General features: G+C 71.4%; 197 protein-coding genes, 6 tRNA genes and 1 riboswitch (2 of these 204 cut by a window edge). Of the genes, 97 read left to right on the forward strand and 106 right to left on the reverse strand.

The features are described from left to right. On the forward strand, positions 1-1,770 hold the 3' portion of the coding sequence (locus ABZT74_RS09465) for a heavy metal translocating P-type ATPase (protein WP_356171935.1). It extends 474 nt beyond the left edge of the window; only the last 1,770 of its 2,244 coding nucleotides appear in the window; its start codon lies beyond the left edge, outside the window; the stop codon is at positions 1,768-1,770. Between the two features lie 613 nt (positions 1,771-2,383). Here the strand turns inward: ABZT74_RS09465 and ABZT74_RS09470 are convergent. Both ABZT74_RS09470 and ABZT74_RS09475 read right to left on the reverse strand, forming a co-directional pair. Further along, positions 2,384-3,673: a citrate synthase gene (locus tag ABZT74_RS09470; protein ID WP_355863166.1), complete on the reverse strand. Its 1,290-nt coding sequence runs from the start codon at positions 3,671-3,673 to the stop codon at positions 2,384-2,386. Between the two features lie 241 nt (positions 3,674-3,914). Beyond that, on the reverse strand, positions 3,915-6,167 hold the full coding sequence (locus ABZT74_RS09475) for an ATP-dependent RecD-like DNA helicase (protein ID WP_356171932.1): 2,253 nt from the start codon (positions 6,165-6,167) through the stop codon (positions 3,915-3,917). A gap of 188 nt (positions 6,168-6,355) precedes the next feature. Here ABZT74_RS09475 and ABZT74_RS09480 point away from each other — a divergent pair, with 188 nt between their 5' ends. The 5 genes from ABZT74_RS09480 (at position 6,356) to rbsD (ending at position 12,280) form a co-directional block, all read left to right on the forward strand. Beyond that, positions 6,356-7,414, forward strand: a complete 1,059-nt coding sequence (locus tag ABZT74_RS09480) for a LacI family DNA-binding transcriptional regulator (protein WP_355863162.1) — start codon at positions 6,356-6,358, stop codon at positions 7,412-7,414. After that, on the forward strand, positions 7,411-8,961 hold the full coding sequence (locus ABZT74_RS09485; RefSeq protein ID WP_356171930.1) for a sugar ABC transporter ATP-binding protein: 1,551 nt from the start codon (positions 7,411-7,413) through the stop codon (positions 8,959-8,961). Before ABZT74_RS09480 ends, ABZT74_RS09485 begins: the two co-directional genes overlap by 4 nt. After that, a complete protein-coding gene (locus ABZT74_RS09490) occupies positions 8,951-10,900 on the forward strand; it encodes a substrate-binding domain-containing protein (RefSeq protein ID WP_356433898.1) in 1,950 nt (649 codons plus the stop codon). The genes ABZT74_RS09485 and ABZT74_RS09490 overlap by 11 nt, the downstream gene beginning before the upstream one ends. Positions 10,901-10,991: 91 nt before the next feature. Continuing rightward, positions 10,992-11,894, forward strand: a complete 903-nt coding sequence (locus ABZT74_RS09495) for a ribokinase (protein ID WP_356171926.1) — start codon at positions 10,992-10,994, stop codon at positions 11,892-11,894. Further along, positions 11,891-12,280, forward strand: a complete 390-nt coding sequence (gene rbsD / locus ABZT74_RS09500; protein WP_355863154.1) for a D-ribose pyranase — start codon at positions 11,891-11,893, stop codon at positions 12,278-12,280. Before ABZT74_RS09495 ends, rbsD begins: the two co-directional genes overlap by 4 nt. A gap of 212 nt (positions 12,281-12,492) precedes the next feature. On the opposite strand, the gene ABZT74_RS09505 is transcribed toward rbsD, so the two are convergent. From ABZT74_RS09505 to ABZT74_RS09515, 3 genes are read right to left on the reverse strand one after another with little or no spacing between them, the layout of a single operon-like run. Continuing rightward, on the reverse strand, positions 12,493-13,290 hold the full coding sequence (locus tag ABZT74_RS09505) for a sugar phosphate isomerase/epimerase family protein (RefSeq protein WP_356172119.1): 798 nt from the start codon (positions 13,288-13,290) through the stop codon (positions 12,493-12,495). Positions 13,291-13,319: 29 nt separating this feature from the next. Next, entirely contained in the window at positions 13,320-14,477 is a 1,158-nt protein-coding gene (locus ABZT74_RS09510) for a dihydrodipicolinate synthase family protein (protein WP_356171923.1), read from the reverse strand. Next, the gene (locus ABZT74_RS09515) at positions 14,474-15,625 is read right to left on the reverse strand and encodes a Gfo/Idh/MocA family oxidoreductase (protein WP_356171920.1); all 1,152 of its coding nucleotides are present in this window, start codon (positions 15,623-15,625) and stop codon (positions 14,474-14,476) included. The genes ABZT74_RS09510 and ABZT74_RS09515 overlap by 4 nt, the downstream gene beginning before the upstream one ends. 306 nt (positions 15,626-15,931) lie before the next feature. Between ABZT74_RS09515 and ABZT74_RS09520 the strand changes: the two genes are divergently transcribed. Together ABZT74_RS09520 and ABZT74_RS09525 are read left to right on the forward strand one after the other, a co-directional pair. Further along, positions 15,932-16,981: a LacI family DNA-binding transcriptional regulator gene (locus ABZT74_RS09520; protein ID WP_355863148.1), complete on the forward strand. Its 1,050-nt coding sequence runs from the start codon at positions 15,932-15,934 to the stop codon at positions 16,979-16,981. 883 nt (positions 16,982-17,864) lie between these two features. Further along, positions 17,865-18,674: a sugar phosphate isomerase/epimerase family protein gene (locus ABZT74_RS09525; RefSeq protein ID WP_356433900.1), complete on the forward strand. Its 810-nt coding sequence runs from the start codon at positions 17,865-17,867 to the stop codon at positions 18,672-18,674. 54 nt (positions 18,675-18,728) lie between these two features. Here ABZT74_RS09525 and ABZT74_RS09530 read toward each other — a convergent pair whose 3' ends face one another. Beyond that, positions 18,729-19,424 (reverse strand): alpha/beta hydrolase, encoded by a 696-nt coding sequence (locus ABZT74_RS09530; protein WP_356433902.1) that lies wholly within the window; start codon positions 19,422-19,424, stop codon positions 18,729-18,731. A 50-nt stretch (positions 19,425-19,474) separates the two neighbouring features. On the opposite strand from ABZT74_RS09530, the gene ABZT74_RS09535 reads away from it, so the two are divergent. Further along, complete coding sequence (locus tag ABZT74_RS09535) at positions 19,475-20,443, forward strand: LysR family transcriptional regulator (protein ID WP_356433904.1); 969 nt, start codon at positions 19,475-19,477, stop codon at positions 20,441-20,443. Here the strand turns inward: ABZT74_RS09535 and ABZT74_RS09540 are convergent. Together ABZT74_RS09540 and ABZT74_RS09545 are read right to left on the reverse strand one after the other, a co-directional pair. Next, on the reverse strand, positions 20,440-21,714 hold the full coding sequence (locus ABZT74_RS09540; protein ID WP_356433906.1) for a Gfo/Idh/MocA family oxidoreductase: 1,275 nt from the start codon (positions 21,712-21,714) through the stop codon (positions 20,440-20,442). The genes ABZT74_RS09535 and ABZT74_RS09540 overlap by 4 nt on opposite strands. Next, a complete protein-coding gene (locus ABZT74_RS09545; protein ID WP_356433908.1) occupies positions 21,711-22,676 on the reverse strand; it encodes an EamA family transporter in 966 nt (321 codons plus the stop codon). The genes ABZT74_RS09540 and ABZT74_RS09545 overlap by 4 nt, the downstream gene beginning before the upstream one ends. A gap of 115 nt (positions 22,677-22,791) precedes the next feature. Between ABZT74_RS09545 and ABZT74_RS09550 the strand changes: the two genes are divergently transcribed. From ABZT74_RS09550 to ABZT74_RS09560, 3 genes are all read left to right on the forward strand, one after another. Then, positions 22,792-23,703, forward strand: a complete 912-nt coding sequence (locus ABZT74_RS09550) for a LysR family transcriptional regulator (protein ID WP_355863136.1) — start codon at positions 22,792-22,794, stop codon at positions 23,701-23,703. Positions 23,704-24,127: 424 nt separating this feature from the next. Further along, positions 24,128-25,999 carry a glycoside hydrolase family 3 N-terminal domain-containing protein gene (locus ABZT74_RS09555; RefSeq protein ID WP_356171904.1) on the forward strand — a complete coding sequence of 624 codons (1,872 nt, stop codon included), beginning with the start codon at positions 24,128-24,130 and terminating at the stop codon, positions 25,997-25,999. Between the two features lie 110 nt (positions 26,000-26,109). Continuing rightward, positions 26,110-26,742: a hypothetical protein gene (locus ABZT74_RS09560; protein WP_356171901.1), complete on the forward strand. Its 633-nt coding sequence runs from the start codon at positions 26,110-26,112 to the stop codon at positions 26,740-26,742. Between the two features lie 22 nt (positions 26,743-26,764). On the opposite strand, the gene ABZT74_RS09565 is transcribed toward ABZT74_RS09560, so the two are convergent. From ABZT74_RS09565 to ABZT74_RS09580, 4 genes are all read right to left on the reverse strand, one after another. Further along, complete coding sequence (locus tag ABZT74_RS09565; RefSeq protein WP_356433910.1) at positions 26,765-28,225, reverse strand: S28 family serine protease; 1,461 nt, start codon at positions 28,223-28,225, stop codon at positions 26,765-26,767. A gap of 133 nt (positions 28,226-28,358) precedes the next feature. Continuing rightward, positions 28,359-28,748, reverse strand: coding sequence for a hypothetical protein (locus ABZT74_RS09570; RefSeq protein ID WP_356171894.1), 390 nt, complete (start codon positions 28,746-28,748; stop codon positions 28,359-28,361). A 119-nt stretch (positions 28,749-28,867) separates the two neighbouring features. Then, the gene (locus ABZT74_RS09575; RefSeq protein ID WP_355863126.1) at positions 28,868-32,596 is read right to left on the reverse strand and encodes an ABC transporter ATP-binding protein; all 3,729 of its coding nucleotides are present in this window, start codon (positions 32,594-32,596) and stop codon (positions 28,868-28,870) included. Between the two features lie 132 nt (positions 32,597-32,728). Then, complete coding sequence (locus ABZT74_RS09580) at positions 32,729-33,652, reverse strand: serine hydrolase (protein WP_355863124.1); 924 nt, start codon at positions 33,650-33,652, stop codon at positions 32,729-32,731. 215 nt (positions 33,653-33,867) lie between these two features. On the opposite strand from ABZT74_RS09580, the gene ABZT74_RS09585 reads away from it, so the two are divergent. From ABZT74_RS09585 to ABZT74_RS09595, 3 genes are all read left to right on the forward strand, one after another. Beyond that, positions 33,868-36,168: a glycosyltransferase family 39 protein gene (locus tag ABZT74_RS09585; protein ID WP_356433911.1), complete on the forward strand. Its 2,301-nt coding sequence runs from the start codon at positions 33,868-33,870 to the stop codon at positions 36,166-36,168. Between the two features lie 222 nt (positions 36,169-36,390). Then, positions 36,391-37,194, forward strand: coding sequence for an endonuclease (locus tag ABZT74_RS09590; protein ID WP_355863122.1), 804 nt, complete (start codon positions 36,391-36,393; stop codon positions 37,192-37,194). A gap of 191 nt (positions 37,195-37,385) precedes the next feature. Next, entirely contained in the window at positions 37,386-38,873 is a 1,488-nt protein-coding gene (locus tag ABZT74_RS09595) for an FG-GAP and VCBS repeat-containing protein (RefSeq protein WP_356433913.1), read from the forward strand. A gap of 82 nt (positions 38,874-38,955) precedes the next feature. On the opposite strand, the gene ABZT74_RS09600 is transcribed toward ABZT74_RS09595, so the two are convergent. The 3 genes from ABZT74_RS09600 to ABZT74_RS09610 form a co-directional block, all read right to left on the reverse strand. Next, positions 38,956-40,641: a thiamine pyrophosphate-binding protein gene (locus ABZT74_RS09600; protein WP_356171880.1), complete on the reverse strand. Its 1,686-nt coding sequence runs from the start codon at positions 40,639-40,641 to the stop codon at positions 38,956-38,958. Then, the gene (speB, locus tag ABZT74_RS09605; protein WP_081217395.1) at positions 40,638-41,603 is read right to left on the reverse strand and encodes an agmatinase; all 966 of its coding nucleotides are present in this window, start codon (positions 41,601-41,603) and stop codon (positions 40,638-40,640) included. The genes ABZT74_RS09600 and speB overlap by 4 nt, the downstream gene beginning before the upstream one ends. A 63-nt stretch (positions 41,604-41,666) precedes the next feature. Next, positions 41,667-43,127, reverse strand: coding sequence for a sodium:solute symporter (locus tag ABZT74_RS09610; RefSeq protein WP_356171878.1), 1,461 nt, complete (start codon positions 43,125-43,127; stop codon positions 41,667-41,669). Positions 43,128-43,290: 163 nt separating this feature from the next. Between ABZT74_RS09610 and ABZT74_RS09615 the strand changes: the two genes are divergently transcribed. Continuing rightward, positions 43,291-45,099 (forward strand): PucR family transcriptional regulator, encoded by a 1,809-nt coding sequence (locus tag ABZT74_RS09615; protein ID WP_356433915.1) that lies wholly within the window; start codon positions 43,291-43,293, stop codon positions 45,097-45,099. 43 nt (positions 45,100-45,142) lie between these two features. Here the strand turns inward: ABZT74_RS09615 and ABZT74_RS09620 are convergent, their stop codons facing one another. Continuing rightward, positions 45,143-45,484, reverse strand: coding sequence for a DUF5713 family protein (locus tag ABZT74_RS09620; protein WP_355863116.1), 342 nt, complete (start codon positions 45,482-45,484; stop codon positions 45,143-45,145). Between the two features lie 187 nt (positions 45,485-45,671). Here ABZT74_RS09620 and ABZT74_RS09625 point away from each other — a divergent pair, with 187 nt between their 5' ends. Further along, positions 45,672-46,460, forward strand: coding sequence for a phosphatase (locus tag ABZT74_RS09625; protein WP_164370610.1), 789 nt, complete (start codon positions 45,672-45,674; stop codon positions 46,458-46,460). A gap of 67 nt (positions 46,461-46,527) precedes the next feature. Here ABZT74_RS09625 and ABZT74_RS09630 read toward each other — a convergent pair whose 3' ends face one another. The 4 genes from ABZT74_RS09630 to ABZT74_RS09645 form a co-directional block, all read right to left on the reverse strand. Next, positions 46,528-47,514, reverse strand: a complete 987-nt coding sequence (locus ABZT74_RS09630; protein WP_356171874.1) for a cation diffusion facilitator family transporter — start codon at positions 47,512-47,514, stop codon at positions 46,528-46,530. 36 nt (positions 47,515-47,550) lie between these two features. Next, complete coding sequence (locus ABZT74_RS09635; protein WP_355863111.1) at positions 47,551-48,432, reverse strand: acyl-CoA thioesterase II; 882 nt, start codon at positions 48,430-48,432, stop codon at positions 47,551-47,553. 34 nt (positions 48,433-48,466) lie between these two features. Then, positions 48,467-49,624 (reverse strand): acyl-CoA dehydrogenase family protein, encoded by a 1,158-nt coding sequence (locus ABZT74_RS09640; protein ID WP_355863109.1) that lies wholly within the window; start codon positions 49,622-49,624, stop codon positions 48,467-48,469. Between the two features lie 108 nt (positions 49,625-49,732). Next, entirely contained in the window at positions 49,733-50,335 is a 603-nt protein-coding gene (locus ABZT74_RS09645; protein ID WP_355863107.1) for a TetR/AcrR family transcriptional regulator, read from the reverse strand. 96 nt (positions 50,336-50,431) lie between these two features. Between ABZT74_RS09645 and ABZT74_RS09650 the strand changes: the two genes are divergently transcribed. From ABZT74_RS09650 to ABZT74_RS09695, 10 genes are all read left to right on the forward strand, one after another. Then, positions 50,432-52,048 (forward strand): carboxyl transferase domain-containing protein, encoded by a 1,617-nt coding sequence (locus tag ABZT74_RS09650; protein ID WP_355863105.1) that lies wholly within the window; start codon positions 50,432-50,434, stop codon positions 52,046-52,048. 8 nt (positions 52,049-52,056) lie between these two features. Next, positions 52,057-53,991, forward strand: coding sequence for an acetyl-CoA carboxylase biotin carboxylase subunit (locus ABZT74_RS09655; protein WP_356433917.1), 1,935 nt, complete (start codon positions 52,057-52,059; stop codon positions 53,989-53,991). Next, a complete protein-coding gene (locus ABZT74_RS09660) occupies positions 53,988-54,947 on the forward strand; it encodes a hydroxymethylglutaryl-CoA lyase (protein ID WP_356171863.1) in 960 nt (319 codons plus the stop codon). Before ABZT74_RS09655 ends, ABZT74_RS09660 begins: the two co-directional genes overlap by 4 nt. An 11-nt stretch (positions 54,948-54,958) precedes the next feature. After that, a complete protein-coding gene (locus ABZT74_RS09665; RefSeq protein ID WP_356434078.1) occupies positions 54,959-56,119 on the forward strand; it encodes an acyl-CoA dehydrogenase family protein in 1,161 nt (386 codons plus the stop codon). A 172-nt stretch (positions 56,120-56,291) separates the two neighbouring features. After that, complete coding sequence (locus ABZT74_RS09670; RefSeq protein WP_356433919.1) at positions 56,292-57,341, forward strand: ABC transporter substrate-binding protein; 1,050 nt, start codon at positions 56,292-56,294, stop codon at positions 57,339-57,341. A gap of 40 nt (positions 57,342-57,381) precedes the next feature. Next, positions 57,382-58,248 (forward strand): siderophore-interacting protein, encoded by an 867-nt coding sequence (locus ABZT74_RS09675; RefSeq protein ID WP_356433921.1) that lies wholly within the window; start codon positions 57,382-57,384, stop codon positions 58,246-58,248. A 176-nt stretch (positions 58,249-58,424) separates the two neighbouring features. Further along, positions 58,425-59,867 carry a lysine decarboxylase DesA gene (gene desA / locus ABZT74_RS09680; RefSeq protein WP_356433925.1) on the forward strand — a complete coding sequence of 481 codons (1,443 nt, stop codon included), beginning with the start codon at positions 58,425-58,427 and terminating at the stop codon, positions 59,865-59,867. Next, positions 59,851-61,134, forward strand: a complete 1,284-nt coding sequence (locus ABZT74_RS09685) for a lysine N(6)-hydroxylase/L-ornithine N(5)-oxygenase family protein (RefSeq protein ID WP_356433927.1) — start codon at positions 59,851-59,853, stop codon at positions 61,132-61,134. The genes desA and ABZT74_RS09685 overlap by 17 nt, the downstream gene beginning before the upstream one ends. Then, complete coding sequence (locus ABZT74_RS09690; protein WP_356433929.1) at positions 61,131-61,682, forward strand: GNAT family N-acetyltransferase; 552 nt, start codon at positions 61,131-61,133, stop codon at positions 61,680-61,682. The genes ABZT74_RS09685 and ABZT74_RS09690 overlap by 4 nt, the downstream gene beginning before the upstream one ends. Beyond that, complete coding sequence (locus ABZT74_RS09695; RefSeq protein ID WP_356433930.1) at positions 61,679-63,451, forward strand: IucA/IucC family siderophore biosynthesis protein; 1,773 nt, start codon at positions 61,679-61,681, stop codon at positions 63,449-63,451. The genes ABZT74_RS09690 and ABZT74_RS09695 overlap by 4 nt, the downstream gene beginning before the upstream one ends. Positions 63,452-63,529: 78 nt before the next feature. On the opposite strand, the gene ABZT74_RS09700 is transcribed toward ABZT74_RS09695, so the two are convergent. Further along, positions 63,530-65,125, reverse strand: coding sequence for a beta-N-acetylhexosaminidase (locus tag ABZT74_RS09700; protein ID WP_356433931.1), 1,596 nt, complete (start codon positions 65,123-65,125; stop codon positions 63,530-63,532). 116 nt (positions 65,126-65,241) lie between these two features. On the opposite strand from ABZT74_RS09700, the gene ABZT74_RS09705 reads away from it, so the two are divergent. Beyond that, a complete protein-coding gene (locus ABZT74_RS09705; RefSeq protein ID WP_356433932.1) occupies positions 65,242-66,132 on the forward strand; it encodes a DUF4429 domain-containing protein in 891 nt (296 codons plus the stop codon). A gap of 75 nt (positions 66,133-66,207) precedes the next feature. Here the strand turns inward: ABZT74_RS09705 and ABZT74_RS09710 are convergent, their stop codons facing one another. Continuing rightward, the gene (locus tag ABZT74_RS09710; protein WP_356433933.1) at positions 66,208-67,779 is read right to left on the reverse strand and encodes a metallophosphoesterase family protein; all 1,572 of its coding nucleotides are present in this window, start codon (positions 67,777-67,779) and stop codon (positions 66,208-66,210) included. 164 nt (positions 67,780-67,943) lie between these two features. Between ABZT74_RS09710 and ABZT74_RS09715 the strand changes: the two genes are divergently transcribed. Both ABZT74_RS09715 and glmS read left to right on the forward strand, forming a co-directional pair. Beyond that, positions 67,944-68,201 carry a hypothetical protein gene (locus tag ABZT74_RS09715; RefSeq protein ID WP_355863081.1) on the forward strand — a complete coding sequence of 86 codons (258 nt, stop codon included), beginning with the start codon at positions 67,944-67,946 and terminating at the stop codon, positions 68,199-68,201. Positions 68,202-68,214: 13 nt separating this feature from the next. Then, a complete protein-coding gene (glmS, locus tag ABZT74_RS09720; RefSeq protein ID WP_355863079.1) occupies positions 68,215-70,032 on the forward strand; it encodes a glutamine--fructose-6-phosphate transaminase (isomerizing) in 1,818 nt (605 codons plus the stop codon). 361 nt (positions 70,033-70,393) lie between these two features. Here glmS and ABZT74_RS09725 read toward each other — a convergent pair whose 3' ends face one another. Next, positions 70,394-70,921, reverse strand: coding sequence for a universal stress protein (locus ABZT74_RS09725; RefSeq protein WP_355863077.1), 528 nt, complete (start codon positions 70,919-70,921; stop codon positions 70,394-70,396). 391 nt (positions 70,922-71,312) lie between these two features. Between ABZT74_RS09725 and ABZT74_RS09730 the strand changes: the two genes are divergently transcribed. The 5 genes from ABZT74_RS09730 (at position 71,313) to ABZT74_RS09750 (ending at position 74,959) form a co-directional block, all read left to right on the forward strand. Then, positions 71,313-71,828: a hypothetical protein gene (locus tag ABZT74_RS09730; RefSeq protein ID WP_356171835.1), complete on the forward strand. Its 516-nt coding sequence runs from the start codon at positions 71,313-71,315 to the stop codon at positions 71,826-71,828. 383 nt (positions 71,829-72,211) lie between these two features. Continuing rightward, positions 72,212-73,444: a helix-turn-helix domain-containing protein gene (locus tag ABZT74_RS09735; protein WP_355863073.1), complete on the forward strand. Its 1,233-nt coding sequence runs from the start codon at positions 72,212-72,214 to the stop codon at positions 73,442-73,444. A gap of 135 nt (positions 73,445-73,579) precedes the next feature. Then, entirely contained in the window at positions 73,580-74,182 is a 603-nt protein-coding gene (gene orn, locus ABZT74_RS09740; RefSeq protein WP_355863071.1) for an oligoribonuclease, read from the forward strand. 108 nt (positions 74,183-74,290) lie between these two features. After that, positions 74,291-74,363 (forward strand) — tRNA-His (locus ABZT74_RS09745). A gap of 92 nt (positions 74,364-74,455) precedes the next feature. Further along, positions 74,456-74,959, forward strand: a complete 504-nt coding sequence (locus ABZT74_RS09750) for a GNAT family N-acetyltransferase (protein ID WP_356433934.1) — start codon at positions 74,456-74,458, stop codon at positions 74,957-74,959. Between the two features lie 2 nt (positions 74,960-74,961). Here ABZT74_RS09750 and ABZT74_RS09755 read toward each other — a convergent pair whose 3' ends face one another. The 3 genes from ABZT74_RS09755 to ABZT74_RS09765 form a co-directional block, all read right to left on the reverse strand. Then, entirely contained in the window at positions 74,962-75,789 is an 828-nt protein-coding gene (locus ABZT74_RS09755; protein WP_356171829.1) for a serine/threonine protein kinase, read from the reverse strand. Positions 75,790-76,002: 213 nt separating this feature from the next. Further along, the gene (locus ABZT74_RS09760) at positions 76,003-76,344 is read right to left on the reverse strand and encodes a hypothetical protein (protein ID WP_356171826.1); all 342 of its coding nucleotides are present in this window, start codon (positions 76,342-76,344) and stop codon (positions 76,003-76,005) included. 371 nt (positions 76,345-76,715) lie between these two features. Next, the gene (locus ABZT74_RS09765; RefSeq protein ID WP_355863065.1) at positions 76,716-77,771 is read right to left on the reverse strand and encodes a LacI family DNA-binding transcriptional regulator; all 1,056 of its coding nucleotides are present in this window, start codon (positions 77,769-77,771) and stop codon (positions 76,716-76,718) included. Between the two features lie 388 nt (positions 77,772-78,159). Between ABZT74_RS09765 and ABZT74_RS09770 the strand changes: the two genes are divergently transcribed. The 4 genes from ABZT74_RS09770 to ABZT74_RS09785 all read left to right on the forward strand — a co-directional run bounded on the left by ABZT74_RS09770 (position 78,160) and on the right by ABZT74_RS09785 (position 82,973). Beyond that, entirely contained in the window at positions 78,160-79,485 is a 1,326-nt protein-coding gene (locus tag ABZT74_RS09770) for an ABC transporter substrate-binding protein (protein ID WP_356433935.1), read from the forward strand. Then, a complete protein-coding gene (locus ABZT74_RS09775; protein ID WP_355863061.1) occupies positions 79,482-80,510 on the forward strand; it encodes a sugar ABC transporter permease in 1,029 nt (342 codons plus the stop codon). Before ABZT74_RS09770 ends, ABZT74_RS09775 begins: the two co-directional genes overlap by 4 nt. Then, a complete protein-coding gene (locus ABZT74_RS09780) occupies positions 80,507-81,418 on the forward strand; it encodes a carbohydrate ABC transporter permease (RefSeq protein WP_355863059.1) in 912 nt (303 codons plus the stop codon). Before ABZT74_RS09775 ends, ABZT74_RS09780 begins: the two co-directional genes overlap by 4 nt. 124 nt (positions 81,419-81,542) lie before the next feature. Further along, positions 81,543-82,973 (forward strand): GH1 family beta-glucosidase, encoded by a 1,431-nt coding sequence (locus ABZT74_RS09785; RefSeq protein WP_356433936.1) that lies wholly within the window; start codon positions 81,543-81,545, stop codon positions 82,971-82,973. 172 nt (positions 82,974-83,145) lie between these two features. Here ABZT74_RS09785 and ABZT74_RS09790 read toward each other — a convergent pair whose 3' ends face one another. The 3 genes from ABZT74_RS09790 to ABZT74_RS09800 all read right to left on the reverse strand — a co-directional run bounded on the left by ABZT74_RS09790 (position 83,146) and on the right by ABZT74_RS09800 (position 86,978). Beyond that, the gene (locus tag ABZT74_RS09790) at positions 83,146-84,624 is read right to left on the reverse strand and encodes a cellulose binding domain-containing protein (protein ID WP_356433938.1); all 1,479 of its coding nucleotides are present in this window, start codon (positions 84,622-84,624) and stop codon (positions 83,146-83,148) included. 276 nt (positions 84,625-84,900) lie between these two features. Next, positions 84,901-86,277, reverse strand: coding sequence for a HAMP domain-containing sensor histidine kinase (locus tag ABZT74_RS09795; protein ID WP_356433939.1), 1,377 nt, complete (start codon positions 86,275-86,277; stop codon positions 84,901-84,903). After that, positions 86,274-86,978 (reverse strand): response regulator transcription factor, encoded by a 705-nt coding sequence (locus tag ABZT74_RS09800; protein WP_355863051.1) that lies wholly within the window; start codon positions 86,976-86,978, stop codon positions 86,274-86,276. Before ABZT74_RS09800 ends, ABZT74_RS09795 begins: the two co-directional genes overlap by 4 nt. A gap of 156 nt (positions 86,979-87,134) precedes the next feature. Here ABZT74_RS09800 and ABZT74_RS09805 point away from each other — a divergent pair, with 156 nt between their 5' ends. Then, complete coding sequence (locus ABZT74_RS09805; RefSeq protein WP_356433941.1) at positions 87,135-87,659, forward strand: hypothetical protein; 525 nt, start codon at positions 87,135-87,137, stop codon at positions 87,657-87,659. 70 nt (positions 87,660-87,729) lie between these two features. Here ABZT74_RS09805 and ABZT74_RS09810 read toward each other — a convergent pair whose 3' ends face one another. Together ABZT74_RS09810 and ABZT74_RS09815 are read right to left on the reverse strand one after the other, a co-directional pair. Beyond that, a complete protein-coding gene (locus tag ABZT74_RS09810; protein ID WP_356433942.1) occupies positions 87,730-88,632 on the reverse strand; it encodes a fused MFS/spermidine synthase in 903 nt (300 codons plus the stop codon). Between the two features lie 77 nt (positions 88,633-88,709). Then, a complete protein-coding gene (locus ABZT74_RS09815; protein WP_356171804.1) occupies positions 88,710-89,147 on the reverse strand; it encodes a hypothetical protein in 438 nt (145 codons plus the stop codon). 297 nt (positions 89,148-89,444) lie between these two features. Here ABZT74_RS09815 and ABZT74_RS09820 point away from each other — a divergent pair, with 297 nt between their 5' ends. Next, a complete protein-coding gene (locus ABZT74_RS09820; RefSeq protein ID WP_356433944.1) occupies positions 89,445-90,992 on the forward strand; it encodes a hypothetical protein in 1,548 nt (515 codons plus the stop codon). 25 nt (positions 90,993-91,017) lie between these two features. Here the strand turns inward: ABZT74_RS09820 and ABZT74_RS09825 are convergent, their stop codons facing one another. Next, positions 91,018-91,614: a histidine phosphatase family protein gene (locus ABZT74_RS09825; RefSeq protein WP_356171799.1), complete on the reverse strand. Its 597-nt coding sequence runs from the start codon at positions 91,612-91,614 to the stop codon at positions 91,018-91,020. A gap of 260 nt (positions 91,615-91,874) precedes the next feature. On the opposite strand from ABZT74_RS09825, the gene ABZT74_RS09830 reads away from it, so the two are divergent. The 7 genes from ABZT74_RS09830 (at position 91,875) to ABZT74_RS09860 (ending at position 98,457) form a co-directional block, all read left to right on the forward strand. After that, on the forward strand, positions 91,875-92,876 hold the full coding sequence (locus tag ABZT74_RS09830; RefSeq protein ID WP_355863039.1) for a phosphatase PAP2 family protein: 1,002 nt from the start codon (positions 91,875-91,877) through the stop codon (positions 92,874-92,876). Next, positions 92,827-93,999, forward strand: coding sequence for a hypothetical protein (locus ABZT74_RS09835; RefSeq protein WP_356433946.1), 1,173 nt, complete (start codon positions 92,827-92,829; stop codon positions 93,997-93,999). The genes ABZT74_RS09830 and ABZT74_RS09835 overlap by 50 nt, the downstream gene beginning before the upstream one ends. Next, a complete protein-coding gene (locus tag ABZT74_RS09840; protein WP_356433947.1) occupies positions 93,990-95,585 on the forward strand; it encodes a hypothetical protein in 1,596 nt (531 codons plus the stop codon). The genes ABZT74_RS09835 and ABZT74_RS09840 overlap by 10 nt, the downstream gene beginning before the upstream one ends. Continuing rightward, positions 95,582-96,916, forward strand: coding sequence for an AAA domain-containing protein (locus ABZT74_RS09845; protein ID WP_356433949.1), 1,335 nt, complete (start codon positions 95,582-95,584; stop codon positions 96,914-96,916). The genes ABZT74_RS09840 and ABZT74_RS09845 overlap by 4 nt, the downstream gene beginning before the upstream one ends. 186 nt (positions 96,917-97,102) lie before the next feature. Then, positions 97,103-97,480 carry a hypothetical protein gene (locus ABZT74_RS09850; protein ID WP_355863033.1) on the forward strand — a complete coding sequence of 126 codons (378 nt, stop codon included), beginning with the start codon at positions 97,103-97,105 and terminating at the stop codon, positions 97,478-97,480. 217 nt (positions 97,481-97,697) lie between these two features. Then, positions 97,698-98,393, forward strand: coding sequence for a bifunctional DNA primase/polymerase (locus ABZT74_RS09855; protein WP_356433951.1), 696 nt, complete (start codon positions 97,698-97,700; stop codon positions 98,391-98,393). Then, positions 98,384-98,457: transfer RNA gene (locus tag ABZT74_RS09860), tRNA-Lys, on the forward strand. The genes ABZT74_RS09855 and ABZT74_RS09860 overlap by 10 nt, the downstream gene beginning before the upstream one ends. A 189-nt stretch (positions 98,458-98,646) precedes the next feature. Here the strand turns inward: ABZT74_RS09860 and ABZT74_RS09865 are convergent. Next, entirely contained in the window at positions 98,647-100,092 is a 1,446-nt protein-coding gene (locus ABZT74_RS09865) for a M6 family metalloprotease domain-containing protein (RefSeq protein WP_356433953.1), read from the reverse strand. Between the two features lie 352 nt (positions 100,093-100,444). Here ABZT74_RS09865 and ABZT74_RS09870 point away from each other — a divergent pair, with 352 nt between their 5' ends. Next, complete coding sequence (locus ABZT74_RS09870) at positions 100,445-102,370, forward strand: EAL domain-containing protein (protein WP_356433955.1); 1,926 nt, start codon at positions 100,445-100,447, stop codon at positions 102,368-102,370. A gap of 82 nt (positions 102,371-102,452) precedes the next feature. Here the strand turns inward: ABZT74_RS09870 and ABZT74_RS09875 are convergent, their stop codons facing one another. The 3 genes from ABZT74_RS09875 to ABZT74_RS09885 all read right to left on the reverse strand — a co-directional run bounded on the left by ABZT74_RS09875 (position 102,453) and on the right by ABZT74_RS09885 (position 105,345). Then, positions 102,453-103,568, reverse strand: a complete 1,116-nt coding sequence (locus tag ABZT74_RS09875; protein WP_356171784.1) for an LLM class flavin-dependent oxidoreductase — start codon at positions 103,566-103,568, stop codon at positions 102,453-102,455. A gap of 269 nt (positions 103,569-103,837) precedes the next feature. Next, on the reverse strand, positions 103,838-104,569 hold the full coding sequence (locus tag ABZT74_RS09880; protein ID WP_356176735.1) for a decarboxylase: 732 nt from the start codon (positions 104,567-104,569) through the stop codon (positions 103,838-103,840). Beyond that, on the reverse strand, positions 104,566-105,345 hold the full coding sequence (locus ABZT74_RS09885; protein ID WP_355863021.1) for an aspartate/glutamate racemase family protein: 780 nt from the start codon (positions 105,343-105,345) through the stop codon (positions 104,566-104,568). The genes ABZT74_RS09880 and ABZT74_RS09885 overlap by 4 nt, the downstream gene beginning before the upstream one ends. Before the next feature lie 204 nt (positions 105,346-105,549). Between ABZT74_RS09885 and ABZT74_RS09890 the strand changes: the two genes are divergently transcribed. After that, entirely contained in the window at positions 105,550-106,536 is a 987-nt protein-coding gene (locus ABZT74_RS09890) for a D-2-hydroxyacid dehydrogenase (protein ID WP_356433956.1), read from the forward strand. A gap of 18 nt (positions 106,537-106,554) precedes the next feature. Beyond that, entirely contained in the window at positions 106,555-107,988 is a 1,434-nt protein-coding gene (locus ABZT74_RS09895; protein ID WP_356433958.1) for an amidase, read from the forward strand. Here ABZT74_RS09895 and ABZT74_RS09900 read toward each other — a convergent pair. Then, complete coding sequence (locus ABZT74_RS09900; protein ID WP_356176741.1) at positions 107,969-108,463, reverse strand: DUF3830 family protein; 495 nt, start codon at positions 108,461-108,463, stop codon at positions 107,969-107,971. The genes ABZT74_RS09895 and ABZT74_RS09900 overlap by 20 nt on opposite strands. A gap of 97 nt (positions 108,464-108,560) precedes the next feature. Between ABZT74_RS09900 and ehuB the strand changes: the two genes are divergently transcribed. The 6 genes from ehuB to ABZT74_RS09930 all read left to right on the forward strand — a co-directional run bounded on the left by ehuB (position 108,561) and on the right by ABZT74_RS09930 (position 112,927). Beyond that, the gene (gene ehuB, locus ABZT74_RS09905; RefSeq protein WP_355863013.1) at positions 108,561-109,490 is read left to right on the forward strand and encodes an ectoine/hydroxyectoine ABC transporter substrate-binding protein EhuB; all 930 of its coding nucleotides are present in this window, start codon (positions 108,561-108,563) and stop codon (positions 109,488-109,490) included. Next, positions 109,487-110,224, forward strand: coding sequence for an ectoine/hydroxyectoine ABC transporter permease subunit EhuC (gene ehuC / locus ABZT74_RS09910; RefSeq protein ID WP_356176745.1), 738 nt, complete (start codon positions 109,487-109,489; stop codon positions 110,222-110,224). Before ehuB ends, ehuC begins: the two co-directional genes overlap by 4 nt. A gap of 40 nt (positions 110,225-110,264) precedes the next feature. Beyond that, on the forward strand, positions 110,265-110,915 hold the full coding sequence (ehuD, locus tag ABZT74_RS09915) for an ectoine/hydroxyectoine ABC transporter permease subunit EhuD (RefSeq protein WP_356176747.1): 651 nt from the start codon (positions 110,265-110,267) through the stop codon (positions 110,913-110,915). A 22-nt stretch (positions 110,916-110,937) separates the two neighbouring features. Beyond that, complete coding sequence (gene ehuA, locus ABZT74_RS09920; RefSeq protein ID WP_355863797.1) at positions 110,938-111,705, forward strand: ectoine/hydroxyectoine ABC transporter ATP-binding protein EhuA; 768 nt, start codon at positions 110,938-110,940, stop codon at positions 111,703-111,705. A 252-nt stretch (positions 111,706-111,957) separates the two neighbouring features. Continuing rightward, a complete protein-coding gene (locus ABZT74_RS09925; RefSeq protein WP_355863007.1) occupies positions 111,958-112,716 on the forward strand; it encodes an IclR family transcriptional regulator C-terminal domain-containing protein in 759 nt (252 codons plus the stop codon). Positions 112,717-112,853: 137 nt separating this feature from the next. Continuing rightward, positions 112,854-112,927 (forward strand) — tRNA-Lys (locus ABZT74_RS09930). Between the two features lie 49 nt (positions 112,928-112,976). On the opposite strand, the gene ABZT74_RS09935 is transcribed toward ABZT74_RS09930, so the two are convergent. From ABZT74_RS09935 to ABZT74_RS09970, 8 genes are all read right to left on the reverse strand, one after another. Further along, positions 112,977-114,278 (reverse strand): M18 family aminopeptidase, encoded by a 1,302-nt coding sequence (locus ABZT74_RS09935; RefSeq protein WP_356176749.1) that lies wholly within the window; start codon positions 114,276-114,278, stop codon positions 112,977-112,979. 240 nt (positions 114,279-114,518) lie between these two features. Further along, positions 114,519-115,163, reverse strand: coding sequence for a response regulator transcription factor (locus tag ABZT74_RS09940; RefSeq protein WP_356433960.1), 645 nt, complete (start codon positions 115,161-115,163; stop codon positions 114,519-114,521). Next, positions 115,157-116,446, reverse strand: coding sequence for a sensor domain-containing protein (locus ABZT74_RS09945; protein WP_356433962.1), 1,290 nt, complete (start codon positions 116,444-116,446; stop codon positions 115,157-115,159). The genes ABZT74_RS09940 and ABZT74_RS09945 overlap by 7 nt, the downstream gene beginning before the upstream one ends. A 125-nt stretch (positions 116,447-116,571) precedes the next feature. Beyond that, entirely contained in the window at positions 116,572-118,314 is a 1,743-nt protein-coding gene (locus tag ABZT74_RS09950; RefSeq protein ID WP_356433964.1) for a long-chain-fatty-acid--CoA ligase, read from the reverse strand. Between the two features lie 63 nt (positions 118,315-118,377). Continuing rightward, complete coding sequence (locus ABZT74_RS09955; protein ID WP_356176755.1) at positions 118,378-118,845, reverse strand: DUF3592 domain-containing protein; 468 nt, start codon at positions 118,843-118,845, stop codon at positions 118,378-118,380. A 119-nt stretch (positions 118,846-118,964) separates the two neighbouring features. After that, entirely contained in the window at positions 118,965-119,600 is a 636-nt protein-coding gene (locus ABZT74_RS09960; RefSeq protein WP_356433966.1) for a lytic polysaccharide monooxygenase, read from the reverse strand. 121 nt (positions 119,601-119,721) lie between these two features. After that, complete coding sequence (locus tag ABZT74_RS09965) at positions 119,722-120,921, reverse strand: SPFH domain-containing protein (RefSeq protein ID WP_356433968.1); 1,200 nt, start codon at positions 120,919-120,921, stop codon at positions 119,722-119,724. A 105-nt stretch (positions 120,922-121,026) separates the two neighbouring features. Then, a complete protein-coding gene (locus tag ABZT74_RS09970; RefSeq protein ID WP_356433970.1) occupies positions 121,027-122,397 on the reverse strand; it encodes a peptidoglycan-binding protein in 1,371 nt (456 codons plus the stop codon). 185 nt (positions 122,398-122,582) lie between these two features. Here ABZT74_RS09970 and ABZT74_RS09975 point away from each other — a divergent pair. The 3 genes from ABZT74_RS09975 to ABZT74_RS09985 all read left to right on the forward strand — a co-directional run bounded on the left by ABZT74_RS09975 (position 122,583) and on the right by ABZT74_RS09985 (position 126,978). After that, positions 122,583-122,656: transfer RNA gene (locus ABZT74_RS09975), tRNA-Lys, on the forward strand. Positions 122,657-123,094: 438 nt separating this feature from the next. After that, positions 123,095-125,044: a glycosyltransferase family 2 protein gene (locus ABZT74_RS09980; RefSeq protein ID WP_356433972.1), complete on the forward strand. Its 1,950-nt coding sequence runs from the start codon at positions 123,095-123,097 to the stop codon at positions 125,042-125,044. Next, positions 125,041-126,978 (forward strand): kelch motif-containing protein, encoded by a 1,938-nt coding sequence (locus tag ABZT74_RS09985; RefSeq protein ID WP_356433974.1) that lies wholly within the window; start codon positions 125,041-125,043, stop codon positions 126,976-126,978. Before ABZT74_RS09980 ends, ABZT74_RS09985 begins: the two co-directional genes overlap by 4 nt. A gap of 75 nt (positions 126,979-127,053) precedes the next feature. On the opposite strand, the gene ABZT74_RS09990 is transcribed toward ABZT74_RS09985, so the two are convergent. From ABZT74_RS09990 to ABZT74_RS10055, 14 genes are all read right to left on the reverse strand, one after another. Beyond that, a complete protein-coding gene (locus ABZT74_RS09990) occupies positions 127,054-128,070 on the reverse strand; it encodes a glycoside hydrolase family 6 protein (RefSeq protein ID WP_356433976.1) in 1,017 nt (338 codons plus the stop codon). Between the two features lie 473 nt (positions 128,071-128,543). Further along, positions 128,544-129,209, reverse strand: coding sequence for a class F sortase (locus ABZT74_RS09995; protein WP_355862983.1), 666 nt, complete (start codon positions 129,207-129,209; stop codon positions 128,544-128,546). 1 nt (position 129,210) lies between these two features. Further along, complete coding sequence (locus ABZT74_RS10000; RefSeq protein WP_356176771.1) at positions 129,211-129,762, reverse strand: hypothetical protein; 552 nt, start codon at positions 129,760-129,762, stop codon at positions 129,211-129,213. A gap of 130 nt (positions 129,763-129,892) precedes the next feature. Beyond that, positions 129,893-130,672, reverse strand: coding sequence for an HAD-IIA family hydrolase (locus ABZT74_RS10005; protein WP_355862979.1), 780 nt, complete (start codon positions 130,670-130,672; stop codon positions 129,893-129,895). 131 nt (positions 130,673-130,803) lie between these two features. Then, positions 130,804-132,285, reverse strand: coding sequence for an alkaline phosphatase family protein (locus ABZT74_RS10010; RefSeq protein WP_356434079.1), 1,482 nt, complete (start codon positions 132,283-132,285; stop codon positions 130,804-130,806). A gap of 194 nt (positions 132,286-132,479) precedes the next feature. Next, a complete protein-coding gene (locus ABZT74_RS10015; protein ID WP_356433978.1) occupies positions 132,480-133,571 on the reverse strand; it encodes a 2-aminoethylphosphonate ABC transporter substrate-binding protein in 1,092 nt (363 codons plus the stop codon). Positions 133,572-133,637: 66 nt separating this feature from the next. Further along, positions 133,638-134,435 (reverse strand): ABC transporter permease subunit, encoded by a 798-nt coding sequence (locus ABZT74_RS10020; protein WP_355862975.1) that lies wholly within the window; start codon positions 134,433-134,435, stop codon positions 133,638-133,640. Next, a complete protein-coding gene (locus ABZT74_RS10025) occupies positions 134,422-135,294 on the reverse strand; it encodes a 2-aminoethylphosphonate ABC transporter permease subunit (RefSeq protein ID WP_356433980.1) in 873 nt (290 codons plus the stop codon). The genes ABZT74_RS10020 and ABZT74_RS10025 overlap by 14 nt, the downstream gene beginning before the upstream one ends. After that, on the reverse strand, positions 135,287-136,402 hold the full coding sequence (locus ABZT74_RS10030) for an ABC transporter ATP-binding protein (RefSeq protein WP_356433982.1): 1,116 nt from the start codon (positions 136,400-136,402) through the stop codon (positions 135,287-135,289). Before ABZT74_RS10030 ends, ABZT74_RS10025 begins: the two co-directional genes overlap by 8 nt. Continuing rightward, the gene (locus tag ABZT74_RS10035) at positions 136,399-137,151 is read right to left on the reverse strand and encodes an HAD family hydrolase (RefSeq protein ID WP_356434080.1); all 753 of its coding nucleotides are present in this window, start codon (positions 137,149-137,151) and stop codon (positions 136,399-136,401) included. Before ABZT74_RS10035 ends, ABZT74_RS10030 begins: the two co-directional genes overlap by 4 nt. A 17-nt stretch (positions 137,152-137,168) precedes the next feature. Continuing rightward, entirely contained in the window at positions 137,169-138,293 is a 1,125-nt protein-coding gene (locus tag ABZT74_RS10040) for a TIGR03364 family FAD-dependent oxidoreductase (protein WP_355862969.1), read from the reverse strand. A gap of 143 nt (positions 138,294-138,436) precedes the next feature. Beyond that, on the reverse strand, positions 138,437-139,195 hold the full coding sequence (locus tag ABZT74_RS10045) for a GntR family transcriptional regulator (RefSeq protein WP_355862967.1): 759 nt from the start codon (positions 139,193-139,195) through the stop codon (positions 138,437-138,439). 56 nt (positions 139,196-139,251) lie between these two features. Then, on the reverse strand, positions 139,252-140,160 hold the full coding sequence (locus ABZT74_RS10050) for a hypothetical protein (RefSeq protein WP_356433984.1): 909 nt from the start codon (positions 140,158-140,160) through the stop codon (positions 139,252-139,254). Between the two features lie 496 nt (positions 140,161-140,656). Continuing rightward, positions 140,657-141,739, reverse strand: a complete 1,083-nt coding sequence (locus ABZT74_RS10055; RefSeq protein WP_356433986.1) for an ROK family transcriptional regulator — start codon at positions 141,737-141,739, stop codon at positions 140,657-140,659. 260 nt (positions 141,740-141,999) lie between these two features. Between ABZT74_RS10055 and ABZT74_RS10060 the strand changes: the two genes are divergently transcribed. Both ABZT74_RS10060 and ABZT74_RS10065 read left to right on the forward strand, forming a co-directional pair. Continuing rightward, complete coding sequence (locus ABZT74_RS10060) at positions 142,000-143,085, forward strand: Gfo/Idh/MocA family oxidoreductase (RefSeq protein ID WP_356433988.1); 1,086 nt, start codon at positions 142,000-142,002, stop codon at positions 143,083-143,085. Then, positions 143,082-143,555, forward strand: coding sequence for a heme-degrading domain-containing protein (locus ABZT74_RS10065; RefSeq protein WP_356433990.1), 474 nt, complete (start codon positions 143,082-143,084; stop codon positions 143,553-143,555). Before ABZT74_RS10060 ends, ABZT74_RS10065 begins: the two co-directional genes overlap by 4 nt. A gap of 260 nt (positions 143,556-143,815) precedes the next feature. Here ABZT74_RS10065 and ABZT74_RS10070 read toward each other — a convergent pair whose 3' ends face one another. From ABZT74_RS10070 to ABZT74_RS10085, 4 genes are all read right to left on the reverse strand, one after another. Continuing rightward, complete coding sequence (locus ABZT74_RS10070; protein ID WP_355862957.1) at positions 143,816-144,673, reverse strand: fumarylacetoacetate hydrolase family protein; 858 nt, start codon at positions 144,671-144,673, stop codon at positions 143,816-143,818. A gap of 137 nt (positions 144,674-144,810) precedes the next feature. Continuing rightward, positions 144,811-145,578, reverse strand: a complete 768-nt coding sequence (locus tag ABZT74_RS10075) for a YidC/Oxa1 family membrane protein insertase (RefSeq protein ID WP_355862955.1) — start codon at positions 145,576-145,578, stop codon at positions 144,811-144,813. A gap of 108 nt (positions 145,579-145,686) precedes the next feature. Next, positions 145,687-145,995, reverse strand: coding sequence for a DUF6412 domain-containing protein (locus tag ABZT74_RS10080; RefSeq protein WP_356433991.1), 309 nt, complete (start codon positions 145,993-145,995; stop codon positions 145,687-145,689). A gap of 167 nt (positions 145,996-146,162) precedes the next feature. Next, complete coding sequence (locus ABZT74_RS10085; RefSeq protein WP_356433992.1) at positions 146,163-146,999, reverse strand: class E sortase; 837 nt, start codon at positions 146,997-146,999, stop codon at positions 146,163-146,165. Between the two features lie 250 nt (positions 147,000-147,249). On the opposite strand from ABZT74_RS10085, the gene ABZT74_RS10090 reads away from it, so the two are divergent. The 8 genes from ABZT74_RS10090 to ABZT74_RS10125 all read left to right on the forward strand — a co-directional run bounded on the left by ABZT74_RS10090 (position 147,250) and on the right by ABZT74_RS10125 (position 158,700). Further along, positions 147,250-148,260 (forward strand): SEC-C domain-containing protein, encoded by a 1,011-nt coding sequence (locus ABZT74_RS10090; protein ID WP_356433993.1) that lies wholly within the window; start codon positions 147,250-147,252, stop codon positions 148,258-148,260. Positions 148,261-148,409: 149 nt separating this feature from the next. Next, the gene (locus ABZT74_RS10095; RefSeq protein ID WP_356176838.1) at positions 148,410-148,859 is read left to right on the forward strand and encodes a very short patch repair endonuclease; all 450 of its coding nucleotides are present in this window, start codon (positions 148,410-148,412) and stop codon (positions 148,857-148,859) included. 194 nt (positions 148,860-149,053) lie between these two features. Next, complete coding sequence (locus tag ABZT74_RS10100) at positions 149,054-151,603, forward strand: Z1 domain-containing protein (protein ID WP_356176793.1); 2,550 nt, start codon at positions 149,054-149,056, stop codon at positions 151,601-151,603. Beyond that, a complete protein-coding gene (locus tag ABZT74_RS10105) occupies positions 151,600-152,625 on the forward strand; it encodes a PD-(D/E)XK motif protein (protein WP_356433994.1) in 1,026 nt (341 codons plus the stop codon). Before ABZT74_RS10100 ends, ABZT74_RS10105 begins: the two co-directional genes overlap by 4 nt. Next, positions 152,622-154,604 (forward strand): hypothetical protein, encoded by a 1,983-nt coding sequence (locus ABZT74_RS10110; RefSeq protein ID WP_356433996.1) that lies wholly within the window; start codon positions 152,622-152,624, stop codon positions 154,602-154,604. The genes ABZT74_RS10105 and ABZT74_RS10110 overlap by 4 nt, the downstream gene beginning before the upstream one ends. Next, entirely contained in the window at positions 154,601-155,497 is an 897-nt protein-coding gene (locus ABZT74_RS10115; protein WP_356433997.1) for a hypothetical protein, read from the forward strand. The genes ABZT74_RS10110 and ABZT74_RS10115 overlap by 4 nt, the downstream gene beginning before the upstream one ends. Next, positions 155,497-157,338 carry a DUF6339 family protein gene (locus ABZT74_RS10120; RefSeq protein WP_356433998.1) on the forward strand — a complete coding sequence of 614 codons (1,842 nt, stop codon included), beginning with the start codon at positions 155,497-155,499 and terminating at the stop codon, positions 157,336-157,338. The genes ABZT74_RS10115 and ABZT74_RS10120 overlap by 1 nt, the downstream gene beginning before the upstream one ends. 9 nt (positions 157,339-157,347) lie before the next feature. Continuing rightward, positions 157,348-158,700, forward strand: coding sequence for a DNA cytosine methyltransferase (locus ABZT74_RS10125; RefSeq protein ID WP_356433999.1), 1,353 nt, complete (start codon positions 157,348-157,350; stop codon positions 158,698-158,700). On the opposite strand, the gene ABZT74_RS10130 is transcribed toward ABZT74_RS10125, so the two are convergent. Then, positions 158,671-159,381 (reverse strand): ATP-binding protein, encoded by a 711-nt coding sequence (locus tag ABZT74_RS10130; protein ID WP_356434000.1) that lies wholly within the window; start codon positions 159,379-159,381, stop codon positions 158,671-158,673. The two genes, ABZT74_RS10125 and ABZT74_RS10130, sit on opposite strands and share 30 nt — an antisense overlap. 208 nt (positions 159,382-159,589) lie before the next feature. Between ABZT74_RS10130 and ABZT74_RS10135 the strand changes: the two genes are divergently transcribed. The 3 genes from ABZT74_RS10135 (at position 159,590) to ABZT74_RS10145 (ending at position 161,089) form a co-directional block, all read left to right on the forward strand. Continuing rightward, entirely contained in the window at positions 159,590-160,438 is an 849-nt protein-coding gene (locus ABZT74_RS10135; RefSeq protein ID WP_356176805.1) for a helix-turn-helix transcriptional regulator, read from the forward strand. After that, entirely contained in the window at positions 160,435-160,659 is a 225-nt protein-coding gene (locus tag ABZT74_RS10140; protein ID WP_356176807.1) for a DUF397 domain-containing protein, read from the forward strand. The genes ABZT74_RS10135 and ABZT74_RS10140 overlap by 4 nt, the downstream gene beginning before the upstream one ends. A 127-nt stretch (positions 160,660-160,786) precedes the next feature. Continuing rightward, positions 160,787-161,089 carry a hypothetical protein gene (locus ABZT74_RS10145; RefSeq protein ID WP_355862941.1) on the forward strand — a complete coding sequence of 101 codons (303 nt, stop codon included), beginning with the start codon at positions 160,787-160,789 and terminating at the stop codon, positions 161,087-161,089. Between the two features lie 53 nt (positions 161,090-161,142). Here ABZT74_RS10145 and ABZT74_RS10150 read toward each other — a convergent pair whose 3' ends face one another. Continuing rightward, positions 161,143-162,102 (reverse strand): helix-turn-helix domain-containing protein, encoded by a 960-nt coding sequence (locus ABZT74_RS10150; protein ID WP_356434001.1) that lies wholly within the window; start codon positions 162,100-162,102, stop codon positions 161,143-161,145. Between the two features lie 240 nt (positions 162,103-162,342). Here ABZT74_RS10150 and ABZT74_RS10155 point away from each other — a divergent pair, with 240 nt between their 5' ends. Continuing rightward, positions 162,343-162,834, forward strand: a complete 492-nt coding sequence (locus ABZT74_RS10155; RefSeq protein WP_356434003.1) for a DUF2269 family protein — start codon at positions 162,343-162,345, stop codon at positions 162,832-162,834. Between the two features lie 44 nt (positions 162,835-162,878). Continuing rightward, on the forward strand, positions 162,879-163,391 hold the full coding sequence (locus ABZT74_RS10160) for a levansucrase (protein ID WP_356434004.1): 513 nt from the start codon (positions 162,879-162,881) through the stop codon (positions 163,389-163,391). Positions 163,392-163,453: 62 nt separating this feature from the next. Here the strand turns inward: ABZT74_RS10160 and ABZT74_RS10165 are convergent, their stop codons facing one another. From ABZT74_RS10165 to ABZT74_RS10180, 4 genes are all read right to left on the reverse strand, one after another. Continuing rightward, complete coding sequence (locus tag ABZT74_RS10165) at positions 163,454-163,813, reverse strand: VOC family protein (RefSeq protein WP_356434005.1); 360 nt, start codon at positions 163,811-163,813, stop codon at positions 163,454-163,456. A 70-nt stretch (positions 163,814-163,883) separates the two neighbouring features. After that, positions 163,884-164,369 carry a hypothetical protein gene (locus tag ABZT74_RS10170; RefSeq protein ID WP_356176820.1) on the reverse strand — a complete coding sequence of 162 codons (486 nt, stop codon included), beginning with the start codon at positions 164,367-164,369 and terminating at the stop codon, positions 163,884-163,886. 85 nt (positions 164,370-164,454) lie between these two features. Further along, entirely contained in the window at positions 164,455-165,969 is a 1,515-nt protein-coding gene (locus ABZT74_RS10175) for an MFS transporter (RefSeq protein WP_356434006.1), read from the reverse strand. A gap of 79 nt (positions 165,970-166,048) precedes the next feature. Then, positions 166,049-167,377 carry a DUF445 domain-containing protein gene (locus tag ABZT74_RS10180; RefSeq protein ID WP_356176840.1) on the reverse strand — a complete coding sequence of 443 codons (1,329 nt, stop codon included), beginning with the start codon at positions 167,375-167,377 and terminating at the stop codon, positions 166,049-166,051. A gap of 263 nt (positions 167,378-167,640) precedes the next feature. Between ABZT74_RS10180 and ABZT74_RS10185 the strand changes: the two genes are divergently transcribed. Next, entirely contained in the window at positions 167,641-168,972 is a 1,332-nt protein-coding gene (locus tag ABZT74_RS10185; protein ID WP_356434007.1) for an SGNH/GDSL hydrolase family protein, read from the forward strand. Between the two features lie 149 nt (positions 168,973-169,121). Here ABZT74_RS10185 and ABZT74_RS10190 read toward each other — a convergent pair whose 3' ends face one another. The 4 genes from ABZT74_RS10190 to ABZT74_RS10205 all read right to left on the reverse strand — a co-directional run bounded on the left by ABZT74_RS10190 (position 169,122) and on the right by ABZT74_RS10205 (position 172,844). Then, positions 169,122-170,006: a DUF1707 domain-containing protein gene (locus ABZT74_RS10190; RefSeq protein WP_356434008.1), complete on the reverse strand. Its 885-nt coding sequence runs from the start codon at positions 170,004-170,006 to the stop codon at positions 169,122-169,124. A gap of 73 nt (positions 170,007-170,079) precedes the next feature. Then, on the reverse strand, positions 170,080-171,030 hold the full coding sequence (locus tag ABZT74_RS10195) for an ATP-binding cassette domain-containing protein (protein WP_355863789.1): 951 nt from the start codon (positions 171,028-171,030) through the stop codon (positions 170,080-170,082). Positions 171,031-171,130: 100 nt separating this feature from the next. Further along, positions 171,131-171,991, reverse strand: coding sequence for an ABC transporter permease (locus tag ABZT74_RS10200; protein ID WP_356434081.1), 861 nt, complete (start codon positions 171,989-171,991; stop codon positions 171,131-171,133). A 52-nt stretch (positions 171,992-172,043) separates the two neighbouring features. Further along, on the reverse strand, positions 172,044-172,844 hold the full coding sequence (locus tag ABZT74_RS10205; RefSeq protein WP_356434010.1) for an ABC-2 family transporter protein: 801 nt from the start codon (positions 172,842-172,844) through the stop codon (positions 172,044-172,046). 218 nt (positions 172,845-173,062) lie between these two features. Between ABZT74_RS10205 and ABZT74_RS10210 the strand changes: the two genes are divergently transcribed. Further along, complete coding sequence (locus ABZT74_RS10210; RefSeq protein WP_356434012.1) at positions 173,063-175,504, forward strand: transglycosylase domain-containing protein; 2,442 nt, start codon at positions 173,063-173,065, stop codon at positions 175,502-175,504. Between the two features lie 69 nt (positions 175,505-175,573). On the opposite strand, the gene bcp is transcribed toward ABZT74_RS10210, so the two are convergent. Then, on the reverse strand, positions 175,574-176,041 hold the full coding sequence (bcp, locus tag ABZT74_RS10215; RefSeq protein ID WP_355862919.1) for a thioredoxin-dependent thiol peroxidase: 468 nt from the start codon (positions 176,039-176,041) through the stop codon (positions 175,574-175,576). 134 nt (positions 176,042-176,175) lie between these two features. Here bcp and ABZT74_RS10220 point away from each other — a divergent pair, with 134 nt between their 5' ends. From ABZT74_RS10220 to ABZT74_RS10235, 4 genes are all read left to right on the forward strand, one after another. Then, a complete protein-coding gene (locus ABZT74_RS10220) occupies positions 176,176-176,514 on the forward strand; it encodes a DUF3618 domain-containing protein (protein WP_355862917.1) in 339 nt (112 codons plus the stop codon). A 43-nt stretch (positions 176,515-176,557) separates the two neighbouring features. After that, complete coding sequence (locus ABZT74_RS10225) at positions 176,558-176,914, forward strand: co-chaperone GroES (protein ID WP_081217496.1); 357 nt, start codon at positions 176,558-176,560, stop codon at positions 176,912-176,914. Between the two features lie 54 nt (positions 176,915-176,968). Next, positions 176,969-177,034, forward strand: a riboswitch (guanidine-III (ykkC-III) riboswitch). A gap of 39 nt (positions 177,035-177,073) precedes the next feature. Then, positions 177,074-177,394, forward strand: coding sequence for a multidrug efflux SMR transporter (locus ABZT74_RS10230; RefSeq protein ID WP_356176832.1), 321 nt, complete (start codon positions 177,074-177,076; stop codon positions 177,392-177,394). A 153-nt stretch (positions 177,395-177,547) separates the two neighbouring features. Further along, positions 177,548-177,631: transfer RNA gene (locus ABZT74_RS10235), tRNA-Leu, on the forward strand. A gap of 52 nt (positions 177,632-177,683) precedes the next feature. Here the strand turns inward: ABZT74_RS10235 and rdgB are convergent. From rdgB to ABZT74_RS10255, 4 genes are all read right to left on the reverse strand, one after another. After that, positions 177,684-178,286: an RdgB/HAM1 family non-canonical purine NTP pyrophosphatase gene (gene rdgB / locus ABZT74_RS10240; protein WP_355862912.1), complete on the reverse strand. Its 603-nt coding sequence runs from the start codon at positions 178,284-178,286 to the stop codon at positions 177,684-177,686. A gap of 124 nt (positions 178,287-178,410) precedes the next feature. Beyond that, positions 178,411-178,809, reverse strand: a complete 399-nt coding sequence (locus ABZT74_RS10245) for a hypothetical protein (RefSeq protein ID WP_356434014.1) — start codon at positions 178,807-178,809, stop codon at positions 178,411-178,413. Positions 178,810-178,951: 142 nt separating this feature from the next. Continuing rightward, complete coding sequence (gene rph / locus ABZT74_RS10250) at positions 178,952-179,698, reverse strand: ribonuclease PH (RefSeq protein WP_355862908.1); 747 nt, start codon at positions 179,696-179,698, stop codon at positions 178,952-178,954. Positions 179,699-179,832: 134 nt separating this feature from the next. Then, entirely contained in the window at positions 179,833-180,066 is a 234-nt protein-coding gene (locus ABZT74_RS10255) for a PTS glucose/sucrose transporter subunit IIB (protein WP_069920430.1), read from the reverse strand. 174 nt (positions 180,067-180,240) lie between these two features. Here ABZT74_RS10255 and ABZT74_RS10260 point away from each other — a divergent pair, with 174 nt between their 5' ends. Together ABZT74_RS10260 and ABZT74_RS10265 are read left to right on the forward strand one after the other, a co-directional pair. After that, complete coding sequence (locus ABZT74_RS10260; protein WP_355862905.1) at positions 180,241-181,527, forward strand: PTS transporter subunit EIIC; 1,287 nt, start codon at positions 180,241-180,243, stop codon at positions 181,525-181,527. A 259-nt stretch (positions 181,528-181,786) separates the two neighbouring features. Then, positions 181,787-183,034, forward strand: coding sequence for a PTS transporter subunit EIIC (locus ABZT74_RS10265; protein ID WP_355862903.1), 1,248 nt, complete (start codon positions 181,787-181,789; stop codon positions 183,032-183,034). 69 nt (positions 183,035-183,103) lie between these two features. On the opposite strand, the gene ABZT74_RS10270 is transcribed toward ABZT74_RS10265, so the two are convergent. Further along, positions 183,104-183,856, reverse strand: a complete 753-nt coding sequence (locus ABZT74_RS10270) for an MBL fold metallo-hydrolase (RefSeq protein WP_355862901.1) — start codon at positions 183,854-183,856, stop codon at positions 183,104-183,106. A 250-nt stretch (positions 183,857-184,106) separates the two neighbouring features. Here ABZT74_RS10270 and ABZT74_RS10275 point away from each other — a divergent pair, with 250 nt between their 5' ends. Beyond that, positions 184,107-184,580, forward strand: coding sequence for a type II toxin-antitoxin system PemK/MazF family toxin (locus ABZT74_RS10275; protein WP_356176836.1), 474 nt, complete (start codon positions 184,107-184,109; stop codon positions 184,578-184,580). A gap of 194 nt (positions 184,581-184,774) precedes the next feature. Here ABZT74_RS10275 and ABZT74_RS10280 read toward each other — a convergent pair whose 3' ends face one another. The 7 genes from ABZT74_RS10280 to clpS all read right to left on the reverse strand — a co-directional run bounded on the left by ABZT74_RS10280 (position 184,775) and on the right by clpS (position 189,629). After that, complete coding sequence (locus ABZT74_RS10280) at positions 184,775-185,725, reverse strand: cysteine synthase (protein ID WP_355862897.1); 951 nt, start codon at positions 185,723-185,725, stop codon at positions 184,775-184,777. A gap of 17 nt (positions 185,726-185,742) precedes the next feature. Beyond that, positions 185,743-186,021: a MoaD/ThiS family protein gene (locus ABZT74_RS10285; RefSeq protein WP_081217507.1), complete on the reverse strand. Its 279-nt coding sequence runs from the start codon at positions 186,019-186,021 to the stop codon at positions 185,743-185,745. Positions 186,022-186,136: 115 nt separating this feature from the next. After that, complete coding sequence (locus ABZT74_RS10290) at positions 186,137-186,238, reverse strand: putative leader peptide (protein ID WP_355862894.1); 102 nt, start codon at positions 186,236-186,238, stop codon at positions 186,137-186,139. A gap of 79 nt (positions 186,239-186,317) precedes the next feature. Continuing rightward, entirely contained in the window at positions 186,318-186,740 is a 423-nt protein-coding gene (locus tag ABZT74_RS10295; RefSeq protein ID WP_355862892.1) for a M67 family metallopeptidase, read from the reverse strand. Positions 186,741-186,874: 134 nt separating this feature from the next. After that, positions 186,875-188,326 (reverse strand): amino acid permease, encoded by a 1,452-nt coding sequence (locus ABZT74_RS10300; protein ID WP_356176427.1) that lies wholly within the window; start codon positions 188,324-188,326, stop codon positions 186,875-186,877. 330 nt (positions 188,327-188,656) lie between these two features. Continuing rightward, positions 188,657-189,259: a DUF2017 domain-containing protein gene (locus ABZT74_RS10305; RefSeq protein ID WP_355862888.1), complete on the reverse strand. Its 603-nt coding sequence runs from the start codon at positions 189,257-189,259 to the stop codon at positions 188,657-188,659. Between the two features lie 52 nt (positions 189,260-189,311). Then, the gene (gene clpS / locus ABZT74_RS10310) at positions 189,312-189,629 is read right to left on the reverse strand and encodes an ATP-dependent Clp protease adapter ClpS (protein WP_355862886.1); all 318 of its coding nucleotides are present in this window, start codon (positions 189,627-189,629) and stop codon (positions 189,312-189,314) included. Between the two features lie 121 nt (positions 189,630-189,750). Here clpS and ABZT74_RS10315 point away from each other — a divergent pair, with 121 nt between their 5' ends. Together ABZT74_RS10315 and ABZT74_RS10320 are read left to right on the forward strand one after the other, a co-directional pair. After that, complete coding sequence (locus tag ABZT74_RS10315) at positions 189,751-191,079, forward strand: nicotinate phosphoribosyltransferase (protein WP_356434017.1); 1,329 nt, start codon at positions 189,751-189,753, stop codon at positions 191,077-191,079. Between the two features lie 244 nt (positions 191,080-191,323). Then, positions 191,324-191,908 carry an isochorismatase family protein gene (locus ABZT74_RS10320; RefSeq protein WP_081217513.1) on the forward strand — a complete coding sequence of 195 codons (585 nt, stop codon included), beginning with the start codon at positions 191,324-191,326 and terminating at the stop codon, positions 191,906-191,908. A 139-nt stretch (positions 191,909-192,047) separates the two neighbouring features. On the opposite strand, the gene ABZT74_RS10325 is transcribed toward ABZT74_RS10320, so the two are convergent. Beyond that, positions 192,048-192,383 (reverse strand): hypothetical protein, encoded by a 336-nt coding sequence (locus ABZT74_RS10325; protein ID WP_356176431.1) that lies wholly within the window; start codon positions 192,381-192,383, stop codon positions 192,048-192,050. Between the two features lie 121 nt (positions 192,384-192,504). Then, positions 192,505-194,859 (reverse strand): immune inhibitor A domain-containing protein, encoded by a 2,355-nt coding sequence (locus tag ABZT74_RS10330; protein WP_356434019.1) that lies wholly within the window; start codon positions 194,857-194,859, stop codon positions 192,505-192,507. A 441-nt stretch (positions 194,860-195,300) separates the two neighbouring features. Between ABZT74_RS10330 and ABZT74_RS10335 the strand changes: the two genes are divergently transcribed. Beyond that, the gene (locus ABZT74_RS10335; protein WP_355862876.1) at positions 195,301-195,585 is read left to right on the forward strand and encodes a hypothetical protein; all 285 of its coding nucleotides are present in this window, start codon (positions 195,301-195,303) and stop codon (positions 195,583-195,585) included. Positions 195,586-195,697: 112 nt separating this feature from the next. Here the strand turns inward: ABZT74_RS10335 and ABZT74_RS10340 are convergent, their stop codons facing one another. Together ABZT74_RS10340 and ABZT74_RS10345 are read right to left on the reverse strand one after the other, a co-directional pair. Next, positions 195,698-196,474: an RDD family protein gene (locus ABZT74_RS10340; RefSeq protein WP_356434021.1), complete on the reverse strand. Its 777-nt coding sequence runs from the start codon at positions 196,472-196,474 to the stop codon at positions 195,698-195,700. Positions 196,475-196,569: 95 nt separating this feature from the next. Continuing rightward, entirely contained in the window at positions 196,570-198,189 is a 1,620-nt protein-coding gene (locus ABZT74_RS10345; RefSeq protein ID WP_356434023.1) for an RDD family protein, read from the reverse strand. Between the two features lie 281 nt (positions 198,190-198,470). Here ABZT74_RS10345 and ABZT74_RS10350 point away from each other — a divergent pair, with 281 nt between their 5' ends. Next, positions 198,471-198,983, forward strand: coding sequence for an SsgA family sporulation/cell division regulator (locus ABZT74_RS10350; protein WP_355863785.1), 513 nt, complete (start codon positions 198,471-198,473; stop codon positions 198,981-198,983). A 9-nt stretch (positions 198,984-198,992) separates the two neighbouring features. On the opposite strand, the gene ABZT74_RS10355 is transcribed toward ABZT74_RS10350, so the two are convergent. Continuing rightward, positions 198,993-200,408 carry an FAD-linked oxidase C-terminal domain-containing protein gene (locus tag ABZT74_RS10355; protein ID WP_355862870.1) on the reverse strand — a complete coding sequence of 472 codons (1,416 nt, stop codon included), beginning with the start codon at positions 200,406-200,408 and terminating at the stop codon, positions 198,993-198,995. A 92-nt stretch (positions 200,409-200,500) separates the two neighbouring features. On the opposite strand from ABZT74_RS10355, the gene ABZT74_RS10360 reads away from it, so the two are divergent. Then, the gene (locus ABZT74_RS10360) at positions 200,501-202,201 is read left to right on the forward strand and encodes a BTAD domain-containing putative transcriptional regulator (protein ID WP_356434025.1); all 1,701 of its coding nucleotides are present in this window, start codon (positions 200,501-200,503) and stop codon (positions 202,199-202,201) included. A gap of 123 nt (positions 202,202-202,324) precedes the next feature. On the opposite strand, the gene hppD is transcribed toward ABZT74_RS10360, so the two are convergent. Next, a complete protein-coding gene (gene hppD / locus ABZT74_RS10365; RefSeq protein ID WP_355862866.1) occupies positions 202,325-203,479 on the reverse strand; it encodes a 4-hydroxyphenylpyruvate dioxygenase in 1,155 nt (384 codons plus the stop codon). A 122-nt stretch (positions 203,480-203,601) separates the two neighbouring features. On the opposite strand from hppD, the gene ABZT74_RS10370 reads away from it, so the two are divergent. The 7 genes from ABZT74_RS10370 to ABZT74_RS10400 all read left to right on the forward strand — a co-directional run bounded on the left by ABZT74_RS10370 (position 203,602) and on the right by ABZT74_RS10400 (position 208,933). Further along, a complete protein-coding gene (locus tag ABZT74_RS10370; protein ID WP_355862864.1) occupies positions 203,602-204,081 on the forward strand; it encodes an Lrp/AsnC family transcriptional regulator in 480 nt (159 codons plus the stop codon). Between the two features lie 15 nt (positions 204,082-204,096). Further along, a complete protein-coding gene (locus ABZT74_RS10375) occupies positions 204,097-204,744 on the forward strand; it encodes an ABC transporter permease (RefSeq protein WP_355862862.1) in 648 nt (215 codons plus the stop codon). 85 nt (positions 204,745-204,829) lie between these two features. Next, on the forward strand, positions 204,830-206,041 hold the full coding sequence (locus ABZT74_RS10380; RefSeq protein ID WP_355863783.1) for a betaine/proline/choline family ABC transporter ATP-binding protein: 1,212 nt from the start codon (positions 204,830-204,832) through the stop codon (positions 206,039-206,041). Continuing rightward, positions 206,038-206,904 (forward strand): ABC transporter permease, encoded by an 867-nt coding sequence (locus ABZT74_RS10385; RefSeq protein ID WP_355862860.1) that lies wholly within the window; start codon positions 206,038-206,040, stop codon positions 206,902-206,904. Before ABZT74_RS10380 ends, ABZT74_RS10385 begins: the two co-directional genes overlap by 4 nt. Before the next feature lie 89 nt (positions 206,905-206,993). Beyond that, the gene (locus ABZT74_RS10390) at positions 206,994-207,881 is read left to right on the forward strand and encodes a glycine betaine ABC transporter substrate-binding protein (RefSeq protein WP_356176505.1); all 888 of its coding nucleotides are present in this window, start codon (positions 206,994-206,996) and stop codon (positions 207,879-207,881) included. Positions 207,882-208,000: 119 nt separating this feature from the next. After that, positions 208,001-208,639 carry a helix-turn-helix domain-containing protein gene (locus ABZT74_RS10395; protein ID WP_356176442.1) on the forward strand — a complete coding sequence of 213 codons (639 nt, stop codon included), beginning with the start codon at positions 208,001-208,003 and terminating at the stop codon, positions 208,637-208,639. Between the two features lie 108 nt (positions 208,640-208,747). After that, on the forward strand, positions 208,748-208,933 hold the full coding sequence (locus ABZT74_RS10400; protein ID WP_356176444.1) for a hypothetical protein: 186 nt from the start codon (positions 208,748-208,750) through the stop codon (positions 208,931-208,933). A 36-nt stretch (positions 208,934-208,969) separates the two neighbouring features. Here the strand turns inward: ABZT74_RS10400 and ABZT74_RS10405 are convergent, their stop codons facing one another. From ABZT74_RS10405 to ABZT74_RS10420, 4 genes are all read right to left on the reverse strand, one after another. Then, positions 208,970-209,758 carry a S16 family serine protease gene (locus ABZT74_RS10405; protein WP_355862854.1) on the reverse strand — a complete coding sequence of 263 codons (789 nt, stop codon included), beginning with the start codon at positions 209,756-209,758 and terminating at the stop codon, positions 208,970-208,972. Positions 209,759-210,224: 466 nt separating this feature from the next. Continuing rightward, positions 210,225-210,866: a helix-turn-helix domain-containing protein gene (locus tag ABZT74_RS10410; RefSeq protein WP_355862852.1), complete on the reverse strand. Its 642-nt coding sequence runs from the start codon at positions 210,864-210,866 to the stop codon at positions 210,225-210,227. A gap of 612 nt (positions 210,867-211,478) precedes the next feature. Further along, positions 211,479-213,281 carry a DEAD/DEAH box helicase gene (locus ABZT74_RS10415; protein WP_355862850.1) on the reverse strand — a complete coding sequence of 601 codons (1,803 nt, stop codon included), beginning with the start codon at positions 213,279-213,281 and terminating at the stop codon, positions 211,479-211,481. Between the two features lie 264 nt (positions 213,282-213,545). Continuing rightward, positions 213,546-215,216 (reverse strand): MFS transporter, encoded by a 1,671-nt coding sequence (locus tag ABZT74_RS10420; RefSeq protein ID WP_356434027.1) that lies wholly within the window; start codon positions 215,214-215,216, stop codon positions 213,546-213,548. Between the two features lie 225 nt (positions 215,217-215,441). Between ABZT74_RS10420 and ABZT74_RS10425 the strand changes: the two genes are divergently transcribed. Beyond that, a tRNA-Cys gene (locus ABZT74_RS10425) sits at positions 215,442-215,513 on the forward strand. Between the two features lie 71 nt (positions 215,514-215,584). Here ABZT74_RS10425 and ABZT74_RS10430 read toward each other — a convergent pair. The 10 genes from ABZT74_RS10430 to ABZT74_RS10475 all read right to left on the reverse strand — a co-directional run. After that, positions 215,585-216,751: an SUKH-4 family immunity protein gene (locus ABZT74_RS10430; protein WP_356434029.1), complete on the reverse strand. Its 1,167-nt coding sequence runs from the start codon at positions 216,749-216,751 to the stop codon at positions 215,585-215,587. 309 nt (positions 216,752-217,060) lie between these two features. Continuing rightward, positions 217,061-217,261, reverse strand: a complete 201-nt coding sequence (locus ABZT74_RS10435) for a hypothetical protein (RefSeq protein WP_356434031.1) — start codon at positions 217,259-217,261, stop codon at positions 217,061-217,063. Next, complete coding sequence (locus tag ABZT74_RS10440; protein WP_355862842.1) at positions 217,258-219,564, reverse strand: molybdopterin cofactor-binding domain-containing protein; 2,307 nt, start codon at positions 219,562-219,564, stop codon at positions 217,258-217,260. The genes ABZT74_RS10435 and ABZT74_RS10440 overlap by 4 nt, the downstream gene beginning before the upstream one ends. Then, complete coding sequence (locus tag ABZT74_RS10445) at positions 219,561-221,138, reverse strand: (2Fe-2S)-binding protein (RefSeq protein ID WP_356434033.1); 1,578 nt, start codon at positions 221,136-221,138, stop codon at positions 219,561-219,563. The genes ABZT74_RS10440 and ABZT74_RS10445 overlap by 4 nt, the downstream gene beginning before the upstream one ends. Next, positions 221,135-222,028, reverse strand: a complete 894-nt coding sequence (locus tag ABZT74_RS10450) for an FAD binding domain-containing protein (protein ID WP_356176454.1) — start codon at positions 222,026-222,028, stop codon at positions 221,135-221,137. Before ABZT74_RS10450 ends, ABZT74_RS10445 begins: the two co-directional genes overlap by 4 nt. Positions 222,029-222,307: 279 nt before the next feature. Continuing rightward, positions 222,308-223,957, reverse strand: a complete 1,650-nt coding sequence (locus ABZT74_RS10455; protein WP_356176507.1) for a beta-N-acetylhexosaminidase — start codon at positions 223,955-223,957, stop codon at positions 222,308-222,310. An 8-nt stretch (positions 223,958-223,965) separates the two neighbouring features. After that, positions 223,966-224,820, reverse strand: coding sequence for a carbohydrate ABC transporter permease (locus ABZT74_RS10460; RefSeq protein ID WP_356434034.1), 855 nt, complete (start codon positions 224,818-224,820; stop codon positions 223,966-223,968). Further along, on the reverse strand, positions 224,817-225,806 hold the full coding sequence (locus ABZT74_RS10465) for a sugar ABC transporter permease (RefSeq protein WP_356176458.1): 990 nt from the start codon (positions 225,804-225,806) through the stop codon (positions 224,817-224,819). The genes ABZT74_RS10460 and ABZT74_RS10465 overlap by 4 nt, the downstream gene beginning before the upstream one ends. Positions 225,807-225,810: 4 nt before the next feature. Continuing rightward, positions 225,811-227,124, reverse strand: coding sequence for an extracellular solute-binding protein (locus tag ABZT74_RS10470; protein ID WP_356176460.1), 1,314 nt, complete (start codon positions 227,122-227,124; stop codon positions 225,811-225,813). A 150-nt stretch (positions 227,125-227,274) separates the two neighbouring features. Next, a protein-coding gene (locus tag ABZT74_RS10475; protein WP_356434035.1) for a hypothetical protein crosses the window boundary here: on the reverse strand, positions 227,275-227,752 show its 3' portion. The gene runs 113 nt beyond the window's last position; the window shows 478 of its 591 coding nt (coding positions 114-591); its start codon lies off the right edge, out of view — the gene reads right to left on this strand; it ends in the stop codon at positions 227,275-227,277.

Below are 227,752 nucleotides of genomic sequence, written 5' to 3' on the forward strand. Positions count from 1 at the left end.
CACGGCGCCGCCACCATGGACACCCTGGTCTCGGTCGGCACCCTCGCCGCGTTCGGCTGGTCCCTGTGGGCGCTGTTCTTCGGCGACGCGGGGATGCCGGGCATGCGGGACAGCTTCTCGTTCACCGTCTCCCGAACGGACGGGGCCTCCACGCTCTACCTGGAGGTCGCCTCCGGCGTCGTCGCCTTCATCCTGCTCGGCCGCTACCTGGAGGCCCGTTCCAAGCGGCGCGCGGGAGCGGCCCTGCGGGCCCTGATGGAGCTCGGAGCCCGGGACGTCGCCGTCCTGCGGGACGGCCGCGAGGTCCGCGTCCCCGTGGCGCGGCTGGCCGTCGGGGACCGTTTCGTCGTCCGGCCCGGCGAGAAGATCGCGACCGACGGCACGGTGGTCGAGGGCGTGTCGGCCGTCGACGCGTCCATGCTGACCGGCGAGTCGGTGCCCGTGGACGTGAGCGTCGGCGCCACCGTCACCGGGGCGACCGTGAACGCCGGGGGCCGTCTCGTCGTCGAGGCCACCCGGATCGGCGCCGACACCCAGCTCGCGCGGATGGCCCGGCTGGTGGAGGACGCGCAGAACGGCAAGGCGGAGGTGCAGCGGCTCGCCGACCGGATCTCCGGGGTCTTCGTGCCCGTCGTGCTGCTCATCGCCCTCGGCACCTTCGCCGTGTGGATCGCCGCCACCGGCGACCCGGCCGCCGCGTTCACCGCCGCCGTCGCGGTGCTGATCATCGCCTGCCCCTGCGCGCTGGGCCTGGCCACCCCGACCGCCCTGATGGTCGGCACCGGCCGCGGAGCCCAGCTCGGCATCCTCATCAAGGGACCCGAGGTCCTGGAGTCCACCCGCCGCGTCGACACCGTCGTCCTGGACAAGACCGGCACGGTGACGACCGGACGTATGAGCCTCCACGAGGTGTACGTCGCCGACGGCACCGCCGAGGAGGACGTCCTGCGGCTCGCCGGTGCCCTGGAACACGCCTCCGAGCACCCGGTCGCCCGGGCCGTCGCGGCAGGCGCCAGGAAGCGCGTCGGCGGCCTTCCGGCACCGGAGCACTTCGAGAACGTGCCGGGCCGGGGGGTACGCGGCCGGGTGGACGGCCACGCGGTCACCGTGGGCCGGTTCCCCGGCCCGCTCCCGGACGCGCTGGCACGGGCGAAGGACGCCGCCGAGGCGGAGGGGCGCACGGCCGTCGTGGTCGCCCTGGACGGGACGGCGGTGGCCGTCCTGACCGTCGCGGACACGATCAAGGAGACCAGCGCCGAGGCCGTACGCGACCTGCGGGCCCTCGGGCTCACGCCGGTCCTGCTGACCGGGGACAACCGCGCGGTCGCCGAGGCCGTCGCGCGGGCGGTCGGCATCGACGCCGCCGACGTGTACGCCGAGGTGCTGCCCGAGGAGAAGGTCGCCGTCGTCGAGCGGCTCCGGGCCGAGGGGCGCAGCGTCGCGATGGTCGGCGACGGGGTCAACGACGCGGCGGCGCTCGCCACCGCCGACCTGGGTCTCGCGATGGGCACCGGGACGGACGCGGCGATCGAGGCGAGCGACCTGACGCTGGTGCGCGGGGACCTGCGGGTGGCGGCGGACGCGATCCGGCTGGCGCGCAGGACCCTGTCGACGATCAGGGGAAACCTGGTCTGGGCGTTCGGCTACAACGTGGCGGCGCTGCCACTGGCCGCCGCCGGGCTGCTGAACCCGATGATCGCGGGGGCGGCGATGGCCTTCTCGTCGGTGTTCGTGGTGACGAACAGCCTTCGGCTCCGGGCATTCTCGTGACGACGGACTTAAGAGTCCCCCTAGAGTCCAACGGCAGCCTCACATAAGCTCTTCACAAGGCTCGCGCATCTTCCTTACGCTGGGACCTCGATTCCCGTATCGGGGCTCTTGCCTATCTTCAGGACATATGCAAGAGACACAGATCACAGTGATGTGAACGTAACCATCGAAGGGGTTCGTGAGTCTAAGTTGGCGATGTCAGAAGCGTCTTGGGGGGCGTGACTGACATCTGGGGATGTCTTGGGGGACGTTCCCGGAAATTGCGTCGCCGGGGCGCGTACAGCGGGGAGCTTTGAGCGGCCCTCCCGATCCGTACGGGTCCCGGCAGATCGCACCGCACCGACCGCAACACGAGCACCACCGCAGCATGACGGGTTCTGCTCGTTCTGCTCACCGCCGGCCCCCGTGCCGGCACACAGCGATTCAGGCGCTGTCCCGTAGACGCCCGGCCGGATCCCGTGGGGGGAATCCGCACCGGGACAAGGAAAGCGCCCTGACTGCCGGCCCGTGGGGGGACCAGTAGCAGGGCGCTTTCCGTTTTCTGCTTCCTTGTACGAAACGGTCGGGTCCCGCAGGCGGGACCCGACCGTTTCGTACGAGCCTCGGACGAGCCTCAGCGGCCCTCGACCGGCACGAAGTCGCGCTCGACGACACCCGTGTAGATCTGACGGGGGCGACCGATGCGGGAGCCGGGCTCCTTGATCATCTCGTGCCACTGGGCGATCCACCCGGGCAGCCGGCCAAGGGCGAACAGGACCGTGAACATCTCGGTCGGGAAGCCCATGGCCCGGTAGATCAGGCCCGTGTAGAAGTCGACGTTCGGGTAGAGGTTGCGCGAGACGAAGTAGTCGTCGGAGAGCGCGTGCTCCTCCAGCTTCAGCGCGATGTCCAGCAGCTCGTCGGACTTGCCGAGAGCGGACAGGACGTCGTGCGCGGCGGCCTTGATGATCTTCGCGCGCGGGTCGAAGGACTTGTACACCCGGTGGCCGAAGCCCATCAGGCGGACGCCGTCCTCCTTGTTCTTCACCTTGCGGATGAAGGAGTCGACGTCGCCGCCGTTGGCCTTGATGCCTTCCAGCATCTCCAGGACCGACTGGTTGGCGCCGCCGTGCAGCGGGCCCCACAGGGCGGAGATGCCGGCGGAGATCGAGGCGAACATGTTCGCCTGCGAAGAGCCGACCAGACGCACGGTGGAGGTCGAACAGTTCTGCTCGTGGTCCGCGTGCAGGATGAGCAGCTTGTCGAGCGCGGAGACGACGACCGGGTCCAGCTCGTACTCCTGCGCGGGGACCGAGAAGGTCATGCGCAGGAAGTTCTCGACGTACCCGAGGTCGTTGCGCGGGTAGACGAAGGGGTGGCCGATCGACTTCTTGTACGCGTACGCCGCGATCGTCGGAAGCTTCGCGAGCAGCCGGATCGTGGAGAGGTTGCGCTGCTTCTCGTCGAACGGGTTGTGGCTGTCCTGGTAGAAGGTGGACAGCGCCGAGACGACCGACGACAGCATCGCCATCGGGTGGGCGTCGCGCGGGAAGCCCCGGTAGAAGTTCTTGACGTCCTCGTGCAGCAGGGTGTGCTGCGTGATCTCGTTCTTGAAGGTGGAGAGCTCGTCGACGTTCGGAAGCTCACCGTTGATCAGCAGGTAGGCCACCTCAAGGAAGGTGGAACGCTCGGCCAGCTGCTCGATCGGGTAGCCGCGGTAGCGGAGGATGCCCTGCTCACCGTCGAGATAGGTGATCGCGGATTTATAGGCGGCGGTGTTGCCGTACCCGCTGTCCAGCGTCACCAGACCGGTCTGGGCGCGGAGCTTGCCGATGTCGAAGCCCTTGTCGCCGACGGTGCTGTCGATCACCGGGTAGGTGTACTCGCCATCGCCGAACCGCAGTACTACAGAGTTGTCGCTCACGTCATCCCTCACCGACGTTGTGCCTCTTCTTCGAGGTGCCCTGACTGTCTCTACCATCCCCCATTTGGCCGTGGAGAGTGCACTCGGGGTCGACCATTGGGCCTATTGGCGGCACTGAGTGCCGCCAACCTCTCATCCTGCCCCGTCCACCCGGCATCTGGAAGGTCTCTGTGACCTTCGTGACTCATTTGATCGATCATTTTTTGCGTTCCCCGGCTCCGCAGGCCGCAGAAGCTGCGGATCAGACGCCGGAGAGCCGGAAGTCCAGGGCCGTACACCGGCGTCCCGCCGACACCGTACGCACCGCCTGGCCGATCGCCTTGCGCGAACCGACGAGGACGACCAGCTTCTTGGCGCGGGTCACCGCCGTGTAGAGCAGATTGCGCTGGAGCATCATCCACGCGCTGGTGGTGACCGGGATGACCACCGCCGGATACTCGCTGCCCTGGGAGCGGTGGATGGTCAGCGCGTACGCGTGGGCGAGCTCGTCGAGTTCGTCGAACTCGTACCCCACCTCCTCGTCCTCGTCCGTGCGCACCGTCAGGCGCTGCTCGACGGGATCGAGGGAGGTGACGACGCCCACCGTGCCGTTGAAGACGCCGTTCTCGCCCTTCTCGTAGTTGTTACGGATCTGGGTGACCTTGTCGCCGACGCGGAAGACCCTGCCGCCGAACCGCTTCTCGGCGAGGTCGGGGCGGCCGGGGGTGATGGCCTGCTGCAACAGGCCGTTGAGGTGGCCGGCGCCCGCGGGTCCCCGGTGCATGGGCGCGAGGACCTGGATGTCCCGGCGCGGGTCGAGGCCGAACTTGGCCGGAATCCGACGGGCGGCCACGTCCACCGCCAGCCGGCCCGCCTCCTCGGTGTCGTCCTCGACGAAGAGGAAGAAGTCCTTCATGCCGTCGGTCAGGGGGTGCTGCCCGGAGTTGATCCGGTGCGCGTTGGTCACCACGCCGGACTGCTGGGCCTGGCGGAAGACCCGGGTGAGCCGCACCGCCGGGACCGGGCCGCGGTCGGCGAGCAGGTCGCGCAACACCTCTCCCGCGCCGACGCTCGGCAGCTGGTCGACATCGCCGACGAAGAGCAGGTGCGCGCCCGGGGGCACCGCCTTGACCAGCTTGTTGGCGAGGAGCAGGTCGAGCATCGAGGCCTCGTCGACGACGACCAGGTCGGCGTCGAGCGGGCGGTCCCTGTCGTACGCCGCGTCGCCGCCCGGCTTGAGCTCCAGCAGGCGGTGCACGGTGGACGCGTCGGCGCCGGTCAGCTCGGAGAGCCGCTTGGCGGCCCGGCCGGTGGGTGCGGCGAGGACCACCTTGGCGCGCCGGGCGCGGGCCAGCTCGACGATCGAGCGGACGGTGAACGACTTGCCGCAGCCGGGGCCTCCGGTGAGCACGGCGACCTTCTCGGTGAGCGCGAGCCGGACGGCCGCCTCCTGCTCGGGGGCCAGCTCCGCGCCCGTCCTGCTCCTCAGCCAGGCGAGTGCCTTGTCCCAGGCCACGTCGTGGAAGCCGGGCATCCGGTCCTGGTCGGCGCGCAGCAGGCGCAACAGCTGGGCGGCGAGGGAGAGTTCAGCCCGGTGGAAGGGCACCAGGTAGACCGCCGTCACCGGGGCGCCGTCCGGGCCGGGCACCTTCTCGCGGACCACCCCGGGCTCCTCGCCCTCCTCGGCGGGCGCGGCCAGCTCGGCCAGGCACTCGATGACCAGGCCGGTGTCGACCTGGAGCAACTTCACCGCGTCCGCGATCAGTTGCTCCTCGGGGAGATAGCAGTGGCCCTGGTCGGTGGACTGGGACAGCGCGTACTGAAGGCCGGCCTTGACGCGCTCCGGGCTGTCGTGCGGGATGCCGACGGAGCGGGCGATCTTGTCCGCGGTGAGGAAGCCGATGCCCCAGACGTCGGACGCCAGGCGGTAGGGCCGGTTCTTCACGACGGAGATCGACGCGTCGCCGTACTTCTTGTAGATGCGCACGGCGATGGAGGTGGAGACCTCGACGGTCTGCAGGAAGAGCATGACCTCCTTGATCGCCTTCTGCTCCTCCCAGGCGTCCGCGATGCGGCCCGTGCGCTTGGGGCCGAGGCCGGGGACCTCGATGAGCCGCTTCGGCTCCTCCTCGATGATGCGCAGGGTGTCGAGTCCGAAGTGCTGGGTGATGCGGTCGGCGAAGACGGGGCCGATGCCCTTGACCAGGCCGGAGCCGAGATAGCGGCGGATGCCCTGGATGGTGGCGGGGAGCACCGTCGTGTAGTTCTCCACCGTGAACTGCTTGCCGTACTGCGGGTGGGAGCCCCAGCGGCCCTCCATGCGCAGGGACTCGCCGGCCTGCGCGCCGAGGAGCGCTCCGACCACCGTGAGCAGGTCGCCCGCGCCCCGGCCGGTGTCGACCCGGGCGACCGTGTAACCGCTCTCCTCGTTGGCGTACGTGATGCGCTCCAGCACGCCTTCCAGCGTCGCCGTCCGCCGCTCGCCCTGCTGGTCGGCCCCCGCCTGAGTGGACATGATCCGACGGTACCGCCCGCCTCCGACAGCACCGTCACGCCGGTGGACAATCCCGCCCGAAAGGGATGGGCACCTCGGGAAGCGGTACATCACGATCCGGTTGCGGGATGCGGTCAGGGGGTTGCCCTATGCCCGTGGAATCGATTCCAATCTCCGTGTAATCGATTCCACGAGGAGGTGGAGCGACGATGGCGAGCATCAAGGACGTCGCCGCCGAGGCAGGCGTGTCCGCCGCCACGGTCTCGCGGGTGCTGAACGACCACCCGTCGGTCAGCGAGGAGGCACGCACCCGCGTGCTGGCCGCCGTGCGGAGCCTCGGCTACCGCCCGAACGCCGTCGCCCGCTCCCTGCGCACCGATCAGACCCGCACCCTCGGCCTGGTCATCAGCGACGTGCTGAACCCGTACTTCACCGAACTGGCCCGCTCCGTCGAGGAGGAGGCCAGGGCCCTCGGCTACAGCGTCATCATCGGCAACGCCGACGAGCGGCCCGACCTCCAGGACCACCACGTACGGACCCTGCTGGACCGGCGCATCGACGGCCTGCTGGTCTCCCCCACCGACGGCGGCTCCCCCGGCATGCTGGACGCCGCGCGCGCGGGCACGCCGATGGTCTTCGTGGACCGCTGGATCCCGGGCCTCGACGTGCCGGTCGTCCGGGCCGACGGACGCGCGGCGGTCCGGGACCTGGTCGCGCACCTGCACGGTCTCGGACACCGCCGGCTCGCCATCATCGCGGGCCCGGCCGCCACCACGACCGGCAGCGAACGGGTGGAGGCCTTCCGCGAGGCCCTCGCCGCGTTCGGGATCGCGCTGCCCGACGCCTACATCGGGCAGGGCGACTTCCAGGCCGAGAGCGGACGCCGGGCCACCGAGGCCTTCCTCGACCTGGCCGAGCCGCCCGAGGTCGTCTTCGCCGCCGACAACCTGATGGCGCTCGGCGCGCTGGACGCCGTCCGCGCGCGCGGACTGCGGGTTCCCGACGACATCGCGCTCGCCGCGTTCGACGACATCCGGTGGTTCGTGCACACCGATCCGCCGGTCACCGCCATCGCCCAGCCCACCGGCGAACTGGGCCGGGCCGCCGTCCGCGCCCTGGTCGACCGCATCGAGGGACGGACCCCGCGGTCCGTCACCCTCCCCGCCCGACTCGTCGTGCGCCGCTCGTGCGGTGCGCCGGCGACCGGGCAGGCCCCCGTGCGGCCCGCCCCCGCACAGCAGTCCCCCGTACGAAGGAGCCAGTCGTGAGCGACCAGGACGAGTTGCTGCGCATCGAGGGCATACGCAAGACCTTTCCCGGCGTGGTCGCGCTCGACAGCGTCGACTTCGATCTGCGCCGCGGCGAGGTGCACGTCCTGCTCGGCGAGAACGGCGCGGGCAAGAGCACGCTGATCAAGATGCTCTCCGGCGCCTACCGGCCCGACGCGGGACGGGTCCTCGTCGACGGCGAGGAGGTGCGGATCCACGGCGCCCAGGACTCCGAGCGCCTAGGCATCGCCACCATCTACCAGGAGTTCAACCTCGTCCCCGATCTGACGGTCGCCGAGAACATCTTCCTGGGCCGGCAGCCGCGCCGGTTCGGGCTGATCGACCGCAAGAGGATGGAGGCGGACGCGGCGGCGCTCCTGGAGCGCGTCGGCGTCAACGTGTCCCCCCGCGCGCGGGTCCGTGAACTGGGCGTCGCCCGGCTCCAGATGGTGGAGATCGCCAAGGCGCTGAGCCTGGACGCCCGCGTCCTGATCATGGACGAGCCGACCGCGGTGCTGACCTCGGAGGAGGTCGACAAGCTCTTCCGGATCGTGCGCCGGCTGCGCGAGGACGGCGTCGGCGTCGTCTTCATCACGCATCACCTGGACGAGATCGCCGCCCTCGGCGACCGGGTCACGGTCATCCGGGACGGCCGGAGCGTCGGTCAGGTGCCCGCCTCCACGCCCGAGGACGAACTCGTCCGCCTCATGGTCGGGCGCTCCATCGAGCAGCAGTATCCGCGGGAACGGGCGGACGCCGGCGACGCGTTGCTGACCGTCGAGGGGCTGACCCGGGACGGGGTGTTCCACGACGTGAGTTTCGAGGTGCGGGCCGGTGAGGTCGTCGGCATCGCGGGACTCGTGGGCGCGGGCCGCACCGAGGTGGTCCGGGCCGTCTTCGGCGCCGACCCCTACGACCGGGGTTCCGTGAAGGTCGCCGGGGCCGGTCTGCGCCGGGGCGACGTGAACGCGGCCATGGAGGCAGGCATCGGGCTCGTGCCCGAGGACCGCAAGGGCCAGGGCCTCCTCCTGGACGCCTCCGTGGAGGAGAACCTCGGCCTGGTCACGCTGCGCTCCGCGACGCACGGCGGGCTCGTCGACCTCAAGGGGCAGCGGGCCGCCGCCGCGCGGATCGCCGGACAGCTCGGCGTCCGGATGGCCGGGCTCGGCCAGCACGTGCGCACCCTGTCCGGCGGCAACCAGCAGAAGGTCGTCATCGGCAAGTGGCTGCTCGCCGACACCAAGGTGCTGATCCTCGACGAGCCGACCCGGGGCATCGACGTCGGGGCCAAGGTCGAGATCTACCAGCTCGTGAACGAACTGACGGCCGCCGGTGCCGCCGTCCTGATGATCTCCAGCGACCTCCCCGAGGTCCTCGGCATGAGCGACCGGGTCCTCGTGATGGCCCAGGGCCGGATCGCGGGCGAACTCACCGCGGACCGGGCGACCCAGGACTCCGTGATGGCGCTGGCCGTCAGCACACCCACCCCCGCGCACCAGAACGACACCACGAACGAGAACGACAAGGAGGCCCCCCGTGGCCACTGACACGCAACCGGGCACAGCGGGCGCGAGCGGAGTCTCCGCGGTCCGCCGTCTGCTGCTCGACAACGGGGCGCTCACCGCGCTCATCGTCCTCGTCGTCGCGATGTCGGCCCTGTCCGGGGACTTCCTGACGGCGGACAACCTGCTGAACATCGGCGTCCAGGCGGCCGTCACCGCCATCCTCGCCTTCGGTGTGACCTTCGTGATCGTCTCGGCGGGCATCGACCTGTCGGTCGGCTCGGTCGCCGCCCTGTCGGCCACCGTCCTCGCCTGGACGGCGACCTCGCAGGGCATACCGGTCTGGATCGCGGTCCTCCTGGCGGTCGCCACCGGCATCGCCTGCGGCCTGGTCAACGGCGTGCTGATCTCGTACGGCAAGCTGCCGCCCTTCATCGCGACCCTCGCCATGCTGTCGGTGGGCCGCGGTCTGTCGCTGGTGATCTCGCAGGGCAGCCCGATCGCCTTCCCCGACTCGGTCTCGCACCTCGGTGACACGCTCGGCGGCTGGCTGCCGGTGCCGGTCCTCGTCATGGCCGTCATGGGCCTGATCACGGCCGTGATCCTGGGCCGTACGTACATCGGCCGCTCCATGTACGCGATCGGCGGCAACGAGGAGGCCGCGCGCCTGTCGGGCCTGCGCGTCAAGAAGCAGAAGCTCGCGATCTACGCCCTCTCCGGGCTCTTCGCCGCCGCCGCCGGCATCGTGCTCGCCTCCCGGCTGTCCTCCGCGCAGCCGCAGGCCGCGCAGGGCTACGAACTCGACGCCATCGCCGCCGTCGTCATCGGCGGCGCCTCGCTGGCCGGCGGCACGGGCAAGGCGTCCGGCACGCTGATCGGCGCGCTGATCCTCGCGGTGCTGCGCAACGGCCTCAACCTCCTGTCGGTGTCGGCGTTCTGGCAGCAGGTCGTCATCGGTGTGGTGATCGCGCTGGCCGTGCTCCTCGACACCGTGCGGCGCAAGGCCGGGGCGACTCCGGTCGCCGGGGGCGCCTCGGGCGGCGACCGGCGCAAGCAGGCGGCGACGTACGTGATCGCGGCCGTGGTCGCGGCGGCGGTCGTCGGCGCCCTGTCCTTCGTGCACGGCGGCTCGTCCACCTCGACGACGCAGAAGGTCGGGCTGTCCCTCTCCACGCTGAACAACCCCTTCTTCGTACAGATCAAGGCGGGCGCGCAGCAGGAGGCGAAGAAGCGCGGGGTGGACCTGACCGTCACCGACGCGCAGAACGACGCCTCGCAGCAGGCCAACCAGCTGCAGAACTTCACCAGTTCGGGGCTCGGCTCGATCATCGTGAACCCGGTGGACTCGGATGCCGCGGGCCCCTCGGTCCGCTCCGCGAACAAGGCCGACATCCCCGTCGTCGGTGTCGACCGGGGCGTCAACAAGGCGAAGACGGCCGCGCTCGTCGCCTCCGACAACGTCGCCGGCGGGAAGCTGGGCGCGAAGGCGCTGGCCGAGAAGCTGGGCGGCAAGGGCAGGATCGTGATCCTGCAGGGTCTGGCCGGCACGTCCGCGAGCCGTGAGCGCGGGGCGGGCTTCGCCGAAGGTCTGAAGGCGTACCCGGGCATCAAGGTCGTCGCCCGGCAGCCCGCGGACTTCGACCGCACCAAGGGCCTCGACGTGATGACGAACCTGCTCCAGGCGCACCCCGACGTCGACGGCGTCTTCGCCGAGAACGACGAGATGGCGCTCGGCGCGGTCAAGGCGCTCGGCTCGAAGGCCGGGAAGTCGGTGTCGGTCATCGGCTTCGACGGCACCCCCGACGGGCTGAAGGCGGTCTCGGCGGGCACGCTGTACGCGTCCGTCGCCCAGCAGCCGAAGGAGCTCGGCCGGATCGCGGTGGACAACGCGCTGCGGGCCGCCGAGGGCAAGAAGGTCCAGGAGACGGTGAAGGTGCCGGTGAAGGTCGTCACGAAGGAGAACGTCGCCGGGTTCGGCGGCTGACACCGGACCGGGGGCCGCGGCCGGCACCCGCCGCCCGCCGCCCCCGGTTCCGCGCACATCGGCTCGACTCATCTCTGCAGGGAGACAGTTCATGTACGACTACGACCTTCTGGTCGTGGGATCGGCCAACGCCGACCTGGTGGTCCGGGTCGAGCGGCGGCCGGCGGCGGGCGAGACGGTGCTCGGCTCCGATCTCGTCGTCCACCCGGGCGGAAAGGGCGCCAACCAGGCGGTCGCCGCCGCCCGGCTCGGGGCGCGCACGGCGCTTCTGGCCCGGGTCGGCGACGACGGGCACGGGCGGCTGCTGCTCGACGCGCAGCGCGCGGCCGGCGTCGACACCGTCGGCGTCCTCGTCGGCGGTGCGCCGACCGGGGTCGCGCTGATCACGGTGGACCCTTCCGGGGACAACAGCATCGTGGTGTCGCCGGGGGCCAACGGCCGGCTCGCCCCGGAGGACGTCCGGGCCGCCGGGAGCCTCTTCGCGGCCTCCCGCGTGGTGTCGGCCCAGCTGGAGATCCCGCTGGAGACGGTCGTGGAGGTGGTACGGAGTCTCGCGGCGGGCAGTCGTCTCGTGCTGAACCCGTCGCCGCCGCGCCCGCTGCCCGCCGAGGTGCTCGCCGCCTGCGACCCGCTGATCGTGAACGAGCACGAGGCACGGGTGATCGCCGGGGACGACCTCGGGGACTCCCCCGAGGACTGGGCGACGGCGCTCCTCGCGCTCGGCCCGCGTTCGGTGGTCATCACGCTGGGCGCGGCGGGCGCGCTGGTGGCGGAGCGGGCCGGCGCCCGGGTCCGGGTGCCGTCGGTGCGGGTCGCGGCCGTGGACACGACGGGCGCGGGCGACGCCTTCACCGCGGCGCTCGCCTGGCGGCTGGGCCGGGGGGAGTCGCTGCCGGAGGCCGCGGGGTACGCGGCCCGGGTCGGTGCCGCCGCGGTCACCCGGGCCGGGGCGCAGGAGTCCTTCCCGACCGCGGAGGAGGTGGCCGCGCTGTGAAGCGGGCCGGAATCCTGAACCGTCATCTGGCGGGCGCGCTGGCCGAGCTGGGCCACGGGGACGGGGTCCTGGTGTGCGACGCGGGGATGCCGATCCCGGCGGGGCCGCGCGTCGTCGACCTGGCGTTCCGGGCGGGTGTGCCCTCCTTCGCGGAGGTGCTGGACGGGCTGCTGGCCGAGCTGGTGGTGGAGGGCGGGACGGCGGCGCGCGAGGTGCGGGAGGCGAACCCGGCCGCGGCGGAGCTGCTGCGGGCACGGGTGCCCGGTCTCGAACTGGTCGGTCACGAGGAGCTGAAGGCGTTGTCCGCGGGTGCGCGGCTCGTGGTCCGCACGGGTGAGGCCCGGCCGTACGCGAACGTTCTGCTGCGCTGCGGCGTGTTCTTCTGACTCCGCGCGGGCCTGCCCGCGAAAGGAGTCCGCGCGGGCGGTGCCCGCGCAAGTTTCGAGGGGCCCGGTCCGTCGACCGGGCCCCTCGGCTTCCCCTCCGTATCAGAACCCCGCGATCCCCCCAGATCCCCCTCCAGAAGTCCTGATGCCACGTACGACCCGCAAGGTGGCGGAAGGGTTGCACGGACTTCTGAAGATTTTTTTCGCGGGGGTCATCCGGCGTGCTCCAGGAACCGTGCCACCGTCTCGGCCAGTACCGCGTGGCCGTCCCGGGCCCACAGCCCGTCGTTGAAGAGTTCGACCTCGACGGGCCCGGTGTACCCGGCCGCCTCCACGTACCCGCGCCATTCCCGGAAGTCGATCGAGCCGTCCCCCAGCTGGCCCCGGCCGTTCAGGACGCCCTCGGGCAGCGGTGTCGTCCAGTCGGCGAGCTGGAAGGTGTGGATGCGTCCGGCGGCACCGGCGCGGGCGATCTGGGCCGGGGCCGTGTCGTCCCACCAGAGGTGGTACGTGTCGACGGTGACGCCCACCTGCTCGGCGGGGAACCGTTCGGCGAGGTCGAGGGCCTGCGCGAGGGTGGAGACCACGCAGCGGTCGGCGGCGTACATCGGGTGGAGCGGTTCGATGGCGAGCCGTACGCCCCGCGCGGCGGCGTAGGGGCCCAGTTCACCGAGGGCGTCGGCGATGCGTTCGCGGGCGCCGTGCAGGTCCTTCGAGCCGGCCGGAAGCCCGCCCGACACCAGGACGAGGGTGTCCGTGCCCAGGGTCGCGGCCTCGTCGACCGCGGCGCGGTTGTCGTCGAGGGCCTTCGCCCGCCCGGCCGGGTCGGGGGCCGTGAGGAATCCGCCCCGGCACAGGGTGGTCACCGTCAGGCCCGCGTCGCGGACCAGTCGGGCCGCCGCCTCCACACCGTAGGCGCGCACGGGTTCGCGCCAGAGGCCGACGCCTCCGACGCCGAGCGTCAGGCACGACGTCACGAGGTCGGGCAGGGACAGCTGCTTGACCGTCATCTGGTTGACGGAGAACCGGGCGAGGCCGTTCACGAGGTCACCCCGTACACGGCCAGCAGGCTCCTCATCCGGGTCTCGGCGCGACCCGGGTCCGGGAACAGGCCGAGGCCGTCGGCCAGTTCGTAGGCGCGGGCCAGGTGCGGGAGGGAGCGGGCCGACTGGAGTCCGCCCACCATCGTGAAGTGCTCCTGGTGACCGGCGAGCCAGGCCAGCAGGACGACACCGGTCTTGTAGAAGCGGGTCGGGTGCTGGAAGAGGTGCCGGGACAACTCGACGGTGGGGTCCAGGAGTTCGCGGAATCCCTTGACGTCTCCGGTGTCCAGGACGCGGACGGCCCGTGCGGCGGCCGGCCCGAGCGGGTCGAAGATGCCGAGCAGCGCGTGGCTGAAGCCCTGTTCGTCGCCCGCGATCAGTTCGGGGTAGTTGAAGTCGTCGCCGGTGTAGCAGCGGACGCCGTCCGGGAGGCGGCGGCGCAGGCCGACCTCGCGCCGGGCGTCCAGCAGGGACACCTTGACGCCGTCCACCTTGTCCGGGTGGGCGGCGATCACCTCCAGGAACACCTCGGTCGCCGCGTCCAGGTCGCCGGAGCCCCAGTAGCCCTCCAGGGCCGGGTCGAACATCGGGCCCAGCCAGTGCAGGATCACCGGCTCGGCGGCCTGTCGCAGCAGGTGGCCGTAGACGTCGAGGTAGTCCTCGGGTCCGGCGGCGGTCGCGGCAAGCGCTCGGGAGGCCATCAGGATCGCCCGGGCACCCGACTCCTCGACGAGGGCGAGCTGTTCCTCGTAGGCGGCCCGGACCTCCGCGAGGGAGGCGGGGCCGGTGAGCTGGTCGGTGCCGGCACCGCAGGCGATGGCGCCGCCGGTGGCGCGGGCCTCGGCGGCGGAGCGGCGCACGAGTTCGGCGGCGCAGGCCCAGTCGAGGCCCATGCCGCGCTGCGCGGTGTCCATCGCCTCGGCGACTCCGAGGCCGTGGGACCACAGGTGGCGGCGGAAGGCGAGGGTGGCGTCCCAGTCGACGGCGGCGGGGTCGCCGGGCGAGACGTCGGCGTACGGGTCGGCGACGACGTGCGCGGCCGAGTAGACCGTGCGGGAGACGAGGGGCGCGCCGTCGGGGAGCACGGCGAGGGGGTCGGTGCGCGGTTCGTAGGCTCGCAACCGGCCGTCGGCGCCCGGGAGTCGGATGGTCACAGCGTGATCTCCGGTACGGCGAGACGGCGGCCCTCGGCCGAGGAGCGCAGGCCCAGTTCGGCGAGCTGCACGCCGCGTGCGCCCGCGAGGAGGTCCCAGTGGTAGGGGGCGTCGGCGTAGACGTGCCGCAGGAACAGCTCCCACTGGGCCTTGAAGCCGTTGTCGAACTCGGCGTTGTCGGGCACCTCCTGCCACTGGTCGCGGAAGGAGTAGGTGGCCGGGATGTCCGGGTTCCAGACCGGCTTCGGTGTCGTGCCGCGGTGCTGGACGCGGCAGTTGCGCAGTCCGGCGACGGCGGACCCCTCCGTGCCGTCGACCTGGAACTCGACGAGTTCGTCGCGGTTGACGCGCACCGCCCAGGAGGAGTTGATCTGGGCGATCGCGCCGCCCTCCAGCTCGAAGATGCCGTAGGCGGCGTCGTCGGCCGTGGCGTCGTAGGGCTTGTCCCGCTCGTCCCAGCGCTGGGGGACGTGGGTGGCGGTGAGCGCCTGCACCGAGGTGACCCGGCCGAACAGCTCGTGCAGGACGTACTCCCAGTGCGGGAACATGTCGACGACGATGCCGCCGCCGTCCTCGGCGCGGTAGTTCCAGGAGGGCCGCTGGGCCTGCTGCCAGTCGCCCTCGAAGACCCAGTAGCCGAACTCCCCGCGGACGGACAGGATCCGGCCGAAGAAGCCGCCGTCGATCAGCCGCTTGAGCTTGAGCAGGCCGGGGAGGAAGAGCTTGTCCTGGACGACGCCGTGCCGGACGCCCGCCGTGTGCGCGAGCCGGGCCAGTTCGAGCGCCCCTTCGAGGCCGGTGGAGGTCGGCTTCTCGGTGTAGACGTGCTTGCCCGCGGCGATGGCCTTGCGCAGGGCCTCCTCGCGGGCGGAGGTGACCTGGGCGTCGAAGTAGAGGTCCACGTCCGGGTCGGCGAGGACCGCGTCGAGGTCCGTCGACCAGTGGTCGAGGCCGTGCCGCTCGGCGAGTGCCCGCAGGGCGGCCTCGCGGCGGCCGACGAGGACCGGCTCGGGCCACAGCACGGTGCCGTCGCCCAGGTCGAGGCCGCCCTGGTCGCGCAGGGCGAGAATCGAGCGGACGAGGTGCTGGCGGTAGCCCATGCGCCCCGTCACGCCGTTCATGGCGATGCGCACCGTCTTGCGTGTCACGTCGTTCCCTTCGTACGCGTCAGGCGCCGCGCACACTCGGACGAGCATGACAGCAAGCGCTTTCTATGCGGTGAGAAGCTAGCCTCTGTTCACTGTTCGGGACAAGACCGTCGCCAGGTCGAGTTGTTCGAGGGGGCGAACAACGGGGGCCGTTGGCCGTATGGTCTGCACGGACCCCGACCACGGGAGGCGGCACGTTCGGCCTCGCTCCCGTGTTCGACGCCGTTCGACGAGGCGGGACCAGGCACGACGACGTAGCCGCCGTACGACGAGGTACGGCGGGACGCGCGACCGGAGGACGACGAGATGACGGTGACCCTGGCGGACGTGGCGGCCCGCGCGCAGGTCTCTCCCGCGACGGTGTCGCGCGTGCTGAACGGGAACTATCCGGTGGCCTCCTCCACGCGGGAGCGGGTGCTGCGCGCGGTGGACGAGCTGGACTACGTGCTGAACGGTCCCGCCAGCTCGCTGGCCGCCGCGACCTCCGACCTCGTCGGCATCCTGGTCAACGACATCGCCGACCCCTTCTTCGGGATCATGGCCGCCGCGATCCAGTCCGAGATCGGGGGGCCCGGGGGGCGCGCGGGCGGGGAGCGGCTCGGGGTCGTGTGCAACACCGGCGGCTCCCCCGAGCGCGAACTCACCTACCTCACGCTCCTTCAGCGCCAACGCGCCGCCGCGGTCGTCCTCACCGGCGGCGCCATCGAGAACGCGGGGCACGCGGGCGCCGTCGCCGCGAAGCTGCGCAGGCTGGCCGAGGCGGGCACCCGGGTGGTGCTCTGCGGACGGCCGCCCGCGCCGGACGCGCCCGAGGCGATCGCGCTCACCTTCGACAACCGCGGTGGCGGCCGGCAGCTCACCGACCACCTGCTCGGCCTCGGCCACCGGCGGCTCGGCTACATCGCGGGCCCCGAGGAGCGCACGACGACGCGCCACCGGCTGGAGGGCCATCGGGCCGCACTCGCCGCGCACGGCGTCGAGGAGGATCCGCGGCTCACCGTGCACGGTCGCTACGACCGCCGCTCCGGTTACGAGGCGACCCTGGAACTCCTGCGCCGTGAACCGGAGTTGACCGCCGTGGTCGCCGCGAACGACACGGTCGCGCTGGGCGCCTGCGCGGCCTTGCGCGACTCCGGGCTGCGCATCCCGGACGACGTGTCCGTCGCGGGCTTCGACGACCTGCCGTTCAGCGTCGACGCGGTACCGGCTCTCACGACCGTCCGCCTGCCGCTCTCCGAGGCGGGCGCCCGCGCCGGCCGCGTCGCCATGGGCCGCGAGGATCCCCCACCGGGCGGGATCGCCACGGTCCGGGGCGAGTTGATGGTACGGGGCTCCACCGGGGTTCCCCGGGGATGACTCTCCCTCCGCCCGTCCACGCGGCCGGAGACTCTCCCCGGCGTCCAGGGAGTCGGGGTGAGCCGGGTTCCGGTCCCGCGCCGGGGTCTCCCGGCGGGTGACGTCCACCCGGGCTCCGGGTACCGATGTCCACCGGTGGGGCGCCTCCGGCGGACGACGTGAGCGCCGGCGGACCGGCACGGCTCGCCGTTCGCCGCCTTCCGCCGGGGGCGCGTCGCATGGGACCGCCTCCCGGCCGGGCTGTGCGCCGCCCTCCGCAGGTGCGTGCCCGCAGGGTGCGCCTCGGCACCGGACCCGCCGCCACCCCTCAGGCCTGCGCGCCGGCCGACCGGCACGACTCGCCGTTCGCCGCCTTCCGCCGGGGGCGCGTCGCATGGGACCGCCTCCCGGCCGGGCTGTGTCCCGCACTCCGCAGGCGCGTGCCCGCAGGCTGCGCCTCGGCACCGGACCGCCGACGGACCGGCGCGGCTCGCCTGTCGTCGCCCTCCGCCCGGGACGAGCCGGGCGGGATCGCGACGGACCCGGGGCCGCGTCCCGGCCGGGCTGTGCGCCGCCCTCCGGAGGTGCATGCGTGCCCGCAGGCTGCGCCTGGGCACCGGACCCGCCGCCGCCCCTCAGGTCTGCGCGCCGGTCTCAAGGGCGCGCACCTCGGCCGTGGTCCCTGGCCGGCGTCGGGGGTTTGCCCTCGCGCTCGCGTCCGGGCCGTGATCGCCTCACCTGTCGCCGAACTCCGGTGCGGGCGACGGGAGTCCGGCGCCGCTTGGCTGAGCCTCCCGGTGATCCTCCCCGTCCGGTCCCGGGCCCGTACCGGGGCGGGCCCCGGCTCCCGGGCAACCCAGGTGCGGTCTTGGGTGTGGGGCGGGCAGGCCGTAGGGTCCCCGCCATGAAGCTGGCGTTCTCCACTCTCGGTGTGCCCGGACTGCCCGTCGCGGATGTCGTGCGGCTGGCACTCGCGCACGGCTATGAGGGGGTCGAACTGCGGGCGCACCCGGAGGAGCCCGTGCATCCCGGGATCGGCGCCGGTGAACGGGCCGCCGTGGCCGAGGAGTTCGCGGCGGCCGGGGTCGAGGTGCTCGGTATCGCGGGGTACGCGCGGGTCGCGGCGCCGGGTGACGACGCTCCGGTGCTGAGCGAGATGCGTGAACTGCTGGAGCTGGCCCGGGACGTGAACGCTCCGTTCGTCCGGGTCTTCCCCGGCGGCGACCCCGGGGCGAGCGCGGCGGAGTCGGACGCGACGGCCGCCCGGCGGCTCGGCACCGCGGCGGAGTACGCCGCCGACCTCGGCGTCCGCATCCTGCTGGAGACGCACGACTCGCACCGCACCGGCGCGGACGCGATGCGGGTCCTCGGCCGGGTCGGCCACCACCACGTCGGCTCCCTGTGGGACGTGATGCACACCTGGCTCGGCGGCGAGGACCCCGACGAGAGCTACCCCGCCCTGTCCCCGTTCCTCGGATACACGCAGGTCAAGGACATCGCGTCGGCCGGGGACACCACCCCGCTGCCGCTCGGCGCGGGGGTCCTGCCGCTCGGCGCCTGCGTGGACGTCCTCGTGCGGAACGGGTGGGACGGCTGGCTGTGCTGGGAGTACGAGAAGCGCTGGTACGAGCGTGCGGTGCCGCTGGAGGGCCTGCTGGCGGCGGGGCGCGAGCACCTTCTCCGGCTCGTGGGCGAGGCGGAGAAGCGGAGGTGAGGGGCGGCCCGGCGCACCCGGTGCGGGCAGGGGCCCTGACACCCGGGCGCCGCGCTACCCCGTACGGCCGGTGAGCGGGACCGAACCGTCGAGGCACCAGTCCAGGACCGCCGGCCACGGCCCGTACCCGGCGTCTAGGTCGAGGTGCGCGGCTCCGGGAAGGATGTCCGTCGGGACGCCCAGCGGGTCTCCGTAGACCGCGTCGGCCCCCTCGGGGCAGTACGGGTCGTCGTCGCCGGCGACCAGACGGGTGGCCCCGGGCAGCGCGCACAGGTCCAGTCCGGACGGGGTGAACGCGGCGATCTCCGGCAGCCCGGCGAGGACGGCGGGCGAGGGCGGAGCCACCAGCAGTACCCGGTCGACTCTGTCCAGACCCGGCAGCGCGCGGGCGACGGCGTGCAGCCACAGCACGGCCGAGGCGCTGTGCGCGAGGACCACCCGTTCGGCGCCCCGCAACGCGTCCAGGTGACGGGCGAACTCGGCGAGCCACACCTCCGGGTCCGGGACGTCGGGGTCCGGCAACTGTGGGTGGACGACCTGCCGTCCGCGTTCGCCGAGCCGGTCGGCGAGCCAGTGCTGCCAGTGGCCGGCGGGCCGGCGGTTCTGCCAGCCGTGCAGGATGAGGAAGGAACTGTCGGCACCCGCGTCGTCCCCGGCGGTGAGCCGGGGGGCGGGCTGCTGGGTGGCGGCCTGCTCGGTGGCGGGCTGCTCGGTGGCGGGCGAGGTACCGCGCCGGTCGTCCGTGGTCATGGGCCGATCGTTTCCGACCGCGAGGCCATCGGTCCAGTTAATCTTTCCTGGTGGAACAGGTAAGCGAGACCTTCACCGTCGATCTGCGTCGCCTGACCGTGCTGCGGGAACTCCGGCGGCGGGGCAGCCTGGCCCGCACCGCCGATGCCCTGCACCTCACACCCTCCGCCGTCTCCCAGCAACTCGCGGCGCTGGCACGCGAGATGGGCGTGCCGCTGACCGAACGGGACGGCCGGGGCGTCCGGCTGACCGGGCAGGCGCGAGTACTGCTGGCGCACGCCGATCTCATCGCCGCCCAACTGGAGCGCGCCAGAACGGACTTGGCGGCCTACGACGGGGGCGGTCGTGGGACGGTCCGGGTCGGCTGCTTCTCCAGCGGCATCCTCGGGCTCCTCCCGGACGCGCTGACGGCACTGGCGGGCCGGCTGCCGCACGTACGGATCGATGTCGTCGAGGCGGAGCCACCGGACCTGTTCACCGCTCTGGACGCCGGACAGGTCGACCTCGCCGTCGCCGTCGACTTCGCCGCCGCTCCCCCGCACACCGACCGGCGCTACCACCGCCTCGACCTGCTCCGGGACGTCCTGGACCTGGCTCTGCCGGCCGGTCACCGGCTCGCGGGCGGCGGCCCGGTCGATCTGCGGGAACTCGCCGGCGAGCCCTGGATCATCGGCGACCCGGCCAGTTGCTGCGGCGCGGTGGCCCGTTCGGTCTGCGCCGCCGCCGGTTTCACCCCGGACGTCCGGCACGCCGTCGACGACTGGGGCGCCCTGGCCGCGCTGGTCGAGGCGGGCCGGGGTGTGGCGCTGGTCCCACGGCTCGTCCGGCCGCTGTACGACCGTCGGCGGCTCGCTCTGCTGGGCACCCTGGGCACGCAGCCGTCCCGGAACGTGTTCGCGGCCGTCCGCGCCGGCGCGGAGGCCGACCCGGTCCTGACCGCCGTACGTGACCAACTGCGCGTCGCGGCGGCGGGGTTGGCGGACGGCGATCCGTCCGGCGGACGCGCGGGCCGGCCCTAGACGGTCTCCACGGTGCCCGCGTGCCGGGCGCGTTCGGCGGCCAGGACGGTGAGGTGGCTGGTGAGCGATTCGCGCGGGCCGGACTTCACCAGTCCGGGGTTCTCGGTGGCGACCGCGGCGACGAAGGCGTCCATCAGGCCGGCGTCGCCGCCGCCGTGCCCGCCCGCCGCGTCCATGCCGCCCGCACGGCCGAGGTCGACGGCCTCCTCGGTCCGGGTCAGGAAGTCGTAGACGCTCACGTTCTCGCCGTCGCCGCGCAGTTCGCCCCGGGTGCCGAAGATCCGGGTCCGGCGGTCGGCCTGTTCGGTGAACGCCGTCATGGTGAAGGTGGCGGTGGCCCCGGAGGCGAACTCCATCGACACCACCTGGTGGTCGACGACGTCGTTGTCGCAGGCGTACACGCACCGGCCGTACGGGCCCTCGCGCAGGGCCGTCTCCAGGGCTTCGGGCGTGAAGTCGTCGAGGAGCACGCTGAGCGGCCAGTGGTGTTCGCCGCGGGCGAGCCGGTCGCCGTACTCGCGCCGTGCGGAGTAGGGGCAGTCGGGCTCCACCGAGCAGTCCAGACAGCGGTCGGCGGCGCCCTCGGGCCGGTTCTCCGGGCGGAAGTGCGAGAGGCGTCCGAAGCTGGAGACGCGGACGGGCGGCTGCCCGAGCACGTGCTGCAGCCAGTCGATGTCGTGGCAGGACTTGGCCATCAGCATCGACGTCGCCTCCTGTGTGCTGCGCCAGTTGCCCCGTACGAAGGAGTGCGCCTGATGCCAGAATCCGACGGGTTCCAGGTGCTGCACGTTGACGACGTCGCCGATCCGCCCGGAGTCCACGACCTCCTTCACCGCGCGCGTGTAGCGGGTGTAGCGCAGGACGTGCCCGACCGCGAGGATCACCCCCGCGCGCTCCACGGCGTCCACGATCCGGCGGCACTCGTCCTCGGTGAGGGCCATCGGCTTCTCCAGCAGGATGTGGTAGCCGAGGGCGGCGAACTCCAGGACGGGTTCGAGGTGTTCGCGATCAAGGGTGCAGATCAGTACGGCGTCCGCGATCCGGCCGCGGGCGGCGAGCTCCCGCCAGTCCCCGACGGCGGCGTCCGGTTCCAGGGAGTGGGCGGCGGCGAAACGGCGGCGCCGCGTCTCGCGGGGTTCGGCGACGGCGACCACCCTGGCCCGCCCGGAGTGGTCCAGGGCCCAGCGCGCGTGACCGGTCCCCCGGTCACCGGCACCGACGACGGCGAGCGTGACGACGGGTCCGGCGGTGGCGGGGGTCTCAGAGGTCATCGGTGGGCCGCTTTCCCGGTCGGGTCCACGGCGCGGTGAGCGCCGTCCGTCGGGACGCTAACCGCCGGCGCCGGGCTCGACAAGACCGCTTCGCGCGCCGCCTGGGCGCCCCGGGGCGACCGTGAGGTCAGCGCGACCCCGCCCACCAGCAGGGCCGCGGACGCCCAGCGCAGCGGGCCGACGGACTCGCCGAGGAACAGGGCCGCCGACGACATCCCGAAGACCGGGACCAGGAGCGCGAAGGGGGCGACGGTGGACGCGGGATGCCGGTGCAGCAGCCAGCCCCAGGCGCCGAAGCCGAAGACGGTGGTGATCCAGGCGACGTAGACGACGACTCCGGCGCCCTGCCAGTCCAGGGCGCGCAGCGCGTCGAGGTCGCGGGAGGGACCCTCGGTGAGCAGCGAGAGTCCGAGCAGCGGGAGGACGGGGACGGTGCTCACCCACACCATGAAGTTGAGCGGGTCGGGCGGGGACGCCTTGCGGGTGAGGACGTTGGACACGCCCCAGCAGGCAGCCGCCGCGATGACCAGGGCGAAGGCGCCGAGCGGTCCCGCCGTGCCCTCGTCGACGGCGGCGAGGCCCACGCCGCACAGCGCCACCGCCATACCCGCGACCCTGACGCGGGTGGGGCGTTCGCCGAGGAAGGCGAAGGCGAGAAGCGCCGTGAACACCGCCTGGATCTGGAGCACCAGGGAGGACAGGCCGGCGGGCATCCCGGCGTCCATACCGATGAACAGCAGCCCGAACTTCGCGACGCCGAGGGCGAGTCCGACGGCCACGATCCACTTCCACGCCACCTTGGGGCGGCCCACGAGGAACACGGCGGGCACGGCGGCCACGAGGAAGCGCAGGGCCGAGAAGAGGAGCGGCGGGAAGTGGTCCAGGCCGACCTCGATGACGGTGAAGTTCACGCCCCAGACGGCGGCGACGAGGACGGCGAGAGCGATGTGAGCGGGACGCATGCGTCGAGCATCCGACGACCGCACCATGTAGCACCAGCACCGATCTCTGCATGGATGGATGAAGCACCGCTTACGTATGCTGGCGGCGAGCGATGCCGTGTCCCGGGAGGCCCCCATGCTCGATCTCCAGCGCCTGCGCGCCCTGCACGCCGTGGCGGTGCACGGCACGGTCGGTGCCGCCGCCGCCTCGCTCGGCTACACCCCGTCCGCGGTGTCCCAGCAGATCGCCAAGCTGGAGCGGGAGACCAGGACGGTCCTGCTGGAGCGGCGGGGACGCGGCGTCCGGCTCACCGAACAGGCCGAGCAACTGGCCGCCACCGCCCAGCAGTTGCTGGCCATCGTGGAGCGCGCCGAGACCGAGCTGGAGGAGCGCAGGGGGCTGCCGGCGGGACGGCTGACGGTGGCCGCGTTCGCCTCGGCCGCGCGGGGACTGCTGCCCGCCGTGCTGGCTGATCTGGCCGTCCGCCATCCGGCGCTGGACACCCGGCTGACGGAGGTGGACCCCCATCTGTCCGTCGACCTGGTGGCCCGGGGGGCGGTCGATCTGGCGATCGCGCACGACTGGGACATCGCCCCGCTGCCCGCGCCGCCCGGCGTGGAACAGGCCGCGATCGGCGAGGACCTGTGCGATCTGCTCGTCCCCGCCGGGCATCCCTTCGCGGGGCGGACCTCGGTGCGCCGTGAGGATCTCGGCGGCGAGCGGTGGATCTGCCAGCCTCCGGGGCGGGTCTGCCACGACTGGCTGGTCCGCACGCTGCGCGCGGCGGGCTGCGAACCGGACATCGTCCACCAGGCGGACGAGAACCCGACCCTGGTCGCCCTGGTCGCGGCGGGCCTCGGGGTCGCCCTCATCCCCCGGCTCGGCCGCGGGCCCCTGCCCGCCGGGGTCGTAGAGGTCCCGCTCGACCCGCTGCCCGTGCGCCGCCTGTACGCGCTGTGGCGCTCGGGAGCGGCCCGCCGGCCGGCCATCGCGGAGACGGTCCGCACCCTCCAGGCGCACTGGCCGGCGGTGTCGGCGCGGGACTGAGCGGGCGTCCGCGCAGCCGGCCGGACGGACCACCCGCCACCCGCCGCCTGCCACCTGCCACCTGCCACCTGCCACCGATCCGGATCCTGATCCGGATCCGGACGGACCACCGGCCCCCCGCGCCCCGTCCGTACCGACTTGCGGTGTTCTCCCCGATTCCGGGAACCCCGGGTCCTCCCGCTTCGTCCCAACCGCATGCTGTCGGATGAGTCTCCGCAGAGCGGTGTCGGCCTCGCTGCTGGCTGCGATCGCCGGCTTACCCTCTCCGCCGCCTGCGGCCGGTAGCACGCCGTCACCGGCGCGCCCCCCTCCAACTGCGCCGGTGGCGGCCCACCCCCCGTTACTGTGCACACCCTTGACTGGAAGAAACTTTCTGGATATTCGTGGCTCCTTGGAAGTTTCCTTCACGAGGGAAGGAGCGCTTGTGCGCGACTCCAGCACGGGAAGCACCGCGGGACCGTCCGGTCCGGCCGAGCCGAACACACCGTCAAGACCCTCCCGGCGCACGGTTCTCGCCGCCACGGCGGGTGTCACCGCCGCACTGGCCACCGGGCCGGTCGCCCACGCGGCCGGCGCCCGCGCCCCGCACGGCGACAAGGCGCTGCGCGCCATCGTGTCCCGGATGACACTGGAGGAGAAGGTCGGCCAGCTGTTCGTAATGCGGGTCTACGGCCATTCGGCCACCGCACCCGACCAGGCCGACATCGACGCCAACCTCGCGGAGATCGGTGTCAGGACCGCCGAGGAACTGATCGCCAAGTACCGCGTGGGCGGCATCATCTACTTCGCCTGGGCGCACAACACCCGTGACCCGCACCAGATCGCCGGCCTGTCGAACGGCATCCAGCGCGCCTCGCTGGACCAGCCGCGCGGCCTGCCCGTGCTCATCTCCACCGACCAGGAGCACGGGATAGTGGCCCGCGTGGGCAAGCCCGCGACCCTGTTCCCCGGCGCCATGGCACTGGGAGCGGGCGGCTCGCGGGCCGACGCCCGGACGGTGGGCGCCATCAGCGGCGCCGAGCTGCGCGCGATCGGCATCAACCAGGACTACTCCACCGACGCCGACGTGAACGTCAACCCGGCCAACCCGGTGATCGGCGTCCGCTCCTTCGGCGCCGACCCGGACGCGGTGGCGGGCCTGGTCGCGGCCGAGGTGAAGGGCTACCAGAGCTCGGCCGTCGCGGCCACGGCCAAGCACTTCCCCGGGCACGGCGACACCGCCGTCGACAGCCACTTCGGGTTCCCGGTCATCACCCACACCCGTGAGGTGTGGGAGAAGCTGGACGCGGTGCCGTTCCGGGCCGCGATCCGGGCCGGCATCGACTCGATCATGACGGCGCACATCATGGTCCCGGCGCTCGACGACGCCGGGGATCCCGCCACCCTCTCCCACCCGATCCTCACCGGCATCCTGCGCGGCGAACTCGGCTACGACGGCGTGGTGGTGACCGACGCGCTCGGCATGGAGGGCGTGCGGACGAAGTACGGCGACGACCGCGTCCCCGTCCTCGCCCTGAAGGCCGGTGTCGACCAGCTCCTCAACCCGCCGGACCTGCACGTCGCGTGGAACGCCGTGCTGGACGCGGTACGCGGCGGCGAGCTGACCGAGGCCCGCCTCGACGAATCGATCCTGCGCGTCCTGCGGCTCAAGGCGAAGCTCGGCCTGCTGAACGATCCGTACGTCAAGGACGCGGCCGTCGACCGGGTCGTGGGCACCCCCGCGCACCTCAGGGCCGCCGACCGGATCGCCGAGCGGACCACGACCCTGCTGGTCAACAAGGAGAAGCTGCTTCCGCTGTCCCGGCGGCGCACCCCGAAGCTGCTCGTGGTGGGCGCCGACCCGGCCTCCCCCTCGCTCTCCGACGGGCCGCCCACCACCGTGCTCGCGGGCGCCCTGACCGAACTGGGCTTCACCGCGACCGCCCTGTCCACGGGCACGGCACCGACGGCGGCGAAGATCACCGAGGCGGTCGCGGCGGCCGGCGGCGTGGACGTGGTCGTCGTCGCCACGTACAACGTGACGGCGACGAGCTCCCAGAAGACCCTCGTCGAGCGGCTCGTCGCCACGGGTGTGCCCGTGGTCGCCCTCTCCGTCCGCAACCCGTACGACGTCGCCCAGCTCCCGGGGGTCGGCGCCTGTGTGGCCGCCTACTCCTGGATCGACGTCGAAGTACGCGCCGCCGCCCGGGTGATCGCGGGCCGGGCCGAGCCGCGCGGCACGCTCCCGGTGGCCGTGCAGCGGGCGGACGACCCGACGCAGGTGCTGTATCCGATCGGCTACGGCCTGACGTACTAGCCGTACGCACCCCACCCGGCGGCCCACCCCCAAGTGAGCCAAAGGGACCCGGATGTCTGGCGTGTGCCCGCCCCGGCGGGCCACGCTGGGCGGGGGTATGGGGGTAAGCCATGCGAGCCAGCTCGGTGTTCCGGCGTTCCGCGGGCGGGACGGCCGCTCTGCTGCTGGTCGCGGCCGCCCTCACGGGCTGCGACCGGTGGTCCGGCGCGGGCGCCGCCGAGCCCCTCCCGTCCCCCGCGCCGACCCGCACCTCGGGCTACGGGACGGTCTTCCTCGCCCGTGACGAGTGCAGTTCGTTCGGCACGACCAGCTTTACCGAGGTGCCGTGCGGCAGTGAACGGGCCGCCGCACGGGTGGTCGCCCGCCACGACGGCAAGGTCGCGGACGGCCCCGCCTGCCCGGCGACCACCGACTTCGTCCTGCACATCAGCGAGAGCAGGCCGGCCTCCGACGAGGACGGCGACGGCACCGTCCCCCAGGGCTACGCCTGCATGCGCAAGCTCGAACCCCCGCACCCCGGCGATCCGGGAGGCGGCGGCGGTCCCCGCACCGTCGTCGGGGACTGCGTCTACGGCGCAGGCCGCGGCGAGGTCCGGGAGACGGCGTGCGACGGCACCGGCCGCAAACGCCCGGAGTACCGGGTGACGTCGGCGGTGACCACCCGCTCCGCGTGCCCGTCCGCCACGGCGCTCTACGTCCAGCTCGGCGGCGCGCGGCCGGTGGGCTGCGCCCGCCCCGTGTGAGGGAGCGGGCGCGGCCGCCGACTCACGGGCGCAGGGTCATCTCCCGTTCGATGTCGCGCCGGTCCAGCTTCGCGTCGTAGGGCGCGAGGGGCCGGGCCGCCGACGGGTCGGCGGCGACCGCCGCGGGGGCGACACCCGCCCACTGGAGGATGCGGGCGGTGGCGAGCGCCTTCTGGTCGGCGGCGAGCCCGGCGACGTTCGCGCCGTGGTTCATCCCGGGGGCCGTGAAGACGTACGCGTCCCGCGCACCGGGGCCGACGCGGAAGCGCTCGGCGCCCCACGGGTCGTTCTGGCCGTACACGAACAGCATGTGCCGCGCGTGGTGGCGGACCCAGCTGTCCACGTCACGCATCGCGGACGCCTGGAACCTCATCGGGATGGAGCGCGGCACGAAGTTCCGCGGCGGCTGGTACCCGTAGTGGACGTACTTCTTCTCGATGTACGGGAAGTGGATCGTCGGCGCGCCGAGCTGGGTGCCCGCCTGGTAGTAGTACGGCGTGTACGGCTCCAGGCCCTGGTCGGTGTAGAAGGAGAAGCCGGAGATGGTGTCGACGGAGTCCCAGATCTCGTCGTCGGTGGCGGAGGCGGCGTTCGCCGGGATCGTGTCGCAGTCGGCGAGCAGGCTGTACTGCCAGAAGCCCCACACGTAGTCGAGCACGACGGCCTCGTACGCCTTGTCGAGGCTGCCGACGGTGGTGAAGGTGTAGCCGGTGCCGGCGGCGTAGGCGGCGTACTTCTTCTCCAGCGGCTCCCGGCGCACGAGGGCTTCGCGCTGCACGGCGTTCAGCCGGTCGCGGCACTCCTCGGTGCCGACCTTCGTGAAGAAGCGGTCGTACGCCGAGTCCTCGTCGTTGACGACGTCGTTGGGCGCGACGTAGGCGACGACACCGTCCATGTCGCGCGGGTAGAAGCGCTCGAAGTACGTGGCGGTCATGCCGCCCTTCGATCCGCCGGTGGAGATCCACTTCTTGTGGTAGATCGGCTTCAGCGCCTGGAAGATGCTGTGCTGGTCGCTGGCCGCCTGCCAGATGTCGAGCTTGGACCAGTCGGCCGGCGCGGGCCGGGACGGCGTGAAGTAGCGGTACTCCATGGAGACCTGGTTGCCGTCCACGATCTGGGTCGGCTCGCGGCGGCTCGGTGTGGTGGAGACGTTGTAGCCGCCGGTGTAGAAGACCGTCGGGCGTTCGGTGTCCTTGTGCAGCACGGTGACGCGCTGCTGGAACGTGCCCTTTGACGGGTGCCGGTGGTCGACCGGCTGGGTGTAGTTCAGGACGAAGAACCGGTAGCCCGTGTAGGGCTTCTCCTCGATGAGGCTCATGCCCGGGATCGCGAGGAGGCGGTCCAGGATGTCCTCGCCCGCCCTGCCGGTGGTGCCGGTGGTGGTGCCGTGGGCCTCCGGCGGGGCCGCGGTGGCGGCCCCGGCCGTGCTCAGTGTGCCTATGAGCACCGTGAGCGCCAGCAGCCATCTGAGCGCCTTGCGCATGCACCCTCCCCTGGGATGTGGCAGATGTCCGCCGGAACCTAGCGGAGCAACTCCCGTGACACCAGGGGTCCTTGGGTGAAGCCTGTGAGCTTGTTGTGATGCGGCCGGAAATGCCGGACGAACCCGCGAGGGCTCAGCAGAGGATCCAGCCGGAGTTCACCGAACCCGACCCGACGGATCCCCTGAACAGGACGCAGCGGTGGCCCGCGTGGACGGTCACCGGGCCCGCGTGACGGGTGAAGTGGCCGGAGTCGACCACCGGCCGGCCGCCGCGCGCCTGCACGCTGACGGACATCCACCTGCGGGCGCCCGGCTTCTTGGGGACGGTCACGGCACAGACGTAGTCGCCGCGCCGGTAGACCTGCACGGAGCCCGTCGCGAAGGACAGGGTGCGCACCTTGCGGCCCGAGCAGGAGGTGGGGGCGGCCTGGGCGCTGCCCGGGCTCACGAGCGCGAGCACCGCGGACGCGGCCAGCACGGCCACGCCGACCGCCAGCCGTCGACGTATCGCACCACGGTCCACTCTCGCCCCTTCCGCCGCAGACAGCGTACGGGTGTACGGACGCAGAACGTACGTCGGACGGTTGCGCGCGGCGGCGGGGAGTCCCGTTCCCCGTCCGCCGCGCCGCAGGTTCTCCGGTGTCAGGCGGTGGAGCCGACCGGCTCCTCCGGCTCCGGGTCGCCGACGAAGGTCCGCCACAGGGCGGCGTACCGCCCGTCCCGGCGCAGCAGCTCGTCGTGCGTGCCGTCCTCGGCGACGCGGCCGTGGTCCATCAGCACGACCCGGTCGGCGCGGGCGGCCGTGGTCAGCCGGTGGGCGACGACCAGCGTCGTACGGCGGCCCGCGAGCCGGTCGGTGGCCTGGTTGACCAGCGCCTCGGAGGCGAGGTCCAGCGCGGCGGTGGCCTCGTCCAGGAGCAGCACGTCCGGGTCGACCAGTTCCGCCCGGGCCAGTGCGATCAGCTGGCGCTGTCCGGCGGAGAGGTTGCGTCCGCGCTCGGCGACCTCGTGGAGGTAGCCGCCCTCCAGCGTGGCGATCATGTCGTGGGCGCCGACCGCGCGGGCGGCGGCCTCCACCTCGGCGTCACCGGCGTCGGGACGGCCGTAGGCGATGGCGTCGCGGACGGTTCCCTGGAAGAGGTAGGCCTCCTGGGGGACGACGCCGAGGCGGTGCCGGTAGGCGGTGATGTCGAGGGCGCGCAGGTCCGTTCCGTCGACGGTGACCCGCCCGCCGGTCGGGTCGTAGAAGCGGGCGACGAGCTTCACCAGGGTCGACTTGCCGGCGCCCGTCTCGCCGACGAAGGCGACGGTCTGGCCGGCCGGGATGCGCAGCGACACCGCGCTGAGCGCCTCCTCGGCGGCGTCGGCGGGTCCGTAGGCGAAGTCGACGTCCTCGAAGGCGATCTCGCCGCGCAGCGACAGCACGTCGAGAGGTTCGTCGGCGGTCTTCGTCGAGGTCGGCTCCTGGAGCAGTTCCTGGATGCGGCCCAGCGAGACGCTGGCCTGCTGGTAGCCGTCGAACACCTGCGAGAGCTGCTGCACGGGCGCGAAGAACAGGTCGATGTAGAGGAGGTAGGCGACCAGCGCGCCGGTCGAGAGGGTGCCGGCGTCGATCCGGTCGGCGCCCACGATCAGCACGGCCGCGGCGGCGACCGAGGAGAGCAGCTGCACGAAGGGGAAGTAGACGGAGATCAGCCACTGTCCGCGGATGCGCGCGCTGCGGTAGCTGTCGCTGCCCTCGGTGAACCGCGCCCCGCTCGCGTCCTCGCGCCGGAACGCCTGGAGGATCCGCAGTCCGGACACCGACTCCTGGAGCTCGGCGTTGACGAGCGAGACGCGCTCGCGGGCCAGTTCGTACGCCTTGACGCTCGCACGGCGGAAGAAGAACGTGCCGATGACGAGCGGCGGGAGGGTCACGAAGACGACCACGGCCAGCTGGACGTCGATGATCAGGAGGGCGCCCATGATGCCGAAGAAGGTGACGACCGAGACGAAGGCCGTGACCAGGCCGGTCTGCAGGAACGTGGACAGGGCGTCGACGTCGGTCGTCATCCGGGTCATGATCCGGCCGGTCAGTTCCCGCTCGTAGTAGTCGAGGCCGAGACGCTGGAGCTGGGCGAAGATCTTCAGGCGCAGCGCGTAGAGGACCCGCTCGCCGGTGCGGCCCGTCATGCGGGTCTCACCGATCTGCGCCGCCCACTGGACGAGCACGGTGACCAGGCCGAAGGCGGCGGCCGCCCACACCGCGCCGAGCGCGACACGGGTGACGCCCTGGTCGATGCCGTGCCGGATCAGTACGGGCAGCAGCAGGGTCATCACCGCGTCGACGGCGACCAGCGCGAGGCTGACGAGCAGCGGGGCGCCGAAGCCGCGGAGCAGCCGGCGCAGTCCGTAGGAGTCCTCGGCCCGGACCGCCTGGGCCTCGTCGACGTCCGGCACGTCGGTGGCCGGGGGCAGCGCCTCGACCTGGGTGAGGAGGCCGGGGGTGGCGGGCATCCCGTCGAGCGCGGTGTCGCGGGGTTCGCGGTCGCCCGTCCACAGGTGGGGCGTCACCCCGCGCTCGGCGTCGAACTCGGCGTCCAGTTCGTCGCGTACGGAGGTGTCCTCGCGGGGCGCGGCGGGCCGGGCGTGGCCCGGGGACACGCCGCCCAGTTCGTCCGGGTCGGTGAGCAGCCGCCGGTAGAGCGCGGAACGGGCCTGGAGTTCCTCGTGGGTGCCGATGTCGGCGAGCCGGCCGCCGTCGAGGACGGCGATGCGGTCGGCGAGGTTCAGGGTGGAGCGGCGGTGGGCGATCAGCAGGGTGGTGCGGCCCTCCATGACATGGCTCAGCGCCTCGTGGATCTCGTGCTCGACCCGGGCGTCCACGGCGGAGGTGGCGTCGTCGAGGACGAGCAGCCGGGGGTCGGTGAGGATCGCGCGGGCGAGTGCCACGCGCTGGCGCTGGCCGCCGGAGAGGGTGAGGCCGTGCTCGCCGACGGTGGTGTCGTAGCCGGCGGGCAGCTCCACGATGAAGCGGTGCGCCTGGGCGGCGCGGGCCGCGGTCTCGATCTCGTCTTGGGTGGCGTCGGGACGCCCGTAGGCGATGTTGGCGCGGATGGTGTCGGAGAAGAGGAAGGAGTCCTCGGGGACGAGTCCGATCGCGGCGCGCAGCGACTCGGTGGTCAGCTCGCGGACGTCGTGGCCGCCGACGAGCACGGCGCCGTGGGTCACGTCGTAGAAGCGGGGCATCAGCAGCGAGACCGTCGACTTGCCGGAGCCGGAGGTGCCCACGACGGCCAGGGTCTCGCCCGCGCGGATCTCGAAGCTCAGCCCGTCGAGGACCGGCCGGCCCTCCTCGTATCCGAACGACACGTCGTCGAACTCGACGGTGGCGGGCGCGTCGGCGGGCAGCTCCTTGGTGCCGTCCTTGATCGACGGGCGGGTGTCGATGAGTTCGAGGACCCGCTCGGCGCCCGCGCGGGCCTGCTGGCCGACGGTCAGGACGACCGCGAGCATCCGCACCGGTCCGACGAGCTGCGCGAGGTAGGTGGAGAAGGCGACGAAGGTGCCGAGGGTGATCTGGCCGCGCACCGCCAGCCAGCCGCCGACGGCGAGCATCGCGACCTGGCCGAGCGCGGGCACGGCCTGCAGGGCCGGGGTGTACTTGGCGTTCAGCCGGATCGTGCGCAGGCGTCCCGCGAAGAGCCGCCGGCCGACCTCGCGCAGCTTGCCGGTCTCCTGGTCCTCCTGGCCGAAGCCCTTGACCACGCGGACGCCGCTGACGGCTCCGTCGACGACGCCCGCCACGGCGGCTGCCTGCGCCTGCGCGTACCAGGTGGCCGGGTGCAGCTTGGAGCGGCTGCGCTTGGCGACGAACCACAGGGCGGGGGCGACGGCCAGCGCGACCAGGGTCAGGGGCAGCGAGAGCGAGGCCATGATCGCGAGGGAGATCAGGAAGAGCAGCACGTTCCCGATGGTCATCGGGAGCATGAAGAGCAGGCCCTGGATCAGCTGGAGGTCGCTGGTCGCGCGGCCCACGACCTGTCCGGTGGAGAGCTCGTCCTGCCGCCGCCCGTCCAGCCGCGTGATCGTCCTGTACATGTCCGTACGGAGGTCGTGCTGGACGTCGAGGGCGAGCCGTCCGCCGTAGTAGCGGCGGACGAAGGTGAAGGCGTAGACGAGGACGGCGGCGCCGAGCAGCGCGCCCGCCCAGGGGGCCATGCCGCGGCTGTGGTCGCCGATCACGTCGTCGATGATCACCTTGGTGATCAGCGGGACCACGGCCATCAGGGCCATGCCGCCCAGGGACGACCCGAGTGCGAGCACCACGTCCTTCGGGTACCGCCACGCGTACCCGGCGAGTCGCCGTGCCCATCCCCGTTCCGTCGCCACGCCGGTACCTTCCGTAGATCTCACTCCGCCGGAGGCACCAACACCGGATGAAGCGGATTTCATCCCTCCGCAACAATCCTCCGCCCGTCGGGCGCGGAGGCCGGACGGGCGGAGGCGGGGACGGTCGCGGGGTCAGTGCGACGGAAGGGCGGGGAAGGCTTCCCGGGGCGACGACGTCGGCGTGTACCGGTGGGCACTGACCGTGACCGGGACGAGGTCCTTGTGGATGGCACGGGCCACGCCCTGGATGGTGGCGACGCCGTAGTCCATGGTGCTGTTGCCCTGCGTGAGCACCGTGATCATGTAGTCGTGGCCGCCGCCGGCGAAGGTGCCGACGCTGTGCACCCGCCACCCGTTCGTGGCGCGCGAGAGCCAGCCGTTCTTGACGTGCACCGCGACCGACGCGGGCGCCCCCGCCGGCGTGCCCCAGCGCTGCGAGGAGATGACCTTGCCCATGAGTTTCAGGACGTAGGCGCGCGCGTTGTCGCTCAGCACGGAGTTCTTGGCGGTGAGCAGGGCGAGCAGCTTCTGCTCGTCACGGACCGTGATCTGGGTGAGGCCCCAGTAGCCGTCGGCGCCCGGCTTGGTCTCGGTCATCCCGGCGGCGGCGAGGAAGCCCTTGACCTTCGTCGTACCGAGCTGCTTCCACAGGGAGGTGGTCGCGTTGTTGTCGGACTGGGTGATCATCGCGGTGGCGAGACCCGTCTCGCGGGACGTCAGATACCGGTTGTGCTTCTTGGCGTCCCACAGCAGCGTGGCGAGCACGGTCACCTTCACCACGCTGGCCGAGTCGAAGGCGGACGTGCTCCGCAGCGTGCAGGTCGTCTTGGTGGAGCGGTCGTAGAGACCGACCGCGACGGTGCCCTTGCGGCCCGCGAGCGCGGCGGTGATGTCCTTCTGCAGTTTGGCGGCCAGACCGGCCTTGCCCGACGTACAGCTGACGGCGGGCGCCGGCGCGGCGGCGGCCGGAGCCGCGGCGACCGCGAACGGCACGATCACCCCGGCGCCCAGGCTCGCGGCGAGCACACGGGCACCCCGGGATATCCGGTGAGTCATGGAGGCTTCCCATCCCCTTGGACCGATAAGAGCGCACCCCCGGCACGCTCGCCCCAGATGACTCGCCTGGGCGTACGAAAGTTGTACGGGCGTTCCGATGAATGGAGTGGCGCGTCCCAGGTGTACGGGCTTTCGGGCGGCGGGGGCCGGGCATCCACAGCTCACCCCCAGCAGGAGCACAGTCCGTACCCATCGGTCCGGGTCATGGTGCGGTGGTGACGTCTGCCACCGATCCCCTGCCCGACGCCCCCACGACCCCCCACGCACCGCCGGAACCCGGCGCGGCCGATCCCACGCGAGCCGCGCCGGACGCGACGGACGCGCCCCGCTGGTCGCTGCCCGTGCTCCTGGCGATTCTCGCGCTGGCCGCGGCGCTGTACTCCTGGAACCTGTCGGCCTCCGGCCTGAACAGCTTCTACAGCGCCGCCGTGCTCAGCGGTACGCAGAGCTGGAAGGCCTGGTTCTTCGGCTCGCTCGACGCGGGCAACTTCATCACGGTCGACAAGCCACCGCTCGCGCTCATGACCATGGGCCTGTCCTGCCGTGTCCTCGGCTTCGGCACCTGGCAGATGATGGCGCCGATGGTCGCCGCGGCGCTCGGCACGATCTGGATCCTGCACTCCAGCGTGAAGCGGTACTTCGGGCACGCGGCCGCCGCGCTCGCCGCGCTCGTCCTCGCCCTCACGCCGATCACGGTCGCCATCAACCGCGACAACAACCCGGACACCCTGCTCGTCCTCCTCATGGTGGGAGGCGCCGCGCTCGGCCTGCGGGCCACCCGTACCGGCCGGCTGCTGCCGCTGCTCGGTTCCGCGGTCTGCTTCGGTCTCGCCTTCAACACCAAGATGCTCCAGGGCTACATCGCCCTGCCCGCCGTCCTCGCCGTGTACCTCTGCGCCTCCCGGCTGCCCTGGGCGCGCAAGGCCCGCGACCTGGCGCTCGCCACGGTGACCCTGGTCGTCGCGAGCTTCTGGTGGGCGGCCGCCGTCTCCCTCGTACCGGCCGGGGAGCGCCCGTACATCGGCGGCTCCACCGACGGCTCGGCCTGGGACCTGATCATGGGCTACAACGGCCTGGGCCGGGTGCTGGGCGGCGAGGGCAACGGCGGCGGAGGCGGAGGAGGCGGCGGGACCTTCGCCGGGACCGCCGGCATCGGCCGGATGTTCAACGAGGTCCTCGGCGGCCAGATCTCCTGGCTGCTGCCGTTCGCGGGCATCGCGCTCGTCGGCGGCCTCGTGCTGCGCGGGCGGGCCCCGCGCACCGATCCGGCCCGCGCCGCACTGATGCTGTGGGGCGGCTGGACCGTCCTGCACTACCTGACCTTCAGCATGGCCGAGGGCACCATGCACCCCTACTACACGACCGCACTCGCCCCCGGCATCGCGGCGCTCACCGGCGCGGGCGGTGTCCTGCTGCTGCGCGCCTTCCGCGGCGGGGACGCCCGCTGGAGGTGGGTGCTGCCCGCGGGCCTGGCGGTCACCGGGCTCTGGGCGGTCGTGCTGCTGCGCCGCGCGGCCGGCTGGAACAGCTGGCTGTGGCCGGCCGTCGCGGTCGTGACGGTGCTGGCCGTCGCGGGCCTGTTCGCCGGCCGTTCCGGCAACCGCGCCCGCCTGCTGGCCGCGTCCCTTGCCGCGGCGGTCGTCGCGGCCCTGGCCGGCCCGGCGGCGTACGCCGTCGCCGAACCCGCGGGCTCGGCCGGCGGCGGTGGCATGGGCGGGACGAACCCGACGGCGGGCCCCACCACGGGCGGCGGCTTCGGCGGCGGTCCCGGCGGCGGGCGGGGCGGCTTCGGCGGCGGAGCGCCCGGTGGCGGACAGGGCGGACCGAACGCCGAGGCCGGTGGCCCCGGCGGGGCTCAGGCGCCGGGCGGCGAGGCACCCGGCGGGGCAGGGACCGGCGGTGAGGCTCCCGGCGCCGGCGGCGGCACTCCGCCCAGCGGATTCCCGGGCGGCCAGGAGGGCGGTGCGGGCGGTGAACTCCCCGGCGGATCCTCGGGCCGCTCCGGAGAGCGGAGCGCCGGACCCGGCGGCGGGGGCGGGGGCATGGGCGGAACGACGAGCAGCGCCCTGGTCTCCTACCTGGAGAAGCACCGGGACGGCGCCACCTGGCTGCTGGCGGTGTCCAATTCACAGAGCGCGTCCCAGCTGATCGTCAGCACCGGCGAGCCCGTCATCTCGATGTTCGGCTTCACCGGTTCGGACAAGGCCATGACGCTCACCAGGCTCAAGGAGCTGGTGCGCACGGGCGAGTTGCACTACATCCAGCTCGGCGGGGGCATGGGCGGCGGCGCGGGCGGCGGCGACACGCTCAGTGCGCGGATCACCGCGTGGGTGGAGAGGAACGGCACGGCGGTGAAGGAGAGTGCGTACGAGAAGTCGTCCTCGTCCGCGGCCACTTCGGGCTCGGACTCGGCCGCGAAGACCGGCTCGGGTTCCTCCGCCGGAACCGGCGCCTCGAACGGCGGCGGCACGTCGCAGTCGGCGCTCTACCGGCTGGACCCCTCCGACCTCGACTGACCCCCGCGAACCCGCTCCTGGTCGGTCCGGAGCGCACCCGCGACGGCGGCCCCCGACCCCTCTCCGGGTCGGGGGCCGTCGTCGCGTCAACTTCCTTGCACACCACACAGTTTGTTGAATCCCGACACAGAACCGACACTTCTCCTTAACCCCAAGCACCGCATGTCCATGTCACGCTCCCGGTTATCCGCTCCATTCAACCCGCGTAGAACGGACACCCCCATGCCCGCCACGCACATACGGCGCTGGAAGACCCTGGCGCTGACGACGTCCGCGGTACTCGTCGGACTCACCCTCCCGGCCATGACCGCGTCCCCCGCGAGCGCGACGAACACCTCGTACGACAGCACGTACTACAAGAACGCGGTCGGCAAGACCGGCACGAGCCTCAAGTCCTCGCTGCACACGATCATCAGCAGCCAGAGCAAGATCTCGTACTCCGCGGTCTGGAACGCGCTGAAGGTCACCGACCAGGACCCGAACAACAGCAGCAACGTGATCCTGCTGTACAGCGGCGTCTCCCGCAGCAAGACCCTCAACGGCGGTGACGTCGGCGACTGGAACCGTGAGCACACCTGGGCCAAGTCGCACGGCGACTTCGGCGAGGTGACCGGCCCCGGCACCGACCTGCACCACCTGCGCCCGGCGGACGTCCAGGTCAACGGCATCCGCGGCAACCTGGACTTCGACAACGGCGGCAGCACGGTGACCAACGGCGGCGGCAGCCGCGTGGACTCCGACTCCTTCGAGCCGCGCGACGCGGACAAGGGCGACGTGGCCCGCATGATCCTCTACATGGCCGTGCGCTACGACGGCGGCGACGGGTTCGCCGACCTGGAGCCCGACGAGAAGGTGAACAACGGCAGCGCCCCGTACATCGGCAAGCTGTCCGTGCTCAAGCAGTGGAACGAGCAGGACCCGCCGAGCGCCTTCGAGGAGAAGCGCAACCAGGTCATCTACGACACCTACCAGCACAACCGCAACCCGTTCATCGACCACCCCGAGTGGGTCGAGGCGATCTGGTAGCCCGACGGTCCCGGTAGCCGCCTGAACTCCCGCAGTGATCACAGGAGTTCAGGCGGCTCCCGCTCACCCCTGTCACTGAATGGTGACAAATGAATGGCCTGAGGGTGTACAACCAGTGACCCCCTGCCCGAGTCGCACTCCGTGGACGCGTCGGACCACCGCGTCCGGAAGACGACGAAAGGCAGCACCTGATGTCCCGAGCACGACGCCGCGACCGTTCCACGCGGCTGACCGCACCCCTGGCCGCCGCCGCCCTGCTGGCCGGGGGAGCCGGCGCCTGGGCCCTCACCGGCGCGACCGCGCAGGCGGCGACCGGATCGGCCGCCGTCCAGGACGACTTCAACAAGGACGGCTACGCCGACCTGGTCGTCGGCGCGCCGGACGCGACCGTGTCGAGCAAGGCCAAGGCCGGGTACGTGGCGATCATGTACGGCTCCGCGAGCGGCCTGTCCACCGACAAGAAGCAGATCGTCAGCCGCTCCACCACGGGCGTGCCCGGCTCCGCCACCGCGAGCCAGCACTTCGGCTCCACCTTCACCAAGGGCGACCTGGACAAGGACGGCTACACCGACCTCGTGATCGCCGGCGGCACGACGGGCTCGGTCGTCCTGTGGGGCTCCGCCTCCGGGCTCACCGGGGGCACGGCCATAGCCGGGTACGGCGCCGCGCCGCAGGCCGGTGACTTCGACGGCGACGGCACCGCCGACCTCGCCCTGTTCTCCGCGCAGTCCGTCGGCGGCGACGACCCCGCGGGCGCCCCGGCCACCCTGTGGAAGGGCCCGGTCTCCCGCGCCGGAAAGCCGGCCGCCGTCCTCAACATCCTCGACAAGTCGGCCTGGTGGGGCTACGACGAGGACGACGCCTCCTGCGCCACCGGCGGCGGCTGCGAGGAGGACGGCGACTCGATCACCGGCCCCGTCGTCTCCGGCCAGGTCGGCGACGTCAACGGCGACGGCCGGGACGACATCGTCCAGTGGTACTACACCGGTGACGGAACGTGGGGCAACCGGCTGCTGTACGGCAGCCCGACGGGCTTCAAGCGCACCGACGCCCCCGGTGACGGCGTGAACCAGACCGCGTCCGGGACCGGTGTCGGCGACGTGAACGGCGACGGCTTCGACGACGTCGTCGTCGGCGCCGACGGCTGGAACGACAAGGTGCGGATCGCCTACGGCTCCTCCGCCGGACTCACCGACCACGTGCAGACCTTCGACCAGGACCTGGCCGGCTTCCCCGGCGTCCAGGAGGAGGCCGACGAACTCGGCTCGGCCGTCTCGGTCGCCGACGTCACCGGTGACGGCTACGCGGACATCGCGCTCGGCATCGCCGGCGAGGACGTCGCCGGCGTGGTCGACGCCGGTTCCGTCGCGCTCGTGCACGGCGGCGCCTCCGGCGTCACCGGCGCCGGCACCCAGGTCTTCCACCAGGACACCGCGGGCATGCCCGGCGTCGCCGAGACCGACGACCGGTTCGGCGTGGCCACCGCGCTGCTGGACGTCGACGGCAACGGCCGTCGTGACCTCGCCGCCTCCTCCACCGCCGAGAACGCCTCGGCCGGCGCGGTCTGGGTGCTGCGCGGCACGACGACCGGCCTGACCACCACGTCCGCCCTCGCGTTCGGCCCGAAGACCATCGCGGCGCCCGACGTGAAGGCCCGCTTCGGCGCGTCCCTGCGCTGACCTTCGGCACACGACGGAGCGCCGGGGAGTGTCTCGCACACTCCCCGGCGCTCCCGTGTCCTCGCCGGCGCTTCCGTCCCGGTCAGTCCAGGTGCGTCGGCGCGAACATGCGCAGCACGGCGGGCAGGACGACCACCGAGGGGCCGGGGGCGGCCAGCGCCTTGGACAGGTCCGCCTCCAGCGTCTCCGGGCTGGTGAGGGTGCCCGGCACGCCGAACGACTCGGCGAGTGCCACGTAGTCCGGGCGGGACAGCTCGGTGGCGGTGGCCTGGCCGAACGTGTCCGTCATGTACTCGCGCAGGATGCCGTAGCCGCCGTCGTCGACGATGAGCCAGGTGACGGGCAGGCCGTACTGCTTCGCCGTCGCCAGTTCGGCGATGGAGTACAGCGCTCCGCCGTCACCGGACACCGCGAGGACCGGGCGGGAGGGGTCGGCCGCGGCCGCGCCGAGCGCCGCCGGGAAGCCGTAGCCGAGACCGCCGGCGCCCTGGGCGGAGTGCATGGTGTTGGCGCCGCGCGGGTCGAAGGCCGACCAGGCCCAGTAGGCCAGGATCGTCATGTCCCAGAAGGACGGCGAGGTGGCCGGCAGGGCGCGGCGCACGGATGCCAGCACGTCCTGTTCCAGGGTGAGTTCCTGGCCCGCGATACGGTCCGCGACCTGGGCGAGCACCGAGGTCACGCGGTCCGCCGCCGAGGGGTCGGGGCGTTCCTCCACCGTCTCCAGGAGCGCGGAGAGCGCGAGCCGGGCGTCCGCGTGGATGCCGAGCGCCGGGTGGTTGGACTCCAGCTTGCCGAGGTCCGCCTCGATCTGGATCACCCGCCCGCGCGGCTTGAACGTGTGGTAGTTCGAGGAGAGTTCACCGAGGCCGGAGCCCACCACAAGCAGGACGTCGGCGTCCTCCAGGAAGTCGGTCGTGTGGCGGTCCTCCAGCCAGGACTGGAGGGACAGCGGGTGCTCCCAGGGGAAGGCGCCCTTGCCGCCGAAGGTGGTGACGACCGGCGCGTTCAGCCGCTCGGCGAGCCCGCGCAGTTTGCCGGAGGCGTCGGCGCGCACGACCCCTCCGCCCGCGATGATCGCGGGGTGCTCGGCCGTGGAGAGCAGATGGGCGGCCAGCGCGGTGAGTTCGGGTCGCGGGACGACATCCTCCGGGGTGGCGTCCATCGCGGTCACCACGGGCAGGGAGGTCTCGGCGAGCAGGACGTCCTGCGGGATCTCCACCCACACCGGTCCGTGCGGGGCCGTCAGCGCCGACTCCCAGGCCGCGGCGATCGCGGAGGGGATCTGGGACGGCGTACGGACCGTGTGGACCGACTTGACCACGCCCCGGAACGAGGCCTGCTGGTCGGGGAGTTCGTGCAGATAGCCGTGGCGCCCGCCGCCCAGGCCAGCGGTGGGGATCTGGCTGCTGATGGCGAGGACCGGGGCGGAGGCGGCCCGCGCCTCCTGGAGGGCGGCCAGCGAGGTCAGCGCGCCGGGCCCGGTGGAGAGCAGCAGCGGCGCGGCCTCGCCGGTGACCCGGCCGTAGGCGTCCGCGGCGAATCCGGCGTTGTTCTCGACGCGCAGTCCGACGTACTGGAGGGAGGAGCGGCGCAGCGCGTCGAACATGCCGAGCGCGTGCTGGCCGGGCAGCCCGAAGACGGTGGTCGCGCCGAGGCCGGAGAGGGTCTCCACGACCAGGTCTCCGCCGTTGCGGCCGGGGGGCGGGTTGAGCGCGGCCTCCGTCTGCGCCGCCGAGGGACGGAGAACCAGGTCGTGGTCGTGGGTCACTTGTTCCGGGCCTCCGCGATCTGGCGGGACATGATGGTGGTCAGTTCGTAGGCGGTGTGGGACGCCGCCACGGCGGTGATCTCCGCGTGGTCGTAGGCCGGGGCGACCTCGACGACGTCGGCGGAGACCAGGTTGCAGGACGACAGTCCGCGCAGGATCTCCAGGAGTTCGCGGGAGGTCATGCCTCCCGCCTCCGGGGTGCCGGTGCCGGGCGCGTGCGCCGGGTCGAGGCAGTCGATGTCGATGGAGATGTAGAGCGGGCGGTCGCCGATGCGCTGGCGGAGCTGGTCGGCGACCTCGTCGGCGCCGCGGCGGTAGATGTCCGCCGAGGTGACGATGCCGAAGCCCATCTTCTCGTCGTCGGTGAGGTCCTGCTTGCCGTACAGCGGGCCGCGCGTGCCGACGTGGGAGAGCGCCTCGGTGTCGAGGATGCCCTCTTCGACGGCACGGCGGAACGGGGTGCCGTGGGTGTACTCGGCGCCGAAGTACGTGTCCCAGGTGTCGAGGTGCGCGTCGAAGTGGAGCAGGGCGACCGGGCCGTGCTTCTTGGCCACCGAGCGCAACAGGGGCAGCGCGATGGTGTGGTCGCCGCCCAGGGTCATCAGCCGGGCGCCGGTGCCGAGCAGTTCGTCGGCGGCGGCCTCGACCGTCTCCACGGCCTCGTTGATGTTGAACGGGTTCGCCGCGATGTCACCGGCGTCGGCGACCTGGGCGAGGGCGAACGGCGAGGCGTCCTGGGCCGGGTTGTAGGGGCGGAGCAGCCGGGACGCCTCGCGGATGGCGTTGCCGCCGAAGCGGGCGCCCGGCCGGTACGAGACACCGGAGTCGAACGGCACACCGACCACGGCGACGTCGGCGGTGCCGACCTCGTCGAGGCGCGGCAGCCGGGCGAAGGTCGCGGGACCGGCGTACCGCGGGACGCGGGACGAGTCGACGGGGCCGCGGGGCGTCTCGTTGCTCATGGGGTGATGCCTTCTTTCCTACGCTTCGTCGCGTATGTACAACTAAGTACAAGTAGTACGACTCTACTGGTGAACCGGGACCGGTTCGGACAAGGGTTCGGCGTCACGGCCGGCCAGCCGCTCGCGCCAGACGGCCAGCACCGCGGCGTCGGTCGCCGGCGTGGCCAGCGAGACGATCACGTAGGCGGCCAGGGAGAGGAGCAGCCCGTAGTAGACGGGCTCATTCGCGAGGATGCCGTACCCGGCCATCAGGCCGATGACAGCGAGACCGCCCACCACGACGGAGGCGAGCGCGCCCTGCGCCGTACCGCGCTTCCACAGCAGTCCGCCGAGGATCGGCACGAGCAGTCCGGCCACGAGCAGGTTGTACGCGACGGTCAGCGCCTCGACGACGTTGTTGAGCGCGATCGCCGTGCCGATCGCCGCGACGCCCATGATCAGGATGAAGACGCGGTTGCCCTTGACCTCGTCGTGTTCGGCGGCGCCGGGCTTCACGGCGCCGCGCAGCCGCGACCAGATGTCGTTGTTGGCCACGGTGGCGCAGGCGATGAGCGCGCCGGAGGAGGTGGACATGACGGCCGCGAGTGCCGCGGCGAGCACCAGGCCGCGCACGCCGACCGGGAGTTCGTCCTTGACGATGGTCGCGAAGGCGGTGTCGGCGCTGGGCAGCTTCGGGTACATCACCTTGGCCGCGGTGCCGATGACGGCGCCGGCGACGGCGTAGACCAGGCAGTAGGTGCCGGCGACGGTGCCGCCCCACCGGGCCGTCCTGTCGCTGCGCGAGGTGAACACGCGCTGCCAGATGTCCTGCCCGATCAGCATGCCGAACGTGTAGATGAGGACGTAGGTGAAGATCGTCTCGCCGCCGATGCCCAGCGGGTCGAAGTACTCGGTGGGCAGCTTGGCCTTCATCTCGCTGAACCCGCCGGCCTTGATGACGGCGATGGGCAGCAGCAGGAGCAGCACACCGATGGTCTTGACGACGAACTGCACCATGTCGGTGAGGGTGATCGACCACATGCCGCCGAGCGTCGAGTAGGCGACGACGATCGAGCCGCCGATGATGATCGCGAGCGTCCGGTTCATGTCGAAGAGGACGTCGAAGATCGTGGCGTACGCGATGGTCGAGGTGACCGCCAGCATCAGGGTGTACGCCCACATGACGACACCGGAGATGACACCGGCCCGGCCGCCGTAGCGCAGGTCGAGCATCTCGGAGACGGTGTAGACCTTCAGGCGGGCGATGCGGGCGGAGAAGAAGACGCTGAGGGCCAGCAGGCCGAGGCCGATGGTGAAGACCATCCAGGCCCCGGAGAGGCCGTACTGGTAGCCGAGCCCGACGCCGCCGATGGTGGACGCGCCGCCGAGCACGATGGCGGCCATGGTGCCGGAGTACATGGCGGGTCCGAGGCGCCGCCCGGCGACCAGGAACTCGCTCTTGGACTTGGCGCGGCGCATGCCCCACCAGCCCATGGCCAGCATGCCGGCCAGATAGACGACGATCACTGTGTAGTCGACGGCCATGGGTCTCCTCCGGGCACTGGGTGGCGTGTCGTGCGGTGGTGTGGGGAGCCGGCAACTGATCGCGGGGACATCCGCCCGTACCCACGGCTGCCGGTCGGGACCGACACTAGGTGGCCGGAAAGCGACTGCGAAGTGTACGTTTCATCCATTCGATCCGAGCGGGATGGAGGAACCGTCCACCGTGCCGGACCCGCAGTCACCGTCAGCCCCGTCCGTCCCCGCCGTCCCGCCGACTCCCCCGGTGGCGCTGTCGGCGCTCCTCGCCCGCGAGGACCTGGGCCTGCGGCAGATCGCCGGTCCCGCCGGGCCCCCCACGGTGATCCGCTGGGCGCACACGTCGGAGATGGCCGACCCGTACCCCTACCTGCTGGGCGGCGAGCTGCTGCTGACGGCCGGGGTCCACGTCCCGGAACCGGGCGCCGGTCCGGACGGCCCGGCCCGTGCCGGTGACCCCGGAGACCCCGGAGACCTGCGGGAGTATTTCGAGGCCTACGTGTCCCGCATCGTCGCGGCGGGCGGCGCGGCCCTCGGCTTCGGGCTGGCACCGGTGCACGACCAGGTGCCGCCCGCGCTGGTCGCGGCCTGCGACGCCCACGGTCTGCCGCTGCTGGAGGTGCCGCCCCGGACGACGTTCTCCGGTGTCGCCCGCGCCGTGTGGCAGCTCATGGCGCAGGCCCGGCTGGCGGAACTGCGGCGGGTGACCGAGGCCCAGCAGAGCCTGGCCGCCGCCGCGGCCCGCCCCGATCCGGTCCCGGCCGTGCTCCGGCAGCTCGCCCAGCGGGTGGGCGGCCTCGCGGTGCTGTACGGCCCGGAGGGCGCGGAACTGGCCCGCACCGGCAGGATCCCGGACACCTCCTCGACCGGGGCCACCCCGGCGAGCGCGGCCTCGGGCAGCCCGGCGGCCGGCACCCCCGGCACCCCCGGCACCCCCGGCACCCCCGGCACCCCGCCGAGTGTCTCCGCGGGCACCCGCCCGCCCGCCGCCGGGGGGTCCGCGGCCGGGTCCACGGACGCGCGTCCCACCGTGACGCCCCCCGAGGTCGCCCTCGCCGAGCTGGCCGGGGTCGTCCGGCCGGCCGCCGGACCGGGTGCCGCCTCTCCCTCCGGCCCTTCCTCCTCCTCCCCCTCCCCCTCGCCCGCCCCCGTCCCCTCTCCCACGCCCTCCTCCGCCACCGACACCGTCGGCGGTGTCCACCTCGCCGCCTACGCTCTCGGCAGCGGTCAGGGCTTCGTGCTCGGCGTCGCCGCGCCGCGCCGTGACCCCGGTGACCACACGATCGCCTCCGTCGCGTCCGTGCTGCTCTCGCTCCTGACCGGGGAGCAGCAGAGCGGCAGCGGTGCGGCCCGGTCGGCGGCGCTGGTGCGGATGCTGCTCGGTGCCGCGCCCGAGGCGGTGGCACCGCTCCTCGGCGGCGAACGGTGGACCGTGGTGCACGCGTGCCGCGCCGGGGAGGCGACCGCCCCGGACGCCGTCACCGCCACCGCGCTCGGGGCCGCCCTCGGCACCGCGCTGGTCGACGTGGACGGTGACGTCGTCCGCGTCCTCGTCCCCGGTGAGCGCGCGCCCGCCGAGCAGCCGGGCTGGACCTGCGGGGTCAGCGCGCCCGCGGGCCCGGACGCCTGGGCGTCCGCCGACACGCAGGCGGCCCGCGCGCTGGCCCGCGCCCGGGCGACCCGCACCGCCCTGGTCCGGCACGGCGACCGTCCCGCGCTCGCCGATCTCCTCCCGGCGGGCGACGCCGAGGCCCACGCCCTCGCCCTTCTCGCGCCCGTCGCCGGGACGCCCGCGCTGACCGAGACCCTGCGCGCCTGGCTCTCCCTGCACGGCAGTTGGGACCGGACAGCGGTGGCCCTGGCCGTCCACCGCAACACCGTCCGCCAACGCATCGCCCGCTGCTCGGCGTTGCTGGAGGCGGACCTCGACGACCCCGACGTACGGATGGAGTTGTGGTTCGCGCTCAGAGCCGGGTGAGGCACGGACTGTCGGCAGCCCGGAGTACCCCGCTCCCGCGAACTCACCAGTCCCGCGGGGCGATCAGCTCCTCCACGTCCGCGGCGGCGAATCCATACGCCGAGGCCACGAACCAGAAGTCCTCCGCTATCTCCTCGCGGGCGACCGTCTCGATGTCGCTGTCCGCCTCCTCGAAGGCGTCCTGCAACGCGTTGAACTCCTCGGTCGCCGCGTGGGTGAGCGCGTACAGCGCCGCGAGGTCCGCGGGGCGCTCCGCCTCGATCCGCTCGCACAGGCCGAGCAGGATGGCCCGGCCGCGGTCGAGGACGTGATCCGGGTAGTACGCGTCGCCGTACAGCCTGCGCAGGAACGCGTGCTCCCCCACCTGAACATTGGTGACCGCCACTGCTTCCCCCGTCCGACGTCCCTCGACCCGTGGGGAAGATCCTGCACCACGCCACTGACAACGGGCCCCGCCCGCACACCGGTCCGCCGGAGCCCCGGCGCCGGACCGGCCCGACGCCCGAGTGACGCACGTCCCAGCGACCGGGACAGCCGCGCCCCGGACGGGGACCCACCGGCACAATGGGGGTATGCCGATACCCGGGACTCCCAGCCGCGCCGAACTTGTCGACCATCTCGTGAAGACCCGCATCGCGGGCGATGTCGCCACCCCCCGCGAGAACAACCTCTCCCACTACCGCAAGCTGGCCAACGGCGAGCGCAACTGGTGGCTCGGCCTGGAGCTCGGCGACCGCTGGACCGACGAGCAGGACGTGCTCGCGGTGATGGCGGAGCGCGTCGGCGTCAACGACGACCCGGAGTTCCGGTACGGGCAGGACACCATCGATCCCGAGCTGACCGTGGACGGTCTGGACCGCCTCGCGGCCCGGCTGCGCAAGGCGGCCGAGGGGCGCCAGCGGGTGCTGTTCGCGACCGGCCACCCCGGCGGTCTGCTCGACGTGCACCGGGCCACGGCAGCCGCGCTGCGCGCCGCCGGCTGCGAGATCGTGGTGATCCCGGAGGGCCTCCAGACGGACGAGGGCTACGTCATGCAGTTCGCGGACGTCGCCATGCTGGAGCACGGGGCCACGCTGTGGCACACCCACTCCGGTGAGCCGATGCGCGCGATCCTCGACGGTCTGGCACGCGAGGGCCGCCCGCTGCCCGACCTGGTCGTCGCCGACCACGGCTGGGCGGGACGCGCGGGCCAGCAGGGCGTGGACTCCGTGGGCTACGCCGACTGCAACGACCCGGCCCTGTTCCTCGCCGAGGCGGAGGGCACGGTCCAGGTCGTGGTCCCGCTCGACGACCATGTCGTCAGCCCGCGCCACTACGACCCGATGACCGCGTATCTGCTGAAGGAAGCCGGCCTGGCGTAGTGCCGGGCACGCCGTACGGCACGCGCGCGTGGACGGGATCCCCGGGTGAACGGTCCGGGCCCGTCGGTCACGGCCAGGGGTTCAGTCCCTCCGCCCGGCGCTGGGCGTACCCCGGCGTCGGGTCCAGGTAGACCCGCATCACCGAGGGGAACAGCGCCCTGAGCCGGTCCTCGGCCTGTTCGCAGGCCCACTCGATCTGGGCCGCCGTCGACACGTCCCGGAAGTCGACCTTGGCGGCCACGAGTGCCTCGCGCGGCCCCTGCATCAGCGTGGTCAGCTCCAGGACGGCCTCCACGTGCTCGACCGCCAGCAGCTCCGCCCGGATCCGCTCCCGCATCGCCTTGGGCAGCGGCCGGCCGATGAGGAGTTCCGCGTTGGACCGCCCGAGCACCCAGGCGACGTAGAGCAGCAGCACGCCGATGAGGAGCGAGGCGACTCCGTCCCAGACGCCCGAGCCGGTGAGCTGGCCGCCCAGCAGACCGCCCGCGGCGAGCACCAGGCCGACCAGCGCCGCCGAGTCCTCCAGGACGACGGCCTTCACGGCGGTGTCCGGCGTGTGCCGCAGGTAGTGCTTGAACGTGGTGTCGACGCGGGCGGCCTCGCCGCGGGCCTGCCGCAGTCCCGTCCGCAGGGAGAAGCCCTCCAGCAGGAAGGCGACGCCGAGCACGATGTACGAGACGAGAGGGTTGCCGAGCTCCTCCCCCGCGACCAGGGTGTGGATGCCGTCGTAGATCGAGAAGACCGCGCCGCCGACGAAGGTGGCGACGGCGGCGAGCAGCGCCCAGATGTAGCGCTCGGGGCCGTAGCCCAGCGGGTGCTCCTCGTCGGCCGGTTTCTCGCTGCGCTTCAGGGCCGTGAGCAGCAGGAGTTCCGTGACGGTGTCGGCGACGGAGTGCGCGGCCTCCGACAGCATCGCGCTGGATCCGCTGATGATGCCGGCGACCGCCTTGGCGAGGGCGATCCCGAGATTGGCGACGGCGGCGACGATCACCGTGGAGACGCTCTCGCCCCCGTCGTCCGGCCCCGCCGCTTCGTCCCGCGCTGCTTCAGTCATGCCCCAGTCTTACCGGCGAAAGGGCCGGGACACGCCCTAGCGCGGGACGCGGACCACGCCTTCCTGGATCACCGAGATGGCCAGCCGGCCGTCCCGCGTGTAGATGCGGGCCTGGCCGAGGCCCCGGCCGCCGGACGCGGACGGCGACTCCTGGTCGTACAGGAGCCATTCGTCGGCGCGGAACGGGCGGTGGAACCACATCGCGTGGTCCAGCGACGCCCCGACGACGTCCCCGGTCACCCAGCCGCCGCGCCCGTGCGCGAGGAGGACCGAGTCGAGGAGGGTCATGTCGGAGACGTAGGTGGCGAGGACGACGTGCAGCAGCGGCTGGTCGACGGCCCCGTCGAGTTTGCCGTTGGTGCGGAACCACACCTGGGAGCGCGGTTCGCGGACCTCGCCGACGGTGCCGTAGGGCGGCGCGTCGACATAGCGCAGGTCGACGGACTCGCGTGTCTCCAGGAGGCGTTCCAGGACGTCTGATCCGGAGAACCGGTCGGCGTACAGGGGCAGCAGTTCGGCGGCCGTGGGCAGCGTCTCGGGGTCGGGCGCGGGCGGCATCGTCGCCTGGTGCTCCAGGCCCTCCTCGTACGTCTGGAAGGACGCGGAGAGGTGGAAGATCGGCTGTCCGTGCTGGACGGCGACCACCCGGCGGGTGGTGAAGGACCGTCCGTCACGGATGCGGTCGACGGTGTAGACGATGGGGGCGCCAGGGTCGCCCGCCCGCAGGAAGTAGGCGTGCAGGGAGTGGGCGTGCCGGTCCCCGGGGACCGTGCGCCCGGCGGCGACCAGTGCCTGCGCCGCCACCTGCCCGCCGAAGACGCGGGGGACGACGGCCGAACGGGACCGGCCGCGGAAGATGTCCTCCTCGATCCGCTCGAGGTCGAGCAGATCGAGGAGGGACTGAAGTGCCTCGCTCATGGGGCAGTTGTACCGTGCAGTCGTTTCGCGGGCCTTACAGGCCCATGTTCTTGGCGATGATCGTCTTCATGATCTCGCTGGTGCCGCCGTAGATGCGGTTGACCCGGTTGTCCGCGTACAGGCGGGCGATCGGGTACTCGTTCATGAAGCCGTAGCCGCCGTGCAGCTGGAGGCAGCGGTCGATGACGCGGTGCGCGACCTCGGTGCAGAACAGCTTGGCGCTGGCGGCCTCGGCGGGGGTCAGCTCGCCGGCGTCGAGGGCCTCCAGGGCGCGGTCGGCGACGGCCTCGGCCGCGTCCACCTCGGCCTGGCAGGCGGCCAGCTCGAACTTGGTGTTCTGGAAGGACGCGACGGGCTTGCCGAAGACGGTGCGGTCCTGGACGTACTCCTTGGCGAACCGGACGGCGGCCTTGGCCTGCGCGTAGGCGCCGAAGGCGATGCCCCAGCGCTCGGAGGCGAGGTTGTGGCCGAGGTAGGAGAAGCCCTTGTTCTCCTCGCCGAGCAGGTCCTCGACGGGCACCTTCACGTCGACGAACGCCAGCTCGGCGGTGTCGGAGGTCCGCAGGCCGAGCTTGTCGAGCTTGCGGCCGATGGAGTAGCCCTCGGCCTTGGTGTCGACGGCGAACAGCGAGATGCCGAAGCGGCGGTCGTCGGCGGTGGGCGCGGAGGTGCGCGCGCAGACGATCACGCGGTCGGCGTGCACGCCACCGGTGATGAAGGTCTTGGAGCCGTTGAGGACGTAGTGCGTGCCGTCCTCGGAGAGCTTGGCGGTGGTCTTCATGCCCGCGAGGTCGGAGCCGGTGCCCGGCTCGGTCATCGCGAGGGCCCACATCTCCTCGCCGGTGACGAACTTCGGCAGGAAGCGCTTCTTCTGCTCGTCGGTGGCGAGCGACTTGATGTAGGGCAGGCCGAGCAGCACGTGCACGCCCGAGCCGCCGAACTGGACACCGGCGCGCGCGGTCTCCTCGTACATGACGGCTTCGAACTTGTACGAGTCGATGCCGGCGCCGCCGAACTCCTCGTCGACGCGGATGCCGAAGACGCCCAGCTCGGCGAGCTTGTGGTAGAAGTCGCGCGGCGCCTGGCCGGCGGCGAACCACTCGTCGTAGACCGGGACGACCTCGGCCTCGATGAAGGCGCGCAGGGTCTCCCGGAACGCCTCGTGGTCCTCGTTGAACACAGTACGGCGCACCGCCGCCACCTCCGCCTGAATATCTGGGTCATGTCTAAGCGCTTGCTCAGATATCAGGTTACCCGCCGGTCACGACAGACGTCCAGGGGCCACCCTCCGAGACGCTCGTCACGCGCCCGGCGGCGCGGCGGCCGCCCCGAAGGCGCCTCGGGCCATCCGGTGCAGCAGCCCGGCCGTCACCGCGCGTCCCGGGAGCGCGCCGGGGCGCCCCAGGTGCGGGGTGGAGTTCAGCAGCCCGAAGACCGAGTGCACGGCCGACCGGGCGGCGGGCTCGGCCAGCTCCGGGTACACCTCGCGGACCACCTCCACCCACAGCTCGACGTACTGGCGCTGGAGCTGGCGCACGAGCTTGCGGTCGCTGTCCCGCAGGCGGTCCAGCTCACGGTCGTGCAGGGTGATCAGCGGGCGGTCGTCGAGCGCGAAGTCGATGTGCCCCTCGATGAGCGAGTCGAGCAGCGCCTCCGCGCCCCCGTCGGCCTCGGCCACCCGGCGCTTGCCGCCCGTGAGGAGCTGGCCGCTGATGCCCACCAGCAGCTCGGCGAGCATCGCGTCCTTGCCCGGGAAGTGCCGGTACAGGCCGGGGCCGCTGATGCCGACCGCCGCCCCTATCTCGTCCACGCCCACGCCGTGGAAGCCGCGCTCGGCGAAGAGCCGGGCCGCCTCCCTGAGGATCTGCTCGCGGCGGGTGGGGGCGTCGGTTCTCGTGGCCATACAAGTGATTCTAGACAGGGAGGTTAGCGGTCGTTAACCTGAAGGAAATGCGTTAACGCTCATTAACTGCCCGACCACTCGTGAGGGGACCGCAGGATGCACGAGGCACCGGAGCTGACGAGCGCGGCCGATCCCGCGTCGGAGGCCTGGCGGGCCAACGAGGCCGCGCACCGCGCGCTGGGCGAGGAGCTGCGCCAGAAGCTGGCCGCGGCGCGGCTCGGCGGCGGCGAGAAGGCCCGCGCCCGGCACACCGCGCGCGGGAAGCTGCTGCCCCGCGACCGCGTGGACACCCTCCTCGACCCCGGCTCGCCGTTCCTGGAGCTGGCGCCGCTCGCCGCCGACGGCATGTACGACGGGGCGGCCCCGGCCGCCGGCGTCGTCGCGGGGATCGGCCGGGTCAGCGGCCGTGAGTGCGTGATCGTCGCCAACGACGCCACGGTCAAGGGCGGCACGTACTACCCGATGACGGTGAAGAAGCACCTGCGCGCCCAGGAGGTCGCGCTGGAGAACCGCCTGCCGTGCATCTACCTCGTGGACTCCGGGGGCGCCTTCCTGCCGATGCAGGACGAGGTGTTCCCCGACCGCGACCACTTCGGGCGGATCTTCTACAACCAGGCGCGGATGTCCGGCGCGGGCATCCCGCAGATCGCCGCCGTCCTCGGCTCCTGCACGGCGGGCGGTGCGTACGTCCCGGCGATGAGCGACGAGGCCGTGATCGTCCGCGGCCAGGGCACGATCTTCCTCGGCGGCCCGCCGCTGGTGAAGGCCGCCACCGGCGAGGTCGTCACGGCCGAGGAGCTGGGCGGCGGCGAGGTCCACTCGCGCGTGTCGGGCGTCACCGACCACCTCGCGGAGGACGACGCGCACGCGCTGCGGATCGTCCGCACCATCGCGGCCACGCTCCCCGCGCGCGGGGAGCTGCCCTGGTCCGTGGAGCCGTCGGTCGAACCCAAGGTCGACCCGTTCGGGCTGTACGGCGCCGTGCCGGTCGACTCCCGCACCCCCTACGACGTGCGGGAGGTCATCGCCCGCGTGGTCGACGGTTCCCGCTTCGCCGAGTTCAAGGCCGAGTTCGGGCAGACCCTGGTCACCGGGTTCGCCCGGATCCACGGCCACCCGGTCGGCATCGTCGCGAACAACGGCATCCTCTTCTCCGAGTCGGCCCAGAAGGGCGCCCACTTCATCGAGCTGTGCGACCAGCGCGGCATCCCGCTGGTGTTCCTCCAGAACATCTCGGGCTTCATGGTCGGCCGCCAGTACGAGGCCGGTGGCATCGCCAAGCACGGCGCCAAGATGGTGACGGCCGTCGCCTGCACGCGCGTGCCGAAGCTGACCGTCGTGATCGGCGGGTCGTACGGCGCGGGCAACTACTCGATGTGCGGCCGGGCGTACTCACCGCGCTTCCTGTGGATGTGGCCCGGCGCGAAGATCTCCGTGATGGGCGGCGAGCAGGCCGCCTCGGTCCTCGCGACGGTCAAGCGCGACCAGCTGGAGGGCCGCGGCGAGTCGTGGCCGGCCGAGGACGAGGAGGACTTCAAGGCGCCGATCCGTCAGCAGTACGAGCGCCAAGGGAACGCCTACTACGCCACGGCCCGCCTGTGGGACGACGGCGTGATCGACCCGATGGAGACCCGGCAGGTCCTGGGACTCGCCCTGACCGCCTGTGCCAACGCGCCCCTGGGTGACCCCCAGTTCGGCGTCTTCCGGATGTGAGGGGACCCATGTTCGACACGGTGCTTGTGGCCAACCGGGGCGAGATCGCCGTACGCGTCATCCGCACGCTGCGCGCGCTCGGCGTGCGCTCGGTGGCCGTCTTCTCGGACGCCGACGCCGACGCGCGGCACGTCCGGGAGGCCGACACGGCCGTCCGGATCGGGCCCGCGCCCGCGCCCGAGAGTTATCTGTCGGTGGAGCGGCTGCTGGAGGCGGCGGCCAGGACCGGCGCCCAGGCCGTCCACCCGGGGTACGGCTTCCTCGCCGAGAACGCCGCGTTCGCGCAGGCCTGCGCGGACGCCGGACTCGTGTTCATCGGGCCGTCCCCCGAGGCGATCTCCCTCATGGGCGACAAGATCCGCGCCAAGGAGACGGTGAAGAAGGCCGGGGTCCCGGTCGTCCCCGGCTCCTCCGGCAGCGGTCTGACGGACGCCGAACTGATCGAGGCCGCCCGCGAGATCGGCGTGCCGGTGCTCCTGAAGCCGAGCGCGGGCGGCGGCGGCAAGGGCATGCGCCTGGTCCGTGACGCCACCGTCCTCGCCGACGAGATCGCCGCGGCCCGCCGCGAGGCGCGCGCCTCCTTCGGCGACGACACCCTGCTCGTCGAGCGCTGGGTGGACCGCCCCCGGCACATCGAGATCCAGGTCCTCGCGGACGGGCACGGCCGGGTGGTGCACCTGGGTGAGCGCGAGTGCTCGCTCCAGCGCCGCCACCAGAAGATCATCGAGGAGGCGCCCAGCGTGTTCCTCGACCCCGCCACCCGGGCCGCGATGGGCGAGGCGGCCGTCCAGGCGGCCCGCTCCTGCGGCTACCGCGGCGCGGGCACGGTCGAGTTCATCGTCCCGGGCGGCGACGCGTCGTCGTACTACTTCATGGAGATGAACACCCGTCTCCAGGTGGAGCACCCGGTCACCGAACTGGTCACCGGCCTCGACCTCGTCGAGTGGCAGTTGCGGGTCGCGGCCGGGGAGCCGCTCCCCTACGAGCAGGACGACATCACCCTCACCGGGCACGCCGTGGAGGCCCGGATCTGCGCCGAGGACCCCGCGCGCGGCTTCCTCCCCTCCGGCGGCACGGTCCTCGCGCTGCGCGAGCCCCAGGGCGACGGAGTGCGCACCGACTCGGGCCTCTCGGAGGGCACCGAGGTCGGCAGCCTCTACGACCCGATGCTCTCCAAGGTCATCGCGTACGGCCCCGACCGGCCGACCGCGCTGCGCCGGCTGCGGGCCGCCCTCGCCGACACGGTCACCCTCGGCGTCCAGACCAACGCGGGTTTCCTGCGCCGGCTGCTGGCCCACCCGGACGTGGTGGCCGGCGACCTGGACACCGGTCTGGTCGAGCGCGAGGCGGCCGGCCTGGTCCCGGACGGCGTGCCGGACGAGGTGTACGAGGCGGCCGCCGCCGTACGGCTCGACGCGCTGACCCCGGCGGGCGACGGCTGGACCGACCCGTTCTCGGTACCGACCGGCTGGCGGCTGGGCGGCACCCCGAAGCCGGCCGCCTTCTCGCTCCGGGTCCTCGACCCCGTCGAGTACACCCCGCGCGGCACCCACACGGTCGGCGAGGGGCAGGTCGCGGTGACCCTCGACGGAGTGCGCCACACCTTCCACCGCGCCGCCGACTGGATCGGCCGCGACGGCGACGCCTGGCACGTCCGCGACCACGACCCGGTGGCCGCGTCGCTGACCGGCTCCGCGCACGCCGGGGCCGACTCGCTGACCGCCCCGATGCCGGGCACGGTGACCGTCGTGAAGGTGGCCGTCGGCGACGAGGTGACCGCCGGGCAGAGCCTGCTGGTGGTCGAGGCGATGAAGATGGAGCACGTCATCTCCGCGCCGCACGCCGGCACCGTCAGCGAGCTGGACGTGACGCCGGGCACCACGGTCGCCATGGACCAGATCCTCGCGGTCGTCACCCCGGCCGAGGAGGCGGAGACAGCATGAGCACGTCCGAACTGGGCCTGCCGATGGCCGTACCGGCGCAGGGGCTGCCCGCCCGGGTGCGGATCTACGAGGTCGGCGCGCGCGACGGTCTGCAGAACGAGAAGGCGACCGTGCCCACCGAGGTCAAGGCGGAGTTCATCCGCCGTCTGGCCGACGCGGGGCTGGCCACCATCGAGGCGACGAGCTTCGTGCACCCCAAGTGGGTTCCCCAACTGGCCGACGCCGAGCAGCTGTTCCCCCAGGTGTCCGGCCTGCCGGTGGCACTCCCCGTCCTCGTGCCGAACGAACGCGGACTGGACCGGGCGCTCGCGCTCGGCGCCCGGCACGTGGCCGTCTTCGCCAGCGCGACGGAGTCCTTCGCCAAGGCCAATCTGAACCGCGGCCTCGACGAGGCGCTCGCCATGTTCGATCCGGTGGTGCGCCGGGCGAAGGACGAGGACCTCACGGTCCGCGCCTACGTGTCGATGTGCTTCGGCGACCCGTGGGAGGGACCGGTCCCGGTCCACCAGGTCGTCCGGGTCTGCAAGGCGCTCATGGACATGGGCGCCGACGAGCTGAGCCTCGGCGACACGATCGGGGTGGCCACCCCCGGCCATGTGCGGTCCCTGCTCGCCGAGCTGAACGCGCGGGGCGTACCGACCGGCTCGATCGGCGTGCACTTCCACGACACCTACGGCCAGGCGCTCTCCAACACCCTGGCCGCCCTCCAGCACGGCGTCAGCACCGTCGACGCCTCCGCGGGCGGCCTCGGCGGCTGCCCGTACGCGAAGTCCGCGACCGGCAACCTCGCCACCGAGGACCTCGTGTGGATGCTCCAGGGCCTCGGTATCGACACCGGGGTCGACCTCGGCCGCCTCACCGCCACCAGCGTGTGGATGGCCGGACAACTGGGCCGACCCAGCCCGTCCCGCACCGTCAAAGCACTCGGTAAAACGACTCAGTCCCACCAGGAGTGAATCCGATGTCCCTGGACCACCGTCTCTCCCCCGAACTCGAGGAACTCCGCCGCACGGTCGAGGAGTTCGCGCACGACGTCGTCGCCCCGAAGATCGGCGACCTCTACGAGCGGCACGAGTTCCCGTACGAGATCGTGCGGGAGATGGGCCGCATGGGCCTGTTCGGGCTGCCGTTCCCGGAGGAGTACGGCGGCATGGGCGGCGACTATCTCGCCCTCGGTGTCGCCCTGGAGGAGCTGGCGCGGGTCGACTCGTCCGTGGCCATCACGCTGGAGGCGGGCGTCTCGCTCGGCGCCATGCCGATCCACCTGTTCGGCACGGAGGCCCAGAAGGCCGAGTGGCTGCCGCGGCTCTGCTCCGGCGAGATCCTCGGCGCGTTCGGCCTGACCGAGCCGGACGGCGGCTCGGACGCGGGCGCGACCCGTACGACGGCGCGGCTCGACCCCGACACCGACGAGTGGGTCATCAACGGCAGCAAGTGCTTCATCACCAACTCCGGTACGGACATCACCGGCCTGGTGACGGTCACCGCGGTCACCGGACGCAAGCCCGACGGCCGGCCGCAGATCTCCGCGATCATCGTCCCCTCGGGCACCCCGGGCTTCACGGTCGCGGCGCCGTACTCCAAGGTCGGCTGGAACGCCTCCGACACCCGCGAGCTGTCCTTCGCCGACGTGCGCGTGCCCGCGGCGAACCTGCTGGGCGAACAGGGCCGCGGCTACGCCCAGTTCCTGCGCATCCTGGACGAGGGCCGCATCGCCATCGCCGCGCTGGCCACGGGGCTCGCGCAGGGCTGCGTCGACGAGTCGGTCACGTACGCGAAGGAACGGCACGCGTTCGGGCGGCCGATCGGCGCGAACCAGGCGATCCAGTTCAAGATCGCCGACATGGAGATGAAGGCCCACATGGCCCGAGTCGGCTGGCGCGACGCCGCGTCCCGCCTCGTCGCGGGCGAGCCGTTCAAGAAGGAGGCGGCGATCGCCAAGCTGTACTCCTCCACGATCGCCGTCGACAACGCCCGTGACGCCACCCAGGTCCACGGCGGCTACGGCTTCATGAACGAGTACCCGGTGGCCCGTATGTGGCGCGACTCCAAGATCCTGGAGATCGGCGAAGGCACCAGCGAGGTCCAGCGCATGCTGATCGCGCGGGAGTTGGGGCTCACCGGCTGATCGCCCCCGGCCTCGGCGAGAGGCCGCGCGAGGCGCTGCGGCGCGGGGGCGTTTTGCCCGGTACATCCGATCGCGGAGCACCCCGCCCACTGGACAGGTGATGAGGTTAGGCTAACCTATCTTCGAACTTGTCCGGCGGGCGTTCCGCCCCGTGCCGAAAGCAGTCACCCTCATGCCCAACGCCCGTGCCACCCACCTCACCCGTCGCGGCATCCTCGCCGCGGGCGGCGCCCTCGGCCTCGGTGCCGTCCTCGCCGCCTGCGGCGAAGACGACGGCTCGAAAGACGGTGGCTCGGACGCGAAGAAGGCCGCCGCGAAGTCCGGACCGTGGACGTTCAAGGACGACCGCGGCACGACCGTGAAGCTGGACGAGAAGCCGGCGAACATCGTCGCCTTCACCGGTGTCGCCGCCGCCCTGTTCGACTACGGCGTCGAGGTCAAGGGCGTGTTCGGCCCGACGAAGACCAAGGACGGCAAGGCCGACGTCCAGGCCGGCGACATGGACATCAGCAAGCTGACCATCCTCGGCAACGAGTGGGGCCAGTTCAACATCGAGAAGTACGCGGGCCTGGCTCCCGACGTCCTGATCTCCACGATGTTCGACAGCACCGGCACCCTCTGGTACGTCCCCGAGGAGTCCAAGGACAAGATCCTCAAGCTGGCCCCGAGCGTCGGCGTCTCCGTCTTCGACGTGCAGATGCCCCAGCCGCTCCAGCGGATGCTCGCCCTGGCCGAGTCGCTCGGCGCCGACGTGAAGTCCGCGAAGATCACCGAGGCGAAGAAGAAGTTCGAGACGGCCGCCGAGCGGCTGCGCAAGGCCGCCAAGGCCCGCCCGGAGATCAAGGTCCTCGCCGGCAGCGCGAGCCAGGACATCTTCTACGTCTCCGGCTCCAACCTCTCCATCGACCTGGAGTACTTCAAGGCCCTCGGCGTGAACATCGTCGAGCCCTCCGCCAAGGCCCTGAAGGCCAGCGGCGGCTGGTTCGAGAACCTGAGCTGGGAGAACGTCGACAAGTACCCGGCCGACATCATCATCATGGACGACCGCACCTCGACCATCCAGCCGGCCGACATCACCGAGGCCACCTGGAAGAAGCTGCCCGCCGTCAAGGCCGGCCAGGTCATCGCGCGCACGCCCGAGCCGATCCTGTCGTACGACAAGTGCACCCCGATCCTCGACAAGCTCGCCGAGGCCATCGAGAACGCCAAGAAGGTCGCCTGACCCCTCGACGTGATCCCCTGACGGTCACCCAGGAGTACTCATGACGACGGCCGTAGCCGCCCCGTTCCGTTTCTTCGCCCTCCGGGTCGTGACGACGAGGCGGCTCGGTCCGTCTCTGGTCCGGGTGACCTTCGGCGGGCCCGACCTGGAGGCGTTCCACTCCGACGGACGCGACCAGTCCCTGTCCCTGTTCCTGCCGCACCCCGGCCAGAGCGAGCCGGCCGTGCCGGTCGAGCTCGGCGAGGGCTGGTGGCAGGGATGGCGTGAACTCCCCGACGACGTACGGGCCGTGATGCGCTCGTACACCCTGCGCTCGCTGCGCCGCGAGCCCGGCGGGCCCACCGAGATCGACATCGACTTCGTGCTGCACGGCACGGACCCGGGTGCCGCCGTCCCCGCGGGCCCCGCCTCGCGCTGGGCCGCCGGCGCGCGGGCCGGCGACCGGGTCGTCCTGCTCGGCCCGGCGCTCGCGGACAACCGGGCCATCCGCTTCCGGCCGCCGACCGGCACCGACCTGGTGGTCCTGTGGGGCGACGAGACGGCCCTCCCCGCCGTCTGCGCCGTCCTCGAATCACTCCCGGCGGGCCTGCGCGTCCGGGCCTGGCTGGAGGTCCAGCACGCCGGCGACATCCTGGAACCGGTGACGGCGGCCGACGCCGAGATCACCTGGCTCGTACGGGACGAACACCCCGGCGCCGGCTCCCCGCTGGCCCTGGACGCCGTGCGGGCCGCCCGCCTCCCGGCCGCCGAAGCCCCGTACGCCTGGATCGCCGGCGAGTCCGGGTGCGTGAAGGAACTGCGCAGACATCTCGTGCGCGAGCGGGGCGTCGACCGCCGGCGGGTCACCTTCGTCGGCTACTGGCGACAGGGCCTGACGGAGGAACAACTGCGGGAGCGGGGCGAGTAGTTCACCGTCCGGGCGTCACCTCTCCGGGGAGCCGGACGAGGCGTACGTCACGTGCGACGGGAGCAGGATCGGGCGGGACTCGTGATCGACTTAGGTTAGGCTAACCTAAGTCGAACGTCGCGACCCGCCCTTTCTCCTGTCCCGCTCGGACTCTGCCCCGCACGGAGGACCCCCACATGCGCTCGCACCTGCTCAACGACACCACCGCGGACCGGTATCGCCGCTCCGTGACCGAAGGCGTCGAGCGGGTGGCGGCCAAACTCGCCACCACCACGCGCCCGTTCACGGGTGTCACGGTCGACGACCTCACTCCCCGCATCGAGGGGATCGACCTCGACAGGCCGCTCCACGACACGACGGCCGCCCTCGACGAACTGGAGGAGGTCTACCTCCGGGACGCGGTCTACTTCCACCACCCCCGCTACCTCGCCCACCTCAACTGCCCGGTCGTCATACCGGCCGTGCTCGGCGAGGCCGTACTGTCCGCCGTCAACTCCTCCCTGGACACCTGGGACCAGTCGGCCGGCGGCACCCTCATCGAGCGCAAGCTCATCGACTGGACGAACGAGCGCATCGGCTTCGGGCCCGCCGCCGACGGCGTGTTCACCAGCGGCGGCAGCCAGTCCAACCTCCAGGCACTGCTCCTGGCACGCGAGGAGGCCAAGTCGGACGACCTCGCCGACCTGCGGATCTTCGCCTCCGAGGTGAGTCACTTCAGTGTCAAGAAGTCCGCCAAACTCCTCGGCCTCGGACCCGACGCGGTCGTCTCGATCCCCGTCGACCACGACAAGCGCATGCAGACGCTCGCCCTCGCCCGGGAGCTGGAGCGCTGCAAGGAGGACGGCCTCGTCCCCATGGCCGTCGTCGCCACCGCCGGCACCACCGACTTCGGCTCCATCGACCCGCTGCCCGAAGTCGCCGAACTGTGCTCACAGTTCGGGACATGGATGCACGTGGACGCGGCCTACGGCTGCGGTCTGCTCGCCTCGCTGAAGAACCGCGGCCGCATCGACGGCATCGAGCGCGCCGACTCCGTCACGGTCGACTACCACAAGTCCTTCTTCCAGCCGGTGAGTTCCTCGGCCCTGCTGGTCCGCGACGTGGCGACGCTGCGGCACGCGACCTACCACGCCGAGTACCTCAACCCCCGCCGGATGGTCGAGGAGCGCATCCCCAACCAGGTCGACAAGTCCCTGCAGACCACCCGCCGGTTCGACGCCCTCAAACTGTGGATGACGCTGCGGGTGATGGGCGCCGACGGGATCGGCGAACTCTTCGACGAGGTCTGCGACCTGGCGGCGCGGGGATGGGAACTGCTCGCCGCCGACCCGCGCTTCGACGTCGTGGTCGAGCCCTCGCTCTCCACGCTCGTCTTCCGCATCATCCCGTCCGGCGTCACCGACCCGGACAGCATCGACCGCGCCAACCTGTACGCCCGCAAGGCCCTGTTCGCCTCCGGAGACGCCGTCGTCGCGGGCACCAAGGTCGGCGGACGCCACTACCTGAAGTTCACGCTGCTCAACCCCGAGACGACGGTGGACGACATCGCCGCCGTCCTCGACCTGATCGCCGGCCACGCCGAGCAGTACCTGGGAGACTCCCTTGACCGCGCTTGCTGAACCCACGGACAGGACCTACGACTTCGTGGGGATCGGGCTCGGGCCGTTCAACCTCGGCCTCGCCTGCCTGACCGAACCGATCGCCGAACTGGACGGCGTCTTCCTGGAGTCGAAGCCGACCTTCGCGTGGCACTCCGGGATGTTCCTGGAGGGCGCCCACCTCCAGACCCCGTTCATGTCGGACCTGGTCACCCTCGCCGACCCGACGTCCCCGTACTCCTTCCTCAGCTACCTGAAGGAAGCGGGCCGCCTGTACTCGTTCTACATCCGCGAGAACTTCTACCCGCTGCGCGTCGAGTACGACGACTACTGCCGCTGGGCCGCGAACAAGCTCGGCAGCGTCCGCTTCTCCACCACGGTCGCGGAGGTCACGTACGAGGACGATGCCGAGGTGTACGTCGTACGGACGGAGGCCGGCGAGGTGTACCGCGCCCGCCACCTGGTCCTCGGCACCGGCACCCAGCCCTACGTCCCGGAGGCCTGCGCGGGCCTCGGCGGCGACTTCATCCACAACTCCCGCTACATGCAGAACAAGGCGGAGCTGCAGGCCAAGGAGTCGATCACCCTGGTCGGCAGCGGCCAGTCCGCCGCGGAGATCTTCCTCGACCTGCTGGGCGAGATCGACGTCCACGGCTACCGGCTCAACTGGGTGACCCGCTCGCCGCGCTTCTTCCCGCTCGAATACACCAAGCTCACCCTGGAGATGACCTCTCCGGAGTACATCGACTACTTCCACGCGCTGCCCGAGCCGACCCGCTACCGCCTCCAGGCGGAGCAGAAGGGCCTGTTCAAGGGCATCGACGGCGACCTGATCAACGAGATCTTCGACCTGCTCTACCAGAAGAACCTCGGCGGCCCGGTCCCCGCGCGGCTCCTCACCAACTCCGCCCTGGAATCGGTACGCCACGAGAACGGCGTGTACACGCTGGGCCTGCGCCAGCAGGAGCAGGTCAAGGACTACGAACTGCACTCGCAGGGCCTGATCCTCGCGACGGGCTACCGCTACACGGAGCCGGCGTTCCTGGCGCCCGTCCGCGACCGGCTGCGCTACGACGCCCAGGGCAACTTCGACGTGGCCCGCAACTACGCCATCGACACCACGGGAGGCGGGATCTTCCTGCAGAACGCGGGCGTCCACACGCACTCGATCACCTCGCCGGACCTCGGCATGGGCGCGTACCGCAACGCGTACATCATCCGCGAGCTGCTCGGCACCGAGTACTACCCGGTCGAGAAGACCATCGCTTTCCAGGAGTTCTCCGTATGACCACCCCCACCCGCACCGCCATCGGCACGTTCGCCGTCCGCCCCCTCGACCCCGTCGGGGACGCCCCGCTGCTGCACCGCTGGGTGACACACCCGAAGGCGTCCTTCTGGATGATGCAGGAGGCGAAACTGCACGACGTGGAGCGCGAGTACATGGCCATCGCGGCCAGTGAGCACCACGACGCGTACCTCGGCCTGCTGGACGGCGAGCCCGTGTTCCTGATGGAGCGCTACGACCCCCGGTACGTGGAACTCGTCGGCCTGTATGAGCCCGAACCCGGCGACGTCGGCATGCACTTCCTGGTCGCGCCGAGCGACACCCCCGTGCACGGCTTCACCCGCGCCGTCATCACCGCGGTGATGGAGAACCTGTTCGCCGACCCGGCCACCCGGCGCGTCGTGGTGGAACCCGACGTGAGCAACAAGGCCGTGCACGCCCTGAACGAGGCCGTCGGCTTCGTGCCGGAGCGGGAGATCCGGAAGCCGGAGAAGCAGGCACTGCTGAGCTTCTGCACCCGGGAGCAGTTCGAGAAGGCGGTGGCGGCATGACCCTCGCCGACAGCGTCGCCCACCTCTCCCCCGAGCGCTGGGCCACCGCCAACCGCCTCCTCGTCCGCAAGGCGCTCGCCGAGTTCGCCCACGAGCGGCTGATCAGTCCGGAGCCGCTGCCGGACGGCCGCTACGAGGTCCGCGGGGACGACGGGCAGACCCGCTACCGCTACACGGCGGTGCGGCGCTCGCTCGACCACTGGCAGGTGGACGCCGAGTCCATCACCAGGCACCGCGACGGCAGCGAACTGCCGCTGGCCGCGCTGGACTTCTTCATCGAGCTGAAGGAGTCGCTGGGGCTGAGCGACGAGGTCCTCCCGGTCTACCTGGAGGAGATCTCCTCCACGCTCTCGGGCACCTGCTTCAAACTGACCAAGCCGCAGATCCCGGTCCGTGAACTGGCCGGCGCGGGCTTCCAGGCCATCGAGACCGGCATGACCGAGGGCCACCCCTGCTTCGTCGCCAACAACGGACGGCTCGGCTTCGGTGTGCACGAGTACCTCGCCTACGCCCCCGAGACGGCGAGCCCGGTCCGGCTGGTGTGGCTGGCCGCGCACCGCTCGCGGGCCGCGTTCACGGCCGGGATCGGCATCGCGTACGAGTCGTTCGTGCGTGACGAGCTGGGCGAGGAGACGGTCGGGCGGTTCGCCCGGACGCTGTCGGGGCAGGGTCTCGACCCGGAGGACTACCTGCTCATCCCCGTCCACCCCTGGCAGTGGTGGAACAAGCTGGCCGTGACCTTCGCCGCCGAGATCGCCCGGCGGAACCTGGTCTGTCTCGGCGAGGGCGACGCCGAATACCTCGCCCAGCAGTCGATCCGGACGTTCTTCAACACGAGCAGCCCGGAGAAGCACTATGTGAAGACGGCGCTGAGCGTCCTCAACATGGGCTTCATGCGCGGTCTGTCCGCCGCGTACATGGAGGCGACCCCGGCCATCAACGACTGGCTGGCGCAGCTGATCGAGAACGACCCGGTACTGAAGTCGACGGGTCTGTCGATCATCCGCGAGCGGGCCGCCGTCGGCTACCGGCACCTGGAGTACGAGGCCGCCACCGACCGGTACTCCCCCTACCGCAAGATGCTGGCCGCGCTGTGGCGCGAGAGCCCGGTGGCCTCGCTCCAGGAGGGCGAGAGCCTCGCCACGATGGCGTCCCTCGTGCACGTCGACCACGAGGGCGCGTCCTTCGCGGGCGCGCTGATCGAGCGGTCGGGGCAGACACCGGTCCAGTGGCTGCGCGACTACCTGCGCGCCTACCTCACGCCGCTGCTGCACAGCTTCTACGCGTACGACCTCGTCTACATGCCGCACGGCGAGAACGTCATCCTGGTCCTGAAGGACGGGGCGGTGCGGCGGGCGGTCTACAAGGACATCGCCGAGGAGATCGCAGTGCTGGACCCGCAGGCGGTGCTGCCTCCCGCGGTGGAGCGGATCCGGGTCGAGGTCCCCGAGGACACGAAGCTGCTGTCGGTCTTCACGGACGTCTTCGACTGCTACTTCCGCTTCCTGGCGGCGCAGTTGGCGGCCGAGGGCATCCTCGACGAGGACGACTTCTGGCGGACGGTCGCCGAGTCGGTGCGCGCCTACCAGGAGGCGACGCCCGAACTCGACGACAAGTTCCGGCAGTACGACATGTTCGCGCCCGAGTTCGCGCTGTCCTGCCTCAACCGGCTCCAGCTGCGCGACAACCGCCAGATGGTGGACCTGGCGGACCCGTCGGGCGCGCTCCAGCTGATCGGCACGCTGAAGAACCCGATCGCCGGGTTCTGAGCACCGGGCTCCCAGGAGCCCCTGAGACGGGCGGGCGCCCCGGAGACGGTCCTCCGGGGCGCCCGTCGGCATCCGGGGCTAGCTCGCGGGCCAGGGGACCTGGGGCGAGCGGTGGTAGCCGATCCCGAGCGCGTCCCAGCGCGGGGCCTGCGCGGCGAGGCGCACCTTGTAGGAGTCCCAGTCGTGCGTGGAGGCGGGCGACCAGCCGAGTTCGGCGGCTCCGGGCAGCCTCGGGAAGGCCATGACGTCGATGTCGGCGGAGGTCACGATCGTCTCCGTCCACAGCGGCGCCTCGACACCCCTGACGGCCGAGGCGGGCACGCCGTCGAGGTAGCTGCCCGGATCCCAGTCGTACGCCCTGCGCACCTCGACGAGTCCTGCCCAGTCCTGGCCGAGCGGGGTGTCGGCGGTGTACTTCATGTCGAGGTAGAGCCGGTCGGCGGGCGACAGGACGATGCCGGTGCCGTTGTGCGCGGCCCGGGCGACCTGTGCCTTCTCGGCGGCGTCGGTGTCGTCGAGCCCCCAGTACTGCGCGATGGCGCCCTTCGCCGGAGTGGCTCCGGTCAGCTGGTGCCAGCCCATCACCTTCTTGCCGTACTTGGCGACCAGCGGCTGCACCGTGTCCATGAAGGTCACGTAGTCGGCGTGGCTGGTGGAGTGGGCCTCGTCGCCGCCGATGTGGAGGTACTCGCCCGGGGTGAGCGCGGCCAGCTCGCGGACGACGTCGTCCACGAAGGCGTACGTCACCGGCTTGTTCACGCACAGCGAGCTGAAGCCGACCTCGGTGCCGGTGTAGAGCGGCGGCGCGACCCCGTCGCAGTTCAGCTGGGCGTACGAGGCGAGCGCGGCGTTGGTGTGCCCGGGCATGTCGATCTCCGGGACGACCTCCAGGTAACGGGAGGCGGCGTAGCGGACGATCTCGCGGTAGTCGGCCTTGGTGTAGAAGCCGCCCGGTCCGCCGTCGGTCTGGGTGGAGCCGCCGTAGGTGGCGAGGCGCGGCCAGGAGTCGAGGGCGATGCGCCAGCCCTGGTCGTCGCTGAGGTGCAGATGCAGCTTGTTGACCTTGTAGAGGGCCAGTTCGTCGATGTAGCGCTTGACCTGGGGGACGGTGAAGAAGTGCCGGGAGACGTCGAGCATGGCGCCGCGGTAGCCGTAGCGCGGGGTGTCCGTGACGGTGCCGCCGGCGATCAGCCAGGGTCCGGACTGGACGGAGTTCTTCTCGACGGCGGCGGGGAGCAGCTGGCGCAGGGTCTGGACGCCGTGGAAGAGGCCGGCGGGCCGGCCGGCCGTGATGGTGACGCCCGACCTGCCGCTGACGAGGCGGTAGCCCTCCGCGCCGAGGCCCTTGCCGCCGAGCCGCAGCCGGATCGCCCCGTCGCCGTGCGCGGTGACGGGCAGCCGGTAGCCGGTGGAGGGCCGCAGGACGTCGGCGAGGTACGCGCCGACCGCGCGGACGGCGCGGGAGTCGTCGACGCGGATGCGGGTGCCCGGGGTGACGCGGTACGGGGATCCGCCCGGGGCGACGGAGGCGGGTGCGGGGACGACGCGGCCCAGCGGCGTGGGGGTGGAGGGGGTGGTCCGTACGGTCGGTGCGGCTCCGGTGAGGGAGATACCGGCCGCGGCCACGAGCAGCAGCGTTCCGAGAAGGCGGGGCGTTCTGTGGTGCTGTCTCACATGCGCTCCCATCGATGCCCGGCACGGCTCCGAGCGGCCTCGGGGGTGGGCCGCTCACCGTGCCGTCGAATTGGTCGAGACCACTCTCCCGCAGTCGCGGTGGAACAATCCCCTTCATGGCGGAAATCATCCAGCGGGACGGCACCTGGGTCTTCGACGGCGACGCGCTGCGGCTGACCCCGGGACGGGACAGGAACGTCGGCCTGCTGCGCAGGGAGCTGGGTGAACTGGCCGTGCCACTGGGCGCGTTGGCCGGTGTCTCGCTGGAGCAGGGCAAGAAGGCCGGGCGGCTGAGGCTGCGGCTGCGGGACGGCGCGGACCCGCTGCTCCAGGCGACGGGCGGCAAGCTCGGCGATCCGAACGATCCCTACCAACTGACGGTCGAGGCCGACCGGTTCGGCGTCGCCGAGTACTTCGTGGACGAGGTGCGGAACGCGCTGCTGCTCGACGAGGTGCCCGCGGGGCCGGTCGACGGCTATCTGCTGCCCGGCCCGGCGGTTCCGCTGGCCGCCTCGGCCGGTGACGGCACGGCGACCTTCGACGGGGAGTCCGTACGTCTGGAGTGGAACTGGAAGACGGAGGAGGCGAAGTCGGCGGGCGGCGCGCGCACGCTCGCGCTCGGCGAGATCACGGCCGTCGAGTGGCATCCGGCGGTCGGCCTGGAGAACGGCTGTCTGCGCTTCACCGTGCGGGGTGCGGAGACGAAGGCGCCGCCGAAGTACGACCCCAACTCCGTGGAGCTGTGGGGCTTCAAGAAGGACCCGCTGATGGCTTTGGTCGCGGCGGCGGTGCAGGCGCGGCTGCCGCATCCGGCGGCGTCCGCGCCCGAGGGGGCCGCGGTACCGGGCGCGGAGGCGCGCCGGGCGGCGATCCCCGCGCCCGCGTCCGAGGCCGATCACGACGCCCTGCTGCGCAGGCTCAGGGAGCTGGGCGAGCTGCGCCGCGAGGGCGTCCTGACCGAAGAGGAGTTCGCGCTGGCCAAGCAGGCGGTCCTCAAGCGTCTGTGACCGCGGACGCGTCGAGGACCGCCCGCTCGCGGGTCGGCGGCCGTACGTCCCCGTGCCCGGGGCGTACGGGGCTGCCTACTTGGCCCGGCGGGCGACCGTGAAGTGGTCGACCTCGGCGCCGGTCTCGGCGATGCCGCGGACCTTCAGCGTGGCCAGGCGGCCCCGGGAGGCGGGCGTGACGTCGACGCGCAGGAACGAGTAGTTGAGGTAGCGCACGCGCGACCAGGTGACCGTCTCGTTCTGCTTGCCGTCCTTGAGGTTGATGAAGGAGGCGACCGACTCGACCTCGTTCTCCTTGCCCTCGTAGGACTCCGGGGCGGTGAAGGCGTAGAGGCTGCGGCCGGCCGCGCCCGCCGTGACGTAGACGACGCCGTCGGTCTCCGGGTAGGCCGTGCCGCCGATCGGCAGCTTCTTGGTGACCGCGTTGTTCTTGATGACGTCGGTGCGCTCGTACTGGTGGTTGTGGCCGTTGATCACCAGGTCGACGGTGTACTTCTCGAACAGCGGCACCCACTCCTGTCGCACGCCCCCCTCCGAGGCGTGCGCCGTGGAGGTGCAGTACGCGCAGTGGTGGAAAAAGATCACGATGAAGTCGACGTCCCGCGCGGCCCGGTACTTCTTGAGCTGGGTCTCCAGCCACTTGGTCTGGGTGCCGCCGGAGATGCCGAGGTTGGCCGGGATCTCGAAGGAGATGTCGTTGGCGTCGAGCGAGATGATCGCCGTGTTGCCGTGCACGAAGGAGTAGACGCCGGGCAGGTTGGCCTTGTCGGGGCCGTTGTCGGGCAGCGTCCAGCGGGCCTCCTCGCCGCCGTACCCGTTGGGCGAGTACCAGGCCTCCATGTCGTGGTTGCCGTAGGCCGGCATCCAGGGGACCTGCTTGGCGACGGTCTCGGTCTGGGCGAGGAACTGGTCCCAGATGCGCGAGTCGAAGCCGGTGTCCTCCTTCTTGCCCGCGCCGGACGGGTCCGCGTACGCGATGTCGCCGGCGTGCAGGTGGAAGGACGGGTTCTGGGCGAGCAGCAGGGCGTCGTTGGCGAGGCCGTGGTAGCCGACGCCCTCGTCGCCGAAGGCGGTGAAGGTGAACGGCTCGGCGCGGTCGGGCGCGGTGGTGAAGGTGCCGAGTGTGCCGAGGAGGTGGGGCGCGGCGGGGTCGAAGCCGGCGTGGCCCACGCCGTAGTAGTACGTCTTCCCGGGGCGCAGGTGGGTGAGTTTGGCGTGCAGGTAGTACTGGGTGTGGTCGCCGCTCGCGCCCACGCCGGCCGGGGTGTAGAGGGTGCGGACCTCGGCGTCGATCTTGCGGGAGAGGTCCCAGGGCTGGGCGCCGATACGGATGTAGGGCCGGCTGACCGCGGCCGGCACCTGCCAGGAGACGGTCATCTCGGTGCGCGGGTCGTTGCCGAAGGCGAGGTGACGGCCGAAGGGGGCGACGAGCGCGCCGTCCACCTTCTCCGTGGAGGCCGAGGCCGCCGTCCCCTTCGTCGGGACCGCGGCCTGGGCGACGGCGCCCGGCACGAAGGCACCGCCGGCGACGGCACCGAGGGTCACGGCGCCGCCTCTGATCATGTTGCGCCGCGAGAATTTGGCGCGCAGGTACTCGTGCTGCTCGGCCATGCTCATGTTCTCGGCGAGCCGCTCGGGTACGCCCATGCGTGGAGTGTCCATGGCTCCAGAAGTTGCTCCCGGCAATCGACGGGGCGCAAGACGCCGGATGGACAGCTTGCAAACAGCGGTCCATGAGAGTTTCAACAACCACTTGCCCGATATCGGGCAGGATTCTTGCGAATCGCCTTTCGGTACCCCAGGATCATCGGGTGCACGACGAACTTGTTGATCACTTGACGCGGTCCACGCCCCTGAGCCGGGGCGAGGCGCTGCGCGTGGTCCAGGACGTGCTCGCCTGGTTCGACGAGACGACCGAGGAGTACGTCCGTCGCCGCCACCGTGAACTCCAGGCGCAGGGCCTGGTGAACGCGACGATCTTCGAACGGATCGAGGCGGACCTGAAGTACCGCGCGGTCGCGCCGCCCGAGCTCAGCCTCAGGCAGCTGCGCCGCATCGTCTACGGCTGAGGAATACGTATATATGTGCGGAATCGTCGGATACATCGGCAGGCGTGACGTGGCGCCGCTGCTCCTGGAGGGCCTGCAGCGCCTGGAGTACCGCGGCTACGACTCGGCGGGCATCGTCGTGACCTCGCCGAAGGCCGCCGGCCTGAAGATGGTCAAGGCCAAGGGCCGGGTCCGTGACCTGGAGGCCAAGGTCCCCAAGCGGTTCGCCGGCACCACGGGCATCGCCCACACCCGCTGGGCCACGCACGGCGCCCCCTCCGACGTGAACGCACACCCCCACATGTCGGCCGACAGCTCGGTCGCCGTCGTCCACAACGGCATCATCGACAACGCCTCCGACCTGCGCAAGAAGCTGGAGGCGGACGGCGTCGAGTTCCTCTCCGAGACCGACACCGAGGTCCTCACCCACCTCATCGCCCGCTCCGGGCAGGAGAAGCTCGAGGACAAGGTCCGCGAGACCCTGCGGGTCATCGAGGGCACCTACGGCATCGCCGTGATGCACGCCGACTTCCCCGACCGCATCGTGGTGGCACGCAACGGCTCCCCCGTCGTGCTCGGCATCGGCGAGAAGGAGATGTTCGTCGCCTCGGACATCGCCGCGCTGGTCACCCACACCCGCCAGATCGTGACCCTCGACGACGGCGAGATGGCCACCCTCAAGGCCGACGACTTCCGCACCTACACCACCGAGGGCACCCGGACGACGTCCGAGCCGACCACCGTGGAGTGGGAGGCCGCGTCGTACGACATGGGCGGCCACGACACGTACATGCACAAGGAGATCCACGAGCAGGCCGAGGCCGTGGACCGGGTGCTGCGCGGCCGGATCGACGACCGGTTCTCGACGGTCCACCTCGGCGGCCTGAACCTGGACGCCCGTGAGGCGCGCCAGATCCGCCGCGTGAAGATCCTCGGCTGCGGCACCTCGTACCACGCGGGCATGATCGGCGCCCAGATGATCGAGGAGCTGGCCCGCATCCCCGCGGACGCCGAGCCGGCCTCCGAGTTCCGCTACCGCAACGCGGTCGTCGACCCCGACACCCTGTACGTCGCCGTCTCCCAGTCCGGTGAGACGTACGACGTGCTGGCCGCCGTGCAGGAGCTGAAGCGCAAGGGCGCGCGGGTGCTCGGCGTGGTCAACGTCGTCGGTTCGGCGATCGCCCGCGAGGCCGACGGCGGCATGTACGTCCACGCGGGCCCCGAGGTCTGCGTCGTCTCGACGAAGTGCTTCACCAACACCACGGTGGCGTTCGCGCTGCTCGCCCTGCACCTCGGCCGCACCCGTGACCTGTCGGTCCGCGACGGCAAGCGGATCATCGAGGGCCTGCGCAAACTGCCCGCGCAGATCACCGAGATCCTGGAGCGCGAGGACGAGATCAAGAAGCTGGCCGAGCAGTACGCCGAGGCCCGCTCGATGCTCTTCATCGGCCGCGTCCGGGGCTACCCGGTGGCCCGTGAGGCCTCCCTCAAGCTCAAGGAGGTCTCGTACATCCACGCCGAGGCCTACCCGGCCTCCGAGTTGAAGCATGGCCCGCTGGCCCTCATCGAGCCCGCGCTCCCCACGGTCGCGATCGTCCCCGACGACGACCTGCTGGAGAAGAACCGTGCCGCCCTGGAGGAGATCAAGGCCCGCAGCGGCAAGATCCTCGCCGTCGCGCACCAGGAGCAGGAGAAGGCCGACCAGACGATCGTCGTCCCCAAGAACGAGGACGAGCTGGACCCGATCCTGATGGGCATCCCGCTCCAACTGCTGGCCTACCACACGGCGTTGGCGCTCGGCCGGGACATCGACAAGCCGCGCAACCTGGCCAAGTCGGTCACCGTCGAGTAGCCCGTCCCGCCAAGTCCCTTACGGGAAGCCGGACATGAACGGTCCCCGTGCGCGCCACCTGCGCACGGGGACCGTTCCCGAAGGGCCGGAGCCGCCCAATACCCCGGCCCGCGCCGATCTCAGCCGGTGGCCGTCACACCCCGGCCGCGGCGCGTCGCGGCAGTCCTGGGGCGGCGTGGAGTGTCCTGCTGTCCGGTGCGGTCGAAGTGCCGCGTCCCGGCGGTCGCCGCCACAAGGACCGGCGTCCGGTGTTATTCCCCCCACCAGGGCACGAACACCCGCTACGCGCCGGTAGGTTGACCCGTCGCGCGCAGCGGCGGGAGTCCCGCCCGGGGATCGGTACGGCCGGGGCGACGGGGCGTCAGGGAATGACGATCACCGGGCGCCTGGCGCGCTTGGCGAGCCGCCCCGCGACGGAGCCGAAGAGGCGTCCGACGATGCCGTGCGTGGAGCCGACGACGATCGCGTCCGCCTCGTACTCCCGCCCCACCTCTTCGAGTTCGTGGCAGATGTCGCCGCCGCGCTCGACCAGGATCCACGGCACCTCGGAGAGGTACTCGGCGCAGGCCAGTTCCAGTCCCAGCACCTCGGTGCGGTGGTCGGGGACGTCGACGAAGACGGGTGGCTCGCAGCCCGCCCACACCGTGGTGGGCAGCCGGTTGGCCACGTGCACGATGATCAGGCCCGAGCCGGAGCGGTGAGCCATGCCGATCGCGTAGGCGAGGGCGCGCTCGCTGGACGTCGAGCCGTCGAAGCCGACGACGACGCCGTGCTTGAAAGCGGGATCGCAGGACTGGCGCGGAGCTTCCGCCGCCAGGGGCTCGGCCGCCGTGGGATCGGCGAGCGGGCGCTTGCGGTCCGCGTGATCGAAGAATTCGTGACCGGCCATGGTTGTCTCGGCGTCTGGATCCTCGTGGTGGGGACGACAACGATCGGCAGAGCTGTGTCTGGGAAACATCTTCCCAACCCCATACCCCCAAGGGTACGGCGGCACGCCTCCTCTGCCCAGATCGCGCGCGCCTTACGCGGCGTTCCAGGGAGCATGCATGAGAGGCGCCCGTAACGCAATGGTTGCTGCCCCGTACAGGCGGTTTGCACAGGGTTCACCCGGGGACGGGCGCTTTCCCGACCGTACGGGGCCCTTGCGCGGGCCCCGCACCCCCTGCCGGACGGCGGAGACAGGGGGCCGGGCAGTGACCGGCCGGTCGACCATGCGTTGAACCCTGCGCAGCCACCGCCATGGAGAGCATGGAGAACACAGGAGTACCAGGGAGCAGAACGTGCCCGGACCCGACACCGCCCCCCGCCCCTCCGGCCCGTCCGCGTCCCCCGGCACGCCCCCGTCCGGATCACGCCCCGCGGCACAGCCCGGATCGCACGCCGCCCCGCGCCCCGCGACGGCACCCGCGACCGACTCGGTGAGCGACCTGGTCCGCTGGGCGGCCTTCAGCTGCGTCCTCGTCCCCGTGGTCCTCTTCTGGTACGGCACCTCACTGGCCGGCGCGACCGGCACCGCCCTCGGTCTCGCGGCCGTGACCGGAGCCTGCCTGGTGCTGCTGCGCCGGTCCGAGCGGGGCGCGGCCGTCCTGCGCGAGCAACAGCGGGACGCCGCACGGCCGTCCGCGCGGCAGCGGACGCCGCAGCAGCGGGGCCGGCACGGGAGGACGGCACCGGGCCCGGCGGCGGACGCGGGACGTGGGAACGGTGCGGAGGCGGGGGTCGGCCAACGCGGCGGAAGCGGCTCGGGAGCCCGTCGTGGCGGACGTCACGGTGCGGGAATCAAGCCGGTCGACTGACCGGTTTGCACGCACTCCTGCGTTTCTTTTCAGCCAACTTCTCGTTATGGCCCATCCCTTGGTCGAACGACCCCCCAACCCCCGTTCCACCTGCACCGAAAGGGGTGAGCGGGGCGCGCACACCCTACGTGGATTGGCCACTGCCACGAGGCGCACTTCCCTGCACGGCCCACGAGTGCAACGCTTCGTGATCGAATGCTTCACGCCAAGTTGCCATGTCGACATTCTGCGGAGTACCGAACTGGTCACCTTGGCGCCACGGGACACAGTAGATTCGATCTTGTCTTACGGCGGGGGACTCGTGCAGGACCGAGGGGAAATGTGTTGGAGCGACAAACCCGAAAGGTTGAGGGCGCCGCGACCACCGAGGGGGGCTTAGCAGGATGAGCCACGACTCCACTGCCGCGCCGGATGCCGCGGCCCGGAAGCTGTCCGGGCGACGCCGCAAGGAGATCGTCGCGGTGCTGCTGTTCAGCGGCGGCCCCATCTTCGAGAGTTCCATACCGTTGTCGGTGTTCGGGATTGACCGCCAGGACGCCGGCGTGCCGCGCTACCGCCTATTGGTGTGTGCCGGTGAGGAAGGCCCGCTGCGGACCACAGGGGGCCTGGAACTCACCGCACCACATGGCTTGGAAGCGATCTCCAGGGCCGGCACGGTGGTCGTGCCCGCCTGGCGGTCGATCACCTCGCCACCACCCGAGGAGGCACTCGACGCACTGCGCCGCGCGCACGAGGAAGGTGCCCGCATAGTCGGACTGTGCACCGGCGCCTTCGTACTGGCCGCGGCCGGTTTACTGGACGGCCGTCCGGCGACCACCCACTGGATGTACGCACCGACACTGGCCAAGCGTTACCCGTCGGTGCACGTCGACCCCCGCGAACTCTTCGTGGACGACGGCGACGTGCTCACCTCGGCGGGGACGGCGGCCGGAATCGATCTCTGCCTCCACATCGTGCGCACGGACCACGGCAACGAAGCCGCCGGCGCGCTCGCCCGGCGCCTGGTGGTGCCGCCGCGGCGCAGCGGCGGCCAGGAGCGCTACCTCGACCGGTCGCTGCCGGAGGAGATCGGCGCCGACCCGCTGGCCGAGGTCGTCGCCTGGGCACTCGAGCACCTCCACGAGCAGTTCGACGTGGAGACGCTGGCGGCGCGCGCCTACATGAGCCGCCGCACCTTCGACCGCCGGTTCCGTTCGCTGACCGGCAGTGCTCCGCTGCAGTGGCTCATCACGCAGCGCGTGCTGCAGGCACAGCGGCTGCTGGAGACGTCCGACTACTCGGTCGACGAGGTCGCGGGCCGCTGCGGCTTCCGCTCACCGGTCGCGCTGCGCGGTCACTTCCGGCGCCAGCTGGGATCGTCCCCGGCCGCGTACCGGGCGGCGTACCGCGCCCGCCGGCCACAGGCGGAGCGTTCGGTGGACACGGAGAGCGCGACGGGTCCGGTCGGACCGCCACCGTCGGTGCACCAGGAGCATCCGGGCCCCGTCCCGATGCAGACCCGGCGCACCGCGGCGGCCCTGGGCGCCTCGGCGCTCTCGCCGGACGCACTGCGCGAACGGCCGGAGCTGTACATCGCGGGCCGGGCCGGACTGCCCGGGCAGCGCAGCGCGCCGTAGCCCGACCGCCCCGTACGTGAGGGCCCGCACCTTCGGGTGCGGGCCCTCACGCATGCCGGCCGCGAGGCGCACCGCCGCCGCGGCCCGGCGCACGCGCGGGTCCACCTGACCGGGGCGGGCCGTAGGGTGAGACACATGAACGATCGCATGGTGTGGATCGACTGCGAGATGACCGGGCTCTCGTTGTCGGATGACGCGCTCATCGAGGTGGCCGCGCTGGTCACCGACTCGGAACTGAACGTACTCGGCGACGGTGTGGACATCGTGATCCGCCCGCCGGACGCCGCCCTGGAGACGATGCCGGACGTGGTGCGCCAGATGCACACGAACTCCGGTCTGCTGGAGGAGCTCGCCGGGGGCACGACCCTGGCGGACGCCGAGGAGCAGGTCCTCTCCTACGTACGGGAGCACGTCAAGGAGCCCGGCAAGGCCCCGCTGTGCGGGAACTCCGTCGGCACCGACCGCGGTTTCCTGCTGCGCGACATGGCGAGCCTGGAGAGCTACCTCCACTACCGCATCGTCGACGTGTCCTCGGTGAAGGAGCTGGCGCGCCGCTGGTACCCGCGGGCGTACTTCAACAGCCCGGACAAGAACGGCAACCACCGCGCCCTCGCCGACATCCGCGAGTCCATCGCCGAGCTCCGCTACTACCGCGAGGCGATCTTCGTCCCGCAGCCCGGACCGGACTCGGACACCGCCCGCACCATCGCCGCCAAGCACGTCGTACCCACCGAGTAGGCCTTTGACGGGGCCCTCGCGGGCCCCGGAAAAAGCCGTGCGCGAGCACCCCTTCCGACCCTGTACACTTTTTCTCGGCCGGTCGGAGCAGCACGAAGACCGGACATGGTGGGTGTAGCTCAGTTGGTAGAGCACCTGGTTGTGGTCCAGGTGGCCGCGGGTTCAAGTCCCGTCACTCACCCTGAGTAGTCAGCCGGTGATCTGTTGAACAGGTCACCGGCTGACTGCGTTCCGGGGGAACCCGTCCGCGAGCGGCCGCCGAACGGAGACGCCATGGACCCCGAGCCCGACACCTCCACCGCCCGGCTCGATCTGCTCCCGCTGCGGGCCCGGCACGCCGAGGAGATGGCCGCGGTGCTCTCCGATCCGGCGCTGCACGCCTTCATCGGCGGGGAACCGGCCTCCGTCGACGCGCTCCGGGCACGGTACGAGCGGCTCGTCGCCGGCTCCCCCGACCCCGCCGTCATCTGGTGCAACTGGGTGCTCCGGGCGCGCCCGGAGGGGTGCCTGGTGGGGACCGTCCAGGCCACCGTCGAGGGCGGGGCCGCGGAGATCGCCTGGGTGGTGGGCACGCCCTGGCAGGGCCGCGCGTACGCGGTGGAGGCGGCGCGGTCACTGGTCCCGCTGCTGACCGGCGCGTTCGGCGTCCATACGGTCGTCGCGCACGTCCACCCCGAGCATCACGCCTCCGCCGCCGTCGCCGCGGCGGCGGGGCTGTCACCGACCGACACCCGGCAGGACGGCGAGGTCCGCTGGGAACTGACGGTGCGTGACTGACGTCAGCGCTGCCGGGACCCGCCCGCCGTGCGCCATGCCGCCGCGAAGCGGTGGACGTCCGGGAAGCGGTCGTCCGGGGCGGGGAACGTGGCACGCTCGACGACCGCCAGCAGCTCCGGGGTACCGCGCCAGGCCCGCTCGTCGTCGCCCGCGTCGAGTAGCAGACGGGCCGCGCGGCCGAGCGTGAAGACGGTCGTACGGGTGTCGATCACGGCCCCGCGCTCGAACTCCTCCGGGGCCATGAACCGTCGTGAGCCGGGAAGCCGCTCCTCGTCGAGGACGAAGGGGCCCGGCCGATAGGCGTCCAGGTCGACGAGGTGGACCGTCCGGCCGGTGAAGTCGTAGAGCAGCGTGCCGTCGTAGAAGTCGACGGCGACGTGGCCGGCGGCCTCGACGGCGAGGTGCGCGTCGAGGACCCGGTCGAACGCGCGCAGGATGTCGGCGACGGGCAGGGACCGGAAGCGGGCCATCGGACTGCCCGGGGCCGTACGGTCCCGGGGGCCGGCCGCGGCGGGGTGGTACAGCACCTCGCCCTCGCGCCACGGCATGACCACCGCCCACCCGTCCCGGACGGCCATCCGGTGGACCTGCGGCACGATCGCCGTGTGCCGTACGGCCCGGTGGAACGCCCATCCCCGGTCGAGCGAGCGGCGGCCCCGTTCGTCGGCGGCCTCCTTGACGAACCAGCGGGCGCCGTCGAGCAGACGCACGCCGTAGGAGACACACCCGGAGTCCTGCTCACGGAACACCGTGAACACCTCACCCACCCGGCCCAAGTACATCTCCACGGCGGGCACTTCGTCGACTCCGAGCAAGGGATGCAGGACCATACCCGCCAGCCTGCCCTACCGAGCCCCCCGAAAGGACGGAAACCGCAGGCCAGGCATTCCGGGCGCGTCGGACCTTCCCGCTCCGGGCACAGAAGAAGTGCCCTCCGCCCCGGACGCGGGACCTGGCACGGTCCCGCGTCGCGGCGCGGAGGGCACTTCGGAGTCGTCATGTGCCCTCACGGCCCGAACCGGGCCGCGAGGGGGACGGGAGGGCTAGCAGGCCTTGTTCTTGATGCCCGAGCCCTTGGTCCAGGCGATCCCGCCGTAGGCGAAGGACTCCTTCTTGTTCCTGCCGATCGAGAAGTCCGGGTCACGCCGTGCGGCGACCGTGACGCTGAAGCACGCCGTGTGGGCGCAGCTGTTCTTCACCTCGACCATGCGGTTGAAGCGCTTGTTGTACCAGCGGACGACCGTCACACAGCCGGCCGCCTGTGCCGAAGCCTGCGACGCTCGCGGCGCCGTCCCCTGCGACACGGCCATCGCCTGGCCCCCGAAGCCGGCCAGCGATCCCGCGAGCGCGGTCGCCACCGTGGCAAGAGCTACGGTCCTACGCATGTTTCCCCCTGATCGTCGATGTGGGGGGACGCGAAAGGTCCTGGTCAGGGACCGCTTCCCCCCGGTTCGACGGCAACGCTAGACCAGATGGATCAGAGGTCTCCACAGGTATTCGCGCGCTCCCGGGACAGTGGGCCGGCGACGACCGAAAGCCCTCTTCCGTTTGCTGACGCCACGGGCAACCGACGTGCGCACACCCCGCTCCACATGGGCCGAAGACCCGTGTGCGAACACGTGCGTTGCCATGTGTGACGCTCGACACGACCTCTTCCGGCCAGTGGTTCAACGGTTGAGCGACTCGGGGTGCTGGTCCCCCGGCTCCCGCCCGGACGAGGGGGCGGAGTTCGTTCACCCGGCCGGCAGCGCCGGGGTCACGACGACGCCCGCACCACCAGCTCCGCCGGCAGGACCAGTTGGCGCTGTTCCAGGGTGCGGGAGGCGGTGGGGCGGCGGTCCGCTATTTCGCCGATGAGGAGGTCGGTCATCGCGCGGCCCATGTCCTCGATGGGCTGGCGGACGCTGGTGAGGGGCGGTTCCATGTGGCGGGCTATGGCCGAGTCGTCGTAGCCGATCAGGGCCACGTCGTCCGGGATGCGGCGGCCGGTCTCGCGCAGGACCTGACGGGCGCCCGCCGCCATGACGTCGGAGCCGGCGAAGACCGCGTCGAGGCCGGGGCAGCGTTCCAGCAGCAGGGTCATGGCCCGGCGTCCGCCCTCCTCGGTGAAGTCGCCCGGCACGATCAGCCGGTCGTCCACCGGGCGGCCCGCGTCGAGCAGCCCCTGGCGATAGCCGGCGACGCGCTGCTGGGCTCCGTACACGTCCATCCGGCCGGCGAGATGGACGATGGAGCGGCGGCCGCGGGCGACCAGGTGCGCCACGGCCGCGCGGCCCCCGCCGTAGTTGTCGGAGTCCACCGACGGCAGCGTCTCCTCGGCCGAGCGCCGGCCGCTGATCACCGCCGGGATCTCCAGCTGGGAGAGCAGGTCGGGCAGCGGGTCGTCCGCGTGCACCGAGACGAGCAGGACCCCGTCCACACGGTGCGCCGCCAGGTACTGGGCGAGGCGTTCGCGCTCCCGGTCGCTGCCCGCGAAGATCAGCAGCAACTGCATCTCGGTGTCGGAGAGTTGCGCTCCGACACCGCGCAGCATGTCAGAGAAGTACGGTTCCGCGAAGAACCGGGTCTCCGGCTCGGGGACGACCAGGGCGATGGCGTCCGTGCGGTTGGCCGCCAGGGCACGGGCCGCCGTGTTGGGGACGTAGCCGAGCTCGGCGACCGCCGCCTCGACCGCGGCGCGGGTCGCGTCGCTGACCCGCGGGGAACCGTTGATCACCCGGGAGACCGTGCCGCGGCCCACGCCGGCGCGCGCGGCCACCTCTTCGAGGGTGGGCCGCCCGCCGCTGCGGCCCCGCGCTCCGTGGACTGCCATGGGCTTCGCCCTCCCGTCGACACCAAGTGGCCTGGAATGTAACAGCCCCGTCCGCCGAGGTGAGCGCCGCTCACGTCCGCGTGGAGCCCTCTCCCGTACCCCGGCGCTCGCCTTCGGGCTCCGAAGGGGCTATAAGACAACTCTGGCCATGTAGCGGAATGACATCTTCAGCTAACAGGCCGATAACTGAACGCATCTCTCCGCTCCCCCACCCTTGACACCCCCGCGGGAACCGACGACTCTTCAACACATCACTGGTGGGAGCGCTCCCACAGTACCTGACACATACACAACCCGCACGTTCCCCGCCCGAGCCGCAGCGAGTAACAACGGGCGCCACCAATGCAGTTGGCCGGGGGGTCGGCACGTCAGGCAACAGGAGGACGCAATGCGCACGAGTACCCGCCGGTCCCGCAGGCTGGGGGCCATCGCGGCCGTCGCCGCGCTCGCCACGGGGCTGCTGGCCGGATGTTCCAACGACCCGGACAGCGGCTCGTCGGACGCGGACAACGGTGGCAGCGGCAAGGGCAACACGACCCTGACCGTCGGCACCTTCGGCGTCTTCGGCTACAAGCAGGCCGGTCTCTACGACGAGTACATGAAGCAGCACCCGAACATCTCGATCAAGGAGAACGTCACCACCCGCACCGACGTGTACTGGCCCAAGACGCTCACCCGTCTGCAGGCCGGCGCCGGTACCGACGACCTCCAGGCGATCGAGGTCGGCAACATAACGGAGGCCGTCCAGACCCAGTCCGAGAAGTTCGTGGACCTCGGCAAGCAGGTCGACAAGTCGCAGTGGCTGGACTGGAAGCTCGCCCAGGCCACCACGAAGGACGGCAAGACCATCGCGCTCGGTACGGACATCGGTCCGATGGCGATCTGCTACCGCAAGGACCTCTTCGAGAAGGCCGGTCTGGAGACCGACCGCACCAAGCTCGCCGCGCAGTGGAAGGGCGACTGGGCGAAGTACGTCGACCTGGGCAAGCAGTACATGAAGAAGGCGCCGAGCGGCACCAAGTTCGTGGACTCCGCCTCCTCGGTCTACAACGCCGCGCTCGGTGGCGAGAGCCAGCGGTACTACGACAAGGACGGCAACGTCATCTGGGACAAGTCCACGGGCGTCAAGAAGTCCTGGAACGCCGCGATGACGGTGGCGACCAGCGACATGTCGGCGAAGCTGAAGCAGTTCGACCCGACCTGGGACCAGGGCTTCGCCAAGGGTTCGTTCGCGACGGTGGCCTGCCCCGCCTGGATGATGGGCTACATCCAGGAGAAGTCCGGTGACGCCGGCAAGGGCAAGTGGGACGTGGCGGCCGCGCCGACCGCGGCCAACTGGGGCGGTTCGTTCATCGGCGTGCCGACGGCGGGCAAGCACCAGAAGGAGGCCATCGCGCTGGCCAAGTGGCTGACCGCGCCCGAGCAGCAGGCGAAGGTCTTCGCCAAGCAGGCCAGCTTCCCGTCGACCCCGGCGGCGTACGACACCCTGAAGCCGGCGGCCGCGACGACGTCGTACTTCTCGGACGCGCCGATCACGCAGATCTTCGCCGACTCGGCGAAGACCATCCCGGTCCAGAGCTTCGGCACCAAGGACCAGCCGATCGGCACCGCGATCACCGACGTGGGCATCCTCCAGGTCGAGCAGAAGGGCAAGTCCCCCGAGCAGGGCTGGAACGCGGCCAAGGCGGAGATCAAGGACGTGCTCGGCCAGTGACCAGCTCCAAGCAGGCTCTCGCGCACCCCGCGACGAGCGCCGACGCCGCGCCCGGCTCCCAGCCGGGCGCGGCCCGGGGCGCTCAGGGTCGCGGTACACCGCCGCCGGGCCCGGACTCCTGGCGCAGCCGGCTGTACCGCTGGGACATGAAGGCGTCGCCGTACGCGTTCATCGCCCCCTTCTTCATCATCTTCGGGGCCTTCGGGCTCGTCCCGCTGCTCTACACGGCCTGGTACTCGCTGCACAACGTGCAGCTGTCCGGCCTGGACCACCAGACCTGGGCGGGCCTGGACAACTACAAGAACCTGCTGTCCTCGGAGTTCTTCTGGAACGCCCTGGAGAACACGTTCACCATCGGTGTCATCTCCACGGTGCCGCAGCTGGTCATGGCACTGGGGATCGCCCACCTGCTCAACTACCGGCTGCGCGGCTCGACCGTGTGGCGGGTCGTGATGCTCACCCCGTACGCCACCTCGGTGGCGGCGGCGACGCTCGTCTTCACGCTGCTGTACTCGTGGGACGGCGGCATGATCAACTGGCTGCTCCACTTCGTCGGGGTCGACCCGATCAACTGGCGCGAGTCCGACTGGGGCGGTCAGTTCGCCGTCTCCTCGATCGTGATCTGGCGGTGGACCGGCTACAACGCGCTGATCTACCTCGCGGCGATGCAGGCGATCCCCGCCGACCTGTACGAGTCGGCGGCGCTCGACGGCGCGGGCCGCTGGCAGCAGTTCCGCCACGTCACGGTTCCGATGCTGCGGCCGACGATCCTGTTCACGGTGGTCGTCTCCACGATCGGCGCGACGCAGCTGTTCGGTGAGCCGCTCCTGTTCGGCGGGGTCAGCGGTTCGAAGGGCGGCTCCGCGCACCAGTACCAGACGCTCGGCCTCTACATGTACGACCAGGGCTGGGGCATCGGCAACCTCGGCAAGGCGTCGGCGATCGCGTGGACCATGTTCCTGATCCTGCTGATCATCGCCGCGATCAACCTGCTGGTCACCCGACGGCTGAGGAAGACCCAATGACCACCACTGAACTGACGGCCCCTCAGGAAGAGGCGAAGGGGGCTCCGGAGGACCGGGTCCCCGTACGGCGCCGGTTCCTCGGCGCGGGCAAGCAGCTGCACGCGGGTCCGGTCACCTACCTCGTCCTGACCGTCTTCGCGCTGCTCTCGCTCGCCCCGCTGGTCTGGACGGCCATCGCGGCCTCCCGCAACAACGTGCGGCTGGCGCAGTCACCCCCGCCGCTGTGGTTCGGCGGGAACCTGTTCAAGAACCTCCAGGCCGCGTGGGAGCAGGCCGGGCTCGGCACCGCGATGGTCAACTCCACGATCGTCGCCGGGACCATCACGCTCGGTACGGTCGTGTTCTCCACGCTCGCCGGGTTCGCCTTCGCCAAGCTGCGGTTCAGGTTCTCCGGTCTCCTGCTGCTGCTGACCATCGGCACGATGATGATCCCGCCGCAGCTGGCCGTCGTGCCGCTGTACCTGTGGATGAGCAACCTGGGCTGGTCCAACCAGCTGCAGACGGTCATCCTGCCCACCCTGGTGAGCGCCTTCGGCACGTTCTTCATGCGGCAGTACCTGATCCAGGCGCTGCCCAGCGAGCTGATCGAGGCGGCGCGGGTCGACGGCGCCAGCAGTCTGCGGGTCGTCTGGCACGTCGTCTTCCCGGCCGCGCGGCCGGCCATGGCGGTGCTCGGCCTGCTGACGTTCGTGATGGCCTGGAACGACTTCCTGTGGCCGATCATCGCGCTCAACCAGCAGAATCCGACCGTGCAGGTCTCCCTGGCCTCGCTGGGCACCGGATACATCCCCGACCAGTCCGTGATCATGGCGGGCGCGCTGCTCGGCACGCTGCCGCTGCTCATCGCCTTCCTGCTCTTCGGCAAGCAGATCGTCGGCGGGATCATGCAGGGCGCGATCAAGGGCTGACCACCCCGCCCGGGGGCCGGGCCACCGCTGCCCCGGCCCCCTGCCTCGCTCGCCCGCTCCATCTCCCGCCCCTCTCCCCCTCCTCCGACCCGTCGGTCTTCACGACCCCCTTGGGAGCGCTTCCATGCCTGAGTCCGTAACCCCTGTGACTTTCCCTCCGGCCTTCCTCTGGGGCGCGGCGACCTCCGCCTACCAGATCGAGGGCGCGGTGAGGGAGGACGGCCGCACCCCCTCGATCTGGGACACCTTCAGCCATACGCCGGGCAGGACGGCCGGCGGCGAGCACGGTGACATCGCTGTCGACCACTACCACCGCTACCGCGACGACGTGGCGCTGATGGCCGACCTCGGCCTGAGCGCGTACCGCTTCTCGGTGTCCTGGTCGCGGGTGCAGCCGACCGGCCGGGGGCCCGCCGTCCAGCGCGGCCTCGACTTCTACCGGCGGCTGGTGGACGAGCTGCTCGCCCACGGCATCAAGCCGGCCGTCACCCTCTACCACTGGGACCTGCCGCAGGAGCTGGAGGACGCGGGCGGCTGGCCCGAGCGGGAGACCGCGCTGCGCTTCGCGGAGTACGCGCAGATCGTGGGCGAGGCGCTCGGCGACCGCGTCGAGCAGTGGATCACTCTCAACGAGCCCTGGTGCAGCGCGTTCCTCGGGTACGGCTCCGGGGTGCACGCCCCCGGCCGGACGGACCCGGAGGCCTCCCTTCGCGCGGCCCACCACCTCAACCTGGCCCACGGGCTCGGCACGTCGGCGCTGCGTTCCGTGATGCCGTCCCGCAACTCGATCGCGGTGAGCCTCAACTCCTCGGTGGTCAGGCCCGTTTCGCAGGACCCGGCGGACCTGGACGCCGCACAGCGCATCGACGACCTCGCCAACGGCATCTTCCACGGGCCGATGCTGCACGGCGCGTACCCGCGGACGCTGCTCGCGGCGACGCGGTCGGTCACCGACTGGTCGTTCGTCCAGGAGGGCGACCTCAAGACGATCAAGCAGCCGCTGGACGCGCTCGGTCTCAACTACTACACGCCGACGCTGGTCTCGGCCGCCGAGGCGCCCGCGGACGGTCCGCGCGCGGACGGTCACGGTGCCAGCCCGCACTCCCCGTGGCCCGGAGCGGACGACGTCGCGTTCCACCAGACGCCGGGCGAGCGCACGGAGATGGGCTGGACGATCGACCCGACGGGTCTGCACGACCTGATCATGCGCTACACCCGTGAGGTGCCGGGCCTGCCGCTGTACGTGACGGAGAACGGCGCCGCCTACGACGACAAGCCGGACCCGGACGGCCGCGTCCACGACCCCGAGCGCATCGCCTACCTGAACGGCCACCTGTCCGCCGTGCACCGGGCGATCGCCGACGGCGCGGACGTCCGCGGCTACTACCTCTGGTCCCTGATGGACAATTTCGAGTGGGCGTACGGCTACGGCAAGCGGTTCGGCGCGGTGTACGTCGACTACGCGACCCAGGTCCGCACCCCGAAGTCGAGCGCCCACTGGTACAGCCAGGCCGCACGCACCGGGACGCTCGCACCCGTGACGCCCGCCGAGTAGGCCGGGTACGGGGGGCGGAGGACACGGGGACGGGGGACACGGGGGCGGGGCGCGGCACCGAGGGGGGTGCCGCGCCCCGCTGTTCCCGGGCCGGGTCGGACGCTACGACGCCCCGGCCGGGTGGGGGGTGGAGAGACTCCGGCCGGGGCGCGCAACCCCCGTTTTCGGATGGCTACTTGTAGGCCCCGAAGGCCTTCGAGAAGGCGCCGTCGCTCTGCACGACGGAGCTGCAGACCGGGTCGGCGGAGTTCTTGGCGCCGCCGGCGCACTGCTTGTCGCGGGTCGCGGACCACATGGAGAGCCAGCCGAGGCCCTTCGACTGCGCGAACGTCACCAGCTGCGCGGCGTCGTCGACCTTGAAGATCTCGGACGAGACGTCGTTGACGCCGATCATCGGGGTGATGGCGACGGCCTTCCACGCGGCGCTGTCGGAGAGGCCGAGGACGCTCTTGACCTGCGCCTGCGTGGCGGTGGCGGCCTGCTCGGCGTAGGTGCCCATGTCACCGCTGTAGGCGGGTCCGTAGTCCATCGCCATGATGTTCACGGTGTTGATCCTCACGCCGTTCGACTTGGCGTTGGAGAGCAGGTTCACGCCGTCCTGGGTGAGGCCCTCGGGCATGACCGGCAGGGTGAACGAGACGTCCAGGTCCGGGTGCTGCTGCTGGAGCTTGGCGACGGCCTTCGCGCGGGTGGTGTTCGCGGCCGTGTTCGGCAGCGCCCCGCCCTCGATGTCGAAGTCCACCTTCGTGAGCTTGTACGCGTCGACGGCCTTCCCGTACGCCGCCGCGAGCGTGTCCGCCGAGGAGCAGGTCGTGGCCAGCTCCGAGCCGGAGGCGCCGCCGAAGGAGACCCGGACGTCGCCGCCCTTCGCGCGGAGCGCGCCGATCTGCGCGGCCACCGCGTCGCTCGCGAGGTCGCTGACGCCGCCCCACTTGGGGGTGCAGCCGCCGCCGTCGGTGATGAAGGCGAGGTTGTAGTTCTTCACGCCGGTCGCCTCGGCCGCCTTGACCAGGTCGAAGGCCGGGTAGAGGGAGGTGTCGACGTAGGGCGCGAAGCCCGCCGTCGTGGCGCTGCCGCTGCCCGAACTCTGGGTGGGGGTGGGGGTGGTGGCCGTCGCGGTCGGCTTCGGGGTCTCGCTCTGCGAGGCGGTGGCGGTCGGCTTCGGCGTCGCGGTGGGGCTCGCCGACTCGCTCGGGCGGCCGCTCGGCTCGGGCGTCGCGCCCCCGTCCACCGAGCACTTGGCGTCGTCGATGAGACAACCGGTCGGGTTCGCGGTGCCGTTCACGACGAAGCCGACGGTGACGGTCGCGCCGGGCGCGAGGCCGTCCTTGTCCCAGGACGGGGGGCTGACGGTGACGTGCTGCCCGCTCACCTTCGACGTGCCGTTCCACAGCGAGCCGAGCGTGTTGCCGGAGGGCAGGTCGAACTCCAGCTTCCAGTCCTTCTTCGCCTGGGCGGTGTCGTTGGTGATGACGTACTGCGCGGTGTAGCCGGTCGACCAGTCGCTGGTCTTCGTGTACGCCGCGCCGACGCTCGCCGCCTGCGCGCTGCCGGTGAACAGGAGGGCGCCGCCGCCGACCACGGCCGCGGCGACCACGCCGCCTATCGCCTTGTTCCTGCCACTGACCTTGCGCCGGTGCGTACTGCTCATCGCGTGCCTGCCTTCGCGGTTTCACGGGGGTTCTCGGGGGGCCCATGGGGGGTGCGGCACACGCTAGCGATCCGGAATCGGTCAAACCGGCCCATCCGGACGGCGGTTGCGGATCTTAGGGTCCGCTTAAGGAAGGCATCGGGGACGGTTAAAGGTCGAGACCAATATGGGCGGTTCGACGGGGCGGCGCGAGGACGGAACGGCTCGGCACCCGGCGGTGACCGGCCGGCGTTCCCGGCGTCACACGGCCGGTCCGCGGTGCGCGCGGGACCGTGCTCAGCTCACAGCCGCGCCGCGCCTGCGGCGCCGGACGGTCCCCCGGTGGCCGCGGCGGACCGGGGCGCGGCCGTCCAGCTGGATCCAGATGCGCACCTCGGTTCCGCCCAGGACGGAGGAGCCGATCCGTACGTCACCGCCGGTCGACTCCGCGAGCCGGCGCACGATGTCCAGGCCGAGGCCCGTCGAGCCGTCGCTGCCCGAGCCCCCGCCGCGCGCCATGGCGGCCTCCGGGTCCACGATGCCCGGGCCCGCGTCCGAGACCAGCAAGATCACCGCGTCCTCGCCGTTGTGCACGTCGACCGCGAAGGCCGTGCCCTCGGCGGTGTGCCGGAAGACGTTGCCGAGGAGGGCGTCGAGCGCGGCCGCGAGATCCGCGCGGGCCACCGGGATGCGGACCGGCCGGTCCACCCCGGCCACCCGCACCTTGCGGCCCTCGTCCTCGGCGAGCGCCGACCAGAAGTCCATGCGCTCACGGACCACTTCGGCCGCGTCGCACCCGGCGCCGGCGCCGATCGCCGCGGTCTGCGGCTTGGCGTCCCGGGCCGTCCGGATGATCGTGTCGACCTCGCGCTCCAGCTGCGCGACGGCGGCCCGGGTCTGCTCGGCCGCCGGACCGTCGCCGAGCGAGGCCGCGTTGAGGCGGAGCACGGTCAGCGGGGTGCGCAGGCGGTGCGAGAGGTCGGCGGCCAGCTCCCGCTCGTTGGCGAGGAGTTGGACGACCTGGTCGGCCATCGAGTTGAACGCGACGGCGGCCAGGCGCAGTTCGGTCGGCCCTTCCTCGGGCACCCGGGCGCCCAGCTTCCCCTCCCCCAGCTCGTGCGCGCTCTCGACCAGGCGCTGCGCGGGCTGGACCATCCGGATGCCGAGCCGGTCGGCGACCGCGACGGAGCCGACGATGAGCGCGATGCCCACCGCGGCGAGGACCGCCCAGGCCGTGCCCACGCCGTTGCTGACCTCGGCCTCGGGGACGTACACCTCGACGACCGCGATCTCGCCGGAGCTGAGCGCGATGGGCTGGAGCAGGGTCGAGCCGCCGGCCACCTCGGTGGTGGAGGCCCGGCCGAGCTTGCGGGTCATGGCGATGTCCTTGGCGGCGGCAAGCCCCTTGCCGATCTCGACCGCGGGCTCACGGTCGGCGGCGGGTATGTGCACGCCGATGCCCGCGTCCGAGCCGGCCGAGGCGACGACGCGCTCCAGCTCGTCCCGGTCGGTGGTGATGGAGAGCGCGGGCGCGATGGCGGCGGCCTCCCGCTCGGCGTTCGAGAACGCCCGGTCGCGCGCCATCTCCTTGATCACCAGGCCGAGCGGCACCGCGAAGGCGACGACGACCATCGTCGTCACCGCCACGCAGACCTTGACCAGGGCCCACCTCACAGCGGTCGCTCCGCCCTCGGCGGCTCCAGCTTCACGCCGACGCCCCGCAGGGTGTGCAGATAGCGCGGTCGCGCCGCCGTCTCGCCCAGCTTCCGGCGCAGCCAGGACAGATGGACGTCGATGGTCTGGTCGTCGCCGTACGCCTGTTGCCACACCTCGGCGAGCAGTTCCCTGCGCGGGACGACGACTCCGGGGCGGCCGGCGAGGAAGGCGAGCAGGTCGAACTCGCGCCGGGTGAGGTCGAGTCGTACGCCGTCCAGCTCGGCCTGGCGGCGCAGCGGGTCGATGGCGAGGCCGCCGACGCGGATGACCGTGGACGGCGGGGCGTCGGCCGTGCTCGTGCGGGAACGGCGCAGCACCGCGGCCATCCGCGCCGACAGGTGCTCGACCGAGAAGGGCTTGGTCAGGTAGTCGTCCGCTCCGTCGTTCAGCAGGCGGACGATCTCCGTCTCGTCGTCCCGCGCGGTGGCGATGATGACGGGTACGTCGGTGATGCCGCGCAGCATCTTCAGCGCCTCGGACCCGTCCAGATCGGGCAGTCCGAGGTCGAGGATCACGACGTCGAAGGAGAAATGGGCGACCTCGCGCAGCGCCTCCAGGGCCGTACCGACGCTGCGCACGGTGTGCGCGGCCTCGGTCAGGTGCCGGATGAGGGCCGAGCGTACGAACTGGTCGTCCTCGACCACGAGCACACTTGCCATGGGCGGCACCGTAGCCCATCCGGGCGATGCCCCACGGCGCCTGTGGACAACCCCTTCCGGGCACCTGTGGACAATCCCGGCCGGAGGTCCGCGGAGCCTCCCGGCGGTGCCGGGTCCCCGAGACACCCGTGGGGCGCGTGGTGCAGTATGGCGGCGATGCGCAGAGGACTCGTACACGTACTCGCGTGGTCGCTCGCCACGGGCGCGGCGGTCACGCTGTCGTGGTGGGGTGTGCACACGGTGATGACGGGGACGGCGTACGACCCCCCGCGCGCCCTGCCCATCACGGCGGCCGGCGCGACGGCGCGGGAGTCGAAGCCACTGGCCTCCTCGACCCACCGGGCCGAACCGTCGAAGAAGGCGCCGGACAGTCCGTCCGCGACACCGCGGGCCGGCGCGACACCGAGGGCGTCCGCGTCCCCGAGCGGCAGCGGCCCGCCCGCCTCCCCGAGCGCGTCCGGCAAGGTCAAGAGCTACGACACCGACGGCGGCCGGGCGGTCTTCGACATCGGGCCCGCCTACGCGACGCTGGTCTCCGCGACACCGAAGGCCGGCTGGTCGATGCAGGTGTGGAAGACCGAGTCGTGGATCCGCGTGGAGTACACCTCGGGCGCGGACCGGGTGTCGGTGTTCTGCACCTGGCACGACGGACCGCCGCGCGTGGAGATCGGGACGTACTGACCTCCGGCGGGACCCGGCCGGGACTTCCGGACTCCCGGCGTCCCGGTCGGCGGGTCAGCGGGTCGGCGGGTCAGCGGAAGACCGAGGGCGGCGGGGCCGGTGACGCCACGGCCGCCGCGTCGGTGACCGGTACGGCGCCGCCCGTGAAGTCCGTGAGCTGCCTGCCGTGTTCGACCCGCGCGGGGTGCGGGTCGGAGGCCGCGCGGCGGGTGAGTTCCGCGGCGGCGAGCGGCAGCCCGGAGGCGACGAGGACGGCGTTGCCGAAGCGTTTGCCGCGCAGCACCGCCGGGTCGGCGATCAGGGCGAGTTCGGGGAAGACGGCGGCCACGGTGGCGATCTGGCCGCGCAGGTGGGCGAGCGGCGGTCCGTCGGCGAGGTTCGCGGCGTAGACCCCGGAGGTCTTCAGTGCGCGGCGGACCTCCGTGACGAACTCGACGGACGTGAGGTGCGCCGGGGTGCGTGCGCCGCTGAAGACGTCCGCGATGACCAGGTCGGCCCAGCCGTCGGGCACCTTGGCGAGCCCTTCGCGCGCATCCGTGGACCGCACCCTGATCCGGGCGTTCGGATCCAACGGGAGTTCGCGGCGGACCAGTTGGACGAGGGCCGCGTCACGCTCGACGACCTGCTGGGTGGACCGGGGGCGGGTCGCGGCGGTGTAGCGGGCGAGACTCAGGGCGCCGCCGCCGAGGTGCACGGCCTGCACGGGCTTGCCCGCCGGCGCGACGAGGTCGATGACGTGGCCGAGGCGGCGCTGGTACTCGAAGCTCAGGTAGGACGGGTCGTCGAGGTCCACGTGGGACTGCGGGGCGCCGTCGATGAGCAGCGTCCAGCCGCGCGCCCGGTCCCGGTCGGGCAGCAGCTCGGCGAGCCCGCCGTCGACGGTCTCGACGACCGCCTCGGCCGCCTGACCGCGCCGCGCGCCCCGTCCCGTGTCGCGCCGGTCGTCCGACCGCTGGTTCTTCGCCCGTGCCATTCCGCCATTATCGGGGGGCGCGGGCGGCTCGGCTCAGCGGCGGGTCACCGGGGACGGACGGCCGTGGGCCGGCCGCGTCACCGGCACCCGTCCGCGGCCTCGATGAGCCGGGCGGCCTCGCCCAGCGCGGCCCGGAGCACCGCCGGGTCGGTGGCGAGGTCGGCCTCGCCGGGCGGCAGGAGCCAGTCCGAGCCCTCGACCGGGGGCCGGGGGGCCAGCCGCAGACCGCGCCCCTCCGTCTGTGTGCAGGTGCTGCCCGGCACGTCCCAGGCGTCCGCGGTGCCGGGCGGCACCAGGAAGCCGAGGGTGTCGCAGTCGTCGTCGTGCAGCACGGGCCCCACGGCGTCGCAGGCGCCGCGGCGCAGGATGTCGACCGCCTCCAACCCCTGACGTGCCGGAACGGTCACGAGATCGCACTCGGCGACCGGGCGCTGGGGGGCGCCGTGGTCCGGGGACGGTCTGTGCTGTGCCGTCGACAGTGGTGTACGTGACTCGATGCTCTGCCTGATCTGCATCCCGGCCTCCAACGGAACCCCTCCTCATGACGAGTGGGTCGGGAGTTCGGGCGGCTCCCGGTCCAACGGGTTCAACGCGCCAGGACGTCAACGGCTACGGCGAAACTCCGCCGCAAAGGATGGCAGTTCATGGCAGATCGTGGATGAGATATCCGGTTTGTAGCCAAACCCAGCGTGGTGGCCTCGTCACAGCAGGTACGTTCTTGCCCGCCGGAAGCAGGGCACCTACTGGGCACAACCCGGGCAACTCGCCACGCTTCCTGCATGGTTCGACGGTTCGCAAGAGAGGGCCCGGCCATGGCGTCGTCAACGGTGACCTCGTCCCCGTCCCCCCGGCCACCCCGGCCGAATCTCGCCTTCAGGCGGTTGCGCGGCCAGCGCTCCCCCGGCGAGTTCGCCGCGCTGGTCCGGCGGGCCGCGCGCGACATCGGCGAGCGGGTGAGCTGCGACGCGCGCTACATCGGGCGCGTCGAGGCGGGCGAGATCCGCTGTCCCAACTACGCGTACGAGCGGGTGTTCCTGCACATGTTCCCCGGCCGCACGCTGACCGACCTGGGTTTCGCACCCCGCTCATGGGTACGCGGACGCGGGGCGCGTGGCACGGACGAGGCGCCCCCGCAGCACCTCACGAGCCCTTCGCCCGCCTCGTATGAGACGGACGAGGCGCCCGGGACGTATGAGACGCCGAACCCGCACCACCCCACCCCCCACGAGCCGCAGACCCCGTACGCAGCACACGATCCGCACGCTCCGTACGACCCGCATCCCGGGTGCGATCCGTACGCCCCGTACGAGGAACACGATCAGAACCACGAGGAGAGCGACGTGCAGCGTCGCGCATTCATGACGGGAGGCACCGCCACCGTGGCGGCGGCCTCACTGGGACCCTTCGCGGTCGCCTTCGGCAACAGCGCCGCGGCCGCCGGACGGCGCGTCCACCGCGCGGGGACCTCCGAGGCCGGCGCCCTGGAGGACGCGGTCCGCAAGATCCGGCTGCTCGACGACCGGCACGGGGCCGACGGCCTGTACCGGCGCGCGGCGGCACCGCTGCGCACCGCCTACGAGCTGCTCGACGCCGGCACCACCCGGCAGGCGACCGCCGACCGGCTGTACTCCGGCGCGGGCGAACTGGCCATCTCGGTGGGCTGGCTGGCCCACGACTCCGGGCGTTTCGACGACGCCCGCTCGCACTACGCGGAGGCGCTCGCGACCGCGCGGATGGCCGACGACGGGGGGCTCGAAGCCCACGCCTTCTGCAACACGGCGTTCCTCGCCCGTGACGCGGGCCGCCCGCGCGAGGCAGTGCGCGCGGCCCAGGCGGCCCAGCGCGCGGCCCGCCCCCTCGGCTCCCCCCGCCTGCTCTCGCTGCTCGCGCTGCGCGAGGCGGGCGGCTGGGCGGGACTCGCCGACCGCAGGAGCTGCGAGCAGGCGATGGCCCGCGCGCACGCCCTCTACGAGCGCGGCCCCGCCGGGACGGACCCCGAGTGGATGACGTTCTACGGGGAGGCCGAACTGGAGGGTCTCGAGGCGCAGTGCTGGTCGATGCTGGGCGACTGGCCCCGGGCCGCCCGGCACGCCCGCCGCGCGGCCGACCTCCAGGACCCGCACTTCACCCGCAACATCGCCCTCTACACCGCCGAGCTCGCCGACGACCTGGCGCGCGGCGGGCGTCCGGACGAGGCCGCCGTCGCCGGGCTGCGTGTCCTGGAGCTGCTGAGCGAGGTCCAGTCCTCCCGCATCCAGACCATGCTGGCGGGCACGGCCCGGGTACTGCTCCCGCACCGCAGGGCCTCGGGCGTCTCGGCGTTCCTCGACCGCCACGCGAGCCTGCCGCGCACGGCGTGACACCCGTCGGCAGCGATGCCGCCGGTCAGGCGCTCAGGTGTCCGCAGTCGTTCCAGGTCTCGATGGCGGGCTCGCCGTAGGCCCAGCCGAGCACCGACAGCGAGGTCGGGTTCAGGCGGACGCGGGCCGCGAAGTCCAGCGGGAGTCCGAGCCAGCGGGCGCCTATGGACCGCAGGATGTGGCCGTGGGCGAAGACCAGCACGTCACGGTCGGCGGAGCGGGCCCAGGAGACGACCTCGTCCGCGCGCGCGGTGACCTCTTCCAGGGTCTCGCCCCCGGGGACCCCGTCGCGCCAGATGAACCAGCCGGGGCGGGCCGCCTGGATCTCGGCCGGGGTCATGCCCTCGTAGCTGCCGTAGTCCCACTCCATGAGCGCGTCCCAGGTGTCCGCGCGGTCACCGAAACCGGCGAGCTCGCAGGTCTCCCGCGCGCGGACGAGCGGGCTGGTGCGCACCTCGACACCGGGGAGTCCGTCCAGGGGCGCCCGGTGCAGCCGCTCGCCCAGCAGTTTGGCGCCGCGCCGTCCCTCTTCGAGGAGGGGGATGTCGGTCCTGCCGGTGTGCTTTCCGGACAGCGACCATTCGGTCTGTCCGTGCCGGGCCAGCAGGATGCGCGGTGCCATGGAGAGGAGCCTTTCCGGAACGGGCGGCACGAGGGGACGGCCACTCGGAACCGCTGACAAGTCGGTCACTCCATCATCGCGCACCGGCGCGCGAGGCAACCCCTGGGGCGACCTCCGCGTCTTTGAGGACCGGGGGCGCCCCTTCGGGGCGGCCGTACGCACCGTAAAATCCCATGTGGCCACACACCGCCGTCAGCAGACTGCAGACTGTCGGGTCACGACGGACGAAGGGCCACGAGCAGATGGGGGAGGGCGATCGGATGCCGCAGACCGATGCACCGCGTACGGAGGCGGCACCACGCGCCCGGCTGCGCCGGTGGACCGACCTGCGCCGGTCCGCGGCAGCGCAGGGCCGGCTCCGCTGGTGGACCGAGCTCCCGCTGATAGTCCTGGTGTACGCGTGCTACTCGGCGGGCCGGCTGCTCGCCCGGGGCGACACCGCCGGCGCCGTGGACCACGGCCTGCAGATCCTGCGGATCGAGAAGGTCCTCCGTCTCAACGCCGAGCACCCGCTGAACCGGCTGTTCACGCACGAGGCCTGGCTGGGCGTGCCCGCCGACTTCTGGTACGCGTCACTGCACTACCTGGTGACGCCCGCGATCCTCATCTGGCTGTTCCGTTCCCGGGCGGTGCGCTATCGCGCGGCCCGCACCTGGCTGATGACCTCCACGTTCATCGGCCTGATCGGCTTCACGCTGCTGCCGACGTGCCCGCCCCGCCTGCTGTCCCCGGGGCACGGCTTCGTCGACACGATGGCCCAGTACAGCGACTACGGCTGGTGGGGCGGCGAGGCGAGCGCCCCGCGCGGTATGGGCGGGATGACGAACCAGTACGCGGCGATGCCGAGCCTGCACGTGGGCTGGGCCCTGTGGTGCGGGGTCATGCTGTGGCGCCACGGCCGTACGCCCGCCGCGAAGGTCGCCGGTGTCGCCTATCCGCTGCTCACCACGATCGTCGTGATGGGCACCGCCAACCACTACTTCCTGGACGCCGTCGCGGGCGCCGCGGTGATGGGCGTCGGCCTGCTGCTGACCCCGTTCGTGATGCGCACGGCGAACCGGCTGTGGTCGCTCTTCGAGGGCCGTGTCCCGTGGGTCGCGGGTGTCGCGCGGGGCGAGGGTTCCGCGATTGTCAGTGCGGGGTGCCAGACTTCCCCGGGTGAACGCATCCCCCGACAGCGCGAGTCCCGATCCGGACCGGGAGCCGAGCCGGGTGCCTCTCCCGCGGACGCGGGGGACGGCGCTGCGGCAGCAGCTCGCTGAGCTGCGCGGCCCGGACGTCCCGCCGAAGGCACTGGACGCGCGCGCCCTCGCGGCGCTCGCCGCCAATCCCGGCTGCGACCGCCGGGCCCTGCTGGACGGCGCGGGGGTCGACAAGGCGAAGCTGGCGGAGTCGCTCGGTGCGCCGTCCGCGTTCGGCCAGTCGCAGTTCGCCTTCATGCGGGGCAACGCCTTCGAGGCCCGGGTCAAGGCCGACGGCGGTGCCGAACTGCTGCGGCTGGTGCACGAGAAGCTCGACCCCGGCGCCGAGCCGCCCGGCTCCGGCGCCGTGCCCGACCTGAGCGCGATCGGCCCCGAGGGGCGCGCCGCACGCACGGCCCTCGCCCTGCGCGAGGCCACCGAGGCCGGCGGCTGGACGCTGCTCGACCATCCGATGCTCGCCCTGGACGTGGCGGGTTCCGCCGCCTTCCTGGAGCCGGACGCGGTGGTCGTGCACCCCGACGGCGGCTGGACGGTCGTCGAGATCAAGTCGTTCCCGATGCTGGACGGTTCGGCCGACCCGGCGAAGGTGGGCGCCGCCGCCCGGCAGTCCGCGGTGTACGTCCTCGCGCTGGAGGAGGTCGCGGCCCGCCTCGATCCCGTCCCCGAGGTCCGCCACCGGGTCCTGCTGGTCTGCCCGAAGGACTTCTCCAACCTCCCCACCGCCTCGGCCGTCGACGTACGCAAGCAGCGCGCCGTCACCCGCCGGCAGCTCGCCCGCCTCACCCGGGTCGAGGACATCGCGGCGGCCCTGCCCGAGGGCAGTTGCTTCTCCCCCGACCTCCCCGCCGAGGAGCTGCTCACGGCGGTCGAGGCGGTCCCCGCGACGTACGCGCCCGAGTGCCTGTCCGCCTGCGAGCTGGCCTTCCACTGCCGGGCCCGCTCCCGGGCGCGGGGGGTGGTGACCTCCCTGGGCCGCTCCCTGCGCGCCGAGCTGGGCGGTCTGACGACGGTCACCGACGTCCTCGCGGCGGCGCACGGACGGGCCGGCGATCCGGCGGATCCGGCCGTCGCGGCGCTGCGGAGAGCGGCCCTGCTGCGGGCGGAGGCGCTGGGCACTGCGGTCGCCGCCGTACCGGCGCAGGTGCCGTCGGGCGACGGCCGGGAGGCGGGCGTATGTCGCTGATCTCCACGCTCGCCCGGCTGGAGGCCGTCGAGAGCGGCCGGGCGCAGCCCACCGCCACCGTGCTCCACCGTCATCTCATCGAGCGGCCGCTGGTCTTCGTGCCGTTGACCACGGCGGGCGAGGCGGGAGCGCCGCTCGGCGCGCTCGTCGGCACCGACCGGGACGCGCCGCGGCTGCTGGTCGTGCCGCAGCCCCGCGACCGCGACCTGCGGTTCGCGTTCCTCGCCGAGCTGGCGGACGTCTTCCTGCCGTACATCGACACCTTCGCGGACGTGGTCGAGGCGGCCGAGCGCAGCGACACCGACCCGGAGACCGGCAAGCGCGTCAAGGTCGAGGTCGAACTGTGCACGGACGCACCGCAGTTGATCGTGCCGGGCCGGTCGGCCATCGAGTTCGTCCGCCTGCTCGGGCGGTCCACCCGGTTCCGTCGCACCGCCGAACAGGATCCCGAGGCACCGCATCCGGCGCCGCCGCGGGTGCCGTTGTCCGGGCGCTGGCTCACTCACTTCGGGGAGCGGGCCCGGGTGCCCGGCTCCGCGCTGCTCCTCGCCCTCACCGACGTGCTGTCCCGGCACTGGGCCACCGGCCAGAGCAGCCTGGAGGACCAGCATCTCGGGGCGCTGCTCGCCTGGATCGATCCGCCGGAGGGCGAGCCGGGCGCCGAGGCGGCGGTGCGGGCCGAGCTCCAGCGGGACGCCCGCGGCCAGCTCGTCCGGCCGCCCGCCGGCCCCGCCACGGACCCGGCCTTCGACAACCAGCTGCTCGCTCCCGCCATCGAGGCGTACGACCGCGCGCGGACGGCGTTCGCCGCCGCCGAGGACGGCATCGAGGCGGACGACCGGCTCGGTGAACTGACCGCGGCCGAGCGGCGGATCCGCGATCTCGTCGCGAGCGTCACCCGGCCCACCTGGGACGCGGTGTGGCAGGGTCTCGACCTGCTGCGCGCCCTGCCGGAGGGACCGCGCGCCGCCGACCGGTGGACCCGCGACCGCTGGTCGTTCACCGGTCACCGCGACCGGGTGGTGGCGGGCGAACCGCCGCAGCCGCGCCGGGACGACGCGGTCACCGCGGCGAACAAACTGGCCACGCGCGAACGGGAACAGGCACGCCTGGAAGCACAGGAGGCGCTGGACGACCCGCTGGTGATGGCGGGCCGGCGGCTCGCCGGCGAGGCCTTCGCGGGCGAGGTCACCGACGTCGTCATGGCGTACAGCGAGGGCAAGCGGCCGAGTCCCCGTCCGCTGGTCACGGTCCGCACCGACGACCGCCCGCACCTCGGCGAGCGGGCCAAGGTGTACCGCTCGCTCGGCGGGAAACCGCAGTCCGCCGAGTTCGTGGGCTACGAGGACGAGGGCGCCGCCCTGGTGCTGCGGATCACCGACAAGATGGGGCGGGGCAAGGAACCCGAGGCCGGGTCCCTGCCGGAGAAGGGGGACCTCGTCTGCTTCACCCTCTTCGAGCACGAGCAGCGCGGCGGCGCCAAGCTGCCCGACCCGGAGGACACGCCGTGGACGCACGGGGGGCCGCCGGGTGAGCCGGACGCCCTGCCGCTGCCGGACCCGGTGACCGAGGAGGACGTCCTGTGACCGCGGTCTTCGACCCGGGTGCCGAGGCCGCCCACGCCACCGACGCGATCCTGCGCGACACCCTGCACGGCACCGACCGCGGCGTCGTCGTCGACTCGCCCCCCGGCGCCGGGAAGTCGACGCTCGTGGTCCGGGCGGCCCTCGAACTGGCCGCCGCGGGGCGCCCGTTGATGGTCATCGCGCAGACCAACGCCCAGGTCGACGACCTGGTGCTGCGGATCGCAGAGAAGGCCCCGGACGTGCCCGTGGGGCGGCTGCACAGCAGCGACTCCGACCCGTACGACAAGGCGCTCGACGGCCTGGACCAGGTCCGCAAGTCGACGAAGGCGGCCGACCTCGCGGGCCTGGACGTCGTCATCTCCACCGCCGCGAAGTGGGCGCACGTCAAGGGGGTCGAGCCCTGGCGGCACGCGATCGTCGACGAGGCGTACCAGATGCGCTCGGACGCGCTGCTCGCCGTCGCGGGACTCTTCGAGCGGGCGCTGTTCGTGGGCGACCCCGGCCAGTTGGACCCGTTCTCCATCGTCGGCTCGGAGCAGTGGGCCGGCCTGTCGTACGACCCGTCCGCATCCGCGGTGACCACGCTGCTGGCCCACAATCCGCATCTGCCGCAGCACCGGCTGCCGGTGTCCTGGCGGCTGCCCGCGTCGGCGGCCCCGCTCGTCTCGGACGCCTTCTACCCGTACACGCCGTTCCGCAGCGGCACCGGTCACACCGACCGGCGGCTGAACTTCGGCGTCCCGTCGGACGGTTCGGGGACCGACCGGGTCATCGACGAGGCGGCGGAGTCCGGTTGGGGACTGCTCCAGCTCCCCGCCCGGCACACACCGCGCACGGACCCGGAGGCCGTACGGGCGGTGGCCGAGGTCGTCCGGCGGCTGCTCGACCGGGGCGGCGCCGCCACCTCGGAGCAGGCGCCGGATCCGGTGCCGCTGACCTCCGGCCGTATCGCCGTCGGCACCGCGCACCGGGACCAGGCCGCGGCCGTACGTGCGGCACTGGCGGCCCTCGGGGTCACGGACGTCACCGTCGACACGGCGAACCGGCTCCAGGGACGGGAGTTCGACGTCACGGTCGTCCTGCATCCCCTGTCGGGGCGCCCGGACGCCACGGCGTTCCATCTGGAGACCGGACGGCTGTGCGTGCTCGCCTCCCGGCACCGGCACGCCTGCATCGTGGTGTGCCGGGAGGGTGTGGGCGACCTGCTGGACGACCACCCCTCGACCGAGCCCGTCCAGCTGGGCGTCACGGTGAAGTTCCCGGACGGTTGGGAAGCCAACCACTCCGTGTTGTCCCATCTGGAGGAGCATCGGGTGGCCTGGCGCCCCTGATCGCCGGCTCCGCGACCGCACGGACCGCGGACCGGCCCATTCCGGACGGACCCGGCGTGAACCGGCGGACCGGGCACCCGCACAGGGGGCGCGCCCGGCCCCCGGGGGCCCACTTGCGCCACAGGGGACAATGGACGGTGGCCCTCTTCCGAGAGGGGCACCTGAACCGTACGAGGAGGAGAAGACATGGCGGAGCCCACGCCGCGTCGGAACGAACCGCGGCTTCGCCCCGCGCCCCTGCTCTTCGAGCCCGCGGAAGCCGCCGGGGACCCGGAGCACTTCTTCGACCTGGAGTCGATAGACGATCCCCGCGCGCTGTTGGACCGGGCCACGGAGCTGACGCAGGCGTTCCGCGCCGCGGCGGACCGGGCGCTCGAGTTCCAGGCCATCGCGGCCGCGCAGCTCGCCGACCCGCGCCGCTTCGACCGGCTGACCACGGCGGAGATCGCCGAGCGGGCCGAGTGGACCGAGGACTACGCGAAGAAGATGGTCGAGTTCGGCCGCGACCTGCTCTCCGGCGCCGAGGGCGGCGGCCACGGCCACGGGGTGTCCGACGCCCTCTGAGCGGCTCCCGTACCCGCCGACCGGGAGCCGTACGGCCGCCGGTTCCGGGGCTGTCACGGGACACCGTCCGCAGGCGGGCCGGTGATCAGGTGTCCCCGGTCGGCACAAGATCGCTGGCATATGCCAGGTGGGCAAGATACTCCCCTCCACCCGGTCCTGTCCCGGTTTTTCGCAACCCTCCGGAACGACCCGCTCACCGCCGGTAGATGTATACGTCATGAGCAGCACACGGAACCCGGCCAGCAGCACCCCGCACAGCCCCGGAACACCGTTGCCCGAGTGGCGTGACGCCTCGGGGGTCACCTCCGAGGGAGCCGCCTGGCTCGCCTCGGCGGGCACGTATCCGCGCAGCACGCTCGCCCTGTGGGCGGAGCGGCCGGACGCCCCGGTCGTGCTGCCGTGCGGCAGCGCCTTCGACATCGTCAGCGCGCCGTCGCTCTTCGGCCGGCGGATGCTCGACCGGCTCTGGGACGACGGGCCGGGCTCGGGCCCGGTGGCGGCGTACCGCGGGCGGATGCTGCTGTTCGCCGCCCCCGGCACCGCCCAGCGGCTGCCGTCGCTGATGCGCTGGGAGGAGTGGGGCTCGCAGGGACGGGGCTCCGCAGAGGACCAGGCCGCGGGCGGCCACGTGGGGCGCTGCCGCGAGGTGCCGCCCCTGCTCTGCCACGGCACCGGGGACGCGGTGACCGTTCCGGCGCTCGCCGCGCCCGGCGTCACAGCGGACTCCGGCCGGCACGACGCGCGCTGGCTGGTCGCTCCCGACACCCGCCAGCCCTGGCTCCCCGGGCCCGAGATCCTGCTCTGGGCGGCCGTGCGGGCGGCCCGTGCGGCGGTGTCGGCGGCGGTGCGGATATCGATTTTTCCTCCCGCCGATCAGGATGCTAAGGTCTACGACGTCAGCAGGCGCCGCTAGCTCAGTTGGTTAGAGCAGCTGACTCTTAATCAGCGGGTCCGGGGTTCGAGTCCCTGGCGGCGCACGCCAACGAGAGCGGGATGATCGCGGAAACGCGAGCGTCCCGCTCTCGTCGTTTCTCCCCTCCCCGGGCCCTCCGCCTCGGCCCTCCCCTTCCCCCCACCCCCACCGGCTTCGGCCCGCGCCGCAGCAGCTCGCCCGCCGGCTTCCGCCCCTAACACCGCAGCTCGTGCCGCGGCGCCGTGGCGCCCGCTCAGCCCGTCGTGATCTTGACGGTCCAGGAACCCGACGCGGTCCGGTCCTCCACCTCGACCCGGACATGCTCGCCGGGCACCGTGAAGCTCTCTCCGAGGCTCACCGGCGCGTCCGCCAGCGGCGGGTAGACCGAGTCCTCCCAGCAGGCCTCGGTGTGCGGGTGGGCGTCGAGGACCTGGATGGGGCCGCCGCCCGACTCTGTGCCACTGCGGACCCGGTAGACGAGAACTCCCTGAGTGCAGGTCGAGCCGTCGTTGCCCACCGACCCGCGCGCCTCGAAGGCGAGGGCGCTGCCGGGGCCCGTCGGGACGACCGCCAGCTTGGTGCCGCGCCCCACACCGAACGTCCGCGTGCCCGGAAGGGAGGCGACCCCCAGCGCCCCGGCCCCGGGCCCTGCCGCCCCGCCGGAACTCCCCGCCGCCCCGCCGGAAGCCCCGGCCGAGGCCCGGGCCGAGCCGACGTCACGCGTACCGCCCACCGGGCGCACCGCCGAACCCGCGGATCCGGCCGATCCGGTCGGTCCGGCGCCCAGCGGCTCCAGCGTCAGACGGGTGGTTCCCGAGCCGCGTACGCACGCCACCTGGTTCGGTTCCAGCCAACCCAGCCGCCACTTGTGCCACCCGAAGAGGTCCGGCGCGAGGCCGAACTGGCTGCCCATGAGGTCCCAGTCGCCGACGTACGTGTCCCAGTCGCCCGTGCCGTCCTCCGGGCGGTGGTACAGGTCGGGCAGATCGAAGACGTGGCCGGTCTCGTGCGCAAGGACGAGACGGTCCGGCGGGTGCTTCTCGAAGACCGTGACGACGCGGCGGATGTTCTTGCCGTCCGCGCGCAGCGGTGTGTCCAGGTTGACGACCTTCGTGGCGTCCGAGTCCACGCCCGGCGCGTCCGGGTCGGCGACGAAGTAGACGACGTCGTAGCGCGAGAAGTCGATCTGCGGGTCGGACACCGCGAGGGCGTCGCGCAGATAGGCGGCCCGGTCGGTGGCGTTCCAGTCACGCTGTATGGCGTACGAGGTGGAGGCGTGCGGCATCTGGATCCAGGCGTGCTGCGGATGCGGTCGGACCGTGAACCTGCCGTACGAGGCGCGTTCGAAGAAACGGCTGGTGGCGGGGAAGTAGTCGCCGGTCAGTTCCGCCGGGGTGGTGGTCGGCGTGGAGTCCGGGAAGGACAGGAACACCATCACGGCGTCGAGGGGGCGGGTGGGGCGCACATAGCCGGAGTTCCAGGTGTCGACGCCCTCCGAGTGGTGCGCCCCGGTCCGCGTCAGGGCGCACGGGTCCGCCAAGGGCTCGGCGAGCGCGGGGCCGGGCACCAGGGAGGTCGCGGCGAGCGCCGTCATCGAGGTGAACGCGGCCGCGGTACTGCGCCAGCGGGGCAGCCCGTCACGGGCGAGGCCACGCAGGGCCCCACGAGTGAGAACCCCCAGGGGGAGCGGACGCGGCACGTCGACCTCCGGATGCGGATTTCGGAACACCGCACCCAGCCTGTGTGTATTTGTATTACTTCGCCCTGTTTGTCTGCACCAGAAGAGTGAGAGGGCTTACGGCACGACACCCCCGACCACTCACGGAACGTCACATGCGGTCGGCAGGGGAAGGAACCCGTCCAGATGCAGGCAGAAACGATCTGTCAGAACGGGTGGTTGTTCCGGGACACTGGACAGGGGCTGCACCGTCCCGAAGCCAGCCTCTATGATCGGCACACTTTCCTGCACCGACACGGCTTGTGCGGCCGCCCAGTCCGGCCGACCACCCGAGAGACCCATACGAAGAACGAGTGCACTGCGGGAGCGAGCGGTGAGCGGAACGTCCGAAGGGCCGGCGCCCGCGGGAGACCTCGTCCGGCCGACCGTCACAGAGCGTCACGTCGACACGTCTTCTGGTCCGTCCGCCGGGTCCTCCCCCGGCACATCCGCCCCTCCCCTGCCTCCCGTGTCCTCCGTGTCACCGGGAATGCCCGTGGAGCCGGCGGCTCCCGACGGAACGTCACCCCGCACCTTCCAGGCGGCGTTCGCCACCGCCCCGCTCGCGATGGCCGTCGTCGACCGCGACGGCACCGTCGTCACCGCGAACGAGTCGCTGGCCACGCTGCTGGGCGTCGAGGCACGCACGTTCGCCGGCCGGTCCGCCTCCGAGCTGGTGGACCTGGCCTCCGACGCCCGGACCTGGCACGCCTACCGCGAGGTGCTGCGCGGCCGACAGGCACGGCTGCGCTGCACCCGCCGGCTCAAGCACCCCGACGGCCACTCCCTCTGGGTGCAGATCACGGTCACCCCGCTGCCCCCGCAGGAGGAGGCCGTCCTGGTGTCGGTCGCCGACATCGGTCCGCGGCGTGAACTCCAGGCCCGGCTGCGGCACTTGCAGATGCACGACCCGGTGACCCGGCTGCCCAACCGCACGCTGTTCTTCGAGCGTCTGACGGCCGCCCTGGAGGCGGAGGCGTACGAGGACGGCGGCACCGGCCGGATCGGGCTCTGCTATCTGGACCTCGACGGCTTCAAGGCGGTCAACGACACGCTGGGCCACCGGGTCGGGGACCGGCTGCTCGCGGCCGTCGCCGAGCGGCTGACGCGCTGCGCCGACGAGGCCGGGCACGCCCGGGCCACGTCTCCCCTGGTGGCACGGCTGGGCGGCGACGAGTTCGCGCTGCTCGTCGAGGACTCGACCGGCACCGAGCAGGTGGCGGACCTCGCCGAGTCCGTACTGAAGGCGCTCCAGGCGCCGTTCGACCTGTCGGGTCAGCGGCTGTCGCTGTCGGCGTCCATCGGGGTCGTCGAGCGTCGCGCCACCGGGACGACCGCGACGGGCCTGATGCAGGCCGCCGACACCACGTTGTACTGGGCGAAGGCCGACGGCAAGGGGCGCTGGACGCTCTTCGACCCGGAGCGCAACGCGCACCGCATGACCCGCCAGGCACTGTCGTCCACCCTGCGGTCCGCCGTCGAGCGCGGTGAATTCGCGCTGGAGTACCAGCCGTTGGTGGGTATGGAGGACGGCGGCGTGCACGGGGTGGAGGCGCTGGTCCGCTGGAACCACCCGCGGTTCGGCATGCTGACGCCGAATCGGTTCATCGGACTGGCCGAGGAGGACGGTTCGATCGTGCAGCTCGGCCGCTGGGTGCTGGCCACCGCCTGCCGGCAGGCCCGTAGCTGGCAGCTGGACCATCCGGACGCGCCACCGCTCTTCGTCAGCGTCAACGTCGCCGTGCGGCAGGTCTGGGACTCCGATCTGGTGGCCGATGTGGCCGAGATCCTGGCGGAGACCGGACTCGCCCCGCATCTCCTGCAGTTGGAGCTCACGGAGTCGGCGGTGATGGGCTCGGCGGGCCGCCCGCTCCAGGCCCTCCAGGCACTCAGCGACATGGGCGTCCGCATCGCGATCGACGACTTCGGCACCGGCTACTCGAACCTCGCCTACCTCAGCAGGCTCCCGGTGTCCGTGCTGAAGCTGGACGGCTCCTTCGTCCGCGGCTTCCAGTACGAGAACGCCGACGGGACCTCCGCCCACCCCAACCCGGCCGACGAGGTCATCGTCGAGGCGCTGATCCAGCTCGCGCACCGGCTGGGGCTGACCGTCACCGCGGAGTGCGTGGAGACGGCCTCCCAGGCGTCCCGGCTGCGCGGGATCGGCTGCGACACCGGCCAGGGGTGGCTGTACTCCCGGCCGGTGGCACCGGACCGCATCTCCGCACTGCTGACCTCGGGCGCCTGCCCGCTGGCCTGACCGGGCCCCGAGCGGGGCGGCCCAGTCGGCCGCCCGGCGGCCGACCTGTACCTGTTCCGTCCCCGGGTCCGCGGACCTGCGCTCAGGCCTCGGTGCCCTGGGCCTTCGGCAACCCGTAGGCGTCCGCGATCAGTTCGTAGGAGCGCAGGCGTACGTCGCCGCTGTGCGCGTTGCCCGTGATCATCAACTCGTCGGCCCCGGTGCGCTTCTGGAGGTCGTCGAGTCCGGTGCGCACCTCGTCGGCGGTGCCGTGGATGACGTTGGCGTTCCAGGAGTCGATGAACTCCCGCTCCATCGGGCTGAATTCGTACGCCTCGGCCTCCTCGGGCGTCGGGACGAGTCCCGGGCGGCCGGTGCGCAGGCGGACCATGTTCAGAGCGGCGGCCAGCACCTGGCGGCGGGCCTCCCGCTCGTCGTCCGTGGCGAGCGCGGAGACGCCGATGAGGGCGTACGGGGCGTCGAGGACCGCGCTCGGCCGGAAGGACTCCCGGTAGAGGTCGAGCGCGGGAACGGTGTTCTGCGCCGAGAAGTGGTGGGCGAAGGCGAAGGGCAGGCCGAGCACGCCGGCGAGCCGGGCACTGAAGCCGGACGAGCCGAGCAACCAGATCGGCGGCCGGTGCGGGGACTGGACGCCGCCGGGGGAGGTGGACTGGACGGGGCCCGGGACGGCGTGGATCCGCGCGTAGGGGTGGCCGTCGGGGAAGTCGTCGTCCAGGAAGCGGGTGAGTTCCGCGAGCTGCTCGGGGAAGTCGTCGGCGCCCTCGTTGAGCCGCTCGGTGCGGCGCAGGGCCGCGGCCGTGGCGCCGTCCGTGCCCGGGGCCCGGCCGAGGCCGAGGTCGACGCGGCCCGGGGCCATCGCTTCGAGGGTGCCGAACTGCTCCGCGATGACCAGCGGGGCGTGGTTGGGGAGCATCACGCCGCCGGAGCCCAGCCGGATGCGGTCCGTGTGGGCGGCCAGGTGGGCGAGGATCACCGCGGGCGAGGAGCTGGCCACGCCCGGCATCGAGTGGTGTTCGGCCACCCAGTAGCGGTGGAAGCCGCGGGATTCCGCGAGGCGGGCGATCTGGACGCTGGTGCGCAGAGCGTCGGTCGCGGTGCGGCCCGCGCCCACGGTGACCAGGTCCAGTACGGAGAGGGGTACCGGGGCCGTGCCCTGTGCCGTGCCTCGGATCTCGCCCGTTTCGGCCGTCTCGTCCACCGGGGGTGCCTCCTGTTGCTCCGCGATCGTTTCCTCGGGGCTGCCAACAGGAGGGTGGCTCCGTTTATTCCTCTTGTTCCTCCCGGGGGGGGGTCGGGGGTGGGCGGGGGGACGAGTCTTTTTCGCCCCCTCCGCCCCTGCCCGTCCCGTTCCCGGGGCTCCGCCCCGGACCCCGCTCCTCAAACGCCGGAGGGGCTGAATTTTCGCGAGCGCCTGAGGGGCTGGAACGTACGCGGACGCCAGCGGGGCTGGAATCCGGGCTGGAGAGATCACGCCTGGACGATGGGTTCCCTGGTGAAGAGGGTGCCTAGTTGGGGGGCGTTCACTCGGCGGTCCGTGAGGCGGAGGGCCTCCCAGACCGAGACCTGGTTGGCTGTGAGGACCGGTTTGCCCAGCTCCTTCTCCAGGTCCGTGATGTGGGACACCGTGTGCAGGGCGGTGTCCGGCAGGAGGATCGCCTCGGCGTCGGGGCGGTCCACCTCGCGGGCCAGCGCGAGGACCCGGCCGTACTCCCAGGTGCCGACCTCGGCCGCGGTGACGACCCCGGAGGCGCTCACGGCCACCACCTCGGCGCCCGCCTCCTTGAGGAACGCGGCGAAGAGCGCGGCGACGTCCTCGGGGTAGGTCGCCCCGATCGCCACGCGGTGCGCCCCGATCTCCTGGACGGCGTGCGCGAAGGCGAAGGACGTCGAGGACGCCGGGATGCCCGCCGACCGGGCGAGGCCGCGGACCTGCTCGTGGGCGCCCTGCCAGCCGCGGACGAAGCTGCCGCTGGTGCAGGCCCAGACCACGGCCTCGGCACCGGACAGGCGCAGCTCCTCGACGCCCGCCTCCAGACGTTCCGCGGACCCCATCTCGAGCAGGGCGTCCACGCGGTGGGCGTCCTCCCCGATGTCCGTGTGGACGACGCCCAGCCTGACGTCGCTGCCGAGCAGCTGCTCCATGCGCGGGTAGTCGTCCTCGGCCGAGTGGCCGGGGTAGAGGAATCCGAGTGCGGTCATGCCCAACCTTCCTGTTCTTCCGGCAGTACCGGGTCCCTGCGGGCGGCCTGATCGATCAGCCGCTGATAGGGGCCCACCGCTCGGGTACCCAGTTGGCGCAGTGCCGCCCACATCGTCACCTGGTTGGCCGAGATCACCGGGATCCGCAGCTCGGCCTCCAGCTGGGGGATGACGTCGTACGTCGGAAGATTGGTGCAGCTGATGAAGAGGGCGTCGGCGTGGCCGCGCACCGCCCGGCGGGCCATGTCGGCGACGTCGCGGTACGGGACCTTCCAGATGTGCCGGGTCAGGCCCATGAACGCGCGGTCCGTGACGGTGATGCCGGCCTCGGCGAGGTACTCCTCCAGGGACTGGGTGACAGAGACGGTGTACGGGGTGACCAGGGCGATCCGGCGGGCACCGAGTTCCGTGAGGGCGTCCAGGAGTGCGCCGGAGGTGGTGAGCGAGGGAAGCGCGCCCGCCCGTGTCATCGCCTCGCACATGGCCTTCTCCCCGGCGACCCCGCCGACGAAGCTGCCGGAGGTGCAGGCGTACGCGACGACCTCGGGCGCGACCGCGTTCAGGGCGCGTACCGCGTCGCCCAGCGTTTCGTGCTCGGAGACCAGCCGTGCCAGGTCCAGGCTGACCTCGACCGGCACGAACGGGGTGCGGGTCAGATGCAGGGAGACCTCGGCCGGGACCCAGCGCCACAGCTCACGGTCGAGGGCGAAGTCGAACGGGGCGACGACGCCGACCCCGCGCTGCGGATGCGGACCGCCGAGAAAGGAAACGTCCATGGCTGGCACCGGCCTCACGAAGGGAAACAGGCGGGCAACGGACCGTGTGCGGGCCCGTGTTGACGAAGGTAGGTTCGGGTGCGAGCGTGGTCAATCCGCGCATCTCAGACGGCCTCGACCCCTGTTCGCCCGCACGCTCCCCCGGCCATCTCGCCTCAGGACACCTCAGAAAAGCGGACTCGCATTGCGAAACGGTTTCTCCCGATGAACGCCCGTATGTCCCCCGCCCCGTCCTCCCCCTCGTCCTCCGGGACCACCCTGCTCGTCCTGGACGCCGATCCCCTCCCCCGCCTCGGCCGTCTCACCGGCCGGGTGCGCGTCGAGCACGCCGACGACTCCACGCTCGCGGAGAAGCTGCCGTACGCGGACGCGCTGCTCGTGTGGGACTTCGCCTCGGACGCCGTGCGCCGCGCGTGGCCGGGCGAGGGTCCGCGGCCCCACTGGGTGCACACCGCGAGCGCCGGTGTGGACCGCCTGATGTGCCCCGAACTCGCCGCCTGCGACACGGTGGTGACGAACGCGCGCGGGGTGTTCGACCAGCCCATCGCCGAGTACGTGGCGGCGCTGGTGCTCGCCATGGCGAAGGACCTGCCGCGGACCTGGGACCTCCAGCGCGAGCGCTCGTGGCGCCACCGCGAGTCGCAGCGCGTGGCCGGCACCCGGGCCTGCGTGGTGGGCTCCGGGCCCATCGGGCGGGCGATCGTCCGGACGCTCAAGGCACTCGGCGTCACCACGGCCCTGGTGGGACGCACGCCGCGCACCGGGATCCACGGACCGGCGGAGCTGGACAGGCTGATGGCCCGCGCCGACTGGGTGGTGTGCGCCGCGCCGCTCACCGACGAGACCCACGGCATGTTCGACGCGCGGCGCTTCGGGATGATGCAGCCCTCCGCCCGCTTCATCAACGTGGGGCGCGGTCAGCTCGTCGTCGAGCGGGCGCTCGCCGAGGCGCTGTCGAAGCGCTGGATCGCGGGCGCCGCCCTCGATGTCTTCGAGCACGAACCGCTGGGCCCCGAGAGCGCGTTGTGGCAGCTCCCGGGTCTGATCGTGTCGCCGCACATGAGCGGGGACACCATCGGCTGGCGGGACGAACTGGGCACACAGTTCCTGGAGTTGTACGACCTCTGGGCGGCGGGTAAGCCCCTGCGGAACGTGGTCGACAAGAAGCGTGGGTACGTACCCGGACACTGAACCGCCGTGGAGGGGCCGATGTCGGAACTCACCGAGCTGACCGCCGTACAACTCGTCGACGGGTACCGCAAGGGCGAATTCAGCCCCGCGGACGTGACGCGCGCCGCCCTGGAACGGGCCGAGCGGGTGCAGCCCGCCGTGAACGCGTTCGTCCGCCTCCTCGCGGACGACGCCCTCGCCCAAGCCCGCGCCTCGGCGGACCGCTGGCGGCGCGGGGAGCCGATCGGCCTGCTGGACGGGGTGCCCGTCACGGTGAAGGACATCCTGCTGCTGCGCGGGCATCCGACGCTGCGCGGCTCGAAGACCGTGAGTGAGCAGGGGCGTTGGAACGAGGACGCGCCGTCGGTGGCCCGGCTGCGCGAGCACGGCGCGGTGTTCCTCGGCAAGACGACGACCCCCGAGTTCGGCTGGAAGGGGGTCACGGACTCGCCGCTGTCGGGCGTGACCCGCAACCCGTACGACGTCTCGCGCACCGCGGGCGGCTCCAGCGGGGGCAGCGCGGCGGCCGTCGCGCTCGGCGCGGGTCCGCTGTCGCTCGGCACGGACGGCGGTGGCAGCGTGCGCATACCGGCCGCGTTCTGCGGGATCTTCGGGATGAAACCGACGTACGGCAGGGTGCCGCTCTATCCGGCCAGCGCCTTCGGGACGCTCGCGCACGTGGGCCCGATGACCCGGGACGCCGCCGACGCGGCGCTGATGCTCGACGTGATCGGCGCGCCGGACGCCCGCGACTGGTCCGCGCTCGGCCCGGCGGGCGGATCCTTCGTGGACGCCCTCGCCGGCGGGGTGCGCGGTCTGCGCGTCGCGTACTCGGCCTCCCTCGGCGGGCAGGTCGCGGTCGCCCCGGCGGTCGCGTCGGCGGTACGGCGGGCGGTGGAGCGGCTCGCCGGGCTCGGCGCCCATGTCACCGAGACCGACCCGGACTTCACCGATCCGGTGGAGGCGTTCCACACCCTGTGGTTCAGCGGGGCGGCCCGGGTGACCCAGCAGCTCGGGCCCGACCGGCGGGCCCTGCTCGATCCGGGGCTGCGGGAGATCTGCGGCCGGGGCGCCCGGTACAGCGCGCTGGAGTACCTCGCCGCGACGGACGTCCGGATGGCGCTGGGCCGCCGCATGGGGCTGTTCCACACGACGTACGACGTGCTGGTCACGCCGACGCTGCCGTCGACGGCGTTCGCCGCGGGCGTCGAGGTGCCGGCCCGCTCGGGGCTGCGCCGCTGGACGGGCTGGACGCCGTTCACGTACCCCTTCAACCTGACGCAGCAGCCCGCCGCGACGGTCCCCGTCGGCGTGGACGGCGACGGACTGCCGGCCGGGCTGCAGATCGTCGCGGCCCGGCACCGGGACGATCTCGTCCTGCGGACGGCGCACGCGCTGTACGAGGCGGGGGCCGCCGGGGTCGCACCCCCGGCGGCCCCCGGCACGGTGGGCCTCAGGCCCGCCGGAAGCTGAGCGTCTCCCCCGCGGCGCCGGTCCGCCACAGGTCGTTGCAGGCCTCGGCCATCTCGTCGAGGCCGTCGACCAGCTCGCCCCAGACGATGCCCGGGATCCAGCCCACGTCCCCGTTCAGGAGCAGGTTGTTGCGCTCGTAGAAGAGGGCGAGGTCGACCAGCGTCGTGCCGGGACGGACGTCCGCGTCGTAGCCGTAGGCCTTGGTGCCCAGCTCCGTTCCCGCGAAAGCGAAATAGCAGAGGTCTCCTGGAATAGGGGTAACTGTCGGATTTTCCAGGGGTGGCTCAGATATCGCGAAAGGGGGGAAGAGAGCGTAGATCTCATTGCGTGCGTATTTCGCGTGGTACACGTCGCCGCTCAGCGGAAGGGCGTCCCACACCGCCGCGCAGGTGATCGGCGCGCGGTCGTCGAGGAGTTTCGCGGTGCAGTGCACATCGCGCTTGACCAGCGAGACTTCGATGAATCGATCAGCCATGCATTCCATGGTCCCCCCGGGGTCAAGTGCGCCTCGGAAACATACGGGGCCGAAATCGATCCGAATACTTCGCATGGTCTCGGGTAGCCGCGCGGCCATGGCTCCACCTCTTGGGAAAGCACGCGGAAATGACCGCGCACACGACAGACACACACCCGGGACCACCCGCCGGTCGCTGCTCGCGGGGGTCGCGGCGCTCGGTGCGCTGGGTGCCGCAGGCTGCAGTCGGGTGGCCACCGCGTCCTCGACCGACGGCGGCGACCTCCTCGACCGGCTGAGGGCGCAGGGCGTGGTCCGCCTGGGTATCGCGGGCGAGATCCCCTTCGGGTACATCGACCGGGACGGCCACCTCACCGGAGAGGCGCCGGAACTGGCCAAGGCCGTCTTCAAGCGGCTCGGCGTCGACCGCGTCCAGCCGGTGCCGACCGAGTTCGGCTCCCTCATACCCGGGCTCAACTCGCAGCAGTTCGACGTCGTGTCCGCCGGGATGTACATCAACGCCGAGCGGTGCGAGCAGGTCATCTTCGCCGACCCCGACTACCAGATGCTCGACGCGTTCATCGTGCGCAAGGGCAACCCGAAGGGCCTGCACGACTACAAGGACATCGTGGCCAAGAAGGCCAAGTTCGCGACGGGCACGGGGTACGCGGAGATCCAGTACGCCGTCGAGGCCGGGTACAAGGAGAGCGAGATCCTGATCGTGCCGGACCAGGTCGCGGGCCTGAACGCCGTCGAGGCGGGCCGCGCCGACGTCTTCTCGGGGACCGCGCTGACCGTCCGCGAGGTGGTCAGGAAGTCCGGCAAGGCCGAGAGCACCAAGCCCTTCGCGCCGCTGGTCAAGGGCAAGCCGCACGTCGACGGCGGCGGGTTCGCCTTCCGTTCTCCGGAGACGAGGCTGCGGGACGCCTTCAACGTCGAGCTGCGCAAGATGAAGGAGAGCGGCGAACTCTTCCGCATCCTGCGGCCGTTCGGCTTCACCAAGGCCGAGATGACCGACATGACCGCGAAGGAGCTCTGCCGCGGATGACATCGGGACTCTGGGAACTCGTCCTCAAAGGGATCTGGGTCACCGTCCAACTGCTGTTCTGCAGCGCGTTGTTGGCCGGTGCCATGTCCTTCGTGGTCGGCATCGCGCGGACCTCGCGGCGATGGGTCGTCCGCTTCCTCGCGGGCTTCTACACCGAGGTGTTCCGCGGCACCTCCGCCCTGATCATGATCTTCTGGGTGTACTTCGTGCTGCCGCTCGCCTTCGGCTGGCAGCTGGTCCCGCTGTGGGCGGGCACGCTGGCGCTCGGGCTGACGTACGGCGCGTACGGCTCGGAGATCGTGCGCGGCGCGCTGAACGCGGTCGACCCGGCGCAGCGTGAGGGCGGGATCGCGCTCAGCTTCACGCACTGGCAGCGGATGCGGCTGATCCTGCTGCCGCAGGCGGTGCCGGAGATGGTGCCTCCGTTCAGCAACCTGCTCGTCGAGCTGCTCAAGGGCACCGCGCTGGTCTCCGTGATGGGCATGGGCGATCTGACGTTCAGCGCCAACCTGGTGCGGCTCGCGCTGCAGCAGAGCGCGGAGGTCTACACGTACGTCCTGCTGATCTACTTCGTCATCGCCTTCCTGCTCACCCGGCTGATGCGCGGTCTGGAGAAGCGGCTGAAGGCCGGGATCGGCAAGGAGCCGGACAGCATGCCGGCGCGCGAGCTGAAGCGGGCGGAGACGACCGGCGTGGGCGCCGGTGCGGGTACCGCGGGCGGGAGTGGCTCATGAGCACCACGGACCTCATGGAGACGACGACCGGAGGTGCCTCATGACGTGGGACTGGAACGCCGTCGGCGACTTCATGCCGCACTTCTGGGACGGCCTGCTGGTCACCCTGCAGGCACTGGCCCTCGGCTCGGTGATCTCGTTCGCGCTCGGTCTGGTGTGGGCGCTGCTGATGCGGACGCCGACGCGCTGGGTGCGCTGGCCGGTCGGGGTGGTCACCGAGTTCGTCCGCAACACCCCGCTGCTGGTGCAGCTGTTCTTCCTCTTCTACGTGCTGCCCGAGTGGAACATCACGTTCTCCGCGCTGACCACCGGTGTCGTCGCGATCGGGCTGCACTACTCGACGTACACGATGCAGGTCTACCGGGCCGGTATCGAGGGGGTGCCCGCCGGCCAGTGGGAGGCGGCCACCGCGCTCAGTCTGCCGGTGCGGCGCACCTGGACGGCCGTGATCCTGCCGCAGGCGATCCGCCGCGTGGTGCCGGCGCTCGGCAACTACGTCATCGCCATGCTCAAGGACACCCCGATGCTGATGACGATCACCGTGCTGGAGATGCTCGGGGAGGCGCGGCTGTACTCGCAGCAGCACTTCCAGTTCACCGAGCCGCTCACGGTCATCGGCGTGGCCTTCATCCTCATTTCCTACCCGGCTTCCCTGCTGCTGCGAGCCCTGGAGCGACGCCTTGTCCGCTGACACGAACACCGACACCGGCCCCCTGAAGGACCTCGCCAATCCCAAGGTGGACGGCAGCGAGCTGATCCGCTTCGACCGGGTCACCAAGCGCTTCGGGGACAACACGGTCCTCGACAACCTCGACTTCCGTGTCGACTCCGGCAAGCACGTCACGCTGATCGGCCCGTCCGGGTCCGGCAAGACGACGATCCTGCGGCTGCTGATGACGCTGACCAAGCCGGACGAGGGGACGATCACCGTCGCCGGTGACCGGCTCTTCCCCGCGCCCGAGAAGGAGGTCCGCGAGGTCCGCAAGAAGATCGGGATGGTCTTCCAGCAGTTCAACCTGTTCCCGAACATGAGCGTGCTCAGAAACGTCACCGAGGCGCCGGTGACGGTCCTCGGCATGTCCAAGGACGAGGCGGAGGTGCGGGCGCGGGAGCTGCTCGACCTGGTCGGCCTCGCGGACAAGTGCGACGAGCGGCCGGGCCGGCTGTCCGGCGGCCAGCAGCAGCGGGTGGCGATCGCCCGGGCGCTGGCGATGCGGCCGCAGGTGCTGCTGCTGGACGAGGTGACCTCCGCGCTCGACCCGGAGCTGGTCGCGGGCGTGCTCGACGTCCTCCGTGACATCGCCCGCACCACGGACATCACGATGCTCTGCGTGACCCACGAGATGAATTTCGCCCGGGACATCTCGGACCAGGTCCTCATGTTCGATTCCGGCCACGTCATCGAGTCCGGCCCGCCGGAGAAGATCTTCAGCGATCCGGAGCAGGAGCGGACCCGGGAATTCCTCAGCGCCGTGCTGTGACGACGGGAGCGAACCGGGGGCGGACGGCGGGCACGGACGGGAAGGCGCGAGGTCCGGCACGTGGGGCATGCCCCACGGGTCGTGACCTTGGCATATGCCAGGGTGGTGCGCTCCTGCTGAGCGACTCGGAGCGCACCACCGATCTCGTCAACAGGCGCTCACAGACAGCTGCTTGACGGTTATCGTGGAGTGAGCCCAGCCGTCCGGACCGACGTCTTTTTTGAGCCGGGCCATCAAGCGCAGGGGGAAACCGTGGCGCTGAAGAACGAGCCGACCGCCCCGTACCACTCGGCCCAGGACGCCCTGCGCGTTCTGGAGACGGTGGCGCGGCACACCACCGGCGTCACCGGCGCCGAGCTCGCCCGCCGGACCGGCCTCGGCGGTGACCGGCTGACCGCGCTGGTCAGGATGCTGCGCCGGGAGGGGTACGTCGAGCAGGTCACCGACGGGGCGTACGTGACCGGCGCCTCCCTCAGCCGCCTCGGGACCGCGGAGGGCCGCGACCAGGCCGTGCGCGAGACGCTCCAGCAGACCCTCGACCGGCTCCGCGACTCGGTCGGCGCGGCGGTCTACGTCAGCCGGTACATCGACGGCGAGGTGCACGTCACCCAGTACGCGGAGAGTCCGGCGACCCCCGCGGTCAACGAATGGGTCGACTTCCGTTCCGCCGCGCACGCCAGCGCGGTCGGCAAGAGCCTGCTCGGCCAGCTCGACCACAACGGCCGCCGTGACCACCTCGCCCGGCACAGGATGGCCCGCCTCACCTCGCGGACCATCACCAGCGAGCGGCTGCTGCTGTCCCGCCTGGACTCCCAGCCGGCCACCGTGCCGGTGCTCGACCTCCAGGAGTACGCGATCGGCACGGTCTGCGCGGCCGTCCCGATCACCGCGGGCTCCTCCGTCGGCTGCCTCGCCCTCTCGCTTCCGGTCGAGCACGCCCACCGGCTGCGCCGCGCCGCGGACACGCTGAACCGCGGAGCGGCCCCCGTCCTGCTCTCCCTCACGATCTAGGGACCGGCAGGACCGGCATCCCCGGGCCCCGGCCCGCCGGGCGTCCCCGGGGTGTCGCGCGGGTGGTCGGAAGCACCCCCGAGGACCAGGTAGTATTTCTTTTGTCGCCGCCCGCGGAAGCGGGAGGCGAGAGTCATGCGCCGCTAGCTCAGTTGGTTAGAGCAGCTGACTCTTAATCAGCGGGTCCGGGGTTCGAGTCCCTGGCGGCGCACCTTGGTGAAGGCCCTCCACGCGAGTGGGGGGCCTTCACGCGTACCGGGCTACTCCGACGTGACGAACTCCGTCAGCACCCGCGCCAGCAGCCCGGGGTCCCGTGCCCCGCACAGCTCACGCGCCGAGTGCATCGACAGCCCCGCCACCCCCACGTCGACCGTCGCCACGCCGAGCCGGGCCGCGGTGATCGGCCCGATCGAGGTGCCGCACGGCATCGCGTTGTGCGAGACGAACGGCTGCCAGGACACGCCTGCCCGCTCGCACGCCCCCGCGAAGGCGGCGAAACCCGCGCCGTCGGTGGCGTACCGCTGGTTGGCGTTGACCTTGATCACCGGGCCGCCGTTGGGCAGCGGCTGGTGGCCCGGGTCGTGCCGCTCGGCGTAATTGGGGTGGACCGCGTGGGACATGTCGGAGGAGACGCACAGGGCGCCGGCGAGAGCCCGGTCGAAGTCCTCCGCGCCCCCGCCGCGGGCGGTCACCGACCTGCCGAGCACCCGTTCCAGGAGGGGACCCTGGGCGCCGGACTCCGAGCCGCTGCCCACCTCCTCGTGGTCGAAGGCGGCGAGCACCGGAACGCGCGCGGGCGGGCGGGCCGCGCCGGCCGCGGCCACCAGGGCGGTGACGCCCGCGTGCACGGAGATCAGGTTGTCGAGGCGGGGAGCGACGATGAACTCCTCGTCCGCGCCCAGGTACCCGGGCGGCTGGACGTCGTGGAGCATCAGGTCCCAGCCGAGGATCTCGCGGGCGTCGGCGCCGGCCGCCTCGGCGACCCGGCCGAGCAGGGCACCGGGCCGCGCGTCGCCCAGCCCCCACAGCGGGGTCATGTGGCGCTGCCGGTCCAGGGCGAGCCCGTCGTTGACGGTCCGGTCCAGATGGATGGCGAGCTGGGGCACCCGCAGCAGTGGCTTGTCGACGCAGACGAGCCGGGTCGAACCGTCGCGCAGGGTCAGCCGCCCCGAGACGCCCAGATCACGGTCCAGCCAGGTGTTGAGCGGCACGCCGCCGTAGACCTCCACGGCGATCTGCCGCCACCCCGCCGAGCCGGTGTCCGGGGTGGGCTTGACCCGCAGGTTCGGGGAGTCGGTGTGGGCGCCGACGATCCGGAACGGGGTGTGGGCGGGGGCGCCCGGCGGCACGTACCAGGCGAGCAGCGCTCCCGCGCGGACCACGTACCGGCCGCCCTCGGCCCCGGCCGTCCAGTCGTCCCGCTCCCGCAGCTCCGCGAAGCCCGCCTTCTCCAGGCGCTGCGCCGCGCTCGCCACCACGTGGTACGGCGAGGGGCTGGCCCTGACGAAGGCGAGCAGGTCGTCGCCGTGGCCGCGGTCGAGCGTGTCATGCGTGGGGGACATGAGTGCCTTTCGGGTGCTGTGGAGGGTGGGTGGGGCACCGCCGGACCGTCGGGCCGGGTGCACGGTCCGGCCCCCAGGGGGTGTCTCTCTCTTCGATCGGTTCGAGACCCACCTGGGCTCGGGCGTCGGGCACGCGGGCCCATCGGCTCACGTGTCCCGGTATCCTCCCCGCGCGAACCGGCCGGGACTCCTCACCACGGCATCCTTCACAGCGGTCCGGAGAACCCCGCCGCGCCTCAACTACCCCCGCAGATAGGCGAGTACGGCCAGCACGCGGCGGTGCGTGCCCTCGGCCGGGGGCAGCTCCAGCTTGCTCAGGATGTTGCCGATGTGCTTGCCGACGGCGGCCTCGGTGACGACCAGTTCGCGGGCGATGGCGCCGTTGGAGCGGCCTTCGGCGACCAGGCCGAGGACCTCGCGCTCGCGGGGTGTCAGCGTCGCCAGCGGATCGCGCCGGCGGCGCAGCAACTGCCGTACGACTTCGGGGTCCACGACCGTCCCGCCGGCCGCGACCCGCTCGACCGCCTCCGCGAACTGCCCGACCTGCCCGACCCGGTCCTTGAGGAGGTAGCCGACGCCGGTTCCGTCACCGGTGTCGAGGAGGTCGGCGGCGTACGCGCGCTGGACGTACTGGCTGAGCACCAGCACCGGGAGGCGCGGGTCGGCGGCGCGCAGCGCGAGAGCCGCGCGCAGGCCCTCGTCCTGGAAGCCGGGCGGCATACGGACGTCGGTGACGACGAGGTCGGGCGTGTACGCCGACACGGCGTCGCGCAGCGCCTCCGCGTCGCCCACGGCCGCCACCACCTCGTGTCCGAAGCGGTTCAGCAGCCCCACCAGGCCCTCCCGCAACAGCACGCCGTCCTCGGCGAGTACGACTCTCAGCACGGGATCTCCATACGCAGCACGGTGGGACCGCCCGGCGGGCTGTCGACGGCCAGTGTTCCATCGAGGACGGCGAGGCGGTCGGCGAGACCGGTGAGGCCGGAACCGGCCCGACCGCCGGGTCCCTTCCCCCCGGCTCCGCCGCCGGAGGGTACGGCTCCGCCGCGGCCGTCGTCGCGCACCTCGATCCACAGCCGCCGGCCGTGCCGGTCCCCCGCCGTGCAGCCGGCGCTGATCCACGCCCGTCCCGCCCCGCTGTGCCGGGCCACGTTCGCGAGCGCCTCGCGGACGGCGAAGTACGCGGCGGACTCGACGGCTTCGGTGAACCGGGGCAGCTCCACGTCGACCTCCACCGGGACGGCCGAGCGGTCGGCGGCGTCGGCGATCGCGTCGCCGAGCCCGTAGTCGGCGAGCACCCGGGGATGGATGCCGTGAATCAACTCGCGCAGTTCGCCGAGGACTTCGTCTGCCTCTCGATGCGCTTGGGCGAGGGGGTCCGCGAGTTCGGGCGGGGCGTCGAGGCGGGCGAGTCCGAGGCGCATGCTCAGGGCGACGAGCCGCTGCTGGGCCCCGTCGTGCAGGTCCCTTTCGATGCGCCGCCGTTCCGCCTCGAAGGCGGCCACCAGGCGGGCCCGCGACTCGGTCACCTCGGCGAGCCGCACCTCGGTCTCACGCGGCGCGAGGAGCACCCGGGCGAGGGTGGCGCGGGCCCGGGCGTACAGGGTGAGCGGATACAGCAGGGCGAGGAGCAGCAGGAGTCCGCCCGCGGCGATCAGGGACGCCTGCGGGTAGCCGTCGACGAGCCAGAGCTTGGCGACGCGGATCTCCTCGCCGGAGAGGGCGAGTTGGGCCGGGGCCGTGAGCAGGGCGCCGGGGAGGGCGAAGACCATGGCGAGGACCAGCAGGTCCAGCGGCCAGAGGACGAACGCGAGCAGCACGGTGTACGCCAGTTCGCGCCAGGTCGCCTGCTCGGTGAAGCGCAGTCGTGCCCAGGGGCCGAGTCCCGGCTCGGCCGGGGTGCGGTGCGGGCCGGCCGGCGCGCGGCCGCGCTCGTCACCCGGGCCGCGGTGCCGCACGGCGGGCCGGTCGAGCCGGTCCGCCCGCCGGCGTTCGAGGACGCCGACGGGTATGCCGGACAGCGCGAACAGCGCGAGCAGGGGCAGCCCGACGAGGACGGGGCTCAGTGCCGCGCCCAGGGTGCCGAGAATCAGCAGTCCCGCCGACAGGGGTGCGCCGACCAGCACGCCGCCGACGAGATATCCCGTGTACGCCACCGGTCGGATCATGCGGAACACCGTAGGCGGGCCCGGTGAGCGCGGACCATCCGGCCCGCCGGTGCGCACGGGGCCGACCCGGCCCGGCCCCCGTCCCACCCCGCCACCCCTCACCCCGCCGCCCGGAGCCCGTTCGTCTACCCCTCCCGGGTCGGGCCCTTCGGCGGCTCCGCCGGCGCGGGTGCCGCCCGGGCGAGGAGGTCCTCCCGGCCGTGGGCCCGGTAGCGGGCGTCGAGACCGTCGGTGTCGGCCGCCGTCAGGGGCCGGTACGCGCGCTCGCCCGGGGGGCGCCACCACACGGGATCCGGGCAGCGGAAGCCCTCGCGTCGCAGGCCCACCCGGTGGATCTTGTTGGTGGCGGTGACGGGCATGCGCGCCACGATCCGCAGGAAGCGCGGCGCCATCTTCGTGCCCAGGTCGGGCTGGGCGTCCAGGAACGCCGTGAAGCCCCGGGGGTCGAAGGAGGCCCCCTCCTTCAGGGCGAGCGTCGCCATGACCTGGTCGCCCGCCACCGGATCCGGCACGGCGTACACCGCGACGGCGGCGGCGTCCTCGTACCGGGCGAGGATGTGCTCGATCATCGCGGCGGCGAGGTTCTCGCTGTCGACGCGGAGCCGGTCGTCGGTGCGTCCGGCGAAGTAGAGGTAGCCGTCCGTGTCCCGGTAGAAGAGGTCACCGGTCCAGTACCAGTCCCGCTCCGCGGCGGGGGTGTCCGGCCGGGGGTCCGCTCCCCGGCGCCGGGCCGCGTCGGCGTCGGGATTGCGCCAGTACCCCTCGAAGGGGCTGGCGCCGCGGTTCACCAACTCCCCTATCGCCTCGGCCCCGTTGAGCAGGCGCCCGGCCGGGGTGAAGACGGCCGGCGGGCAGCTGCGCCGGGTCCGGGGGTCGACCACCGCGAGGTCGTCGCCGGGGGCCGCCCTCCCGATGGCCCCGGCGGGGGTGCCGGACGTGCGCTGGATGGCGGCGCCGCCCTCCGAGGAGCCGTACCCCTCCACCAGTCGCGCCCCGAAGCGTTTCTCGAAGGCCGCCGCGTCGACCGCTCCTGCCTCGGTGCCGAATCCCATGCGCAGCGGGTTGTCCCGGTCGTCGGGACGGGGCGGCGTGGCCAGCAGGTACTGCACCGCGCGGCCCACGTAGGTGAAGTAGGTGGCGCCGCAGGCGCGGACGTCGGGGAGGAATCCGGACGCCGAGAAGCGGCGCCGCAGCGCCACGCGCGCGCCGGCCGCGAGCGCGGGCGCCCAGTCGGCGATCACGGCGTTGCCGTGGAACATCGGCATGCAGATGTAGTGGGTGTCGTCCGGGCGCACCCCGAAGTGGCCGGCGAGCGAGAGACCGGCGGCCGCGATCCTGCCCTGGGTGCAGATCGCGGCCTTGGGAGCGCCGGTCGAACCGGAGGTGAACAGCAGCAGGAACCGGCTGTCGGGCCGCGCGGCGGACGCGTCGGGCCGCGCGCCCTCGTAGGGCGCGAGGAGTTCGGCGTAGTCGTCCGAGTCGGTCACCAGGACCCGTACGCCGGGAAGCCGGAGGCCGTCGAGGAGCGGCAGGTGGGCCCGCTCGGTGATCAGGACGCGGCACTCGGTGTGCAGGATGTCGCGGGCGAGTTCGGGACCGCGCCGGGTCGGGTTGATCCCGGCGACGGTGGCTCCGCCGAGGGCGGCGGCGCCGAGCCACAGCGGGTATTCGGGGGTGTTGTCGAGCAGCACCCCGAGGTGCGGTTCGGCACCGGGCGGCAGCAGCCGGGCGAGCAGCGCGGCTCGTTGTGCCGCGCCCGCCGCCACCTGGTGGTGGCTGACGGTCCGGCCCTCGAACCACAGTCCCGGCCGGTGGTCGCCCCACCGCTGCGCCACGAGTTCCCCGACGGTACGCCTGCTGGACCCCATGGGCGCGTACGGTAATTGACGGATCGTCAGATGTGGAGAGGCGTGCACGCCGCCCGTGACGTCCTAGATGCCGCCGAAGAAGGAGTCCCCCGCGAAGACCTCGTGAAAGGTGATCATGAAGCCGACGCAGAAGGCGACGACCACACCGCAGAACGCCAGCATGGCGACGGTGCCCACCGCGGCCTTGACCGGGCTCGGCGCGTGGGCGGTGGCCTTCTCGGGGTGCGCGGCGGTGTAGTGCACGGTGACGATGTCGCCCTCGACGACGGTCGGGCGGCCGTTGTCCTCGTCGAAGCGGACGGCGCGGCCGTCGCGCGTCGTGAACTCGTAGACGTGGTGCAGCGTCGTGGTGACGGAGGAGTCGCCACTGCCGCCGCTGGTCGTGGTGTACGAGCGCAGGCAGCGGCCCTCGGCGGTCAGCCCGCTGCTCCAGGCGCTGCGCAGTTCGAGCGAGCGGCGCACCACCTTGACCGCGATGAGCAGCACCCCGGTGATGATCAGCACGGGCACGGCGTAGAAGAACACACTCATCAGGACCCCCGGTGGTCGGACACTGCTTCCCCGCACGCCGTCGGTCGGGACGGCGTGCGGGGAACCTACCCGGGCCGGGGGTGCCCGCGCCTCAAGGGAGGCTCAGAACTGTGCCGGCCTCAGAACGTGACGTCCGCGCAGGAGTAGAACGCGTTCGTCGTGTCCGCGACCGTCCACACCCCGAGGATGATGTGGTGTCCGCTCTTGCCGCTCGGCAGGGTGCCGGTGTGCGAGAGCGTGGACGGGGGGCGCTGTCCGTTGTAGGGGACCGTCAGGAACGGGGTGGCCTCCAGGTCCGCGCGGGTCAGCGCGTGGTTCTGGTTCCAGCCGGTCTTGGTGATGAAGTACTTGAAGTCGGTCGTCGCGTGCATGGCGGTGAACTGCCAGCGGAAGCTGTAGCTCTGCCCCGCGCCGACCTTGGTCGTCGGCCAGGCCGTACCCGCGGGGGTCTTGGGCTGGTCGAGCTGGCTGAAGTTGCCGTGGCCCGCGGAGCAGATCTGTCCGTCGGCCGGGCCCGCCGCCGGGAAGCCCTTGAGACCCTCGACGCTCTGCGGCTCCCACTGGATGTCACCGCAGTTGGCGACGCTGCCGCCGCTGGCACACATCTTCTGCCGGCTGAGGGGCTGGTCGGTGTAGCCGTGGGCGCTCGCCCCGCCGCTGGAGAGCACGAACGTGCCCGCCGTGGCGAGGCCGAGGGCCGCCGCGTACATCTTCGTCTTGCCGCTGGTGAGGGACTTGTTCGTCCGTTTGCGCATGCTGCCGCTCCTGGAGGACGTGGGGGATGTTCCCGTGAGCCGTGCGCGCGGTGTTCAGGTCTAGACCAAGTCCCAGATTATTGCGGGTAGTTGAACATGTCCATACCAATCGCGGACCCGCCTACGACGACACCTCCCCGCGTCCCGTGCAGAACGCCACCGTGAGGTCCTTGACCAACGCCTTGCGCTCGTAGTCGTCCAGTTCGACCAGTCCCCGCATGGTCAGCCGGGTCACGGTGTCCTCCACCGAGTCCACGACCGAGCCGAGCACGCTGTCACGGTGCTGCGCGTCCAGGGCCGCGATCCGGCGCCGCTGCATCACGGCGGCGATCTCGGGCGCGTACTCGATCCGCGTCGGCTGGGCGGAGAAGACCTCCAGGCCGACCGGCGCGGTGTCCGCGGCCACCATCCGGGTCAGCGCCTCACCGACCGCGTCCGTGTTGCGCAGGGTCAGGTCCTTGACCACGGCGGGGGGCAGTTCGGCCGGCTGCTGCGACAGGACCCGCGACAGGGCCGCCTCCACGCACTCGCGCAGGTACGTCTGGTGGTCGTCGACACCGAGTGTGGCCCGCGCGGTGTCCTTGACCCGCCAGACGACGAGCACGACCACCCGCAGCGCGACGCCGTTCGCGTCCACCACGGACATCGGCTCGCTGCGCCAGTGCCGCAGCCGGACGTCGACCCGGCGGCGCAGCACCAGCGGGTTGACCCACATCAGCCCGGTGCGCCGGACCGTGCCGCGGTAACGCCCGAAGAGGCCGAGCACCCAGGCCCCGCCGGTCCGGCCGCGGGCGAGCCCGCCGAAGCCGAACAGACCGAGGGTGCCGGCTCCCGCGTACGCCGCCCACTGCGCGGGGCCGAACCCGGCACCCGCGACCTGGGGCAGGTGCAGCGCGTCGAGGACGGCGGGCGACAGGAAGCCGGCCCACCACGAGGTGACCGCGCAGCCGGCCACGCCGCAGGTCCCGGCGAGCACACCGGCCAGTCCCGGGAGCACCCGGGCGGGCCGCTCGACGAGGTCGGGGTCGGTCTCCGGGACCGGGCGGGGCGGTCTGCCGGCGGCGGGCCGCCTGATCCTCGGCTGTTCGCCGGTGCCGCGCCGCCGGCCCACCACGGCGGGCGCGAGCGGCACCGACACCGGGTCGGGGTCGTCGCGGAAGAGCAGGTGGACGGGGATCTCGGTGGTCACCTCGTTCTGGATGAGCCGGACGGCCCGTGGACCTCCGCCGCCCTCGGCGGGGCCCTCGGACCGGAACTCGGACGAGGGCGGCCCCTCGGGCTCGGGGGTGTGTTCCGGGGTGTGTGACGTCGTCGTGGTCATAGCTGCCTCCATGCCTCCGCGCCTGGAAGTGTGTTCACGAGCGGTGGGCGGGCCCGGCCGGTCCGGCGGGGAAGCCGGCCGCTTCGGGCGCCGGGGTCGGCCCGCTCAGGAGAAGAGCCGCCGCCAGGTCTCCGGCCCGGGATAGCCGTCCGCCGCGGCGCCGCGCCAGCCCTGGGCCCGCTGGAACGCCTCGACGTTGCGCCGGTCCGCCTCGCCCCAGCGGGACCCGGGGCCGGTCGTGTAGTACGTGCCGAACCCCTTCTTGACGAGCTGTTTGCCGAGCTGGGTGACGTACGCGTTGTTCGCGCCGGGCCGGAGCATCGCGCGTCCGGGATAGGCGGGTACCGGGTGCGAGGTACCGGTGCCCGGAGCCCCGGGGCTGCCGGCGACGGCCGGGATGTCCTTGCCCTTCCCGCCGGTCAGGTAGGCCCAGGTGGTCGGTCCGGGACGGCCGTCCGCGTCCGCGCCGGTCCAGCCCTGCGCCTTCTGGAAAGCCTGGGTCGCCCGCTGGTCGGCGCTCGTCCAGCGCGGTCCGGGGCCCGTGGTGTAGAAGCGGGCGCCGCCCCGTGCGACCAGGAGCTTGCCGAGCTGGGTGACGTAGGCGTTGTTCGCGCCGGTCCCGAAGTACGCGGCCCCCGGGAAACGGGTCGCCGTACCCGGCACCGTCGGTGTGGACGGCTCCGCACCGCCCGCGCCGTCCGCCAGCCCCTTGTAGCGGTAGGGCACGTAGCGGTCCGAGTTCGACCAGTACGCGTACGGGGTGGACTGCTTCCTGGCATGCGGCGGGGTCTGCTCGTAGGCGACGTAGTAGGTGTGGGTGTAGTCGGTCCAGCCGCCGAAGATGACGACGTGCGAGCCCTTCTCCGGGTTGTCCGGGTTGTGGAAGAGCAGCATGTCCCCGGGCTGGAGCTGGTCGCGGGTGATCCGTACCCCGAAGGTGTCGAGGCTGCCCGTCCACTCGTTGCCCGGGAGCCCCCAGGCCATCGAGACGAAGCCGGAGCAGTCCTGCCGGTAGCCGTCCTTCCAGTACGCGCTCATGCTGTACGGCACGCCCGCGTCGATCCAGGTCTTGGCCCGGTTGATGATCTCGGTCCGTGTGGTGGCGGGCGTCTTGGCGGCCTGGCCCGGCTTGGCCGCCGCCGGTTTCCCCGAGGGTCCGTGCAGCGGCGCCTTCCCTCCCTGCGGGGTGTCGGGCTCGTCACCTGCGGGAACGCCCGGCAGGGCGGGACCGTGCGCGGCGGCGGCCGCCGGCACCGCCTGCCCCGCGGCGAGGACGACGCCCGCCGTGGCGGCCAGCGCGAGAGCCATGGGGGTCCGCCCGGCCCGGGCGAGGCCGAGTACGTGGGAGAGGGTCGCCGGATGGCCCACGGGGCCCGCCGCCCGGGACCCTGGGGGCAGGACGCGCCGCCAGTGAACGCATCCGGGGCAGTCGCAGTCACTCGCGGGATCGAGTTCCTCGAATACCGGAGTCTTCATGCGCTGCCCCTCACACTCCAGATGGAAATGTCCGCATTTCTGCACAATCGTCAGTTTCTCAACTGTCGTCCGGTGTCGCATGTTGACGGTCCGAATGATGTACGGGACCCCTCCCACCTGCGACGGAGCACGCCCCCGCGGTCGGGAGCACCCCCACGGGTCGGGTAGAGTTTTCGCGTCAGCAGGCGCCGCTAGCTCAGTTGGTTAGAGCAGCTGACTCTTAATCAGCGGGTCCGGGGTTCGAGTCCCTGGCGGCGCACCGACCGAAGAGCTCCCTCGTCGTGACGAGGGGGCTCTTCGTCATGCCCCGGGAGCCCCCCGCGGACGCCCCCATGTGCCCCTTCTTCGCACACGCGTCCCAATTAGCGCGTATGACCGGTTAACACCGCGTTTCGCATCTTGCGATCATGAAGGGAGACGTAGAACCCTGGGCCCGCAAGAGGCTGTCGATTGATGGCAGTTGAGAGAAGTGGGGGGCTTGGCCGGTTGCGGCATGGGGGGTTGGGGGCCCCGTTCATGGCCGGACGCCGAGGGGGGCGTCGCGCGACCGGATAGCCGGGGTTCCACGTCCACACGCTGTGGACGACGCGTTGGCCCCGGCCTGCCAGTGACACGTCCGCGTGGGTCTAGGGGGACCCCGGCGGACGAAGAGAACCGACGAACACGCGCTCGACGGCGCGTGTTGGGGGGATGACTCATGACGTCGACGCCGACGGGTGCCCGAAAGGATTTCGACCCGTCCGAGACGACCCGGCTGCGTATGCCGCCGCACCGCACCGGCAGCATCCGCAGGATCAAGAGCACACTGCCGAGATACGACTACGAGCACTACAGCCGGCTCGCGGGCCCGCTCACACAGCCCGACCCGGACAAGCCGTACACGGTGCAGTACCGCTCCCTGCTCTCGCAGGAACCGCACCGCATAAGGGCCGCGCTCATGCTGGGAGCCGCCCCGCTGCTGTCGCTGGTGCTGCTCGGCTGGCTGCTCCAGCCCGAGCACTGGACCGAACGCGACTATCCCGCCTACGACTTCCTGCCGGTCCTCGACATCGTGATGCTGGTCTCGATCGGTCTGATCGAGTTCTTCCGCTGCATGAACGTGCTGTCGAACGCGCACGCCACGCTGGTCGCCCGCGACCCGGTCCCGGTGGTGCCCGAGACCGGCACCAGAGTCGCCTTCCTCACCTCGTTCGTGCCGGGCAAGGAGCCGCTCGCCATGGTGACGAAGACCCTGGAGGCCGCCGTCAGGCTGCGCCACCGGGGCCTTCTGCACATCTGGCTCCTCGACGAGGGCGACGACCCGGAGGTGAAGGAGGTCTGCGCGCGCCTGGGCGTGCACCACTTCTCCCGCAAGGGCGTCGAGAAGTGGAACCAGCCCAGGGGCCCGCACCGCGCGAAGACGAAGCACGGCAACTACAACGCCTGGCTGGAGGCGCACGGCGACGCGTACGACTACTTCGCCTCGGTCGACACCGACCACGTTCCGCTCCCCAACTACCTGGAGCGGATGCTCGGTTTCTTCCGCGACCCGAACGTCGGCTTCGTCATCGGCCCCCAGGTGTACGGCAATTACGACAACCCCATCACCAAGGCCGCCGAGTCCCAGCAGTTCCTCTTCCACGCCCTCATCCAGCGGGCAGGCAACTTCTACGGCTCCCCGATGTTCGTCGGCACCTCCAACGCCGTACGCATCAGGGCGCTGAAGCAGATCGGCGGACTCTACGACTCGATCACCGAGGACATGGCGACCGGGTTCGAGATGCACCGGGCCAAGAACCCGGCGACGGGCCGCCGTTGGAGGTCCGTGTACACCCCGGACGTGCTGGCCGTCGGCGAGGGCCCGGGCGCCTGGACCGACTTCTTCACCCAGCAGCTGCGCTGGTCGCGGGGCACCTACGAGACGATCCTCAAGCAGTACTGGAAGGGCTTCGCCACGATGCCTCCGGGCAAGCTCTTCAACTACACCATGATGATCATCTTCTACCCGATGTCGGCACTCAACTGGATCCTCGCGGCACTGAGTTGCGCCCTGTTCCTCGGGCTCGGCGCCTCGGGCGTGAACATCGACCCGACGGTCTGGCTGATGCTGTACGGCAACGCCTCGGCGCTCCAGATCGGCCTGTACATCTGGAACCGCCGTCACAACGTCTCGCCGCACGAGCCGGAGGGCTCCGGCGGTGTGGCGGGCATGGTGATGTCGGCGCTGTCCGCGCCGATCTACGCACGGTCGCTGATGGACACCATGCTGCGCCGCAAGAGCTCGTTCGTGGTGACGCCCAAGGGCGATTCGGCCAGCCCCGACACGCTGTTCGGAACCTTCCGGATCCATCTGTTCTTCATCCTGGTCTTCGCCGGCTCGATCACCGCCGGCTTCGTCCTCGGCCACTCCCACCCGGCGATGATCACCTGGGGCGCCTTCGCCCTGCTGATCACCGCGTCGCCGATCCTCGCCTGGCGCTGGAGCCTGCGGCAGGAGCGGCGCAGGCCACCGGCGGTGCCCGAGAACGTATCCGTCCCGCAGCAGGCCCCGGCCCCGCAGCAGGAGCAGCACGCCCCGCACGCGCCGCAGAACAAACCCAGCTGGGCCGCGGCGGGCGGGGGCGGCGACCAGACCGTGCAGATCGCCCTTGGGGGACGTAAGAAATGAATGACGGTGCCCGTCGCCGCCGTGCCCGCCGCCTCGGGATAACCGGGGTGGTGGTGCTCGCGCTGGCCGGGATGAACGGGCCGTGGCTGTACCGCTTCGGGACGGACAGGTATCACCAGTACACGATCAACAAGCGGGAGTACAAAGCCGACAACGGCCACTGGGACATCGTGGAATTCCCGAAGCGGTACCGGCTCAACACGATCCACGCCGCCCTGCTCCACACGGGCAAGATCCTGCTGATCGCCGGCTCCGGGAACAACCAGCAGAACTTCGACGCGAAGAAGTTCGACACGAGGATCTGGGACCCGGTCAAGGGCACGATCAAGGAGATCCCGACCCCCGCCGACCTCTTCTGCACGGGGCACACCCAGCTCGCCAACGGCAATCTGCTGATCGCGGGCGGCACCAAGCGCTACGAGACGCTGAAGGGCGACGTGACCAAGGCGGGCGGTCTGATGGTCGTCCACAACGAGAACCCGGACAGGCCGATCACCCTGCCCGCGGGCAGCACCTTCACCGGCAAGGAGAACGGCAGGACGTTCGTCTCCAAGGACCCGGTGCTCGTCCCGCGCGCCAAGAAGGTCTTCGACAGGAAGACCGGCGCGTTCCTGCGCAACGACCCCGGGCTCGGCCGTATCTACGTCGAGGCGCAGAAGAGCGGCCAGAAGTACGAGACCGGCACCCAGGACAACTACCGGATCCGGGGTCTGAGCGGTTCCGACGCCCGCAACACGTACGGGATCGCCCAGAAGCTCGCCCTGGACAAGAAGGACTTCCAGGGGATCCGCGACGCCTACGAGTTCGACCCGGTCGCCGAGCGGTACATCAAGGTCGACCCGATGAACGAGGCCCGCTGGTACCCGACGCTGACCACCCTCAGCGACGGCAAGGTCCTCAGCCTCTCCGGCCTGGACGAGATCGGCCAGCTCGTCCCCGGCAAGAACGAGGTCTTCGACCCGAAGACCAGGAAGTGGACGTACACCAAGGGCATCCGGCAGTTCCCGACCTATCCGGCGATCTCCCTGATGCAGAACGGCAAGCTCTTCTACTCGGGCTCGAACGCCGGCTACGGCCCCGACGACGTGGGCCGCGACCCCGGCGTCTGGGACCTGGCGGGCAACACGTTCACCAAGCTCCGGGGCCTGAGCGACCCGAACATGATGGAGACGTCCGGCACGGTGCTGCTGCCGCCCGCGCAGAACGAGAAGTACCTGGTGATCGGGGGCGGCGGGGTCGGCGAGTCCAGGCTGTCCAGCAGGAAGACCCGGCTGATCGACCTCAAGGACCCGGACCCGGCGTTCGTGGACGGGCCCGAGCTGGAGAAGGGCACCCGCTATCCGCAGTCCTCGATCCTGCCCGACGACACCGTCCTGGTGTCCGGCGGCTCCGAGGACTACCGGGGGCGCGGCGACTCCGACATCCTGCAGGCGCGGATCTACGACGCGAAGTCCAACAGCTTCGACCGGGTCGCCGATCCGCTGGTGGGCCGGAACTACCACTCGGGCTCGATCCTGCTGCCCGACGGCCGCGTGATGTTCTTCGGCTCCAACTCGCTCTACGCGGACAAGGCCAACACGAAGCCGGCCACGTTCGAGCAGCGCATCGAGATCTACACGCCGCCGTACCTGTACCGGGACTCGCGGCCCTCGCTGTCCGGGGGGCCGAAGACGATCGCCCGGGGTGCCTCGGCGACGTTCACCTCGGCGCACGGCTCGTCCATCAGGACGGCGCGGCTGATCCGGCCGAGCGCGTCCACCCATGTCACCGATGTCGACCAGCGGTCCATCGCGCTGGACGTCACGAAGACGGCGACGGGGATCTCGGTGACCGTGCCGAAGAGCCGGAACCTCGTGGAGTCCGGCTGGTACATGCTGTTCGTGACCGACGACCAGGGCACTCCCAGCAAGGCCCAGTGGGTCAAGGTGCCCTGACGGCGGGGTGGTTGCGAGAGAGGGCGTCCTCCGCCGGTGAGCGGAGGGCGCCCTCTCGTGTGCGGGCCGGTGCGGCTACTTCGACGCCTTCGCGAGCCGGAGGGCGTAGTCGGCCCACCACTCGCCGGCCTTCGGGCCGCCCTTGCAGGTGCCGTCCGACTCGCCCGGACGCTTGATCCACAGGTAGGCGTCGACGAGCGGGTCCGCGGTCTTCGTCGTCGGGTTCTCGCCGAGCGCGCGGCCCGGCGGGTTGCACCAGTTCTCGTCGGGTTCGCCGCCCGTGTAGGGGCCGTTGCCGTTGCGGCTGGTGTCGATGACGAAGTGCTTGTTCCCCACCTTCGCCGCGAGCCGCTTGCCGTAGGCGACGGAGTCCTCGGTCGAGTAGAAGTTGGAGACGTTGACCGCGAAGCCGTCGGCCCGGTCGACCCCGGCGGCGCGCAGCGGCTCGAAGATCTGGTCGGGGTGACCCCAGCCGGCGTTGCCCGCGTCGAGGTACACCTTCGTGTTCCTCAGGGATGTGAGCTGCGTGACGGCGCCCTTGAGCAGGTCGTAGCGCTCCTCACGGAACTCCTGCGGGGTGCACTGGTTGACGAGGTGCAGAATGGCGTCCGGCTCCAGGATCACCGTGGCGGGGCGGTCCCCGATACCCCGGGCCACGCCGTCGATCCACGTCCGGTAGGCGTTGCCGTCGGCGGCGCCTCCCTGCGAGAACTGGCCGCAGTCGCGGTGCGGGATGTTGTAGAGGACGATGACCGCGGCCCGGTCCGCCTTCTCCGCCGCCTCGGTGAAACCCCGTGCCTCCTGCTCCGGGTTCTCCGGGCCGATCCACTCGCCGGTCGGCTGTCCCGCTATCTTGCGGATCTGCTCGGCGTCGTCGTCGCGGTCCGCCCGGGTGTAGGCGGCGACCTGTTCCGCCGCGTTCCCGTCCGGGTTCACCCAGAACGGGTCCGCGTTCTTCGGCTGTTGCGTGACCGGCGCCCCGGATTCCCCGTCCTTGCCGCCGCCGCCCCCGGAGGAGCACCCCGCGAGCAGCAGTGCCGCCCCCAGCACCGCCATGGACGCCCGTGCCCCGGCACCCTGTTTGCCGTACATCCGACTCCCCCTTGGGTGCACCGTCCTAAGGGTTAATCGTGACATACCCACCCTCTACTCCGCGGGGTCTCCGGTGCTTGTCCGGGAGCTGTTACAGCCCCGACACGACGACGACCTCGCGCGAGGCAGCGGGTGCCACCGGGCCCCGGGCCAGGGCGAGTTGGCGTGGGACACCCTCTAGGCCATATCGCCCGTTCCCTCTAAGGTGGCCCCAAACGGCCCCAGTCCCCGGCCGGTTGTCCCGACCGCCCGCCGTGTCCGGCGGTCGGGGACCCAGACCTCCCGCGTCGACGCCGGGTTACTCCCGCAATCCGTGCGCGCGCGGTCGAGGACCAGCCCGGTCGGCGGCTTCTCGGGGGGAGCGGGTCGCCGACCGGGCTGCGGTGACGGCTCCGGTCACCGGCAGGTGCGTGCCGGTGGCGTCGGCGGTCCGGGCGGGTCGGGTAGGCGGTTCGGCGGTCGGGGCGGTCGGTTCACACGCCGCGGCCGGTGAGGTACGCCGACACGACCACGTTCGCCGTGTAGCTCCCGGTCGCCCTGTCGAAGGTCCCGCCGCAGGTGACCAGCCGCAGCTCGGCCCGCCCCGACTCCCGTGCCCCGTAGGCCTGCCGGGCGTCGAAGTGGTCGCGCGGGAGCACCTGGACGTCGTCCACGGTGAACTCGGCGACCGTCCCGTCGTCGCGGACCACCCGGACGGTGTCGCCCGGCTTCACCGAGCTGAGCTTGTAGAAGACGGCGGGCCGGGTGTCGGTGTCGACGTGCCCGACCATCAGCGCGGTGCCGACGGCGCCCGGCTCCACGCCGGCCGCGTACCAGGCGACGACGCCGGGCTGGTCGTACGGAGGCGGGTCGATGGCGCCCGCCCGGTCGAGTCCGCGGGCGACGACGGGGGCCTGCACGCCCATCGCGGGGATGTCGACGCGCTGCGGGCGGGCCTTGCCGAGGGGCTTGAGCGCGTGGGGCAGCCGGACCTCGGGCGGCCGTCCCACGGCCGCGATGTCCCCGGTGGTGGGCGCCGATGTCCCCAGCCGGAGGTCCGTCACCCTGCTCCCCCACAGCCACAGGCCGAGCAGCAGTACCAGCCAGGCGATCCCGGTGAGCAGCCGGCCGGTGCCGGAGGAGCGTTCGCGTTCGGCCATGTCAGTCGCGGCCGTCCTGGCCCCGGCGTGCGCTGCGGACCGCGACGGCGACCGCGGCGACGCCCGCGAGGACCAGGCCCGTCACGGCCTGCCTGGTGCCGGGGCCGGCCTCCCGGGCGTCCACCGAGCCGAAGTGGGCGGTGGCGCCGCCGCCCGCGTGCACGGGTGCGACGGGCGAGGCGGGCGCGGTCACGGCGGGTGAGGCGGCCGGGTCGGCGACGGTGACCGTGCCTCTGACCCGGTCGGAGTGCCCGTCGCAGTCGACCTCGACGGGGTAGCTGCCGGGGTGCAGGGAGGTGCGGACGCGGGTCTCGCCGACCAGCCCGCCGCCGCCGGGCCCGGTGAGCCGCGCGTCCGAGACGAACGCGTCCGACACGGCGGTGCCGGTCCGGCCGGCGCAGCCCATCGCCCGCAGCTGGACGTCGCCGCCGAAGGCGGGGCCGGCGGGTGTCACGGAGACACCGGCCGGTCCCGCGTCGGCCGCGTGGGCGACGGGGGTGAACGCGGCCGCGACCACCGCGCCGGCACAGAGAGTGAGTCGCACTGAGCGCATCGTGAAACCTCCAGACATCTGGAGAGTCCCCCGCGCGACGGTGGCCCGCATCTTCAGCGGTCCGCCGTTGCTCCGAACGGGTCGGTCCGGGGCGTTTCGGGTTTGGGGCCCGCCCCGGACGCCCTGCCGGTCAGACGCGCTCGACGAGGTCGGCGATCGAGTCGAGGACCATCGACGGGCGGTACGGGTACTGCTCGATCTCGTCGGGCGTGGTCAGGCCGGTCAGCACGAGGAAGGTCTGCATCCCCGCCTCCAGCCCGGCGAGGACGTCGGTGTCCATGCGGTCGCCGATCATCGCGCTGGTCTCGGAGTGCGCGCCGATGGCGTTCAGCCCGGTCCGCATCATCAGCGGGTTCGGCTTGCCGGCGAAGTAGGGCTGCTTGCCGGTGGCCTTGGTGATCAGCGCGGCGACCGCGCCGGTGGCGGGCAGCGGGCCCTCGGTGGAGGGGCCCGTCTCGTCCGGGTTGGTGGCGATGAAGCGGGCGCCGCCCTTGATCAGCCGGACCGCCTTGGTCATGGCCTCGAAGGAGTAGGTACGGGTCTCACCGAGGACGACGTAGTCCGGCTCGTGGTCGGTGAGGACGTATCCGATGTCGTGCAGCGCGGTGGTCAGGCCGGCCTCGCCGATGACGTACGCGGTGCCGCCGGGGCGCTGGTCGTCCAGGAACTTGGCGGTGGCGAGGGCGGAGGTCCAGATGTTCTCGACCGGCACGTCCAGGCCCATGCGCCGCAGCCTCGCGTGCAGGTCGCGGGCGGTGTAGATGGAGTTGTTCGTCAGGACCAGGAAGGGCTTGCCGGACTCCCGCAGCTTCTTGACGAAGGAGTCGGCGCCGGGGATCGGCACGCCCTCGTGGATGAGGACACCGTCCATGTCGGTGAGCCACGACTCGATGGGCTTGCGCTCTGACATGTGCTGGGTCTCCTGCCGTCCTGTGGCGTACGTACGCACTCGATCCGGGGGCGCCGGAACGACGCTGTGCCGACGCCCCCAGCCTAGTCAGGACTCTGTGATCCCGGCCTCGCCGGGATCATGCGGTGTGCTCAGCCGGCCTTGAGCGAGACGCCGTCGATCACCCAGTACCAGTTGTTCCCGCCGGTGTAGCGGAACCGGACCCGGGCTGTCCGTGCCCCGGCCGGCACCTGGAGGGTCACCTTCTCCACCCGGGAGGAGGTGTCGGCGGTGTACGTCTTCACGCCGACCGGCGCCGCGCCGTCGTAGGAGACGAGCACCTCGCCCTTCTGCGGGGACTCGTGGCGGTAGTAGGTGGTGTAGGTGAGGGTGGCGGCGGCGCCCCCGGTGACCGTGTACGCGGGGCTGACCAGGGTGGAGTCGAAGGTGCCGGAGAAGGTCCTGTCCTGCCACTCGTCGCCGTCGGCGACCGCGAACACGTTGCGGGCGCGGACGTTGCTCTCGCGGTTCTGGTCGGCCTGCGCCTTGGTCCAGAACTCGTCGGTGGTGAAGGTCCAGCCGCGCCACTCGGTGACGCCGCCCGTACCCATCGCGGTGTTGTCGACGGACCAGCCGCTGGGCGGGGTGTGCGTGAAGCCGACGACCGTGGCGCCGATGCCGGTCTCGTCGACGCGGGTGGCGAGCTGCGGGCGCAGCGCGTCGAAGTCGTCGGGCGCGGGCTGCTGCACGGGCCGTCCGTCGAGGCCCCAGGCGGGGTCGATGGCGACGCCGAGGTGGGCGAGGGCGGAGGCGGCGATGTCCGGCATCCTGACGTCGTAACGCACCGAACCGGCGGCCAGGGTCGGGCCGGTCGCGATCATGAAGGTCTGCCGTTCAGGCCAGCTGGAGCCGCCGTGGCCGCCCGCGTCGGTGTGCCCGTGGTCGGCGGTGATCATGATCAGCCAGTCCTCGGACGCGTAGGTGGAGCGCGCCTTGACCGCGGCGACCATCTGTCCGACCTGGGTGTCGACGCCGTGGATGGCGTCCAGGTACTGCTGGCTGGCGGCGCCGTAGCTGTGGCCCGCGTGGTCGACGTTGTCGAGCTGGACGAACACCGCGTCGGGGTTGGCGCTGCGCAGCTGGGCGACGGCGCGCGAGGTGGTGCCGGTGTCGTACTCGGCGCTCGGGGTGGACACGCGGGTGTCCACCTCGGCGGAGAAGACGGTGTCCGTCAGGGGCGCCCAGGAGGAGACGGCGTACGTGGACAGGGACGGCTTCGCGGTCTCGATCCGGGTGAGGAAGTCCGGGTACTGGGCGAACTTCTGGCCGGTGAAGTTGTTGTCCTTCACGTTGTGCTTGTCGGGCCAGACGCCGGTGATGAGGGTGGACCAGCCGGGCCCGGACAGGGTGGGCGCGAACGGGTTGGCGTAGATGCTGCTGGGCGCGGTGAGACCCGCGGCCATCAGGGCGTCGAGGCTGGGGGCGTCGGCGTCCCTGACGCGGCTCAGCAGGGTGCCGTCGAGGCCGATGACGAGGACCTTGGGGGTCTTCGCGGCGGCGCGGGCGACGGACGCGAGCGGGCCCGCGGTGAGGGCGAGACCGGCCGCGGAGGCCAGCAGGGAGCGACGGGACATGCGTGACGACACGTGATCCTCCGGAAGGGGGACGAGGGTGTGGAGCACGGATGGAACAGCGGGGGTGGTGCGTGCCGGGCACGGCGACGCCCCCGGGTTGTTCGGTTCCAGGGGCGTCGCGCGGTGGAGCGGGTCGGGGCCTGCGGCCCTTCGGCCGCGGTGACGCAGCCGCCGGTGACCGCACTGCCGGTGGTTCAGCTGCCGGTGGCGGACTTCCAGTCCTCGACGTACGTGGTGAGGTTCTTGTCGATGTCCGCCCAGTCGGGCTCGAAGACCTCGACGCCGTCCATGAGCTTGGTCAGCGCGATGGCGTTGGCGTCGGTGGCCTTCACGTCGGCGCGCGCGGAGAAGCCGCCACCGATCTCGCTGACCTGCTGCTGGGCCTTGGCGGACAGCATGAAGTCAAGGAGCTTCCTGCCGTTCGCGGAGTGCGGGGCCTTGGTGACGAGGCCGGCGGCGTACGGGAGCGCGAAGGTGGTCGGCTGGCCGGCGGCGTCGGCGGCCTTGTCCGTGGCCTGCGGGAACCAGATCCCGAGGTTCGGCATGTCCTTGGACTGCGCGTAGTTCATCTGGACGTCGCCGTTGGCGGCCAGCAGTTCGCCCTTGTCGACCTTGGGGGCGAGCTTGCCGGTGGAGGCGGACGGCCCGACGTTGTTGGTCTGGAGCTTCTTGAGGTAGGCGAGCGCCGCTTCCTTGCCGCCGAAGTCGTGCATCGCCTTGATCAGTACGGCGGTTCCGTCGCCGGCGACACCGGGGGTGGAGTACTGGAGCTTGTTCTTGTAGGTGCCGCCGAGCAGTTCGTCCCAGGTGGTCGGCGCCTGCTTCAGCTCCTTCTTGTTGTAGACGAAGCCGAAGTAGTTGTTGACGACGGAGGTCCAGGTGGCGTCGGCGGCCTTGTCGGCGCCGTCGACCTGGTCGGAGCCCTCGGGCGCGTACTTCTGGAGCAGGCCCTTGCCGTCGGCCTGCTGGATGAAGGGCGGGAGGGTGACGAGGACGTCGGCCTGCGGGTTGGTCTTCTCACGGACGGCCCGCTGGACCATCTCGCCCGAACCTCCCTCGACGTACTTGACCTTGATGCCGGTCTGCTTCTCGAAGTCCTTGAAGACCTGGTCGTACCAGCCGTCGCCGTTCTCGCCCTTGAGGCCGTCCGCGCTGTACACGGTGACGACCTTGGCGTCGGCGGCGGCCGAGTCGCCGCCGCACGCGGTGAGGGAGCCGGCGAGGACGAGGCTGCCGGTCACGGCGGCGATCGGGGCGAGGCGGAGCGTGCGGGCGTTTCTGGGCATGGCGAGGTGAACTCCTTGCGTGATCGGTGTGTTCGGGGGTTCGGGCCGGTGGGACGGATCAGCGGGTCAGCGGTAGGAGGCCTTGGTGCGGATCCGGGAGACGGCGAGGAGCACGAGCACCGTCGCCGTCATGAGGACCACGGCGAGCGCGGAGCCGGTGAACAGGGCGCCGCGGTCGGTGGCCGCGTAGATCTGGACGGGAAGCGGGGTCCAGTCCGGTGGGTAGAGCATCATCGTGGCGCTCAACTCGCCCATGGACAGGGCGAAGCAGAGGCCCGCGGCGGCGGTGAGCGAGGGCAGCAGCAGCGGCAGCCGCACCCGCCACAGCACGTAGGAGGGCCGGGCGCCGAGGGAGGCCGCGGCCTGTTCGTACGCCGGGTCGAGACGCACGACGGCGGCCGACACCGACTGGTGGGCGAACGCCGTGACCAGGACGGCGTGCGCGAGGATGACGATCCACCGGGTGCCGTTGAGCAGCACCGGCGGCTTGGAGAAGGCGACCAGGACCGCGAGCCCGACGACGACGGACGGCACGGCGACCGGCAGCATGAACAGCGCGTCCAGCAGCCGCTTTCCGCGCTTCTTCAGGGCGTGCCCGGCCAGCGCCGCCCAGGTGCCCACCACCAGCGCGAGCACGCTCGCGGTGAGGGCGGTGACCAGGCTGGTGGTGAGTGCCTGGAGGGATTCGCCGCGGGTGGCGGCGGTGTAGTGCCCGGTGGTGAAGCCGGACGGGAACGCGCTCGACCAGTTCGTGGCGAACGACGCGGCGAGGACGACGAGCAGCGGCAGGGCGAACAGGGGCAGGAAGAGGACGAAGAAGACGGCCCAGGTGGCCCACTTCCCCTTGCGGCTATGCACCAGCACGGCGGCTCACCACCCGGTAGAGGCCGTAGAGCCCCACGGAGATCGAGACGTTGACGACGGCGACGACACACGCGCCCGGATAGTCCGACTCCAGGATCGCCTTGCTGTACACGAGCATCGGCAGGGTGGTGACCCCCTTGGCCCCGGTGAACAGGACGATGCCGAACTCGTTCAGGCAGAGCACGAGGACGAGGCTGCCGCCGGCGGCGAGGGCGGGCAGCGCCTCGGGCAGGATGACCTGCCGCACGATCCGCGCCGGCCGCGCGCCGAGCGAGGACGCCACTTCCAGCTGGCCGGTGTCGATGCCCGAGAAGGCGGCGAGCAGCGGGCGCATCACGAACGGGGTGAAGTACGTGATCTCCGCGAGGAGCACTCCCCAGGGCGTGGTGAGGAACTGGAAGGGTCCCTCGGCCGCTCCGGTCGCGCCGGTCCACAGTCCGTTGGCCATGCCGACGGTGCCGTAGACGAACAGCAGCGCGAGCGTGATCAGGAAGGACGGGAAGGAGAGGAAGACGTCGATGAACCTGGCGACCGCCTTCCCGCCGGGGAACGGGACGAAGGCGATGACCAGGGCGAGGGCGAACCCGAGGACCAGGCAGCCGACCGTGGATCCGAGCGCGAGCCATACGGTGGTGCCGAGCGCGTCCCGGAACGCGGCCGAGGCGAACACGTCCCCGTAGGCCCGCGCCGAGGTGCCCCCGGTGTCCGGCCGGAACGACTGCTGGACGACGAGGGCCAGCGGGTAGAGGAACACGAGCCCGAGCACGGCGACCGGGGGCAGGGCCCAGACCCAGGAGGGGATCGCCTTCCTGGATCCGGTGCCCGCCTTCGCGGGTACGGCGACCACCGCGCTAGCCATCGAGGGTCACCCCTTCGGCCACGTCGGCGGTCTCCCGCACGGTGACCGGAGCCGTCCGGCCGCCGGTCACCCCGGCGGAGAGCAGCACCGCGTCCTCGGGCGCGAAGTGCACGGTGACCTCGTCGCCGAGGGCGGGCGGCTGCCGCAGTTCGCGCAGGTCCGCCTTGATCCGGTGGCCCCCCACCTCCACGTACAGCCGATGGGTGGCGCCCCGCCACTGCACCTCGGCGACCTGCCCGGTGAGGGCGTTGGGCCCCGCCCCGAGTCCGACAAGGTGCGGGCGGACGCACAGGGTGGCGGTCGCGCCCTGGGCGGCGTCCCCGGTCGGCACCTTCAGCTCGGCCCCGGCGAAGACGACCCCGTCCGCTGCCACCGTCACCGGCAGCAGGTTCGCGTTGCCGACGAAGGACGCCGTGAACTCGGTGCGCGGTGCCCGGTACAGCTCCTGCGGGGTGCCGACGTCCTGCAGCCGGGCCTTGTCCATGACGGCGATCCGGTCGGCCAGGGTCAGCGCCTCGACCTGGTCGTGGGTGACGTAGAGGATCGACACGTCGGGCAACTCGCGGTGCAGCCTGGCGAGTTCGGCGAGCATTCCGGAGCGCAGCTGGGCGTCGAGGGCGGACAGCGGCTCGTCGAGCAGGAGGACGCCGGGCCGGATGGCGAGCGCCCGCGCGATGGCGACGCGCTGCTGCTGCCCGCCGGACAGCTCGCGCGGATGGCGCCGCGCGTACGCCGCCATCCCGGTCATCTCCAGCGCCTCGGCGACCCGCTCGCGGATCTCGCCCTTGGGTGCCTTCCGTGCCTTGAGCCCGAACGCGACGTTGTCCTCGACCCGCATGTGCGGGAAGAGCGCGTACTGCTGGACGACCATGCCGATGCCGCGCCGGTGCGGCGGCAGTGCGGTGACGTCGCGGTCGCCGATGAACACCCGCCCGGCGGCGGGCCGGACGAAGCCGGCGACGGCCCGCAGCGCGGTCGTCTTGCCCGAGCCGGACGGCCCGAGCAGGGCCATCACCTCGCCGGGCTCGACCCTCAGGTCGAGGGAGTCGAGGACCGTGGTGCCGCCGTAGGCGACGGACACCCGGTCGAAGCGGATCCCGCTGCTCATCGCCGGGCTCCGCCAAAGGAGCCGAACTCGGACAGCAGCATGGGCAGTTCGGCGACCGAGCCGAGGACGTGCCCGGCGCCCGCGGCACGCAGCGCCTGCTCGTCGTGGGCCCCGGTGAGCACCCCGGCGACGAGTCCGGCCCCGGCGCGGACGCCGCTGACCATGTCGTAGGAGGTGTCGCCCAGCACTGCGGTCTGCCGGACGCCGTCGGCGGCCTTGGTCCGCAGGAACGCCTCCAGCACCATGTCGGGGTAGGGACGTCCGCGGCCTCCCGCGTCCGCCGGACACAGGGTGAGCGGCACCAGGTCCTGCCAGCCGAGCGCGGCGAGGATGGCGTCCTGGGTGACGCGGGCGAACCCGGTGCTCAGGACGACGGTCCGGCCGCCGGCCTGGAGTTCCTCGATCGTCTCGCGGGCTCCGGCGACCGGCGCGATCAGGCCGCCGTCGACGAGTTCCCCGTACGCCTTCTCGAAAGCGGTGTTGGCGCGCCGGGCGAGCGACTCCTCGCCGAACAGGTGCCGGAAGACGGAGATCTTGGACTCGCCCATCGTGGCGCGGACGTAGTCGAGCTTCTCGGTGTGGTCGGCGGATCCGGGCTCCACGCCCAGCTCCCCGGCGGCCACGGCGAAGGCCTGCTCCACGAGGCCGCCGTCGGCGACGGTGGTGCCGGCCATGTCGAGCACCACCAGTCGTATGTCGTTCGGTTCGTTCGTCGCGTTGATCGCGTTCGGCTCGTTCATCTCGTTCATCTCGTTCATCTCGCTATTCACCAGCCCAGCTCGTCGGCGGTCGTCTCCGCTATCGCGGGGGAACAGGTCATGCCGCGCCCGCCCGGCCCGGTGACCAGCCACACCCCGTCCCGGACGCGCTGGCGGTGCACGACCCGGCTGGTGTCGGTGCACTGCGCGTACACCCCGGCCCAGCGGCGCCGGATCTTCGGCAGCGGGCGGCCGAGGAAGGACTCGACGACCTCGGTGAGGTGGTCGTAGGGGTCTTCGAGGGTGTCGAAGGCGAAGGGGTGCTCGTACTCGTGGGTGTCGCCGATGGTCAGGCCGCCGTCCGCGCGCTGCACCATCAGCAGCTGCATCCGGTGTTCGGCCGCGGTCGGCGTCTGCGGCTGGCCGGCGTCGAGGGCGTCGAGCGCCTCGCTCCGGTACGCCGGGTAGTAGCGGAAGCTGTCCGCGTCGGCGACGGAGGTGGTGAGCGGCTCGCCCAGCGGGTCGGTCTGCATCATCTGCAGCCGGACGCGCCGCACGGGCAGGTCCGGTCCGGCCAGCTCGCGGACGAGACCGCCGAGCCACGCTCCGGTGCACAGCACCACGACGTCACCGGTGTGGACGTCGCCGTGGTCGTCGCGGACGGCGTTCTCGCCGATCACCTCGCGGACCTCGCGGCCCGGCAGGAAGGTGTAGTCCGGGGACTTCAGCAGCTCGGCGCGCAGGGCGACCTGTGCGGTACGCGGCTCGACGGCCGCGTCGCGCTCGCAGTACAGGGCGGCCTCGAAGGTTCCGCGCAGCGCGGGGTTCACGGCGCGCGCCTCACCGGCGGTGAGCAGCTTGTAGCCGCGGGCCGCCGCGTCGTCGCGGGCCAGGGCGGCCTCGGCGACGGCGGTCTCGCGCGGGTTGCGCAGCGGGGTCAGGGATCCGCAGCCCCGGAAGCCGAGACCCGGGACCCGGGCACCGATCTCCTCCCACAGCTCCCGCGACCGCAGGGCGGTGTCGAGCTCCTCTCCTCCGGCTCGGCCACTGACCCATATCTGGCCGAAATTGCGCAGCGAGGCCCCGCGGGCCTCCGCCTCACGCTCGATCTGTACGACCTGGTGGCCGCGCTCCAGTGCATGCCAGGCGTGCAGGGTGCCCACCACGCCGGCTCCGACGACTATCACTCTCACAACGGCCACGCTCCTCGGTACGGGGGAATCGGAAGGGTCCGCACAGCAACCAGATGGTGAACTGCCCATCACGTTTGGGCTAGACCCGTTATCTTGTCGTTATAAAAAGAGGCGAGCCGGAGCCCGCCTCGGTCTGGCCGGAATCAGTCGCCGAGATGCGCGGTGAACGAGAACCGGTCGCCCCGGTACAGCGTCCGCACCCGCTCCAGCGGCTGCCCGTCGGCGTCCCGGGAGATCCGGTGGATCAGCAGCATCGGCAGGGCGGGCGGCGTGCCGATCAGCAGCGCCTCCCGCGGAGTGGCCAGCACGGTCTCGATCCGCTCGTCGGCGTCGCCGAACACGATGCCCAGCCGGTCGTGGAGGTACGCGTAGAACGAGGAGTCGGGGTCGAAGTCGCCGTCGAGTCCGGGGACCCGGCCGACCGCCACGTACGTGCTCTCCAGGCCGACCCGTTCGTCGTCCGCGAGCAGCACCCGCTCCATGTGCCACACCGGTTCACCGCGCTTCAGACCCGCCTCGGCGGCGAGTGTTTCCGGACACGGGAACCGGTCGAGGGAGATCAGCGAACGGCCGGGAACGCGCCCCTGCCTGCGGACACCCTCGGTGTAGCTCGCCAGCGACAGCGGCTGCTCCAGCTTGGGACCGGCGACGACCGTGCCGCGCCCCTGCCGCCGCAGCTTCCCTTCGAGCAGCAGCTCGCGCAACGCCTGCCGCACCGTCTCCCGGGCGACCTCGTACTTCTCCGAGAGGTCACGCTCGGTGGGCAGGAGCCCCCCTTCGCCCAGCTCGTCCACGAGCCGGGCGATGTGCGCCTTCACCGCGTAGTACTTGGGAATGCGGCCGTGCTCCGGGATGCCGGAGCGGACGGGAGCGCCGGGAGCCTGGTCGTTCGGGTAGTCCACGGACACGATCGTCGCAGACGGCACGGGCCGCGCGGCTGCCAGGTGTCGGCGGGGCCTCAGCGGCGGCGGGTGCGCAACCGCCGTGCCACCAGGAACAGTCCGGCTCCGAGGGCCGTCAGGGCGACCGCGAGCGCGGCCAGCAGGGGACGGTTCGGGGCGCCGGGTCCGGTCCTGGCCAGCTCGTCCACGTCCGGCGCCGCCGCCCCCGTCCCGGCGGAGGCGGACGAGCCGACGCCCGCACCCGCGCTCGGGCTCGCGATGCCGGTTCCAGGGCTCCGGGTTCCCCCGGTCGCGGTCCCCGTGCCGGGGCTCGCGCTGCCGGTGCCCGCGTCGGCCGTGGCGGTGCCGGGGGCCGTGGTGGTGCCGTCCTCGTCCGGGTCCTGCTCCCGGCCGGTGTCCGCGCCGTCGTCCCCGACGTGGAACCGGTAGTCGTTCGACTCCCCCACCCAGTCGCCGTCGCCGCCGTGCCGCTGCACGACCGACGCGCTCGCGACGACGTCGTTCGGGGCGGTCGCGGCGGAGGTGAGGGAGAGCCGCACCTTCACCGTCAGGGTGCGGCCGGGCGCCACGGTGAACCCGGGGAAACCGTCGTCGAACGGTGCCACGTTCTCGGCCTCGTCGGTCCGCTCGAACGTCACCGGATGCGCCCGCTCACCCTCGTAGAACTCCATCCGCAGTTGCTCCGGCCGCAGCGTCCGGCCGGTGTCCACGAGGACGACGACCGGGTGGATCGCGCCGCAGGTGTGCGACGTGGTGTTGGTGAGATCGAGATACCAGGTCCCGAAGTCGCCGCCCGGGCGGTAGTCGTCCGGACCTCCGTGGATCCGGCTCGTGACGGGGAAGTCATGGGTGTCGGACGCCACACACGCGGGACGCGGTTCGAGCGCGCGGGCGGGCACCGGTGCGAGCGCCGCGCACAGGGCGACGGCGGCCGGGACGAGCGGGCGGGACGTACGCAGTCGCATGGGGAGCCTCGGGCCGATCGGTGGGGGACGGGGATCGGGAGCTTCGAAAGCGTCAGGCGGTACGGGGCAACGGCGCCGTGACCTTGACACGTCTCCCCGACGGCCCCGGGCACGCCACGCGCACCGGCCCCCCGTTCGGCGGCAGAAATCCCCCGACCGGCCCGCCCGGTTCACCTGCCGAGCGGGCGCGTCCGCAGCGCCAAGGCACCTGTCATACGCGGCTGCTGCGCACCGGTCCCACCCCGCCCGGCTCACCTGCCGAGCGAGCGCGTCCACAGCGCCAAGGCACCTGTCATACGCGGCTGCTGCGCACCGGTCCCACCCCGCTCGGTTCCAGCGCACCGGTCGTGCGCGGTTCCAGCACGCCGGTGGTCGTGCACGTTTCCAGCGCACCGGTCGTCGTACGCGACGCCAGCCCACCCGTCGTACCCCCACCCCAGCCCACCCGGGGCTCAGAACCGGCCGCCCTCCACGACGCGATTCCCCACCCCTCCTCTCAGCCGTCCCCCCGCCCGAAGAGCGGGGCCAGCAGGAGTTGGGCCGCGCCCTCGGCCACGCCGCGGGCACCGCCGGGGGCGATGCCGACCGGGACCACGGTGCCGCCCCCTTCACGCCGGGCCCGTTCCCCGAGGACGGCACCGACTCCACGGACGAAGACGTCCTCGTGGGCGGCGACCGTACGGCCGCCGAGCAGCACGAGGTCGATGTCGAGCAGGCCCACCAGGTTCGCGGCCCCGGCGCCGAGCACCCGGGCCGCCTCGTCGAGGGTCCCGCGTCCGACCGCGTCCAGGCACAGCACCTCGATGCAGCCTCGGTTCCCGCACTCGCAGAGCGGCCCGTCCAGCTGGATCACCTGGTGCCCGAACTCACCGGCCCCGGTGCGGGTCCCGCGGTGCACGGTCCCGCCGATCACGAGCCCGGCGCCCAGTCCCGTACCGAGATGCAGGTAGGCGAAGGACCCGCCACCCACCGGGCCGGAACCGGATCCGGCCCCCACCGCGACTCCGAGGGCGGCCGCGTTGGTGTCCTTGTCGACGACCACCGGGAGCCCGAGCCGGCCGGCCAGGGCGTCCCGCAGCGCGAAGCCGTCCCACTCCGGGAAGCCCGTGACCCGGTGCAGGACACCGAGGGTGTGGTCGAGCGGGCCGGGCAGCGCGACCCCCACGCCCAGCGGGGACACCCCTCCGAGCAGGGCCTCCACCTCGCCCGCGGCGCCCTCGACCACCGCGTCCGCCCCGGCGCCGAGGTCCAGCGGAGCGCGCCGCTCGGCCACCACGGCGCCGGTGAGATCGCAGAGCACCGCGGTCAGTTCGTCGCGGTCGAGGTGCAGGCCGACGGCGTGACCGGCCTCGGGGACGAGCCGCAGTACCGTGCGGGGCTTGCCGCCGGTGGACGCGCGGCGGCCCGCTTCCGCCGCGAGGCCGTCGGCGCGCAGCCGGGCGGTGATCTTGCTGACGGCCTGCGGGGTCAGTCCCGTGCGCTCGGCGAGTTCGAGCCGGCTGATCCCGGCGGCCCCGGCCGTGCGCAGCAGGTCGAGCACCAGCGCGGCGTTGTGGCTGCGCAGGGCCGGCAGGTTCACGCCCGGAGTCCCGGCACCCCCGGCCGGCCCCGGACTCCCGACGTTCCCGGGACCCCCGACTGCTCCGGGACTCCCGACGGCTCCGGAGTTCGGCACGGCTCCGGGTCTCGACACAGCTCCGGAGCTCGCCACGGTTCCGGGGCTTCCGGGCACCCCGGTCACGCCGCTCCCACCCACATCGGTCCTGCGTCGGTCCTGTTCACGCGACCCATTCTCCCCTGCGCTTGCACTTTGGCAACAGCGTTGCGAAAGTGGGACCCATGACAGGCATGACTGGTACGCCCCTTCGCGTGGGTCTCGTCGGCTACGGCCTCGCGGGCTCCGTCTTCCACGCCCCGCTGATCGCCTCGACCGAGGGCCTGACCCTCGACACGGTCGTCACCTCCAACCCGGAGCGGCAGGAACAGGCCCGCGCCGAGTTCGGCGACGGACTCGGGTTCGCCGCCACCCCCGACGACCTGTGGGCCCGCGCAGACGAACTCGACCTGATCGTCATCGCGTCCCCGAACAAGACGCACGTCCCGATCGCGACCGCCGCGCTCAAGGCGGGTCTGCCCGTCGTCGTGGACAAGCCCATCGCCGGTACCGCGGCGGAGGCCCGTGAGCTGGCCGCCCTGGCCGACGAGCGCGGTCTGCTGCTCTCCGTCTTCCAGAACCGCCGCTGGGACAACGACTTCCTGACCCTGCGCGGGCTCATCGCCGACGGCGAGCTGGGCGACGTCCAGCGCTTCGAGTCCCGTTTCGAGCGCTGGCGTCCGCAGCCCAAGGGCGGCTGGCGCGAGTCCGGCGACCCGGCAGAGATCGGAGGTCTCCTCTACGACCTCGGCAGCCACGTCGTCGACCAGGCGCTCGTCCTCTTCGGCCCCGCCGCCTCGGTGTACGCCGAGTCGGACATCCGCCGGCCGGGTGCGGCGGCCGACGACGACACGTTCATCGCGATCACGCACACGAGCGGGGTCCGCTCCCACCTCTACGTCTCCGCGACCACCGCGCAGCTCGGTCCGCGCTTCCGTGTCCTCGGCTCGCGGGCGGGCTACGTCAAGCACGGGCTCGACCCGCAGGAGGCCGACCTGCGCGAGGGCAAGCGTCCCGGCGGCGCGTCCCCGTGGGGTGTGGAGCCGCAGTCGCTGTGGGGCCGCGTCGGCTCCGGGGAGTCCCCGCTGAGCGGTGGCGGCACCCCGCAGCCGACCGTCCCGGGCGCCTACCCGGCGTACTACGCGGCCGTCGCCGCCGCCCTGCGCGACGGCGCGCCGAACCCGGTGACCGCGCACGAGGCCGCTGCCGCCCTCGACGTCCTGGAGGCGGCCCGCCGCTCCGCACGCGAGGGAGTGGTGGTGTCCCTGTGAGCGCGCCGGCCGCACCCGAGATCGCCGAGCTGGAGGAGCAGGAGCGCCAGCTGACGCTCCCCCGCTTCACCCACGACGACGCCTGGACCCTCGGCACGCTCCTCGTCGAACTGGCCCGTGAGCGCGACGCTCCGGTGGCCGTCGACATCCGCCGCGGGGGCCAGCAGCTTTTCCATGCGGCGCTGCCCGGTTCGACGCCGGACAACGACGCCTGGATCGACCGCAAGCGCCGCGTGGTCGAGCGTTACGGCTGCTCCTCGCTCCTGGTCGGCTCCCGCTTTCGCGCGAAGGGCACGACGTTCGAGGACTCCTCCCGCCTCGACCCCGACACGTACGCGGCCCACGGCGGGGCGTTCCCGCTCACGGTGAAGGACACGGGAGTCATCGGCACGGTGGTGGTCTCCGGCCTCCCCCAGATCGAGGACCACCGCCTGGTGGTAGAGGCCCTGGAAGAGTTCCTGAACGCGTAACCCCCAAGTCCCCCGCGCCCCAAAGAGGGCGCGGGGAACGGCACGCCAAGCCACAGCCCACCCGCACCCGCACCCAACGGGAGGCGGGGCCCCGTTAAGGGGCGCGGGGAACGGCGCGACCAGCCACAACGCACCCGCAGCCAACAGGACACAGCGGCCCCATTCAGGGGCGCGAGGAACTGCGCAAACAGCCACAGCGCACCCGCAGCCAAAAAGGCACCCGCCCCCCGACGCCCCCCACCACAGACCAAGCGGAGCGCCTACGCTCCCTTGAGTTCCTGCCGCTGCCGCCCCAGCCCCTCGATCTCCAGCTCCACGACATCCCCCGCCCGCAGATACGGCTTCGGCTCGGGCTGCCCCATGGCGACCCCCGCCGGCGTACCGGTGTTGATGACGTCGCCCGGGTACAGCGTCATGAAGTGGCTGACGTACCGGACGACCTCGGCGACGGGGAAGATCTGCTCGGCGGTCGTACCGTCCTGCTTCAGCTCACCGTTCACCCACAGCTTCAGCGACAGCGCCTGCGCGTCCGGCACCTCGTCGGCGGTCACCAGCCACGGCCCCAGCGGGTTGAACGTCTCGCAGTTCTTGCCCTTGTCCCAGGTGCCGCCGCGTTCGATCTGGAACTCGCGCTCGGAGACGTCGTGCGCCACCGCGTACCCGGCGACATGGGCGAGCGCCTCCTCGTGGGACTCCAGGTACCGCGCCGTACGGCCGATGACGACCGCCAGCTCGACCTCCCAGTCCGTCTTCACCGACCCGCGCGGTACGAGCACCGTGTCGTCCGGGCCGACGACGGTGTCCGCGGCCTTGAAGAAGATGACCGGCTCGCCGGGCGCCTCGGCACCGGTCTCACGGGCGTGGTCGTGGTAGTTCAGCCCGATGCACACGACCTTGCCGATCCGGGCCAGCGGCGGCCCGACGCGCAGCCCGGTCGCGTCCAGTACGGGAAGCTCACCGGACTCGGCGGCGGAACGGATCCGTCCGAGCGCGGCCTCGTCGGCGAGCAGCCCCCCGTCGATGTCGGGAACGAGACCCGACAGATCCCGCAGAGTCCCCTGGGCGTCGAGCAGCGCCGGTCGCTCCGACCCCGCCGTACCGACTCGCAGCAGCTTCATGGTCACCATCTCCCTCGATCGCGGGCGTCGACCGACGGGTGCAGCCATCGGATGACTGGTCGATCCTCCAAGCTCGGCGTCCACTCCGCAAGACCCCGTTCACGGACTGGACCGCCCGGACGGCCGCGCGCCCGGTGTCAGATGAGCGCGGCCGCGGCCGGTGCCGCTCCCGGCATGTCCCGGTAGAGCACCGCCCGCTCCACCGCGCTCCAGGTCGTACTGGTGACGACGTACAGCGCGGCGGCCAGCGGCACCACGGCCACGGTGAAGAGCGTGAAGAAGGACATGAACGGCATGAGCTTGTTGATGGAGGCGAGGCCGGGCACGGGTTCGCCGTCGGTGCCCACCGCGGCCGGAGCCGCCGAGGCGGTCATCCGCTTGGTCCGCCGGAAGTTGAAGGTGGCCACGGCCGCGACGACGGCGAACAGGCCCAGGTAGACCAGACCGGCCGGCCCGAAGAGTCCTCCGTCACCGAGCGCCCCCGCCCAGCGTCCGCCGAGCGGCGCGTCGAAGAGGGTGTGCCCGAGCAGGGAGTTCGCGCCGCCGCCGATCGTCGAGCTGGAGAACAGGTGGTACAGCAGGAAGAACGCCGGCATCTGGAACAGGCTGGGCAGACAGCCGGAGAGCGGCGACACCTTCTCCTCGGCGTGCAGCTCCATCAGGGCCTTCTGGAACTTCTCGCGGTCCTTGCCGTGCTTCTTCCGCAGCGCCGTGATCTGCGGCTGGAGCGCGGCGCGCGCCCGCTGTCCACGCGCCGAGGCTCGCGAGAGGGGGTGCACGAGGAGTCGTACGAGCGCGGTGAACAGGACGATCGCGACGGCGGCCGCCGAGGCGTGGAACAGGGGCTGGAGCAGGTCGGCGAAGTTCTCGACCAGATGCGCGAAAGCGGACAGGAACGTGGACATGGGTGAGCCCTCCGGGGGTCTCGTCGTGCCGGGGGTACGGAATGCGGCATGACGGACCACGTGAGGTCACCAGGGAGTGCAGAAGGTGGAGAGGGTGGAGAGGGTGCCCTACGCGGCCGTCGGGAGGGCGTGTCCGGGCGCCCTGGGCCGCGGGCGCCCCTTGGCATCCGGGTCGCGCTGGGCCAGGAAGGCCGTACGGCGGGCGCGGTCGCGGATGGCCGTACGGACCCGGGTGCGCGGCACGGCGGGCGCGGAGCGCGACACGATGAGCGAGCAGGCCGCGAAGGCGGACCCGGCGGCGGCGGTCGCGGCGAGCGCGACGGCGGCGGAGAGGCTGCCCGTGTCGAACAGGGCGACCTGGAGGAGCAGCAGCACCAGTACGGCGGCGGGACGGGCGTTGGCCCAGGTGCGGATCATCGGCTGCCCCTCCTCTCGTACGTGGTGCGTGCGTCGGTCCTTCCGTTCGTTATACAGGATGCTTCTCGCCGGCCCGCCCGGACCGCCCGGACCGACCGGCAGCCGGTCGCCGCTTCGGCTGGGCGGGGCGCGGCGCGGTCGGCTCAGCGGGGTGCGGCGCCATCGCCTCATCGCGGACGCATCGCGGTGAGCTTCCCCCACACGGCCATCCGGTACCGGGAGGTGTACTCGGGCGTGCACGTGGTGAGCGTGATGTAGTACCCGGGCTCGCCGTACCCGTACGACGGGCGCACGGTGCTGCGGGGCACCGGCCGGATGACCCCGCCGTCGCCCGGCGAGGTCTGCGGCAGGGTCCGGTCGACGACGTACGTGTAGACGGCGCTCTTCGTCTCGACGGTGATCGTGTCCCCGTGCCGGAGCCGCGGCAGGTACCGGAACGGCTCCCCGTGCGTGTTCCGGTGCCCGGCGAGCGCGAAGTTCCCCGCCTGCCCGGGCTGCTGCGTGCCCTTGTAGTGACCGACGTACCCCTTGTTGAGGACGTCCGCCTTGCTGACTCCCTCCGCGACGGGGACCCGCAGGGAGAGCCGGGGAATGCTGAGGACGGCGTAGGCCTGGGACCAACGGGGCGTCGTCCGGGTGCTGTCGGCAGTCCCTCGCGAGGACGCCGCCCCGGTGGAGCCCCCGGCGCCACTCTTCCCGCCCTGCCCCCCGTCTCCTGCGCCCGACCCGGAACCGGAGGCAGAACCGGAACCGGAGTCATTGCCTCCCGGACCGGCTCCCGGCACCCCGGGAGCTCCCGGCCTCCCCCACTCCCGCTCCAACGCCTGCACCTTGTGGTCCGCGTCCTGCCGCGCCTGCCGGTTGGTCCACCACAGCTGGTGCACGACGAGGAGGAGCAGCACGACCCCGACGGTGACGAACACCTCGGCGCCGCTCCAGAGCGCCCGCCGGTACGCCGCCCGCCGCCGTCGCGTCCCGTGGTGCACGATCCCCGGAGCCCGCATCCGAACGCCCCCTTCGCCGGCCCGCACGATAGGCGGCACCTCGCGAAGTCACCAGAGCGACGGGCGAAGCTCCGTGCCGCCCTCACGGGGAGGCTCCGGCCGCGACGGCCGGTCCACCAGGCCTCCCCGCTCACCGATCGAACGAGGCAGGCGCCCCTCCCAGCCCCTCCGCATATGCCCTTGGTGACTCCCGCCGCTGTGGCCAGCACCTCTCTCTTCTTTGTCGCCCAACGGCAGTACGGTGTCACCCATGCGCCCCGACACGCCTGCCGAGAACGTCGACCACACCGCCGAAGCGGCACGCCTGGAGCGGACCGCCGGCCTCTACCCCGAGGACGCCGAACACCTGCTGGTGCAGGCGGCGGCCCACCTCGAACTGGCCGGAGACCGTCCAGCCGCGACCGCGCTCTACGACCGCCTGCTGTCCTCGACGGACCCGCTGGAGAACCCTCACCTGGTGCGTGCCCTGAAGGCGTCGAACCTCTGGGAGTACGGCCACGAGGCGGAGGCCCGCGCGATCATCGACGGCGTCCGCGCGGCGGCACCCCGGGACCCGGCACCGTGGGTCATCGTGGCCGAGGCCCTGGAGTCCCACGACGAACTGGAAGCCGCGCAGGACACGTTCACGGAAGGGGCGACGCTCCTCCTCACGGACGTGGCGGAGCCGCCGTACGCCACGCGTTCCCTGCTCTTCGGCCGGCACCGCGTGCGCCGCATGCTGGGCCTCGGGCACGACGAGTGGGACGCGCTGGCGGACACCCAGCACTCGTCCGCGATCTCCCTGGACGAACTCCACGACCCGAAGCGGATCTGGTCGCTGGGCTCGGACAACCCGGCGGAACTCCAGGCCGAGATCAGCCGCCTCCAGGCGGAACTGGGCGCCTACCGCGAGGCCCTCTCCCGCCCGTTCCCGGTGGCGGTCCTGCACTGGGCGGCCCCCGAACTGGCCGAACTGGTCGCCGCGTACCCGGACCTCGCCGAGGAGTACCCCTCCCACGAGGAGCACCTCGCGACCATAGAGTCCTCCCTCCGCGAACTGGCCGCGTCGGGCACCCCGAACCTGGGCATCGTCACCGCCACGGTCCCCTCCTACGAAGCCTTCGCCGCCTCAGAGGCCTCGTCCCCCTCGGACACGACACTCCTCCCCCAGTACGCAACAACACTGGCAGCCCGCGGCCTGGCCGTGGCCTGGCCACCGTCGCGGGGGGCGGGGTGCTGGTGCGGGTCGGGGGCGGCTTACGGGGAGTGTCACGGGGCCTGACTCCGCCCGTCGATCCCGGGCGCCCTGCAATGCCCAAATCGGCGTCCGGGGCGCCACCTTTCAACCTCACGCAGCCGGCATATCGACAGGTCCGGCAGAATGCCCCTGTGGTTGATGCTGTTCCGTCCTCTCCCGCCGTGTCTGCGCGCATGAGCCGTCAAGGGTCCCGCGACACCGCACCAGAGATTGCTGTTCGACGCCTTCTGCACGCCTCCGGACTCCGCTACCGAGTCAACGTGCCGGTACCCGGACTTCCGCGCCGCACGATCGACATCGCGTTCGGAAAGGCCAAGGTCGCGATCTTCATGGACGGCTGCTTTTGGCACGGTTGCCCCGAACACGCGACCCAACCCAAGGCAAATGCGGAGTGGTGGCGCTCGAAGCTCGACAAGAACATGGCTCGCGACCGCGAGACCACCGAGCACCTGGCCGACACCGGGTGGGTCGTCCTGAGATTTTGGGAACACGAGGCCAGCACGACCGTCGCGAGTCGAATCGAAGCAGCGCTCACGGAACGACGGTCACCACACACCACAGGACGAGAACCAAGCTCACATACCGAGGCGAACCCGACAAGCGGTCCTGCCGACGTCGAGTGAACGGCGGATCCGGGCTTGTCGGCGCCTTCGTTTCCCTTATCGATGGCCACCGCAACCAATAGTGTGGAGATGTTGCGCAGGAGTGACGCGCGCGGCCCCACCTCGGGGTGCTTTGCCTTGCCGTCAGGGGGACGGCTTGCAAGGGTGCGGTGGCGCGACGGCTCATAGAACGAGGGCGGGGGCATCCGAAACTCATGGCCGATGAATTCGATGGCATGTACGACACTTTCAAGGCGCTATTGGACGCGTTTCCTCCCACGGAAGCGATCAAGCGGCTTGAGCAACTCGGCATCAGTCCGGAAGTCGTCGAGGAGATCCGGGACCGGCACGAGCACCAGACCATACGCATCCGGGAAATGGAAGAGCCGCACGCGGTAATCCTGGGCAACCGCGACACCTGGTACACCGGACCGCAACCCAGAGATAAGTGCTGGCCTGCGATCGCGACCCTGCTGCGCAAAGACGGTTGGCCCGAGGAGCCGGCAATCAGGAGTCTCGACGAGTCGTCCACGCGCGTCGTTTCATTGTTGAATCACCCCAAGGAGCGTCAATTCTCCACTCGCGGACTGGTGGTGGGATACGTACAGTCCGGCAAGACGACCAATTTTACTTCGGTCATGGCGAAGGCGGCCGACCGCGGCTACAAACTCTTCATCGTTTTGGCCGGCATCCACAACGGACTTCGACGCCAGACCCAAGCCCGATTGGTACAGCAGCTGGTGGAGCCCAATCCCTCCATGTGGTCCCAACTGACCGGACTGGAAAAGGACTTCACTCCTCAGGAGAATCCCGCGTCCTACTTCGGGAAGAGCAACAAGACGCGGGTCATCTGCGTGGTGAAAAAGAATGCGACAGTGCTGCGCAAGCTGGCTCGCTGGCTCGAGAAGGCATCGGACTACCTCGAGGACTGCCCTGCGCTGATCATCGACGACGAGGCGGACCAGGCCACCGTCGCCACGAAGTCCATCAACCCATTGATCCTCGACATCATGGGTTCCTTGCCGAGGAGCGCGTACGTCGGCTACACCGCCTCCCCCTTCGCGAACCTGCTGATCGACCCGAGCGCCGAGGATCTATATCCCAAGGACTTCGTCGTCAATCTCCCCAAGCCGAATGGACACTTCGGCACCGAGGTCCTCTTCGGCCGGTACGCGCTCGACGGCGAGGATCCGGAGCAGGTGGACGACGGCTACGACATGATTCGATCGATCCCCGAAGACGACGTCGCATGCGTTCGCCCTGAGACGAGAGCCGATGTCGACGGCTTCGAGCCTGTCATCACCGACTCGCTGCAGAGCGCTGTCGAGTACTTCTGGCTGGTCACAGCCGCTCGCCGCGTACGCCGCACCGGCAATCCGCACAGCACGATGCTGATCCACACCAGCGTCAACACCTCGGTGCACAACAGCTTCGAGAGGCCCCTGAAGCGCCTGCGCGACCGGGCGGTGCGGTCTTTGACCGACACCGACCTGCTCGCACGACTGCGCGACCTCTGGGATCGAGAGACCAAGCAGGTTTCGGCCGAGGAGTTCGGCGAGACGAGAGTCCCGTTCGATGAACTGCTGCCGGAATTGGCGGACGTCCTCGCCAGTTGCCGCATCATCATGGACAACTCCAGCAGCGAGGATCGACTCGACTACGAAAACGGTCCCGTCGTGGCCATAGCGGTGGGTGGAAACACCCTCTCCCGGGGCCTGACCCTGGAGGGGCTGTCCGTCAGCTACTTCGTACGTTCCGTCTCGGCGTACGACACCCTGCTCCAGATGGGGCGCTGGTTCGGCTTCCGCAACGGCTACGCGGACTTGCCTCGTATCTGGATGACCGACGAACTGGCCGAGTGGTTCAGACACTTGGCCACGGTGGAGACGGAGATGCGGCGGGACATCGACGTCTACATGACGGAGGACGAGACCCCTCTGACCTTCGCGGTGCGCCTGCGTACCCACCCCAACCTGCGAGTGACCGCAGCCGCCAAGATGCGGGATGCGGTCACGGCCGCCTCTTCCTACGGCGGCAAGCGGATTCAGACGCACTACTTCCACACCAACGCGGAGTGGTTGGGGCAGAACGTGGACGCGGCACGCCGCCTGGTCTCCGCCTCGGTCGCGAACGCCGTGCGGGTGGAGGAGCGCACAGCCCAGGGCCGCTGGGTGTTCCGCGACGTTCCGTACGACGCCATCACGGACTTCTTGGCGTCCTACCAGTTCCACGAGAAATCCCCGGAGAACGACGCCGCCCTGATCACCGACTACATCAGGAAGCGAGTCGCGGCCGGCTCGCTCCGCAGGTGGAACGTGGCCATTGTCGGCAATCCCCGCGGGGAGGACTTCACCTTCGCGCCCCACGTAGCCGTGGGGCGAAACGTCCGTGCTCGACTCGACCTCCCCCACCCCACGCCCGATTTCGCCGACATCAAGACCCTGATGAGCCGCCGAGATGCCGCAGTGGATCTGGCAGGAGATGTGGCAGGTCTGGCAGAGGAAGCCATCATGGCCGCCCGGCGCACCCAACTTCCCGACACGGGCTTGCTTGTTCTGTACCCGATCGACAAGGTTTCCGAGCCGAGCCCCTCGAAGAGTCGACGTGCCCCGTTGAACGCCGAAGAGCACGTCATCGGCGTCGGCCTGGTGTTCCCCAAACCTCTCGACACGGACAGCACGGTCAAGAAGTACATCTCCGCGGACTTGTCCAACGTCAGAATCGAGGACGAGGACTACAGCCTGCTCGACAGCGAGGACGCATGAGCGACGAGGCGCTTCGCAGTCTCATAGAGGAGCGTTGGACTGCACTCGAGGCCGAGCAGCCCAAGGGTGAACGGCATCTTCGCGTGGCTCAACTCCCCATTGCCACCACGGCAGATCCATTGTCGGTTGCAGTCGACCACGCCGGCCACCGCCATCTGCTGCTCCCGATCCACTCTCATCGCAAGGTCCGTCCGGGCCTGGACGGACCAGTGCTCACGCTGCGCAGAAGGGCTCTTGAGGACGAGGAGACCTATCAGGCCTACGCCGATCTGGCTTGTCTCCGCGACGATCTCAGCGATCTGTTCACCGATCTGTGCGTGGACGTCCTCGACGCGATCGCTGCCCTGCCCGAGAACCCGGTCAAGGCGCTTTACCGCGTTCTGGACCGATGGAAGGCTCTTTTCAAGACGCAAGCGGCACCTCTCGGCCCTGATCAACTTGCAGGCCTCTTCGGTGAGTTGTTGATACTCGCTCGCATCCTCGAGGAGGATCCGAGCGCATCGCGTCTCTGGTGGGGTCCCCATGGGCACCGCCACGACTTCTCCAACGGAGCGACTGCGGTCGAGGTCAAAGCGAGCGTGGACAACGAAGGAAGACGGCCCCGGATTCACGGGCTCGACCAACTGGACCCCCCGCAAAGCGGAACACTCTGGCTCGCATGGTTCCGCTTGCGCCGCACGCCCGGCGACAGCTCCACTACGGGTTTTCTAGAGCTGGTCCGGAGAGCACTCGAACTCTGTGATGACGAGAGTGCCCTCCTCGAACTTTTCGCGAGAGCGGGCTACCACCTCTCCGATACGGATCGCTACCGCGATGTGCACTTCGCGGTCAGCGAGGAGAGGTGGTACCGAGTCGACCCGAACTTCCCCGGGCTCACACGCCGGACTCTCAGCGCGGCAGGAGTACCGGTGTCGGCGATAGATGTCGAATACACCATCGACCTGTCCGGTGAGACACCTGCCCCGCTGCCTCCCGTGCAGGTACCCCGGATCCTCGACGACTTGATCAAGGAATGCGCATGACGGCGCCTCGATGGTTTTCCCAGCCATACCCTCCGGACGGTGCGAGCGCCGCCGAGGGCATTCGCAATCAGTTGGGGCGGCCGGAACTCGATCTCCTCACCATTCTCGTCCGCGAGTCCGCCCAGAACAGCTGGGACGCTCGTGTCATACCGTCGACCGCTCCCGTCGAATACCGCATCGACATGTGGACAGTCAGCCCCGCCCACGCAAATACATGGCGGGAGCTTCTCAGCGATGGCGCGCCCGCCGGGGCCGACACCTTCCCGTTGCGCGAAACGCTCAGGCCAGGCTCGATCCGTCTCCTTGCCGTTTCGGACCGAGGTACGCGAGGGCTTGGGGGTCCGACCAGAGCGGACGACGCCGTGGGGCCCGATCGCGACTTCGTCTCGTTCATCCGCAACATCGGTGAGCCACGCGATACAGCTCTGGGCGGTGGTACCTACGGCTTCGGCAAAGGCATCTTCTATCTGCTGTCCAAGCCCGGCACCATCCTCGTCCACTCCCGCTGCCGGACGGCGATGGGTGGCTTCGAGACCCGCCTCATCGGCTGCACTCTCTGGAAGAGCTACGCCGCCACCGAGCCCACCGGAACACGCCGCTATACAGGTCGCCACTGGTGGGGCGACACCTCGGGAGACGTCGTCGAGCCTCTTGTGGGCGAAGCGGCGGAGGCCGCCGCCCTACGCCTCGGTCTCAAGGCGTTCGGTCCCACAGAGACTGGGACGACGACCGTCGTCATCGACCCGAACTTGGACGAACTGGAACCAACGCAAGCGGCCGACTACCTGGCGGAGACGATCGCCTGGCACCTCTGGCCAAAAATGATCTCGACCGGTCAAAGCCCGGCTGCGATGCGTTTCTCCGTCACTTGCGACGGTGTCCAACATTCCGTGCCCGATCCACGGGAGACCCGTCCCCTCAACATGTTCGTGGCCGCCTACGAAAAGATGGCAGGGCCCGGCGGCAGCGATCTGCACTGTCTGAAACCGAAGAGACGTCTGGGGCGCCTCGGCCTGGTGAAGCGGATCATGCCGGCGCTGGAACCGACTCGCGCTTCACGCATGCTCTCCATTGAAGATGTTGTCCATCACGTCTGTCTGATGCGACCGGCTGAGCTCGTCGTCACCTACCAGCCCGGACCAAAGCCACCCAGCATCAATCAGGGCTACGCAGGCGTCTTTCGCGCGGTCGAGGACATGGACGAGATCTATGCAAAGGCTGAACCGCCAACACACGACGCCTGGAACCCTCAGTCCCTCGACAGACCCGAGAGTACTTTCGTGCAAACCACCTTCACCCGCATAGCAGAGGCGCAGGCCCAGCTCCTCTCTCTCGGCGGCGGGGCGCGCCCGGGTGCAAGCAACATGGCACTGGGCGCGGCGAGTTCACTCTTCTCCGGATTGGTCGGCGGAGCCTGGGGGATCGGTGGGGCAACCGCGTATTCCAAACCGGGCAGCACCGCGGTACGCAGGTCGCGTACGCGTGACGCCGACGAAATCCCCGAGTCGGGCCGAGCTGCTTCATCGTCCTCGGGCACGGATTCGCTCGCGACCTCAGGACGACAAACCGCAACCGGTGTCGAGAGCGTCGGCCGGCCTGACCACGAGGCATCGGAAGTCGACGACACGCGCATCCCACGCCGTCGACCACGAGTGCAGTACATCGGCGATCCCTACTTCGATGATCGCGGCGACGCGGCCGTACTCGTGCAGGAGTTCCGCTTGCCCGTTCCCGGAACTCAGCAGGTACGGATCGATCTTGCCGTGACGCTGCCGGGCTCGGCCGGGCGCGAGACGGATCCACCCCTCGGGGCCGGCATGCCCGAGCTTCTGGGTTGGGAAGACCGTGACGGCCGTCTTCATGCTCCCGACGTGCTCGTCACCGAGGGCAGCGAGTCCGTCTGGCGCGCCGTCGTACGCCCGGCTCCGGACACCATGACCGAGATCGGCCTCAGAGTCGAGGCGGTGAAAGAGACGTGACCCGCCGCGTTCTTCCCTACCGGATTCCGAGAGAGGACGTCATCGCAGCCGAGTCATGGTTGCTCGTAACAGAAGACGGCGACATACCCATGCCGGAGGCGCTCCCGGACTGGGACTACCAAATGGATCTTCATCTGCGCCGAACTGTTCGCGTCGACCTGGACCGTGCCCGCTCAGAGACAGGCCTTGCAAGCGACACACCACTGATGCTGTCCGTCGTATGGACCGCAACCGGATCCAACCTTGGTGGTCCGGCGCAGCACATTCGGCTGACCGCCGGCGGGACGAACTCTGTGGAGCTGAATGCCCGCGTAAGTGGTTCGGATCTGGGCGGGGTTCTACTCCTCGACACCGCATTGGTCCTGGCGGAGCACCGCGACGATGCCCGGCCGTCGTCCCCTCGGCGGGCAGGTTCTGTGCTGTGGAGTGATCGGGAGACCTTGCGCCTCCAAGGCGATGCACCTCAGTTCCCGATGGCGGTCATCGACTTCGCACGAACCTCCTTCCCCGACGGCGCTGCCTGGCACCTTCAGATCAGCGGAGGCTTGGAGAGCGCCACCATGGGATCGTTGCTCCTGCTCGTCAACGAGCAGAACACCGTGACAGCGACGGCATTCGAGAACGCTGGAAAGCCTCGCCCCGTCGACCGAATCGTGCTCTCCGCCGTATATGCCGACGCAGCGCGGATCATGATCGAACATGCCCTCGGTCCTGACGACTTCGCCGAGGACGCGGACTATGCCGATGGGTCGCTGGGCGCCACCTTGTTGAGTCTGTTCGACCAACTCTTTCCTGGTCAGTCGATCACCGACGTACGTCTGCGTAGACAGCAGGCGCCGGCTCTGTTCGCAACCGATCTGCAGGCCGCGGTCAAAATTTTCGGAGTGTCGTGATGAGCTTCCTGTACCCAAGACTGCTCGCCGAGCACGCCAGACCGCTTTTCGAAGACTATCGAAGCCTGTCGACCGCCGATTTGGCCGGTCGGGTGGCTGTCGTCCACGAATCAGCCGTATACGTGGCCACTGGTGGGGACCGAGTGTCCACACATCAGCTGCAAGAACTGCGTAACGGGGTCATCGATCTGGCCAAGCGCGCCGGGTTCCCAGAGGAATCCGACCGCACCCGCAACGCTGAATTCGACCTTCGACTCGCCGCCCTCCTGCACGCCGAAATGGGCATGGTCCCAGCGGAGGCCGCATCCCGAGACGTATGGGCCTTCCTCGCGCTGGTCCTGCTCCCCGATGTGGCCTTCTGGCGCTATCCACAGCCTCCGAGGGACCGCGTCCTGGGGACGGACCTCACCCGCCACGTCTTCGGTCGGTTGTGGTGGCGGGCTCAACTCGTGCGCTCTTCCGACGACCAGGAGCCGTACAGCGCACTCAAGATCCTCGGCGAAGCCGCCTTCGACCAGATCTACGCACGCCGAGCGGCGCTCGGGGGCAGCCCACATCTGGTCCGCGCCATCCTGCGCGTTTGGGAGGATCTCGATTTCACCGGCCTCAACGAACGTGAGACCCTGCGCGATTTCCTCAAGAGGCTTCTCCGGCTCGCCTCCTTCGTCCTGTTCGACGGCATCGAGGAACAAGCTCTGCACGAGGAGCTTCGGAGGGTGGCTGCCGAGTCCGTCGATGCGCAGCGCGCTGCTGCCCAGTCGATGGCAACCGAGGCCCCTGCTACAGGCGTCGGTAAACCACCTACCACCGCCGTGCAGTCCCTGCCGAGCGTGCACGAGGAGAAGTCCCACCCTGCTCAGGCCGGCACGGAGAGGCAACCTCCCTCTCCAAGGCGCTTCCGCTCAGTGGAATTCTGCGCCGGCGCCGGTGCCCAGGCGCTCGGACTCGAGCGAGCCGGATTCGACCCCGTCCTGCTCCTCGACAGCAAGGCCGACGCCTGCTTCACGATCGACCTCAATCGGCCCGATTGGGACGTGATCTGCATGAACGTGCTGGATTTCAGTCCGAGCATGCGGCCCGAGATTCAGGGTGTAGACCTCCTCAGCGGCGGCCTCCCTCGCGTGAAGTCCACAGCCACCGTCGGTCGTACGGAAGACACGGAGGAACGTGGCGTCCTCAGGGCCGTGATCTCGCTGATACGTGAGATCAACCCGACGGCCGTGCTTTTGGAGAATGTGCCTGATCTCGTCGAGAGTTCGGCTTTCGACACCGACCGCTCGTGGATCGAGGCACAACTCGGCGGTGCCGGCTACCGCTGGAGTTGGAGAGTGCTGAACGCGGCCGACTTCGGCGTACCGCAGAACCGTAGTAGCGGCTTCCTCGTCGCGCTGAAGGAACCGTACTTCTCTCGGTTTGCCTGGCCGCGGCGGAGCGCACTTTCGACTCCGACTGTCGGCCAGGTCCTCGGCCCGTCCATGTCAGCGGCGGGCTGGCGCGGCGCAGCGAACTGGGCCAGCGGAGCCGACCGCATCGCACCTGCCCTCGTCGGAGGCTCGGAGCGACGTGGCGGCGCCGACCTGGGCCCTACGGGAAGCAAAAAGGCATGGGCCTCGCTGGGTGTGAACGGCAACAGCCTCGGTGACGAACCTCCGGACTCCACTTTTCCGCCGGAGGGCCAGCCCAAGCTCACCGTCGATCAAGCCGCGATGATCCAAGCCATCCCGGCAGATTGGCGCTTCTTCGGCGGCAAGACGTCCAAGTACCGACAGATCGGCCACGCCATGCCGCCGCCCCTCGCGACGGCCGTCGGAGAGGCCATCGCGACCGCCCTCCGAAGCTAAGATCGCACCATGCACACGCCCCGCCCCCTCGACCCCCGACCGATCACCGTCCTCGACCTGTTCAGCGGGTGCGGCGGCTTTACCCAGGGGTTCCACGAGTTCCGCCCGGAGGGGGCGCACGACGGACGGCCCGTCTTCCACAGTGTGGCCGCCGTTGAGCATGATCTCGCCGCAGCCGCCACCTACGCCGTGAACTTCGGGACTCATCGCGTCGACACGAGCCTTCCAGCAGCACGTGTTCACCTTGAGGACATCGAGGACTGGAAGCCGTCGGAGGAAGCGCTGCACGCTGACGTAGTCGTCGGTGGACCTCCTTGCCAGGGGTTCTCCGCTCTGAACCGCAACAAGAGGGGCACTGAGCGGAATCGCCTGTGGGAGGAATACGTTCGCATCGTTGCGAAGATCCGTCCAAAGGTCTTCGTCATCGAGAATGTCGACCGGTTCCTCAAGTCCGACGAATTCCGCAACCTGCTCAGCGAGGTGGAAGAGGGCGGCCTACTCGGCGAGTATCGCTTGATCGACCCTCCCGGACACCAGGCCTCGGACTCGGAAGAAGCAAAGCACAAGCGGTACCTGCTGAACGCCGCCGACTACGGCGCACCTCAGGCCCGCAGGCGGGCCATCGTCATCGGTGTTCGTCGCGACATCGACGATCAGCGCAGGATGGCGTTCCCGGCAAAGACACATGGTCGCCGCCCGAAGGGCGCACCGAGCATCCCGGCTCCCGCACTCGACGGTGTCGATATGGGCTTGCCGTACTGGGAAGCAGTCGACAATGTCTTCAAGGAATCCGACCAACTGCCACTGCGCGGAACAGAACTACCCGATGGCAAGGACTTGGTTTCCGAAGTAGGCGTGATCGTCCCCGGTATTTTCACCACTCGTGACCTGCATTTCGGCCGGAACCCCGAAGCGCTCTCGCTCGCCCGCTACGAGGCGATCCCTCCGGGTGGCAACCGCAAAGACCTGCGGAATAAGTGGTACACGGTACACGGGGACGGAAGAATCGAAATCTTCGCCACTGGCAAACCTTCGGGCGTGAAAACACCAGTCCTGTACCTCTCCACGGCCAGCTGGGACAACCACAACACCGGAACCGGAGATGTGATGGGTCGCCTGCGCATGGGCGAACCGTCGGTCACGATCCGCACGGAGTTCTTCAAGCCCGAGAAGGGCCGATATTTGCATCCGAGCAAGGATCGTCCGATCACACACTACGAGGCCGCCCGCATACAGGGTTTCCCCCTCAGCTTCCGTTGGTGCGGATCGAAGACCGACATCGCGCGCCAGATCGGAAACGCCGTCCCCATCCCACTCGGCACCGCCATCGCGTCAGTGATCCATACCTACCTGCGTGGGTGAGTCGGCCGGTTCGCACTGGTCGGACACTCGGGACTCCATCCGAGGCGCCTCGACATCGGCCTCAAAACGCGCCTGAGCCCTATCCAGGACCTCGTCCGCATCGCAGCCGTGTGCGCTGGTCCAGTGGAGGAAGTCGGTGATCGCCGCGATCGCCGACTCCTCGGCCGCCGCCCTGCCTGGCTTCCTGGGCCCCGAGGCCAGGCACCCTGCCCCGTAGAAGCCGAGAACGGCCATGGCTCGTAACGTGCCGGGCCCCACCGCGTGGCCCTCTGGGTGTGCGAGGTCCGTCTCGAGCTCACACCACGTGACCTTGTGATCGGCGCCGAGTTCGACGCCCCAGCGGTCGGCGACTGCGTCGACGAGGGCCATGCCGCGGCCGCCTTCGGAGTCCGCGGCCGCGTCGAGCAGCGTGGGCAGGGCGCGGGCGTCCGGGTCGCGTACCTCGATCCGTAGACGTACGCCGTTCATCGAGACCGCGAGCGTGGCCGGGGTGCCTGGGCCGATATGCGTGATGATGTTGGACACCAGCTCGCTCACGCAGAGTTGAGCCGCGTCCGTGGCCTCACGCAGGCCCCAACGCTCCAGGCGGAACCGCACGATGCGGCGCAGGCCGGACACTTCCTCGGGTTCGGCGAGGAAGGCCACGTTCCACGGCTCGCGCCACATGCATGCCTGCTCCATCAGCGGGTCCCCTCTCGTCACGCGTCATCGCCGGCGGCTCGCACATCCACGGAACGTCATGAGTCGTCACCATGAGTGGCCTCTTCGCCAGAATGGCGGCAGCACATCCCGCCATGCAATGTGCACGGCGGGATTCCCACTTCCGAGTGATTGGCAACCGCACCCCTTGGCGCGAGACTTGACACCCGTTATCCGAAGGAGAGTTGAGATGGCCGGTTCACCGACGGCACGCCGTCGGCGCCTCTCCATCGAGCTGAAGAAGCTCCGCGAGCAGAGTTCTCTGACCTGCGCACAGGTTGGCGCAGCGTTGGACTGGAGCGGTTCCAAGGTCAATCGAATGGAGACGGGCAGCGGCCGGGTCCAGCCCTCCGACATCGACGCGCTGTGCCGCTTCTACGCCACCAGCGACGAGTTGCGCGAGTTCCTCATGACGCTCGCGCGGCAGGCGAAGACGCGGGGCTGGTGGCAGGTGCACGGCGCCGGTATCCCCGAGTGGTTCTCCATCTACATCGGCCTGGAACGGGACGCGTCGAGCTTCCGCCAGTACCAGTGCGAGGTCCTGCCAGGGCTGATGCAGACCGCTGCGTATGCCGGCGAACTCCACTGGACAGGTGCACACATGTCCACGCAGGCTATGGAACGCGCGGTGCGGGTCCGGATGGAGCGGCAGGAAATGCTCAGGGAGCCCGGCGCCCCCGATGCCTGGTTCATCGTGAACGAGGGGGCGTTGCGCAACGTCATCGGGAACCGGGAACTCATGCGCGAGCAACTCGAACGAGTCCTGGAGACAGGCGAGTTGGCCAGCGTGACCTTGCAGGTGTTGCCGTTCGACTCGGGCACCCATCCGGTCACCGGCGCATTCACCCTGCTCGGCTTCCCCGACCAGGAGGATCCTGACCTCGTCTATCGGGACGGCATCACCGACGCCGTCTATCTCGAAGGCGAGCATCATGTGCGTGAGTACACGAGGGCCTTCGACGGACTGCGTGCAGCGGCTCTGAGCCCTCCCCGCTCGGCCGAACTGATCAGGACCGTCCTCAAGGAGTACGCGAGATGAACCCGGCGCCGCCCACTGCCGTCCGCACGTCCCTGTGGTTCAGGTCGTCCTACAGCAACGGCGCGGGCGGCGAGTGTGTGGAGTGCGCTCTCGACGCGGACGGCATGCTCGTGCGGGATTCCAAGTGGGCCGCCGGGCCCGTCGTCGCGGTCCGGTCACTCCCCTGGCGAGCCTTCACGGAGGCTGTGGCGGCAGAGCGCTCACACGGACCACAGGCGTGACGCCGCCCACACACTCACGCTCGAGGCGGGGTCGCCGCACCTCGTCGATTCGCCCGCGTTAGCCTCGTTTCGTTCGGCAGGCGTGCGGTGATCGGCGCGGTGGCACAGGTGGCAGCAGGAGGCAGTGATGGCGAAGGTTCCGGCCGCGGTGGTGGCCGCTGGGGGGCTTGTCGGGGGGTACGGGGTTGCCCGGTGGACCAGGAAGCGGCAGCTCGGCGGGGTTGTCCTCGCCGCTGCCGGAGTCGCTGCCGCGCAGCAGTGGAAGCAGCAGGCCGGCGGGAGGGCCGCCGGGGCGTTGACCGTCGCCTACGTCGCTGCCTTCGCCGGGTCGCATCCGCTGGCCAAGAAGGTGGGCGCCTGGCCCGCCGTCTTCGGTGTCGCCGGAGCCGTGGCCCTCGCCTCCTGGGCCGTCGCCGACCGCCGGGGCTGAAAGCCGGGAGAGCTGATCGGCGGGGCCGGCCGAGCCGGTGACCGGCTTCGCTCTCAGGCCGCTCCCGCTCCCCGGAACGCCCGCCGGTACGCCTGTGGGCTCGTGCCCACCACCCTCTTGAAGCGTTCCCGGAATGCCGTCGGGGAGCCGAAGCCCGCCTGGGTGGCGATGCGTTCGACCGGGTGCGTGGTCGTCTCCAGGAGGTACTGGGCGCGGCGGACCCGGGCCAGGTGCAGCCACTGCAGGGGTGTCGTGCCGGTCTGTTCGCGGAAGCGGCGGTTGAGGGTACGGGTGCTCGTGCCGGCCTCGGCGGCGATGTCCTCCAGGGTCAGTTCGCGCTCCGCGTTCTCCTCCAGCCAGGCGAGGAGCGGCTCCATCGTCGTGCCCGCCGGTGCCGGTGGCTGTGCGTGGACGATGAACTGGGCTTGCCCTCCCTCCCGTTCGAGGGGCATCACCGACAACCGGGCCGCGTCCGCGGCGACCGCCGAGCCGTGGTCCCGGCGGATCATGTGCAGGCACATGTCCAGGGCCGCCGCCGCTCCCGCCGACGTGAGGAACTGGCCGTTGTCGACGTAGAGGACGTTCGGGTCGACGGTCACCGCCGGATGGCGGGCCGCCAGTTCCGCCGCCGCCCGCCAGTGCGTCGTCGCGCGCAGGCCGTCCAGCAGGCCCGTGGCCGCGAAGACGAACGCCCCGACGCAGACCGACGCGATCCGCGTGCCGTTCGCCGCCGCCGCGCGCAGCGCCTCCGCGACGCCCGGCGGGAGGGGCAGCGACAGGTCGGACCGCCCCGGCAGGACGATCGTGTCGGCCTCCGCCAGCGCCTCCAGGCCGTGCGGCGCGCGCAGTGTGAAGGCGCCCGCGCTCACCTCCGCGTCCGCCGTCACCGAGCAGACCCGCGTCCGGTACGCGGGACGGCCGTCCGGCAGTCGGGCCCAGCCGAAGGTGTCGATCGGGGCGGAGAGGTCGAAGGGGATGACCTGGTCGAGCGCCAGTACGGCCACGGTGTGCATGGCAGGAGCCTAGGCATACGACGGGTTCCCGTCATCCGGGTCGGGCACGTCCGCCGGCTCCTGCGGCCTCGCGCGGAGACGCCTTCACCCAGTTCAGCGGCAGGCCATCGACAGCTCAGCGGCAGGTCAGGGGCTGGTCCGTCTCCGTCCGGCCGCTCTTCACGCTCTTGGCCGGAATCCGTTGATGCCTGGCAAAAGCGCCACTTCTGCAAGATCCGCTCCGGCCTCTACCGTCACTCCGTGACCAAGTTCCTCCTCGCCGTCCACGTCATCGCCGCGATCGTCGCCATCGGGCCCGTGACGGTCGCCGCGAGCATGTTCCCGCCGGCCGCGCGCCGGTCCCTCGGAGCGCCGGACGACGCCCTCGCGCTCGCCACCGCGCGGCTGCTGCACCGCATCTGCCGTGTGTACGCCGTCGTCGGCGTCGTCGTCCCGGTGTTCGGCTTCGCCACGGCGAGCAACATGGGTGTGCTCGGCGACACTTGGCTGATCGTCTCCATCGTGCTGACCGCGCTCGCGGCCGGCGTGCTCGCGCTCCTCGTGCTGCCCCGTCAGAGTGCCGTTCTGGAGACGGCCGAGGGAGTCGGGGTGGAGGGGACACCCGGGGACGGAGCAACAGGCGCTCGTGCGGCCACCGTTCGGCTCGCCATGTTCACCGGGATCTTCAACCTGCTGTGGGCCACCGTCACGGTTCTGATGATCATCAGGCCCGGGTCCACCACCGGGGCCTGACCCCGCACGGCTCGGCACCCCGCCCGGATGCTTAGGATCCGCGCATGGACGCTTCGCAGCAACAGCAGTCGGCGCCCGGCGCCTACCTGGCCTTCGTGCAGGGCCGGTTGACCGAGGACGGATGCGCCACGCGGTGGGAGGACTGGGCCGGGGTGCCCGTGCTCGTCGGGCGGCGGGCCGAGTTCCGGATGAGCTGGATGGCGACGAAGCTGCACCTGTTCACCGTGGCCGCGGCGGTCCCGGAGATAACCGTGCCCGTCGTCGCCGCCTTCACCGACCAGGTGATGCAGTACGCCAAGGACACCAAGGGCGGTCTGCCCGTCGGCCTGCAGAACGGGGTCGGCGCCTTCCCGCTGCTGGTCAGCGACCGGGTCGATCCGGCGGCCGTGCAGTGGGCGGAGGCGCAGCAGCGGATCAAGTTCGCCTGCATGACGCGGCCCGTCGTGGTCGACAGTTCGCGTCAGTACGTGGGGATGTACCGCGGCAAGCCGACCCTCGGCCGCGTCTACGCCTCGTACTTCATCGAGAAGGGGACGCGGTACTTCCACGCCCAGTGACACCCGGTGGGACCAGGGCGGGGTGGGACCGGGTGAGGCTCCGTGGGACCGGGTGAACCCGGTCAGGCCCGGTGCCCCAGCACATTGACGACCCGTCCGTTCGGGTCGCGGACGAAGAAGCGTCGTACGCCCCATTCCTCGTCCCGCAGGTCCCGCAGGACCTCCGCGCCCGACGCGAGCACCCGCGCGTACACGGCGTCGATGTCCTCGACCTCCACGCTCAGGTCGGGGACGACGGGGGCGGTGCGTTCCTCGGTGAGGAAGCTGATCTGGGCGGTGGGGTTGGCCGGGGAGGCGAGGGTCATGACCCAGCCCTGGTTCATGACCTCCTCGAACCCGAGCACGCCGTAGAAGTCGCGGTTCGCCGACATGTCCTGCTCGGAGCCGACGTGGATGTCGGGGACGATTCTGCGGACGGTCATGGGCGGTGCCTCCTGATGGTTCGCGGGTGGCGGGACGGCGGGGTGCGTCAGGGACGCGGTACGGGGTTCGTCACGTGCAGGGTCGGTGGGCGCGCACGAACCATTCGTCGATGTCGGCCTGCTCCGTCCAGTCTGTCCTGAACCGCCGGGCCACCGCGGCCACGACCAGCGCACCCGCGGCGCCGAGCAGTGTGAAGAACGCCCAGGTGAGCGGCCAGGCGTCGACGAAGCCGTCCGGCGGTCCGGGATGCGTGCGCAGGGACACGTACAGCAGGGCCGCCGGAGGGGCCGCGACGAGCAGCAGGGGCCAGGCGAGCGCGTCGCGGTGGCCGACGTAGGCGGCCAGGAACAGCAGGCAGACGGCGAGGGCGAGGACGCCCGTACCGGTCACCGGGCTGGTCTCCAGCGTGGAGCCCTGTGCCGCGGGGCGGTTGCGCAGGTCCCAGGGAAGGCAGAGGAGGTACGCCGCGCCGGAGAGGGCGGCGCCGAGCACGCGCGTCAGCCAGCGTTCCGGCCAGGGGCGCGTTCGCAGGGGGCGGAGCAGCTTCTCGGTCATGCGTACGAGGGTTACGTGCCCGGCGGGGGCCCGACAGAGTACGCGTACTCAGAACGGGATACTCGGAAGGGCCCCGCGCCGGAACTCAGTCGGACGGGGCCGACGGCGTCGAGGACGACGTGCCGGTGGTGGAGGGTGCCGTCGACAGGGGGGCGGCGATGTCCTCCAGCCCGCGGCGTTCGGCGTTGACGGCGAAGAACACGGCGACCAGTCCGGCGGCGCACATCAGGCCGGCGCCGATCTGGAAGGCGAGCACCGTGTCGCCGACGACGCCGGACTCGGTGAGGTCGGCGAAGACGAGCGGGCCGCTGATGCCGCCGGCGGCGGTGCCGATGGCGTAGAAGAAGGCGATGGCCATGGCCCGGGTCTCCATGGGGAAGATCTCGGAGACGGTCAGGTAGGCGCTGGACGCTCCGGCGGAGGCGAAGAACAGCACCACGCACCAGCAGGCGGTCATGGTCACGGCGTTCAGCGAGCCCTGGTCGAAGAGCCAGGCGGTTCCGAACAGGAGCACACCGGAGAGCAGGTAGGTCGAGGAGATCATGACCCGGCGGCCGACGGTGTCGAAGAGCTTGCCGAGGAGCAGCGGGCCCATGAAGTTGCCGGCCGCGATGACGGCGAAGTAGTAGCCGGTGCCGCCCGTGGGGACGTCGAAGAACGTGGTGAGGATGGCGCCGAAGCCGAACGTGATCGCGTTGTAGAGGAAGGCCTGGCCGATGAAGAGGGCGAGGCCGAGCACCGCGCGTTTCGGGTAGCGGGCGAAGACGGTCCTGGCGATGATCCCGAAGCCGATGCTCTTGCGCTGCTCGATGGTGATCTCGCCCGCGGGCGGCGGCAGCGTCTTGCCCGTCTCCTTCTCCACCTCCTCCTCGACGGTGGTGACCAGTTCGTCCGCCGCCTCGCCCTGGCCGTGGATGAACTGCCAGCGGGGGCTCTCCGGAACGTGCCGCCTGACCAGCAGGATCACCAGGCCGAGGACGACGCCGAGGGCGAAGGTGAGCCGCCAGCCGAGGTCCTTCGGGAAGATGTCCGTGTTCAGCATGACGATGGACAACAGGGCGCCGCCGATCGCGCCGAGCCAGTAGCTGCCGTTGATGATGAGGTCGACCCGGCCGCGGAACTTGGACGGGATGAGCTCGTCGATCGCCGAGTTGATGGCCGCGTACTCGCCGCCGATGCCGAAGCCGGTGAGGAAGCGGAAGGTGAAGAACCACCAGGCGTCGAAGGACAGGGCGGTCAGCGCGGTCGAGGCGAGATAGACCACGAGGGTGACCATGAACAGCTTCTTGCGGCCGTAGCGGTCGGTCAGCCAGCCGAAGAACAGGGCGCCCGCGCAGGAACCGGCCACGTAGAGCGCCGCCGCGACACCGGTGACCTGCGCCGACGTGATGGAGAGTCCACTGCCCTCCTCGGAGAGGCGGCCCGCGATGTTGCCGACGGTGGTGACCTCGAGACCGTCCAGGATCCAGACGGTGCCGAGGCCGATCACGATCATCCAGTGCCAGCGCGACCACGGCAGCCGGTCCAGCCGGGCGGGCACGCTGGTCGTGATGGTGCCGGTGGACGCGGGCGTGGCGGCCGGCGAGGCGGGTGGGGTCATGAGGCTCCCTCTCCTTCGAGTGAACGCCGCACGTGTTCCCCGATCCCCGCCCGCTTACGCACCCGCCGTCCGCGCCCGGCTACGCCCCCAGCGCCCGCGACACGGTGTAGATCAGCAGGCCGACGAGCGAGCCGACCACCGTGCCGTTGATCCGGATGAACTGCAGGTCACGGCCGATGTTCGCCTCGATCTTCTTGGTCGTGTGCTCGGCGTCCCAGCCGGCGACCGTGTCGGTGATGAGCGAGGTGATCTCCGTGCGGTACGTCGTCACGACGTACACCGCGGCGCCCTCGACCCAGCCGTCGACCTTGGCCTGCAGCTTGGGCTCGGTGGCCATGCGGGCGCCGAGGGACAGCAGCGAGGCCCGCACACGCAGCCGCAGTTCGCTGCGCTCGTCCTCCGCGGCGGAGACGATCATCGACCGTACGGCCGTCCAGGCGGACGCGATCAGGTCCTGGACCTCGCCGCGGCCCAGCACCTCGCCCTTGAGGCGCTCCACGCGGGCCCGGGTCTCGGTGTCGGACTGCAGGTCGGAGGCGAAGTCGGTGAGGAACCGGTCCAGGGCGCCGCGGGCCGGGTGGGCCGGGGAGTCGCGCATCTCGGTGACGAAGCGGAGCAGCTCCCGGTAGACGCGCTCGCCGACCTTCTTGTCGACGAAGCGGGGGGTCCAGCCGGGCGCGCCGCCCTGCACGGCGTCCATGACCTGCTCGTCGTGGAAGACCAGCCAGTCGTGGGCGCGGCTGACCACCAGGTCGACGACCCGCCGGTGCCCGCCGTCCGCGACGACCCGCTCCAGCATCTTGCCGATGCCGGGGCCGATCTCCTGGGCGTCGGCGCGCCGGGTGATGGCCTCACCGACGACGGCCTGGACGTCCGAGTCCCGCAGCACGGTCAGCGCGCCCCGCAGGGCGGCGGCCAGTTCGGCGGTCACCCGGTCCGCGTGCTCGGGGTCCGCGAGCCAGGCGCCCAGCCTGCTGCCGATGCCCACGGCCCGCAGCCGCTGCCGCACGACCTCCTCGGAGAGGAAGTTCTCGCCGACGAACTCGCCGAGCGAGACGCCCAGCTGGTCCTTCTTGGTGGGGATGATCGCGGTGTGCGGGATGGGCAGGCCGAGCGGGTGCCGGAAGAGGGCGGTGACGGCGAACCAGTCGGCCATCGCGCCGACCATGCCCGCCTCCGCGGCCGCCGCGACATAGCCGGCCCAGGCGCCCGCGCCCTCGTGCGAGGCCCACTTCGCCAGCACGTACACCAGGGCGACGAGGAGCAGCAGGCCGGTGGCGGTCGCCTTCATCCGGCGCACCCCGCGCTGCTTCTCGATGTCGGAGGCGCTGAAGGTGTTCATCGCTCGGCCCGGCGGCGCGGCGGGCGCCGTGGCGTTCGCGGTCCCCCCGGAGCGGGCATGCTCCATGCCGTCCGGTTCACCCGATTTCGTGCGTTCCATTCACTCCACCCGTCCACAGAACCCGACCCACCCGTAAATATTGTCTCTTTCCCCTCTCTTCTTGACCGACTACGGGAACGGCACACGAGTTCCCGGCGTCTGTTCGGATGGGGATTCGACCGGAGGGACCCAAAGGGGGGTGCGTCGGTACTCTCCCGCGCCCATGACGCATCATGGGGTGATCACATCGGAGCATTTCGCTCCCATCGTTTCGAGGAGAGACGCACCGCATGACCAAGCGTCACGGTTATGCCCTGCTCGCCGCGGTTCTCGCCGTGGTCGTGGTCCTTTCCGGGGCCATCTACATCGGTGTCGCCGCCGACGACGGCAGTGGCACCCGGACCGACGTCGCCGCCGGGCGCACGTCGCACAATTCCGCCGCGCCCGCGTCCACCGGCACCTGGGTCGGCGCCTGGTCGGCGTCCCCGGCCGGCGCGGAACCCGGCACGGAGACCGACGGCATGGCCGGCCGCTCCGTACGCAACGTCGTGCACGCCGCCGTCGGAGGTACGGGTGCCCGCATCACGCTGTCCAATCTCTACGGACAGCAGCCGCTGGCTCTCGCGCACGCCACGATCGCGGTCGCCGCGACCGCCGACAACGCCGCCGCGGCGGCCGACACCATGCGCCGCCTCACGTTCGGCGGCGCCACGGCCGTCGTGATACCGGCGGGCGGACAGGTGATGAGCGACGCCGTCCGGGTACGCATCCCGCACGGCGCGGACATCCTGGTGACGACGTACTCGCCGACACCGTCCGGACCGGTCACCTACCACCCGATGGCACGCCAGCTCTCCTACGTCGCGCAGGGCGACCGTACGGAGGACGTGAGCGGCACCTCGTACACCGAGCAGACGCCGTACTGGCGTTACCTGACGGCGGTCGACGTGCTGAGCGACGAGGCGACGGGCACGGTCGTCGTGCTCGGCGACTCGCTCACCGACGGCGTCACCTCGACCGTGGGGGCCAACCGCCGCTGGCCCGACGTCCTCGCGGAGCGGCTGCGCGCCTCGGCCGGGACCGGCGAGACGCCCCGCTACAGCGTCGTGAACCAGGGCATCAGCGGCAACCAGATCCTCGCCGCGGGCCTCGGCCGTCCCGCGGACAACCCCAGCGGGCTGAGCCGCTTCGGACGGGACGTCCTCGACCGGACGAACGTCAAAGCCGTCGTCATCGACCTCGGCGTCAACGACATCCTGCGCAACCCGAACCAGGTCGACCCGCGCACCATCACGGCGGGCCTGCGGACCCTGGTCCGGCAGGCGCACGCCCGCGGCCTGCGGGTCGTCGGTGCCACCCTGATGCCCTTCCAGGGCCACCGGGGCTACACCCTCCAGCGGGAGGCCGTCCGTGAGGCCGTGAACGCCGAGATCCGCGCCGGGAAGGTCTACGACGCCGTCGTCGACTTCGACGCGGCCCTGCGCGACCCGTACAACCCGCGCCGCCTCCGGACCGACTACGACTCGGGGGACCATCTCCACCCGAGCGACCGGGGCTTCCGGCGGATGGCCGAGGTGTTCGACCTCCAGCAGCTGATGGGCTCGGCTCCGGCGGAGCTGTGATCCGGCCCCTCATGCTCTCCGGCGCGCCCGCGATCGCGGGCGCGCCGCGGCCGTCCAGGGTGGCATCGCGTCCGCCGACGGCCGCGGAGGGCGCGGGAGTTGCGTAGTCAGCAGTCAGCAGTCAGGCATCAGTGGTCAGTCATCAGTAGTCAGTAGTCGCCGAAGTGGCGGCGGTGACGGTCCTCGCGGCGCTCCCGGTGACGCTCCCGGCGCTCCTCGTGCCGTTCGTGGCGCTCCCGCTCGCGCTCGTCCCGGTACTCGTGATGGTCTTCGTGCCGGTCGCGGATCAGGTCCCGCGCTTCGTCGAGGGCGTCGAACACGTCACCGAGGCGGCCGCCCTGCGACCCCTGCAGCTCCTTGCGGGCCGCACGGCGCTCCAGCTTCTCCTGGCGGCGCTCCTCCCGCTGCCGCTGACGCTCGGCGCGGGTGAGCTTGCGCTCCACACCGACGCCGCCCCAGAAGGCGAAGCCCGTGATGATCACCCTGGGCGCCCCGGGATCGCCCGGCCGGCCCTCCTCGCGGTGGTCGAAGCCGCCCATGATGCCGATGCCGCGGACCACGACCTCGACGCCGGGCGGCACGATGACGTTCATCCCGCCCATGACCGCGACGCAGTTGACGACGACCTCACGGTCCGCGAAGTTCGCCTCGCGCAGGTCGATCTCGCCGCCGCCCATGAAGGCGACGGAGTTGAAGCGGCGCGGCACCGTCCAGCGGCCCTTGCGCTCGAAGCCGGACAGTACGGCCACACCCCACGACGAGGAACCCTCGCCGCCCACGATCCGCGAGCCCCAACTGCCGTCGTCCACGGGCTGCTTGACCATGGAGATCGGGGACGCGACCGCCCCGCCGGGCAGATCGCGGGTGATCGGCGTCAACTCCCCGTAGGTGCGGGCCTTGTACGTCGCCTCCAGCCGCTCCTCGAACTCCTCCATGTCGAGGCGTCCTTCGGCGAGGGCGTCCCTCAGCTGTTCGGAGACCCGTTCACGATCGGCGTCGGAGGCGCGCAGCTCCGGGAGTTCGTCGTCCGTCATGGACAGCAGCCTACGAGTTCCCCCGGCCGCTCGCCATGCCGCTCGCCGCCTTGGACGAGCCCGGGCAGTCGCCTCATGAGACCGCTTTCTCCGCGTACATGCGGCTGATCACGGCCTCGATGTCCGGCTCCCGCACCGAGAGGTCCACGAGCGGGTACTCCGCCGCGATCCGCGCCACCAGCGGAGCCGCCGACTGGGCCGCGGGGAACGCCAGCCACTGACGCGGCCCCTCCACCTTCACCACACGCGCCGACTCCAGCTCGATCGGCGGGAGTTCCCGCTCCAGATCGACGACCAGGGTCCGCTCGCTCTCCCCCACCTCGTGCAGCCCGGCGAGCGCGCCGTCGTACATCAGCCGGCCGTGGTCGATGACCATCACGCGCCGGCACAACTGCTCGATGTCGGTCAGGTCGTGCGTGGTGAGCAGGACGGTCGTGCCGCGGTCGGCGTTCAGGTCCCGCAGGAACTCCCGGACCCGCGCCTTGCTGATCACGTCGAGCCCGATGGTCGGCTCGTCCAGGTAGAGCACCTCGGGATCGTGCAGCAGGGCCGCCGCGATGTCGCCGCGCATCCGCTGCCCCAGCGACAGCTGCCGCACGGGCACGTCCAACAGGGCCCCGAGTTCGAGGAGTTCGACACAGCGGTCGAGGTTCTCCCGGTAACGCCCGTCGGGGATGCGGTACATGCGGTGCATCAGCCGGTAGGAGTCGATCAGCGGAAGGTCCCACCACAGGGTCGTCCGCTGCCCGAACACCACGCCGATCCGGCGGGCCAGCCGGGTCCGCTCCCTGGACGGGTCCAGCCCCGCGACCCGCAGCCGGCCGCCGCTCGGGGTGAGGATGCCGGTGAGCATCTTGATGGTCGTCGACTTCCCCGCGCCGTTCGGACCGATGTAGCCGACCATCTCGCCGCGCCGCACGGCGAACGAGATCGAGTCGACCGCCCGCACCTGCCGCCGCTCACTGCGCAGGAACCCGGTCCTTTTGCGCACGTCGAAGACCTTCTCGACGCCGTCCAGCTCGATGAATCCGGCGTCCCGACCCGTGGGTCCGCCGCCCCGGCCCGCCGGTGCGCTGTCCGCGCCCGCCGGTCCGCCGTCCTCGGTGATGGCCACGCCCGTTCCCCTAACTTCCGGTACTGCGGTAGGCGCGCAGCCCCGCGCGCCAGGCGATCCCGGCGAGCGCGCAGCACAGCGCCGCCACGAGTGGCGGTGTGAAGGCGACCCAGGCCGGCAGGTCGAGCGGATACGGCCGCCCCAGCACGTACAGCGCGGGCAGCCAGTTGACGAAGGCGAGCGGGAGCACGAAGGTCACCCCGCGCACCATGTCCTTGGCGAAGACGGTCGGCGGGTACTGCAGGAGCGTGCTGCCGCCGTACGTGAAGGAGTTCTGCACCTCGGAGGCGTCCTGCGCGACGAACTGGAAGGCCGCGCCCGCCACGAACACCGCCGAGAAGATCACGCCGCCGCTGAGCAGCATCACCGGGACCAGCAGCACCTTGAGCGGCGTCCACTGGATGTCGAGGACGGCGACGGCGTAGCCGAGGACGAACAGGCCCTGGACGATGCGGCCGAGGCGGCGCAGCGCGAACCGGTCGGCGGCGACCTGCGCGAGGACGGGCGCGGGACGCACCAGCAGGGTGTCGAGGGTGCCGTCGCGCACCCGTCGTCCGAGCCGGTCCATCGAGCCGAGCGCGAGGTCCGCGAGCCCGAAGGCGGTGCCGGCCACCCCGTAGAGGAAGGCCACCTCGGGCAGTCCGTAGCCGCCGATCCGGTCGACCTGCGAGAACATCAGCAGGATCGCCACGAAGTCCAGGGCGGTCGCGGCGAAGTTCCCGAGCGCGGTCATCGCGAACGACGCCCGGTAGGCCATCGTCGAGCGCATCCACATCGCCGTGATCAGCCGGTAGGCGCGCAGCCCGTCGCACAGCCGCTCGTACGCCCCCTGGCGCGCGAAGGGATGCGCCTTAGCCGCCGGCTCCCCCACCGGTCCGGCCGCCGGACCGGGCGGCCTCTCCCGCACGGCTTCCTCGACAGGGTCAGCCACCCTGCACCACCACCCTCCGGGTCGCCGCCGACTGGAGCAGCCGCCCGGCCGTGAGCAGCGCGAGCGCCCAGGCGGCCTGGAACGCGTATGTGCCGAGCGGATCCGCCGTACCGAGCAGGACGTCCACGGGCGCCTGGATCAGCGACGACCAGGGCAGGGCCCGTACGACCTCGCCGAGCGTGCCCGGGAACACGTTCAGCGGCAGCAGCATCCCCGAGCAGAACACCCCGGCGATCATCGTGAGCTGGGAGACTCCCGCGCCGTCGAGCAGCCAGAACGCCGACAGCGCCACCAGGAACCGGATCGAGAACCCGACGACCACGCCGAGCGCGACCGCGACCAGGAAGGCCAGCCAGGTCAGCGGATCGGCGGGCAGCGCCAGGTCGAAGAAGAGCGCCCCGAAGGCGAGCGGGATCAGCCCGCGGCCCAGCAGGTGGAACAGCGCCCGTCCCATGTCCTGCGCGAGCCACCACAGCTGCAGGTCCGCCGGACGGTACAGGTCGATCGCGATGTCACCCGTACGGATGCGCTCGATCAGCTCGTCCTCGAAGCCGCCGCCCATCACCGCGACAACCATCAGCAGCGCCTGGCTGAGCCACACGTAACTGAGCGCCTGGGACTGGTCGTAGCCCCCGAGGTGCGGCCTGGTGTCCCAGAGCGCGATGAAGATGTAGGCGAGGATCAGCCCGAAGACGGTGTTCGTGAAGACGCCGGCGGCCGTGGCGGTCCGATAGGTGGCGTACCGCCGGAAGCCGCCCGCCGCGACGGAGGCGTACAACCGCGTCGTGCCCACAACCCGTCCCTCTCCTGAGCGTTGAGCCAAGTTGAGCCAAAGCGCAGGAGCCTAGCCCCCGCCCCGCGCGCGCCGCCAGGCATTTTCCGGCGCGACGCGTGCCGGGATCAGGGAACGAAACGCAGGGTGCGACAGTCTTCAAGAGGGGCGCACCAGGCGTTTGAGGCGTAAGAGGTCGTACGGCGACGTACGACGCGAAACAGGAGTCCGGCGAACAGATGAGTGACGAGCCGCAGCCGCAGCGGAACGACCAGGGCTGGGCACCCAGGGAACCGGAACCGGGCCCCCGCCCGGCCGGCGAACCCGCGGCGGGGCCGGGCGAACCCGGCAAGAAGCGGAAGGAGAAGCGGAAGCGGACCGGCTGGCGCCGGCTCGTCCCGACCTGGCGGATGCTGCTCGGCACCCTCGTGTGCCTGATCCTCGTCCTGGTCGGCCTCTTCGCGCTCGGCTACTACCTCGTCAAGATCCCGCCGGCGAACGCCGCCGCGACCAAGCAGAGCAACGTCTATCTGTACGCCGACGGCAGCCAGCTCGCCCGCGACGGCGACGTCAACCGCGAGAACGTCTCCCTCGCCCAGATCTCCAAGGACGCCCAGCACGCCACGCTCGCCGCCGAGGACCGCGACTTCTACACCGAGTCCGCCATCGACCCCAAGGCGATGATCCGCGCGGGCTGGAACACGGCCACCGGCAAGGGCAGGCAGTCCGGCTCGACGATCACCCAGCAGTACGTGAAGAACTACTACCTGGGCCAGGAACAGACCGTCACCCGCAAGATCAAGGAGTTCTTCATCTCCATCAAGCTCGACCGGGAGAAGAGCAAGGACGACATCCTGGAGGGCTACCTCAACACCAGCTACTACGGCCGCAACGCCTACGGCATCCAGGCCGCCGCGCAGGCCTACTACGGCGTCGACGCCCGGAACCTGACCGTGGCCCAGGGCGCCTACCTCGCCGCGCTGCTCAACGCGCCCAGCGAGTTCGACGTGATCGCGCACCCCGAGAACAAGGCGGCGGCGCTCGCCCGCTGGAACTACGTCCTCGACGGCATGGTCAAGAAGAAGTGGCTCACCCAGCCGGCGCGCGCCCGGGTCACCTTCCAGCCGCCCAAGCAGGCCAAGGGATCGGCGGGCATGTCCGGCCAGCGCGGCTACCTCGTGCAGGCGGTCAACGACTACCTGACCTCGAACAAGATCCTCGACGAGGACACCCTCACCACCGGCGGCTACCGCATCACGACCACCCTGCAGAAGCCCAAGCAGGACGCCTTCGTGAAGGCCGTGAACGACCAGGTGACGGACCGGCTCGACAAGAAGAACCGCAAGGTCGACGCCTACGTCCGGGCCGGCGGCGTCGCCATCGACCCGTCCAGCGGCAAGGTCCGCGCGATGTACGGCGGCATCGACTACACCAAGCAGTACGTGAACAACGCGACCCGCCGCGACTACCAGGTCGGCTCCACCTTCAAGCCGTTCGTCTTCACCTCGGCCGTGCAGAACTTCTCCACGACGCAGGACGGCCGCATGATCACCCCGAACACCGTCTACGACGGCACCGACAAGCGCCCGGTGCAGGGCTGGAGCGGCGGCCCCTACGCCCCGGAGAACGAGGACGGCGTCTCGTACGGCGACATCACCGTCCGCACCGCCACCGACAAGTCGGTCAACTCGGTGTACGCGCAGATGGCCGTCGACGTCGGCCCCGCCAAGGTGGAGAAGACCGCCGTGGCGCTCGGGCTGCCCGCGAACACCCCCGACCTGACGGCCTCGCCGTCCATCGCCCTCGGCCCGGCCACCGCCAGCGTCCTCGACATGACGGAGGCGTACGCCACGCTCGCCAACCACGGCCGGCACGGCACGTACTCCCTCGTCGAGAAGATCACCAAGGACGGTGAGGACGCCGTGGAGCTGCCGAAGCAGCAGACCACCCAGGCGGTGAGCCGTCAGGCCGCCGACACGACCACGTCCATGCTCCAGAGTGTCGTCGACGGCGGCACCGGGCAGGCCGCGCAGGCCGCCGACCGGCCCGCCGCGGGCAAGACCGGCACCGCCGAGGAGGACACGGCCGCCTGGTTCGCGGGCTACACCCCCGACCTCGCCACCGTCGTCTCCGTGATGGGCCAGGACCCCGAGACCGGCGCCCACAAGTCCCTGTACGGCGCGCTCGGCCAGGCCCGCATCAACGGCGGCGGCTACCCCGCCCAGATCTGGGCCCAGTTCACCAAGGACGCCCTCGAAGGCACCGACGCGTCCGACTTCGACCTCCAGCTCCAGCCGGGCGCCGAGGAACAGGAGGACGTCCCCTCCTTCGAGCCCAGCGAGCCGGACACCACCGGCGACGACGACGCCGGCACCACCGACGGCGGGCAGGAGACCCCGGGCCAGGAGCAGACGCGGGGCCCCAGCCAGTCCCCGGGCCGGACCAACGGCCAGACCCAGGGACAGACCGCGGGTCAGAACCAGGGCCAGACCAACGGCGGCGCCGACACCGGAGGCGGCACCACGAACGGTGACGGCGGGGGCACCACCGACGGCGGCACCACGGGATCCACCACGGACGGCGGCACCGGGACCACCACCGACGGCGGAACCGCGGACGGCGGAACGGGCACCGGCGCGGGCGAAGGCCCGCTGGGCACGCTCACCTCCAGAAAACCCTGACCGGCCGGGCGGCACGCGGCGGCCGCCCCCGGAGGACGGTCCCGCGCGCGCCGGACCGTACCGAGCGGGTCAGATCCCCAGATCCTTGATGATCTTCGCCACGTGCCCGGTCGCCTTCACGTTGTAGAAGGCCCGCTCGACCTTGCCCTCCTCGTCCACCACCACCGTGGAGCGGATGACCCCGACGACCGTCTTGCCGTACAGCTTCTTCTCGCCGAACGCGCCGTACGCCTCCAGGACCGACTTGTCGGTGTCCCCGACCAGGGTGACCTTCAGGGACTCCTTCTCACGGAACTTCGCGAGCTTCTCCGGCTTGTCCGGGGAGACACCGATGACGTCGTAACCGGCGCTCGCCAGCACGTCGAGGTTGTCCGTGAAGTCACAGGCCTGCTTCGTGCAGCCCGGGGTGAGGGCGGCCGGGTAGAAGTAGACGATGACCTTGCGGCCCTTGTGGTCCGCCAGGGAGACCTCGTTGCCGTCGGCGTCGGGCAGGGTGAAGGCGGGGGCGGTGTCGCCGGGCTGCAGTCGCTCGCTCATCGGTACCTCACGTGGCCAAGGGGATGGAATGGATACGGAACGAGCGTAATGGGGGGTGCCGAGGGGTGCGGCGCAGCAGGAGCTGACAGACTGTCCGAACCAGACAGTCACTACACGACCACGGAGGCAGCGCGGTGTCGGATACGTCGGACACGTCGGATACCAGGACTCCGGCGCAGATCGAGGCGGACATCAAGAACCGCCGGACAACGCTCGCCGACACGCTCGACGAGATCGGTGTGCGGGTCCACCCCAAGACGATCGTCGGAGACGCCAAGGCCAAGGTCGCCTCCAACATCGACCACACGCTGGGGCGCGCCTATGTCGGCGTGAACCGCGTCGTCGGTGATGTGAAGGGGCAGTTCGTCACCGAGGAGGGTTCGCCCCGGCTGGAGCGCATCGTGCCGGCGGCCCTGCTCGCTGTGGGTGTCGTCGGACTGCTCGTGCTGGGCACGCGGCGGCGCAAGGGCTGACCCGCTCGGCTACGGAGGGCTCGGGGACAGGTAGGTTCTGGGCGTGAGCGCCAATCGGGAACAGCACAACACCCATGACGACAAGTTGCCCATCCGGATGCTGCACGACCGTGTCCTCGTGCGGCAGGACGCCGCCGAGGGCGAGCGTCGTTCCGGCGGCGGCATCCTGATCCCCGCGACGGCGGCCGTCGGCCGCCGCCTCGCCTGGGCCGACGTCGTCGCGGTGGGCCAGAACGTCCGTACGGTCGAGCCGGGCGACCGGGTCCTGTACGACCCCGAGGACCGCGCCGAGGTCGAGGTGCGCGGGATCGCCTATGTGCTGATGCGCGAGCGGGACCTGCACGCCGTGGCCGCGGACCGGTTCGAGGGGTCCGAGGACTCGACGGGCCTGTATTTGTAGGGCGAACATCGCCGTAAGGGGCTGGTGACCATGGTCACCAGCCCCTTACACATTCCTTTGCTACGGTGGAAAGCACCCCGACGAGACGCGCCGTACCGGGTAGGGCAAAGACGACGCACTTCCGTCCAGCCGTCGTCCTGTCTCTCGGAGGTGCCTCCCATGGCCTGGGTTCTGCTGCTCGTCGCCGGTCTGCTCGAAGTCGGCTGGTCGATCGGGATGAAGTACACCGACGGATTCACCCGCCCGGTCCCGAGCGTGCTCACCGGCGCGGGAATCGTCGCCAGCATGGTCCTCCTCTCGTACGCCGCGAAGACCCTCCCCATCGGCACGGCCTACGGCGTCTGGGTCGGCATCGGCGCGGCGGGCGCCGCCGTCCTCGGCATGCTCCTCCTCGGCGAACCGGCCACGGCGGCCCGTATCTTCTTCATCGGCCTGCTGCTGGTGGCGGTGGTGGGGCTGAAGGTGACATCGGGGCATTGAGCCACGGCCTGGGCGGCTCGGAGGTCACGAACACTGTCGGAGCCGTGGGGAAGTCGTGGGTGGATCCAGCGAGTTCCGGGCGGCACCGCACAGCACCTGGTGCGGGGGAGGCAGAACTCCGCGAGCGAGTCCCGATACGATGGCGGGCGGTTGGCGGCGGTGGCGCAACGGCGACGCAGCAGACTTAGGATCTGTGGCCCGTGAAACGGCTTGAGGGTTCGAATCCCTTCCGCCGCACCCCTGAACGGCCTGCGCGTCGAAAGATGCGCAGGCCGTTCTCCGTGTGCGCTCAGCCCAGCAACTCCCGTACCACCGGTACCAGTGCTCGGAACGCCTTGCCTCGGTGGCTGATCGCGTTCTTTTCCGCGGGGGTGAGTTCCGCGCAGGTGCGGGTGTCGCCCTCGGGCTGGAGGATCGGGTCGTAGCCGAAGCCGTGGGTGCCGGCCGGGGTCCGGCGGAGGGTGCCGAGGAGTTGGCCCTCGACGACGCGTTCCGTGCCGTCCGGCAGGGCGAGGGCCGCCGCGCACGCGAAGTGGGCGCCGCGGTGCGGGGCGTCGATGTCGGAGAGCTGGGCGAGGAGCAGGTCCAGGTTGGCCTGGTCGTCGCCGTGGCGGCCGGCCCAGCGTGCGGAGAAGATCCCGGGGGCGCCGTTCAGCACGTCGACGCACAGGCCCGAGTCGTCGGCGACGGCCGGCAGCCCGGTCGCCCGGGCGAGTGCGTGTGCCTTCAGCAGGGCGTTCTCGGCGAAGGTGACGCCGGTTTCCTTAACGTCGGGGATGTCGGGATAGGCGTCCGCGCCGACGAGGTCGTGCGTGATGCCTGCGTCGGCGAGGATCGCCTTCAGTTCGGTGAGCTTGCCGGCGTTGCGGGTGGCGAGGATCAGGCGGGTCATGGGGGCCAGTATCTCCGAGGCGGCGCCGTTGCCGGACGGGCGGGCGTCCCGCGAGCTGTGGTGGACGCCCGGTCCCCGCGGGATGCCGGTGCCGGCCCTGAGGGCCCCGCCGATCGCATCGCCCCTACGGCGTGCACACCTTCGTCAGTTCGCCCGCCGCGTCCGTGACGGGGCTGATGTCGGGGGTGTTGTCGCCGTTCTTGACGGCGGTGCGGACGTTGGCGACGGCCTTGCTCAGGTTGTCGACCGCCTTGTTGACGTCGGCGTTGTCGGTCTTGTCGCCGATGTTGTCGAGGTTGTTCTCGATCGAGTTGAGGGAGGCGTCGGTCTGCGACGGGTCGTCGGCCGCGTTCTCCACCGCCTGCTGGAGGTCGGTGACGCTGTCGGCTATCGAGTCGGCGGTCTGCACGCAGTCGAGCGCCTTGTTGACGGCGTCGCAGCCGACGGCCGCCGGCAGGAGGACGAGTGCGGCGGTGACGGCGAGTGCGGCGGTACGGCGACGACGGTGGTGGCGCGCGGCCATGGAACGGTCCCTCCCCGTGGGCATGATGGCGTACGGCCGCGTCGGCGGCCGGTACGTCCCGCGGTGGGGCCCCGATCCGCCTGACGTGGCCGGCGGGGCGCACGGCTGGACCGTGCGCCCGTACCCCTTAGAACGCGTGGAATTAACGCGCGGTTGCCTCACCGGTCGATTCGAGTACCGCGCGCTGCACGGCGGCGAGTTCGTCGCAGCCGGCGACGGCGAGGTCGAGGAGGGCGTTGAGCTCCTTGCGGTCGAAGGGCTCGGCCTCGGCGGTGCCCTGGACCTCGACGAAGCGGCCGTCACCGGTGCACACGACGTTCATGTCGGTGTCGGCCTTCACGTCCTCCTCGTAGCAGAGGTCGAGGAGCGGAACGCCGCCGACGATGCCGACGGAGACGGCGGAGACGGTGCCGGTGAGCGGCTTGCGGCCGGCCTTGATGAGCTTCTTGCCCTGGGCCCAGGCGACGGCGTCGGCGAGGGCGACGTACGCGCCGGTGATGGCCGCGGTGCGGGTGCCGCCGTCGGCCTGGAGGACGTCGCAGTCGAGGACGATGGTGTTCTCGCCGAGCGCCTTGTAGTCGATGACGGCGCGCAGGGAACGGCCGATGAGGCGGCTGATCTCGTGGGTGCGGCCGCCGATCTTGCCGCGGACGGACTCGCGGTCGCCGCGGGTGTTGGTGGCGCGGGGCAGCATGGAGTACTCCGCGGTGACCCAGCCCTCGCCGCTGCCCTTGCGCCAGCGGGGGACGCCTTCGGTGACGGAGGCCGTGCAGAAGACCTTGGTGTCGCCGAAGGAGACGAGGACGGAGCCCTCGGCGTGCTTGCTCCAGCCACGCTGGATGGTGATGGGGCGCAGCTGTTCAGGGGTGCGGCCGTCGATGCGAGACATGCCGCTGAGCCTATCGGCACACGGGTGAGGGGCTGTCCGCCGGTGACGGAAGCAGCCCCTCGGGGGTGAGCCGGGTTCGTCGAGGCGGGGTGCCGCTCGCGGGGAGCGGCGGGTGCCTCAGCGGGTCCCGGTTCTCACATCATGTCTTCGATCTCGCCGGCGATGGGGTCCGCGTCGGTGCCGATGACGACCTGGATGGCGGTGCCCATCTTGACGACGCCGTGGGCGCCGGCGGCCTTGAGGGCGGCTTCGTCGACCAGCGAGGCGTCGTGGACCTCGGTGCGCAGGCGGGTGATGCAGCCTTCGACTTCCTCGATGTTGTCGATGCCGCCGAGCCCGGCGACGATCTTCTCAGCCTTCGTGGCCATGTCCTACTCCCTGGTCAGAACCGCTTTGTCGCAGTAACCCACAGTTGGCCCATCTTCGCGAGCGGTCGTGTCGTGGGTGCCGAATGATGGCGATCACGACAGAGCGACGCGTCGTCAACTGGTCTACACCAGTTGACGGGCAGTCGCCAAACCGGCCCGGCCCGGAGGACGCCCATGAGTGCCGTGAGTGCCGTCTCACCTGCGCGCAACCGCTGGAACAAGGCCTTCCAGGGTCTGCAGAAGATGGGCCGGAGTCTCCAGCTGCCGATCGCCGTACTGCCGGCAGCCGGCATCCTCAACCGGCTGGGGCAGCCGGATGTGTTCGGCGCGGACGGGCTCGGCTGGGACAACGTCTCGAAGGTGATGGGAGCGGCGGGCGGCGCGCTGCTCGACGGTCAGCTCGGTCTGCCGATGCTGTTCTGTGTGGGCGTGGCCATCGGCATGGCGAAGAAGTCGGACGGCTCCACGGCGCTCGCGGCGGTGGTGGGGTTCCTCGTCTACTACAGCGTGCTGCGCGCGTTCCCGGAGGACTGCCCGGGAGGGAGCACGGCGATCAAGCTGGGCTGTCAGCTGGAGGACAACTCGGTCGTCGAGTTCACGTACCAGAACCCCGGGGTGTTCGGCGGCATCGTGATCGGCCTGCTGTCGGCGTACTTCTGGCAGCGGTTCCACCGTACGAAGCTGGTGGACTGGCTCGGCTTCTTCAACGGGCGCCGGCTGGTGCCGATCATCATGGCGTTCGTGGCGATCCTGTTCGCCTCGCTGTGCGTGTGGGTGTGGCCGCCGATCGGTGACGCGCTGGAGAACTTCAGCGACTGGCTGGTCGGGCTGGGCGCGTGGGGTGCGGGTGTGTTCGGTGTGGCCAACCGGGCGTTGCTGGTGATCGGTCTGCACCAGTTCCTGAACGTGCCCATCTGGTTCCAGTTCGGCAGCTTCACCAAGCCGGACGGGGAGGTCGTGCACGGTGACATCAACATGTTCCTGGCGGGCGACCCGAACGCGGGGCAGTTCACCTCGGGCTTCTTCCCGATCATGATGTTCGCGCTGCCTGCGGCGGCGCTGGCGATCACGCACTGCGCGAAGCCGCATCGCCGCAAGGAGGTGGGCGGTCTGATGCTGTCGGTGGCGCTGACGTCGTTCGTCACCGGGATCACGGAGCCGCTGGAGTACTCGTTCCTGTTCATCGCGCCGCTGCTGTACGTGGTGCACGCGGTGCTGACGGGTGTGTCGATGGCGGTGACGTGGGGGCTCGGTGTGCACGACGGCTTCAGTTTCTCGGCCGGTCTGATCGACTACGTCATCAACTGGAACCTGGCGACCAGGCCGTGGGCGATCGTGCCGATCGGGCTGTGCTTCGCGGCCGTGTACTACACGATCTTCCGGTTCGCGATCACCAAGTTCGATCTGAAGACGCCGGGGCGGGAGCCGGAGGAGGACGTCGAGGACACGACCAAGGCGTAGCCCCTCCCCCGACGAGGGCGCCGCCCACCAGCACCGCTCTCCCCAAGGGCCCCCGGACCACCTGGTCCGGGGGCCCTTCGGCATGACCGGAACCGGTTCTTCCCGTTATGGCCGAGACCACAAAATCAGCGGGTTCCTTATCCAGCCTTCACCGTGCTACAACAGGTCTACACCACTGAGTGGTGTAGACCACGTGGCCGCTGCCCACCCCGTTCAGCATCTTTCCCGTCCCCCGGCAGCGCCAGCACATGGAGGAACTATGACCACCGCCACAGCCTCGGCGGCACCCGCGAAGAAGCGGGGATCCGGCCTGTTCCAGGGCCTGCAGAAGGTCGGCCGCAGCCTGCAGCTGCCGATCGCCGTGCTGCCGGCGGCGGGCATCCTGCTCCGGCTCGGCCAGGACGACGTGCACGACAAGCTGAACCTGCCGGACAAGGTCACGGCCGTGTTCGCCACGGCCGGTGGCGCGATCTTCGACAACCTCCCGATGCTGTTCTGCATCGGTGTCGCGATCGGCTTCGCCAAGAAGTCGGACGGCTCCACGGCCCTCGCGGCGCTCGTCGGCTTCCTGGTCTACAGCAATGTGCTGAAGGCGTTCCCGGTCACCGAGGCCAAGGTCCAGAAGGGCGCGGACATAGCCGCGACCTACAACAACCCCGGCGTCCTCGGCGGCATCCTGATGGGCCTGCTCGCCGCCGTGCTGTGGCAGCGCTACCACCGCAAGCAACTGGTGGACTGGCTCGGCTTCTTCAACGGCCGTCGTCTGGTGCCGATCATCATGGCCTTCGTCGGCACCGCGATGGGCGTCTTCTTCGGTCTGATCTGGAAGCCGATCGGCGAGGGCATCTCGAACTTCGGCGAGTGGATCACGGGTCTGGGCGCCGTCGGCGCTGGCCTGTTCGGTCTCATCAACCGTGGACTGCTCCCGGTCGGCATGCACCAGTTCGTGAACACGGTCTCCTGGTTCCAGATCGGCGACTACAAGAACGCCGCGGGCGACGTCGTCCACGGTGACCTCAACCGCTTCTTCGCCCATGACCCGACCGCCGGTCAGTTCATGTCGGGCTTCTTCCCGATCATGATGTTCGGCCTCCCGGCCGCCGCGCTCGCCATCGCGCACTGCGCCCGCCCCGAGCGCCGCAAGGCCGTGACGGGCATGATGGTCTCGCTCGCGCTGACCTCGTTCGTGACCGGTGTGACCGAGCCGATCGAGTTCTCGTTCATGTTCATCGCGCCGCTGCTCTACGTGATCCACGCCGTCCTGACCGCGCTCTCCATGGCGATCACCTGGGCGCTCGGGGTCCACGCGGGCTTCACCTTCTCGGCGGGCGCCATCGACTACGCGCTCAACTGGAACCTGGCGACCAAGCCATGGTTGATCATTCCGATCGGCCTGGTCTTCGCGGCGATCTACTACACCGTGTTCCGGTTCGCGATCATCAAGTTCAACCTGACCACCCCGGGCCGTGAGCCCGAGGAGGAGGTCGAGGACCTCACCAAGGCGTGAGCCGTCCCCTCCCCCGCGCGAAGGCCCCCGGAACCACAAGGTTCCGGGGGCCTTCCGCGTGAGCGGACGTCAGACCTCGTACGTCGCCCGTGGCACCGCCAGTTCCAGGGGGCCCTCGTACGCCGTGCGGGCGTCGCGGAGGTTGGTCTGGGGGTTCGTCCACGGGGGGATGTGGGTGAGGACGAGGCGGCGGGCGGCGGCGCGGGTGGCGGACTCGCCTGCCTGGCGGCCGTTGAGGTGGAGGTCGGGAATCTCCTCCTTGCCGTGGGTGAACGCCGCCTCGCACAGGAACAGGTCCGTGTCGCGGGCGAGTTCGTCCAGCACCTCGGTCGGCCCGGTGTCCCCGGAGTACGTCAGCGACCGTCCGCCGTGCTCCAGCCGGATCCCGTACGCCTCCACGGGGTGGCGGACCCGCTCCGTGTGCACGGTGAACGGGCCCAGCTCGAACGTGCTCGGCTTGACGGTGTGGAAGTCGAAGACCTCGCTCATCGAGGAGGCGGACGGCGTGTCGGCGTAGGCCGTCGTCAGGCGCTGCTCCGTGCCCTCGGGTCCGTAGACGGGGATCGGGTCGCAGCGGCCGCCGTCGTGACGGTAGTAGCGCGCGACGAAGTACGCGCACATGTCGATGCAGTGGTCGGCGTGCAGATGGCTGAGGAAGATCGCGTCGAGGTCGTAGAGACCGCAGTGGCGCTGCAGCTCGCCCAGGGCACCGTTGCCCATGTCGAGGAGCAGCCGGAAGCCGTCGGCCTCTACGAGGTAGCTCGAACAGGCCGAATCCACGGACGGGAACGACCCCGAGCAGCCGACGACGGTGAGCTTCATAAGAGCTGGAACCTCCGCGCTGGCAAGGACGTGCAGAGAGCAGGTGGGGGGCGCAGGTACTCGGGTACGGATACGGGAACGGGAGTCGTGCGGTCCGTCGAGCGTAAGGCGCGTAAGGGCCGGTCGCTCCTCCGCCAGGGGCTGTTGTGGGCGAACTCACCTGTGGTGTCACCGGTTCGGATGGACCTTGGGTCAACCGGGGTCCGTACCGGGCGGGCGTGGGCAGATGCGCGCCGGTACCTTCTTCGGTATGGACACGTCCTGGTGGCTCGCGTCGGCCGCGGTGGTACTGCTCGCGCTGATCGCGGCGGTGGTGGACGGCTGGGGGCGCCGCGGGCGCCGGCCGGCCGGGCGGAAGCGTCCCCCGGGGCGGCCCACGGGCCCCCGGCGGGGCGCGAAGCTGCGCGGCGGACCGCTGCCCAAGGCGGCGGAGATCTGGTGGGCGAACGTGCCCTACGAGGACGGGCCGGGGGCCAAGGACCGGCCGTGCCTGGTGCTGACGGTGCGCGGGAAGCGGGTGACCGTCGCGAAGATCACCAGCAAGTACCACGACGAGCGGCCCGGTGTGATCCGGCTGCCCCCGGGTGCCGTGGGGGACGCGCAGGGGCGGCCGAGCTATCTGGAGACGGACGAACTGCGCGAGGTGCCGGTGGGTGACTTCCGGCGCCGGGTCGGCGTGGTCGACCCCGCGCTGTGGGACCGGGTGCGGAACCTGGCGGGCTGAGAGCGCCGGGAGACCGGGCCCGTCACGGACGCCGGGCGGGCTGGGCCTCCCCGGAGAGTCTCGCCGAGGAGGAACGTCGAAACGCCGGAGGGCGTGGAAGCCGGGCTTTCGGCTTCCACGCCCTCCGGCGTTTCGCGCTGTACGACGGTCGCGCTGTACGACGGTCGCGCTGTGCGACGGTCCCGGCGTCCGGGCTACGCCCAGAGCTGGCCCTGCAGTGTCTCGATCGCCTCTTCCGTCGTGGCCGCCGTGTAGACGCCCGTCGACAGGTACTTCCAGCCGCCGTCGGCGACCACGAAGACGATGTCGGCGGACTCGCCGGCCTTGACGGCCTTGGTGCCGACGCCGATCGCGGCGTGCAGCGCGGCGCCGGTGGAGACGCCCGCGAAGATGCCCTCCTGCTGGAGGAGCTCGCGGGTGCGGGTGACCGCGTCCGCCGAGCCGACGGAGAAGCGGGTGGTGAGGACGGAGGCGTCGTACAGCTCGGGGACGAAGCCCTCGTCCAGGTTGCGCAGGCCGTAGACCAGATCGTCGTAGCGCGGCTCCGCGGCGACGATCTTCACGTCCGGCTTGTTCTCGCGCAGGAAGCGGCCGACGCCCATGAGGGTGCCCGTGGTGCCGAGGCCCGCGACGAAGTGGGTGACGGACGGGAGGTCGGCGAGGATCTCCGGGCCGGTCGTGGCGTAGTGGGCGCCGGCGTTGTCCGGGTTGCCGTACTGGTAGAGCATCACCCAGTCCGGGTGCTGCCGTGCCAGTTCCTTGGCGGCCCGTACGGCGGTGTTGGAACCGCCCGCGGCCGGGCTGGGGATGATCTCGGCGCCCCACATGCCGAGCAGTTCACGGCGTTCCTGCGAGGTGTTCTCGGGCATCACGCAGACCATGCGGTAGCCCTTGAGCTTGGCCGCCATGGCGAGCGAGATGCCGGTGTTGCCGCTGGTCGGCTCCAGGATCGTGCAGCCCGGTGTCAGGCGGCCGTCCTTCTCCGCCTGCTCGATCATGTGCAGGGCGGGCCGGTCCTTGACCGAACCCGTCGGGTTGCGGTCCTCCAGCTTCGCCCAGATCCGGACGTCCTCGGACGGCGACAGCCGCGGCAGGCGCACCAGAGGTGTGTTGCCCACCGCGGCGAGCGGGGAGTCGTAGCGCATCGGGGACCAGCGGCCGATCAGGCCATGCCGCCGGCGACGGCCGGCAGGATGGTGACGCTGTCGCCGTCGGTGAGCTTGGTGTTGATGCCGTCGAGGAAGCGGACGTCCTCGTCGTTCAGGTAGACGTTGACGAAGCGGCGCAGTTCGTCGCCGTCCACGATCCGGGCCCGGATGCCCGCGTGACGGGTGTCGAGGTCGGCGAAGAGCTCGGCAAGGGTCGCCCCGCCGCCCTCGACGGCCTTCTCGCCGTTCGTGTAGGTGCGGAGGATGGTGGGGATGCGGACCTCGATGGCCATGTCTGCGGGCTCCTGTCGGAAGGAAAGTCAGGTCGAAAGACGCGCGGCGGCGCGGGCGGTGCGGGTGGTGCGGGGCTTGCGGTGCCGCGGCTCTCGGCCGTACGGCGGCGGCAGGTCAGCGCGTACAGATGGCGCTCTGCAGCCTGCACAGGTCGACGTGCAGCCGCGCCACGAGCAGGGCGCCCGGCGTCTTGTCGCTCACGTCGTGGGAAACCATGGGCTCATCGTATCGAATCCCGGTACGGGTCCCGGAGTGTGATCTCGCATTGCGGACGGTTTTCGACCGATGGATGAGATCAGTAGGCTTCCACGACCTTGACCTCCTCCTCCGTGACCTCGCCCTCCACGATCCGGTACGAGCGGAACTGGAAGGGGCCGGCGGCGTCCGAGTCGGCCGTGGAGACGAGCACGTAGTGCGCGCCGGGCTCGTTGGCGTAGGTGAGGTCGGTGCGCGAGGGGTAGGCCTCGGTCGCGGTGTGCGAGTGGTAGATGACGACGGGCTCCTCGTCGCGGTCGTCCATCTCGCGGTAGAGCTTCAGCAGGTCGCCGGAGTCGAACTCGTAGAACGTGGGCGAGCGGGCCGCGTTGAGCATCGGGACGAACCGCTCGGGGCGGTCGGTTCCCGCCGGTCCCGCGACGACGCCGCACGCCTCGTCGGGGTGGTCCTGGCGCGCGTGCGCGACGATCTGGTCGAACAGGGCCTGGGTGATGGTCAGCATGCTGGCCAGGATAAGCAGAAGGGCCGCTCCGTACCGAGGAGTGGTACGGAGCGGCCCACATGGTGAACCGTGGTGCGGCCCGCGGGGCCGGCCCGGGATGACGGGGCCGGTCGGACCGGGTGCGGTCCTCCCGGTCAGCGGATCTTTTCGAGCTCCGGCTCGCGGCGCTGCGTGATCTGCGGGTTGCGCGCCTTGAGGATCGCCCAGCCGATGCCCAGGGCGACGGCCCAGACGGCCATCACGTAGAGGCAGACGCGGGAGTCGGTGTCGTAGGCGATGAGGCCGGTGACGAAGAGCAGGAAGACGACGGCGACCCAGCTGCACTTCGCGCCGCCGGGGGCGGGGAAGGACGAGGCCGGGAGCCGGCCGGCGTCCACCGCGCGGCGGTAGCGGATGTGGCTGATCAGGATCATCAGCCAGGTCCAGATGCCGGCTCCGGTGGCCACCGAGGTGACGTAGCCGAAGGCCTTCTCGGGGACGACGTAGTTCAGGACGACGCCGATGGCCATGAAGAGCACGGAGACGGTGATGCCGAGGGCCGGGGTCTTCGTCGAGGAGAGCTTGTTGAAGGCCTTCGGGGCCTCGCCGTTGTCGGCCAGATTGCGGAGCATGCGGCCCGTGGAGTACATGCCCGAGTTGCAGGAGGACAGGGCCGCGGTGAGGACCACGAAGTTGACGATGCCGGCGCCGGCCGGGATGCCGATCACGGCGAACGCCTTCACGAAGGGGCTCACCCCCGGCATGAACTCGGTCCACTTCACGACGCAGAGGATGACGGTGAGGGCGCCGACGTAGAAGAGGGCGATACGCCATGGCAGGGTGTTGATGGCCTTGGGGAGCGTCTTCTCGGGGTTCTCGGACTCGCCGGCCGTGACGCCGACCAGCTCGACGGCGAGGTAGGCGAACATGACGCCCTGGAGGGTCATCAGGGACGAGCCGATGCCCTTGGGGAAGAAGCCGTCGAACTGCCAGAGGTTGGTGACGGAGGCGGTGTCACCGGCGGCGCTGAAGCCGAAGGTGAGGACGCCGAGACCGATGACGATCATGCCGATCAGGGCGGTGACCTTGACCATCGAGGCCCAGAACTCGATCTCGCCGAAGACCTTCACCGAGATCAGGTTGGCCACGAAGAGGACGACGAGGAAGACCAGCGCCGACACCCATTGGTGGACCGACGGGAACCAGTAGTGGATGTAGATCGCGGCGGCGGTCAGTTCCGCCATGCCGGTCACCACCCACATCAGCCAGTAGGTCCAGGCCGTGAAGTAGCCGAAGAACGGGCCGAGGAACTCGCGGGAGTACTCCGCGAACGATCCCGAGACCGGGCGGTAGAGCAGCAGCTCGCCGAGGGCCCGCATGATGAAGAAGATGATGACGCCGGCGAGGGCGTACATCAGGATGAGGCTGGGTCCCGCCTTGGCGATGTTGGCCCCGGCATTGAGGAACAGGCCGACGCCGATGGCGCCGCCGATCGCGATCATCTGGACCTGACGGCTGCCGAGCCCGCGCTCGTACCCCTCTTCGGGGGCGTCGCCGCTCACGGCCTCACTGCCGTCGTACTCCTTGTCGACCTGCGACGAGGTCATGTGTGGTGCGCCTTTCTCCATGCCGGTCCGAGCCAGTCCCTTGGCTGCGGATCGGGTTCCGATCCCCCCGGATACGTGGAGCTGTGCCTGGCCGGCGGTCCGCCGGCTCGGTGGCGCACCCGGCGGGACGTGGGTGGTGTCCCGTCGGGCGGTCGTGAAGATTTATCACGGCCGCAATGTTGAACTCTTCAGGTCGGTGTTGCGCAGACCACAGGAAGAACCGGACAAAACGTCGAACCGCGCCCCATAGGGCGCGGTCGCGGTGACGTGATCGTTATCCGGATTTGAGCGTCCGTTGAGCGAACGCCAGAGGTGTTATGTCCTGACAGGTCAGGGCATAAGGGTGTCGACCAGGGTCTCCTGGAGCCCGCCGAGCCAGAGGTACGCCATCACCATCGGCTTGCGCGGGTCCTCGTCCGGCAGCCGGTAGAGGAGGTCGGTGTCCTCCTCGTCGACGACGTCGAGCCGGGAGCCGATGGCGAGCCGCAGGTCGTTCAGCGCGCGCAGCCACTGCTCGGACTGGGCCGCGTCCAGGGTGAGGACCGCTCCCCCCTCGCCGGGGGCCAGGCCGTCCAGCGAGCGGATCACCGCCAGCGCGTTCTCGCGCTTGCCGGCGCGCAGGTCGTTCTCGGTGAAGCGGCGGAACTCCGAGGAGTGGGCGCGCTGCTCCTCGGCCTGTTCGGCGGAGGCCGCCTCGACACCGGGGCCGCTGTACGCGTCCGGGAAGAGGCGCTGGAGCACCGGGTCGGCGGGCGGTTCGCTCGGGCCCTCCGCGAACAGCTCGGCGAGCGGGTCGTCCGGGGCGTTCTCCGCCGGGCCGGGACCGATGAGCTCCAGGAGCTGGACGGCGAGGGAGCGGATGATGGAGATCTCGACCTCGTCGAGGGCGACGGCCGCGCCGCCGCCGGGGAGCGGTTCGAAGTGTCCAGGCATGGAGTGGGTTCGCTGCTTCCGGTCCTGCGGGCGGTCGGTGGACAGGGTCCGGCTACTTCCGGTCCTGCTGAAGGGTGGCCCACAGACCGTAGCCGTGCATGGCCTGTACGTCGCGCTCCATCTCCTCGCGGGAGCCGCTGGAGACGATCGCCCGGCCCTTGTGGTGGACGTCCATCATCAGCTTGGTGGCCTTGTCCTTGGGGTAGCCGAAGTACGTCTGGAAGACATACGTCACATAGCTCATGAGGTTGACCGGGTCGTTGTGGACGATCGTGACCCAGGGGACGTCCGGCTCGGGTACGGCGAAGACCTCCTCCGCCGACTCGGTCTTCTCGATCTCTAGAGGTGCGGGAGCCGTCACACGGCCCATGCTGCCACCAGAGGGGGGCAGCCGCACAAACGGGCCTGCGAAAAAGGGGCGCGACTTCCCCGGACATCCGGAGACACCCCGGAAATCGTCAAAGTGACGAGATGGGGGTACGATCCCTGCCATGAACACAGCGGACCTTGGGCTGCCGGTGGATGTTCCGTCGACGGCACTCTTCACCGACCAGTACGAGCTGACGATGTTGCAGGCCGCCCTCGCGGCCGGGACCGCCGAGCGGCGTTCCGTCTTCGAGGTCTTCACACGGCGACTGCCGGAGGGGCGGCGCTACGGGGTCGTCGCGGGCACCGGACGGGTCCTCGACGCCGTCGAGAACTTCCGGTTCGACGCGGACGTCCTCGCCTTCCTGGGCGAGCGCGGGATCGTGGACGAGCCCACCCTGGAGTGGCTCTCCTCGTACCGCTTCGGCGGGGACGTCTGGGGCTACCCCGAGGGGGAGGTGTACTTCCCCGGGTCGCCGATCCTGCGGGTCGAGGGCAGCTTCGCCGAGTGCGTGCTGCTGGAGACGGTGATCCTCTCCATCCTCAACCACGACTCCGCGATCGCCGCGGCCGCCTCCCGGATGGCCTCCGCCGCGGGCGACCGGCCGCTGATCGAGATGGGCGCCCGGCGCACCCACGAACTGGCCGCGGTCGCCGCCTCGCGCGCCGCGTACGTCGGCGGCTTCGCCACCACGTCCGACCTGGCCGCCGGCTTCCGGTACGGCATCCCGACGGTGGGCACCTCGGCACACGCCTTCACCCTGCTCCACGACACCGAGCGGGACGCCTTCCAGGCCCAGGTGGACTCGCTGGGCCGGGGCACCACCCTGCTGGTGGACACCTATGACGTCGCCGAGGCCGTCCGGACGGCCGTCGAGATCGCCGGCACCGAGCTGGGCGCGGTCCGCATCGACTCCGGCGACCTGCTGCTCGTCGCCCACCGGGTGCGCGAACAGCTGGACGAGCTGGGCGCGCGGGACACGAAGATCGTCGTGACCTCCGACCTGGACGAGTACGCGATCGCCTCGCTGGCCGCGGCACCCGTGGACGCGTACGGCGTCGGCACCCAGCTGGTGACGGGTTCCGGCCACCCCACCTGCTCGATGGTCTACAAGCTGGTCGCCCGTGCCGAGTCGGCGGACCCGAAGGCGCCGCTGGTGCCGGTGGCGAAGAAGTCCACGGGCGGCAAGACGTCCATCGGCGGACGCAAGTGGGCCGCGCGGCGGCTGGACGAGCACGCGGTCGCCGAGGCCGAGGTCATCGGGACCGGGCCGGTCCCCGCCGAGCTGGCCGACCAGCAGCTCCTGGTGCAGCTGATCAAGGGCGGGCAGGTGCTGGCACGCGAGTCCCTCGACGTCGTCCGCGACCGGCACGCCGCGGTCCGCGACCGGCTGCCGCTGTCGGCGGCCCAGCTGTCGCGGGGCGAGCCGGTCCTGCCCACCGAGTACCTCTGAGGTGTGGGAGGCGGGTGGGGTGTGTGGGGCGTCGGGCATGAACGTCCGGTGAGCGGGAATGCAACGGCCAGCGTGCCCGCCCGGGCCCGCGGACGCCGCACCGCCCCTCCCGATCGTCCCGGATGTCTGCCGGACAGCCCCTCCCGCACCGCCCTCGAAGTCTCTAGGCTCGGAAGTTCGACGGCCGGGCCCGCACTCCCCTTTCGCCGACGTTCGCCGACCCCATAGCCGAAGGACACCGCCCATGCGCCGCGCCTTGATCGTCGTAGACGTGCAGAACGACTTCTGCGAGGGAGGCAGTCTCGCGGTGGCCGGGGGCGCCGACGTGGCCGCCGCCGTCACGGAGCTGATCGGGCAGGCGCCCGCCGGCTACCGGCACGTGGTCGCCACCCGCGACGCGCACATCGCCCCCGGCGGCCACTTCGCCGACAACCCCGACTACGTGCACTCCTGGCCCGCGCACTGCGTGGCCGGCACGGAGGGCGTCGGCTTCCACCCGAACTTCGCTCCGGCGGTCGCCTCCGGGGCGATCGACGCCGTCTTCGACAAGGGTGCCTACGCGGCCGCGTACAGCGGCTTCGAGGGGGCCGACGAGAACGGGACCGGGCTGGCGGACTGGCTGCGGGCCCACGGGATCGGCGAGGTCGACGTGGTGGGCATCGCGACCGACCACTGTGTCCGGGCGACCGCCCTGGACGCGGCCCGCGAGGGGTTCCGCACGACCGTGCTGCTCGACCTGACGGCCGGGGTGGCGAAGGAGACGACGGACCGCGCGCTGGAGGAGCTGCGCGCCGCCGGTGTGGAACTCACGGGCAAGCCGGTGGTCTGACCGGAGCGGATCCGCTCGGGGCGGCACACGAACGGAGCACGGACCGGCACACGGACTGACGCACGGGCCGGCACACGGACTGACGCACGGGTCGATACACGGAGCGACGCTTCGTGACACCCCGTGGCGTCCGTGACGGTCACGGCTGCGGTGCCGGGCGTCTGAGCAGCGCTCTGATCGGGTGCCACAGCTCCTGGGTCAGCTCGGGGACGGCGCTGTCGGGCGCCGTCCGCCATATCAGCCCGTCCGGATGGTGCAGGACCGCGGTGATCTCGTCGGGCGTGGGCGGAGCCGCGTTGCCCCGCAGGTAGACGGTGCGCAGCCCCAGATTGCGCAGCCGCGTCAGGGCGCGGGCGCGGTTCTGGGCGACGACGAGGAACCGGATAGAGCCGCTGCCGGAACCTGCCGGACTGGGCAGGTTCAGCGCCACCACGACGCTGCCGTTCGGCAGCTTGCAGAAGCCTCCTGCGGCCATGCGGTCACACCCCCGTGCGATTCGGTGTCAATAAGCCAGGCACAGGACGCACCTAAACACGATCGGCGGCAACCCGCCAGGGGGTTGCCGCCGATACGCTTCTGACCTGCGAAAATGCTGACTACTTCACTGCGGGACCAACCTTGAGGGAGATCGTCGAGCCGTCCTTGGCCTCCTTGACGATCTGGATCTTGGTGTTGGTGTCAGTGATCTTGACGCCACCGGTGGGGTTCCGGTTGTCGTAGTAGTCACTGGTGTGGTCGTTGAAGACCGACACGCCCTTCGACGACGGGATCTTCGTCGCGACGTCCGCGCTGTGCAGCGTGATGCCGTCCGTGCGGTACAGGCTGAAGGGAGAGTCGTAGGCCTGCACGCGGTTGCGCATCAGGGTGCCGTTCTCCCACCAGAGGGCCTTCGGGTGCGAGTCGACCGGCAGCGCCAGGCCGACACCGGGGTGCTGGCTGGTGTTGTTGTCCGCCTGCGAGGTGTCCCACTTCCAGATCAACAGGCCGTTCTGGTACGGGTAGTGCTCCACCCAGTCCGGACGGGTCGTCGAGAAGCCGAAGTTGTACGGGCCGACCTTGAGGGTCTTGTCGTACGAGACGTACTGGCGGTTCTCCGCGATGTAGTACTGCGCGTAGTCCTTGGTGAACGACGCGCCGATGCGGGAGAAGCCGGCAGCGGTCCAAGCGGCGTCCGCCGACTCGGCGTTGTCCGAGAAGAGCGCCGAACCGTCCGCGGTCACGCTGATCTCGTCGGCCGCGAAGCCCTTCTGGGCCACGCCGCCGTCGGTCTGGTAGCGGAACCGCACGTCGATCTTCTTGCCCGCGTAGGCGTCGAGCGGGTACGACAGCTTCGCGTAGGCGTCGATGGTGCCGGTGAGGGCGGGCTTGTCGCTGCCGTCACGCGGGATCGCGGCGCCGTCCACGGTGCCGTCGAGAGCGGTCCAGTTGGAGCCGCCGTCGGTCGAGACCTCGGTGTAGAGGTAGTCGTAGTTCGCCTCGATGTCGTACCAGCCGTCGAGGGTCAGCTTCGCCGACGACTTGCCCGTGAGGTCCACCGACCGGGTCAGCGTGTTCTTCAGGTTGTCGCCGCTGCCGCTCCACCACTGGGTCGAGCCCTGAGCCGGGTTGACGACCGTGGTCGTCACTTCCTTCTCCGGCAGGGTGACGAGGAGCGCCTGCTTGTTCCAGGTGTTGTACTCGGCGATGCCCAGCTTGTGGGTGGACTGCTTGCCGGCCTTGGCGGTGTCGTAGTTCAGCCAACCGAGCTGCAGCTTGTCCCAGGCGTTGAAGTCGCCCGGCAGGTCACCGATCGAGTCCTTGCCGGTGCCGAGCCAGGAACCCGAGGACATCAGGGTCCAGAAGCCGGTGGAGTTGTCGCCGCCGGCGGTGTCGTAGTGGTCCGGCAGACCGAGGTCGTGGCCGTACTCGTGGGCGAAGACGCCGAGTCCGCCGTTCTCCGGCTGGATGGTGTAGTCGCCGACCCAGATGCCGGTGTCGCCGATCTGCGCGCCGCCGAGCTTGTTGTCGCCCGGACCCGTGGCGCCCGCGTCGGTGCCGAAGGCGTACCAGCGGTGGGCCCAGATCGCGTCGGTGCCCTGGACGCCGCCACCCGCGGACTCGTCCTCACCGGCGTGCACGATCTGGAAGTGGTCGATGTAGCCGTCCGGCTCGTTGAAGTTGCCGTCGCCGTCGTAGTCGTAGCGGTCCCACTGGTCGAACCGCGCCAGGTCCGACTTGATGGCGGCGTCGGACTTGCCGTCCTTCTTCTGCTGGGCGACCCAGGCGGTGACGCCGTCGCTGACGACGTTCCACACGCTCGGGCAGTTGGTGGAGCCGCAGGCGTTGTTGCCGTAACGGGCCTCGTTGTACGGGACCTTGACCCAGTCGGCGACCTCGCCGTCCACCGAGTAGCGGCCCGAGGACTGCTGCTCGTAGAACTTCTTCATCGACTCGGTCTTCTTGCCGGTGCCGAAGTAGAGGTCCTGGAAGTGCTTCTGGTTGTAGTCCGCCTGCCAGGCCGTGCTGTTGTCCTTCTTGCGGTCCGGCTTGGCTATCTTGTTGTGCAGCGGGCCGGCCGTGCCACCTGCGGCGGGGTCGGTCTTGTCGCCGAACTCCACCAGGATCGTGAAGATCTTGTCGGTCTTCTCACGGCCCAGCTCGACGTACTTGCTGGAGCCCTTCTTGCTCTTGAGCTGCACAACCTTCGAGCCGTTGCGGTCCTTGACCGAGGCGTCGCCGGATATGACCTGGTTCAGCGCCTCCTGGCGCTGCGCGTTCTGCGTCTTGCTCAGCGGCCCGTCCAGGTCGTGGCCGACCGTGTTCTTGACCGGCTGCGGGTCGTGGCGGTCCACGACCGGTGACTTGGCGGCCGAGTCGGCCTCCGCCACGGCAAACGTCGAGAACGTGGCGGTGGCCGCTGCGAGGGCTACGCCCACCGCAGCTGCTCTGAACGTCCATGGTCTGTTGGTCACTTGATGTCCTCCCCCGCGTCCGTTCACGCGGAGGGGGTTCCGGGTCATGGAGGTCCGCGCGCGCAACGCGATTCAAGTGACGACATTTGACCGGAGTTACCAAAGAAAAAACAGATCTTGACTTGAACCTGGCAAGTGCATTATGCGGAGCTGTCGTTCGCTATCCGGACGCGCTCACAAACCCCCAACCGGCGCGCCGAGATGTCCACTTGGTGGACGTGATGACTCCGTGCGCCCCCTGTGCACCGGCACCGTGGGTAAGGTCACGCTTACCGGTCGTTCCTGTCGGGCATGCAGGCGATTAGAGTCGATTGGCGGAGCGTCGGGAAGTCGGCGGAAAGCCAAGTCGACACCGTTGTCCCACCCCCGATTCCTGTCCGCACCCTCCCCCGTCGCGAGAGGCACCCGGGGGGAGGCACTCCATCCGAGGACACGATTGCCATGCCTCGTCCGACCGCCGCACAGCTTGCCTACGGTTCCTGCACCGTGATCTTCTCCACTCTCGCCATGCTGCTGCTGTCACAGACGAGTTCGAGCCTGGGGATCGTGCTGATCACCCTCTCGGCGCTCGCTCTCGGACTGCTCGTGGCCATGACGGTCCCGCTCCCCAGGCAGGCGCCGTCCGCCGTCGCCCCCGTCGTCCGCGAACAGATGCCGGCGCAGCGCGAGACCGCGTCCGTCTCCGCGGCGTCCGGGCGTCCGGTACGCGAACACGCGGAGCGCTGACGACGCCCACGGACGCCCCGGAGGCGTCGATCCTCGACCACGAACGGCGGGCCCGTGCAGTACGGGCCCGCCGTTCGTGGTCGATATCGAGCCGCCGCCGCGGCACTGGCGGTCAGGTGGTGCGGACCACCACCGTCTTGGCCGCCTTGTCGTGCAGGCCCTGCTTGTAGGGCTTGTCGAAGAAGCTCCAGCCGCCCGCGATCGCCGTCCAGACGCACGCGCAGCAGAACGCGAACGGAAGCCACAGGACCAGCGCGCGGACCAGCGAGGTCTGCACGGAGGGCGTCGAGCCGTTGTCGAGGTTGGCGACCCGGTGGTTGAACAGCTTCTTGCCGACCGTCTGCCCCGTCCGGCTGATCATCACCGTGTCGTAGGCGACGTAGAGCACGGCGGCCACCAGGGACTGACCGAACGACTTGCCGTACTCGATCTTGTCCGAGTCGACGTTGTACTCGGTGACGCCGAACGCCCAGGACAGCAGCCACACCACGATGCCGACCAGGATCATGTCGAGGATCCTCGCGAGCACGCGCTTGCCGCTCTCCGCGAGGGGCGGCATCCCGGCGAGCGGATCGCCGCCGTAGGGGCCGCCACCGCCGTACGGATCCCCGCCTTGGCCGTACGGGGGCTGCTGACCGCCGTAGGGTCCGCCGCCGGGGGGCTGCTGGCCGCCGTACGGGGGCTGTTGGCCGCCGTAGGGCGGCTGCGGGCCACCGGGGGGAGGCTGGCCGCCCGGCGGGGGCTGCTGACCGCCGTAGGGCGGCTGCGGGCCACCGGGGGGAGGCGGGTCGTACGGGGAACCCCCGCCCTGCGCGGGCGGGGGCTGCTTCGTGAACGGGTCGTCGTCCGATGGCTGGCCAGGACCCGGGGGCGGCGGTTCGCTGCTCATGGCCCGAGTCGACCGCGAACCCCCGGCCCCCGCATCCGGCGAGGGGCCGTCCGGGGGACGGATTCCGGGATTCCCGGGACGCCGTCCCCTCCCCGTCAGCGCTGGGCGACGAAGGTGTGGGCCGCCTTGTCGTGCCAGCACTGGCGCCAGGGCCGGTCGAACAGACCCCACAGGACACCGACCACACCGATGGCGAGGAGACCCGGGACGCTGAAGACCAGCCAGCGGCCGAGGGCCCGCCCGAACGTCGGCGGTTCGTGCGCCTCGATGTCGCGCACCTCGACGCCGCACAGCTTCTTGCCCAGGGTGCGGCCCCACTTGGCGGTGGGCAGGGCGTCGTACAGCACGCCGAAGACGAGGAGCACGGCGAGGATGCCGCCGAAGCAGACGGCGGTCGTGCCGTCGAGAAGCCAGACGGTGACCTTCTCGCCGGACAGCTTGGCCGCGTCGATCTTCTCGTCGATGTGGTCCATCGCCCGGGTGCCGAGCGGCACGGCGGCCACGCCGGTGACGGCCGCGAGGACGACGGTGTCGAGCAGGCGGGCGGCCAGACGTCTGCCGAGGCCTGCCGGACGGGCCGCCGACTGCCGGCGGGCAGCGGCCTGGAACACGTCCTCCACGGGAGGCTTCCACGGCGTGACCGGCGCCCCCGGCTCGGCCGGGTCTCCCGCGAGCCGGTGCACCTGCTGGGCCCAGGACGGCTGGCCGCCGCCGGACCCGGGGGCCATCGGCGTTGCGGGGTCCGGCTGTTGGGGCACGGCGGGAGCGGGAGCGGCCTGCGCGGGAGCGGCCTGCGCCGGGGCGGGTGCCTGGGCGGATGCCTGAGCCGCGGCCGTCTGTGCGGCCTGCCCGGCCCCGAACCCGGCCGAGGGGCCGGCTGCGGCAGACGGGCCGGAGGGGGCGGGAGCGGACGCTGCGGGGGCGGCGGGCGCCGCTTCCGGCGTACGTCCGGCGCCACTCGCGCCGCGCGCCCCGCCCTGCCGGTCGGTGCGCGGGGAGAGCGCGCGCATGGCCATCGTCCCCTCGGAAGGGACGGGGTCCTGGGTGCCGGAGGGGCCGGCGGGGCGTCCGGCACCGGGCAGCGCCCGGCCGGCCCCTCCGGCACCCGCCTCCCCCGTACCGCTCGTGCCGCCCGGGCTCTCGGAGCCCGCGGGCCGCACCGGCTCGGTGGGGCGGCGGAAGACCACCGGGCCACCGGGCGCGGGCGACGGCGGGCCGCCCGCGGACTCGGCGGGCGGGATCGTCGCCGTGCCGTCCGCGTGCACCGGCACGCCGTCGGGCCGGGACGCCGTGTCGGCGGGCCCGGCCGAGCGCGGCACCCGCGGGTCGGGGCCCTGCGGCGCGCCCCACGAGACCCGGCGGTCCGGGTCGCCGCCGAAGCCGGTCTGCCGCGAGCGGTCCGCGCCCCACGCGGCGGCGGGCTCGGGCCGGCTGCCGTGCTGCGCCTCGGCGGGCGTCGCCGTACGCGGCTCGGGATCCTCGTCGAAGAAGTGCGGGCCGGTCTCCTCCGCCGGGGCCGGGGCGGGCCCGGGCACGTGCGCGGGGCGTACTCCGGCCGGAGCGACGAGCGGTTCGCCGGCGGACGGCGCCGGGCGGCTGGTGCCCGGCATCCAGGTGGCACCGTTCCAGTACCGGACATATCCAGGAATGGACGGGTCCGGGTAGTACCCCTCGCGGGGCCTGTCGTCACCGGGTGCCGGGGTTGGGGCGCTCATGTCCGTCGTCCCGTATCTGCTCGGGGGTCGTGTTGGGGGTCCACATCTACCAGAACAGCGGGCGCGTCACGGCCGGTCCCGCCGTACCCACCCCTTTCGGGCAAGGATCCGTCACCTCCCGACAGCGGAGTCACGAAGCTGTCCGGCAGGTGTCCGAGAACGAGGGAGGCGGCCCCCGGAAAAAACTTCTCCCGACCCGCGTAATGGTCCGGCCCGGACGCGCTCTCCACTCGTACGGGCCCGCCCAGGGGCCCGTGCACGACGAAGGGAAGGGCATCGACATGCACACCGTGGTGGAACGCGAGCTGGAGCTCAAGCTCGTCCTGTCGCCCGAGCGCAGCATCCCTGTGCCGGCCCGGCTGACGTACCGCACCGACGACCCGTACGCCGTCCACATCACCTTCCACATCGGCTCGGACCATCCCGTCGAGTGGACGTTCGCCCGCGAGCTGCTCGTGGAGGGGGTGTTCCGGCCGTGCGGGCACGGCGACGTGCGGGTGTGGCCGACGAAGGTCGGCGGCCGGTCCGTCGTCCTGATGGCGCTGAGTTCGCCGGACGGCGACGCGCTGCTCGAAGCGCCCGCCGCGCAGGTGTCGGCCTGGCTGGAGCGCACCCTGAGGGCGGTCCCGCCGGGCTCGGAGGCCGGGCAGCTCGGCATCGACGCCGGCCTCGCGGAGCTGCTCGCGCCCTCGCCGAGGCTCTCGGCCACGCTGGAGCAGGGCGCGGCCGCGGCGGCGGACGACCTGTGGCTCCGCGACCCGTGGCCGTCGGACGAGACCGCGGACGGTGAGTAGCCCGGGGTCTCAGAAGAGCTTGCCGGGGTTGAGGATGCCGAGCGGGTCGAACGCGGTCTTGATCGCCCGCTGCATCTCGACGCCCACCGGGCCGATCTCGCGGGCCAGCCACTCCTTCTTCAGGACGCCCACGCCGTGCTCGCCGGTGATCGTGCCGCCGAGTTCGAGGCCGAGGGCCATGATCTCGTCGAAGGACTCGCGGGCCCGCCGGGACTCGTCGGGGTCGGCGGCGTCGAAGCAGACGGTGGGGTGGGTGTTGCCGTCGCCCGCGTGCGCGCAGACGCCGATGGTCAGGGCGTACTTCTCGGCGACGCGCTCGATGCCGTCCAGCATGTCGCCGAGCCGGGAGCGCGGCACGCACACATCGTCGATCATCGTGGTGCCCTTGACCGCCTCGAGCGCGGTGAGCGACAACCGCCTTGCCTGGAGCAGCAGTTCGGACTCGGCGGCGTCCTCGGCGGGGACCACCTGGGTGGCGCCCGCGGCCTCGCAGAGCGCGCCCACGACGGCGAGGTCGGCCGCCGGGTCGTGCGTGTCGAACGCGGCCAGCAGGAGCGCCTCGGTGGTCTCGGGCAGGCCCATGTGGGCGAGGTCGTTGACCGCCTTGACGGTCGTACGGTCCATCAGTTCGAGGAGGGACGGCACGTGGCCGCCCTCCATGATCCGGCAGACGGCGTCGCAGGCGGCCCGCGCCGACCCGAACTCGGCGGCCAGGACGAGCTGTTGCGGGGGCTGCGGCCGCAGGGCCAGCGTCGCGCGGACGACGATGCCGAGCGAGCCCTCGGAGCCCACGAAGAGGCGGGTGAGGTCGTAGCCGGCGACGCCCTTGGCGGTGCGGCGCCCGGTGGACATCAGCCGGCCGTCCGCGAGGACGACGTCGAGACCGAGCACGTACTCGGCGGTCACCCCGTACTTGACGCAGCACAGGCCGCCGGACGCGGTGCCGATGTTGCCGCCGATGGTGCACATCTCCCAGCTGGAGGGATCCGGCGGGTAGTACAGGCCGTGTTCGTTGACGGCTCGGGACAACGCGGCGTTGACCACGCCCGGCTCGACGACGGCGATGCGGTCGACCGGGCTGATCTCCAGGATGCGGTCCATCTTCACGAGGGACAGCACGACGCAGCCGTCGGAGGCGTTCGCCGCGCCCGACAGGCCGGTGCGCGCGCCCTGCGGGACGACCGGGACCCGCAGCTCGCTCGCGACGCGCATGACGTGCTGGACCTGCTCGACGGTGCGCGGCAGGACGACCACGGAGGGGATGCCGGCCTCGCAGAAGCTCGCCATGTCGTTGGCGTACGCGGCCGTGACGTCCGGGTCGGTGAGGACGGCCTCGGCCGGCAGGCCGCCCAGCAGGCGTTCGACGAGGCCGCCGGTCACTGCCGTGTCCTCATCGCGCGGGGCTTCGATACGGCTCATGATCACAGGGTCGCACCCGGGGCCATCGGTGTGAACCCCATCCGCGCGGGGCTTGGCGAGCCGGGGTGTGGTCTTCGTATTGACGCACAGTGAGCGGCATGGACATCGAAGAGCGACAGCCGGTGCCCGCCGGGCCCGGGCCGGGGCAGCCCGCGGGTCCGCGATCCGGGGACGCCGCAGGTCCGGAACGCGGGGAGCCGGGCGGGCCGCCGGCCCTGGATGCCGCCGGTGCGGGCCGCTCGCCGCTCGCCCGGCGCGTGCTGATCGGCGCGGCCGTCGGCTGTGTCGTGCTCGGCGGTGTGCTGGTGCTGCTGCCCTCCGCGGGGCCTGGCGGCGCTCCGCCGCCCTCCCCGGGGCCGGTGGCCCGGGCGATGACGGCGGTGGGGGCCGGTGCGCCCGCCGCGCTGCCCGATCTGGCGGCGCTCATCGGTGACCGCGAGACGCATCTGCGGGCGCATCCGCGCGACGACCAGTCGTGGGCGGTGCTCGGGACCGCCTACGCGGAGCAGGCGCGCCGGACGGCGACGGCCGCGTACTTCCCGAAGGCCGAGAAGGCGCTGCGCACCTCGCTGGACGTCCGGCCGAAGGACAACACCGCGGCGCTGGACGGGCTCGCCGGGCTCGCCGTCGCGCGCGGTGACTTCCGGACCGCGAAGCAGTGGGGAGAGGCGTCGGTGAAGCTGGCGCCGAAGCGGTGGACGGCGTATCCCGCGCTCGTCGACGCGTACACCGGGCTCGGCGACCACAAGGCGACGCGCAGGGCGCTCGACAAGCTGCTGGCCCTGCGCCCCGGTCCGGCGACGCAGGCCGTGGCGGCGCGGGCCTACTGGGACCGCGGCCGGCGGGAGGACGCGGGGGCGGCGATCGCGGACGCGGCCGCCGGGGCGACGACGCCCTCCCAGCAGGCCGCCTTCCTCCAGCAGGGCGGGCAGCTGGCGTGGGAGCGCGGTGACGTCCAGGAGTCGCTGGACCACTACCGGGCGGCGGTGAACACCGACCCCGACGAGCACGCCGCCCTCGCCGGCCAGGGGCGCGCGCTGGCCGCGCTCGGGCGTACCTCGGAGGCGCTGCGCGCCTATCAGACGGCGCTCGCCAAGCGGCCCGCGCCGCGCCAGGCGCTGGAACTGGGTGAGCTGTACGAGAAGCTGGGGCTCCCCGGGGCGGCACGCGCGCAGTACGACCTGGTGCGGGAGCTGGTGCGGCGGGACGCGGCCCAGGGCGTGGACGACGAACTGGTCCTCGGGTTCCTGGAGGCGGACCACGGCGATCCGCAGGAGGCGGTGCGGCGGCTGCGGGCCGAGTGGGACCGGCAGCCGGGCATCGCGGTCGCTGACGCGCTGGGCTGGGCGCTGCACCGGGCCGGGGACGACGCGCAGGCGCTGACGTTCGCCACCCGGACGATGGACAAGGAGCACGGCGGCGAGGTGCGCAGCGCGCTGTACGCGTACCACCGGGGGCAGATCGAGCGGGACCTGGGGAAGACCGGTCCGGCCCGGCGCCATCTCGCGGAGGCGCTGCGGATCAACCCGTACTTCTCGCCGCTGCTCGCTCCCGCCGCGCGGGAGGCGCTGGCGGCACTGGGCGAACCGCCGGCCGAGGGGCTGCCGGACCCGTCGGGGAACCAGGAGGAAGCGGCCGAGGGCGGGGAGGAGTCCGGGGACGCCTCGGGGGCTGCCGGTGCGCCGGGAACGGCGGCCGCGCGGCCCGCGCCGCGTCCGTCGTCCTCGGCCCCGGCGGCTGCTCCGGCCGTTCCGCGATCACCCGCGGCTCCCGCGCCGGGACAGTCGGCGGCGCGCTGAACACCCGTACGGGCAGGCGTGCTTGACGCCTGACATGCCTCGGGTCCGGTGGATGCCGCGCCTCCACCGGACCCGAGGGGGCCGGCCTGTCTCAGGAGTCCGCCCGTCGGCGGGCGGACCCGGTCAGAGGTTGCCGCGCTTGTCCTGCTCGCGCTCGATCGCCTCGAAGAGGGCCTTGAAGTTGCCCTTGCCGAAGCCCATCGAGCCGTGCCGCTCGATCATCTCGAAGAAGACGGTCGGACGGTCCTGGACCGGCTTGGTGAAGATCTGCAGCAGATAGCCGTCCTCGTCGCGGTCGACGAGGATCTTCAGCTCGCGCAGGGTGTCGACGGGGACGCGGGTGTCGCCGGCCCACTCGCCGAGGGTGTCGTAGTACGAGTCGGGGGTGTCGAGGAACTGGACGCCGGCCGCGCGCATGGTGCGGACGCTCTCGACGATGTCGTTCGTGTTCAGCGCGATGTGCTGGACACCGGCGCCGCCGTAGAACTCCAGGTACTCGTCGATCTGGGACTTCTTCTTGGCGACGGCGGGCTCGTTGATCGGGAACTTGACCTTGAGCGTGCCGTCGGCGACGACCTTCGACATCAGCGCGCTGTACTCGGTCGCGATGTCGTCGCCCACGAACTCCTTCATGTTCGTGAAGCCCATGACCTTGTTGTAGAACGCGACCCACTCGTTCATCCGGCCGAGTTCGACGTTGCCGACGCAGTGGTCGACCGCCTGGAAGGTGCGCCGGGCGGGCGGCTCGACGATCGGGGCGGCGGCCGCGTAGCCGGGCAGGTAGGGGCCTTCGTAGCCGGTGCGCTCGACGAGGGTGTGGCGCGTCCGGCCGTACGTGGCGATCGCGGCGAGGACGACCGTGCCGTGCTCGTCCTTGATCTCGTGGGGCTCCACGAGCGGGCTGGCACCGTGCTCGACGGCGTACGCGAACGCGGCGCGCGCGTCCGGGACCTCGATCGCGAGGTCGACGACGCCGTCGCCGTGCTCGGCCACGTGCTCGGTCAGGAACTCGCCCCAGGGCGTCGTCGGGCGGATCACCGAGGTGAAGACGAAGCGCGCCGAGCCGTTCTCGAGGACGTACGACGCCGTCTCGCGACTGCCGTTCTCCGGTCCGGAGTAGGCGACGAGCTGCATGCCGAAGGCCGTGGAGTAGTAGTGCGCGGCCTGCTTGGCGTTGCCTACGGCGAAGACGACCGCGTCCATCCCCTTCACCGGGAAGGGATCGGCCTGCCGGGCGGTGTGGGGGGCGTGGTCTGTGTTCGCAGAGGTCGCAGTCATGTCCGCAGACTCCCGCCGTTCCGCAAGGTGCGCAATAGTTCACGTATTGGCTGAGCAATCTGTACAGCGGATGGCCGACCCATGCGGGCTTTCTGTACAGGATGACCATTCCGGAGGCACCTGTGGCGATCGATCATCTGGACGGGCGGCTGCTGGTGCTGCTGGCGCGGGAGCCGCGCATCGGCGTCCTGGAGATGTCCCGGCGGCTCGGGGTCGCGCGGGGCACCGTGCAGGCCCGGATGGACCGTCTTCAGTCGAATGGCGTCATCCGGGGCTTCGGCCCCCAGGTCGACCCGACGGCGCTCGGCTATCCGGTCACGGCGTTCGCGACGCTGGAGATCAAACAGGGCCAAGGCGCCGACGTACGGGCCCACTTGGCGACCGTGCCCGAGGTCCTGGAGCTGCACACCACCACCGGCAGCGGGGACATGCTGTGCCGCCTGGTGGCCCGCTCGAACGCCGATCTCCAGCGGGTGATCGACCGGGTTGTCGGATTTGATGGCATTGTCCGGGCGTCCACGGCGATCGTCATGGAGAACCCGGTCCCGCTGCGGATCATCCCGCTCGTGGAACAGGCAGCGACCGAGCACCGGAACGAGTGACCGAGGTGACGTGGCGTGAACTTCTGGGAGTACCTGAGCAGCCGCCATGAGCAGCTCCTCACGGACGCCTACCAACACGCCAGCGCGGTCTTCCAGTGCATGGTCGTGGCGACCCTCATCGGGGTGCTGATCGGGGTGCTCACCTACCGCAGCGACTGGGCGGGCAACCTCGCCACCACGACCACCTCCGCGATCCTGACCATCCCCTCGCTCGCCATGATCGGCCTGCTGATCCCGATCGTGGGCCTGGGTGTTCCGCCCACGGTCATCGCCCTGACGCTGTACGGGCTGCTCCCGATCGTGCGCAACGCGATCGTCGGTCTGCGCGGCGTCGACCCCTCGCTGGTCGACGCGGCCACCGGTATCGGCATGTCACGGGTGGCGCGGCTGGTGCGGGTGGAACTCCCGCTGGCCTGGCCGCCGATCCTCACCGGCATCCGGGTCTCCACCCAGATGCTGATGGGCATCGCGGCCATCGCGGCCTACGCCTCCGGTCCCGGCCTCGGCAACGAGATCTTCCGCGGCATCAGCTCGCTGGGCAGCAAGAACGCGCTCAACCAGGTCCTCGCCGGCACGGTCGGGATCATCATCCTCGCGCTGCTCTTCGACGCCGCGTACGTCCTGATCGGCCGGCTGACCATCCCGAGGGGGATCCGTGCCTGAGACCGCCGACACCACCGGGCGCGCCGAAAGGCCCGACACCGACACCGATACCGACGCCGCCACCAAGTCGACCACGGGCGCCACGATCGAGCTGGAGAACCTCACCAAGCGCTACCCGGGCAGCCGGGACGCCGCCGTGGACAGCGTCAACATGGAGATCAAGGCGGGCGAACTCGTCGTATTCGTCGGCCCGTCCGGCTGCGGCAAGTCGACCACCCTGAAGATGATCAACCGGCTGATCGAGCCGAGCAGCGGCCGGATCCGGATCGGCGGCGAGGACGTCACCGACATGGACCCGGTGAAGCTGCGCCGCAAGGTGGGGTACGCGATCCAGTCGTCCGGGCTGTTCCCGCACATGACGGTCGCCCAGAACATCGCGCTCGTCCCGAAGATGGTCGGCTGGCCGAAGGCGCGGATCAAGGCACGGGTCGAGGAGATGCTGGACCTGGTGGGCCTCGACCCCTCCGAGTTCCAGGGCCGCTACCCGCGCCAGCTCTCCGGAGGCCAGCAGCAGCGCGTCGGGGTGGCCCGGGCGCTCGCCGCGGACCCTCCGGTGCTGCTCATGGACGAGCCGTTCGGCGCGGTCGACCCGATCACCCGCGACCACCTCCAGGACGAGCTGATCCGGCTCCAGCACGAGCTGCACAAGACGATCGTCTTCGTGACCCACGACTTCGACGAGGCCATCAAGCTCGGCGACCGGATCGCGGTGCTGCGCGAGCACTCGCACATCGCGCAGTTCGACACCCCGGAGGCGATCCTCACCAACCCGGCCGACGACTTCGTCTCGGGCTTCGTGGGGGCGGGCGCCGCCCTGAAGCGGCTGAACCTCAGCCGCGTCCGGGACGTCGAGATCACCGACTATCCGACGGTCACCGTCGACGACCCGCTCCAGGACATCTTCGCCAAGCTCCGCTCCAGCGGCACGAACGAGATCCTGCTGCTCGACAAGCGGGGCCGCCCGTACAAGTGGCTGCGGCGCGGCGACCTGATGCGGGCCAAGGGTTCGCTGGCTCGGGCGGGCACCCTGGTGCACGACACAGTGACCCGGGACGCCACCCTGCGGGACGCGCTGGAGGCGGTCCTCACGGACAACTCGGGCCGGGTGCCGGTCACCGGGCGGCGCGGTGAGTACACCGGGGTCGTCGACATGGAGACCCTGATGAACTCCGTGCACGAACTCCTGGAGGCGGACCGGCTGGAGGCCATGGAGCACCAGCACGACCTGGAGGAGGCGCGCGCCCAGCAGACCCAGTTCGAGCAGGAGGGCGTCGAGGGCGGGGAGGGGAAGGCGTGAACACTCCGCCAACGGAACATCGCCCCGAGGGCGAGCACGAGGTCAAGGGCCTCGCCTTCCGCGACGACAGCGACGGCGACGGCGAGGGCGAGCGGGAGGCGCCGCCGTCGGCCGAGCCACCGAAGCGCCGGATCGGCTGGCAGAAGCTGACCTTCCTGCCCGCTCTGCTGATCGCCCTGCTGCTGGGCACCTGGCTCTGGTTCGAGCAGGCGGACCTCGACCCGATCTCCAAGAACGCCCTGTCCAACGGCCAGGTGTCCAAGGCCCTGTGGCAGCACATCCAGCTGACGGTGATCTCCACGTTCTTCGTGCTGATCATCGCCATCCCGCTGGGGATCCTGCTGACCCGCAAGGCGTTCCGCAAGGCGACCCCGATCGCGATGACGTTCGCCAACATGGGGCAGGCGACACCGGCCATCGGTCTGCTGGCGCTCCTGGTGATCTGGCTGGGCACCGGTGAGAAGTCGGCACTGATCGGCATCACGATCTACGCGATCCTGCCGGTGCTGTCCAACACGATCGCCGGCCTGAACGCGAACGACCCGACCCTGCTGGAGGCGTCGCGCGGCATCGGCATGTCCCCGCTGGGCGTGCTCACCCGGGTCGAACTCCCGCTGGCCGTCCCGCTGATCCTCGCCGGCGTCCGTACGGCACTCGTCCTGAACGTGGGCACCGCGACCCTCGCCACCTTCGGCGGCGGCGGCGGACTCGGTGTCCTCATCACCACCGGCATCACCACCCAGCGCATGCCGGTCCTGGTCCTCGGCGCGATCCTCACGGTCGCGCTCGCGCTGCTGGTCGACTGGCTGGCATCGCTGGCGGAACTGCTGCTGAGGCCGCGCGGACTGGAGGTGGGGACGTGAGGGGGCCGACGAGAAGGACCCGTACGCTCGCGGCGTTCACCGGGCTGCTGGTGCTGGCGTCCGGTTGCGGGCTGACCAGCGGTTCCCCGATGACGGACGACGTCTCGCCCGGCACGGTCGGGAAGGGCGAGCCGCTCAAGGGCGCCACCCTCACGGTGGCGTCGAAGGAGTTCACCGAGCAGCTGATCCTCGGCGCGATCATGGGCATCGCCTTCCAGGCGGCCGGCGCGAAGGTCATCGACCGCACCGGCATCCAGGGCTCGATCGGCACCCGCGAGGCGATCAAGAACGGTGACGCGGACGCCACGTACGAGTACACGGGCACCGCGTGGATCACCTACCTCGGCAACAGCAAGCCGATCCCGGACCCGCAGAAGCAGTGGCAGGCCGTGCACGACGCCGACCCCAAGAACGGCGTGATCTGGCTGCCGCCGTCCGCCCTGAACAACACCTACGCGCTCGCCATGAACCAGGCCAACTTCAAGAAGTACGGCACGAAGACGCTCTCCGACGTCGCGGCCCTGTCGAAGAAGGACCCGGGCGCGGTCACCCTGTGCGTGGAGAGCGAGTTCGCCAACCGGGCCGACGGACTGCCGGGCATGGAGAAGGCGTACGGCATGACGATCCCGGCGAAGAACGTCACGCAGATGGACACCGGGATCATCTACACCCAGGTGAAGAAGGGCAGTTGCACCTACGGGGAGGTGTTCACCACCGACGGGCGCATCAAGTCGATGCACCTGGAGGTGATGCAGGACGACAAGAAGTTCTTTCCCAACTACAACGCGGCGCCGGTCGTCAACGCCAAGGCCTTCAAGAAGTATCCGCAGATCGCCCAGGTCATCGAGCCGGTGACGAAGGCGCTGAACAACTCGGTGGCGCAGGACCTGAACGCCAAGGTCGACGTCCAGGGCCAGGATCCGCACGAAGTGGCTCTGGACTGGATGACGTCGGAGGGGTTCGTGAAGCAGAACTGAGGGGCCGGGGGCCGGGGGCCGGCGGACCGGCGAACCGGCGAACCGGCGAACCGGCATCCAAAGAAGTAGTTGCAAAGAAACCGTTGCAAGGGAGTCTTTGCAACGCTACCTTTGTACGCATGACGGAGCAGCAGCCACCACACCCCCCGCAAGCCCCCCTCCCGCCGGAGCCGCCCCTGCCTCCGGCACCGCCGCAGCACCGGCGGCTCGACGCCCGCTCCCTGCGCGGCCTCGCCCACCCCCTGCGCATGGAGCTGCTGAGCAGCCTGCGGCGCCGGGGCCCGGCCACCGCGTCGATGCTCGCCGAGCGGCTGAACGAATCCAGCGGGGCGACCAGCTACCACCTGCGCCAGCTCGCCGCGCACGGCTTCGTCGAGGACGCGCCGGACCGGGGCAAGGGGCGGGAGCGCTGGTGGCAGGCGGCCGACCAGGGGCTCGGTTTCGACGAGGAACTGCTCAAGGACCCGGACCCGGCGGTGCGCGGAGCGGCGGACATGTTCCTGCACGAGGTCGCCACCAGCCATGCCCGCGAGTTGTCGACCTGGCTCGGCACGCGGGACGACTGGTCCGAGGACTGGACCCGCGCCACCGACATGAGCGACTTCACGATCCGGCTGACCCCGGCACAGTCCCGCGAACTGATCGAGAGGATGCACGCCCTGCTGGATAGCTACGCCGCCCTCGAACGCCCCGAGGACGACACCGAAGCGGCCCAACTGCGCTTCCACACACACGTGTTCCCGCAGGCGTCCGACTGAGCCACCGGGCCGGTTCCGCGCCGGCCCACACCGAGGACGCCCGGTCGCGACGCCCGATTCCGATGCCCGATTCCGACGCCCGATTCATCGAAGAGAGAGGTCACAGCGATGCACCCGGACACCCAACTCCAGTTGCACCACCTGCGCGCCGCCGAACTGCGGGCCGAGGCGGACACCTACCGGCTCACGGCCGAGGCGCGGCCCCATCGGCTGCGCGCCCGGGTCGGATGGACTCTCGTGGGGGTCGGCCTGCGCCTGGCCTGCGCGCCGAGGACGGCCGTCACGGCCTTCTGACCGGGGCCGCGGGCGGAGATCTGCGCGGGCCGGGGTCTAGCAGCTCGGGATCGAGCCCTTGCCCTTCTCCAGGGAGACCAGTGACTCGACGGCTCCCTGCAGGCTCGTCACCGGAATCAGCCGCAGCCCCTTCGGCAGCTCCGACTTCGCGTCCGAGCACTCCGCCTTCGGTACGAGGAACACGGTCGCCCCGTCGCGGCGGGCCGCCTGCGTCTTCAGGGCGACCCCGCCGACCGCGCCCACCTTGCCGTCGGCGTCGATCGTCCCCGTACCCGCGACGACCCGGCCGCCCGTGAGGTCGCCGCCACTGCCGTCGCCGTCCAGCTTGTCGACGATGCCGAGCGAGAAGAGCAGCCCGGCGCTCGGTCCACCGACGTCGGCGAGCTTGAGCGTGACCTTGACGTCGCCCTTCTCGTGCAGATAGCCGAGCGCCGCCTCGGTGGCGGTGTCCTGGGACTTCTTCATCTCGTTCGCGTTGTGCTGCTCGATCTCCTTGACGCTGCCGCCGCTCGGGTAGACCGAGTCGCGGGGCATCACGGCCTTGTCGGTGGCGAACCAGCCGCTGAGTACGTCCCCGAGGGAGACCTTCGCGTCCGGACCGGTCGCCTCGATCGTCGTCATCCGCAGCTGACCGCGGGTGTCCCGGCTGGGCGCCCCCGTGATGGTGATCACCGGGTCGCCCTTGTTCTCGCCGAGAACGTTCGCCGTCAGGCCGGGCTGCGCCAGGGAGAAGGGCAGCGGCGCGAACACCGCCGTGGCGAGCAGGGCCACGACGGGGAGGGCGCAGACGGCGACGGCCTTGGGGCGCGTGAGGCGAGAGAGCACGGGTTCAATCTAACGTCACCACCCGCCGGACCCTCCGGACAGGTCCCACGGGGCGAGGGTCACCCGGCTCGGGAGGGGCGGCAGAGTCGAGGCGCCCGCGCGATCACGGCCGCGACGTCGGCACAAGGAGCCGCCGCACCCTGGGCCGGCGTGGACACAAGGAGACGGCACGTCGTGGGCCGGCGTCGGCACAAGAAGCGGCACGTCGTGGGCCAACGTGGGCCGGCATCGGCACACGGAGCCGCCGCGTCGTCGGCCGGCGTCAGCGCAAGGAGCCGGAGCGTCGTCGGCCGGCGTGGGCACGAGGAGCCGGAGCGTCGTGGGTCGGCTCCGGCACAGGGAGCCGCCGCGCCCTGGGCCGGCGTCGGCGCAAGGAGCCGGCACGTCTTGGGCCGGCGTGGGCACGAGGAGCCGGAGCGTCGTGGGCCCGCTCCGGCGCGCGGAGCCGGCGCGTCGTGGGCCGGCGTCAGCGCAAGGCGTCCGCGACCTCGCGGGCCGCGTCCATCACGCGCGGCCCCACCCGCTCCGGAACGGCGTCCACGAGCATGACCACCCCCACGCTGCCCTCGACGCCCGTCACCCCGATGAGCGGTGCCGCGGCACCGCTGGCGCCCGCCTCCAACTCCCCGTGGGTGAGCGTGTACCCGGGGTCCCCCACCGGCGCCTGCCGGGCCGCGAGGATCGCGCGGCCCGCGGCTCCCCGGTCCAGCGGATGCCGGAACCCGGCACGGTAGGCCACGTGGTAGTCCGTCCACGTCGGTTCGACGACGGCGACGGCGAGCGCCTCCGTCCCGTCGACCAGCGTCAGATGGGCCGTCGCGCCTATGTCCTCGGCCAGAGCGCGCAGCGCGGGCAGCGCGGCCTCCCGTACGAGGGGGTGCACCTGGCTGCCGAGGCGCAGAACCCCGAGCCCGACCCGGGCACGGCCGCCGAGGTCCCGGCGTACGAGCGCGTGCTGCTCCAGCGTGGCGAGCAACCGGTACACCACGGTCCGGTTGACGCCCAGTTTGTTCGAAAGCTCGGTGACGGTCAGCCCGTGGTCCGTGTCGGCGAGCAGCTTGAGGACGCGCAGTCCCCGGTCGAGCGTCTGAGAGGTCTCCGCGGTCACGACGCCCACTCCTTAGTGGTGAGGTCGACGGCCCTCGCTCGGCGGATGCGTCACCGAGTCCCGTCGGCGACGCGCTTCAGAGGCCGCCGGTCGGCTGGCGACCCGGGCTGTTCCCGGGCGGAGTCGCTTCACGGCTGCGCTCCGCGGCGGCGCTGCCACGGGGCGTGTGCGTAGCGGGACAGTAGCGAGCCGGTCCGCTGAGCGGAAGTCTCCGTCCAGAATCCGGGCATCGGCTCGTACGGACTGATTCCGTTTGTCCCGGAACGCGGGGCGCGCGGCACTCCGCGTACACCGCGCGTGCACGCAGCGCACAGGCGACGGCGCACGCCGGTCCGGAGGGTTGCCCGCCCCTGAGAAGTCCGCGGGGCCGCCTGCCCCGGACAAGGAGGCCGCCGTCCCGCGGCACGGGTTCCGGATACCGGCCGCGCGGAGGTAACCGGTTATCCATGGGCATCCGCGGTCTCCGGTCAGCCGTCGGGACCGACGATCGGCCCGGCCCGAACCCGGGCGCGAACGGCACCGCTCACGGGCCGCGTCGGATACGGAAGTCGGGCACCCGGCGACCACCGCGTCCGCGGATCGACACGTCCGCGGATCAGCGCGGGCCGCGGATCACCGCATCCGGGTGGCCCACTCCTGGACCTTGGCGATCCGCTGGCGCAGTTGTCCCGCCGTGGCCTCCGCGCTCGGCGGACCGCCGCAGACCCGGCGCAGCTCGGTGTGGATCACGCCGTGCGGCTTGCCGCTCTGGTGGACGTACGCGCCGACCATGGTGTTGAGCTGCTTGCGCAGTTCCAGCATCTCCTTGTGGGAGACCACCGGACGGCGCTCTGCGGGCAGTTCGAGGAGGTCCGCCTCGTCGTCCGGCTTCTTGCGGCTGTGCGCGATCTGCCGCGCCTGCCGCTTCTGGAGCAGCAACTGCACCTGGTCGGGTTCGAGGAGCCCGGGGATGCCTAGGTAGTCCTGCTCCTCCTCGCTGCCCGGGTGGGCCTGCATGCCGAACTCGGCGCCGTCGTAGAGGACGCGGTCGAAGACGGCCTCGGACTCCAGCGCCTCGAAGGAGAACTGCTCCTGCTCGCCGGTGTCCTCGTCCTGCTCCTTGTTCGCCTCGTCCATCTCCTGCTCGGACTCGGCGTACGGGTCCTCCTCGGTGTCCTTCTTCGGCTTGTCGAGGGCGTGGTCGCGCTCGACCTCCATCTCGTTGGCGAACGTGAGGAGGTCGGGGACGGTCGGCAGGAACACGGACGCGGTCTCGCCGCGCCGCCGGGACCGCACGAAACGGCCGACGGCCTGGGCGAAGAAGAGCGGTGTCGAGATGGTGGTCGCGTACACGCCGACGGCGAGGCGCGGCACGTCGACGCCCTCGGACACCATGCGGACGGCGACCATCCACCGGTCCTCGCTCGCGGCGAAGTCGTCGATGCGCTTCGAGGCGCCGGTGTCGTCGGACAGGACGACGGTGGCCTTCGAGCCGGTGATCTCGCGGATCAGCTTGGCGTAGGCGCGGGCCGAGTCCTGGTCGGTGGCGATGACGAGCGCCCCCGCGTCCGGGATCCCCTTGCGTACCTCGGTGAGCCGCTGGTCGGCGGCGCGCAGCACGCTCGGCATCCACTCGCCGCGCGGGTCGAGCGCGGTGCGCCAGGCCTGGCTGATGGCGTCCTTGGTCATCGGCTCGCCGAGGCGCGCGGCGATCTCGTCGCCCGCCTTGGTGCGCCAGCGCATGTTGCCGCTGTAGGAGAGGAAGATGACGGGCCGCACGACCCCGTCGCCGAGCGCGGACCCGTACCCGTACGTGTAGTCGGCGGAGGAGCGGCGGATGCCGTCCCGCCCCTCCTCGTACGTGACGAAGGGGATGGGGTTGGTGTCGGAGCGGAACGGCGTACCGGTGAGCGCGAGCCGGCGGGTGGCGGGCTCGAACGCCTCCAGGCAGGCCTCGCCCCAGGACTTGCTGTCACCGGCGTGGTGGATCTCGTCGAGGATGACGAGGGTCTTGCGCTGCTCGGATCGGTTGCGGTGCAGCATCGGCCGCACTCCGACTCCCGCGTACGTCACCGCGACGCCGTGGTACTCCTTGCTGAGCGGCCCGGCGCTGTACTCGGGATCCAGCTTGATCCCTATCCGCGCGGCCGCCTCGGCCCACTGCTTCTTCAGGTGCTCGGTCGGCGCGACCACGGTCACCTGCTGGACCACGTGGTGGTGCAGCAGCCAGGACGCGAGCGTCAGCGCGAACGTCGTCTTGCCGGCGCCGGGGGTGGCGACGGCGAGGAAGTCGCGCGGCTGCTCCTGGACATACCTCTCCATCGCCCCCTGCTGCCAGGCGCGCAGCTTGTTGGCGGTGCCCCAGGGGGCGCGGCCGGGGAAGGCGGGTGAGAGGTGGTGCGAGTGCGAGGAGGCGCTGGCGGCGGTGGTAGTCACGGTCTCCGGTCTGGGTGGCGAGGGGGAGCGTCCGGGTCCGCGCGCGACGCGTCAGGTGTGGCGGTGACGGCGGACGGGCGGTCGGCTCGGCTCGGCTACGTATGACAACCGGGCCACCCTACCGGCGCCCGCGGCGTGTCCACGCGCGGACGACGCCGGGTCCGCCATGGATGGGACTGACGTCACATGACGGTCCGGAGTCGCTCCCGTACCCGGCCGCTGAGGACGGCCGCGGGACGCGCGGGACCGTCACGGCCCGCGGCCTCAGCCTCCGTGTCTGTGTCCGTGTCCGTGTCGATGTCCGAGCGCGGCCGCGGGTCGCCGTTCCCTGACCCGAGTCGTCACCCACGCGCCGATCAGCGCCACCGCCGCCATCGGGAGGAACACCGCCGCGAAGGCGGCCGGGTGGGATCCGTGGGCGCCGACGGCCGTGCCGGTCGCCGCGTGGGCCATGGCGCCGCCGCCCAGCGCCGCGAAGGCGGCTCCGCCGAAGGCGAGCAGCAGGACGTTGCACAGGGCGTCGGAGATCTGGAGGGCGGCCGAGTTCGTGCCGGCCTCGTGCGGGGCCGAGAGCTGGAGCAGCAGCACGCTCGTCGAGGCGACCACGAGGCCCATCCCGAAGCAGCCGAACGCCCAGGCGACGGCGACGGTCCACACCGGCACGGCCGGGATCAGCACGCTGGGCGCGGTCGCGACGGCCGCCGCGACCAGCACCATGCCGAGGAACATCAGCCGCTCCCGGTACGGCTCCACGCGGGGCCGCGCCTGCACCCAGGAGCCCAGCGCCCAGGTGGCGCCGCCCGCGGCGAGCGACAGCCCTGCGAGTGTCGGGGAGAGACCCCGCTGGGTGACGAGCATCAGCGGTACGAAGGACTCGGCGGCGACGAAGGAACCGGCCGCGACGCCTCGCAGCAGCACGACGGCGGGCAGCCCGCGCGCGGCGCGCCAGGTGCCGTGCGGCAGCAGCCCGCGCACGGCAGGGACGAGCAGGGCGACGCCGGCCAGTGCGGGCAGCAGCGAGAGCGGACGCAGATCCTGCGCCGCGTACTGCAACAGCCCGGCCCCGAACGCGATCCCGAACGCCAGCCGGATGCGCCGCCGGTCGAGGGGCGCGCGGCGGAGCGGTTCGGCGGCGAGAGGAGCCCGATCGAGGGGCCCGGCGCCGAGCGGCGCGGGGGTGAGGGGGTCGGTGCGGGGGTCGGACCCGGCTGCTCCGTCACCTGCGGGAAGCGTGGCACCTCCCGCCGCCTTCCTGGCGTCCTCGGCCTTTCCCCTCCGCTCCCCCTTCTCCTCCCCCTGCGCCGCGGGTCCCCCGGCCCGCTGCCGTATCTGAGGGAGGGCGAGGGCGAGGGGGATGCCGACGAGGGCCGGGATGCCGAGGAACACCCAGCGCCAGCCGAGGTGCTCGGTGACCGCTCCCGCGGCGAGGGGGCCGACGACGGAGGGCACCACCCAGGCCGCCGCGAACGCCGCCATGATCGCGGGCCGCAGCCGCTCGGGGTAGGCCCGCCCCACGACGACGTAGAGCGCGACGATGACGAGCCCGCCGCCGAGCCCTTGGACGGCCCGCCCGAGGACGAAGACCCACATGCCGGCGGCCGTCCCGGACAGCAGCAGCCCGGCGGCGAACGCGCCGATGCCGACGGTGAGCGAGACCAGCGGGCCGTCCCGGTCGGACCACTGCCCGGCGAGCACCATCCCGAACAGGCTGGTCGTGAAGTACCCGGAGAAGGCGAACGCGTACAGCGCCACACCGTCGAGGTCCCGGGCGGCGACGGGCATCGCCGTGCCCACGGCGGTCGCCTCGAACGCGATGACCAGCACCACGGAAACGATCCCGATGCTCAGCGCCCGGTACGCCCTCCCCAGCACACCGTCCTCGCCCTCGCCCTCGGCGGGAACGGTCACGACGTCGGGGGTCTCCAGTGTTGCCATGGCCGTCAGCGTAAGGTGCGCAGCCCTCACTGACTCCTGTCGGAAGACGGTGATCGTCCGGTCCTTTGGTCCTACGACCACTCCCCCGCACCGCCCGCCCGGCATTCGTGAACGGCGTGTGGCAGTCGCGTTGCGGCGGCGCCGGACCTCTTGAGCCGGCCGCCCCACCCGCCTACGGTCGACCCATCAGGTTCGGAACGAGTGAGCCGTGCCGCACCTGAGAACGGCCGTGTGCCCGAGTGGTTCAGGGACTCGCCTGCAAAGCGAGTTACGCGGGTTCGATTCCCGCCACGGCCTCCGTGAAGGTCGGCCGTCCCCGGTTCGGGGGCGGCCGCTTCTCGTTTCCCCGCCGGCGGGGACCCCGGGCGCTACGCGTGCAGCGAGCCGCCAGCCCGGTCCTCGAATATCTCGGGCCAGTGGCGCAGGCCGTCGTCGTCCGGGAGGGTCGGGGTGCGGTCGCAGGCCACGGGGTCCACGGTGGCGAGGGTTTCCGTCAGCGTGGCCGCGAGGTGTTCGTAGGAGTCGCTCAGGCCGTGGACCGCGTCCAGGGTGCGCTCGCGGTGCAGGAGCCACAGGGTGAACGCCAGCGTGGAGATGTCCGCGTTGAGCGGGCGCAGGGTCAGGTCCGGCTCGCTCCAGGCCAGCACCGCGCCCGTGGCGCCGTCCACGACCAGGCTCGTGTCCTCCACGAGGCCGCCGAGGCGGATCAGGCGGCAGGCGGTGACCGGGAGGTGGCCGGCGGCGGACGCGTCGGGGCGCTCGTCCGCGTAGTACTCGGTGAGGGCCGGCAGCGGCACCTCCGTGTCCAGCTGGAAGAGGAGCCCGTCCTCGGGCAGGCCGGTCTCGCGCAGGAAGCGGCGGGTCGGCTCGTGCGTCAGCGCGCGCGGGAAGTCGACGTCCTCGAAGCGCATGATCCCGCCAGCGCCGAACTCCTCGTCCAGCAGCCGCTTCGGCAGGCCGAGGACGAGTCCCTCGCCGGGTCCGGCGATCCTGGCCAGCGGGCGGATCAGCGCGGCCATCCGCCAGTACGGCGGCACGTCGGCGCCGGCGGCGTTCTCGAAGACCGAGCCCAGCCGGTCCGACGTCTCCGCGACCGCCTTCGGACCGAAGGGGCCCGGGCGGCCGAGGGGCGCCGTCAGTTCCTCGGTGGCCGCCGCGAAGCGCAGCAGGGCCTCCAGGGAGGGGGCCAGCGGCGACAGGTCGAGGTCGGCGGGGCTTCCCGGGACGCGCGCCGAGGAGACCTCGCCCGTCGTCCCGTCGAGCACGAGCGACTCCAGGTCCCGGTCCAGGCTGCGCAGCGCCCCGATGACGAGCCGGTCGCGCAGCTCTTCGGCGAGCCTGTCGGCGTCGCCCGTCAGGTCGGCCAGGGTGCGCAGGCCGTGCTCCCGCAGCGCGTCGAACCCCAGCAGCGCGCTCTCCGCGGGCAGTCCGGTGCCCGTGAGGAGGTGCCGCGTGGACGGGTGTGTGACGTACGGATCCAGCTCGTGGTCGGACAGTGTGATCGCGCCGCCGACATCGGTGTCAGTCGTGCTCATGGCTCCCCCGCGCATGTGAACGCTTGTGCTTCCCCCGGAGAGAACGGCCGGTCGTCCCACGGCAGTTCCCCATTGAGCGAGAACCATACGCCGCCCCACTGACAACGCAGGGAAGTCGCGGGAAAGGGTCTCCCGCCGGGCGGGGACGCGCAGGTCACGCCCATGATCCACGGGGAGGGAGGAGGGGGCTCGACCGTTCCTCGAGTGGCGCCGGGGCCGTTCGCGAGCGGGGCGCGAGGGGCCGACGGTGGAGGGCCCCGGCGGAGGGCCGAGAGCCGGGTCCGAGGCCATGGCCCCGGACGTCGCGTCTCAGGTGAAGTAGACCCCGCCCACGACGACGACCACCGCCGCCAGGACGAAGAGCAGCACCCAGAAGAAGAGCTTGCCGACGCTGGGCGGGGGTTCGTAGCGAGGTTGTTCGTCGGCGGCCTGAGGGGCGGGAACGCCGGTGCCGGGCGCGGAGTCGGTGCCGGGTGCCGTATCGCCGGGCGCGGGCTCGGGCGCGGTCACGGCGCCGTCACCACCGCTGCCTGCGGGCGGATCGGAAGACGGTTGACCGGTCGGCCGGTGGCCGCCCGGACGGCGGACGCGACGGCGGCGGGTGACGTCACGACCGGCACCGCGCTGGCCGCCTTGGCTCCGAAGGGGGCGACGACGTCGCGCTCCTCGACCAGCTTGACGATCCGGATGTCGGGCGTGTCCAGGGCGGTCGGGAGGGCGTAGCCGGTGAGGTCGGGGTGCCGGACCAGGCCGCGGGCGGTGCGCAGGTTCTCGGTCAACGCGGCGCCGACGCCCTGGGTGACACCCGCCTCGATACGGGCCGTGAGCTGGGCCGGGTTGAGGATCCGGCCGACGTCCTGGGCGAGCGCGAGCTCCACGACCCGGACGGAGCCGAGTTCGATGTCGACGTCCACCACCGCGCGGATGGCGCAGAAGGCGAGGCCCACGAAGGCGTCGCCCTGGCCGGCCTCGTCGAGCGGTTCGGTCGGGTGCGGGCGGCACTGCGCGGTCGCCCACAGCTCCTTGCCGTCCATCGCCTCGGTGACGGTGGTCGACAGGACGCCGTCGTACGAGGTGATCTTGCCGTCGGTGATCTGGAGGAGCTCGGTGGACATGCCGAACTTGTGCGCCAGCGGCTGGAGCAGCTGCGTACGGACCATCTTGGCGGCGCGTTCGACGGCTCCGCCGGAGACCCAGGTGTGCCGGCCGCGGCAGCTGGGACCCGCCGGGGGCTGGTCGGTGTCGACGGGCGCCACGTGCACCTCGTCGATGCCGAGGGTCTCCTGGACGATCTGCCGGGCCAGTGTGGTGAAGCCCTGTCCGGTCTCCACGGCCGCGCAGAGCACGGTGGCGACGCCGTCGTGGACCTTCACGGTGGCCGTCGAGACCTCGTCGGCACCCTCGGCGCCGAGCATGTGGACCATGCCGAGGGCGTAGCCGACCCCGCGGCGTACGGCGCCGGGTTCGCCCGCGCCCTCGAGGCCGCCGGGCAGCAGCCACTCGTCCTCGGGGGTGTCCTTGGGGAGGGCGGGCAGCGGGAAGTCCCGTACGGCCTGGAGCAGTTCGGCGACGGGCGCCGGGCAGGTGACCGTCTGGCCGGTGGGCAGGACGTCCCCGGTGGCCATCACGTTGCGCAGCCGCAGTTCCGCGGGGTCGACGCCGAGCTTCTTGGCCAGCTTGTCCATCTGGGCCTCGTAGGCGGCGCAGACCTGGAGGGCGCCCTCGCCGCGCACGTGGCCGGACGGGGGGTTGTTGGTGCGGACGGCCCAGCCCTCGATGAAGGCGTTCGGGACGACGTACGGGCCGCAGGCGAAGGAGACCGCCGCGGCCAGGGACTCGCCGGAGGTGTCGGCGTAGGCGCCGGCGTCGAGCAGGATCTGCGCCTCGACCTTGACCAGCTTGCCCTCGGCGTCGGCGTGGTGCCGGTAGCGCAGCAGGGTCGGGTGCCGGTGGGCGTGGCCGAGGAAGGACTCCTCGCGCGTAGCGGTGAGTTTCACCGGGCAGCCGGTCGTCAGCGCGAGCAGGCCGAGCGGGAGCTGGAAGCCCTGGTCCTCGCGGTCGGCGGTGGCCCCGGGGACGCCGGTGACGACGACCTTCACGCGCGCGGGGTCCAGGCCGTAGCAGGCGGCGGCGGTGTCGCGGTCGGTGTGCGGGTCGGTGGAGGCGACGTAGAGCTCGACGCCGCCGTCGGGGCGGGGCACGGCGAGTCCGGCCTCGGCGCCGATCGGGGCGGGGTCCTGGCGGCCGATGCGGTACAGGCCCTCGACGACGATGTCGCCCGCGGCGTCCGGGTCGCCGTGGCGCAGCGGGATGTGCCGGATCAGGTTGCCGTCGGGGTGCAGGGGTTCGGCTTCGAAGGCCTGCTCCGGGTCGGTGACCGGTTCGAGCACCTCGTACTCGACGATGACGGCGGCGGCGGCCATCCGCGCGGTGTCGGGGTGGTCGGCGGCGACGGCGGCGATGGGCTCGCCGTGGTGGCGCACGACCTCGGAGGCGAACACCGGCCGGTCGGCTCTGCCGCGGCCGTGCAGGGCGCTGCCGGGGACGTCCTCGTGCGTGATGACGGCGCGCACGCCGGGCATCTCGCGCGCGTGCCGGGTGTCGATGGAGACGATGCGCGCGTGCGGGTGGGGCGAGCGGAGCACGGCGGCCCACAGCAGCCCCTCGGCCCACAGGTCGGCCGCGTACGGGAAGGTGCCCTCGGTCTTGGCGCGGGCCTCGGCGGTCGGCAGGGAGACGCCGAGTCCGTGCGGCAGGGGCTCGGGGCCCGTCTCCGGCGATGCCGGTGTCGCGGTCGCGGCTTGGTTGGTCACGCCTGGCCTCCGTCCTGGCCGTACGGCTGTTCGTGCGAGGCCTGGGAGCCGTAGGCGTCGTCGTCCTCGTAGGCGGACGGGTGGACGCCGCCGGCGCCGGGGCCCGCCTGGTGCGGGATGCGCGCCTCGTCCGCGTCGGGGCCGGTGTCGGGCGCGGACGACGCGTGCTCGCGTTCGGCGACGACCTCGCGCACGGCGTCCAGGACACCGCGGTAGCCGGAGCAGCGGCACAGGTTGCCGCACAGCGCCTGGCGGGTCTCCAGTTCGGTGGGCGCGGGGTTGCCCTCCAGGAGGTCGTGGAGGGTCATCGCCATGCCGGGGATGCAGAAACCGCACTGCACGGCGCCGCACTTGGCCAGGGCGCGCTGCACGTCGGAGGGCTGTCCCTCGGCGGCCAGGCCCTCGACGGTGCGCACCTCGCTGCCGGCGGCGGTGACGCCGGGCACCAGGCAGGAGGCGACGAGCCGGCCGTCGACCTGGACGTTGCAGGCGCCGCACTCGCCCTGCGAGCAGCCGTCCTTGGCGCCCGCGAGGCCGAGCCGCTCCCGCAGGACGTAGAGCAGGGACTCGCCGATCCACGCGTCGGTGACGGGCCGGTCGGCGCCGTTGACGCGCAGGACGTAGGAGGCGAGGGGGTGTTCGTCGTGCGGGGCGGTGGCCGGGTGGTCCGCGTCCGGGCTCTCGTCGTCGGCGTCCGCCGCGAGACCGTCGTCGTGGGCAGTCTCCGGGCTGTCGGCGGCGGGTGTCCCGGTGTCGTCGGACCCGTCGGAGCCGTCGTCCCGGATGTCCTCCGCGGGCGCTTCGGGCGCAGGGTCGGCCACTGGTTCGGCGGCGGCGAACTCGGCGGCTTCGTACGCGGGCTCCGCGGGTCGCTGGGGGGCCTGGGAGTGCGGGGGCGGAGGTGACTGCGGCGCGGGGTCCGCGGGGCCCTCAGGGGCCGCGTCGCGCGGGTCCGTGCTCCAGGCCTGCCCGATCTCGCTCGCCCAGGGCGCCGACGCGCCGCCCGGCAGCGTGGCGGGCGGTGTGCCGCCCCACTGTTCGACGAGTGCCGATGTGGTGAACTCGCCCGATTCATCCGGAAGATCACCTACGGCGACCGGAATCGACCACTGCCCGGTCACGTCGTGCCCGGCGCCGTGTTCACCCTCGCGCGCCGCGTCGTGTCCGCCGTCGTAGCCGGCACCGCGGCCGGTGCCCTCGGGGGCGGTGTCGGCGTATTCGGCGTACTCCCACTGCCCGGTGGCGCCCGGCTGGTAGGCGAACCGGTCGTCGTGGGCGCCGGCCCCCTGCTGCGCGGCGTTCGGGTCCGGCCAGGAACCGCCGCCCTGCGCGCCCCACGTCCCGGCGGCCGCCGGGTCACCGGCGTCGGGCGGGCCGGGCGTCACGTCGATCTGCGGGGGGACGTACCCGTGTCCGGGCGCCGCGAGCGGCTCCCTGGAGGCGAGGAGGGCCTCGATACCGCCCTCGGGGAGCTTGACGAAGGCGGTCGCGCCGTCGTCGTAGTCGCCCTGGGGCAGCGGGTCCCAGCGGCCGCCGCTCCGGCGGGCGCCTTCCTCGTGCTGGTCGTCGGTCACGACAGCGCCCTCCCGAGTGCTCGTCGGGCCAGGGCGGCGACGGTGCGCCGCAGGTGCAGTACCGCGGGCGGAAGCTGTTGCACGGAGCCGTCCTCGGCGGGGACGGGGTCGGGGATGCAGGCCGCCGCGACGTACTCCCCGAAGGCGGTCAGCGCCTCGGGGACGATCGTCCGGCTGTTGTCCCAGTCGATGAGCTGGGCCACCCAGGCCTCGGCGTCCAGGGGCCGCAGCGGCATCGGCGCTATGGCGCCCACGGCGCACCGCACCCCGCGCCGGGCCGGGTCGAGGACGAGCGCCACGGAGGCGATCGCCCGCCCGGGTCCGGTGCGTCCGGTGGCCTTCAGGAAGACCTGCGGGGCGTGCAGCAGCGGCACGCGCACGTAGCCGATGAGTTCGCCGCCGCGGAGCATGTCCACGCCCGCGAGCAGGTGCGACACGGGGATCTCGCGGCGGGCTCCGCCCGGCCCCGCGATGATCAACGTGGCTTCCAGGGCGGCCAGTACGGGCAGCGCGTCACCGGTGGGCGCGGCCGAGGCGATGTTGCCGCCCAGGGTGCCCGCGTTGCGGATCTGCGGCGGTCCGGCCGCTCGCGCGGCGGCGGCGAGCGCCGGGATGAGGGCGGCGAAGTCGGGGCGGCCCATCCGGGCGTGGGTGAGTCCGGCGCCTAGCAGCGCGTGTCCGTCCTGGTACTGCCAGCCGCGGATCTCGCTGATCCGGCCGAGGCCGACCAGCGCGGCCGGCCTGAGCTGCCCGGAGTTGACCGCGGCCATCAGATCGGTGCCGCCGGCCACGGGAACGGCGGCGGGCATGGCAGACAGTGCCGCGACCGCCTCGTCCAGCGAGACGGGCAGCGTCACGGCCTGCGCCGCCTGCGGTGCGTGCGTGGTCAAACCGGCTGCCCCTTCCCGCTGCCCCACCTGGTCCCACCTGTGCTGCCGTACGGTACGTGCTGACAGGGCGGACGTGGCAACTCTGGCACATCTTCCCCGGGGCTCGGCGCGGGGGTCCGCTAGGAGGCATTCGCCCCCGTCACCAGGGAGATGGTCCGTTTTCGCACGGCATCACCGGTGAGCGTGAATTGCCACTCTTCGGTGATGCCTGGGGCCTTTTTCCTTGTGGGGTCACCGCGCCGGGGCGCGCGGCGCGGGGCACGCCGGTCCGCGGCCGCCTCACACGTTCGGGGGCGCTCCCTCGATCGGACGTCCGAGGACGCCGGGGCGCCGCTGCCACGGCAGCGGTCCGGACGGCGGCCGGTAGCCCACCCCGAGGGCGTCGAGGCGCGCGTAGTGGTCGGTCATCCGGTGCTCGAAACCGGCGAAATCCCGTTCGGCGGGCGCCGGAAGGCGGCTCCAGGCGACCTCGGCGAAGGCGGCGAGCCGCGGGAACGCCTGGTAGTCCACGCGCGTGTGGTCCTCCATCACCTCGGTCCACAGGTTGGCCTGCGTGCCCAGCACGTGCCGCGCCTCCGCCTCGGTGAGCTGCGAGGGAACGGGCTCGAAGCGGTAGACGTCCTCCAGGGTGCGCACGTACGCGATGGGCACCGGCTCGTCCTCGCCGGCGGCCTGCCGGTAGTCCAAGTACACGTGCTGCTCGGGGCACATGACGACGTCGTGGCCCGCGCGCGCGGCCGTGACCCCGCCCTGGTAGCCGCGCCACGAGGAGACCGCGGCGCCCGGCGCCAGCCCGCCCTCCAGGATCTCGTCCCAGCCGATGAGCCGACGCCCGCGCTCGGAGAGCCAGTTGTCGAAGTGCCGGATGATCCAGGACTGCAGGGCGTTCTCGTCGGCGAGCCCGAGTTCCTTGATGCGCGCCTGCGCGGTCGCCGACTGCTTCCACTGGTCCTTGGGGCACTCGTCGCCGCCGATGTGGAAGAAGCCGGAGAACTCCGGGAAGCGCGCGGGGTCCGTCGGGAACAGGTCGAGGAGTTCCTCGAAGACCCCCTCGTAGAAGCGCAGGGTGTTGTCGGTGGGGGCGAGTACGTTCTTGGCGATGCCCCAGTTGTCCCAGACGGCCAGCGAGGCCGTGTCGACGACGTCGGTGTTGCCCAGTTCCGGATACGCGGCGATGGCCGCCTGCGAGTGCCCCGGGATGTCGATTTCCGGGACGACGGCGATATGCCGGTCGGCCGCGTAGGCGACGATCTCGCGGATGTCGTCCTGGGTGTAGAAGCCGCCGTGCGGCTTGTCGTCCCACAGGGGCGAGGCCCGGTGGCCGAATTTGGTGCGGGCCCGCCAGGAACCGACCTCCGTCAGCTTCGGGTAGCGCTTGATCTGGACACGCCAGCCCTGGTCGTCGCTGAGGTGGAAGTGGAAGACGTTGAGTTTGTGGGCGGCCAGCAGGTCGAGGTAGCGCAGGACGCCTTCCTTCGGCATGAAGTGCCGTGCCACGTCGAGCATGAGGCCGCGCCAGCGGAATCGGGGAGCGTCCTCGATGGTGCGGGCCGCGATTTCCCGGGACGTCACCGGGCCGACGGGGGCGCGGCGAAAGGCGTCGGCGCCGAGCAGTTGACGCAGCGTCTGCGCGCCCCAGAACACCCCGGCCGCGTCGCCGCCCCGGATCTCGGCTCCGGCGTCGCCGATGTCGAGCCGGTACGCCTCCGCTCCGAGGGTGTCGTCGAGGAGCAGCCGCACTCCGCCGGGAACGTCCTGCGGCGCAGGTCGCAGGGGCAGTCCGAGGGCCGCGCCGAGCGTCGAGCGCAGCCAGCGTTCGGTGCCCTCGGTGCCGGGCCCGGCGGACAGCGTGGTGTCCACGCCGAGGGTGAACGCCCCGCGCCCGCCGCCCTCGACGGCGAGGGGAGCCGGAATCAGGCCCGTATCCATCATGTCCATCAGTCCTTTACCGCTCCGCCGAGGCCGGAGACGAGTCGTCGCTGTACGAGAACGAAGAAGATCAGCACCGGAATCGTCATCACCGTGGAAGCGGCCATCACTCCGCCCCAGTCGGGTTCGTCCGGCTTGTAGAAGACGAGAAGAGCCATCGGCAGGGTGGACTGCGAGGTGTCGCTGATGATGAAGGACTTGGCGAACAGGAAGTCGTTCCAGGCCGAGATGAAGGAAAACACACTGGTGGCCACGAGGCCCGGGAGGACGAGCGGGAAAAGGATCTGCCAGAGGAATCGCGCGCGGCTCGCGCCGTCGATGTACGCGGCCTCCTCCAGCGCCTCCGGAACGGCCTTGACGAAACCGCGCAGCATCCAGATCGCGAAGGGCAGCGAGAAGGCGATGTGCGGCAGGATCAGCGAGCCCAGCGTGTTCAGCTGGCCGGCGTCCCGCATGAGGAAGAACAGAGGGATCGTCAGGGCCTCGACCGGCACCATCTGGGCCACCAGGAACATGATCAGCAGGGTGGTCCGGAATCGGAAACGGAATCGCGTGACGGCGGTCGCGGCGAGAAACGCGATGAGCGCCGACGCGATCACCACGGAACCCGCCACGACGAGGCTGTTGAGGAAGTAACGGCCGAATTCCTGCTGCCCGAAGACGCGGCGGAAGGAATCCAGCGTGGGCGAGGCCGTCCAGGGCCGGGGCGCGGTGGACTCGATCTCCCCGGCCGGCTTGAAGGCGCCGAGCACCATCCAGTAGAGGGGGAAGGCGACCACGACGGCGACGAGCAGGGCCGTCGTCTCGGCGGCGAGCCGCCAGGGACGCCGTGGGCGCCGGACAACGGCCTTGAGCAGGCTCACAGTTCCTCCCCCTGTCGGCGCAGGAGCCGCAGGTAGACCAGCGTGACCGCGAGCAGCAGCACCAGCATCACGACGCCGATGGCCGCGCCGAGGCTGTACTGGGAGGCGGCGAACGCCTTCTGGTAGGCGTAGACGTTCAGGACGAGGTTCTGCCCGGCGATGCCGCCGCCGCCCGTCATGACGTAGATCTGCGTGAAGACCTTGAAGTCCCAGATGACCGACTGGATGGTGACGACCACCAGGATCGGCCGGAGCATCGGCGCGAGCACCGAGCGCCAGATCCGCCACTGCGAGGCGCCGTCCAGGGCGGCCGCCTCCAGGACCTCGGACGGTACGGCGCGGATGCCCGCGTAGACCGTGACCATCACGAACGGGAAGGAGCACCAGACCACTTCGAGCAGGACGAGCGCGAAGGCGCTGAGGCGGCCGTAGGTCCAGGAGTGGTCGCCGAGCCCGAACACCCGGTTGACGGGGCCGAAGTCGGGGTCGAAGAGGAACAGCCAGACCGTGGACCCGGTGACCGCGGGGGTCGCCCAGGCGCCGAGCGCGGCCAGCATCAGCGCCAGCCTCGGCAGGGCCCGTACGCGGGTGAGCAGCACGGCGAGCGCGCATCCGGTGGCCAGCGTCGACACCACGCAGGCCGCGGCGAACAGCACGGTGGCGAGGAGCACCTGCCAGAACTGTTCGTCGGCGAACAGCTCCGTGTAGTTGCCGAGGCCCACGAAGGTGGTCGGTTGCCCGCCGCTGACCTGGGCCTGCGTGTACTCCAGGAAGGAGATCAGGCCGAGTTGGTAGATCGGGTAGACGAGCAGGCCGCCGAGGACGACCAGGGCGGGGGCGAGGTAGAGCCAGGGGGTCCGGCCGGCCCGCCCGCGCGGGGAGGGGCCGGCGGCGGGTCCGCGGGCACGGCGCCCCGCGGGGCGGGGGACGGTCCGGGTGACCGCCCCCCGTCCCGGGCGCTCGGCGAGGGTGTCGGGCGTCGCCATCCGCTCAGCCCGCGGAGCTGAACGCGTCGTTCATCTTCTTCGCCGCGTCGTCGGACGCCTTCGTCACGTCCTTCTTGCCGCTGACGATCTCCTGGAACATCGTCGGCAGGACCAGCGAGGCGTCGATCTGCGCCCAGGCGGGCGAGGCCGGCACGAACCTGGCGCCGGAGGCGAGGGTCTTCACGAACGGCGCGACGAAGGGCTCGCGGTCGGCGACCTGTTCGCGGACGTCGGTGTAGGTCGGCAGGAAGCCCATCGCGTCGAAGAGTTCGCTCTGCGTCTTCTTGGACGCCAACTCCTCCATGAGGTCGACGGCGAGCGTGCGGTGCGCGGTGCTCTTCAGGACGCCGAGGTTGTTGCCCCCGGCGAACGCGGGCGCCACCGAGCCGGCCTTCACGCCGGGCAGCGGTACCACCGCGTACTTGCCCTTCACCGTCCCCGCCTCGACCGCCGCGTGGCTGAAGTCGCCGCCGATCGCCATCGCGGCCTTGCCCGAGGCGAAGGCGGTCACCGTGTCGTTGCCTCCCATGCCCGCGCACTTGGCCGCGGGGCAGTTGGTGTCGCCGAAGAGCGAGGTGTACGCCTTGATGCCCTTCCGGGCCTCGGCGCTGTCGATGGCGGAGGCGTAGGAGCCGCCCTTGCCCTGGGCGAGTTCGCCTCCGTTGGCCCAGATGAACGGCATCGCGCCGTAGGTGTAGGCGCCGCCCACGGCGAGCCCGTAGAGGTCGGGCTTCGCCGCGTGGATCCTCCGCGCGGTCGCGGCCAGTTCGGCCTGCGTCTTCGGGACGGTGAGGCCCAGTTCCTTGAAGACGTCCGTGCGGTAGTACAGGGCGCGGACGCCGACGAAGTACGGGACGCCGTAGACCTTGCCGTCCACGGTGACCGACTGCCGTGCGGTCGGGTCGGTGTCCTTGGCCTCGTCCCAGGCGGCGAAGTCCCCGGAGACGTCGGCGAGTCCGCCGTCCTTCACGTATCCGGCCGTGTCGGTGTTGCCGTACTCGATGACGTCCGGGGCGCTCTTCGGGTCGTTGAAGGCGGCCTTGATGCGCTGGGCGCGGGTCTCCACGGGGATGTACTCGACCTTCACCCGCGCGCCGTCATGGGCCTTCTCGAAGGCGGCCACGGCGGCGTCGACCACCTTCTCCTTGGGCTTGTTGCCGACCTCCTGGAAGAGCCAGACCCGCAGGGTGCCGCTCTTCTCGTCCTTGCCGGACGAGGAGTTGTCGGAGGCCTGGGGGGCGCAGGCGGTGGCGACGACCAGGGCCGCGAGGGCGGCGGCCGTGCGGGCCGCGCGGATTCTGGGAGCAGAGAGCTTCATCGAGCGTCCTCCGGTGGGGGGTTGCGCGCGTTGCAACATGCGCAATGGCGGTTTTGCTCTGCACAACACCCCGGAGGCTATGGAGTACATGAACATGCCCACAAGAGGTCTCAACCACTCTGTGACCACGCGACGCACTCCGTGCAACGCTCAGCCCTCGGCACCCTCCACGTCGCGCTCCTCGTCCCGCTCCTCCCGGGCGGCCCGCCCCGCAGCCCGCCCGCTCAGCACGGACAGCGCGCGGACCGACGCGACGAACACCCACGCATGGCCCCCGAGATCCAGCACCGCCCACTGCCGCTCGGCCGCGTGTCCGATCGCCAGCAGGACGGCACCTCCGAAGAGGGCGCCCGCGACGGCACACTCGAGCTTCAGCAGGGCATGAGGCAGGAGAACCTCCCTCAGGAACCGCTGCCCGTACAGCCATCGCAACAGGCCCCCGGCGCCGGCGAACACGAGGGAGGCGAGCAGGGGCACGGCGAGGACGACCGTCCACGTCGGCAGCGGGTGACCGACGTCGCCCTGTCGCGCGAGCAGAATGCCGCAGCCGCCGGTCGCCGCCCCGCCCAGCGCGATGACCAGCTCGGCCAGGTCCTTCGCCTCCGGTCCCCCGCTGCCGTACAGCCCC

This window comes from Streptomyces sp. NPDC005302 (assembly GCF_040607345.1).
GTDB lineage: Bacteria > Actinomycetota > Actinomycetes > Streptomycetales > Streptomycetaceae > Streptomyces.

Bases quoted from the DNA above. Each gene is read 5' to 3' on its own strand.
- ABZT74_RS09475 (WP_356171932.1), bottom strand. From the start codon at position 6,167: ATGTCCACTCAGGCGGGGGCCGACCAGCAGGGCGAGCGGCGGACGGCG.
- ABZT74_RS09480 (WP_355863162.1), top strand. From the start codon at position 6,356: ATGGCGAGCATCAAGGACGTCGCCGCCGAGGCAGGCGTGTCCGCCGCC.
- ABZT74_RS09495 (WP_356171926.1), top strand. From the start codon at position 10,992: ATGTACGACTACGACCTTCTGGTCGTGGGATCGGCCAACGCCGACCTG.
- ABZT74_RS09505 (WP_356172119.1), bottom strand. From the start codon at position 13,290: ATGACGGTCAAGCAGCTGTCCCTGCCCGACCTCGTGACGTCGTGCCTG.
- ABZT74_RS09520 (WP_355863148.1), top strand. From the start codon at position 15,932: ATGACGGTGACCCTGGCGGACGTGGCGGCCCGCGCGCAGGTCTCTCCC.
- ABZT74_RS09525 (WP_356433900.1), top strand. From the start codon at position 17,865: ATGAAGCTGGCGTTCTCCACTCTCGGTGTGCCCGGACTGCCCGTCGCG.
- ABZT74_RS09530 (WP_356433902.1), bottom strand. From the start codon at position 19,424: ATGACCACGGACGACCGGCGCGGTACCTCGCCCGCCACCGAGCAGCCC.
- ABZT74_RS09540 (WP_356433906.1), bottom strand. From the start codon at position 21,714: ATGACCTCTGAGACCCCCGCCACCGCCGGACCCGTCGTCACGCTCGCC.
- ABZT74_RS09545 (WP_356433908.1), bottom strand. From the start codon at position 22,676: ATGCGTCCCGCTCACATCGCTCTCGCCGTCCTCGTCGCCGCCGTCTGG.
- ABZT74_RS09550 (WP_355863136.1), top strand. From the start codon at position 22,792: ATGCTCGATCTCCAGCGCCTGCGCGCCCTGCACGCCGTGGCGGTGCAC.
- ABZT74_RS09560 (WP_356171901.1), top strand. From the start codon at position 26,110: ATGCGAGCCAGCTCGGTGTTCCGGCGTTCCGCGGGCGGGACGGCCGCT.
- ABZT74_RS09565 (WP_356433910.1), bottom strand. From the start codon at position 28,225: ATGCGCAAGGCGCTCAGATGGCTGCTGGCGCTCACGGTGCTCATAGGC.
- ABZT74_RS09580 (WP_355863124.1), bottom strand. From the start codon at position 33,652: ATGACTCACCGGATATCCCGGGGTGCCCGTGTGCTCGCCGCGAGCCTG.
- ABZT74_RS09590 (WP_355863122.1), top strand. From the start codon at position 36,391: ATGCCCGCCACGCACATACGGCGCTGGAAGACCCTGGCGCTGACGACG.
- ABZT74_RS09595 (WP_356433913.1), top strand. From the start codon at position 37,386: ATGTCCCGAGCACGACGCCGCGACCGTTCCACGCGGCTGACCGCACCC.
- speB (WP_081217395.1), bottom strand. From the start codon at position 41,603: ATGAGCAACGAGACGCCCCGCGGCCCCGTCGACTCGTCCCGCGTCCCG.
- ABZT74_RS09610 (WP_356171878.1), bottom strand. From the start codon at position 43,127: ATGGCCGTCGACTACACAGTGATCGTCGTCTATCTGGCCGGCATGCTG.
- ABZT74_RS09615 (WP_356433915.1), top strand. From the start codon at position 43,291: ATGGAGGAACCGTCCACCGTGCCGGACCCGCAGTCACCGTCAGCCCCG.
- ABZT74_RS09625 (WP_164370610.1), top strand. From the start codon at position 45,672: ATGCCGATACCCGGGACTCCCAGCCGCGCCGAACTTGTCGACCATCTC.
- ABZT74_RS09630 (WP_356171874.1), bottom strand. From the start codon at position 47,514: ATGACTGAAGCAGCGCGGGACGAAGCGGCGGGGCCGGACGACGGGGGC.
- ABZT74_RS09635 (WP_355863111.1), bottom strand. From the start codon at position 48,432: ATGAGCGAGGCACTTCAGTCCCTCCTCGATCTGCTCGACCTCGAGCGG.
- ABZT74_RS09645 (WP_355863107.1), bottom strand. From the start codon at position 50,335: ATGGCCACGAGAACCGACGCCCCCACCCGCCGCGAGCAGATCCTCAGG.
- ABZT74_RS09650 (WP_355863105.1), top strand. From the start codon at position 50,432: ATGCACGAGGCACCGGAGCTGACGAGCGCGGCCGATCCCGCGTCGGAG.
- ABZT74_RS09655 (WP_356433917.1), top strand. From the start codon at position 52,057: ATGTTCGACACGGTGCTTGTGGCCAACCGGGGCGAGATCGCCGTACGC.
- ABZT74_RS09660 (WP_356171863.1), top strand. From the start codon at position 53,988: ATGAGCACGTCCGAACTGGGCCTGCCGATGGCCGTACCGGCGCAGGGG.
- ABZT74_RS09670 (WP_356433919.1), top strand. From the start codon at position 56,292: ATGCCCAACGCCCGTGCCACCCACCTCACCCGTCGCGGCATCCTCGCC.
- ABZT74_RS09675 (WP_356433921.1), top strand. From the start codon at position 57,382: ATGACGACGGCCGTAGCCGCCCCGTTCCGTTTCTTCGCCCTCCGGGTC.
- desA (WP_356433925.1), top strand. From the start codon at position 58,425: ATGCGCTCGCACCTGCTCAACGACACCACCGCGGACCGGTATCGCCGC.
- ABZT74_RS09690 (WP_356433929.1), top strand. From the start codon at position 61,131: ATGACCACCCCCACCCGCACCGCCATCGGCACGTTCGCCGTCCGCCCC.
- ABZT74_RS09695 (WP_356433930.1), top strand. From the start codon at position 61,679: ATGACCCTCGCCGACAGCGTCGCCCACCTCTCCCCCGAGCGCTGGGCC.
- ABZT74_RS09705 (WP_356433932.1), top strand. From the start codon at position 65,242: ATGGCGGAAATCATCCAGCGGGACGGCACCTGGGTCTTCGACGGCGAC.
- ABZT74_RS09710 (WP_356433933.1), bottom strand. From the start codon at position 67,779: ATGGGCGTACCCGAGCGGCTCGCCGAGAACATGAGCATGGCCGAGCAG.
- glmS (WP_355863079.1), top strand. From the start codon at position 68,215: ATGTGCGGAATCGTCGGATACATCGGCAGGCGTGACGTGGCGCCGCTG.
- ABZT74_RS09725 (WP_355863077.1), bottom strand. From the start codon at position 70,921: ATGGCCGGTCACGAATTCTTCGATCACGCGGACCGCAAGCGCCCGCTC.
- ABZT74_RS09735 (WP_355863073.1), top strand. From the start codon at position 72,212: ATGAGCCACGACTCCACTGCCGCGCCGGATGCCGCGGCCCGGAAGCTG.
- orn (WP_355863071.1), top strand. From the start codon at position 73,580: ATGAACGATCGCATGGTGTGGATCGACTGCGAGATGACCGGGCTCTCG.
- ABZT74_RS09750 (WP_356433934.1), top strand. From the start codon at position 74,456: ATGGACCCCGAGCCCGACACCTCCACCGCCCGGCTCGATCTGCTCCCG.
- ABZT74_RS09755 (WP_356171829.1), bottom strand. From the start codon at position 75,789: ATGGTCCTGCATCCCTTGCTCGGAGTCGACGAAGTGCCCGCCGTGGAG.
- ABZT74_RS09760 (WP_356171826.1), bottom strand. From the start codon at position 76,344: ATGCGTAGGACCGTAGCTCTTGCCACGGTGGCGACCGCGCTCGCGGGA.
- ABZT74_RS09765 (WP_355863065.1), bottom strand. From the start codon at position 77,771: ATGGCAGTCCACGGAGCGCGGGGCCGCAGCGGCGGGCGGCCCACCCTC.
- ABZT74_RS09770 (WP_356433935.1), top strand. From the start codon at position 78,160: ATGCGCACGAGTACCCGCCGGTCCCGCAGGCTGGGGGCCATCGCGGCC.
- ABZT74_RS09780 (WP_355863059.1), top strand. From the start codon at position 80,507: ATGACCACCACTGAACTGACGGCCCCTCAGGAAGAGGCGAAGGGGGCT.
- ABZT74_RS09785 (WP_356433936.1), top strand. From the start codon at position 81,543: ATGCCTGAGTCCGTAACCCCTGTGACTTTCCCTCCGGCCTTCCTCTGG.
- ABZT74_RS09790 (WP_356433938.1), bottom strand. From the start codon at position 84,624: ATGAGCAGTACGCACCGGCGCAAGGTCAGTGGCAGGAACAAGGCGATA.
- ABZT74_RS09800 (WP_355863051.1), bottom strand. From the start codon at position 86,978: ATGGCAAGTGTGCTCGTGGTCGAGGACGACCAGTTCGTACGCTCGGCC.
- ABZT74_RS09805 (WP_356433941.1), top strand. From the start codon at position 87,135: ATGCGCAGAGGACTCGTACACGTACTCGCGTGGTCGCTCGCCACGGGC.
- ABZT74_RS09810 (WP_356433942.1), bottom strand. From the start codon at position 88,632: ATGGCACGGGCGAAGAACCAGCGGTCGGACGACCGGCGCGACACGGGA.
- ABZT74_RS09815 (WP_356171804.1), bottom strand. From the start codon at position 89,147: ATGCAGATCAGGCAGAGCATCGAGTCACGTACACCACTGTCGACGGCA.
- ABZT74_RS09820 (WP_356433944.1), top strand. From the start codon at position 89,445: ATGGCGTCGTCAACGGTGACCTCGTCCCCGTCCCCCCGGCCACCCCGG.
- ABZT74_RS09825 (WP_356171799.1), bottom strand. From the start codon at position 91,614: ATGGCACCGCGCATCCTGCTGGCCCGGCACGGACAGACCGAATGGTCG.
- ABZT74_RS09830 (WP_355863039.1), top strand. From the start codon at position 91,875: ATGCCGCAGACCGATGCACCGCGTACGGAGGCGGCACCACGCGCCCGG.
- ABZT74_RS09840 (WP_356433947.1), top strand. From the start codon at position 93,990: ATGTCGCTGATCTCCACGCTCGCCCGGCTGGAGGCCGTCGAGAGCGGC.
- ABZT74_RS09850 (WP_355863033.1), top strand. From the start codon at position 97,103: ATGGCGGAGCCCACGCCGCGTCGGAACGAACCGCGGCTTCGCCCCGCG.
- ABZT74_RS09855 (WP_356433951.1), top strand. From the start codon at position 97,698: ATGAGCAGCACACGGAACCCGGCCAGCAGCACCCCGCACAGCCCCGGA.
- ABZT74_RS09880 (WP_356176735.1), bottom strand. From the start codon at position 104,569: ATGACCGCACTCGGATTCCTCTACCCCGGCCACTCGGCCGAGGACGAC.
- ABZT74_RS09885 (WP_355863021.1), bottom strand. From the start codon at position 105,345: ATGGACGTTTCCTTTCTCGGCGGTCCGCATCCGCAGCGCGGGGTCGGC.
- ABZT74_RS09890 (WP_356433956.1), top strand. From the start codon at position 105,550: ATGAACGCCCGTATGTCCCCCGCCCCGTCCTCCCCCTCGTCCTCCGGG.
- ABZT74_RS09895 (WP_356433958.1), top strand. From the start codon at position 106,555: ATGTCGGAACTCACCGAGCTGACCGCCGTACAACTCGTCGACGGGTAC.
- ABZT74_RS09900 (WP_356176741.1), bottom strand. From the start codon at position 108,463: ATGGCTGATCGATTCATCGAAGTCTCGCTGGTCAAGCGCGATGTGCAC.
- ehuB (WP_355863013.1), top strand. From the start codon at position 108,561: ATGGCTCCACCTCTTGGGAAAGCACGCGGAAATGACCGCGCACACGAC.
- ehuC (WP_356176745.1), top strand. From the start codon at position 109,487: ATGACATCGGGACTCTGGGAACTCGTCCTCAAAGGGATCTGGGTCACC.
- ehuD (WP_356176747.1), top strand. From the start codon at position 110,265: ATGACGTGGGACTGGAACGCCGTCGGCGACTTCATGCCGCACTTCTGG.
- ABZT74_RS09935 (WP_356176749.1), bottom strand. From the start codon at position 114,278: ATGTCCCCCACGCATGACACGCTCGACCGCGGCCACGGCGACGACCTG.
- ABZT74_RS09945 (WP_356433962.1), bottom strand. From the start codon at position 116,446: ATGATCCGACCGGTGGCGTACACGGGATATCTCGTCGGCGGCGTGCTG.
- ABZT74_RS09950 (WP_356433964.1), bottom strand. From the start codon at position 118,314: ATGGGGTCCAGCAGGCGTACCGTCGGGGAACTCGTGGCGCAGCGGTGG.
- ABZT74_RS09955 (WP_356176755.1), bottom strand. From the start codon at position 118,845: ATGAGTGTGTTCTTCTACGCCGTGCCCGTGCTGATCATCACCGGGGTG.
- ABZT74_RS09960 (WP_356433966.1), bottom strand. From the start codon at position 119,600: ATGCGCAAACGGACGAACAAGTCCCTCACCAGCGGCAAGACGAAGATG.
- ABZT74_RS09965 (WP_356433968.1), bottom strand. From the start codon at position 120,921: ATGACCACGACGACGTCACACACCCCGGAACACACCCCCGAGCCCGAG.
- ABZT74_RS09970 (WP_356433970.1), bottom strand. From the start codon at position 122,397: ATGAAGACTCCGGTATTCGAGGAACTCGATCCCGCGAGTGACTGCGAC.
- ABZT74_RS09980 (WP_356433972.1), top strand. From the start codon at position 123,095: ATGACGTCGACGCCGACGGGTGCCCGAAAGGATTTCGACCCGTCCGAG.
- ABZT74_RS09985 (WP_356433974.1), top strand. From the start codon at position 125,041: ATGAATGACGGTGCCCGTCGCCGCCGTGCCCGCCGCCTCGGGATAACC.
- ABZT74_RS09990 (WP_356433976.1), bottom strand. From the start codon at position 128,070: ATGTACGGCAAACAGGGTGCCGGGGCACGGGCGTCCATGGCGGTGCTG.
- ABZT74_RS09995 (WP_355862983.1), bottom strand. From the start codon at position 129,209: ATGGCCGAACGCGAACGCTCCTCCGGCACCGGCCGGCTGCTCACCGGG.
- ABZT74_RS10000 (WP_356176771.1), bottom strand. From the start codon at position 129,762: ATGCGCTCAGTGCGACTCACTCTCTGTGCCGGCGCGGTGGTCGCGGCC.
- ABZT74_RS10005 (WP_355862979.1), bottom strand. From the start codon at position 130,672: ATGTCAGAGCGCAAGCCCATCGAGTCGTGGCTCACCGACATGGACGGT.
- ABZT74_RS10010 (WP_356434079.1), bottom strand. From the start codon at position 132,285: ATGTCCCGTCGCTCCCTGCTGGCCTCCGCGGCCGGTCTCGCCCTCACC.
- ABZT74_RS10015 (WP_356433978.1), bottom strand. From the start codon at position 133,571: ATGCCCAGAAACGCCCGCACGCTCCGCCTCGCCCCGATCGCCGCCGTG.
- ABZT74_RS10025 (WP_356433980.1), bottom strand. From the start codon at position 135,294: ATGGCTAGCGCGGTGGTCGCCGTACCCGCGAAGGCGGGCACCGGATCC.
- ABZT74_RS10030 (WP_356433982.1), bottom strand. From the start codon at position 136,402: ATGAGCAGCGGGATCCGCTTCGACCGGGTGTCCGTCGCCTACGGCGGC.
- ABZT74_RS10035 (WP_356434080.1), bottom strand. From the start codon at position 137,151: ATGAACGAGATGAACGAGCCGAACGCGATCAACGCGACGAACGAACCG.
- ABZT74_RS10050 (WP_356433984.1), bottom strand. From the start codon at position 140,160: ATGCGACTGCGTACGTCCCGCCCGCTCGTCCCGGCCGCCGTCGCCCTG.
- ABZT74_RS10060 (WP_356433988.1), top strand. From the start codon at position 142,000: ATGACAGGCATGACTGGTACGCCCCTTCGCGTGGGTCTCGTCGGCTAC.
- ABZT74_RS10070 (WP_355862957.1), bottom strand. From the start codon at position 144,673: ATGAAGCTGCTGCGAGTCGGTACGGCGGGGTCGGAGCGACCGGCGCTG.
- ABZT74_RS10075 (WP_355862955.1), bottom strand. From the start codon at position 145,578: ATGTCCACGTTCCTGTCCGCTTTCGCGCATCTGGTCGAGAACTTCGCC.
- ABZT74_RS10080 (WP_356433991.1), bottom strand. From the start codon at position 145,995: ATGATCCGCACCTGGGCCAACGCCCGTCCCGCCGCCGTACTGGTGCTG.
- ABZT74_RS10085 (WP_356433992.1), bottom strand. From the start codon at position 146,999: ATGCGGGCTCCGGGGATCGTGCACCACGGGACGCGACGGCGGCGGGCG.
- ABZT74_RS10090 (WP_356433993.1), top strand. From the start codon at position 147,250: ATGCGCCCCGACACGCCTGCCGAGAACGTCGACCACACCGCCGAAGCG.
- ABZT74_RS10095 (WP_356176838.1), top strand. From the start codon at position 148,410: ATGAGCCGTCAAGGGTCCCGCGACACCGCACCAGAGATTGCTGTTCGA.
- ABZT74_RS10100 (WP_356176793.1), top strand. From the start codon at position 149,054: ATGGCCGATGAATTCGATGGCATGTACGACACTTTCAAGGCGCTATTG.
- ABZT74_RS10105 (WP_356433994.1), top strand. From the start codon at position 151,600: ATGAGCGACGAGGCGCTTCGCAGTCTCATAGAGGAGCGTTGGACTGCA.
- ABZT74_RS10110 (WP_356433996.1), top strand. From the start codon at position 152,622: ATGACGGCGCCTCGATGGTTTTCCCAGCCATACCCTCCGGACGGTGCG.
- ABZT74_RS10120 (WP_356433998.1), top strand. From the start codon at position 155,497: ATGAGCTTCCTGTACCCAAGACTGCTCGCCGAGCACGCCAGACCGCTT.
- ABZT74_RS10125 (WP_356433999.1), top strand. From the start codon at position 157,348: ATGCACACGCCCCGCCCCCTCGACCCCCGACCGATCACCGTCCTCGAC.
- ABZT74_RS10130 (WP_356434000.1), bottom strand. From the start codon at position 159,381: ATGGAGCAGGCATGCATGTGGCGCGAGCCGTGGAACGTGGCCTTCCTC.
- ABZT74_RS10135 (WP_356176805.1), top strand. From the start codon at position 159,590: ATGGCCGGTTCACCGACGGCACGCCGTCGGCGCCTCTCCATCGAGCTG.
- ABZT74_RS10140 (WP_356176807.1), top strand. From the start codon at position 160,435: ATGAACCCGGCGCCGCCCACTGCCGTCCGCACGTCCCTGTGGTTCAGG.
- ABZT74_RS10145 (WP_355862941.1), top strand. From the start codon at position 160,787: ATGGCGAAGGTTCCGGCCGCGGTGGTGGCCGCTGGGGGGCTTGTCGGG.
- ABZT74_RS10150 (WP_356434001.1), bottom strand. From the start codon at position 162,102: ATGCACACCGTGGCCGTACTGGCGCTCGACCAGGTCATCCCCTTCGAC.
- ABZT74_RS10160 (WP_356434004.1), top strand. From the start codon at position 162,879: ATGGACGCTTCGCAGCAACAGCAGTCGGCGCCCGGCGCCTACCTGGCC.
- ABZT74_RS10165 (WP_356434005.1), bottom strand. From the start codon at position 163,813: ATGACCGTCCGCAGAATCGTCCCCGACATCCACGTCGGCTCCGAGCAG.
- ABZT74_RS10170 (WP_356176820.1), bottom strand. From the start codon at position 164,369: ATGACCGAGAAGCTGCTCCGCCCCCTGCGAACGCGCCCCTGGCCGGAA.
- ABZT74_RS10175 (WP_356434006.1), bottom strand. From the start codon at position 165,969: ATGACCCCACCCGCCTCGCCGGCCGCCACGCCCGCGTCCACCGGCACC.
- ABZT74_RS10180 (WP_356176840.1), bottom strand. From the start codon at position 167,377: ATGGAGCATGCCCGCTCCGGGGGGACCGCGAACGCCACGGCGCCCGCC.
- ABZT74_RS10185 (WP_356434007.1), top strand. From the start codon at position 167,641: ATGACCAAGCGTCACGGTTATGCCCTGCTCGCCGCGGTTCTCGCCGTG.
- ABZT74_RS10190 (WP_356434008.1), bottom strand. From the start codon at position 170,006: ATGACGGACGACGAACTCCCGGAGCTGCGCGCCTCCGACGCCGATCGT.
- ABZT74_RS10210 (WP_356434012.1), top strand. From the start codon at position 173,063: ATGAGTGACGAGCCGCAGCCGCAGCGGAACGACCAGGGCTGGGCACCC.
- bcp (WP_355862919.1), bottom strand. From the start codon at position 176,041: ATGAGCGAGCGACTGCAGCCCGGCGACACCGCCCCCGCCTTCACCCTG.
- ABZT74_RS10230 (WP_356176832.1), top strand. From the start codon at position 177,074: ATGGCCTGGGTTCTGCTGCTCGTCGCCGGTCTGCTCGAAGTCGGCTGG.
- rdgB (WP_355862912.1), bottom strand. From the start codon at position 178,286: ATGACCCGCCTGATCCTCGCCACCCGCAACGCCGGCAAGCTCACCGAA.
- ABZT74_RS10245 (WP_356434014.1), bottom strand. From the start codon at position 178,809: ATGGCCGCGCGCCACCACCGTCGTCGCCGTACCGCCGCACTCGCCGTC.
- rph (WP_355862908.1), bottom strand. From the start codon at position 179,698: ATGTCTCGCATCGACGGCCGCACCCCTGAACAGCTGCGCCCCATCACC.
- ABZT74_RS10255 (WP_069920430.1), bottom strand. From the start codon at position 180,066: ATGGCCACGAAGGCTGAGAAGATCGTCGCCGGGCTCGGCGGCATCGAC.
- ABZT74_RS10260 (WP_355862905.1), top strand. From the start codon at position 180,241: ATGAGTGCCGTGAGTGCCGTCTCACCTGCGCGCAACCGCTGGAACAAG.
- ABZT74_RS10265 (WP_355862903.1), top strand. From the start codon at position 181,787: ATGACCACCGCCACAGCCTCGGCGGCACCCGCGAAGAAGCGGGGATCC.
- ABZT74_RS10270 (WP_355862901.1), bottom strand. From the start codon at position 183,856: ATGAAGCTCACCGTCGTCGGCTGCTCGGGGTCGTTCCCGTCCGTGGAT.
- ABZT74_RS10275 (WP_356176836.1), top strand. From the start codon at position 184,107: ATGGACACGTCCTGGTGGCTCGCGTCGGCCGCGGTGGTACTGCTCGCG.
- ABZT74_RS10280 (WP_355862897.1), bottom strand. From the start codon at position 185,725: ATGCGCTACGACTCCCCGCTCGCCGCGGTGGGCAACACACCTCTGGTG.
- ABZT74_RS10285 (WP_081217507.1), bottom strand. From the start codon at position 186,021: ATGGCCATCGAGGTCCGCATCCCCACCATCCTCCGCACCTACACGAAC.
- ABZT74_RS10290 (WP_355862894.1), bottom strand. From the start codon at position 186,238: ATGGTTTCCCACGACGTGAGCGACAAGACGCCGGGCGCCCTGCTCGTG.
- ABZT74_RS10295 (WP_355862892.1), bottom strand. From the start codon at position 186,740: ATGCTGACCATCACCCAGGCCCTGTTCGACCAGATCGTCGCGCACGCG.
- ABZT74_RS10300 (WP_356176427.1), bottom strand. From the start codon at position 188,326: ATGACCTCGTCGCAGGTCGACAAGGAGTACGACGGCAGTGAGGCCGTG.
- ABZT74_RS10305 (WP_355862888.1), bottom strand. From the start codon at position 189,259: ATGCCTGGACACTTCGAACCGCTCCCCGGCGGCGGCGCGGCCGTCGCC.
- clpS (WP_355862886.1), bottom strand. From the start codon at position 189,629: ATGGGCCGTGTGACGGCTCCCGCACCTCTAGAGATCGAGAAGACCGAG.
- ABZT74_RS10315 (WP_356434017.1), top strand. From the start codon at position 189,751: ATGAACACAGCGGACCTTGGGCTGCCGGTGGATGTTCCGTCGACGGCA.
- ABZT74_RS10320 (WP_081217513.1), top strand. From the start codon at position 191,324: ATGCGCCGCGCCTTGATCGTCGTAGACGTGCAGAACGACTTCTGCGAG.
- ABZT74_RS10325 (WP_356176431.1), bottom strand. From the start codon at position 192,383: ATGGCCGCAGGAGGCTTCTGCAAGCTGCCGAACGGCAGCGTCGTGGTG.
- ABZT74_RS10335 (WP_355862876.1), top strand. From the start codon at position 195,301: ATGCCTCGTCCGACCGCCGCACAGCTTGCCTACGGTTCCTGCACCGTG.
- ABZT74_RS10340 (WP_356434021.1), bottom strand. From the start codon at position 196,474: ATGAGCAGCGAACCGCCGCCCCCGGGTCCTGGCCAGCCATCGGACGAC.
- ABZT74_RS10345 (WP_356434023.1), bottom strand. From the start codon at position 198,189: ATGAGCGCCCCAACCCCGGCACCCGGTGACGACAGGCCCCGCGAGGGG.
- ABZT74_RS10350 (WP_355863785.1), top strand. From the start codon at position 198,471: ATGCACACCGTGGTGGAACGCGAGCTGGAGCTCAAGCTCGTCCTGTCG.
- ABZT74_RS10360 (WP_356434025.1), top strand. From the start codon at position 200,501: ATGGACATCGAAGAGCGACAGCCGGTGCCCGCCGGGCCCGGGCCGGGG.
- hppD (WP_355862866.1), bottom strand. From the start codon at position 203,479: ATGACTGCGACCTCTGCGAACACAGACCACGCCCCCCACACCGCCCGG.
- ABZT74_RS10390 (WP_356176505.1), top strand. From the start codon at position 206,994: ATGACGGACGACGTCTCGCCCGGCACGGTCGGGAAGGGCGAGCCGCTC.
- ABZT74_RS10395 (WP_356176442.1), top strand. From the start codon at position 208,001: ATGACGGAGCAGCAGCCACCACACCCCCCGCAAGCCCCCCTCCCGCCG.
- ABZT74_RS10400 (WP_356176444.1), top strand. From the start codon at position 208,748: ATGCACCCGGACACCCAACTCCAGTTGCACCACCTGCGCGCCGCCGAA.
- ABZT74_RS10420 (WP_356434027.1), bottom strand. From the start codon at position 215,216: ATGGCAACACTGGAGACCCCCGACGTCGTGACCGTTCCCGCCGAGGGC.
- ABZT74_RS10430 (WP_356434029.1), bottom strand. From the start codon at position 216,751: ATGAGCACGACTGACACCGATGTCGGCGGCGCGATCACACTGTCCGAC.
- ABZT74_RS10455 (WP_356176507.1), bottom strand. From the start codon at position 223,957: ATGGATACGGGCCTGATTCCGGCTCCCCTCGCCGTCGAGGGCGGCGGG.
- ABZT74_RS10465 (WP_356176458.1), bottom strand. From the start codon at position 225,806: ATGGCGACGCCCGACACCCTCGCCGAGCGCCCGGGACGGGGGGCGGTC.
- ABZT74_RS10470 (WP_356176460.1), bottom strand. From the start codon at position 227,124: ATGAAGCTCTCTGCTCCCAGAATCCGCGCGGCCCGCACGGCCGCCGCC.